The sequence below is a fragment of the Corynebacterium sp. TUM25015 genome (assembly GCF_056393505.1).
The window spans coordinates 115343-346028 of record NZ_CM150783.1 but is presented as its reverse complement, the minus strand read 5'-3'; the positions used below and the strand labels follow the sequence as shown (position 1 = coordinate 346028).

The 230686-nt window shown below is 59.2% G+C and carries 208 protein-coding genes, 1 tRNA gene and 1 pseudogene (2 of these 210 cut by a window edge); 152 read left to right on the top strand and 58 right to left on the bottom strand.

Annotated elements, in window-relative coordinates:
- The 3 genes in view from AC06DS_RS01600 to AC06DS_RS01590 are tightly spaced (each overlapping or abutting the next) and all read right to left on the bottom strand, a layout consistent with a single transcriptional unit that may run on beyond the window.
- Positions 1-892, bottom strand: the 5' portion of a protein-coding gene (locus AC06DS_RS01600) for a FecCD family ABC transporter permease (protein ID WP_011274155.1). It extends 212 nt beyond the left edge of the window; only the first 892 of its 1104 coding nucleotides appear in the window; the start codon lies at positions 890-892; its stop codon lies beyond the left edge, outside the window.
- On the bottom strand, positions 892-1917 hold the full coding sequence (locus AC06DS_RS01595) for a FecCD family ABC transporter permease (RefSeq protein WP_011274154.1): 1026 nt from the start codon (positions 1915-1917) through the stop codon (positions 892-894). Before AC06DS_RS01595 ends, AC06DS_RS01600 begins: the two co-directional genes overlap by 1 nt.
- The gene (locus tag AC06DS_RS01590) at positions 1914-2708 is read right to left on the bottom strand and encodes a GNAT family N-acetyltransferase (protein WP_448307980.1); all 795 of its coding nucleotides are present in this window, start codon (positions 2706-2708) and stop codon (positions 1914-1916) included. Before AC06DS_RS01590 ends, AC06DS_RS01595 begins: the two co-directional genes overlap by 4 nt.
- A 60-nt stretch (positions 2709-2768) precedes the next feature.
- Between AC06DS_RS01590 and AC06DS_RS01585 the strand changes: the two genes are divergently transcribed.
- From AC06DS_RS01585 to AC06DS_RS01545, 9 genes are all read left to right on the top strand, one after another.
- A complete protein-coding gene (locus AC06DS_RS01585; RefSeq protein WP_477100820.1) occupies positions 2769-4181 on the top strand; it encodes a SidA/IucD/PvdA family monooxygenase in 1413 nt (470 codons plus the stop codon).
- A complete protein-coding gene (locus AC06DS_RS01580; protein WP_477100819.1) occupies positions 4178-5845 on the top strand; it encodes an amino acid adenylation domain-containing protein in 1668 nt (555 codons plus the stop codon). Before AC06DS_RS01585 ends, AC06DS_RS01580 begins: the two co-directional genes overlap by 4 nt.
- Positions 5846-5939: 94 nt before the next feature.
- A complete protein-coding gene (locus AC06DS_RS01575) occupies positions 5940-6947 on the top strand; it encodes an ABC transporter substrate-binding protein (RefSeq protein WP_034984980.1) in 1008 nt (335 codons plus the stop codon).
- A 128-nt stretch (positions 6948-7075) separates the two neighbouring features.
- The gene (locus AC06DS_RS01570; RefSeq protein ID WP_477100818.1) at positions 7076-14449 is read left to right on the top strand and encodes a condensation domain-containing protein; all 7374 of its coding nucleotides are present in this window, start codon (positions 7076-7078) and stop codon (positions 14447-14449) included.
- A 57-nt stretch (positions 14450-14506) separates the two neighbouring features.
- On the top strand, positions 14507-16564 hold the full coding sequence (locus tag AC06DS_RS01565; RefSeq protein ID WP_477100817.1) for a siderophore-interacting protein: 2058 nt from the start codon (positions 14507-14509) through the stop codon (positions 16562-16564).
- A gap of 317 nt (positions 16565-16881) precedes the next feature.
- A complete protein-coding gene (locus tag AC06DS_RS01560; RefSeq protein ID WP_477100816.1) occupies positions 16882-17838 on the top strand; it encodes an iron-siderophore ABC transporter substrate-binding protein in 957 nt (318 codons plus the stop codon).
- A 51-nt stretch (positions 17839-17889) separates the two neighbouring features.
- Positions 17890-18906, top strand: coding sequence for a FecCD family ABC transporter permease (locus tag AC06DS_RS01555; protein WP_477100815.1), 1017 nt, complete (start codon positions 17890-17892; stop codon positions 18904-18906).
- The gene (locus AC06DS_RS01550; RefSeq protein WP_477100814.1) at positions 18903-19955 is read left to right on the top strand and encodes a FecCD family ABC transporter permease; all 1053 of its coding nucleotides are present in this window, start codon (positions 18903-18905) and stop codon (positions 19953-19955) included. The genes AC06DS_RS01555 and AC06DS_RS01550 overlap by 4 nt, the downstream gene beginning before the upstream one ends.
- Positions 19952-20746 carry an ABC transporter ATP-binding protein gene (locus AC06DS_RS01545; RefSeq protein WP_477100813.1) on the top strand — a complete coding sequence of 265 codons (795 nt, stop codon included), beginning with the start codon at positions 19952-19954 and terminating at the stop codon, positions 20744-20746. Before AC06DS_RS01550 ends, AC06DS_RS01545 begins: the two co-directional genes overlap by 4 nt.
- On the opposite strand, the gene AC06DS_RS01540 is transcribed toward AC06DS_RS01545, so the two are convergent.
- Positions 20743-21666 carry a siderophore-interacting protein gene (locus AC06DS_RS01540; RefSeq protein WP_477100812.1) on the bottom strand — a complete coding sequence of 308 codons (924 nt, stop codon included), beginning with the start codon at positions 21664-21666 and terminating at the stop codon, positions 20743-20745. The genes AC06DS_RS01545 and AC06DS_RS01540 overlap by 4 nt on opposite strands.
- Positions 21667-21862: 196 nt before the next feature.
- Entirely contained in the window at positions 21863-22210 is a 348-nt protein-coding gene (locus AC06DS_RS01535) for a hypothetical protein (RefSeq protein ID WP_477100811.1), read from the bottom strand.
- A 656-nt stretch (positions 22211-22866) separates the two neighbouring features.
- On the opposite strand from AC06DS_RS01535, the gene rplN reads away from it, so the two are divergent.
- Genes rplN through rplE form a run of 3 tightly spaced genes read left to right on the top strand, consistent with a single transcriptional unit; the run spans position 22867 to position 24107 of the window.
- Positions 22867-23238, top strand: a complete 372-nt coding sequence (rplN, locus tag AC06DS_RS01530) for a 50S ribosomal protein L14 (protein ID WP_293791601.1) — start codon at positions 22867-22869, stop codon at positions 23236-23238.
- Positions 23239-23553: a 50S ribosomal protein L24 gene (rplX, locus tag AC06DS_RS01525; protein ID WP_005291939.1), complete on the top strand. Its 315-nt coding sequence runs from the start codon at positions 23239-23241 to the stop codon at positions 23551-23553.
- Positions 23554-23555: 2 nt separating this feature from the next.
- A complete protein-coding gene (gene rplE / locus AC06DS_RS01520) occupies positions 23556-24107 on the top strand; it encodes a 50S ribosomal protein L5 (RefSeq protein ID WP_293791600.1) in 552 nt (183 codons plus the stop codon).
- A 108-nt stretch (positions 24108-24215) separates the two neighbouring features.
- On the opposite strand, the gene AC06DS_RS01515 is transcribed toward rplE, so the two are convergent.
- Complete coding sequence (locus tag AC06DS_RS01515) at positions 24216-24620, bottom strand: hypothetical protein (protein ID WP_293791599.1); 405 nt, start codon at positions 24618-24620, stop codon at positions 24216-24218.
- A gap of 583 nt (positions 24621-25203) precedes the next feature.
- Here AC06DS_RS01515 and rpsH point away from each other — a divergent pair.
- From rpsH to rplQ, 16 genes are all read left to right on the top strand, one after another.
- A complete protein-coding gene (gene rpsH, locus AC06DS_RS01510) occupies positions 25204-25602 on the top strand; it encodes a 30S ribosomal protein S8 (protein ID WP_293791597.1) in 399 nt (132 codons plus the stop codon).
- 18 nt (positions 25603-25620) lie between these two features.
- Positions 25621-26157, top strand: coding sequence for a 50S ribosomal protein L6 (gene rplF, locus AC06DS_RS01505; protein WP_293791596.1), 537 nt, complete (start codon positions 25621-25623; stop codon positions 26155-26157).
- The gene (gene rplR / locus AC06DS_RS01500) at positions 26157-26561 is read left to right on the top strand and encodes a 50S ribosomal protein L18 (RefSeq protein ID WP_293791595.1); all 405 of its coding nucleotides are present in this window, start codon (positions 26157-26159) and stop codon (positions 26559-26561) included. Before rplF ends, rplR begins: the two co-directional genes overlap by 1 nt.
- Before the next feature lie 40 nt (positions 26562-26601).
- Positions 26602-27255 carry a 30S ribosomal protein S5 gene (gene rpsE / locus AC06DS_RS01495; protein WP_293791594.1) on the top strand — a complete coding sequence of 218 codons (654 nt, stop codon included), beginning with the start codon at positions 26602-26604 and terminating at the stop codon, positions 27253-27255.
- Between the two features lie 3 nt (positions 27256-27258).
- Entirely contained in the window at positions 27259-27444 is a 186-nt protein-coding gene (gene rpmD, locus AC06DS_RS01490; protein ID WP_293791593.1) for a 50S ribosomal protein L30, read from the top strand.
- A 2-nt stretch (positions 27445-27446) separates the two neighbouring features.
- Positions 27447-27896 carry a 50S ribosomal protein L15 gene (gene rplO / locus AC06DS_RS01485; RefSeq protein ID WP_005291915.1) on the top strand — a complete coding sequence of 150 codons (450 nt, stop codon included), beginning with the start codon at positions 27447-27449 and terminating at the stop codon, positions 27894-27896.
- Positions 27897-28173: 277 nt separating this feature from the next.
- Positions 28174-29508 carry a preprotein translocase subunit SecY gene (gene secY / locus AC06DS_RS01480; protein ID WP_293791592.1) on the top strand — a complete coding sequence of 445 codons (1335 nt, stop codon included), beginning with the start codon at positions 28174-28176 and terminating at the stop codon, positions 29506-29508.
- Positions 29505-30050, top strand: coding sequence for an adenylate kinase (locus AC06DS_RS01475; protein ID WP_476727972.1), 546 nt, complete (start codon positions 29505-29507; stop codon positions 30048-30050). Before secY ends, AC06DS_RS01475 begins: the two co-directional genes overlap by 4 nt.
- A gap of 153 nt (positions 30051-30203) precedes the next feature.
- Positions 30204-30998, top strand: coding sequence for a type I methionyl aminopeptidase (gene map, locus AC06DS_RS01470; RefSeq protein ID WP_477100810.1), 795 nt, complete (start codon positions 30204-30206; stop codon positions 30996-30998).
- Between the two features lie 190 nt (positions 30999-31188).
- On the top strand, positions 31189-32382 hold the full coding sequence (locus tag AC06DS_RS01465) for a dicarboxylate/amino acid:cation symporter (RefSeq protein ID WP_293791587.1): 1194 nt from the start codon (positions 31189-31191) through the stop codon (positions 32380-32382).
- Between the two features lie 232 nt (positions 32383-32614).
- On the top strand, positions 32615-32836 hold the full coding sequence (infA, locus tag AC06DS_RS01460) for a translation initiation factor IF-1 (protein WP_005519800.1): 222 nt from the start codon (positions 32615-32617) through the stop codon (positions 32834-32836).
- 243 nt (positions 32837-33079) lie between these two features.
- Positions 33080-33448, top strand: coding sequence for a 30S ribosomal protein S13 (gene rpsM / locus AC06DS_RS01455; RefSeq protein ID WP_005291872.1), 369 nt, complete (start codon positions 33080-33082; stop codon positions 33446-33448).
- A gap of 3 nt (positions 33449-33451) precedes the next feature.
- The gene (gene rpsK / locus AC06DS_RS01450; RefSeq protein ID WP_293791578.1) at positions 33452-33856 is read left to right on the top strand and encodes a 30S ribosomal protein S11; all 405 of its coding nucleotides are present in this window, start codon (positions 33452-33454) and stop codon (positions 33854-33856) included.
- Positions 33857-33882: 26 nt separating this feature from the next.
- Positions 33883-34488: a 30S ribosomal protein S4 gene (gene rpsD, locus AC06DS_RS01445; RefSeq protein WP_005291869.1), complete on the top strand. Its 606-nt coding sequence runs from the start codon at positions 33883-33885 to the stop codon at positions 34486-34488.
- 143 nt (positions 34489-34631) lie between these two features.
- Positions 34632-35645, top strand: coding sequence for a DNA-directed RNA polymerase subunit alpha (locus AC06DS_RS01440; protein WP_477100809.1), 1014 nt, complete (start codon positions 34632-34634; stop codon positions 35643-35645).
- 55 nt (positions 35646-35700) lie between these two features.
- Positions 35701-36258, top strand: a complete 558-nt coding sequence (gene rplQ / locus AC06DS_RS01435; protein ID WP_477100808.1) for a 50S ribosomal protein L17 — start codon at positions 35701-35703, stop codon at positions 36256-36258.
- A gap of 362 nt (positions 36259-36620) precedes the next feature.
- Here the strand turns inward: rplQ and AC06DS_RS01430 are convergent, their stop codons facing one another.
- Together AC06DS_RS01430 and AC06DS_RS01425 are read right to left on the bottom strand one after the other, a co-directional pair.
- Positions 36621-36755: a hypothetical protein gene (locus AC06DS_RS01430; RefSeq protein WP_477100807.1), complete on the bottom strand. Its 135-nt coding sequence runs from the start codon at positions 36753-36755 to the stop codon at positions 36621-36623.
- Entirely contained in the window at positions 36752-37234 is a 483-nt protein-coding gene (locus AC06DS_RS01425; RefSeq protein WP_477100806.1) for a cation transporter, read from the bottom strand. The genes AC06DS_RS01430 and AC06DS_RS01425 overlap by 4 nt, the downstream gene beginning before the upstream one ends.
- Before the next feature lie 66 nt (positions 37235-37300).
- Between AC06DS_RS01425 and truA the strand changes: the two genes are divergently transcribed.
- Complete coding sequence (truA, locus tag AC06DS_RS01420) at positions 37301-38194, top strand: tRNA pseudouridine(38-40) synthase TruA (protein ID WP_477101213.1); 894 nt, start codon at positions 37301-37303, stop codon at positions 38192-38194.
- Here truA and AC06DS_RS01415 read toward each other — a convergent pair.
- On the bottom strand, positions 38098-39297 hold the full coding sequence (locus AC06DS_RS01415) for a hypothetical protein (RefSeq protein WP_477100805.1): 1200 nt from the start codon (positions 39295-39297) through the stop codon (positions 38098-38100). The genes truA and AC06DS_RS01415 overlap by 97 nt on opposite strands.
- Before the next feature lie 219 nt (positions 39298-39516).
- Between AC06DS_RS01415 and eccB the strand changes: the two genes are divergently transcribed.
- On the top strand, positions 39517-40800 hold the full coding sequence (gene eccB, locus AC06DS_RS01410; RefSeq protein WP_477100804.1) for a type VII secretion protein EccB: 1284 nt from the start codon (positions 39517-39519) through the stop codon (positions 40798-40800).
- Positions 40801-40991: 191 nt separating this feature from the next.
- On the opposite strand, the pseudogene AC06DS_RS01405 reads toward eccB, so the two are convergent.
- A pseudogene (locus tag AC06DS_RS01405) lies at positions 40992-41600 on the bottom strand (S8 family peptidase); the annotation flags it as partial.
- A gap of 212 nt (positions 41601-41812) precedes the next feature.
- On the bottom strand, positions 41813-42964 hold the full coding sequence (locus tag AC06DS_RS01400) for an EsaB/YukD family protein (protein ID WP_477100803.1): 1152 nt from the start codon (positions 42962-42964) through the stop codon (positions 41813-41815).
- 233 nt (positions 42965-43197) lie between these two features.
- Between AC06DS_RS01400 and AC06DS_RS01395 the strand changes: the two genes are divergently transcribed.
- The 11 genes from AC06DS_RS01395 to AC06DS_RS01345 all read left to right on the top strand — a co-directional run bounded on the left by AC06DS_RS01395 (position 43198) and on the right by AC06DS_RS01345 (position 54824).
- Positions 43198-46374, top strand: coding sequence for an FtsK/SpoIIIE domain-containing protein (locus tag AC06DS_RS01395; protein WP_477100802.1), 3177 nt, complete (start codon positions 43198-43200; stop codon positions 46372-46374).
- Between the two features lie 47 nt (positions 46375-46421).
- Positions 46422-47759 (top strand): type VII secretion-associated protein, encoded by a 1338-nt coding sequence (locus AC06DS_RS01390; RefSeq protein WP_477100801.1) that lies wholly within the window; start codon positions 46422-46424, stop codon positions 47757-47759.
- Between the two features lie 109 nt (positions 47760-47868).
- Complete coding sequence (locus AC06DS_RS01385) at positions 47869-48156, top strand: WXG100 family type VII secretion target (protein ID WP_477100800.1); 288 nt, start codon at positions 47869-47871, stop codon at positions 48154-48156.
- 13 nt (positions 48157-48169) lie between these two features.
- Positions 48170-48451, top strand: coding sequence for a WXG100 family type VII secretion target (locus AC06DS_RS01380; protein WP_293790687.1), 282 nt, complete (start codon positions 48170-48172; stop codon positions 48449-48451).
- A gap of 388 nt (positions 48452-48839) precedes the next feature.
- Positions 48840-49751: a PRC and DUF2382 domain-containing protein gene (locus tag AC06DS_RS01375; RefSeq protein ID WP_477100799.1), complete on the top strand. Its 912-nt coding sequence runs from the start codon at positions 48840-48842 to the stop codon at positions 49749-49751.
- 316 nt (positions 49752-50067) lie between these two features.
- The gene (gene rplM, locus AC06DS_RS01370) at positions 50068-50511 is read left to right on the top strand and encodes a 50S ribosomal protein L13 (RefSeq protein WP_293790689.1); all 444 of its coding nucleotides are present in this window, start codon (positions 50068-50070) and stop codon (positions 50509-50511) included.
- A complete protein-coding gene (gene rpsI, locus AC06DS_RS01365) occupies positions 50511-51071 on the top strand; it encodes a 30S ribosomal protein S9 (RefSeq protein WP_293790690.1) in 561 nt (186 codons plus the stop codon). The genes rplM and rpsI overlap by 1 nt, the downstream gene beginning before the upstream one ends.
- Positions 51072-51232: 161 nt before the next feature.
- Positions 51233-52576, top strand: a complete 1344-nt coding sequence (gene glmM, locus AC06DS_RS01360) for a phosphoglucosamine mutase (protein WP_477100798.1) — start codon at positions 51233-51235, stop codon at positions 52574-52576.
- 315 nt (positions 52577-52891) lie between these two features.
- Positions 52892-53095: a hypothetical protein gene (locus AC06DS_RS01355; RefSeq protein WP_477100797.1), complete on the top strand. Its 204-nt coding sequence runs from the start codon at positions 52892-52894 to the stop codon at positions 53093-53095.
- Positions 53092-54576 (top strand): hypothetical protein, encoded by a 1485-nt coding sequence (locus AC06DS_RS01350; protein ID WP_477100796.1) that lies wholly within the window; start codon positions 53092-53094, stop codon positions 54574-54576. The genes AC06DS_RS01355 and AC06DS_RS01350 overlap by 4 nt, the downstream gene beginning before the upstream one ends.
- Positions 54573-54824 (top strand): hypothetical protein, encoded by a 252-nt coding sequence (locus AC06DS_RS01345; protein WP_477100795.1) that lies wholly within the window; start codon positions 54573-54575, stop codon positions 54822-54824. Before AC06DS_RS01350 ends, AC06DS_RS01345 begins: the two co-directional genes overlap by 4 nt.
- Here the strand turns inward: AC06DS_RS01345 and AC06DS_RS01340 are convergent.
- Entirely contained in the window at positions 54821-55696 is an 876-nt protein-coding gene (locus tag AC06DS_RS01340; protein WP_477101212.1) for a dienelactone hydrolase family protein, read from the bottom strand. The genes AC06DS_RS01345 and AC06DS_RS01340 overlap by 4 nt on opposite strands.
- Positions 55697-55757: 61 nt before the next feature.
- On the opposite strand from AC06DS_RS01340, the gene glmS reads away from it, so the two are divergent.
- The 9 genes from glmS to groL all read left to right on the top strand — a co-directional run bounded on the left by glmS (position 55758) and on the right by groL (position 67967).
- Complete coding sequence (gene glmS, locus AC06DS_RS01335) at positions 55758-57620, top strand: glutamine--fructose-6-phosphate transaminase (isomerizing) (RefSeq protein ID WP_476727961.1); 1863 nt, start codon at positions 55758-55760, stop codon at positions 57618-57620.
- A gap of 79 nt (positions 57621-57699) precedes the next feature.
- Entirely contained in the window at positions 57700-59355 is a 1656-nt protein-coding gene (gene alr, locus AC06DS_RS01330) for an alanine racemase (protein WP_477100794.1), read from the top strand.
- 521 nt (positions 59356-59876) lie between these two features.
- Entirely contained in the window at positions 59877-60605 is a 729-nt protein-coding gene (locus tag AC06DS_RS01325) for a hypothetical protein (RefSeq protein WP_477100793.1), read from the top strand.
- A gap of 6 nt (positions 60606-60611) precedes the next feature.
- Positions 60612-61295 carry a hypothetical protein gene (locus AC06DS_RS01320; protein WP_477100792.1) on the top strand — a complete coding sequence of 228 codons (684 nt, stop codon included), beginning with the start codon at positions 60612-60614 and terminating at the stop codon, positions 61293-61295.
- Positions 61296-61325: 30 nt separating this feature from the next.
- Complete coding sequence (locus AC06DS_RS01315; protein WP_477100791.1) at positions 61326-62738, top strand: serine/threonine-protein kinase; 1413 nt, start codon at positions 61326-61328, stop codon at positions 62736-62738.
- 91 nt (positions 62739-62829) lie between these two features.
- The gene (gene tsaD, locus AC06DS_RS01310) at positions 62830-65310 is read left to right on the top strand and encodes a tRNA (adenosine(37)-N6)-threonylcarbamoyltransferase complex transferase subunit TsaD (protein ID WP_477100790.1); all 2481 of its coding nucleotides are present in this window, start codon (positions 62830-62832) and stop codon (positions 65308-65310) included.
- A 133-nt stretch (positions 65311-65443) separates the two neighbouring features.
- Entirely contained in the window at positions 65444-65872 is a 429-nt protein-coding gene (locus tag AC06DS_RS01305) for a hypothetical protein (RefSeq protein WP_293790701.1), read from the top strand.
- A 163-nt stretch (positions 65873-66035) separates the two neighbouring features.
- Complete coding sequence (gene groES / locus AC06DS_RS01300) at positions 66036-66335, top strand: co-chaperone GroES (protein ID WP_013889160.1); 300 nt, start codon at positions 66036-66038, stop codon at positions 66333-66335.
- Positions 66336-66347: 12 nt separating this feature from the next.
- A complete protein-coding gene (groL, locus tag AC06DS_RS01295; protein ID WP_477100789.1) occupies positions 66348-67967 on the top strand; it encodes a chaperonin GroEL in 1620 nt (539 codons plus the stop codon).
- A 183-nt stretch (positions 67968-68150) separates the two neighbouring features.
- On the opposite strand, the gene AC06DS_RS01290 is transcribed toward groL, so the two are convergent.
- Positions 68151-68456, bottom strand: a complete 306-nt coding sequence (locus AC06DS_RS01290) for a WhiB family transcriptional regulator (protein ID WP_293790703.1) — start codon at positions 68454-68456, stop codon at positions 68151-68153.
- Positions 68457-68969: 513 nt separating this feature from the next.
- On the opposite strand from AC06DS_RS01290, the gene AC06DS_RS01285 reads away from it, so the two are divergent.
- Together AC06DS_RS01285 and AC06DS_RS01280 are read left to right on the top strand one after the other, a co-directional pair.
- Positions 68970-69542, top strand: a complete 573-nt coding sequence (locus AC06DS_RS01285; RefSeq protein WP_477100788.1) for a sigma-70 family RNA polymerase sigma factor — start codon at positions 68970-68972, stop codon at positions 69540-69542.
- Between the two features lie 41 nt (positions 69543-69583).
- Entirely contained in the window at positions 69584-70447 is an 864-nt protein-coding gene (locus tag AC06DS_RS01280; protein WP_473963633.1) for a hypothetical protein, read from the top strand.
- Positions 70448-70458: 11 nt separating this feature from the next.
- Here the strand turns inward: AC06DS_RS01280 and AC06DS_RS01275 are convergent, their stop codons facing one another.
- Positions 70459-70848 (bottom strand): DUF5319 domain-containing protein, encoded by a 390-nt coding sequence (locus tag AC06DS_RS01275; RefSeq protein WP_293790812.1) that lies wholly within the window; start codon positions 70846-70848, stop codon positions 70459-70461.
- Between the two features lie 240 nt (positions 70849-71088).
- On the opposite strand from AC06DS_RS01275, the gene guaB reads away from it, so the two are divergent.
- The 5 genes from guaB (at position 71089) to AC06DS_RS01250 (ending at position 76761) form a co-directional block, all read left to right on the top strand.
- Entirely contained in the window at positions 71089-72624 is a 1536-nt protein-coding gene (gene guaB / locus AC06DS_RS01270) for an IMP dehydrogenase (RefSeq protein ID WP_293790813.1), read from the top strand.
- A gap of 48 nt (positions 72625-72672) precedes the next feature.
- Positions 72673-73839 (top strand): GuaB3 family IMP dehydrogenase-related protein, encoded by a 1167-nt coding sequence (locus AC06DS_RS01265; RefSeq protein WP_477100787.1) that lies wholly within the window; start codon positions 72673-72675, stop codon positions 73837-73839.
- Positions 73840-73866: 27 nt separating this feature from the next.
- The gene (locus AC06DS_RS01260) at positions 73867-74298 is read left to right on the top strand and encodes a hypothetical protein (protein WP_477100786.1); all 432 of its coding nucleotides are present in this window, start codon (positions 73867-73869) and stop codon (positions 74296-74298) included.
- 48 nt (positions 74299-74346) lie between these two features.
- Positions 74347-75936, top strand: coding sequence for a glutamine-hydrolyzing GMP synthase (gene guaA, locus AC06DS_RS01255; RefSeq protein WP_477100785.1), 1590 nt, complete (start codon positions 74347-74349; stop codon positions 75934-75936).
- 132 nt (positions 75937-76068) lie between these two features.
- Positions 76069-76761 (top strand): hypothetical protein, encoded by a 693-nt coding sequence (locus tag AC06DS_RS01250; protein WP_477100784.1) that lies wholly within the window; start codon positions 76069-76071, stop codon positions 76759-76761.
- Positions 76762-76825: 64 nt separating this feature from the next.
- Here AC06DS_RS01250 and AC06DS_RS01245 read toward each other — a convergent pair whose 3' ends face one another.
- Positions 76826-77251, bottom strand: coding sequence for a hypothetical protein (locus AC06DS_RS01245; RefSeq protein WP_477100783.1), 426 nt, complete (start codon positions 77249-77251; stop codon positions 76826-76828).
- Between the two features lie 216 nt (positions 77252-77467).
- Between AC06DS_RS01245 and AC06DS_RS01240 the strand changes: the two genes are divergently transcribed.
- The 3 genes from AC06DS_RS01240 to AC06DS_RS01230 are packed head-to-tail and all read left to right on the top strand — an operon-like array spanning position 77468 to position 81063.
- Entirely contained in the window at positions 77468-78268 is an 801-nt protein-coding gene (locus AC06DS_RS01240) for a hypothetical protein (protein ID WP_477100782.1), read from the top strand.
- Positions 78269-78278: 10 nt separating this feature from the next.
- Positions 78279-80036, top strand: coding sequence for a Y-family DNA polymerase (locus tag AC06DS_RS01235; RefSeq protein WP_477100781.1), 1758 nt, complete (start codon positions 78279-78281; stop codon positions 80034-80036).
- A gap of 37 nt (positions 80037-80073) precedes the next feature.
- The gene (locus AC06DS_RS01230) at positions 80074-81063 is read left to right on the top strand and encodes a sucrase ferredoxin (protein ID WP_293790713.1); all 990 of its coding nucleotides are present in this window, start codon (positions 80074-80076) and stop codon (positions 81061-81063) included.
- Between the two features lie 61 nt (positions 81064-81124).
- Here the strand turns inward: AC06DS_RS01230 and AC06DS_RS01225 are convergent, their stop codons facing one another.
- From AC06DS_RS01225 to AC06DS_RS01215, 3 genes are read right to left on the bottom strand one after another with little or no spacing between them, the layout of a single operon-like run.
- Positions 81125-81805 (bottom strand): methionine ABC transporter permease, encoded by a 681-nt coding sequence (locus tag AC06DS_RS01225; protein ID WP_293790714.1) that lies wholly within the window; start codon positions 81803-81805, stop codon positions 81125-81127.
- Entirely contained in the window at positions 81802-82923 is a 1122-nt protein-coding gene (locus tag AC06DS_RS01220) for a methionine ABC transporter ATP-binding protein (protein WP_477100780.1), read from the bottom strand. Before AC06DS_RS01220 ends, AC06DS_RS01225 begins: the two co-directional genes overlap by 4 nt.
- A 38-nt stretch (positions 82924-82961) precedes the next feature.
- Positions 82962-83822 (bottom strand): MetQ/NlpA family ABC transporter substrate-binding protein, encoded by an 861-nt coding sequence (locus tag AC06DS_RS01215; RefSeq protein ID WP_477100779.1) that lies wholly within the window; start codon positions 83820-83822, stop codon positions 82962-82964.
- Positions 83823-83997: 175 nt separating this feature from the next.
- Between AC06DS_RS01215 and AC06DS_RS01210 the strand changes: the two genes are divergently transcribed.
- Both AC06DS_RS01210 and AC06DS_RS01205 read left to right on the top strand, forming a co-directional pair.
- Positions 83998-87396 carry an error-prone DNA polymerase gene (locus tag AC06DS_RS01210; RefSeq protein WP_477100778.1) on the top strand — a complete coding sequence of 1133 codons (3399 nt, stop codon included), beginning with the start codon at positions 83998-84000 and terminating at the stop codon, positions 87394-87396.
- A 94-nt stretch (positions 87397-87490) separates the two neighbouring features.
- Complete coding sequence (locus tag AC06DS_RS01205) at positions 87491-88882, top strand: CE1 family esterase (protein WP_477100777.1); 1392 nt, start codon at positions 87491-87493, stop codon at positions 88880-88882.
- Between the two features lie 13 nt (positions 88883-88895).
- On the opposite strand, the gene AC06DS_RS01200 is transcribed toward AC06DS_RS01205, so the two are convergent.
- Positions 88896-90098 carry a DUF4272 domain-containing protein gene (locus tag AC06DS_RS01200; RefSeq protein WP_293790719.1) on the bottom strand — a complete coding sequence of 401 codons (1203 nt, stop codon included), beginning with the start codon at positions 90096-90098 and terminating at the stop codon, positions 88896-88898.
- A 110-nt stretch (positions 90099-90208) separates the two neighbouring features.
- On the opposite strand from AC06DS_RS01200, the gene AC06DS_RS01195 reads away from it, so the two are divergent.
- Positions 90209-92002 carry an alpha/beta hydrolase family protein gene (locus AC06DS_RS01195; protein ID WP_477100776.1) on the top strand — a complete coding sequence of 598 codons (1794 nt, stop codon included), beginning with the start codon at positions 90209-90211 and terminating at the stop codon, positions 92000-92002.
- Between the two features lie 159 nt (positions 92003-92161).
- Positions 92162-93439 (top strand): alpha-hydroxy acid oxidase, encoded by a 1278-nt coding sequence (locus AC06DS_RS01190; RefSeq protein WP_448308018.1) that lies wholly within the window; start codon positions 92162-92164, stop codon positions 93437-93439.
- Here the strand turns inward: AC06DS_RS01190 and AC06DS_RS01185 are convergent.
- The gene (locus AC06DS_RS01185; RefSeq protein WP_477100775.1) at positions 93436-94719 is read right to left on the bottom strand and encodes a saccharopine dehydrogenase family protein; all 1284 of its coding nucleotides are present in this window, start codon (positions 94717-94719) and stop codon (positions 93436-93438) included. The genes AC06DS_RS01190 and AC06DS_RS01185 overlap by 4 nt on opposite strands.
- A 30-nt stretch (positions 94720-94749) precedes the next feature.
- On the opposite strand from AC06DS_RS01185, the gene AC06DS_RS01180 reads away from it, so the two are divergent.
- From AC06DS_RS01180 to AC06DS_RS01145, 8 genes are all read left to right on the top strand, one after another.
- Positions 94750-95265 carry a tRNA (cytidine(34)-2'-O)-methyltransferase gene (locus tag AC06DS_RS01180; protein WP_448308020.1) on the top strand — a complete coding sequence of 172 codons (516 nt, stop codon included), beginning with the start codon at positions 94750-94752 and terminating at the stop codon, positions 95263-95265.
- An 850-nt stretch (positions 95266-96115) separates the two neighbouring features.
- On the top strand, positions 96116-98734 hold the full coding sequence (locus AC06DS_RS01175) for a prealbumin-like fold domain-containing protein (RefSeq protein WP_477100774.1): 2619 nt from the start codon (positions 96116-96118) through the stop codon (positions 98732-98734).
- A 247-nt stretch (positions 98735-98981) separates the two neighbouring features.
- Positions 98982-100475 carry a SpaH/EbpB family LPXTG-anchored major pilin gene (locus AC06DS_RS01170; protein WP_477100773.1) on the top strand — a complete coding sequence of 498 codons (1494 nt, stop codon included), beginning with the start codon at positions 98982-98984 and terminating at the stop codon, positions 100473-100475.
- Between the two features lie 33 nt (positions 100476-100508).
- Positions 100509-101426 carry a class C sortase gene (locus AC06DS_RS01165; RefSeq protein ID WP_287861861.1) on the top strand — a complete coding sequence of 306 codons (918 nt, stop codon included), beginning with the start codon at positions 100509-100511 and terminating at the stop codon, positions 101424-101426.
- A 12-nt stretch (positions 101427-101438) separates the two neighbouring features.
- Positions 101439-102356: a pilin N-terminal domain-containing protein gene (locus AC06DS_RS01160; protein WP_287862008.1), complete on the top strand. Its 918-nt coding sequence runs from the start codon at positions 101439-101441 to the stop codon at positions 102354-102356.
- Positions 102357-102531: 175 nt separating this feature from the next.
- Positions 102532-103161: a hypothetical protein gene (locus AC06DS_RS01155; RefSeq protein ID WP_473963620.1), complete on the top strand. Its 630-nt coding sequence runs from the start codon at positions 102532-102534 to the stop codon at positions 103159-103161.
- 74 nt (positions 103162-103235) lie between these two features.
- Positions 103236-104093 carry a bifunctional methylenetetrahydrofolate dehydrogenase/methenyltetrahydrofolate cyclohydrolase gene (locus tag AC06DS_RS01150; protein ID WP_477100772.1) on the top strand — a complete coding sequence of 286 codons (858 nt, stop codon included), beginning with the start codon at positions 103236-103238 and terminating at the stop codon, positions 104091-104093.
- Positions 104086-104445 (top strand): DUF3017 domain-containing protein, encoded by a 360-nt coding sequence (locus AC06DS_RS01145; RefSeq protein WP_287861864.1) that lies wholly within the window; start codon positions 104086-104088, stop codon positions 104443-104445. Before AC06DS_RS01150 ends, AC06DS_RS01145 begins: the two co-directional genes overlap by 8 nt.
- On the opposite strand, the gene metX is transcribed toward AC06DS_RS01145, so the two are convergent.
- The 3 genes from metX to AC06DS_RS01130 all read right to left on the bottom strand — a co-directional run bounded on the left by metX (position 104442) and on the right by AC06DS_RS01130 (position 109660).
- Positions 104442-105626 (bottom strand): homoserine O-acetyltransferase MetX, encoded by a 1185-nt coding sequence (metX, locus tag AC06DS_RS01140; protein WP_477100771.1) that lies wholly within the window; start codon positions 105624-105626, stop codon positions 104442-104444. The two genes, AC06DS_RS01145 and metX, sit on opposite strands and share 4 nt — an antisense overlap.
- A 28-nt stretch (positions 105627-105654) precedes the next feature.
- Entirely contained in the window at positions 105655-106986 is a 1332-nt protein-coding gene (locus tag AC06DS_RS01135) for an O-acetylhomoserine/O-acetylserine sulfhydrylase (RefSeq protein ID WP_477100770.1), read from the bottom strand.
- A 445-nt stretch (positions 106987-107431) separates the two neighbouring features.
- The gene (locus AC06DS_RS01130; protein ID WP_477100769.1) at positions 107432-109660 is read right to left on the bottom strand and encodes an NADP-dependent isocitrate dehydrogenase; all 2229 of its coding nucleotides are present in this window, start codon (positions 109658-109660) and stop codon (positions 107432-107434) included.
- A gap of 190 nt (positions 109661-109850) precedes the next feature.
- Here AC06DS_RS01130 and AC06DS_RS01125 point away from each other — a divergent pair, with 190 nt between their 5' ends.
- The 11 genes from AC06DS_RS01125 to AC06DS_RS01075 all read left to right on the top strand — a co-directional run bounded on the left by AC06DS_RS01125 (position 109851) and on the right by AC06DS_RS01075 (position 121280).
- The gene (locus AC06DS_RS01125) at positions 109851-111116 is read left to right on the top strand and encodes an MFS transporter (RefSeq protein WP_477100768.1); all 1266 of its coding nucleotides are present in this window, start codon (positions 109851-109853) and stop codon (positions 111114-111116) included.
- 69 nt (positions 111117-111185) lie between these two features.
- The gene (locus AC06DS_RS01120) at positions 111186-112166 is read left to right on the top strand and encodes an exodeoxyribonuclease III (RefSeq protein ID WP_477100767.1); all 981 of its coding nucleotides are present in this window, start codon (positions 111186-111188) and stop codon (positions 112164-112166) included.
- Positions 112160-113017 carry a trimeric intracellular cation channel family protein gene (locus AC06DS_RS01115; RefSeq protein ID WP_293790734.1) on the top strand — a complete coding sequence of 286 codons (858 nt, stop codon included), beginning with the start codon at positions 112160-112162 and terminating at the stop codon, positions 113015-113017. Before AC06DS_RS01120 ends, AC06DS_RS01115 begins: the two co-directional genes overlap by 7 nt.
- A gap of 11 nt (positions 113018-113028) precedes the next feature.
- The gene (gene trpS / locus AC06DS_RS01110; RefSeq protein ID WP_293790735.1) at positions 113029-114054 is read left to right on the top strand and encodes a tryptophan--tRNA ligase; all 1026 of its coding nucleotides are present in this window, start codon (positions 113029-113031) and stop codon (positions 114052-114054) included.
- 71 nt (positions 114055-114125) lie between these two features.
- Complete coding sequence (locus tag AC06DS_RS01105) at positions 114126-115208, top strand: YhjD/YihY/BrkB family envelope integrity protein (protein WP_293790736.1); 1083 nt, start codon at positions 114126-114128, stop codon at positions 115206-115208.
- A gap of 54 nt (positions 115209-115262) precedes the next feature.
- Complete coding sequence (locus AC06DS_RS01100; RefSeq protein ID WP_477100766.1) at positions 115263-116585, top strand: adenosine deaminase; 1323 nt, start codon at positions 115263-115265, stop codon at positions 116583-116585.
- Between the two features lie 93 nt (positions 116586-116678).
- Positions 116679-117674 (top strand): substrate-binding domain-containing protein, encoded by a 996-nt coding sequence (locus AC06DS_RS01095; RefSeq protein WP_448308054.1) that lies wholly within the window; start codon positions 116679-116681, stop codon positions 117672-117674.
- Positions 117671-118666 carry an ABC transporter permease gene (locus AC06DS_RS01090; RefSeq protein WP_293790739.1) on the top strand — a complete coding sequence of 332 codons (996 nt, stop codon included), beginning with the start codon at positions 117671-117673 and terminating at the stop codon, positions 118664-118666. The genes AC06DS_RS01095 and AC06DS_RS01090 overlap by 4 nt, the downstream gene beginning before the upstream one ends.
- Positions 118667-119446 carry an ATP-binding cassette domain-containing protein gene (locus AC06DS_RS01085; RefSeq protein WP_477100765.1) on the top strand — a complete coding sequence of 260 codons (780 nt, stop codon included), beginning with the start codon at positions 118667-118669 and terminating at the stop codon, positions 119444-119446.
- 86 nt (positions 119447-119532) lie between these two features.
- Positions 119533-120204, top strand: a complete 672-nt coding sequence (locus AC06DS_RS01080) for a hypothetical protein (protein ID WP_477100764.1) — start codon at positions 119533-119535, stop codon at positions 120202-120204.
- Positions 120205-120320: 116 nt separating this feature from the next.
- Positions 120321-121280: a hypothetical protein gene (locus AC06DS_RS01075; RefSeq protein WP_477100763.1), complete on the top strand. Its 960-nt coding sequence runs from the start codon at positions 120321-120323 to the stop codon at positions 121278-121280.
- A 75-nt stretch (positions 121281-121355) separates the two neighbouring features.
- Here AC06DS_RS01075 and AC06DS_RS01070 read toward each other — a convergent pair whose 3' ends face one another.
- The 4 genes from AC06DS_RS01070 to AC06DS_RS01055 are packed head-to-tail and all read right to left on the bottom strand — an operon-like array spanning position 121356 to position 124092.
- A complete protein-coding gene (locus tag AC06DS_RS01070) occupies positions 121356-122618 on the bottom strand; it encodes a hypothetical protein (protein ID WP_476727937.1) in 1263 nt (420 codons plus the stop codon).
- 39 nt (positions 122619-122657) lie between these two features.
- Complete coding sequence (locus AC06DS_RS01065) at positions 122658-122828, bottom strand: hypothetical protein (protein ID WP_293790744.1); 171 nt, start codon at positions 122826-122828, stop codon at positions 122658-122660.
- Positions 122829-122858: 30 nt separating this feature from the next.
- On the bottom strand, positions 122859-123758 hold the full coding sequence (locus AC06DS_RS01060) for a C40 family peptidase (protein ID WP_477100762.1): 900 nt from the start codon (positions 123756-123758) through the stop codon (positions 122859-122861).
- A gap of 22 nt (positions 123759-123780) precedes the next feature.
- Complete coding sequence (locus AC06DS_RS01055; RefSeq protein WP_448308036.1) at positions 123781-124092, bottom strand: hypothetical protein; 312 nt, start codon at positions 124090-124092, stop codon at positions 123781-123783.
- Between the two features lie 89 nt (positions 124093-124181).
- Here AC06DS_RS01055 and upp point away from each other — a divergent pair, with 89 nt between their 5' ends.
- Positions 124182-124820: a uracil phosphoribosyltransferase gene (gene upp / locus AC06DS_RS01050; RefSeq protein WP_477100761.1), complete on the top strand. Its 639-nt coding sequence runs from the start codon at positions 124182-124184 to the stop codon at positions 124818-124820.
- On the opposite strand, the gene AC06DS_RS01045 is transcribed toward upp, so the two are convergent.
- Positions 124791-126326 carry a phospho-sugar mutase gene (locus AC06DS_RS01045; protein WP_477100760.1) on the bottom strand — a complete coding sequence of 512 codons (1536 nt, stop codon included), beginning with the start codon at positions 126324-126326 and terminating at the stop codon, positions 124791-124793. The two genes, upp and AC06DS_RS01045, sit on opposite strands and share 30 nt — an antisense overlap.
- Positions 126323-127135 (bottom strand): purine-nucleoside phosphorylase, encoded by an 813-nt coding sequence (locus AC06DS_RS01040; protein ID WP_476727933.1) that lies wholly within the window; start codon positions 127133-127135, stop codon positions 126323-126325. The genes AC06DS_RS01045 and AC06DS_RS01040 overlap by 4 nt, the downstream gene beginning before the upstream one ends.
- Before the next feature lie 57 nt (positions 127136-127192).
- Here AC06DS_RS01040 and AC06DS_RS01035 point away from each other — a divergent pair, with 57 nt between their 5' ends.
- Positions 127193-128425: an amidohydrolase gene (locus AC06DS_RS01035; protein WP_477100759.1), complete on the top strand. Its 1233-nt coding sequence runs from the start codon at positions 127193-127195 to the stop codon at positions 128423-128425.
- Here the strand turns inward: AC06DS_RS01035 and AC06DS_RS01030 are convergent.
- From AC06DS_RS01030 to AC06DS_RS01010, 5 genes are read right to left on the bottom strand one after another with little or no spacing between them, the layout of a single operon-like run.
- Complete coding sequence (locus AC06DS_RS01030; RefSeq protein WP_448308039.1) at positions 128406-128987, bottom strand: DUF1707 SHOCT-like domain-containing protein; 582 nt, start codon at positions 128985-128987, stop codon at positions 128406-128408. The genes AC06DS_RS01035 and AC06DS_RS01030 overlap by 20 nt on opposite strands.
- A 23-nt stretch (positions 128988-129010) precedes the next feature.
- Positions 129011-130561 carry a glycerol kinase GlpK gene (glpK, locus tag AC06DS_RS01025; RefSeq protein WP_473963638.1) on the bottom strand — a complete coding sequence of 517 codons (1551 nt, stop codon included), beginning with the start codon at positions 130559-130561 and terminating at the stop codon, positions 129011-129013.
- A 36-nt stretch (positions 130562-130597) separates the two neighbouring features.
- Positions 130598-131206, bottom strand: coding sequence for a hypothetical protein (locus AC06DS_RS01020; protein ID WP_293790754.1), 609 nt, complete (start codon positions 131204-131206; stop codon positions 130598-130600).
- Positions 131207-131231: 25 nt separating this feature from the next.
- Positions 131232-133031: an acetyl/propionyl/methylcrotonyl-CoA carboxylase subunit alpha gene (locus AC06DS_RS01015; protein ID WP_448308041.1), complete on the bottom strand. Its 1800-nt coding sequence runs from the start codon at positions 133029-133031 to the stop codon at positions 131232-131234.
- 56 nt (positions 133032-133087) lie between these two features.
- Complete coding sequence (locus AC06DS_RS01010) at positions 133088-133948, bottom strand: sulfurtransferase (RefSeq protein WP_239317099.1); 861 nt, start codon at positions 133946-133948, stop codon at positions 133088-133090.
- Positions 133949-134098: 150 nt separating this feature from the next.
- Between AC06DS_RS01010 and AC06DS_RS01005 the strand changes: the two genes are divergently transcribed.
- From AC06DS_RS01005 to AC06DS_RS00995, 3 genes are all read left to right on the top strand, one after another.
- On the top strand, positions 134099-135163 hold the full coding sequence (locus AC06DS_RS01005; RefSeq protein ID WP_293790757.1) for a Cj0069 family protein: 1065 nt from the start codon (positions 134099-134101) through the stop codon (positions 135161-135163).
- Between the two features lie 116 nt (positions 135164-135279).
- Complete coding sequence (gene prpD / locus AC06DS_RS01000) at positions 135280-136776, top strand: 2-methylcitrate dehydratase PrpD (RefSeq protein WP_477100758.1); 1497 nt, start codon at positions 135280-135282, stop codon at positions 136774-136776.
- Positions 136777-136795: 19 nt separating this feature from the next.
- Positions 136796-138028 (top strand): bifunctional 2-methylcitrate synthase/citrate synthase, encoded by a 1233-nt coding sequence (locus AC06DS_RS00995; RefSeq protein WP_473963606.1) that lies wholly within the window; start codon positions 136796-136798, stop codon positions 138026-138028.
- On the opposite strand, the gene AC06DS_RS00990 is transcribed toward AC06DS_RS00995, so the two are convergent.
- From AC06DS_RS00990 to AC06DS_RS00980, 3 genes are read right to left on the bottom strand one after another with little or no spacing between them, the layout of a single operon-like run.
- Positions 138025-138609 (bottom strand): Maf family protein, encoded by a 585-nt coding sequence (locus AC06DS_RS00990; protein WP_477100757.1) that lies wholly within the window; start codon positions 138607-138609, stop codon positions 138025-138027. The genes AC06DS_RS00995 and AC06DS_RS00990 overlap by 4 nt on opposite strands.
- Before the next feature lie 16 nt (positions 138610-138625).
- A complete protein-coding gene (locus AC06DS_RS00985) occupies positions 138626-138820 on the bottom strand; it encodes an acyl-CoA carboxylase epsilon subunit (protein WP_293790761.1) in 195 nt (64 codons plus the stop codon).
- A 10-nt stretch (positions 138821-138830) separates the two neighbouring features.
- On the bottom strand, positions 138831-140189 hold the full coding sequence (locus tag AC06DS_RS00980; protein WP_477100756.1) for an acyl-CoA carboxylase subunit beta: 1359 nt from the start codon (positions 140187-140189) through the stop codon (positions 138831-138833).
- A gap of 86 nt (positions 140190-140275) precedes the next feature.
- Here AC06DS_RS00980 and AC06DS_RS00975 point away from each other — a divergent pair, with 86 nt between their 5' ends.
- The 4 genes from AC06DS_RS00975 to purE are packed head-to-tail and all read left to right on the top strand — an operon-like array spanning position 140276 to position 143375.
- Positions 140276-141118, top strand: a complete 843-nt coding sequence (locus AC06DS_RS00975) for a biotin--[acetyl-CoA-carboxylase] ligase (RefSeq protein ID WP_477100755.1) — start codon at positions 140276-140278, stop codon at positions 141116-141118.
- Positions 141115-141627: a hypothetical protein gene (locus AC06DS_RS00970; RefSeq protein WP_477100754.1), complete on the top strand. Its 513-nt coding sequence runs from the start codon at positions 141115-141117 to the stop codon at positions 141625-141627. Before AC06DS_RS00975 ends, AC06DS_RS00970 begins: the two co-directional genes overlap by 4 nt.
- Positions 141624-142859, top strand: coding sequence for a 5-(carboxyamino)imidazole ribonucleotide synthase (locus tag AC06DS_RS00965; protein ID WP_477100753.1), 1236 nt, complete (start codon positions 141624-141626; stop codon positions 142857-142859). The genes AC06DS_RS00970 and AC06DS_RS00965 overlap by 4 nt, the downstream gene beginning before the upstream one ends.
- 3 nt (positions 142860-142862) lie before the next feature.
- A complete protein-coding gene (gene purE, locus AC06DS_RS00960; RefSeq protein ID WP_477100752.1) occupies positions 142863-143375 on the top strand; it encodes a 5-(carboxyamino)imidazole ribonucleotide mutase in 513 nt (170 codons plus the stop codon).
- A 34-nt stretch (positions 143376-143409) separates the two neighbouring features.
- Here purE and AC06DS_RS00955 read toward each other — a convergent pair whose 3' ends face one another.
- Complete coding sequence (locus AC06DS_RS00955; protein ID WP_477100751.1) at positions 143410-143862, bottom strand: hypothetical protein; 453 nt, start codon at positions 143860-143862, stop codon at positions 143410-143412.
- 1655 nt (positions 143863-145517) lie between these two features.
- Here AC06DS_RS00955 and AC06DS_RS00950 point away from each other — a divergent pair.
- The 8 genes from AC06DS_RS00950 to AC06DS_RS00915 all read left to right on the top strand — a co-directional run bounded on the left by AC06DS_RS00950 (position 145518) and on the right by AC06DS_RS00915 (position 153749).
- Positions 145518-146300 (top strand): SDR family oxidoreductase, encoded by a 783-nt coding sequence (locus tag AC06DS_RS00950; protein ID WP_477100750.1) that lies wholly within the window; start codon positions 145518-145520, stop codon positions 146298-146300.
- Positions 146301-146315: 15 nt separating this feature from the next.
- Positions 146316-147515, top strand: a complete 1200-nt coding sequence (locus AC06DS_RS00945) for a sensor histidine kinase (RefSeq protein WP_477100749.1) — start codon at positions 146316-146318, stop codon at positions 147513-147515.
- The gene (locus AC06DS_RS00940; protein ID WP_296212992.1) at positions 147516-148193 is read left to right on the top strand and encodes a response regulator; all 678 of its coding nucleotides are present in this window, start codon (positions 147516-147518) and stop codon (positions 148191-148193) included.
- A gap of 204 nt (positions 148194-148397) precedes the next feature.
- Entirely contained in the window at positions 148398-149363 is a 966-nt protein-coding gene (locus tag AC06DS_RS00935) for an HNH endonuclease signature motif containing protein (RefSeq protein ID WP_477100748.1), read from the top strand.
- Positions 149364-149646: 283 nt separating this feature from the next.
- Positions 149647-150297: a tRNA-dependent cyclodipeptide synthase gene (locus AC06DS_RS00930; RefSeq protein ID WP_434828373.1), complete on the top strand. Its 651-nt coding sequence runs from the start codon at positions 149647-149649 to the stop codon at positions 150295-150297.
- On the top strand, positions 150290-151501 hold the full coding sequence (locus tag AC06DS_RS00925; protein ID WP_434828374.1) for a cytochrome P450, cyclodipeptide synthase-associated: 1212 nt from the start codon (positions 150290-150292) through the stop codon (positions 151499-151501). The genes AC06DS_RS00930 and AC06DS_RS00925 overlap by 8 nt, the downstream gene beginning before the upstream one ends.
- A gap of 8 nt (positions 151502-151509) precedes the next feature.
- Positions 151510-152841 carry an MFS transporter gene (locus AC06DS_RS00920; RefSeq protein WP_477100747.1) on the top strand — a complete coding sequence of 444 codons (1332 nt, stop codon included), beginning with the start codon at positions 151510-151512 and terminating at the stop codon, positions 152839-152841.
- A gap of 23 nt (positions 152842-152864) precedes the next feature.
- Positions 152865-153749: a helix-turn-helix domain-containing protein gene (locus tag AC06DS_RS00915; RefSeq protein WP_296213004.1), complete on the top strand. Its 885-nt coding sequence runs from the start codon at positions 152865-152867 to the stop codon at positions 153747-153749.
- A 45-nt stretch (positions 153750-153794) separates the two neighbouring features.
- Here AC06DS_RS00915 and AC06DS_RS00910 read toward each other — a convergent pair whose 3' ends face one another.
- Positions 153795-154703, bottom strand: coding sequence for a DUF3515 domain-containing protein (locus AC06DS_RS00910; RefSeq protein WP_296213006.1), 909 nt, complete (start codon positions 154701-154703; stop codon positions 153795-153797).
- A gap of 16 nt (positions 154704-154719) precedes the next feature.
- Here AC06DS_RS00910 and AC06DS_RS00905 point away from each other — a divergent pair, with 16 nt between their 5' ends.
- Genes AC06DS_RS00905 through AC06DS_RS00885 form a run of 5 tightly spaced genes read left to right on the top strand, consistent with a single transcriptional unit; the run spans position 154720 to position 158412 of the window.
- Positions 154720-154965 carry a hypothetical protein gene (locus AC06DS_RS00905; RefSeq protein ID WP_476727917.1) on the top strand — a complete coding sequence of 82 codons (246 nt, stop codon included), beginning with the start codon at positions 154720-154722 and terminating at the stop codon, positions 154963-154965.
- A 59-nt stretch (positions 154966-155024) separates the two neighbouring features.
- On the top strand, positions 155025-155960 hold the full coding sequence (locus AC06DS_RS00900) for an ABC transporter ATP-binding protein (RefSeq protein ID WP_296213163.1): 936 nt from the start codon (positions 155025-155027) through the stop codon (positions 155958-155960).
- Positions 155961-155985: 25 nt separating this feature from the next.
- Positions 155986-156726, top strand: coding sequence for an ABC transporter permease (locus tag AC06DS_RS00895; RefSeq protein ID WP_296213009.1), 741 nt, complete (start codon positions 155986-155988; stop codon positions 156724-156726).
- Between the two features lie 19 nt (positions 156727-156745).
- Positions 156746-157675: an ATP-binding cassette domain-containing protein gene (locus AC06DS_RS00890; RefSeq protein ID WP_293790773.1), complete on the top strand. Its 930-nt coding sequence runs from the start codon at positions 156746-156748 to the stop codon at positions 157673-157675.
- Positions 157676-157677: 2 nt separating this feature from the next.
- Positions 157678-158412: an ABC transporter permease gene (locus AC06DS_RS00885; protein WP_477100746.1), complete on the top strand. Its 735-nt coding sequence runs from the start codon at positions 157678-157680 to the stop codon at positions 158410-158412.
- Here AC06DS_RS00885 and AC06DS_RS00880 read toward each other — a convergent pair.
- Positions 158405-158986, bottom strand: coding sequence for a TIGR03089 family protein (locus AC06DS_RS00880; protein ID WP_448308297.1), 582 nt, complete (start codon positions 158984-158986; stop codon positions 158405-158407). The genes AC06DS_RS00885 and AC06DS_RS00880 overlap by 8 nt on opposite strands.
- Positions 158986-160671: an LCP family protein gene (locus tag AC06DS_RS00875; RefSeq protein WP_448308298.1), complete on the bottom strand. Its 1686-nt coding sequence runs from the start codon at positions 160669-160671 to the stop codon at positions 158986-158988. Before AC06DS_RS00875 ends, AC06DS_RS00880 begins: the two co-directional genes overlap by 1 nt.
- A 47-nt stretch (positions 160672-160718) precedes the next feature.
- On the opposite strand from AC06DS_RS00875, the gene AC06DS_RS00870 reads away from it, so the two are divergent.
- The 4 genes from AC06DS_RS00870 to AC06DS_RS00855 all read left to right on the top strand — a co-directional run bounded on the left by AC06DS_RS00870 (position 160719) and on the right by AC06DS_RS00855 (position 164277).
- Positions 160719-161543: an SDR family oxidoreductase gene (locus tag AC06DS_RS00870; RefSeq protein ID WP_477100745.1), complete on the top strand. Its 825-nt coding sequence runs from the start codon at positions 160719-160721 to the stop codon at positions 161541-161543.
- Between the two features lie 11 nt (positions 161544-161554).
- On the top strand, positions 161555-162424 hold the full coding sequence (locus tag AC06DS_RS00865) for a glycosyltransferase family 2 protein (protein ID WP_477100744.1): 870 nt from the start codon (positions 161555-161557) through the stop codon (positions 162422-162424).
- A gap of 75 nt (positions 162425-162499) precedes the next feature.
- Positions 162500-163582 carry a mannose-1-phosphate guanylyltransferase gene (manB, locus tag AC06DS_RS00860; RefSeq protein ID WP_293790779.1) on the top strand — a complete coding sequence of 361 codons (1083 nt, stop codon included), beginning with the start codon at positions 162500-162502 and terminating at the stop codon, positions 163580-163582.
- A 329-nt stretch (positions 163583-163911) separates the two neighbouring features.
- Complete coding sequence (locus AC06DS_RS00855) at positions 163912-164277, top strand: WhiB family transcriptional regulator (protein WP_293790780.1); 366 nt, start codon at positions 163912-163914, stop codon at positions 164275-164277.
- Between the two features lie 4 nt (positions 164278-164281).
- Here AC06DS_RS00855 and AC06DS_RS00850 read toward each other — a convergent pair whose 3' ends face one another.
- On the bottom strand, positions 164282-164734 hold the full coding sequence (locus tag AC06DS_RS00850) for a metallopeptidase family protein (protein WP_477100743.1): 453 nt from the start codon (positions 164732-164734) through the stop codon (positions 164282-164284).
- Between the two features lie 76 nt (positions 164735-164810).
- On the opposite strand from AC06DS_RS00850, the gene AC06DS_RS00845 reads away from it, so the two are divergent.
- From AC06DS_RS00845 to manA, 3 genes are read left to right on the top strand one after another with little or no spacing between them, the layout of a single operon-like run.
- Entirely contained in the window at positions 164811-165239 is a 429-nt protein-coding gene (locus tag AC06DS_RS00845) for a DUF3499 domain-containing protein (protein ID WP_477100742.1), read from the top strand.
- Positions 165240-165252: 13 nt separating this feature from the next.
- Complete coding sequence (locus tag AC06DS_RS00840) at positions 165253-166629, top strand: phosphomannomutase/phosphoglucomutase (protein WP_473963580.1); 1377 nt, start codon at positions 165253-165255, stop codon at positions 166627-166629.
- 11 nt (positions 166630-166640) lie between these two features.
- Positions 166641-167723, top strand: a complete 1083-nt coding sequence (gene manA, locus AC06DS_RS00835) for a mannose-6-phosphate isomerase, class I (RefSeq protein ID WP_477100741.1) — start codon at positions 166641-166643, stop codon at positions 167721-167723.
- Here manA and AC06DS_RS00830 read toward each other — a convergent pair.
- Complete coding sequence (locus AC06DS_RS00830) at positions 167701-168528, bottom strand: hypothetical protein (protein ID WP_477100740.1); 828 nt, start codon at positions 168526-168528, stop codon at positions 167701-167703. The genes manA and AC06DS_RS00830 overlap by 23 nt on opposite strands.
- 153 nt (positions 168529-168681) lie before the next feature.
- Between AC06DS_RS00830 and AC06DS_RS00825 the strand changes: the two genes are divergently transcribed.
- The 9 genes from AC06DS_RS00825 (at position 168682) to secA (ending at position 179806) form a co-directional block, all read left to right on the top strand.
- On the top strand, positions 168682-169086 hold the full coding sequence (locus tag AC06DS_RS00825; RefSeq protein ID WP_477101211.1) for a DUF4259 domain-containing protein: 405 nt from the start codon (positions 168682-168684) through the stop codon (positions 169084-169086).
- 93 nt (positions 169087-169179) lie between these two features.
- Positions 169180-170619 (top strand): adenosylhomocysteinase, encoded by a 1440-nt coding sequence (gene ahcY / locus AC06DS_RS00820; RefSeq protein WP_293790786.1) that lies wholly within the window; start codon positions 169180-169182, stop codon positions 170617-170619.
- Between the two features lie 2 nt (positions 170620-170621).
- A complete protein-coding gene (locus AC06DS_RS00815; protein ID WP_293790787.1) occupies positions 170622-171272 on the top strand; it encodes a dTMP kinase in 651 nt (216 codons plus the stop codon).
- A gap of 5 nt (positions 171273-171277) precedes the next feature.
- Positions 171278-171955: an MtrAB system response regulator MtrA gene (gene mtrA, locus AC06DS_RS00810; protein ID WP_293790788.1), complete on the top strand. Its 678-nt coding sequence runs from the start codon at positions 171278-171280 to the stop codon at positions 171953-171955.
- Between the two features lie 174 nt (positions 171956-172129).
- Positions 172130-173743, top strand: a complete 1614-nt coding sequence (gene mtrB, locus AC06DS_RS00805; RefSeq protein ID WP_477101210.1) for an MtrAB system histidine kinase MtrB — start codon at positions 172130-172132, stop codon at positions 173741-173743.
- Positions 173736-175460 (top strand): MtrAB system accessory lipoprotein LpqB, encoded by a 1725-nt coding sequence (lpqB, locus tag AC06DS_RS00800; protein WP_477100739.1) that lies wholly within the window; start codon positions 173736-173738, stop codon positions 175458-175460. Before mtrB ends, lpqB begins: the two co-directional genes overlap by 8 nt.
- Before the next feature lie 103 nt (positions 175461-175563).
- On the top strand, positions 175564-176172 hold the full coding sequence (locus AC06DS_RS00795; RefSeq protein WP_477100738.1) for a ComF family protein: 609 nt from the start codon (positions 175564-175566) through the stop codon (positions 176170-176172).
- 160 nt (positions 176173-176332) lie between these two features.
- Positions 176333-177019, top strand: a complete 687-nt coding sequence (hpf, locus tag AC06DS_RS00790; RefSeq protein WP_293790791.1) for a ribosome hibernation-promoting factor, HPF/YfiA family — start codon at positions 176333-176335, stop codon at positions 177017-177019.
- Between the two features lie 183 nt (positions 177020-177202).
- A complete protein-coding gene (secA, locus tag AC06DS_RS00785; protein WP_477100737.1) occupies positions 177203-179806 on the top strand; it encodes a preprotein translocase subunit SecA in 2604 nt (867 codons plus the stop codon).
- A 2-nt stretch (positions 179807-179808) separates the two neighbouring features.
- Here the strand turns inward: secA and AC06DS_RS00780 are convergent, their stop codons facing one another.
- Complete coding sequence (locus AC06DS_RS00780; protein WP_293790793.1) at positions 179809-180309, bottom strand: Rv3235 family protein; 501 nt, start codon at positions 180307-180309, stop codon at positions 179809-179811.
- Between the two features lie 125 nt (positions 180310-180434).
- Between AC06DS_RS00780 and AC06DS_RS00775 the strand changes: the two genes are divergently transcribed.
- Together AC06DS_RS00775 and AC06DS_RS00770 are read left to right on the top strand one after the other, a co-directional pair.
- Complete coding sequence (locus AC06DS_RS00775) at positions 180435-180845, top strand: HAD family hydrolase (protein WP_293790794.1); 411 nt, start codon at positions 180435-180437, stop codon at positions 180843-180845.
- A gap of 3 nt (positions 180846-180848) precedes the next feature.
- On the top strand, positions 180849-181355 hold the full coding sequence (locus AC06DS_RS00770; RefSeq protein WP_477100736.1) for a DUF6912 family protein: 507 nt from the start codon (positions 180849-180851) through the stop codon (positions 181353-181355).
- Positions 181356-181362: 7 nt separating this feature from the next.
- Here the strand turns inward: AC06DS_RS00770 and rsgA are convergent, their stop codons facing one another.
- Positions 181363-182370, bottom strand: a complete 1008-nt coding sequence (gene rsgA / locus AC06DS_RS00765) for a ribosome small subunit-dependent GTPase A (protein ID WP_476727905.1) — start codon at positions 182368-182370, stop codon at positions 181363-181365.
- On the bottom strand, positions 182371-183660 hold the full coding sequence (aroA, locus tag AC06DS_RS00760) for a 3-phosphoshikimate 1-carboxyvinyltransferase (protein ID WP_477101209.1): 1290 nt from the start codon (positions 183658-183660) through the stop codon (positions 182371-182373).
- Between the two features lie 72 nt (positions 183661-183732).
- On the opposite strand from aroA, the gene AC06DS_RS00755 reads away from it, so the two are divergent.
- The 4 genes from AC06DS_RS00755 to AC06DS_RS00740 all read left to right on the top strand — a co-directional run bounded on the left by AC06DS_RS00755 (position 183733) and on the right by AC06DS_RS00740 (position 185726).
- A complete protein-coding gene (locus AC06DS_RS00755) occupies positions 183733-184365 on the top strand; it encodes an SOS response-associated peptidase (protein ID WP_477100735.1) in 633 nt (210 codons plus the stop codon).
- 33 nt (positions 184366-184398) lie between these two features.
- Positions 184399-185013 carry a sigma-70 family RNA polymerase sigma factor gene (locus AC06DS_RS00750; protein WP_293790799.1) on the top strand — a complete coding sequence of 205 codons (615 nt, stop codon included), beginning with the start codon at positions 184399-184401 and terminating at the stop codon, positions 185011-185013.
- Positions 185014-185018: 5 nt separating this feature from the next.
- Positions 185019-185282: a mycothiol system anti-sigma-R factor gene (gene rsrA, locus AC06DS_RS00745; RefSeq protein WP_293790800.1), complete on the top strand. Its 264-nt coding sequence runs from the start codon at positions 185019-185021 to the stop codon at positions 185280-185282.
- Positions 185283-185354: 72 nt separating this feature from the next.
- A complete protein-coding gene (locus AC06DS_RS00740) occupies positions 185355-185726 on the top strand; it encodes a PH domain-containing protein (RefSeq protein ID WP_293790801.1) in 372 nt (123 codons plus the stop codon).
- 97 nt (positions 185727-185823) lie between these two features.
- Here the strand turns inward: AC06DS_RS00740 and AC06DS_RS00735 are convergent, their stop codons facing one another.
- The 4 genes from AC06DS_RS00735 to AC06DS_RS00720 form a co-directional block, all read right to left on the bottom strand.
- Positions 185824-185898, bottom strand: a complete 75-nt coding sequence (locus AC06DS_RS00735; RefSeq protein ID WP_011274008.1) for a 50S ribosomal protein bL37 — start codon at positions 185896-185898, stop codon at positions 185824-185826.
- An 83-nt stretch (positions 185899-185981) separates the two neighbouring features.
- The gene (locus AC06DS_RS00730; RefSeq protein ID WP_005293852.1) at positions 185982-186248 is read right to left on the bottom strand and encodes a WhiB family transcriptional regulator; all 267 of its coding nucleotides are present in this window, start codon (positions 186246-186248) and stop codon (positions 185982-185984) included.
- A 365-nt stretch (positions 186249-186613) separates the two neighbouring features.
- Positions 186614-187921 (bottom strand): Rv3212 family protein, encoded by a 1308-nt coding sequence (locus tag AC06DS_RS00725; protein ID WP_293790802.1) that lies wholly within the window; start codon positions 187919-187921, stop codon positions 186614-186616.
- A complete protein-coding gene (locus AC06DS_RS00720; protein ID WP_434815592.1) occupies positions 187918-189246 on the bottom strand; it encodes a DEAD/DEAH box helicase in 1329 nt (442 codons plus the stop codon). Before AC06DS_RS00720 ends, AC06DS_RS00725 begins: the two co-directional genes overlap by 4 nt.
- 128 nt (positions 189247-189374) lie before the next feature.
- Here AC06DS_RS00720 and AC06DS_RS00715 point away from each other — a divergent pair, with 128 nt between their 5' ends.
- The 7 genes from AC06DS_RS00715 to AC06DS_RS00685 all read left to right on the top strand — a co-directional run bounded on the left by AC06DS_RS00715 (position 189375) and on the right by AC06DS_RS00685 (position 201699).
- Entirely contained in the window at positions 189375-189620 is a 246-nt protein-coding gene (locus tag AC06DS_RS00715; RefSeq protein WP_434815591.1) for a DUF3107 domain-containing protein, read from the top strand.
- 123 nt (positions 189621-189743) lie between these two features.
- Positions 189744-190601 (top strand): DUF3152 domain-containing protein, encoded by an 858-nt coding sequence (locus tag AC06DS_RS00710; protein WP_477100734.1) that lies wholly within the window; start codon positions 189744-189746, stop codon positions 190599-190601.
- 8 nt (positions 190602-190609) lie between these two features.
- Positions 190610-191530, top strand: coding sequence for a TIGR02569 family protein (locus AC06DS_RS00705; protein ID WP_293790806.1), 921 nt, complete (start codon positions 190610-190612; stop codon positions 191528-191530).
- Positions 191531-191589: 59 nt separating this feature from the next.
- Positions 191590-194907 (top strand): PD-(D/E)XK nuclease family protein, encoded by a 3318-nt coding sequence (locus tag AC06DS_RS00700; RefSeq protein ID WP_477100733.1) that lies wholly within the window; start codon positions 191590-191592, stop codon positions 194905-194907.
- A complete protein-coding gene (locus AC06DS_RS00695) occupies positions 194908-198507 on the top strand; it encodes a UvrD-helicase domain-containing protein (protein WP_477100732.1) in 3600 nt (1199 codons plus the stop codon).
- 13 nt (positions 198508-198520) lie between these two features.
- On the top strand, positions 198521-199603 hold the full coding sequence (locus tag AC06DS_RS00690; RefSeq protein ID WP_477100731.1) for a potassium channel family protein: 1083 nt from the start codon (positions 198521-198523) through the stop codon (positions 199601-199603).
- Positions 199604-199611: 8 nt separating this feature from the next.
- A complete protein-coding gene (locus tag AC06DS_RS00685; protein ID WP_477100730.1) occupies positions 199612-201699 on the top strand; it encodes an ATP-dependent DNA helicase UvrD2 in 2088 nt (695 codons plus the stop codon).
- Between the two features lie 19 nt (positions 201700-201718).
- Here AC06DS_RS00685 and AC06DS_RS00680 read toward each other — a convergent pair whose 3' ends face one another.
- Complete coding sequence (locus AC06DS_RS00680; RefSeq protein ID WP_034977652.1) at positions 201719-202600, bottom strand: hypothetical protein; 882 nt, start codon at positions 202598-202600, stop codon at positions 201719-201721.
- Positions 202601-202731: 131 nt separating this feature from the next.
- Between AC06DS_RS00680 and AC06DS_RS00675 the strand changes: the two genes are divergently transcribed.
- Positions 202732-203331, top strand: a complete 600-nt coding sequence (locus AC06DS_RS00675) for a M48 metallopeptidase family protein (protein ID WP_034977651.1) — start codon at positions 202732-202734, stop codon at positions 203329-203331.
- Here the strand turns inward: AC06DS_RS00675 and AC06DS_RS00670 are convergent, their stop codons facing one another.
- Positions 203332-204834 carry a zinc-dependent metalloprotease gene (locus AC06DS_RS00670; protein ID WP_477100729.1) on the bottom strand — a complete coding sequence of 501 codons (1503 nt, stop codon included), beginning with the start codon at positions 204832-204834 and terminating at the stop codon, positions 203332-203334. It abuts the gene before it with no gap.
- A 150-nt stretch (positions 204835-204984) separates the two neighbouring features.
- On the opposite strand from AC06DS_RS00670, the gene AC06DS_RS00665 reads away from it, so the two are divergent.
- Positions 204985-206064, top strand: coding sequence for a YlbL family protein (locus AC06DS_RS00665; protein ID WP_434815585.1), 1080 nt, complete (start codon positions 204985-204987; stop codon positions 206062-206064).
- 20 nt (positions 206065-206084) lie between these two features.
- Here the strand turns inward: AC06DS_RS00665 and AC06DS_RS00660 are convergent, their stop codons facing one another.
- Positions 206085-206645 (bottom strand): PPA1309 family protein, encoded by a 561-nt coding sequence (locus AC06DS_RS00660; RefSeq protein ID WP_034977643.1) that lies wholly within the window; start codon positions 206643-206645, stop codon positions 206085-206087.
- 156 nt (positions 206646-206801) lie between these two features.
- Here AC06DS_RS00660 and AC06DS_RS00655 point away from each other — a divergent pair, with 156 nt between their 5' ends.
- The 3 genes from AC06DS_RS00655 (at position 206802) to AC06DS_RS00645 (ending at position 211095) form a co-directional block, all read left to right on the top strand.
- Positions 206802-209867 (top strand): UPF0182 family protein, encoded by a 3066-nt coding sequence (locus AC06DS_RS00655; protein WP_477100728.1) that lies wholly within the window; start codon positions 206802-206804, stop codon positions 209865-209867.
- A gap of 97 nt (positions 209868-209964) precedes the next feature.
- Positions 209965-210041: transfer RNA gene (locus AC06DS_RS00650), tRNA-Met, on the top strand.
- A 97-nt stretch (positions 210042-210138) separates the two neighbouring features.
- A complete protein-coding gene (locus tag AC06DS_RS00645; protein WP_477100727.1) occupies positions 210139-211095 on the top strand; it encodes a DUF1963 domain-containing protein in 957 nt (318 codons plus the stop codon).
- 47 nt (positions 211096-211142) lie between these two features.
- On the opposite strand, the gene AC06DS_RS00640 is transcribed toward AC06DS_RS00645, so the two are convergent.
- The 3 genes from AC06DS_RS00640 to AC06DS_RS00630 all read right to left on the bottom strand — a co-directional run bounded on the left by AC06DS_RS00640 (position 211143) and on the right by AC06DS_RS00630 (position 213388).
- A complete protein-coding gene (locus AC06DS_RS00640) occupies positions 211143-211604 on the bottom strand; it encodes a DUF1990 family protein (RefSeq protein ID WP_448308418.1) in 462 nt (153 codons plus the stop codon).
- A 13-nt stretch (positions 211605-211617) separates the two neighbouring features.
- Positions 211618-212739, bottom strand: coding sequence for a M48 family metalloprotease (locus AC06DS_RS00635; RefSeq protein WP_293790936.1), 1122 nt, complete (start codon positions 212737-212739; stop codon positions 211618-211620).
- Between the two features lie 88 nt (positions 212740-212827).
- The gene (locus tag AC06DS_RS00630) at positions 212828-213388 is read right to left on the bottom strand and encodes a LemA family protein (protein ID WP_293790937.1); all 561 of its coding nucleotides are present in this window, start codon (positions 213386-213388) and stop codon (positions 212828-212830) included.
- A 214-nt stretch (positions 213389-213602) separates the two neighbouring features.
- On the opposite strand from AC06DS_RS00630, the gene AC06DS_RS00625 reads away from it, so the two are divergent.
- The 3 genes from AC06DS_RS00625 to AC06DS_RS00615 all read left to right on the top strand — a co-directional run bounded on the left by AC06DS_RS00625 (position 213603) and on the right by AC06DS_RS00615 (position 216748).
- A complete protein-coding gene (locus AC06DS_RS00625; RefSeq protein ID WP_477100726.1) occupies positions 213603-214358 on the top strand; it encodes an NADPH-dependent oxidoreductase in 756 nt (251 codons plus the stop codon).
- A gap of 168 nt (positions 214359-214526) precedes the next feature.
- Positions 214527-215789: an acid phosphatase gene (locus tag AC06DS_RS00620; RefSeq protein WP_477100725.1), complete on the top strand. Its 1263-nt coding sequence runs from the start codon at positions 214527-214529 to the stop codon at positions 215787-215789.
- Between the two features lie 116 nt (positions 215790-215905).
- Entirely contained in the window at positions 215906-216748 is an 843-nt protein-coding gene (locus AC06DS_RS00615) for a chymotrypsin family serine protease (RefSeq protein ID WP_293790940.1), read from the top strand.
- Positions 216749-216767: 19 nt separating this feature from the next.
- On the opposite strand, the gene AC06DS_RS00610 is transcribed toward AC06DS_RS00615, so the two are convergent.
- Positions 216768-217085, bottom strand: a complete 318-nt coding sequence (locus tag AC06DS_RS00610) for a chorismate mutase (protein WP_293790941.1) — start codon at positions 217083-217085, stop codon at positions 216768-216770.
- A 69-nt stretch (positions 217086-217154) separates the two neighbouring features.
- Here AC06DS_RS00610 and AC06DS_RS00605 point away from each other — a divergent pair, with 69 nt between their 5' ends.
- The 3 genes from AC06DS_RS00605 (at position 217155) to AC06DS_RS00595 (ending at position 222582) form a co-directional block, all read left to right on the top strand.
- Positions 217155-219812 (top strand): ATP-dependent helicase, encoded by a 2658-nt coding sequence (locus AC06DS_RS00605; RefSeq protein WP_293790942.1) that lies wholly within the window; start codon positions 217155-217157, stop codon positions 219810-219812.
- A gap of 208 nt (positions 219813-220020) precedes the next feature.
- On the top strand, positions 220021-221721 hold the full coding sequence (locus AC06DS_RS00600) for an AMP-binding protein (RefSeq protein ID WP_477100724.1): 1701 nt from the start codon (positions 220021-220023) through the stop codon (positions 221719-221721).
- Positions 221722-221778: 57 nt separating this feature from the next.
- A complete protein-coding gene (locus tag AC06DS_RS00595; protein ID WP_293790944.1) occupies positions 221779-222582 on the top strand; it encodes an SGNH/GDSL hydrolase family protein in 804 nt (267 codons plus the stop codon).
- A 162-nt stretch (positions 222583-222744) separates the two neighbouring features.
- Here the strand turns inward: AC06DS_RS00595 and AC06DS_RS00590 are convergent, their stop codons facing one another.
- Positions 222745-223512 carry a M23 family metallopeptidase gene (locus tag AC06DS_RS00590; protein WP_477100723.1) on the bottom strand — a complete coding sequence of 256 codons (768 nt, stop codon included), beginning with the start codon at positions 223510-223512 and terminating at the stop codon, positions 222745-222747.
- A gap of 444 nt (positions 223513-223956) precedes the next feature.
- Here AC06DS_RS00590 and AC06DS_RS00585 point away from each other — a divergent pair, with 444 nt between their 5' ends.
- From AC06DS_RS00585 to AC06DS_RS00555, 7 genes are all read left to right on the top strand, one after another.
- Positions 223957-225690 carry a cell division protein PerM gene (locus AC06DS_RS00585; RefSeq protein ID WP_477100722.1) on the top strand — a complete coding sequence of 578 codons (1734 nt, stop codon included), beginning with the start codon at positions 223957-223959 and terminating at the stop codon, positions 225688-225690.
- Positions 225632-226219 (top strand): phosphoribosylglycinamide formyltransferase, encoded by a 588-nt coding sequence (gene purN, locus AC06DS_RS00580; RefSeq protein WP_476728351.1) that lies wholly within the window; start codon positions 225632-225634, stop codon positions 226217-226219. Before AC06DS_RS00585 ends, purN begins: the two co-directional genes overlap by 59 nt.
- Positions 226212-227804, top strand: a complete 1593-nt coding sequence (purH, locus tag AC06DS_RS00575) for a bifunctional phosphoribosylaminoimidazolecarboxamide formyltransferase/IMP cyclohydrolase (protein ID WP_293790947.1) — start codon at positions 226212-226214, stop codon at positions 227802-227804. Before purN ends, purH begins: the two co-directional genes overlap by 8 nt.
- Before the next feature lie 34 nt (positions 227805-227838).
- Positions 227839-228582: a hypothetical protein gene (locus tag AC06DS_RS00570; protein ID WP_434828422.1), complete on the top strand. Its 744-nt coding sequence runs from the start codon at positions 227839-227841 to the stop codon at positions 228580-228582.
- A 7-nt stretch (positions 228583-228589) separates the two neighbouring features.
- Complete coding sequence (locus tag AC06DS_RS00565; RefSeq protein WP_434828423.1) at positions 228590-229489, top strand: hypothetical protein; 900 nt, start codon at positions 228590-228592, stop codon at positions 229487-229489.
- A 58-nt stretch (positions 229490-229547) separates the two neighbouring features.
- The gene (locus AC06DS_RS00560; protein WP_434828424.1) at positions 229548-230162 is read left to right on the top strand and encodes a TetR/AcrR family transcriptional regulator; all 615 of its coding nucleotides are present in this window, start codon (positions 229548-229550) and stop codon (positions 230160-230162) included.
- Positions 230163-230380: 218 nt separating this feature from the next.
- Positions 230381-230686, top strand: the 5' end (the start) of a protein-coding gene (locus AC06DS_RS00555; protein WP_434828445.1) for an acyl-CoA carboxylase subunit beta. Its footprint extends 1266 nt past the window's final position; only the first 306 of its 1572 coding nucleotides appear in the window; it begins with the start codon at positions 230381-230383; its stop codon lies beyond the right edge, outside the window.

Genomic DNA, 230686 nt, shown 5'->3' with positions numbered 1-230686 from the left:
CGAAGGCGACGAAGCCGATGGGGCCGGCGGCGGAGACTGCTACCGCAGCTAGGGCCACGGCTAGCGCCAGCATCGCGACCTGTACACCGTTGACCCGCTGGCCGAGTGCCCGAGCCAGATCGGGTCCCAAAGTGGTGGCCAGCGCCTGGTAGCCGATCCAGGCCAGTAGGGGACAGCACGCGATCACCAGAATCACCATCGGGATGGTGGTATTCCAGCCCGCTGTGGCCAAGGAGCCTGTGAGCCAGAACTGCGCTTGGGTAGCATTCCGTAGCTCCGAGCGGATCATAAGGAAATTGATGTAGGAACTGAGCAGCGCGGTGATGATGATGCCAAAGAGCACTAGTCGGTAGGAATCCGCCTGGCGCCGCCACGCCAGTGCCCAGATCGCTGTAGCGCTGAGTATCGCCCCTAGTAGTGCGGCCAGAGGGATTCCGATTCCGGACAGCCAGCTGAGAAATCCGCTGCCACCGCCGAGGACGATGACCGTCACGGCCATGGCTGAGGCGCCCGTGGTGATACCAAGGATATCCGGGCTGGCCAGTGCGTTGCGGGTGACTGTCTGAGTTAGCGCGCCAGAAAGCCCCAAAGCACTGCCGACCGCGATGGCGGTTGCCACACGGGGCATGCGCCAGTCCAGGACCACTAGCCTTTCCACGCGGTTTCCATCCCCGCGGAAGACAACCTCCAGCACTCGGGAAACGGAGATGGGGAAATCACCTAGTCCAATGGAAAATGCTCCCAAGAAAACGATAAGGGCCGCGGCAATGAGGCATACAAGCAGCACTCGTGGGCGCCAAACGAAGGAGATTGGCCCGACCCTGAATGCCGGACGGCCTGGAACCCGCTCGGTAGCGGTGAGCCTATTGCGCGAAGTCTTGTTGAGCCCCATCAGAGCGTCGCCACCTTCTTTCGGTAAATCAAGACGATGAAGAACGGTGCACCCACGAACGCCAGCACAATGCCCACCTGGAGCTCGCCGGGCCGGGCGATGAGGCGCCCCACCACGTCCGCGTAAAGAAGTAGTGCTGCACCGGCTAGTGCGGAGTACGGCAGAATCCACTTGTAATCCGGGCCGGTGAGGGCTCGGACGATATGGGGTACCACCAGGCCGATGAAGCCCAGCGGTCCTGCAGCGGCAGTGGCTGCACCTGCCAGCAGTGCGATGATGCCCATGCCACCTAGTCGCGCGGCCGCAGTGTTGATACCTAAGCCAGCAGCCACGTCGTCGCCCAGATTTAGGATGTTCAGCTGCGGGCCCGTGGCAAAGGCCAGGATCAACCCCAGAACCACAAACGGCAAGACGCTGAGCGCGATGTTCATATCCCGGCCCGCTAGGGAACCGACGGTCCAGAAGCGCATCCTATCCAGGTTGTTTTCACTTGTGAGAACGAAGGCGCTCGTGATGGCACTTAGCACTGCCGACAGCGCGGCTCCGCCCAGCACGAGGGTCAGGGGATTTACCGTGGCTCTGCCCGCGGAAGCTAGGCCGAAGACCAGCGCCGTCGCTGCGATTGCACCAAGGAAGGCAACCACCGCAGTCGCCCAAGGCGCGCTGATGCCCAACAGGGCGTAGCTGGCCACCACGCTCAGTGCCGCGCCGGAACTGATTCCCAGTATCCCCGGATCCGCCAGGGGATTGCGGGTATGTCCCTGGATTAGGGCGCCGGCTACGCCTAGTGCCGCGCCCACGATAATGGCCAATATGGTGCGTGGCAGGCGCAGCTCGGCGACCACGCGTTGGTTGACTGGAACCTCCTCCGGGGAGCTACTGGTAGCCGGGAGATCCCGAAGTGCAGCCCACACGTCCTCTGCGGGGATGGAACGGGCGCCGTACAGGAAACTGCAGATCGTGCCACTGACGACCAGTAGGAGTAGTACCCCCAGACCCAGTAGGCGGCTGGTGCGCACACTCATGGCGTGGCCTCCAATCGCTGTTGCGGCTCACGCCCTGCGCTAGGCCGTGTTAAGCCGAACAACCGTACGCGCCGGTCTGCCCGCTGCTGTCGCTCGCCGAAATCTTGGAAACTGGCCTTGGCCAGCGCCCGGTGCGTGCGGGTGTTGCGATAGTCCGGCTCGCCAAGCACCAGCTGGCACTGCGGGTCTTGCTCTAGCAGTGCTGCGGCCAGCTTGCTCAGAAAAGAAGAGAAGATCCCATGGCCAGTCAGTTCTGGCTTGCCGATTGCGATATGGGCTCCCAGGTCGTGGGGTTGAGAGAGATAGCTGCTGCCAATCTCGTCCCGGTGCGGGCGATAGATTTCCACGTACCCCACCGGGGTTGTGGCGTCATTCTCGTCAGACGGTGTAGGAGCTGCGGAGGCATCGCCCCTCGTGGCTTCCTTTGCAGCCCGGATGTGGGGGGAGCGGGGTATCGAATAGGACAGTATTGCGGCGCGAGCGTAGGTGGTGTGAGTTTTTGCGACCCAGTCCTGGCGCCAGCGTTCGGCTGGCCAGGGTTGTTCCCACGTCTCGCGCAAGTGAGGGCGGGACATCCACTCGGCCACCAGATCGGCATCGGAAGATTCGGGATCTGGGTCCGCAGGGCGTAGGGAAAAGGGAGGGTTCATCTGCGGTAACGGTGGCGGGGAAGGGAGGAAATCCGCTGTCGGGATGTCGTGGCGCAACCGGGGCAGTATTTCCTCCGGGCGGGGTTGGGGGCTTCCTGTGAGCAGTGACTCAGGCTGTTGCTGGGGGTCATTGTCAATCATGGGTAAGCATACTACCGTCTATGTGTAAGGTAAGCCTTCACTTGGTAAGGGAATGGTAAGTTGAAATCATTGGCGATCATCGGAGCGGGGCCAAAAGCGCTAGCCGTTCAGGCGAAACTCCACGCTCTGCGCAGCCTGGGCGTTCCAACCCCGGAAGTAACCGTGCTGGATCCGCACGGCATTGGCGGTAATTGGAAGCCTTGCGGTGGGTGGACGGACGGGCGGCAGTTGCTGGGAACCTCGCCCGATAAAGATCTGGGATTTCCCTACCGCACGCGCATCGCGGGCGAGCTCAACGAGGCCGTGGACCGGAGCATGCTGGGGCTTAGCTGGGTGCGCTTCCTTACGGAGTCGGATCGTTATGCCTCTTGGATCGACCGTGGCCACCCCAACCCACCGCACTACCTGTGGGCTAGCTACCTGGAGTGGGCGGCGCAAAAGATGGGAATGCGGGTGGTTCCAGCAACGGTGCGGCTACTCGACGTGACCACTGAAAGTAGTGCCACTAGCCCTACGGGCACGGCCACCGGCACTGCCTCCCAGCCCTGCCGGTGGCGCCTCACTGCCGAGGACACACGTGGCGCCGAGTTCACTCTGGAGGCCGATAGTGTGCTCGTTACCGGCCCTGGCCGTAGCGACGGCAAAATTTCGGATGTTCCGGGTGTGCTCTCTGTGGCAGAATTTTGGGATCTCAAGGCGCGTGGAAGCCTCCCCGAGGTCCCTCGTGTTGTGGTGATCGGTACTGGGGAATCTGCAGCTTCCGTGTTGGACCAGCTAATTCACCTCAATATTGAGGAAGCTCTGGCCGTATCGCCCCTGGCCACGATGTTCAGTCGTGGGGAGAGTCAATTCGAAAACGAGTTGTATACAGATCCGCGCAAATGGGTGACACTCAGCGAAGCAGCGCGTAGAGACTTCATCCGCAGAACCGACCGTGGGGTGCTTTCTGTGCGGGTGCAGCAGGTGTTAGATTCCGATGATCGCGTGGCACATCGCCGTGGCGTTGTCCGCCGTGTGGAGCTGGCGAGCTCGCCGGACGCTGATTTTCGACTGCGGGTGCATATTGATGATGAAGTGTGTGGCTCCTACACCGAGCTGTGCGATCTCGTCATTGACGCTCGCGGTGGTAGGCCCTTGTGGTTCTGTGATGTGATGACGCCACAGGTGCGCCTCCTCCTGGAGCGCGCACTAGGCAACCAGTCCGATGCAGCACTGAGCTCCGTTCCGGCCTGGGAGGCCAGTATTGGGGCAGATCTGGCAGTGGAGGGATTGGTTCCGCACCTGTTTGTTCCGGCACTGGCAGGTATGCGCCAGGGGCCGGGGTTTGCGAACCTGAGCTGCCTGGGCGAGCTTTCCGATCGGGTAGTAGCTGGGCTCGGTGTAGGGGACGGCCTGGGCGATAATGCCGCCGATGTGCAGGCTGGCATGCGGGCTGGGGTGCAGGCTGGGGTTCGGGCGGAGGTGCGTTCATGAGTGCATTTCCAGCACCGCGGCCTCATGGCCGCCGAGTGAAGCAGCGCTATGCCACGGTGGATGCGATGATTTGTGCGGCAGTCCAGGAGTGTGGGGTAGATAGCCCACGGCTAGCGGTTACGGGGCCTGCTGGGGCCATTACTTGGCCAGAACTGGCTAGAGGTGCCAGGCGAGTGGCCGGCAGTATTAGCAGCCGCGGGCTGGGTAGAGGGGACCGGATCGCGGTACTGGCGCGCCGGGATACTCGGCTACCGGTAATGGTGGCAGGGATTCTTCACTCGGGCGCAGTCTATTGTCCATTGGAGGTGGATTCTCCAACAGAGCGTTTGCGTTGGCAGCTGGAAGATCTTCAGCCGGAGCTGGTGATGTTGCTCGGTGTGGAGCAGTCTGCGGAACAGGAGCTGCGCCGAGTCGTCGCCGAAGCTTGCGCCGCTGAAGTGTGGATTGGTGGCGCAGAGTGTGACCGCGAAAATATAGATGGATCGGGTGGCTCGCTGCAGGTGAGCGGTGCGCTGTTGGAGGTGAACACGGACATTTGCCCGGAGGATCCCTGTTACATCACGTTCACCTCAGGTTCGACCGGGCGGCCGAAGGCGGTGGTGAATACTCACCGTGGCGTAGCCTGCCATTTGGAATGGAGCGCCCGGATCGTGGGGCCTGGCGAGGAACTTCGTGTGCTGCAGAAGGCGCCGGCGGTGTTTGATGTGGGTATCGCGGAGATCCTGAACCCCCTGGCTAATGGTGGAACGGTGGTGATGCCCGATTCACAGTGGTGGATGGGGGATATCGATGGCTTTTTGGATTTGCTGGTGGATTACCAGGTCAGTGTGCTGTCGATGGTGCCGAGTATGCTCGGCACGCTGTTGGATGTCATGGACGACATGGGCGAGCCTCTGGAAAGGTTGGCTGGGCTCAAGCATCTGCTGCTAGGTGGCGAGGCTGTGCCCAGTGCGCTGGCAGAACGGTGCCTGCGACAGATCGGTTGCCGGGTGCATGGACTTTATGGGCCCACGGAGGCCGCGATGGATGTGCTGTGGGTTGAATATACCGAGGAATTGCTGGCTGAGCTGGCGGGATCCAGCGCGGGGGATGGTCGGCAACCGTCGCTGTTGGGTCTGCCTCAAGACAATGTGAGCTGTTATCTGCGCGCTGAGGATGGGAAAGAGGTTACCGATCCTGGCCAGGTGGGTGAGCTCTGCATTGCCGGGGTGCAGGTGGCTACTGGCTATTGGCGCCGCCCGGAGCTAACGGCACAATCTTTTGTGCCCAGTTGGTACCCACAGGTTGATGGCGGCCGAATGTACTGCACCGGAGATCTAGCACGATGGAACCAGGTGGGGTTGCTGGAATTCGTAGGTCGGGTGGGTGACCAGGTGAAGATCCGGGGCAACCGAGTGGAGTTGGGAGAGGTAGATGCGGCGCTGCGACGGGTTCCTGGTGTGCGGCAGGCGGCCAGTCGTGTCGTTGGCGAGGATTCATCAGTGCTGGTGGGCTATGTGGTGTGGGATCAGGAAGCAGTGGTACTACCGCCTACGGAGGTGGCTGCTGTGCTGCGCGAATCAGTACCGGAGTACATGGTTCCCAGCCGTGTAGTGGCTCTGCAGGCATTGCCGCTGAGCAGTAATGGGAAGCTGGATCGTCGTGCCCTCCCCGATCCAAATTAAGTTAAAAAGTCTCAGATTACCCTTGTTAGCCTACCCTTGGTGATGGTAGCCTTACCTAATCTTGTTTGTTTAGTGAAATGGAAACCCATTCAGAATGAAGAACTCAAACGTTGTCCGTGCGCTCAGCATCGCCGTGCTCTCCACTACCCTGGTGTTGGGAGCCTGCAGCTCCGATGCAGATGACAAGGCGGAAAATACTTCCTCAGGCGCAAACTCCGCAGCGAATTCCGGCGATAATGCCTCCGAAGTCAACATCAAGCACGCCTGGGGGGAAGACACATACCCCGTAAACCCCGAGCGCGTCGTTGCCATTGGTCCAGCCATCGACAACCTGCTGGCTATGGGCATCAAGCCCTCCGCCGTGGTGGTGTCTGCTAAGGACATGAATGCCCCGTGGCGCGACGGCAAGTTGGATGGCGTGGAGATTATCAAGCAGACCGATTTCAAGACTCTGCCGAAGGAAGAGATCGCCGCCGCTGCTCCGGATTTCATCGTCGGGGACTACTGGACGATCTCCGAGGATAACTACACACAGCTCTCCGAGATCGCGCCCACTCTGGGTGGTATTGGCACCGAGGGTGAGGGGATCAGCTGGAAGTCGCAGTTGAAGGAGCTCGGCAAGATCTTCAACAAGGAAGATAAAGCTCAAGAAGTCATCGACCAGGATGAGAAAGTCTTCTCCGATGCGAAGTCCGAGCTGCCGAATATCGAGGGTAAGACCGGTGTGGTCTCCCAGTTCGCTCAGGGATCCTTTGGAGCTGTGGCCGACCCGAAGGATCCAGGAGCCTCCTTTATCTACGACCTGGGTATGAAGTTCCCGGAATCTCTGACCGACGGCTCAATCGAGGTACAGCAGGGGCGCGTGACTCTGTCGCCAGAAAACGTCTCCGCCCTGGCTGCGGACTTCATGGTGATCTATAACCGCACCGGTGACATCGCGGAGGTGGAGAAGATCCCGGGCTACTCAGACCTGCCGCAGGTCAAGTCCGGCGCCACCCTGGCGGGTAACGAGGCTGTGGTTGCTGGCCTGAACACGCCGACCGCCCTGTCCCGTGCATGGGTATTGGAGCAGGTCAAGCCTACCTTGAAAGAGATCTCTTAGTCTTTTTTTCTCCAGCACCCCTCGCGAATGTGTCGCCCGGTGTGGCAGCGTGGGGTGTTTTCTTATGCCCTTTCTTGTTCTCTCACTCGCCTCCCCGCTGCCGCCCGCCGACTCACAAGGAACTTGACTTGTCTTCTACGCTGCCGTTAACGAGCGCTCAATACGGTGTCTGGAACGCCCAAAAACTCAACCCCGAATCGCCCTACTACGTGGTTGGTGAGGTACTGCACCTGGGGCCAGGGCACATCGAGCTGGAAACTCTGCAGCACTCCATCGCACAGCTGCAACAGGAAGCTGAGACATTGCGCGTGCGCGTCACGACGGATGGCCTTACCCCGCAACAATCCGTGGTACAGGAAGCCCCCGGGGTCGACCGCGTGATCGACGTGCGGCACGCCGCGGATCCCCAGCGCAGCGCGGAAGCCTGGGTAGATGCGCTACGCGCCGAATGTGCCGAGACGATGCGCACCATGGTGGATCAACCGTTGTGTCGTTATGTCATTATTCTTCTCGACGTCACCGAGACCTGGGTTGTCCAGCTTTATCATCACCTTATTGTCGATGGCTTCTCGGCTTCCCTGCTCACGCGTCGCCTTAGTCAGATTTATACCGCTCGCGTGGCAGGAAAGCAGGCTCGTCCATTCCGGGCAGCTTCGCTGTCCGAACTGGTGGCGCTGGATCAGGAGTACCGCGAATCCGCGGAGCATACCCGGGATAAACAGTATTGGACGTCCGTACTCGCACAGCTTCCGGAAGTTGCTGAGCGCGCCACGATGAATACGGCCACAAAGGCAGAAGGCACAGGGCAAACCACAATCACCACCACCATGCGCCTGGGGCCGGAGATCATGGAGAAGGCCACGAAAGCCGCTACTGATGAGCAGATTACGTGGGTAGAGCTCATGATCGCACTGTACGGGGCGTTTGTTCACCGTCTGTTGGCTCCACGCTCGACCAGCGAACAATTCCTGGCTGTGCCCGTGATGGCACGCTCGCATACGCGAGAGCTCCGCACGCCTGCAATGGCCGTCAATGTGCTGCCACTGCGAGTCAACGTCGACAATCAACAAACGGTGCAGGAGTATCTACACCATGCGGTGGAGTCGCTGCATGGTCTACTGGCCCACCAGCGACTGCGTGGAGAGAGCCTACCGCAGATCACGGGGGACTCCCGGGTGGCTGACGTGCTACACGGAGTGGGAGTGAATGCTAAGGCCTTCACCACCCGGGCGGATTTCGCGGGGGTTCCGGGGCGGTTGCGCAATGTGGCGGGTGGGCCGCCGGAGGATTTGGGATTGGTGCTCACCCCGGCCGAGGATGGCGGACTGGACATGGCTTTTGAGACGGATCCGGCCCGCGTGAGTGCCGAGCATGCGCGGGCTCGGTTGGAGGCACTGCGGGAGTTCACGTGTCAGGCGCTTGAAGACACATCCCGAAAGATCGGGGAGCTGCCACTGCATAGCCAGAGACGGCGCGTGGAAATGTTAAAGCAGCGGCGCGCCCAAGGTGTCGAAGTGGCCGAAAATAGCCGATCGCAGGACGCTCTGAGCACCGCTTTGTCCACGCTGCGAAACCACACACAGGCACATCTGGTGGTTCACACTGCCGATGGCTGGGATACCGAGCCCGGAACTGAGATGTTGGATCGCGAGATACTGGGCGCTGCAGTGCTGAACAGCAAGGATCTCCACGCTGCAGTACATCGCCTGGCTAGTTACTTTCGCTGTGAGGTTCTGGGAAGCGACAGGTGGCGCCAGGCGGAACAAGTCACCGAGCAAGATAGGGCGCGACCAGTGCTCGCTCTCGAGATGGAGCGGGGGCGCGAATTGGCCCTTGCTGTGCTAGCCGCTTTCGCCGCGGGTGTGCCCTTCGTCTATATCGATCCCACCAGTCCTGCCCAGCGCCGTGAGCAAATCCATGCGAACGCTGAACCGGTAGCTAGTGTGGATGCGGCGGCCATCCGCTACGCCCTAGCCTTGGGCAGTACCACCTCGGAGGAGAACGCCGTAGAACGGTCCGCGGAATCGGCAGCCTATCCAGACCCGGAGCAATTGGCCTACCTGATCTATACTTCTGGATCCACCGGCAAGCCCAAGGGCGTGGAGGTTCCCCGCCGTGCCATTAGCTCTCTGTTTGCCCAACACCGCAGCGGATTGTACGACAGGCCGCACGCGGTGGTGGCGCATACGGCGTCTTTCAGTTTCGATGCAGCATTCGACCAGTTGCTGTGGCTGCTGGCGGGCCACGACGTGCACCTCTACCCAGAACAGGCCACTGGGGATGCAGACAAGCTGGTGGAACACTTCGCTACACAGCAGATCAATGTGGTGGATACGACTCCCTCCATGATGAAGGCGTTGTTGGCCGCGCAGTTATTGGAGAAAGTACCGAGCCTGCAGTTAGTGGTTTTGGGTGGCGAAGAGCTGCCCGCTGAGCTGTGGGATCACCTGGCGGCCACCGGCCTGGAGGTCGTCAATGCCTATGGCCCCACCGAAAGCACTGTAGATGCCCTTTTGGCCCGAGTGGAGCCGGGCGTGGCACACCTGGGGCGGCCCGTTGCCGGTATGCGTGCCTACCTGGTGGATAACGCCCTGCAGCTGGTAGGAGACCAAGAAGTAGGCGAACTGGTTCTAGCCGGTCCACAGCTGGCACTCGGCTACCGTGGCCTTCCGGAGGCCACCGATGCGGCGTTCAAGGAGGACGTTCGCATCGACCCGCGTCGGGCTCCGGAGCGCATTTACCGCACCGGGGATCGGGCACGATGGATTCCTGGGCGGGGCTACCAGTTTCTGGGGCGTGCCGATGAGCAAGTCGAGATCAATGGGCAGCGCGTGGAGCTGGCCGAAGTGGAAGCTGTACTAGCCAGCGTGAACGGCGTGCGGCACTGCGCCGTGGCACCACTGAATCGCAGTGGGCAGGCCACTGTGTTGGTTGCTGCGGTGGTAGGGGATTGGCCCATGGACGCTTCAGATCTGACCGCTATCCGGCACCAGTTGCAAGCTGCTTTACCCGCCGCGGCGATCCCCCGGCGCATCCATCCAGTGCGAGCGCTGCCCACCACCACCTCCGGCAAGATCGACCGGGAGGCCATCGCCGGATACGGACTGCAGCCGCCGACCGCTGGTGCGAAGGAGGATACCGCAGCTCCCGAGGCGACCGAACCCGTGGAGGTCTCTAGCGCAGGTAACGCAACTACAAGCGGTAAAAACGACCCGCTTGCGCCGCTCGACCCTGCCCACCTCCTGCTGCATCGCACGGTGTGTGATGTTCTCCATCTACCGCCGCAGCAGACTGATCCTGATCAGGACTTCATCAGTTTGGGAGGGGAGAGTATTGCTGCTCTTCATGTGGCCTCTCGCGCACGTCAGCAGGGGCTGCTGTTGCAGCCGAAGGACCTAATGGGCGGCATTGCGTTAGCGCAGATCCCATTAGACTTCCGTCCTCCGCAGAATCCGCAGGCTCCCCAGGTTTCGCAGGCTGCGCGCCCGACCTTCCTTAGTTCTGGTGAAGACCTGGGCAAGGGGGGTAATTCGAGATCCAATAATGGGGACAATCAATGGCTGGATTGGGGTGTATTGCCGTGGAGTCCGGTGGCACGCACGCAGATTGCAGCTGCGCCCACCGTGCATGCGATGCGTCGCCACGTGATGTACCGGTGGCTAGATATGCCACCCGGGTGCGGCCAAGCCGATGTGCTACGCGCGGTGGAGGTGCTTCAGCGCCGGCATGCGAGCCTGCGGATGTTGCTGGACTGGGACAACGTAGTGCAGCTGATCCCGCGTGTGCCACTGGCTAACGCCGAGGAGATTGTGGTGGAGCTTGCGCCGGACGGCCCAGATCCGGTGGAGCAGCTGGCCGCCGGCATAGCCCCCGATGGTGGAGTGATGTGGCAGGTCGGACTGTGCAGGGAAGGCGCGCTGGTGATGGTGCACCACCTGGCGATCGATGCGCTGTCCTGGCCGAACCTGCAGCGCGAGTGGAATGCTGTATTAATTGACGCCAACGTGAAGCTTCCCGCGCTCACCGGCCTCCTGCGCGCCCACGGGATGCAGCGTGCCGTGGAGCACCAGGCCGTGCAGAACGTGCCACCGGGATCGGCGGAGCTGTCGGTCTTGCCGGAGTTGCCGGAGAAACTGCTATGCCCACGGGGGCAGGCCACGATGATGTGGCGAAATATTGCGATGCCGGACGCTGCGGCGATGAGTTCCGAGCTGGCGCAGCGTTTTCGAACAGACCGACAGGTCGTGGTGGTGTCATTGTTAGCGCAAGCGCTACAGGCCGTAGGTTTGACCGAGCTTCAGCTGGTGGTGGAAGGGCACGGCCGCGATGGCGGCACCGGTGCCACTCGTTCTGGTGACTATGGCAGCACCGGTAGCGCGGTGGATTGCATGGAGCTGATCGGTTGGTTCACTACGGAGGAGCGTTGGGCTTTCTCTGCGAGGGCTGACGGTGCCTCCGTTCATTCATCCGCCAATTCTCCGAGGTTTATGGCAGCGTGGGTTCGCGCTGGGCGCGAGGCCGAGTCGCAGGCTCAGCCGTGGGATCCAGCTTCGTGCCCTCCAAACCGTCGTGTGGTGATTAATGTTCTGGATGCACAGCCGGAGGAGAGCTTCGGCGTGTTGGAATCCGACGACCGGCGGATGACGGAGGCTCTGACGATAAATGTCTTCCTCACCTCGGACGGCGCAGACGTGGAATACGTGGCGGACCTGGCAGCACTCAGGGATGCATCCCCGACCGTGCTGGAGAAACTGCACGAACAGCTACAGCGTGCGGCGCGGGACCTGCTGGTCGCGGATCGGTTGGTACTGCGCCAAGCACTGCCTAGCGACTACCGGGCATTCGATACACAGCCGACGAACCCTCGGCTAGGCCACAGCTCAACCAACCAGCCCACACCGACCCTCAGCGTTGCTCATCTGCGCTCCCTGGAAGCCGCCCACGGTCCCCTGGAAGACATTGTCCCGGCTACTGCCTCCCAGCAGGGGCTGCTGTTCCACGGATTGGCCGGAACCGACCGCTACGTCATTGCCGCCGCCGTGGACCTTACTGGTGTGGCCTCCCCAGAGCTTATCCACCAGTCGATGCGGGCAATTCTGCGCCGCCACGCAGCACTGCGCGCCGTGTTCGATTGCAGCGACCTCCCGCTGATGCTGATTCCGGAGCGGCTCGATCTGCCCTGGACAATCCACGACTGCAGAGACTTCTCACCGGCTGCAGCTCATGCGTTCGTGGAACAGCTGCGGGAGTTGCGCGGCCACCGCGCCGTGGACCTGGAATCCGGCCCGCTAGTCACCGCAGACCTGGTGCTGTTGCCAGAGAGTAACCGACTAGAAACCAACCGCCCTGCCACACTTGTGCTGGGCAGCCATCACATCCTCACCGATGGCTGGTCCACCGCCGTGATGCTGCAGGATTTGCAGCGACTGCTAAGCGGCGAGGATCTGGACCCCGCGCCCTCCTTCGCGGAATTTGCTCGAAGCCTGTGCCAACGCAGCGTCGAACAACTGGAGCGGGAACACCGCGCCTGGCAACAGATTTTCACCGGCACCGATCAGCCCCATGAGGCCAGCCGCACAGGCGAGCACGGAGGTGTGATTGCGGGCTTGCGGCCGGTGGCGTCAAGTAAAAAGAGCACAACAGAAGCCCCAGAGGTGCCGCACGTACTGCACCGCGACACAGATGGGCGGGTGGCAACCGCCGCGGCGAGCCTAGGAACCACACCCAGTGTACTGGTACAAACCGCATGGTTGCTCACGCTGGCTGCGCTGCATGGTGGGCGCCGAGTGACTACGGGGGTGACTCTTTCCGGCCGGTCCGCGGAGCAGCCGCGAATGGCTAGTGCGGTGGGCATGTTCATCACCACACTCCCGTTGCACGTACAACTCGAACCGGGGCACACGCTGCGCCATACCGTGCGACAGGTGGCAGATACCATGGCGCTGATCAGCGAGAACCAGACTACGCCGCTACAGGAGATCGAGACCCTGGTGGGAAGTGCACCGTTGTTCGACACCGCGGTGGTGTACGACCATCACGCACACTTCGGTGCACCGAGCGGTCCACACACAGTGGAGACCTCCGAGTCGTGCCTGCGCATCCAGGGGCTGCGCACCAGCGGTCGCACGCATTACCCGCTGACTGTCGTGTGCCCGCCCGGGGACGTTTTGGAAATTACGCTGGTGCACCGTCCGGATGTGGTGGAACGCATTCTTCCTGACGCCGCCGCGAGGTGGTTCGGCACATTCCTCAATGCACTGTGCGACGCCGCCACCGGTAGGGATCTCCGGTTGGTGGAGTTGCTTCCGGAGCGCGGCGAGTTTGAGGAGCCAGCGGACGGGCAAATAGAAGTAGATGGGCACAGCGAAGTAGAGGAAGCGGATACGTGCAATACCGGTAACCGGGAGCTTTCTGAGGACAACCCCGTATGCGCCCAGGTGCAGGCCGCCATGGAGAGCTTGCTAGGCAACCCGATCGGCCCCGAAGAGAACTTCTTCACCTCCGGTGGTGACTCCCTGCTGGCCATGCGTTTGATGGGTGTGCTGCGCAAGCAGGGCATGCAGTTGAAGATCCAGGACATTGTGGATGCTGGTACTCCGGCAGCCATCGCGGAACGGCTGGGGCAGGGCACTGGTGGAGCTATGAAGGCTAAGCAGCCGCCGAAGCCGCAGCAATCCCAGCGCTTACAGACTGCCGAGCATTCGCAACGCCGCCCGGTGTGGTGCCTCCATCCGATCGGCGGACATGGCTTGGCCTTCGCCCCGCTGGCCAGCCTTCTGGCGGACACTGAGTTCGACACCCGCCTGATCGAACTACCGTCCCCGCTACCCCAGGTGGAAACACTGGCCGAGCTAGCGGAGCTCTACACCGAACAGATCCTGGCCGAGCAACAAGAAGGACCCTTCACGTTGGTGGGCTACTCCTTCGGTGGCGTGGTGGCTGAAAACATCGCTGCCGCGTTGCAGCGCCGGGGCTATGAGGTGCGGTTCTTAGGAATTCTTGACGCCTACCCCAGCGGCAGCAGCCCCAGCTCCGGTACGCATTCCTGGCCGCCGGGCACGCCCGATGGCAGGACAGCCTTTGGTGACTACGACGTTCGGGCAATTGCGCGTGCCGATGGGATGTCACACGAATTGGGCACTGTGGGCGTCGATATAGAAAGCAACATCCGTTTCTGCATGCAGATGCTGCACACAGCAGCACCCACCAGCTACGAAGGCAGGGTCGAGCTAGTGGTGGCAACGCAAAACAACAGTGATGTGGCACACGGGCAGTGGGATCCGGCTGCTGCGTGGAGGCGCCGTCCGGGGGCGTATCCGGTGCGGGTGAGCGAGCTTGAACTTACGCACGCGCAGCTGGTGAAAGCCGATGGCTGGAAGAACGTTTTCCAGCAATGGGCACCGCGGCTGCTGAACAAGAGTTCGGCTGACCGGCCAGCACCCGAGGCGACAGGCATCGACCCTGCGCATGCCGCCCCACCGCATGCCGACCCTGCGCACTGACCCGCTACACACCGACTCACCGCACACCGCCAACCTAGAAACGAGAAAGGAATGACCATGGCGAGGAATAGCCGAGACAGGGAAATCTACCCCATTACGATCCGCGAACTGCAGGTCGATGACATCGAGGACATCACACCAGGGATGCGTCGCATTACTCTGACGGGCGAACAACTACGCGCCCATAGTGCGTTCGGCGTAGACGCACCACCGCTAGTCAGCGATGGTTTCGACGACGATATCCGCATCATCTTCCCAGACCCGGCCACCGGGGAGCGCCCTCACCCCATCACACGGGAGGACGCGACGGTGCTATGGCAAGAGGAGGTCAAAGATCTGTTTCGGACATATACCGTCCGTTCATTCGACGCCTCCCAGGGCCGCCTCGTCGTAGACTTCGCGCGGCATGGCCAAGGCCTGGCCGAGGACTGGTCCGTACGAGCTCGACCGGGAGATCCCCTGTATATCGCAGGGCCGAAGTCTTGCGCAGCGCTGCCCACCCACACTCCGTGGCTACTGATGGTGGGCGACGAGACGGCGCTGCCGGCGATTGCTCGCTGTATAGAGTCTTTGCCCGCCGGGTATAGGGCAGTGGCGATTATTGAGGTAGCCACGCGGGCACATGTCCAGCGACTGGAGTTCGAAGCACAGGTGGACATTCACTGGCAGGTGCGAGACGAGGGCGGGGACTTCGTGGCGAAAGCTACCGAGTTGTACGGAGAACACCCAGAGTGGGCGGCCGAGCCCGCCGCGATGCCCTATGTATGGGCTGCGGGAGAGGCCGGGCGATTGAAGGCGATCCGACGCTGGGTTCGAGCTCTGGGGATTCCGCGGGAAAACGTGGAGATTACGGGGTACTGGCGCGCAATGGCACCGGCACAATCGGAAGCAGGGGCGACGGCTATGCAGGGCGACAGTGAGGGGGCGGAGACAGGGGCTGTGACGAGCCACCGTAATGCGGTGATTGAGCTGCATGAACTCACCGAGATGGGGTCGGCGATTCTGGTGCGCCAAGCCGTAGGGTTGGGGATTTTTGGCCTGATTGATGAGGGCGCGGATCGAGTGGATCAACTGGCCGCAGCAACTGGCCTGCAGCAGGAGCTGGCTCTCCGGATTGCGCGTTACTTGGAGGCAGTGGGGTTAGTGACTTTGTCGGCGGACGCAGCACTGGATAGCTCAGCGGAGGATGTGGCGGACCAACGGGCGGTTCGAATCGGCCTCACTGCGCTGGGCAGCGAGTTAGCAAACCCGGATTCTCCAGTAAGGGATTGGATTGCCGGGCCGGCAGCCGCCAAGACCGCAGCACTTGGCCAGCTAGGGCAGGCACTGCAGAATCCGGCTGATACGGGCGAGCACCGCTGGGACTACATTGTGCAAACCCAGCCACAACTGGCCGTGGAGGAACACGAACAGGCGGCCTCCAGCGCTCAGTGGTCGGCCCCGGCCGCAGCGGAGATTCTGAGCAGCAAGCTACTAGCGCGACAGGATGCTGGCTCGCTTCGGTGCGCGGTGGGAGGTCCGGCCGCGGCGGTGTATGCGGATGAGATTCTACGTAAGATACCGCAGGCCAACGCCGTGGTGTTGGGGTCGTTTTCGGAGGCAGAAGATGACGCAAGGATTTCAGTAGGCGCAACAACTGCAGCGATGACGGAGCCTGGGGCTAGCGCAGAGGAGGTTATGCTGCGCGATATTGCTCCACGCCGCCGGGATCGTGCTCGCTATAGTGCACTGCACGCTCCAACGGTTGGGCGTAGCGGTGAGGATGTGCGCCGGGCGGATTGGGCTGGCACAGTGGCTACTTTGTGTGAGCAGGTAGATGCTGTGGTGCTGGTTGATCCGTGGCGGCGTTGGCCAGCTATAGAGCTGCAACAGCTGGTAGCTGCCGTACTACGTTTTGGGGCGCAGCTGTTCCTGGTGACCCCAGTGTTGCAGGAAAGCGGGGCCGAGGATCATGACTACGAGGAAGATTTATCACGCCTCGTTCTGTATGGATCGCAGCTGCCCACGGCCCGTGTGATTGCGAAGCACCTGGCTGCCGTGGGTGCGGTAGCGCGTTCGCAGCAGGCGGTGGGGTGGAGTGCCCAGCTGTTCGAGGTGGGGAGGGGAGGTAGGTAACTGCCGGTGGTCGGGCGAACCTCAGGACATTTGTCTCGGGCGAAGCGTGTGGAGGAGCGGCGGACGTTTGGTGGTTTGCTAAACCGTTTCTAAAGTGCCCCCTGTCGGCTGGCCCCTAGCGGCTGAGCTGCCTCCATATCGGCGGCCACACATCCCCCAAAATAATTAACTTAGGGCAGCCTTTTGTGTGGTTAGCCTAACCTGTGTAAGATGGGCGCGATTGCTGAATCCACCGTAGCTGAAAGAGGCCATCAGCCCTTTGGGGCTACGGGTACTTTACAGCGCCTCAAAGAGTTCCTTACACGTTAGGCTTCCACATGTTTCGAAACAATTCGCTGACCCGTCGAGCGGCACTGAAGACCGCCGCTGTCTTGGCAGCATCCACTCTTGTTCTGTCTGGTTGCTCCCGAGGCGATGACGCGGCGGCGTCAAAAAATGAGGGCACCGGGGACGAGCGCATCGCCGCAGTTGGCCTGGGAGACAGCGATACCTTGCTTGCCCTTGGCATCCAACCAGTCCTCGTAGCGCCCTGGGGTGCTGAGGGAGATGTTGATGCGTCTGGCGTCGGCCCATGGGCTACCGAAAAGCTCGGCGACAACAAGCCTGAAGTGGTTTACGGTACTGCCAATGGATTCACTGCTGAAATCCTGGAGAAGATCTCCGCCGCTGATCCGGACAAGATCATTGCGGTGAACTCTGCCGTAGACGCGCAGGCGAAGAAGGCGCTTAATGACATCGCCCCAACCACCGTTAAGCCAGACGGTGCCACGGACTGGCAGATCCCATGGCGGGATCAGGTCAACCAGATCGCCGGCGCTGTAGACAAGCAAGAAGAAGGCGACAAGCTTGTTGAAGAAACGCAGAAGGCCTTCGATGATTTCCAACAGCAGCACCCTGAGCTCAAAGGCAAGCGTGCGGCTATCGTCATGCCTTATCAGGGAAAGATCGGCCTGTACACCTCCGGTGACGGTCGTGGGCAGTTTATCGAGAGTCTGGGCTTCGAGATCCCGAAGGAGCTCGAAGGTAACGGGGGCGAGTTCTACCGCGACATCGCACCTGAGAACTACAGCGACCTCAACAACGTCGATTACCTCTTCGTCCTTGATTACCAGGGTGCCGCCGATACCTTGAAGAAGGATCCAACATTCAGCAAGCTGGACGTTGTTCGCGAAGGCAAGGTCCGCTGGATGGACGAAAATGTGGGCAATGCAATGAGCATGCCGAACCCATTGACCATCCCTTGGGCGGTCGAGAAATTCTCTGACGCAATTTAATTGAAAGTGTCCGTCTCAAGAACTCGACATTCTTTGGTGTTTTCCCGGCGTTTGCTTACTTCGGCCGCACTCGTTGGTTTGGCATTGCTGCTGGTTGCCTCCCTGTACTTGGGTTCCAAAGATCTTTCCATTGGCGAGGTGACCAGCATCCTCATGCATGGTCCGCACCCGTCCGCGCAGTCCGGCATTAATGCTGAACAGTCCGGCATCATTTGGGACTTGCGCGTTCCGCGTACCCTCTTGGCTGTGATCACAGGCGCAGCCCTGGCTATGGCGGGTGCCATTGCTCAGAGCTGGACCCGCAACCCCTTGGCAGATCCCGGCATTATCGGCGTGAACGCCGGAGCAAGTTTTGCAGTCGCCGCGGCACTGACCTTGGGCTGGGCAACGACGGTCGGAGAGCGGACACTTGTGGGGCTCGTGGGAGCTGCCGTCGCCGCTCTAATCGTGCTGTTGATTTCCCGCGTATCCCGTAACCCGCTAACTCTGGTACTGGTGGGCGTGGGAGTTACCTTTGCCCTACAAGCGGCCACGAATATGCTGAGCCTCTATTCTTCCGACACCTTGGAAGGGCTCCGCCGCTGGACTGTCGGCTCTACGGCTGGGCGGGGTATGGAAGACGTGGCCTTAGCTGCTTTAGGTCTAGCACTAGGTGCTTTATGTGGTGCGCTTGTAGCACGCCCGCTGGATCTACTTGCGATGGGAGAGGACTCCGCCCGTTCCCTTGGCAGCTCGCCCACGAGAACCCGCTTGTTGGCTGCCGCGGCGGTGATCATCCTCGCCGGCTCGGCGACTGCCACCGTGGGGCTTGTGACATTCGTGGGCTTCGCCGTGCCACACCTACTACGCCCGTTAACCGGCCCGGCACTTACCCGCCTCTTGCTACCAACTGCCATCGTCGGCGGTGCGGCTGTGCTGCTAGCCGATATTGTGGGCCGCTTCGTCCTGCAGCCCAACGAGCTGGAAATGTCTATTGTCCTAGCTATTGTCGGCGCCCCAGTGATGATTCTGGCGGTGCGACGTAAGAAGAGTTCACCGACCTCGAATGACTCGGAGCTGGCGATATGAGCGATATGACGTCTATCCGTAGTATCAAGCGTTCACGAAGCAGACGCGTCCTGGCAGCCACATCGGGGTTCGCCCTCATAGCGGCCCTTTGTTATTGCTTAATCCTGGGGCAAGGTGCGGTGAAGCTCAGTCCGGTGGAAGTCATCGAGGTTCTCACCGGTGGGGGCACACAGCAAGCAATCAACGTGGTGTGGGATCTCCGCCTGCCTGTAGCAATCGCTACCGTTCTGGTCGGCGCCGCGCTGGGGCTGGCCGGCGCGTGGACCCAAACCATGGCTCGCAATCCACTGGCCAGCCCGGACATTCTCGGTGTCTCCGGCGGCGCGGCGGTTTTGGTTGTGGCGGGTACCGTAGTCACCCGCCCTGCATGGAGTGAGGGGGTGCCGACGTTTTGGTGGCGTGCTGCACTCGCTTTGCTTGGCGCACTAGTGATCGTTGGTTTGCTCGTTCTACTCGGTGGTTTCGGGACGTCGCAGCGCGTAGTGGTCATCGGCCTGGCACTGTCGTTCCTCACGCAGTCTTTAGTGCAGTATCTTCTGCTCAGGGCTGACTTAACTCGTGCCACGGATGCCCAAACTTGGCTCGCTGGGTCCACCGGCTTTGTGCGTACGGAAGCTTTGTTGCCTATGGTGTTGGGTCTATTGCCCTTCGTGGTTTTAGGCCTCTGCGTTACGCGCGATGTCCCTCTTCTTTCTCATGATGACGCCACCGCGTCCACACTTGGTGTAGATGTCACGAGGGTGCGCGCTATTTTGCTCATCGCCGCAACGGGCATTGTCGCGGTGGTGGTTTCCTTTGTCGGCCCAATTGGATTCGTGGCACTGTTGGCTCCTCAGCTGGCCAAGCTGGTGGCCGGAACGCCCACGCCCCATCCGCTGTGCTCTACTTTTGCAGGCTCCGCTCTATTGGCCGCGTGCGCCGTCGTGGCGGGCGCACTGCCATTTACGTCCCCTGTGGGTTTGGTTACCGCCATCATTGGTGGACCCGCGCTGGTGTTGCTTGTGTGGTTGGCGGCCCGTCGCGGAACTCTGAAAGGAATGGTTCAATGAACGTTCAAGTTGATCACGTCACCGTGGGCTACAACGACGGCCCAAGCATTGTTAAGGACGTGTCTTTCACTGCAGAGCCCGGGAAGGTCACCACGCTCTTAGGTCCCAATGGTTGTGGTAAGTCAACGCTGCTCAAGACGCTTTCTCGGCTGCTTGCTCCCACCGAAGGACGTGTTCTTGCAGAGGATAAGGACGTGCATAGTTTGGGGGCACGCGAAGCCGCCCAACTAATTGCACTTTTGCCACAACACCCTCTGTGTCCGGCGGGGTTGACTGTTGGAGAACTCGTGGAACGCGGACGGCACCCTTATCGTCGATCGCTCTGGGGTGGGGGAGCGACGGCGTCAGAAGATAAAGAAAAAGTGCGCGAGGCGCTGAAGAAGACGAAGGTTGACCATCTTGTTGCCCGCGACGTGGCGGAGCTTTCTGGCGGCCAGCGGCAGCGGGTCTGGATGGCGATGGTGCTGGCGCAGGATACGCCAATTGTGCTGTTGGATGAACCGACTACGTACCTAGATCCGGCACATGCGATAGAGATTCTAAGTATCGTACGGGAGCTCGCTCAAGAGGGCAAGACGGTGATTACCGTACTTCATGATCTTGGCCTGGCGGGAGCTTTTAGTGACGAGATGATCGTCATGAAGGAGGGGGAAAAGATCGCCGAGGGTTCTCCGAACGAGGCTCTGACGGTGGATGTGTTGCGCGAGGCATATGGTCTGAATGCCGAGGTGTGGGAAGATCCCCGCGGTATGGCTCCGATCATTGTGCCGCGAGGAATTGTGGCTAGCTAGGGGCGCGCCCTGCCGAGGAACCAATAGGGGCACCACTGCACGGATTCGCTATCGAGACCCCACGTATGAATTGCATGATGCCGAACTTCCTTGCAAAGCTGGCCCTCGCCCGCGACCCAGACGTACTTTGACTGCGTTGCAGGGTGCTGAGAATGGTCAAGCCCTCTCAAATGCGCAATGGTGGTTTCGCTAAATTTCTCAGAAGGGGCGAACAGGATGTCGAGGCTGCCCAATTCATCTTCCCAGTTGGGGTTGAGCAATGGTTCTAGGTCATTGGGGCTCTCGGCAATCATGCGGACATGCATGTCTTTCAATTGATCTGGTGCGAATGCGTGGGTGTACTCCAGGATTGCGCGCACTGAGGGTGCTGCGGACGGATCGGCGATCAAGGTTTGGGAGCGTCGCCCGCGATGCCATAGCCCCTGGCAGGTCCAGATTGCCACCTGATCGCCAGTTTGGGCACTCAAAACCCAACGGAGACCAGGGCCAATGTTTTCATAGCTGGGGGTAGTGACGCCATGCGTCACCACGTCAAAAGTCAGTTGTCCAGCCACAGGATTCAGCGAGCGGACGGTGTACCACCGCAGGTGAGGACGTAGCTCATCTGGCATGGCAGCTACGCTGGCGCGAATATTTGCGCCGCCGGCATGAACTGGTAAATGTAGCTTGCCGCTGGCCACTTGCGGCATAAAGAGACCGAAGAATTCATCTGGGCCGGAGAGCTTGAAACCAACCAGTTCCGGGGATTCGATGACAATGCGGCGGAGGTGTTGAGCGGGAGCGCTGACGTTGCACACTGTGGCGCGGATGATGTGGTGCTTAGGTTCGCTGGGTGCCACTACAAGTTCATGGTCGACGAACGCTGAGCGATAAGCGTCGCTTGCGGTTGAGGGATCCAATACGAGCTGCTGCAGTGACATAGTAAAAGTGAGCCTACCCTAACCTCATATAGGGTGGCAAAGGGGAAGGGTGGCGGAGGGGGGCAGGATCGTAGAGATCTTAGGGATAGCAAAAGCACCCCGCGGCGATCGTGTATCGCCGTGGGGTGCTTGAGGTTAACGGCCAACCAAACTAATGGGTGACTGGAACCTGTCCTTTAGCAGAACGAAAATGTTCTTACTTGAACAGGTTCGGAATCTTCTGGAAGTTGTTAGCCAGGGTGACGAGGCCTGCAACCAGAGCGCCGATGGTGGTGATCAGGGTAACGACGGTCGTGAGCTTCTTCAGGCCAGAGGTGTTTTCGTCCCAGCCGAAGAACTTGTCAGCGGAACCAGCTAGCTCGGACTGATCCTTGTCCTCGTCCTTCTCGCCGCCGTTCTCGTCCTTCTTCTCGCCCTTGTCGGTGTTCGCGACAGCGGAGCCGGAGTTGGCAGGGTTGGTGTCCTCAGCTACAGCGGTAGCGGTGCCAGCAACAGCAACGGTAGCGGCGGTGGTCAGAGCTAGCAGAGACTTCTTGAGCTTCATGTGTATAAACCTCACTGAAAAAAGTTGGTGTGTCGGCCTTAAACCGGCCTTGGGTACGCAAAGTAACGTAGCACGACTGTTGCCTGTGTGCACGGTGTCAATCTGCTACCTAGCAGCTGTGGTTGCTGCGGAATTATTGCAGTCTCCGCTGGAGAAGACCTCTTAGATACCCAAGGAGATATTGAAGCCTTGCGATCCCTGTCATCCTCTAGGCACGTTTCAAAAATGGTGAGATAGCTCAGTTTTCACTAATATCCCCATGAGGATGCGATGATTATCCACAGTCCCAAGTGCAGGGGTTGCAAGCTAGTGCAACATGAGCAAAAGCCCTGTTGAGGCACGCATCACACTCACATCGCACTGAGGATGAGGTGGCGTCAAAAGGTGCAGAGCGCTCCCGTCGGGGGGTAGGGTGAGCTACCCCCGGCGGAATAAATGGCGGCCCACGGAGCAAATCTCTGATACGGCGATTTTGTTAGCTGAGCGCGGGTGTGGAACAATATTTCAGTTGCCGAAAGGCGCAGTGTGCTCCAGTGTGTGCTCGCAATGTGCATTCATAAAGAGCCTGGCGCTTTAACCGGCGCAGACCGCGTGCGCGAGGGTCGGTAATCCCACGCACGATACGCAAAAATTCTAGGTCAAATTAGGAGACTCAAGTGATTCAGCAAGAATCGCGTCTGCGAGTTGCCGACAACACCGGTGCCCGGGAAATCCTGGTCATCCGTCCGCTCGGTGGTTCCGTTCGACGCTCCGCTGGTATCGGTGATGTCGTCGTAGCAACCGTTAAGGAAGCTACCCCGGGCGGCACCGTGAAGGCTGGCGACATTGTTAAGGCTGTCATCGTCCGCGCTAAGAAGGAGACCCGTCGTCCGGACGGCTCCTACATCGCATTCGATGAGAACGCTGCTGTCATCATCAAGGCAAACGACAACGATCCCCGCGGCACCCGTATCTTCGGCCCGGTCGCACGTGAGCTTCGCGACAAGAAGTTCATGAAGATCGTTTCCCTGGCTCCGGAGGTGCTCTAAATGAAGATCCGTAAGGGCGACACCGTACTGGTTATCTCCGGCCCGGACAAGGGCGCCAAGGGCAAGGTTATTGAGGCCTACCCGCAGCGCGACAAGGTCCTGGTCGAGGGCGTCAACCGAATCAAGAAGCACGTTGCAAACTCCGCTCCAGAGCGCGGCGCTGAGTCCGGCGGCATCGTTACCCAGGAAGCTCCGATCCACGTTTCTAACGTGATGGTCGTTGACTCCGACGGCAACCCGACCCGTATCGGCTACCGCTTCGACGAAGACGGTAAGAAGATCCGCGTGTCCAAGCGCAACGGGAAGGACATCTAACGATGAGCGAAAACTACACCCCACGTTTGAAGACTCGCTACCGTGAGGAAATCCGCGAGAAGCTGAACGGCGAGTTCAGCTACGAGAACGTTATGCAGATCCCGGGCGTCACCAAGGTTGTCGTCAACATGGGCGTCGGCGATGCAGCTCGCGATTCCAAGCTGATCAACGGTGCAATCGAGGATCTGACCAAGATCACCGGCCAGAAGCCGCAGATCCGTACCGCGAAGAAGGCTATCGCTAACTTCAAGCTGCGTGAAGGCATGCCCATCGGCGCTCGCGTAACCCTGCGCGGCGACCGCATGTGGGAGTTCCTGGATCGTCTGCTGACCGTCGCACTGCCGCGTATTCGTGACTTCCGCGGTCTGAACGACAAGCAGTTTGACGGCCACGGTAACTACACCTTCGGCCTGACCGAGCAGTCCATGTTCTATGAGATCGACGTCGACAAGATCGATCGTCCGCGTGGTATGAACATCACCGTTGTTACCACTGCAACCAACGACGATGAAGGCCGTGCACTGCTGCGCGAGCTGGGCTTCCCGTTCAAGTAAGAGCGAGCTGCTGAGTACAGCAGCATAGCAAGCCAAAACCCCGCTTCCCCCGAGAAATCTCGGGATAGGGAAGCGGGGTTCGTTGTTTATGTCGTGGGTCCAGGTTATTTACTTGGAGCCCGGGAACCCGGTGAAGGTCTTGACGATCTTGCCGATGAAGCCCAGAACGTCCTCGATCTTCTTCAGGGTGGAGGTGGAGTCATCCCAACCCAGCAGCTTGTCAACGGAGCCCTTCAGCTTCTGACCCTGCTCGCTGTCAGCGGAACCCTCAGCAGGCTTGGTCTCGTTGTTGTTCTCGTCGGCTGGCTTGGTCTCGTCCTCGGCAGCGCCTTCTTCAGCAGCGTTCTCGTCTGCGTTCTCCTCAGCAGCCGGCTTGGTGTCGGTCTCGTTGGAGTTTTCGGTAGCTGCGGTGACCGGAGCCTCCGGTGCTTCTTCAGCGACGGCAGCCGGGATACCAGCCATTGCTACGGAGGATGCTGCGGCCAGGGTGATGAGGGACTTCTTGAACTTCAAAGAATTTTCCTTCCATGAGGGGTGTATAGAACTGCGATTGTGCCGAGTCAACTGCGATTGATTGCGGCGCAAATAGTCTCGTACTTTGAGTACGTACAACATGTGTAGTGAATCACCAATCAACTTTTCAAGGCGTTACTCGCATTTGTGATACATCTCACGTAACGCCTTGTTTTCGCAGTTTAAAGCTAAGAGAAGATATGACACATCGCTTATTGGGTGTTCAGGAGTAGCATATTGGCTACTTATTTTGCGCTCCGTGGCGTCAAGGGCTGTGAGACCTTAGGTTCTGAATCTAGGGGCGTCATTTTCTCAACAGCGATTTGGGTAAACATGCAGGTGGTTGCTAGAGTTATCTGGTCTTGCGTTGCCCCATGCCTGAAAGGCTGGCTCGGCAACGTAAGCAGTGTAAACATCAAACCACTTTGTTGTAGGCCCCTCGCCCAATAGAGCGGCCGCGCGGACACGGCGGCGAGCACCCCACGTTATTTAGCATGGGGCGCGCTAGTAGCCAGCAAGCGCGCGGTACACGCAGTCTGGGTGGGCTGGGAACCGCAATGAGAAAGGCTATGGGTCAAAACTTATGACCATGACTGATCCCATCGCGGACATGCTGTCCCGCGTGCGGAACGCATCCAACGCGTTCCATGATTCCGTCTCCATGCCTTCTTCCAAGATCAAGGCGAACATCGCTGAGATCCTCAAGGAGGAGGGCTACATTGCTGACTTCACCGTCACCGACGCCAAGGTTGGCAAGACACTGGACATTGAGCTGAAGTACGGCCCGTCCCGCGAGCGTTCTATCTCCGGGCTGCGTCGTGTTTCTAAGCCGGGTCTTCGTGTGTACGCAAAGTCCAACGAGCTGCCACAGGTCCTCGGCGGCCTGGGTGTGGCCATCATTTCCACGTCCCACGGTCTGCTGACCGACCGTGAGGCACAGAACAAGGGTGTGGGCGGAGAAGTTCTCGCCTACGTCTGGTAACTAGAGGAGGTCTAAACCATGTCTCGTGTTGGCAAGGCACCGGTGGCTGTCCCCTCTGGCGTCACCATCAACATCAACGGCCAGTCTGTCGAGGTTAAGGGTCCGAAGGGCACCCTGAGCCAGGACATTCCGGCTCCGATCACCGTGGTGCAGGAAGGCGAGGAGATCCTCGTTTCCCGCCCGGATGATCACCGCAAGAATCGTTCCCTGCACGGCCTGTCCCGTTCCCTGGTCTTCAACATGATCGAGGGCGTGACGAAGGGCTACACCATCAAGATGGAAATCTTCGGTGTTGGTTACCGTGTGCAGCTCAAGGGCAAGAACCTGGAGTTCGCGCTGGGCTACTCCCACCCTGTGCTGATTGAGGCACCGGAGGGCATCACCTTCGCCGTGGATGGCAACACCAAGTTCTCCATCACTGGTATCGACAAGCAGCAGGTCGGACAGATCGCCGCGAACATCCGTCGTCTGCGTAAGGACGATCCTTACAAGGGCAAGGGCATTCGCTACGAGGGCGAGCAGGTCCGTCGCAAGGTCGGAAAGACGGGTAAGTAATGAGCAACACTGCACAAAACGAAAAGCGTCTGCCGGTGGGCAAGGACATCTCCACCCGCCGCCGCACTGCACGCGCACGTCGTCACTTCCGTATCCGCAAGAACCTCTCCGGTACCCCGGAGACCCCGCGTCTGGTTATTCACCGCACCTCTCGCCACATGCACGCACAGGTCATCGACGATGTTGCAGGCCACACCCTGGTCGCAGCTTCTACGATGGAAGCAGATGTACGTGCCATGGAGGGCGACAAGAAGGCACGCGGTGCGAAGGTTGGCCAGCTGATCGCCGAGCGCGCCAAGGCCGCTGGCATCGAGGCTGTTGTCTTTGACCGCGCAGGCTACAAGTACCACGGCCGCGTTGCCGCTTTGGCTGACGCTGCCCGCGAAGGTGGTCTGAAGTTCTAATGACCAACTCCACGAACAACACCAACGGAAGGAACGCGTGATGTCGGGACGTGAACGTAACGGCGGACGCTCCGCCGAGAACAACGACAAGAACGAGCGCAACGAGCGTAACAACCGCAACGATCGCAACAACGACCGTGGCGGACGTAACGATCGTCGCAACCAGCAGGATGAGCGCAGCCAGTTCATCGAGCGCGTGGTTACCATTAACCGCGTCTCGAAGGTTGTAAAGGGCGGTCGCCGCTTCAGCTTCACCGCGCTGGTTATCGTCGGCGACGGCCAGGGCATGGTCGGCGTCGGCTACGGCAAGGCTAAAGAAGTTCCTGCCGCTATCCAGAAGGGCGCTGAAGAGGCTCGTAAGAACTTCTTCCGCGTTCCGATGATCAACGGCACCATCACTCACCCGGTCCAGGGTGAGGATGCTGCAGGCATCGTCATGATGAAGCCTGCTGCCCCTGGTACCGGTGTGATCGCCGGTGGCGCTGTCCGCCCGGTGCTAGAGTGCGCCGGCGTGCAGGACATCCTGTCGAAGTCCCTGGGCTCCGACAACGCCATCAACATTGTCCACGCAACCGTCGCTGGGCTGAAGCAGCTGGTGCGTCCGGAAGAGGTTGCCGCACGTCGTGGCAAGTCCCTGGACGAGGTTGCTCCGGCCGCTATGCTGCGCGCACGTGCAGCAGGACAGGGGGCATAAGAAATGGCTTTGAAGATTACCCAGACCAAGGGCTTGGTCGGAACCAAGCCGAAGCAGCGCAATTCCATGCGCTCTCTCGGCCTGAAGCGCATTGGCCAGTCGGTTGTCCGTGAGGATAGCCCGATCGTTCGTGGCCAGATCAACGTTGTGCGCCACATGGTCGAGGTCGAAGAAGTGGCAGGAGAGTAAACATGAGCGATCCAATTAAGCTCCACGACCTCCGCCCCGCTCCGGGCGCCAAGAAGTCCAAGACCCGCGTTGGTCGTGGTGAGGCATCCAAGGGTAAGACCGCAGGTCGTGGTACCAAGGGCACCAAGGCTCGTAAGCAGGTATCGGCAGCATTCGAGGGTGGCCAGATGCCACTGCACATGCGTCTGCCTAAGCTGAAGGGCTTCCGCAACCCCGCCAAGATCACCTACCAGGTGGTTAACGTGGCTGACCTGGAGAAGGCTTTCTCCAAGGGCGGCGACGTCACCGTTGCAGACATCGTCGCTGCTGGCCTGGCTCGTAAGAACCAGCCGGTGAAGATCCTGGGCAACGGCGAAATCAGCGTGAAGCTGAACGTCACCGCTAACAAGTTCTCGGGCTCTGCAAAGCAGAAGATCGAGGCTGCCGGTGGCACCGTCACCGAGGCTAAGTAAGACTAGACAAGTTCTAATCAGACTTAGTTACTAACAATCGCCCTGTCGGCACGTAATGTGCTGGCAGGGCGATTTTTTGGGGGCGAAGCGCAGTGGTGGGGAAGTGCCATTTGAAATAGCGCTTGTGGTAGGTGGTAGAGTGTCCTAAGCATTTGTCCTGTCTGCTAACCTGTACAGGTTGCAATTAGTGTCGCCTCACCGCGGGCGTATCTTGAAGTGCAGGTGCGCTAGCCAGTAGATCCCGCACTATGGAAAGAAACTACACAGGAGGCAAAGTTTGTCCGCCATCTCCTCGGCGTTCAAGAACGCAGATCTTCGTAAGAAGATCTTGTTCTCCCTTGCGATGATCATCCTCTATCGCATTGGCGCCCAGATCCCCACCCCAGGCGTGGATTACGGCTCGATTCAAGCGCAGATCAAGGGTCTGACCGATAACTCGGCCATGTACTCCCTGATCAACCTGTTTTCGGGCGGTGCGCTGCTGAAGCTTTCTGTCTTCGCCGTCGGCATTATGCCGTACATCACCGCGTCCATTATCGTTCAGCTGCTCACAGTGGTGATCCCGAAGTTTGAACAGCTGAAGAAGGAAGGCCAGTCCGGCCAGGCGAAGATGACGGAGTACACCCGTTATCTCACTGTGGCTCTCGCACTGCTGCAGTCTGCCGGCATCGTGGCGCTGGCGGATCGCCGCCAGCTACTGGGGCAAGGTGTGCAGGTGCTTAAGGAAGATACCGGCATCTTCGGCCTCGTCACCATGGTGATGATTATGACCTCCGGTGCGGTGCTGCTGATGTGGATCGGCGAGCTCATCACCGACCGTGGTATCGGCAACGGCATGTCCCTGCTGATCTTCGCGGGTATCGCAACGTCGCTTCCGGCACAGGGCGCATCAATCTTCTCGGGCTCCGGCGGCTTCGTCTTTGCCGGTGTCATCGTTGGCGTTCTGATCCTGGTTGTCGGCGTGGTCTTTATCGAGCAGGGTCAGCGCCGCATCCCCGTTCAGTACGCAAAGCGCATGATTGGCCGCCGCCAGTACGGTGAGACTTCCACCTACCTGCCGCTGAAGGTTAACCAGGCTGGCGTTATCCCCGTGATTTTCGCTTCCTCACTGCTGACCGTTCCGATCCTCATTACCCAGATCATCCAGTCCGGCAACCCACAGGCTGCCGGGCAGGACAACTGGTGGAACCGTAACGTCATGGCGGTGCTGTCGAACCCGGCCGCCTGGCAGTACATCCTGGTTTACGTCGGCCTAATCATCTTCTTCTCCTTCTTCTACGTCTCTGTGCAGTATGACCCGTACGATCAGGCAGACAACATGAAGAAGTACGGTGGCTTCATTCCGGGCATCCGCCCGGGCCGTCCGACTGCGGAGTACCTTGGATATGTGATGAACCGTCTGCTGATCGTCGGTTCCATCTACCTGGCCGCTATCGCCGCCCTGCCGAACATCTTGATCAACATGGGTGTGCAGACGGCGCAGGCCGGCGGACAGGGACAGATGCCATTTGGTGGTACCGCTATCCTGATTCTGGTGTCTGTGGCTCTGACCACGATCAAGCAACTCGAATCGCAAGTCATGCAGTCTAACTACGAAGGATTCCTGAAATGAGACTAGTTCTGCTCGGCCCTCCCGGCGCTGGTAAGGGCACCCAAGCATCCCTGCTGTCCGACTCTCTGAAGATCCCGCACATCTCCACCGGCGATCTGTTCCGCGCCAACATCTCCCAGGGCACCGAACTGGGCAAGCAGGCACAGGAGTACATGGATGCAGGCAAGCTGGTTCCCACCTCTGTCACCGCTGACATGGTTCGCGACCGCCTGAACCAGGAAGATGCTGCCAAGGGCTTCCTGCTGGATGGCTTCCCCCGCACCATCGAGCAGGCAGAGCTGCTGGAGGAGATGCTGCAGGACGACGGCCACTCCCTGGATGCCGTAATCAACTACGTTGTCTCCGAGGACGTTGTCGTCGACCGCATGCTGGCCCGCGGCCGCAACGACGATAACGAGGAAACGATCCGCACCCGCCTGGAGGTCTACCGCAACGAGACCGCTCCGCTGATCGACCACTACAAGGACATCCTGTTGAACATCGACGCAGAGGGCACCGTGGAGGATATCTCCACCACCACGCTGAACGCGCTGGACAAGTAAACTCCACGCAATCGCGCATCCCGCCAGCCGGTCCCACACGGTCCGACCTGGCGGGATTTGTGGTTATTCACCCCGTGAGGGTGGCGTCACCAAAGAAACAGTCAAAAACACAACAAAGAAGCACACAACAAAGAAGCAAGGACAGGCGAAACAATGGGTTTTCGGCGAAAGAACAAGAAGATCGCAGCGAAGACTCCCGAGCAGCTAGACGCTATGCAGGCGGCCGGGGAGATCGTCGGGCTGGCACTGCAGGAAGTGAAGAAGGCCGCTGCGCCGGGCAAAACCACTCTCGACCTTGACCGTGTAGCTGAGCAGGTTATCCGCGACCATGGTGCCGTGCCCACGTTCAAGGGATATGGTGGCTTCCCTGGATCGATCTGTGCGAGCCCGAACGACATGATCGTCCACGGAATTCCTTCGGAGGATGTTGTGCTGAAGGAAGGTGACCTCATCTCCGTCGACTGCGGGGCTACCCTCAATGGCTGGGTGGGGGACTCAGCGTGGACTTTTGGCATCGGAGAGATTGCCGATGAACACGATCGCCTCAACCGCGCTACCGAATGGGTGCTGTACGAGGGGCTGAAGGCTATGGTGCCGGGCAACCGCCTGACCGATGTGTCCTGGGCGCTGGAGCAGGCCACCGAAGCCGCGGAGAAGCAGTTTGACGTAGAGCTGTGGATCGTCGACGGCTACGGCGGCCACGGTATCGGGCGCACCATGCACGAAGATCCGTACTTGGCCAACGAAGGCCGCGGTGGGCGCGGGCCAGAGATTCAGGAGGGTTCCGTCCTGGCGATCGAGCCGATGCTGGCGCTGGGCACTGCGGATTCCCATGTTCTCGACGACGAATGGTCAGTGCTCACCGATGATGGCAGCTTCGCGTCCCACTGGGAGCACACCGTCGCGGCGACCGCTGATGGACCGCGCATCCTGACACCGCGCAAATAGGGGTTTTCCTCCGCACTCTTTGTGACGCCCCCTGCCTGTGCGACCTCGCTGGCGTGAATTCGAGGGGCTTAAGGCGGGGAGAAGGGGTTAATGGGGCAAGGGCGATTATTGGGGCATGAAGTAGTCAGGGTACGCTAATCATTAATCGTTTCTTGAGGACCTACAAGCATGTGCAAAGGGAAGCGCCAGCATGAATCTATCCCGTCTTTTTAAATCACTGCTGTTCAAGATTATCGTTGCGATTATTTTGGGCATCGTATGCAGCCTGTTTTTCCCGGAATGGGCGGGGCGCCTGTTCGCAACGTTTAACGGACTGTTTAGTAACTTCCTGGGATTCTTCGTCCCGGTCTTGATTTTCGCGCTGATCGCGCCGGCAATCGCCAGCCTGGGGCGCGGGGCAGGCAAGTGGCTGGGTGTAACTGCTGGCATTGCCTATGTTTCGACCATCGTTTCGGGCTTGATTGCCTACGGCGTGGCCGAAGGAACGTACCCGTCTCTGCTCGGCAGCGACTCGATTATTGAGGCTGAAGACATCGACGCGGGCGCTTTGCAGCCGTTCTTCTCTGTAGAGATGGATCCGCCCATGGGCGTGATGTCCGCCTTGCTGCTGGCCTTTACTGTGGGCATCGCCATGGCCTCCATGCGTACCGAGGTGCTGTACAAGGGTGCTGAGGAGCTGCGCGAGGTAACGATGAAGGTGATTGAGAACTTCATCATCCCGCTGTTGCCGATCTACATCTTCGGTGTGTTCCTGACGATGGGCATGAACGGCAATCTGAAGCTGACGCTAACCCAGTTCTCGAAGGTGCTCATCCTCGCGGTCGTGATGACCTGGCTAATCTTGCTGCTTCAGTACGTGTTGGCGGGAGTCTTTGCCGGGCGCAACCCGTTCAAGGCGCTGAAGAATATGATGCCGGCATATTTCACCGCACTGGGTACCTCCTCCTCCGCAGCGACCATTCCTGTGACCCTGGAGTGCACCCGTAAGAATGGCGTTACGCAGTCCGTGGCTGATTTCGTGGTGCCTCTGTGTGCGACAGTGCACCTGTCCGGCTCCATGCAGAAGATCGCCCTGTTTGCTTTCTCCATCGTCTACATGACGGGCATTGATATGAGCGCCGGTATGGCGTTGGGCTTCATTTTCTTGCTGGGCGTCATGATGATTGCCGCGCCGGGCGTGCCGGGTGGCGCCATCATGGCCGCAGTGGGGCTGCTGCAGTCTCAGCTGGGCTTCGACGATGGCCAGGTGGCGCTGATGATTGCGGCATACATCGCCATCGATTCCTTCGGTACTGCATGTAACGTCACTGGTGACGGTGCAATTGCGCTGACGGTGAACCGTTTGGCGAAGGGGCAGCTGCGCCGCGAGGAGCAGCACGCCTAAGCCTGCTACCACCGAGATATCGACGCTCACGCTGAATTTGAATGGTTCAGAGTGAGCGTTTTTGCATATGCGCAGGTCGCGTGTATTGTTAGCAGGTGGTGCATGAGGCTTTCGTCTCTGCTGGTGATCGGTAGAACGTCGAAAAGGCCAGCAGTGGAAAAGTCCATATGTGTGCCACATGTAGCAAAACATCACCCATCCAGCTATCTGAGCTGGGGAAACGTTGGAGGATATGGCAAAGAAGGAAGGCGCCATTGAGGTTGAGGGTCGCATCGTCGAGCCCCTGCCGAACGCGATGTTCCGTGTCGAACTGGACAATGGCCACAAGGTATTGGCTCACATTTCCGGCAAGATGCGCCAGCACTACATCCGTATCCTGCCCGAGGATCGCGTCGTCGTGGAGCTGTCTCCCTACGACCTGACCCGTGGGCGCATCGTTTATCGCTACAAGTAAATCGTTAAGCCTCCACACATCCAACCTGGGAATCGCTGTTAGCGCAGCGCTTCCTGGTCACTACCTCTGGCCGCGGCGGCCGGAGCCCTCCTTCCAACACTCCAATAGTTGGAGTGTTGGTTTCGCACATTCAAGGCACCTGGTGCATGAACAGTCCCTTCCGTGACTGTGGGCGAAATACTCGAAGGATTAACAGGGACGAGTGTGGAGAAAACCGTCGCTAAACCGGAAGGAAAATGCCCTATGGCACGCCTTGCTGGTGTTGACCTGCCACGCGAAAAGCGCATGGAGGTCGCACTGACCTACATCTTCGGAATCGGCCCAGCCCGTTCCAAGGAGCTGCTGGAAAAGACCGGCATCTCCCCTGATCTTCGCTCCAAGGATCTGACCGACGAGCAGCTGTCCGCTCTGCGTGACGTTATCGAGAACACCTGGAAGGTGGAGGGTGACCTCCGCCGCGAGATCCAGGCCGATATTCGCCGCAAGATCGAGATTGGTTCCTACCAGGGCCTGCGCCACCGCCGTGGTCTGCCGGTTCGTGGTCAGCGCACCAAGACCAACGCTCGTACCCGTAAGGGCCCCAAGAAGACGATCGCAGGAAAGAAGAAGTAACCTATGCCTCCGAAGACTCGTTCCGGCGCGCGCCGTACTGGCCGTCGCGTCGTCAAGAAGAATGTGGCAAACGGCCACGCATACATCAAGTCCACCTTCAACAACACCATCGTGTCCATCACGGACCCGAAGGGCGCTGTGATTTCCTGGGCTTCCTCGGGCCACGTCGGCTTCAAGGGCTCCCGTAAGTCCACCCCCTTCGCTGCACAGATGGCTGCTGAGTCCGCTGCTCGCAAGGCAATGGATCACGGCATGAAGAAGGTTGACGTTTTCGTAAAGGGTCCGGGCTCCGGCCGCGAGACCGCCATCCGTTCCCTGTCCACCGCGGGCCTCGAGGTCGGAAGCATTTCCGATGTCACCCCGCAGCCGCACAACGGTTGCCGCCCGCCGAAGCGTCGTCGCGTTTAAAGAGAAGAAAGGATTAGGGATAAAAAATGGCTCGTTATACCGGCCCCGTAACCCGTAAGTCCCGTCGCCTCCGCGTCGACCTCGTCGGCGGCGACAACTCCTTCGAGCGTCGCCCCTACCCTCCGGGGCAGGCTGGCCGTGCTCGCATCAAGGAGTCCGAGTACCTCCTGCAGCTGCAGGAGAAGCAGAAGGCGAAGTACACCTACGGCGTCCTGGAGAAGCAGTTCCGCCGTTACTACGCAGAGGCCAACCGTCGCCCGGGTAAGACCGGTGACAACCTGGTCATCCTGCTGGAGTCTCGCCTGGACAACGTTGTATACCGCGCAGGTCTGGCACGCACCCGCCGTCAGGCTCGCCAGCTGGTTTCCCACGGTCACTTCACCGTGAACGGCAAGAAGGTCAACGTTCCTTCCTTCAAGGTCTCCCAGTACGACATCATCGACGTGCGTGAGAAGTCCCGCTCGATGCTGTGGTTCGAAGAGGCTCAGGAAGCCCTGGTCGATACGATCGTTCCTGCTTGGCTGCAGGTCGTACCGTCCACTCTGCGCATCCTCGTGCACCAGCTGCCCGAGCGCGCTCAGATCGACATTCCGCTGCAGGAACAGCTGATCGTCGAGCTCTACTCGAAGTAAAACTGACGAACCTATTCGTTAGACTTACTTCGGATAGAACACCAACAGCGGTTTCTACCGTTCGCACCGTCCATCAAACCTGGTGGCGGTTGTCCCCGTAACGGCGTCATATAGCGGTCGCCGAAAAAGGAGAAGCTTAAACAATGCTGATTTCACAGCGCCCCGCGCTCACTGAAGAGTTCATCGACGAGTCTCGCTCTCGGTTCGTTATCGAGCCGCTGGAGCCGGGCTTCGGCTACACGCTGGGCAACTCCCTGCGCCGGACCCTGCTGTCGTCCATCCCGGGCGCAGCAGTAACCTCCCTGCGCATCGAGGGTGTTCTCCACGAGTTCACCACGATTCCAGGCGTGAAGGAAGATGTTTCCGACATCATCCTGAACATCAAGACCCTGGTTCTGTCCAGCGATTCCGATGAGCCTGTCTCCATGTTCATCCGCAAGGAAGGACCTGGCGAGGTTACCGGCGCTGACGTTGAGGTGCCGGCTGGTGTAGAGGTCCACAACAAGGATCTGCACATCGCCACCTTGAACGAGCAGGGCAAGCTGGAGATCGAGATGACTGTCGAGCGTGGCCGTGGCTACGTTCCGGCTGCTACAGCTTCTTCTGAGATCGGACGTATCCCGGTCGACCAGATCTACTCCCCGGTTCTAAAGGTCAGCTACAAGGTTGAGGCAACTCGTGTGGAACAGCGCACGGACTTCGACAAGCTGATCCTGGACGTGGAGACGAAGAACTCCATCACCGCCCGCGATGTCATGGCATCCGCAGGCAAGACCCTGGTGGAGCTGTTCGGTCTGGCTCAGGAGCTGAACCACGAAGCAGAGGGCATCGAAATCGGCCCATCGCCGCAGGAAAGCGAGCACATCGCTGCCTACAGCATGCCGATTGAGGACCTGAACTTCTCCGTTCGTTCCTACAACTGCCTGAAGCGTGAAGAGATTCACACCGTCGGCGAGCTGGCTGCACGCACGGAGTCCGATCTGCTGGACATCCGTAACTTCGGTCAGAAGTCCATCAACGAGGTCAAGGTCAAGCTGGCTGGCTTGGGCCTGGGCCTGAAGGACGCTCCGGAGGGCTTCGATATCACCGATATCGAGGGCTACGACGCAGAGACCGGCGAGTTCATCGACACCGAGGGCGAGGACATCGCGGAATAACCCGGTGGTTAACCGCACGCGCTCACTGATTTAAAAATCCACACGAGGAGAACTAATGCCAACCCCGAAGAAGGGCGCCCGCCTGGGCGGTTCTGCTTCCCACCAGAAGAAGATCCTGTCCAACCTCGCTGCTCAGCTGTTTGAGCACGGCGCCATCAAGACCACGGACGCAAAGGCTAAGCTGCTGCGCCCCTACGTCGAGAAGATCATCACCAAGGCAAAGCGCGGCACCCTGGCGGACCGCCGCAACGTGCTGAAGCTCATCCCGAACAAGGAAGTTGTTGCTTACCTGTTCAACGAGCTGGCTCCGAAGTTCGAAGGCCGTCCGGGTGGCTACACCCGCATCATCAAGCTGGAGAACCGCAAGGGCGACAACGCTCCGATCTCCCAGATTTCCCTGGTGACGGAGCAGCTGGCCTCCACCGAGGCAGAGCGCGCTAACCGCGTTGCTGCTTCCAAGGCTAAGAAGGCTGGAGCCGAGGCTGAAGAGGCTAAGGCTGAGGAGACTCCGGCTGAGGAGGCTCCGGAGGTCGAGGCTGACACCGCGACCGACAAGGCCGCTGAGGCTGAGGCTGAAGAGGCTAAGGCTGATGAGGCCGCTGAGGACAAGTAAGTCCGGCGCTTTCGCCTAGCTTTGAGGCGGGCCACGGTTACCCTTTTGGGTAGATCGTGGCCCGCCTTTGTCTTCTCTACTTTTTATTGTTGACGCCAACCGGCCCCATCTGCGCCCGATATCGCGTATGGCTTGGCAATTTGCCTGTGTACCGACTGAACAGGGGAGGGTTCTGGGTGGGAATGTCGCTAGAACGGGAATGTGTTATTGGGAATCGATTGCAAGTTTCTAAAAGCGCAGGTCAGAGAGTTTTGAATTCAGCTGTCCCCAGATTTTGCATTGCAGATTCCTGATTCAGCGACATTTTCCCTGGGCGCTGCTGCCACATTCCCGTTTTAGCGACATGAGCCACCCGCGGATGGCTAGTCCATATCCAACTCCGGTTTCTCCGCCCGTGCCTGTTCGAACACTTCCTTTGCCGCTGACAGGTTAATCAGACCGATAATCACACCCACCACAATGTCTGGCCATGCGCTGGCCCAGAAGAGCATAATCACTCCCGCTGCGAGGATAAGCAGGTTTGCCGCGGCATCATTGCGCGCAGCCAGCCATGCCCCTGCACCAGGGCACTATCCGCCCCGCGCAGACGCAGCAACAACACAGCGCACACCAAGTTGATAATGAGCGCCCCGATGGCAGTCGCACTCAGAGTCGCAGGTTCCGGTGGCGTCCCCGTCACCACTTTCCAGACTGCCGTGCCGAATGCAGCGAAGGCTGGAATGAGAATCAGCCCTGCCAGTGCGTAGCTGGCCTTTCGCCGGCTGGCCACCGACCACCCCAGGGCGGTGAGTACCAACACGTTAATGAGAGTGTCTTCGAGGAAATCTGCGGCGTCGGCAAACAAAGCGGCCGAGCCGATGACCAGCGCAATCACAACCTCAACAAGAAAACCCAGGCCATTGAGAGCCGCAACCCACGCCACCAACCGACGGGCACGAGCATCGAGGGAGGAGGCTGAGAATTCGCTGTCGTGCATGCAGACTAGACTAAGTCGCGCGCGATGGAAGCACCAACTGCACCCACCAGAGAAAGGCCACTGACCATGCCCGAGAATCCGCAGGATATTTCAGAGCTGATTCGGGTGCGTCTGGATGTTGCCTACGACGGCACGGATTTCCATGGCTGGGCAACCCAATCCGGTGGGCTGCGCACGGTGGCGGGGGTCTTGCAGGAGAAACTCTCGCTGGTCACGCGTCACCCTATTGAACTTGTTGTCGCAGGGCGTACCGACGCAGGCGTGCATGCCAGCGGCCAAGTGTGCCACGCCGACATTCCTGTTGATGCGTTTGCGCAGCGCTCGCTCACCCGCCCGGAGGATCTAGTGCGGCGCCTTTCCCGCATGTTGCCCTCCGACGTGCGCGTGCACGGCGCTCGTATGGCACCGAAGGGTTTCGACGCCCGCTTCTCCGCGCTGCGCCGGCACTACATCTATCGCGTAACGACTCACCCGGCCGGCCCCGTGCCGGTGCGTGCCCGGGATACGGCCGCGTGGCGCCACCCGATTGATCTGGAGAAAACTCAGGCAGCTTCCGACGCGCTGCTTGGGTTGAACAACTTCGCAGCGTTTTGCAAAGCTCGTGAAGGCGCTACCACTATCCGTGAGCTGCAGGAATTCCGCTGGGTTGACGTCTCGACGGAGGCTGAGCCGCAGACGTACGAGGCACACGTGACCGCCGATGCTTTCTGTTGGTCGATGGTGCGCTCGTTGGTGGGGGCAGCTTTGACAGTGGGGTCGGGCAAACGATCTGAGGACTTTACTCCCGGGCTGTTGAAAGAGACAAAGCGTAGTTCCGCAGTGCCAGTCGCGCCCGCGGAGGGGCTGAACTTAGTGCGCGTGGACTACCCAGCTGATGAAGACCTGGCGGAGCGGGCGCTGACAACCCGTGCTAAGCGTTCGCCGGTGGGCATGGGCAACGAATCTCCCGCCGAGCCGTGATACAAACGCGGTTTGGGGGAGCGCGCCGTTGGAGGTAGCGCTGAAGCGCGCGCTGATCGCGCTGGTGAATGCGCCGCGCTTGTTGCAGGCTGTGCTGGCTGTGCCACCGGGGCAGGGGTGCGAGCAGGTGCGGTGACGGCGAAGAAGTTGAAGTATTCCCGATGATCCCCGTGGGCCAGGATTGCTCCCGTGCCAACTGCTGGCACTGCAATGCATACATCCACTGCCGCAGCACCGACAGCCTGCAGCCGGGCACGTCCCTGGTTCAAGATGTCCTCCGCGGAATCGAACCCGATACCACCGTGAACTCCCGTGTGAGCCCCCTGATGAGCCCTCTTCTGCGCATCGACCATTCTGTGTTTACCAGTATTACCGGCGACAGCGGGGGAGACCTCCACGAGCACAACATGCGTCTTAACGCCTGCAGCTCGCGTGGCATCCGCTGAATCGTCCACGGATCCAGCGCTCCCGAAACGCTGCAAATCGAAAATCTCCTCCGGCCAGTTCATTGACCCCTCAAGCGCACGCAGCTGTGCAGGGGTGCCGAACAGTGCGAACGTTGCGCCGGGAATGGGGTGGATCAGCATGGGTTCGCCTGCATCGGAAAGACCTACAAACCAACCGGGTACCGCCGGTACAGTAAGCTGCTCTGGTAACCGAGTCACCTGAGCCCCCACCGGTGGAGTCTCCACAGGTAGAGCCCACACTCCGCACCCGCTGGCAGCAAAAGGCATCCTAGCCGCCGCGGACTCGGGCACGCCCACCAGAGTGGCATGGGAATCGCCCAGCCAGCTGCGGCCGAAGGGTTGGGTGGGGATGACGGCGGTGGAAATGTGGGCGTCCACAAGAGAAAGACCCACACCACCCGCTAACTGGTCGCCGGCGATCCGCCGTGGCGACGGCTCACCCCACAATTTGTCGTGCACGCAGAGAAGGCGAAACCATCGCGTGCTCTGATCCGCGGTGGCGCGACCGCGGGTGAATACAAACCACCCCGCCACCATGCATGTGATGGCCACGGCGCCGCAAAGAACCCACGCCCACCAGGCAGCGTGTTCGGCGTTGGACGCATCGGCTGGCATATCGGTAGCTAGAAATGCCACGAAGCCCATTATTCCCATCCCCCAAAGTATGAAATTACCCCGAATGCGAAGTTCCCCTCGCGCCAGCAATTCAACCATGGAATACTTAAGCGCGCTAGCGGGGGCTAGAAGAACACAAAACAACTCAAAACAACGCAAGATATCAAGCGCATTAAAACAAGGGGGAGCGCAGTAATCATGCGCACAACGGGGATACAGGTTTCTGGATTTAATTTTCTATTGCGCAGACTGGAGCTTGCGCTGGTCATCGGTGATCCGCGCATGGCTCACGACCCATTGCGGAGTCAGCGGCGGGCACTTATTGTCGGTGTACTGCTGAGCCTGCTGATCGCTGGAGGTGCGGTGATGCTGGGGCTGCTGCGCCCGCAACCCAGCCTGGATGGCGCCGATCTCGTGGCCGATGAGACGGGCGCACTGCATATCCGCTTGGCCGATACCTATCATCCGATCACGAATGTCGCCTCAGCACGGCTGATTCTGCAGCAACCAGTCGAGGCGCAGAAGACTACCTCCGAGCAGCTTGCACAGGTGCCGTTGGGGGAGCCAATTGGCATTGGGCAGGTTCCGGGGTTGGTCGCTGCGCCAGAACGCGAGTGGCTCTACTGCGATCAGATCCGCGGCGGGCTAACAGGTGGCACAGGTGGTGCTGCTGCCGCTGGTGGTACGGGCACGGTCGTGGCTGCGGAGCACATCAATCCCCATCGCTTTGCCCTGCTGGACGCCCCTTCGGGCTATTGGCTTATTGACGCCACCACTCGCGCCCGCATAACTCCAGACGCGGCAAGAGCATTTGGCACCGAGGCAGTGCCCGCCAGCGATGCTTTAGTCCAACAGTTCCGGCGGAGTCGCGATATCGCCATGCCCGTGGGGAAAACCAAGATGCCCGCGCCCTTCGACGTCGCGGGGAGGATCATCACGGCTGGCGACCGGACATTTCTGGTGGACAGCAATGGGGTTGGTGAAGTAAAAGGCGCGCGCCGCGACTTCGCTCTGGCCAGCAGTGCTATGCCGACCGTGGAAACTCCACTGGCGGAGGTGATGCGCCAGCCGAGCATTGATGTATTAGCGGGAATCCCAGAACTCGATGGGGACCAACCAGTCACCTGGGCACAACCGAAGATGGTGTGTGCCGGGCCGGAGGGACTGGCAGAACCCGTTGAACCAGGACGGACGAAAGGCACGACAGACGCGGTCAGTAGTTCCGCTCAGATTCGGGAAGTCCTCTCATCGGAAAAGCCGAGCGCATTCTACGGGCCGCGCGGAACCTCTGCATTACAGACGGAGCGCGGTTATGTGCTGATTAGTGACAACGGGGTCCGCTACTCCGTGGGTAGCGAAGCTGAGTTACATGCCCTTGGGTTCAATACACAGCGCAGTGTTCAGTTCTCGCGCGTAGCCTCGTTGCCCGACGGTGGCTTGCTCTCTGCGGACAAGGCTCGGCAGACGACCGTGGCGATGATGCCCAGCGCCAGTACAAGTGAGAGCACGATGGGGACGGAATAGTCTGTGGCCGTTGGCTCGTGCGGTGGGGTGCTGACGGTATACAGACCATAAGAAGCGTCCACTGCTGCGGAGCCATCCTGCAGATCAAGAGCCCTATCCAATGCTGCGGCGGGATTGACGACTCGCATTTGTTCGCCCATCCCTGGACCACTCGCGCCGGGCAACGCTGTGGTTAGAATCAGCTCTCGCACCTGCCGTGCGCTGAGCTGCGGAGCGACCTGCCACACTAAGGCCGCGGTACCCGTCACAATTGGAGCAGCAAAGCTGGTGCCTTCAAACGGTTCGGGATTACCGACGATGGTGTGCACCTGCTTGCCGACTTCCACCTGTCCTTCTACGGGCCCACCCGGCGCGAAAAGATCCACCCACTGAGTTGGCGCACTATACGGTGCGGGCACTCGCCCCTGATCTGCTGAAGTATCCTTGTCACCACTTCTTCCCGCAGCAGTACGGACCCCTTCTGCCGTTCCTGTCCGCGGGGATACTGCTCCCACTGCCAGCACTGGATCCAAGCTAGAGGGGAAGGTCGGAACTCCTGCCGGGCACTGACCTACGTTCCCGGTAGAAGCCACCAGTAGTACTCCGGCTTTGTCGGCACGCCCGATGGCCGCGCGTAGTTCCGCCGTATCTTCGCAGGCCACCATCGAAATATTAATGATCTTTACCCGGGTCTTCAGCGCTCGGTCGATTGCCCGAACAAGATCCTCTACCGTGCCCTCAGCCCGGTCGGGCGAGGCATTATGCCGAAAGGAAAATACTGTTACCTCTGGCGCCACTGCCCGCAGCACGCTAGTGACCATGGTTCCGTGCAGCACGCAAAAATCCCGGTCGCCCTTTACCCCTGGTGCGGCCGACCCCGTATCGATAACGGCCACGCTCACGTCGCGTCCCCGCGCTAAAGCATGCAAAGCGGGGTACGAGGGGGCGTCGATATCCGGTAAAGGCACAGTACCCGGTGCGGCGACGGTGCCTTCCTGGCAGGTGCCGCGCGGCGAAGAATCTTGAATGATCATCAGCCGATTCCCCGAATCGCCGCGAACAGCCCTGTAGTTTGCAGCGCCAGTGGGATGGCCACACAAAATGCGAAGGCTTCCACCATGTCGATGATCCGCCCCAGCATCGGTGAATTCACGCGGACAGCAGGTAGGGCGACCAGCACCAGGCATACCGCACCCCAATGCGTGTGGAGGGCTAACCACAGAAGCGTTGCAGCAGAGAGAACCGCTAGCGCGACCGAGTGCACAGGCCGAGTGCTCCGTGCGCTCACACCGAGCACCGCCACCATAAGCAATAGCGCCATTTGCCAAATATTCAGTGGCTGCCCCCATGGAGTCAGCTGGTAAACACAGGCGCCCAACACCACCACGATGCCGACGACCAGGGCGGAGTGAACTTCCACCACCTGGCCCGCGTGCGTGGTCGTGGGCTTGGTGAACACACCGGTCGCGGGAACCTTCGGCAGCTTGATGCCAGCTAGTCCGATGGCGATCTGCCCAGAATAAGCCAGTGCAAACATTGCCAATAGCAGCGTGAGCCCTGGCCAGAGATTCACCGCTGCAAACACCACCCAGGTTATCGACACGATCCGTGCCGGGCCGCCGCGCCACACCAGGAGCGCCGCGACAAAACAGGCACATAGAACATTGACGTGCAGCCCCAACCCAAAGCCGAGGATCGCGGCGAGATAACTGAAATTTCGATGGTGCAGAGAAGTCGCCGCTGCAGCGAGAGCGGCCACTGCTGTAGCCACGAACGTTGCGATGTCTGCGGTCGTACCCAGATTAGTGACGCCCCCAGGACCAATAAGTTGATTATCCAACGGGTGCCACGCAGGTGCCGTCTGTAGGCCAAAAAGCGCAATGATGGCTGCCGCGACCCAGGCTGCGGGGCTCGTGGGAATGGGGCCGGAGAGCTCTTCGACTGCCTCAGCCGGTGGAGCGGGGATGGTGGCGGTTTGCAAGGTCAATGACTCGCCGGGACGCACACCGGCCTCCGCTAGAGTGTGCTGTGGTTGAACCTGGCCGACGGCGCGGTGGAGGGTCCAATGTTCCCCTGGTTTCGCGTCGACGAGGTGCGGGATGAGCTCCGCTACCGGTACATGATCGGCAATGGCGGCGTTGATGGTGGTGCCTTTGGCAGGCACGGAAATGCTGAGAGCCAGCACGTTATTCCCCCTGTTGAAAAGTATGAACGCATGCAGGTGCGCATGTGGTGGGCACAAGATCCCCCCTGGATCTTGCGCCGATGTGGCTTACACGGCACAAATAGTAGCCGAGGGGAAAGGATTGCGCTTGCTCTGCGGAGCGAGCGAGGAAGGTTTAGAATCTAAAACCACATCCATGGGGGTTGGATGGGGATTAACGGGGACAAACATAGAAATCGGGGGGATTTCTTAACATGCAAACACAGGCGCCACCGACGCTGCCTAAAGACAAACAACCTTTCCTCAGGCTGCTAATGCCTGCCGTCATGTTGGTGGCGGTGGTCGGTATGGTCGCCGCGATGGTGCTCTCTGGATCGGGGCGAAATCCCATCAGCTTTATCTTTCCGCTGATGATGCTGGGCAGCATGGCGATGATGTTCCAGCCGGGGGCGAACGTGGATGAGACTCGGCGTTCCTTTCATCGGCACATCGACGCCCTGAAAGATAGCGTGGAGCGGAGCCGCGAAGAGCAACTGCAGACCATGTTGGCAGCGCATCCACACCCGCAGTCACTGTGGACGCACGTGCATACCGGAACCGATGTCACCGCAGAACCGGGCGTGGTGCGCATCGGCACAGCAGTGCAAACTCCAGATGATCCTCTGGAAGTACCGGTCAGCTCCCCGCCGGAAGACTTAGAGCCGGTCAGTGCAATGAGCTTGCGCGAGGTTGTGCTGCGGTACGCCACCATCGAAGCGCCAGTGGCGGTGGAATTGGCTAGTTTCCACTGCATTGTGTTGCTCGGCGACGGTGCACCCGGATTGGCGCGGGCCATGCAAGCGCAATTGGCCATGCAGGATCCGGATGTCATTGGAATAACCGGCCCCTTTGAGCAGTGGCTTCCGCATGATGGGCCTCGCAAGGTGCATTTTTGCACGGGTGATAGCCCAGTGACCGCCGGCGCTATCGTCACGGACCCCAGCGAGGAATGGGTGGAAAACGCCAAAGGGAATGGCCTGCTGCTACAGGTGGATGGCACTGGTGATGGTTGCCTGCTCAGCGCCTGGACGCTCGACGGTTGGGTGCCCTTTGGAGTGGCAGACCAACTCAGCGAGGTGGAACTTGCTCACCTTTGCCGAGCACGAGCAACGGTGAAATCCAGCACGTCATTGTTAGAACTTCCGGGCGGAGACTTGCGAGCGCCCATTGGGTTTTCCGGTGCGCCGGTGTACCTGGATATCAAGGAATCCGCGTTGGGAGGTATCGGTCCGCACGGTCTCTGCGTAGGCGCGACGGGTAGCGGCAAGTCAGAACTACTAAAAAGCGTAGTGATCAGCTTCGCCCACCAGCACAGCCCGGAGGAGCTGAACTTTGTGCTGGTGGACTTCAAAGGTGGCGCCAGCTTTCTGGGAATGGACCGGCTGCCACACACCTCTGCGCTGATCACCAATCTGGCTGAAGAGGCGGGATTAGTTGACCGAATGCAGGATAGCTTGCTGGGGGAGATGCATCGGCGTCAAGAAAAGCTCCGCGCCGCGGGTCTGACCACAGCGGCCGAGTACAACCGCGTCTATCCGGGGCAGATGCCTGCACTGTTTATCGTGGTGGATGAGTTCTCCGAGTTGTTGCACGCCCGGCCAGAGTTCGCGGAGGTCTTCGCCGCGATCGGGCGATTGGGGCGAAGCCTGCGGATGCATTTGCTGTTGGCCACGCAGCGTTTGGAGGAGGGGCGACTGCGAGGCCTGGAATCGCATTTGAGCTATCGCATTGCTTTGCGCACGTTTTCGGCTTCCGAATCCCGCGCGCTGATCGGAACGACGGAAGCTTATGAACTGCCTGCGACGCCGGGTGCGGCGATCCTTTCGGCAGGCGACAAGGTGCGTTTTCATTCGGCCTACGTTTCAGGCCCCGAGCTGCCCCGGGATCAGCGGCTCGTGAGACTACTCGGGACAACAGTGCATGCAGAGACAACGACCATGCAGATGGTGATCGACCGGCTGGCAGGCCCCAATAGGAACCCGGTGTGGTTACCACCGCTGCCGGAAGACCTGCCTGCCAGCGAGATCATTGAGCCCGGTGCGCCAGGCGTTGCTCGCATCGGCCTGGAGGATCTTCCTTTCGAGGGGCAGCAGGTGCCGTTGGATATCGACCTGCGCCGCAAGCATTGGGCAATAGTCGGCCAGCCCCGGACTGGCAAGACAACGGTGGTGCGCAGCTTGGTGTTGGCCTGGGCGCTGAGTTCACCTGGCTGGCCGGTATACATCTTTGATCCGGGTGGTGGGTTAAGAGACCTTGCTCGATTGCCTCAGGTAGCTGCGGTTGTGGGGCCGGCTGGACTGCCACGGCTTTTCGACGAAATGGAGCAAACGGAGGGGCAGCGCCTGCTGATTATTGACGGACTAGATCAGGTGGGGGCCGCGGGAAGTGGAAATGGCGAGGAAGAACAACGTTTGATCCGCCTGGCGACCACGGGGCTGGAACGCGGCTTGCATGTGGTGGCTACGGCTCTACGCTGGAATTTCCGTCCGTCGCTGCGGGACGTGCTGACCGGGCAAATCGAACTGCGGATGACACCGCTGGATGCCCACTTCCGGGATGCACAGAAATCCTTGCCCGACGTGCCTGGACGAGGAGTGTCACCCCGTGGAAAGCACGTGCAGTTCGCCAACTCCAACGCGCAAGACATTGAGCATGTCCGGATGGAAAGCGTGCAGCGTGGTGAGCCGGATCTAGCTATGCGCGTGTTGCCCGAGCGAATCGACTGGGAGGATTTGGGCGACTCTCAGGCCTTCGCAATAGGTGGCCCAAAGCTGGATCCAGTGCAGTGGGATCACGGTACTTTCCCTCACTTGGTCGCAATCGGCCAGGCGGGAAGTGGGGTGACGACCGCATTGCGTGCAGTGATGCAGTCCGTGGCACAGAGCCAAAGCCATACTGGAGAGCCGCCGGAGTTCCTGGTCACGGACACACGCCGCGGCTTGCTGGGGGTAGCGGGTTATCGCGTGCCGGAGGACTTCCGCAAAGACCTGGCCGAGTGGACCACTACGCTGCGGGCGCGAATTCCAGGTAGCGACGTGACACCCCAACAGCTCCGAGAACGCACCTGGTGGTCCGGCCCGGAGTTGTTCATCATCGTCGACGACGCGGACGCCGATCCCGGCCTTGATCAGCTTATTCCGCTGCTTCCCTATGCCGCCGATATCGGCCTTCACTTGGTGCTTGGCCGTCGTTCGGGGCAGTTCGCCAGGGCAGCCTATCAGCCCTTGATGCAGTCGATTCGCGACCAGAGCGCTTGGTTGCTGTTTTCTGCGCCCCGTGAGGATGGGCCGATTGCCGGGGTTCGTCTACTGCGACGCCCCCAGGGGCGCGCGGCTTATGTCCACAGTGAAACCTGGGAGGTACAGGTGGCGGAGATTGCCGATGAGAACTAAAAGGGCGCGCAATTGTTGACCAAGGAAACGACGGATCGGAGGAGACAATGAGAGTAGATCAGAGGATCGGAGATTCCAGGAGCCTGCTGGCTGAAGCTGTGGCATTGCAGGAATCGGGGATCCTGATTAGCGGTATGACGGTGACGGATCTTGCTACTGGCTTTGCCGTGACCGGTGATGCGCAGATGCAGCAGCCGGGGTATTTGCAGTATCGGGCTTGGTCCGATCCGACGGAGCAATCTCGCGGGAGACCGCTGGGAGAAACTGAATCGGAATGGGTAAAGGACGGAGAGGATAAAGACGTTGAATTCCAACGTTCCGGGCTGAGCCTAGGCAGGCTTTCGGAGCTTTATGAGATGCTCTGCGAAGTGCTCGAACAGCGTGCGGAGCATCCCGACGCAGCGGCAGTGAACCCGCCAGAGCCACGTGAACGTTTCCCTTGGGGCATTGGTTTGCGGGAAGTAGACGTGCTGGTCACCGGAACTTTTGCCGTGAAGGTGGTGCATTATCTTCGGATTAGGGGAGTGCGAGCCCGATTGGTGGATAACGATACGGTGCTGCGGGTGGCTAGCGAATTGGCATTGGCGCAGCAAGAGTTGGAGCACCTGGAGCTTGAGTATCTTGACCCGGACAAACCTGTGCGGATTCAACGCGAGGGAATTGAATCAGCGGAAGAGCTCGAGGAAGCGGACATACGGGAAAGGCCTGACGAGGGGGCGTCAATAGATATAGAAAAAGCGGAAGAAAAGAGCGACCGGCGACTTCCGGCTGCGTTGGCAGCGCTGACGCTCTTCATCATCGGTGGGCTGGTGGCGACCTTCACTGTGTTTGATTCGCAGGCGGCTGATTCGCAAACGGCTGATTCGCAGGTAGTGGACGCTCAATCAACCGATTCGCAAGCCGCAGACGTACAGGATTCTGGCTCGTATGCCACCACTGAGGCGAATGAGCCATTTCCAGAACCACGCCGGAAAGGTTCAAAGGTCGCAGACTCAAGCGCGCGCCGGGCGGACATTCCAATCAGTGTGAATGTTGATGGGTGGCGGCTTGGCAGTGCAACGCGAGCACGTGAGGAATATGTCGGTGATGACGCGGGAATGCGTGTATTAGTAGCGGCGAAGCAAACACCCCTTAGAACACAGGATGAGCTGGATGCGGCAATGCTAGGTGCGCTGAAGGACGTGGAGGGGGTTGCAGGCGGAGTGACGGTTGTATCAACTCAGCCGGTGAGCTACGAGGAAAATTACGAGAACTCCACAACTAGGTGGCATGTACGGCTGGTGGATGGACACCAGATTTCAGTGGGGTGCCAGTACCGACAGTGGAATGAACAGCGGGAAAAGGTTTGCCAAGAGTTTGTGGATACAGCACGACCAAGGCGGTGAACCATTTTGGGAAGCCGTGAGTATAACTCTTGTGATGGTGCCTCTATAACGGGGGAGACCCGGCGCCAGGAAGAGTGAAAACAGTATTTGAAATGGGGGAAGTTAGGGCATGAGCTTCAAAACAGATGTCACTACGATGAACCAAGCGGCAAGCAATGTCGACCGTGTGAAAGACGAGGTTCAGGGCGAACTTTCGCGTCTGCGTGGTGTGGTGGAAGATGTATCCGGTAGCTGGAAGGGACAGGCGCAGGCTTCCTTTCATTCGTTGATGGAGCGTTGGGACGAGAATGCCCGCGACCTCAACGAGGCACTGCAGAGCATTGCGGACAACATCCGCTCCAACGCGGGTGACTTTGACAATACGGATGTCGATAACGCGGCGGCCTTTAACGCCTAGAGGGGGGACAGTGATGATTCAGTACAACTTTGCTCAAATTGCCAATGCTGCGGATGACATCAATCGCGGAAACAACACCATTAATGGGTTGCTGGGGGATCTGAAACGTGACCTGCAGCCGATGGTGAACGAGTGGGAAGGCTCGGCAGCGGACAGCTATGCAGCTGCGCAGAAGAAGTGGGATGAATCCGCACGGGAGATTAACGATGTGCTGGGGCAAATTTCTCGCACGGTGCGTCAGGCGAATGATCGGATGAGCGAGATCAATACGAACGCTGCAAATAGCTGGGCATAGAGGATAATTTAAAACTTTTTAAATAAGCTCTCAGCTTACCTTTTGGTCTTAGTCTTGACCTAAGGGTGAGGCTGAGGGCTTTTGTTTTTCGACGTCCAGTTTGGGGAATTGTGGACTTTTGGAACGATGGGAGAAAATGTGACCCAATCGTGATGTGTGCTGCGAGCTGGACTTATGTATGTAGATAATTGTTTAGTGGCTTGGCGAAGACCATCTTGGTTGAAACGTTAATCATTTCATGCGTAGCGTCAATGACGTACGGGAAACGAAAATAATCAGCGACACCACTGCTGGTTCTACACCACTAAGTAATTCCCCACTGTTGGTACTCACCAAGCAAGACTTACCCCGTATTGCGTACCGACAAGGCGAAAGGATTTATCAACAAATGAGCAATGATATCAAGGATCTTTTCAAGGCAACCGCTTACGACAACGCCGGCGATAAGCTGGGCAGCGTCAAGGAAATCTTCGTTGACGACAAGTCCGGTCAGCCTACTTTCGTTGAGGTTAACCACGGTCTGTTCGGTATGAACTCCAGCCTGGTACCGATGCGTGGCCACAAGTTCGACGGCGAGAACCTGAACCTGGCCTTTTCCAAGGATCGTGTGAAGGATGCGCCAGACTTCGACGCTGATCAGGCTCTGACCCCGGAGCAGCAGAACGAGATCTACCGTCACTACGGCCTGGACAATGTTGAGGACACCACCCGTTACGGTGACACTGCTGGCGATCGCTCCGCTTCTGATGATCGCTCCACCCTGGATCGTCACGAGGCTGCTGGTGACCGCAGCGCGGCGGGGGCTGGTGTGGCTGGCGCTGGCGTTGCGGGTGCCGGTGTTGCAGGTGCGAACACTGAGCGCGACAACGCTCGCGACAACGCTGCTGAGCGCGAGGTTTCTGCGAACACCGCAGCTGCGGGTAACGAGGGTGAGATCATTCGCTCCGAGGAACAGCTGAACGTTCAGAAGGAGAAGGTGCAGACTGGCGAGGCTCGCCTGCGTAAGTACGTTGTTACCGACACTGAGACCGTTGAGGTGCCAGTAACTCGCGAAGAGGTTCGCGTTGAGCGCACCCCGATCTCCGCAGAAGAGGCTGCTAACTTCAAGGGCAACATTGACGAGTCCGGACAGGAAGCGTCTGTGACCCTGAGCGAAGAGCGCGTCAATGTAAACAAGGAAACCGTGCCGGTAGAGAAGGTCTCCCTGAACAAGGAGCAGATCACCGAGACCGAGCGTCACACCGAAGAGCTCCGCAAGGAGCAGATCGACACCGACGTTGACGGTGACGTTCGCAAGTAAAACCAAGGGCAATAGTCGCCAACACGATCGCGCGTTCCGCGAAGGTCGGTTAGTCGCCGACTAGCACTCAATCCCCTGTGCCTAGCTTCCCCGTAAAGAGGGAAGAGGTGCTGGGGATTTTTGCTGTCCAGAGGATTTTTGGTGTTCGGGACACTATGTAGTAAATTCCCAAGGGTTGTGTGCAATACGCGAACTTAGCTCTCGAGTCATTGCATTTCTGCGGGTCACAACCGGCCGCCGCAGAAGCACTGCACTAGATCGTTGCACGTGTTCATCTGGCTGGCAGTTCCAAGATCAAGACTTTAAGGAGTCCAGCGTGACTACTTTCCACCCAAAGAGCGGTGACATCACTCGTAAGTGGTACGTCATCGACGCCACCGACGTGGTGCTGGGTCGTCTTGCTGTTACCGCAGCTGACCTGCTGCGCGGCAAGAAGAAGCCCTACTTCGCACCGAACGTTGACTGCGGCGACAACGTCATCATCATCAATGCGGATAAGGTCCACATTTCCTCCAACAAGCGTGAGCGTGAGATGCGCTACCGTCACTCCGGCTACCCGGGTGGCCTGAAGACCATGACCCTGGGTCGTTCCTTGGAGCTGCACCCAGAGCGCGTTGTTGAGGAAGCTGTTAAGGGCATGATGCCGCACAACAAGCTGTCCCGCGCGTCCATCAAGAAGCTTCGCGTCTTCGCCGGCCCGGAGCACACTTTCGAGGCCCAGAAGCCTGAGACCTACGAGATCAAGCAGGTGGCACAGTAATGACTGAGTACAACGAGAATGTAACCGACGAGCAGAACGCTGCCGTCGAGGAGAACTTCGAGGGCGAGTACACCGCTACCGACGCAGTGAACGAAGAGTTCGTTGCCACCATCGGTGACTCCATCGCTTCCGAGGACGAGTCCGAGCAGATCGAAGCTGAGCCGGTTGTCTTCGAGGGCACCATCCAGACCGTTGGTCGCCGCAAGGAAGCTGTTGTCCGCGTCCGCATGGTTCCGGGCTCCGGCGAGTTCAGCTGCAACGGCCGCACCCTGGAGGACTACTTCCCGAACAAGCTGCACCAGCAGCTGATCAAGGCTCCGCTGGTTCTGCTGGACCGCGAGAACCAGTTCGACATTCAGGCAAACCTGAACGGTGGTGGCCCCTCCGGTCAGGCCGGTGCTTTCCGCCTGGCTATCGCCCGTGCTCTGAACAAGTACAACCCAGCAGAGCGCACCGAGCTGAAGCGTGCTGGCTTCCTGACTCGCGACGCTCGTGCCGTGGAGCGCAAGAAGGCTGGTCTGCACAAGGCACGTCGCGCACCGCAGTACTCCAAGCGTTAAATCGCTTCGCCCTTTTTGGTGGCGACGCCCCCACGCTCCAGCCGAGCAGTTTTTCGGCCGGGACGTGGGGGTTTCCCTTTATAGAAGCATTTATGACAATTTGCTGATATCGGGAGTGGCACCCGCCAGACCGGCGGGGTCGCCGGGTAGAATTGCGCCCCATGGGTAAATTGTTCGGAACTGACGGCGTCCGTGGTCTAGCGAACAGGAAGCTGACTGCAACGCTGGCAATGAAGCTGGGTGCTGCCGCCGCGCGCGTACTGGTATCCAAGGAAGAAGTGGGCGGCCGTCGCCCTACCGCTGTGGTGGGGCGCGACCCGCGTGTATCGGGGGAGATGCTGACAGCGGCGTTGTCAGCAGGTATGGCATCGCAGGGTGTGGACGTGCTGGACGTCGGCGTGATCCCCACCCCGGCTGTCGCTTTCCTTACAGATGACTTCGGCGCCGACATGGGCGTCATGATCTCCGCTTCCCACAATCCGATGCCGGACAACGGCATTAAATTCTTCGCTGCGGGTGGCCGCAAGTTGCAAGACGACGTGGAGGATGAGATCGAGGCCGCGATGCTGGATCTGCCGGAGACCGGCCCTAAGGGGGCAGCAATTGGACGAATTCTTGATGAATCCGCAGATGCACTAGAGCGTTACCTGGCTCATGTGGGCACGGCCATTAATCATCCGCTGGATGGAATTCGCGTGGTGGTGGACTGCGCCAACGGAGCAGCCTCGACTGCCGCGCCGGAGGCGTACCGCCAGGCAGGTGCGGATGTCGTGGCTATCCACAGCCGACCCAATAGCTTCAACATCAACGATGGAGTGGGATCCACTCACATTGAGGTTCTGCAGAAGGCTGTTCTGGAACACCAGGCGGATCTAGGGCTGGCCCATGATGGCGACGCAGATCGCTGTTTGGCTGTGGACTCCGAAGGAAACGTGGTGGATGGCGACCAGATTATGGCGATCCTGGCCGTGGCCATGAAGGAAAACGGTGAGCTGAAGCAGAACACCCTGGTGGCCACCGTCATGTCCAATCTGGGGATGAAGCTTGCCATGCGCGCCAACGGCATCAAGGTGCTGGAGACGCAGGTAGGTGACCGTTACGTGCTGGCTGAATTGTTGGCCTCTGATCTGTCGCTGGGTGGCGAACAGTCTGGGCACGTGATTATCTCCGAACATGCAACTACCGGTGACGGCACCCTGACGGGGCTTACCTTGATGGCGCGCATGGCGCAGACTGGCAAGCCGCTCTCCGAGCTGGCGAAGGTGATGACCGTTCTGCCGCAGACACTGATTAACGTGCCGGTTGCGGATAAGACCGTGATCGCCGACGATGAGCGCGTTGTAGAAGCCATCGCCAAGGCAGAGGAGGACCTGGGAGATGCCGGACGCGTACTACTGCGCCCCTCCGGTACGGAGGAATTATTCCGAGTGATGGTGGAAGCTGCAGACCCAGGGACGGCACGCCGCATTGCTGGGAAGTTGGCCGCCGTAGTTGCCGAGGTTTAGCGCCGTAGCTCTTTCCCACGGCTTTCTGCGGTTTCCCGCGAACCTTTTTTACATCCGCGCAGTCTAACTGTGTGGATGTTTTTGTTGTGCAGCGCCAATGTTGCGTGAATCGGGGCGAGTCTTCGAGCGGAACGAAGAACCCTTCGCCTGCAGGTTGCGTGTTTAGGGGATTGGCGGTGCCGGGGAGTTTCAAAAGGGGGAGTAAGAACAGTGGGAGAGCTACACATAGATCCACTATCGGCTGTTGATCAGGCGGGGAAGCTGCGGGAAGTACAACAGTGCTGGGCCGATCATTTGGGAGGGGTTCGTCCTTCCGTGCCAGCCTCAATCTTTGGAGCTGGCCTGCAGGATAAGGCCAAGCAGTTCCTATCACTGGTGGATCAGGGGCACACAGTCCGACTTAATCACGCGAAGCGTCTGGCAACTGCAGGGAATGACTTGGTGGGACTTGTCGGTCGAGTGGGGGATGCAGATATGGAGAGTTCCGCCAGCCTAAACGCAGGGGAGGGGTGGACATGACAGGCTCTTTGGATGTGCGTTTGCATGCTGCCCTCGGTGTTTTGGCCAGCTTTGGGGGCCAGGTGGAAGGCGCGAAAACTGCGGCGTCATTTACCAACGGCATGAACCCCGAAGCGATTAGTGCCTCGCTTGGACCAGCGAGTAATGGCAAAGACAAAGCGCCTTTACTCGCAGGGCAGACTGACGATAAAGAGAGCTTCGATGGTGTGGCTGAAGGAAAGCCGGGAGAGGCCACGCGTAAGGCCGGCAAAGAGCAACTCAACCACGAGCGCTGTGTGCAGAACCGCTGCGTTGCTGTGCGGGACACTGCTGAAGTAATGGGGACTACATCGGAGTCCTCAGTAAGCACGATCGAAGGAATTGCGGAGAAACTCGAGTTCTTTGCAATTGCGTCGGGTGTCGTGGGATTCGTTGGAAAACCCTTGCTGGATCTGCTGGCAAAGGTGGCAGCGGAGGTTGCGGAGAACATTCTGCACAGTCGAAACAATTCCCTCGACCGGACGATTGACATGCTGATCGCAGATGCGAAACCCGCAGCAGAGCCGGGTAATTCGCAGAGCCCGGTGTGCCATGATCCGACACCTCCAAAAGTGAAGTGTCCCGAGGAGGTAAAGGAGCCACCAAAGTGTGAGCCTCCTGTGCAGCCTGCGCAGTGTACTCCGTTGACTCCACCTCCTCAGGCAGCAACGCCGGTGGTGACAGATTCGGCGCCTGCACCAGGAGTAGCCCCGGCTCAGATAGCCCTGCCGGAGGCTAACCAAACGCTGTTGCCACCGCCTCCGCCACCGGCGCCGGCACCGTTAGCTCCAGCAGCTCCATCGATGCCGTTGGCGCCTCCACTTGCGGGTAGTTTGCAGATCAATGTGCAGGGAGTAGCGAAGCTCTGGGCGGAGATTGTGCAATGTGCGACGGAAGCATTTGCGCCTCCTGCGGAAAGCTGTCCGCCGACTATCTCTGTTCCGGAACCGGAACTGGAATCAGAACCAGAGCCGATGCCGCCAGCGGAGCATTCATCGCAGCACGAAGAATGCGAAGTGGAAAAGCACAAATGTACGGCCTCAACGGAGACGGAAACTGCGCAGAAGCCGGAGTCCGCGCCCAAGCCAGAACCAGCACCGGAAGCGGAACCGGACCCCAAGCCAGCACCGGAACCGGAACCGGACCCCAAGCCAGAGCCAGCGCCGAAACCAGAACCCAAGCCAGCGCCGGAACCAGACCCCAAGCCGGAACCGCACCGTTGCGAACCGCCCGTCTCAGAGCACAAGGGATCCGAACACAAGGTGCCGTCTCCACCATCCGACCGGGGTGACCATAGCGAAACCAAGAATAAGCCGATCACACCTTCTAGTCAGTGGACCCCCGACGTCTGGGTATCAGCAGCAGGTACTGCGTCCATTGAGGTCACAGAGGCCTCCGTGGAGCTTGCGGGCGCCGGAACTGTGGCGGCGGGCGTCAACCTCGAAAGGAGCGGTGAGTGGTGACCCACAGAGAACAACTAGCAGCGCGCTACCAGCGCATCGTTGACGACTACATGGCCGAGGTCGAGGAATCCGTACGGGAGTTTGAGGAAACGCTCAAAGAATGCACGCGGCAGCTTGAAGAAGCGAAGAAAGCGCAGCGCGATGGCAAAGAAAATAAGACTGCTGCGCTTAGGGAACCCAGGAACGGATCAAGCGGAAGCGTCCGGATCCACGGAGCCCGCGGGATAAAGGGGAGAATCTTCGACTAGAAGATTTCCGCCAGACGCTCGTCCAGGTTTACGTTTTCCGGCAGGTTCTTGTACAGCTCATGCTGGGTGGATGTGCGAGTCTTTTTCAGCTCGGCGTGGCCATCGCGGAAAGACTTGTACTTGCCCTCGTGCTCGGCCAGTACGAAACCGGCCATCAGGCCACGTGCCAATTCCTGCTGGCTAAACTGCGGAAGGCCTGCGCCAAGTGCAAAATTGCGACCGTACTTCTCGTGGAAGCTGCTAGCGGAAGCACCCAACAGTTCGCGATAGACAACGTCGCCACCCCAATGCGCGGCCATGCGCTTTGCATTGCCCTTAGGAGTCTCGCCCAAACGGCCGGCCTCCAGCACCAGGCCGGGAGCCTTCACATACTTTGCAGCCTCGGAAGCATCCGGGGAGCTATCAGCCGGGTAAACGGCCATCACGCCGGCGATGGTGGGTTGGGTGTCGTAGCCTTCGAGCTCGCTGCGGTGGCGACGACCCGTTGCGGCCAGCACTGCGGCGGAGGCACCCATGCCGTGGCCGGCGAGGTACAAGTCATTCGGCTGTACCGTCACGTTGCCGTTGCCCAGACGCACTCCGGCCAAGATCTGCAGGGCGGTCTCCAGATCCGCAGCGAAACCCCGGTGATTAGGAGTAAAGCCCTTTTCCGTGTCCGGTGCCGCCACCGCGAAGCCCCAGCTGGCCAAGTGTCGAAGCGTTGCATGGTAGGAATCCACATCAACACGCCAATCGTGACCGAATGCGATGCCGGGGATGCCGTTACCTTCTGCCGGGGTGTACACACGCCCGGGGATTCCAGCGAAGTTCAGGTCGCCGACCATCACGCGGTGCGGGCCGCGCTTGCCCAAGCGAGTAATCAGGTTCTTCATCTTATCTGCCACAGCCCCACAGCTTACCGAAATCGATCGCCCATTGTGTATCGTCAGAGGCATGTGTGCAATCGTTGGCTACGTAGGTAACTCCGAAGCGCTCCAAATCGGGTTGGATGCGCTGGAGCGAATGGAATACCGCGGATACGACTCCGCTGGTATCGCAGTTGTCGAGCAGGGGTCCCTGCATCTGGAAAAGAAGGAAGGAAAACTGCAAAACCTCATCGACCGCATCGATGAGGTCGGCCGTGATTCCTTCCACGGTTCTTCCTGCATTGGCCACACCCGCTGGGCCACCCACGGTCGCCCGAATGACGTCAACGCACACCCGCACCGCTCCTACGATGGCAAGGTCGCCATCGTGCACAACGGCATCATTGAGAACTTCTCCACCCTGCGCGCCGAGATTGAAGCTGCAGGAATCGAGCTGCAGTCCGAGACAGACTCAGAGGTCGCAGCACACCTGTTGGCATTGGCATACAACGAGGGGGAGACGGCAGGAGACTTCCAGGCGTCCGCACTGAAGGTTCTTTCCCGCCTCGATGGTGCATTTACCGTACTGTTCGTTCACGATGATCACCCCGGAACCATCGTCGCCGGCCGCCGTTCCACTCCGCTGATCGTCGGAGTGGGCGAAGGGGAAATGTTCCTCGGCTCCGACGTGGCGGCTTTCATCGACCGCACCAAGAACGCTGTGGAGCTAGGCCAGGACAATGCGGTGGTTATCACCGCAGATTCCTACGACATTTATGACTTTGCCGGTAACCCCGTGGAGGGCAAGCCTTTCACCATTGACTGGGATCTGGATGCCGCCCAGAAGGATGGCTTCGATTCCTTCATGATGAAGGAAATTCACGAGCAGCCCGCAGCCGTCCGTGACACCCTGGCCGGTCACTTCGATGGTCGTCGAATTGTCCTAGACGAGCAGCGCCTTTCCGACGAAGATCTGCGCGGTGTGGAAAAGGTGTTCGTCGTCGCCTGTGGCTCGGCCTACCACTCAGGTCTGCTAGCCAAGTACGCCATCGAGCACTGGGTGCGTTTGCCCGTGGAAATTGAGGTGGCCAGCGAGTTCCGCTACCGCGACCCAGTGCTGGATCAACGCACTCTCGTCGTCGCTGTTTCCCAGTCTGGTGAGACCGCAGACACTCTCGAAGCTGTGCGCCACGCAAAGATGCAGGGCGCTCGTGTCCTCGCAGTCTGTAACACCAACGGCTCCCAGATCCCGCGCGAGTCGGATGCTGTGTTGTACACCCACGCCGGTCCCGAAATTGGCGTGGCCTCCACAAAGGCTTTCCTGGCGCAGGTTGCCGCCAACTACCTAGTTGGCTTGGCCCTGGCTCAGGCCCGTGGCACGAAGTATGCCGATGAGATCGCGGAGATCTACTATGCGCTGGAGGCAATCCCGGAAAAGATCGAGAAGACTCTGCATCTGCGCGAGCAGATCCTGGAACTCTCCAAGGAACTCGGCCCGGTGAAAACCATGCTGTTCCTGGGGCGCCACGTGGGCTTCCCGGTTGCGCTTGAGGGCGCGTTGAAGCTTAAGGAACTGGCCTACATTCACGCCGAGGGATTTGCCGCTGGTGAGCTCAAGCACGGTCCCATCGCATTGATCGAGGATGATCTACCCGTCGTCGTGGTCGTGCCCAGCCCGAATGGCCGTCCAGTGCTGCACTCCAAGATCGTGTCCAATATCCAGGAAATCCGCGCGCGCGGTGCCAAGACCATTGTGATCGCGGAGGAAGGCGACGAGGCTGTGCGCCCGTACGCCAACTGGCTGCTGGAGATTCCGGGTACTACGTCACTGATGCAGCCACTGTTGTCCACGGTTCCGCTGCAGTTCCTGGCCGCAGATATCGCTCGCGAGTGCGGCAACCAGGACATCGATAAGCCGCGAAACCTAGCCAAGTCCGTCACCGTCGAGTAACTCGAAGCTCATTCTTTGTGACGCCCCCTGCCGTGCCCCCTTTCCCGGGATCCCAGGAGGGGTGGCTAAAGTTATGGACATGTCGGATCGTCACCTTGCGGAATTAGTCGTTGACCTGGATGCCATTGCGCACAATGTGCGGGTGTTCCGGGAAGCAGCGTCTCCCGCTGGTGTGATGGCGGTGGTGAAAGCCGATGCGTATAACCACGGGGTGGACAAAGTAGCGCCGGCAATGCTGGATGCCGGAGTCGAACAGTTGGGAGTGGCAACACTCGGGGAGGCCTTGCAACTGCGGGAGCTGCTGCGGGCAAAAGGGGAGCGCTATCGTCACGTCCCCATCACCGCGTGGATGTGGATGCCCACCGATGACCTAAGGGACGTTTTCGCCGCGGAGATCACCATAGGTATTCCCTCGTTGGCACATGCACGCACCCTGGTAGAGCAGGCCGTCCGCGCGGACGTGCCGGTGCGCGCATCCCTCATGGTGGATACAGGTCTGTCCCGTTCCGGGGTGAGTCCCGCCGAATGGGAAGCGACGGTGCAGCTGCTGGCCGCGCATACTGAACATGTGAAAGTCACCGGTGTGATGAGCCATATGGCTAGCGCTGACGAGCCACAGTCACCAGCTAACGACCTACAGGCTACCCGCTTTGCGGAGGCTATCGAGTTCTGCCGCGCCCGTGGCTTGCAGGTGCCCCGCAATCACATTGCCAACACACCGGCTACGCTCAACCGTCCGGAGGTGCGCCACCAACTGGTCCGACCGGGCGTCGGGCTATATGGCATCGACCCGGCAGGGGCGGGCGTAGAGCTCAGAGAAGCGATGACGCTGCGCGCCCGAGTTATCACGACCCGTGTGGTGCCGAAAGGCGAGGGCGTGAGCTATAACCACACGTGGCAGGCTCAGCGAGATACCCGCACCGCAGTGGTGGCGCTGGGCTACGCCGATGGGCTGCCTCGCAGCGTGTCGGGGACGATGCAGGTGACAATCAACGGGCGTGCATATCCGCAGATCGGGCGGGTATGCATGGATCAGATCGTGGTGGAACTCGGCTCGGCAGAAGAACCCACCGACGTGCAGCCGGGAGACTGGGCGGTGATTTTCGGCCCGGGTGGCACAAGTGTTGACGACTTTGCGGAGTTGGCGGGAACGATTAGTTATGAAGTGCTGACGATGCCACGCGGGCCTCGGATTGCGCGTGTCTTTAACGGTGGGGAGCCAGACTTTTCCGCCGACGGATCGCGCGACGTGGCCACTGCGGAGGACATGCGCCAATTGGGAAAACAACTTGGCGAGGTGCTGCAGGCAGGAACAGTCGTCGTGCTGTCCGGTCCGCTGGGAGCAGGGAAGACGACGCTGACTCAGGGACTGGCTTCCGGGCTCGGGGTGAAAGGGCGCGTGCAATCGCCGACTTTCACCATCGTACGAACCCACCGCGCTGGACAACGCGGTGTGGGACTGCTGCACATGGATGCTTATCGCCTGCTGGGGGCAGACGTGGACCAGGGAATCGAGCCTGGACGCCATATTGACCGCAACGAGGTGCTCGATGCACTTGAGAGTTTGGACATCGACGCAGACATCGATGATGTGGTTGTGGTTGCGGAGTGGGGGCGCGGAGTGGTTGAACCGCTGAGCGAAACTGTGCTGGATGTGCAGATCGAACGAGGTAATGTGGTTGGCGATGAAGGCGACGCTGCCGACACCCGTACCGTGACATGGCGCTGGAAGTAGCCTGCGGGTGGCGGAAACCTGGCAATTCCTTAGGAAAAACTGGGGAATCTCTCGGGTAGGTTTGCTCAGGTGGGGGTTGGTGTGTAAGAATGGTTGACGAATCACCGTGAGGGGTGTTTCACAAGACGCTGGCACTGAAGGGCCTGATCAACCCGCCAGGCGTACACCGTCCCTGAGAGGTTTACTGCGAGAGCCTCTCAGGGACTTCTTGTTTTTAGCGGTGCCGCCTTGAACGTGAGCTATTTATTATCAATGTCTGGGGAGCGCTCCCGACAGATCAACAAATGCGCTTAAAAATGAGTAATCATGAGGCCGTGAGTTACCACATGGTTCTCAACAAACCAACCAAACAACAGCTGGATTCGTGGGCGCTGCAAACCCAAAAGCCTGGGGAAGCTGCATACAGAGAAGGCTTTGGCTCAGGTTCGCTGCTTGAATCCGGTTGGGTTCCAGCAGTCTGCTCCGCGGTATGATTCCCAAGGGAGAATGTCTGCGATAAACACGTTTCGAGGAGAATGCACATGACTACTTCAAAGAAGTTGCTGGCTCTGGGGGCTGCGGCAATTACCACGCTTTCAATCGCGGCATGTTCAGAGGATGAAGCTCCGCAGGCGGAGCAATCGTTTGAGGTGCAATCTTCGACCGCAGAATCTTCTTCCCCGGAGTCCACGGGGTCTGAGTCAGAGACTCCTTCCGCTTCCGCCAAAAATGAGAAGGAAGCCGAGCCAACTTTGGTTGATCCTGCAAATTCGCTTGAGCTGAGCAATGGAAAATTTCGCTTAACCAAGGACGAAGCCGGCCCCGGTTCTCCGGAGGACATCGTCACCTCATATCCTGAAATGCCCGATCATGGTTTTTCGGAGCTGCAGGTAACCGTGCCACGAGCTGAGAGGAACGGGATCATGCAGTATAAGAAGGGTTCAAAACTAGAGCTTAAGATTGCTGCGGCTGATCTCTCAAAGGTCCCTTTTGAAGAAAGAGAATGGGCGGCTCTGGACTTCAAGCTGCTGGACGAAAGCGGTGCTGACGTCTTAAAGGGACAGAATGTTCGTCCCGAATGGTTGCCGGGCTATCAAAACGTAAATTACGATGAGATCAAGTTTGAGAATAAGGATATTAAGCTATCGGATTACGCTGAGGCGAATGTTGCTTATAACCTTGAAAAGGAGGGGAAATTCACCCTGGAAATCGAGGTTGCAATCCCGGGCTACAAGCCATTTAACATCAGTCAGCCTTTAGTTGTTGCCTAAGTCGAAATGTTAGCTGCCACTGATGGTTCACACCTCATCGTCGATGATTTGATCGGAAACCGCAAGGTTTTATCTCAAGCAGTTAGTGTGACTCTTGGCCGGGCATCTGAATTCCCCATTGGAGCAGACGACCCTGCTATGCATCGCGCTTTTCTGCATTTCTGGTGTGACCATGGAATGTGGATGGTGCGCAATGTAGGCAGTTTCATCTCGGCCACTATTCAGCCGTCCTATGAAACCAACACGTATTCACCGGTTCGTCTCACTCCGGGAACGCAGTGGCCCCTCCCTACAGGTACTAATTTCATTCTGTTCGCGACTAGAAACCTGCGGTATGAGATTGAAGTAACGGTTGCCCGACCAGTCGATTCCGTTCCGCAAATGAATACTCCCTTGGCCCCATTCACAATGGGGACATTTGATCCAAATATCGAGCAGCAGCAGGTGTTAGCTGCGCTAGCAGCGCCGCTTCACCGTGACCCTAGTGCAGATCCGCGCATTGTGGTTCCTTCTGTGAAAGACCTTGCATGCCAGCTAGGCTGGGGAGAAAAGAAAACTTCACAGAAGATTCAGTACATGGCGGAGACGTTGAAAAGGTTGGGTGTTCCACAGTTTCAAGATGGAGTGAACATCCCGTGGCGCATCGTACTTGCGAAGTTCGCGGCGGAAAATCCGCATTTGTACTCTTAATTCTACTTGCTCGTATTCACCATGTTCACCATGAATTTTTCAAAATCCTCTGTCCCTGAAGACTTTTTAAATGATTTAAGTGCCTTGGGGTACTCGAACGTCCAACAGCTTGGACAAGGTGGTATGGGCACCGTATTTCGTGCTTACAAGCGAAATCTAGATCGGACAGTGGCAATCAAGGTTGTTTCCCAGGATCGTGTTTCTAACTCTGAATATGTCCAGAGGTTCTACGCGGAGATGCGCACCATGGCGGCGCTTGATCATCCTGCGATCGTTCCTGTATACGACGGGGGAGTGACCACACATGGTTTTCCGTACTTCACAATGAAGTACATCGATGGTGAGAATCTTCATGACTTCTTACACCGACGTCGAGCATCGCGCCAGCTTCTTACTGTTCAGGAAGTTGTGCAGATTCTGGCTCCAATAGCCAGTGCGCTTGACTATCTCGCGGCGCTACCGAATCCTGTGGTTCATCGAGATATCAAACCGGCTAATATTTTGTTGCCCTCTTCAGGGATGAACGGTATTCCGGCTTTGCTAACGGATTTCGGTATTGCAATTGATCGAGAATCCACTCGTATGACTCGGGTAGGGATGCGTATCGGTACAGATGGATACATTGCACCCGAATTGTTGGTTACGAAAGACGTGTCGGAACCTCCGCAACCGGATGCGTTGAGTGAACAGTATTCCCTGGGCCTGGTTGCTTTTGAGCTGTTAACAGGCATTTACGTTCGTGGCTCCGTGACGTATGCACAGTGGGCTGTGAATCGACCAGTACCAGAGCTTAAAGGGCATTTGATAAACCCCGCGGATGCTTTACACGTTAAGAAGCTCAATGAGGTCTTCGCGAGAGTTTTGGATGGTAACCCGAAGAAGCGTTTTGCAACCGCCTCGGCCTTTATTTCTGCTTTGCGCTCCGCAGGAATGGAGCAGCAGTCAGCGCATGTGAAGCAAGGAGCGAAGCGCAAAGGAGTTCCGAAGAAACTACTAGTGCTTGCCACGGCGGGAATGGTGGTGGTCGCGATAGCTGCAGCAATCATTTCTTATCTGACCGCGTCCCAATGGGAAGGGGAAGATGCAGTTTTAGCTGACACTTTCCCACACATCGTGAGCCAGAATTCCGGAGGAGAAGGATGGCAATCTACGTCGTGCGAACATCGAGAACCGAGTAGTGGAGAGCTTGCCCGTATTGCCTGTAACTCGGGTCAATTTAGCGTGGTTGTTGCTCACTTCGAATCGGTGGAGGCGAGGAATGCCGTGATCCCAGTCGAAGGTGCTCAAACAATGAGATCAAGTCGATGCAGTGCGTTAACTATGCCGATGGGTTCGGATGATTCTGCCTATGGGGTGTTTCCACAAGGTGATCTGGCCGCCTACGGGTTTATTGTTTCTGGGGACAACGCAGAGGATCTGCGGTTGAAACTTCCGATCTGTTAGCCTCCTGCTACGTGTCGCCATTTTTGTTGCACTAAGTCGTATTAGTGCATTAATTCGAGCTGACTACACAAGAAGCCTAAACTTGGTCACCATGATTAACGTGCTGGCCGTCGATACCTCCACCAATTACGTCACTTGTGGTGTTGTCCGCATTTCCGCCAACGGCCAAGTCCGTGTGCTGGCGGAGCGTCTGGTGGATAACGTTCGCGGCCACATGGAACTACTCGCCCCCAATATTCAGGCTTGCCTGGACGAAGCCTCGCTTTCCCCGCGTGACCTGCACACCGTTGTAGTCGGTACCGGTCCAGGTCCGTTTACGGGGCTACGGGTTGGCATGGCTACAGCTGCTGCTTTTGGCGACGCCCTCTCAATTCCCGTGCACGGAGTTCCCAGCGCAGCTGGCACCGTGTGGGAACACGTAGTCTCCCAGGTGGGTGCGAAGGCCTTCGGCGATTACCTTGTTGTTTCCGATGCACGTCGCCGGGAGTTTTACCACTCCCGGATCAGTTTTGTTCAGGGCGTAGCAGGGCAGTTGTGCTCGGAGGTGCAGGTTCCGGCTTCTGTCCACGCTCCCGATGTGGTGCTGGACATACAGCGACGACTGGATCGCTGGCCTCTACGAGTCCTGAGTGCCTCGGCGGTGGCTGATCAGGTTCAGGAGCTATGCGCCTGCCAGGAAGGTTGCCAGGTGGAGAGCCTGGACGCTCACCCCACGCCGCGTGGCCTCGTGCTTGCTGCGTTGGAATCTCGTGGTTCAGTCCCTGGGCTGCTCACAGATGCTCCAGCGTTGCGGGCACTGTACCTGCGCCGTCCGGATGCGAAGGAGCCCACGGCGAAGGCGATTTCGAAGGCACTGGATTTCTCCCGAGTTGGAGATCCGTATTCGGAGGTAAGCGAGCCTGAAAGCATTGCGGGGGTTGCCACGGTGACTAATGCAGAGCCCGCTGTGGATGCTTCCCCTCATGGCGCCCGGGTACGCCAGCTCAAGGTCACTGACGCGCCGGCATGTGCAACCATAGAGCAGCGACTTTTTACTGAAGATTCCCCCTGGTCAGCCGATGCGTTCGTTAGTGAGATTGCCGCGCCGCATACGCACTGTCTTGGCCTGGAGGTCGCCGGTGAACTTGTCGGATACGCCATCCTCGCAGTTGGTGGCCCGGCGCACGATCCGGAAGGGGAGATCCACACCATCGGTATCCTTCCCGAGTGGCAGGGCAAGGGATTGTCCAAACTACTCATGGATCCGCTCGTCACTATTGCCGACCGCCTGGGAGCCCCGATTTTCCTGGAGGTTCGCACCGACAATCAGCCCGCCGTTGGCCTCTACGAACGCTACGGCTTCGCCATCGAAGGCACGCGCAAAGACTATTATCAGCCTTCTGGGGCCGACGCCTTCACCATGGTGCGCCCTGGTTTTATTTCTGACGCCACCCCGGCTCCAGAGACCGAAAATCCAGATCGACCTCGCTATATCCTGGGTGTCGAAAGCTCCTGCGACGAAACTGGCGTGGGGATTATCGCCAGCACCTCAGCTGCCGACGGCGCCGAACAGCTGGAGATCATCGCGGACAAAGTGGCTTCCTCGATGGAACAGCACGCCCGTTTCGGTGGGGTGGTTCCGGAGATTGCCTCCCGTGCTCACCTGGAGGCCATGCAACCGACGATGCGCGCCGCACTGGCGGAGGCGCGCGCGAACGTCCCAGACTTCCACACTCCGGACGTGGTGGCTGCGACCGTAGGCCCTGGCCTTGCTGGTGCCTTGCTGGTCGGCGCCGCCGCGGCGAAGGCCTACGCGCTGGCGTGGGAGGTTCCTTTCTATGGAGTCAACCACTTGGGTGGACACGTGGCTGTGGGGACGCTCAGTGAAGGAGGGGCGACGGACACTACGGATACTACTGCCCCAGGTGAGGATCTCAACAATGCGATCGCTTTGCTGGTCAGCGGTGGGCACACACAGATTCTCCACGTCACCGGCGTGGGTGCCCCGATGGAGGAGCTTGGCAGCACGCTCGATGACGCGGCAGGTGAGGCCTATGACAAGGTCGCTCGTTTGTTGGGGTTGGGCTATCCCGGAGGCCCTGTTATCGACCGTCTAGCGGCTGAGGGGAACCCGCAAGCTATAGCCTTCCCGCGAGGTATGATGCGCCAGCAGGACTCGCGTTATGATTTTTCTTTTTCGGGCCTCAAGACCGCCGTTGCCCGTTATGTCGAAAAGGCTGATAGGGAGGGTGCAAGCGTTCCGATCGAAGATGTGTGCGCTTCCTTCCAGGAGGCTGTGGTGGACGTCCTCGTCACCAAAGCTCTTCGTGCCTGCGAGGATAAGGACGCTCGTGTGATGTTGCTCGGCGGAGGTGTTTCCGCAAACAAGCGTCTAAGGGAAGCTGCTGCCACACGCTGCGGAGAAGTGGGCGTCACCCTAAAGATCCCGCAGGCAAAGCTCTGCACCGATAATGGTGTGATGATCGCCGCACTGGCCGCGCGTCTGGTTGCTGCAGGGGAGGAGCCGAGTGGTTTGTCGACGCCTACAGATCCCGCACTTGACGTGGAAGAGCCTATCCTGCGGAATCCCTAGTTTGCTGGCAAAATGTGTCTTGACTGTGTAAATATTCACAGATTCTTCTTCCTTTGGTTTCTTGGGAGACTTCATCCGGTGCCGTGTAGACAGGTTCAGCGGCATCAATAAACTCACGAGTTAGGAGCTCACAATGGCACGCAGCATGCTGGTCACGCCCGATCTTCAGGCGCGGGAACTCGACATTGATCTTTCAGAAGCCGCCGATGTCTTGGGCGGTAGCGAGCACGATCGCCTGCACGTGGTGTTCGTGGAGAGCGGTCTGACGGTCGCTGCTATTTACTCCTCTGATGCGCGCAAGGTTGAGAACCCGGAGCCGAACCCACTGGCCTCCATGGGGCGTAAGGAGCAGGAGACTGGTGATTCCAGCTTCATTTCTGATCCAGCTCGCGCGATCATCGGCCCGGTACTCTTCGTCGGTGACGAAGGCGAAGACCTGACGGACGAAGATATCGAGTCTATCCACAACGGCATCCGCGCGGTTGAGAACTACAAGACGGATAATGCCAAGGATTACGAGCTGTGGCACAACGCGGTCATTAACCTGACCAAGGGTGTTTAGCACCGGGGTTTGTTGAGCGTTAGCACTTGCGAGGGTAGAGTGCCAGATAGGTTGTTTGACTCACAGTTGTTCACCCGCGACGACGGCTGTATCTGGAAAACCAACCGGCATAACAGTTCACAAGAGTGAAACCTACAGCTCGAATACACGGAGGTATTCAATCGTGGCTAACGTCAACATCAAGCCCCTTGAGGACCGCGTCCTCGTTCAGATCGTTGAAGCTGAGACGACCACCGCATCCGGCCTGGTCATCCCTGACTCCGCAAAGGAGAAGCCGCAGGAGGCAACCGTCATCGCAGTTGGCCCCGGCCGCTGGGCAGATGACGACGATCGCATCCCGATGGATGTAAAGGAAGGCGACACGGTCGTCTTCTCCAAGTACGGCGGCACCGAGCTGAAGTACAACGGCGAGGAGTACCTGCTGCTGAGCCAGCGCGACATCCTCGCAGTCATCGAAAAGTAAGCGGGTAGCTGCATGTCTAAACTCATCGCATTTGATCAAGAGGCCCGTGAAGGCCTACAGAAGGGCGTGGACGCCCTGGCGGACGCGGTGAAGGTGACCCTAGGCCCGCGCGGTCGAAATGTCGTGCTGGATAAGGCCTTCGGTGGCCCGACCGTAACCAACGATGGCGTGACCATTGCGCGCGACATTGACCTGGAGGACCCCTTCGAGAACCTGGGTGCCCAGCTGGTGAAGTCCGTCGCCATCAAAACCAATGACATCGCCGGAGACGGCACTACCACCGCCACCTTGTTGGCTCAGGCCCTCATTAACGAGGGGCTGCGTACCGTGGCGGCAGGTGCTAACCCGATCGCTGTGAACCGCGGCATCGTGAAGGGGACCGAGCGTGTATTGGACCTCCTACGCGAGCTGGCGCAGCCGGTTGCAGACAATGCCGCAATTGCCAACGTCGCCACCGTTTCTTCTCGCGACGAGAAGATCGGTGCCATGGTTGCCGATGCCTTTGACAAGGTGGGCAAGGACGGCGTTGTGACGGTTGAGGAGTCGCAGTCCATCGAAGACGAGTCCATCGTTACCGAGGGTGTCTCCTTCGACAAGGGCTACCTTTCCCCGTACTTCGTCACGGATCAGGAGACCGGCCACGCAGAGCTGGAGAACCCACTGATCCTGCTGGTGCGCGAGGAGATCTCCTCCCTTCCGGACTTCCTGCCGGTGCTGGAGAAGGTTGCTAATTCCGGTAAGCCGCTGTTGATCGTGGCGGAGGATATCGAAGGCGAGCCGCTGCAGATGCTCGTGCTGAATGCCATCCGCAAGTCGCTGAAGGTCGCCGCCGTGAAGTCTCCGTACTTCGGCGATCGTCGTGCGGCATTCATGGACGATCTGGCAATCGTCACCGGCGCTACCGTTATCGATAGCGAGCTGGGACACAAGCTCTCCGAGACCACCTTGGAGCAGCTGGGCACCGCGCGTCGCGTGAACATCACCAAGGAAGAGACCGTACTGGTCGATGGTGCTGGTTCTGCAGAGGCTGTCGAAGAGCGTCGCAACCAGATCCGTGGTGACATTGAGCGCACCGACTCCTCCTGGGATAAGGAGAAGTTCGAGGAGCGCCTGGCAAAGCTCTCGGGTGGCGTTGCTGTCATCCGTGCCGGTGGCGCAACTGAAACCGAGGTTAACGAGCGCAAGCTGCGCATCGAGGATGCGATCAACGCAGCCCGTGCTGCGAGCCAGGAAGGCGTAATTGCTGGCGGTGGCTCCGTGCTGGTGCAGATCGCTACCGAGATCGAAGAGATGTCTCGCCAGGCTGAAGGCGACGAAAGTATCGGCCTGCGCTCCTTGGCTCGCGCCCTGCGCCGTCCAGCGTTCTGGATCGCGGACAATGCCGGTCTCGACGGTGCTGTAGTAGTTGCCCGTACCGCCGAGCAGCCGAATGGCTCTGGCTTTAACGCCGCTACCCTGGAGTACGGCAACCTGCTGGAACAGGGAATTATTGATCCGGTTAAGGTCACCCACTCTGCGGTGGTGAACGCAACGTCCGTTGCCCGCATGGTGCTGACCACCGAAACTGCTGTGGTGGATAAGCCTGCAGAGCCTGCTGCTAATGCAGGCGCACACGCAGGCCACGTGCACTAACCACTGCGAACCTGCCTAAAGTTAGCAAGGCAGATAAACAAAAAGAGGATGCTTCCCAGGGTGTTGGGAAGCATCCTCTTTTTGCGTTGTGCACAGCGTGGATGATTGTGCAGTTTGTGAAAGAGCAGCGTGCGCAGCGCAGTGTATCCAGTTGTGAAGCTTAAAAGATGTGGCGTAGTGGCCTTAGGAGGCTACGCGGCGGCCACGGTTGCGGGAAGTGGGGCGCAAGATTGCGTCGCGCTCAGATTCACTGAGGCCACCCCAAATGCCATAGGGCTCGCCCACGCTGAGGGCGTGGTTACGGCACTGCTCAATGACAGGGCACTCGCGGCAGATGGCCTTGGCACGGTGTTCACGCATGGCGCGAGCACGGCCACGCTCGCCGTCCGGGTGGAAGAAGACAGAAGAATCGGCTCCACGGCATGCGCCGTGAAGCTGCCATTCCCAAGTCGACGATGCTGGTCCCGGAAGCTGGCTGGGCTGTGGCATTAGGTGGAAACTCCTCGTGAAAAAGTCAGATGCTCACTTGTAGTGACGTCAGAGAGGTTCCAATCCTTAAGTAAATTTTAGGTAAAGGGATGGTGCCCTGCGGGTGTCGGAAAGCTGTTTTGCTATACATTCTCCGAAAGTCTGTAGCTACTAACCTGCGGAAATGCGATTAGTTGAACAATTGATTAACTTGTTTCGTCGCCACGCCCAGATTCCCCCAAAGGGGGCTAAGAAAAATCCCGTACTGCTGTTTCCTCCTGCGGGTGCGCAGCTCCGGTGTGGCTGAGCTAGAAGAGAGAGGAAAGGAAGAGGAGGGGAGGAGATGGGGAGACAGTGGGAGGTAAAGATCGGGAAACTCAGGAAATGTGGGAACATGGGTCGGGTTTAATTGATTGCACGCGTGTGAGGAGTATTCGAACAGTCCCTCCCTAACCGATCCGGGACTGTCGGCGCGGTGTGATAGTTTCAACCCACATTGGTATTGACATTCGAAAGCTTGACGGAGAAGAGGCGATGGCGGCAGCTTGGAATGCTGATAAGGAGATTCAAGATCTCCTGCCGGCGGCCATTGCACGGGACCGCCGGGCGGCTAATGACCTTATTAAGCTCATTTACCCCAGGGTGGTCGTATTCTGCCGTAGTAAGCTGAGCTCTCATGGCTATCCGACGCCGGAGGATGTCGCTCAGGACGTGTGCATCGCGGTAGCTAAGGCGCTGCCACGTTATCAAGACACCGGCGCGCCGTTTATGGCTTTTGTCTACCAAGTGGCGCGGAACAAGATTACGGACGCCTATCGCTCGCGTCAGCGGGACATGTCCGATCCGGCGGAGGAGCTTCCGGAGGAAGAATCTTTCCAGGATTCCCCCGAAGAGGTGTATTTGAGTCAGGATTCGTGTAACGACTTGGTTAAAAAGCTCGATATTCTGAGTGAGAAATCAAAAGAAATTCTTCTCCTCCGCGTGGTGCACGGCTACACAGCGGAAGAGACCGCGGAGATTGTAGGATCGAAGCCCACCGCCGTCCGGGTAGCGCAGCATAGGGCAGTGGCGAAGCTGAAGAAACACGGGATCATCCAAAGTAGGTAGTTACCTTCAAGTGATTTCAATAAAGAAAAGGGTTTAACGCCATGGCACAGAATGACGACTTCTGGGGAGACGAGGAGAGTTTCTCCTCGATCCTGGACTTGGATCGCATTCTCGATGCGATCGGTCGGGGGGAGTCGATCCCGGAAACTGAAAGCTTCGACTCCAACGATCCATTGTTTGCCGAGCTGGTTGCGACCCGCGAAGCGCTCCATCGGGATATTCCACCCGCACCGGACGTAAGCTTCCTCTTCCCGGACGAAGAACCCGAGTTGGCTGACGGTACGACCGGCCAGAATTCTCGTTTGCTGCGCACAGGTGCGAAAGCCGCAGCAGCGGGAGGCGTGTCCTTGACCAGCATGTTGGTAGCCGGTGGTGTGGCTGCCGCTTTGGCGGTTGGCGGCCTAGGGTATGCGGCGTATTCCAATTCCCAAGGAGCACATGTAAAGCACGAGGAATCGGCCGAGAGGGGGGCAGCCGAGGCGCTGAACTCCAGTGGTGTCGGTGAAGATGTCTCCGGCGGACAAGAGGGCGTCCTAAAGGAAGAGAACATCGCAGATAAGACCGACCGCGACGATAAAGACCGCGAAAAGGATAAGAAAGACAAAAAGGAAAAGGACGAGGCGGACAAGTCTACTGTCACCGAGTCCCGAGCTCCGCTCACCACGGTGGAGGAAATCCCGACTACCACTATTATTCTGGGCGGAACTGAATCCTCCATGCAGCCGGAGCCAGGTCTGCCAGTCGGCCCGATCGCGCCTACGAAGCCCAGTGAGCCAGTGGCTACGCCTCACCCGGAGAAGCCGACGCCGACCGCCAAACCCACGGTGTCGCACCCAGAGCCACGACCTACATTGGATGGCTATAGCGCGCCCGTAGATGCCCCAGCTCCGATTGAGGGCAGCTAACTTACTTACCCCTACAGAAACGGCGGGCGCAGGCCGTGGAACGCGAAATCGATAGCGTCCGCGTAGCCCAGGCAATAATCCCAGGTCACGTAATTATTTGGATTTGGCTGTGCCGATGGTTCGTGCACAGGGACAAGCTCATTGTTGAGCATCGTCGTGATATTCGACTCGATGATGTCCCAATCGTAGAAGTGCGTATCCTCGCAGTCCTCACACAACATCGCCACGCCACGAATCCCACGGGGCTCCAGCAGCTTGCGGAAATCACGGACGTTTTTCAGATCTTCCCGCAGAGCCTGAACCTCGTCGGGAGACAGCGGCGGCACAGCTCCGTCGAACTCGTCAGGATCCAGGAAAGACGCTGGGTCATTGGGATCATCAGCGAAAGGATCCGGCGGCATTTGATCGTGGTTAAAGCTCACATCAACACCGTACCCTGTGGTCGGTGGTGGAAAGCAAAAACACGATTGGATTCGAGCCAGGGTCAGTACCCAACCCCGGGAAACAAAAATGCGCCTCAAGGGGTTATTCTGTAGTACATCGGCGAGAAGACGGCGAGAACTCCCTGGTGAGCAATCCCGGTGAGTTTGAGTAGCAGAAAATTCTAAAGGAAGGTCGGGCAACCCGTGACAAACCCTGAGATGAACGCGAACACCTACCCAGTTTCCACCGGTGGCGACGACCCCAACAAGGTTGCTCTGGTCGGACTGACCTTCGACGATGTCTTGTTGCTGCCCGCAGCGTCTGAAGTGATCCCCTCCGGAGTGGATACCGCCACCCAGTTCACCCGCAACATCAACTTGAACATTCCCGTGGCCTCCGCGGCAATGGATACGGTGACGGAAGCTCGCATGGCAGTAGCCATGGCTCGCCACGGTGGCATCGGCGTGCTGCACCGCAACCTCTCCATCGAGGACCAGGCACAGCAGGTAGAAATCGTGAAGCGCTCTGAGGCCGGCATGGTTACCGACCCAATCACCGCTTCCCCGGACATGACCATCCAACAGGTGGACGAGCTATGCGCTCGCTACCGCATCTCCGGCCTGCCTGTGGTGGACGATGAAGGCGTGCTGGTGGGAATCCTCACGAACCGCGATATGCGCTTCGAGACTGATTTCAGCCGCAAGGTCTCCGAAGCCATGACCCCCATGCCGCTGGTTGTCGCCCAGGAAGGCGTATCTGCCGAAGCTGCCCTCAGCCTGCTGTCTGAGCATAAGGTGGAAAAGCTGCCCATCGTCGATGGTGCAGGTAAGCTGACTGGCCTGATCACGGTGAAGGACTTCGCAAAGCGCGAGCAGTACCCGCTGGCTGCCAAGGATTCCTCTGGTCGCCTGCTGGCCGCTGCAGGCATTGGTACTGGCGAAGATGCATGGACCCGTGCTGGCAGCCTCGTAGATGCTGGCGTGGACGTGCTGATTGTCGACACCGCCCACGCACACAACCGTGGCGTGCTGGACATGGTTTCCCGCGTGAAGAAGGAGTTCGGCGACCGCGTCGACGTCGTCGGCGGCAACTTGGCTACTCGCGAGGCCGCGCAGGCCATGATCGAGGCAGGCGCTGACGCTATCAAGGTCGGTATTGGCCCCGGCTCCATCTGCACCACCCGCGTTGTTGCCGGTGTTGGTGCTCCGCAGATCACGGCCATCATGGAGGCCTCCGTGCCGGCCAAGAAGGCAGGCGTGCCGATCATCGCCGACGGTGGCATGCAGTTCTCCGGGGACATCGCCAAGGCACTGGCCGCCGGCGCATCCACCGTCATGCTGGGCTCCATGCTCGCCGGCTCCGCTGAGACCCCCGGTGAGATCGTGACCATCAACGGCAAGCAGTACAAGCGCTACCGCGGCATGGGCTCCATGGGTGCGATGCAAGGGCGCGGCCTTACCGGCGAGAAGCGCTCCTACTCCAAGGATCGTTACTTCCAGGCAGATGTGAAGTCCGAGGAGAAGCTGGTGCCGGAAGGTATCGAGGGGCGCGTCCCCTTCCGCGGTTCCATCAGCTCCATCCTGCACCAGCAGGTCGGTGGCCTGCGCGCAGCGATGGGCTACACGGGCGCGGCGACGATCTCAGAGCTGCAGAACGCACGATTTGTACGCATTACCGGTGCAGGCCTGCGTGAGTCCCACCCGCACGATGTGCAGGGCATCATGGAAGCTCCGAACTACAACCCGAATCGCTAAAACCCAGCCTTAGCTAGTCAGAGCACACTTTTTAGGAGTGACACCCTCATGCAGGAATATGTGGACATCGGACGCTCGCGCACCGCGCGCCGGGTGTATGGCCTGAACCAGATCGACATCGTTCCCTCGCGGCGTACCCGCAGCTCGCACGATGTAGACACGTCGTGGAAGATCGATGCATATTCGTTCGATATTCCACTGATGTCCCACCCGACCGACTCGATCGTTACTCCTGAATTCGCTATCGAGTTCGGCCAGCTGGGCGGTCTGCCAGTAATCAACGCCGAAGGCCTGTGGGGTCGCGTGGAAGATCTGGACGCTGCCCTGCGCGGGGTCGTTGAAGCTGCCCGAAAAGCCGATGCTGCCCTGTTCGACGAGGAAGGTGTGGACGCCACCTCGGGCTCCGGTATCTTCGGCGCCAACGCGGAGCTACAGCGCCTGCATTCCCTGGAGCTCAATGTGGATCTGCTGCAGGAGCGCCTGAACCAGGTGCGAGAATCCGGCGTGCGTTTTGCCATCCGTGTTTCCCCACAGAACGCCCGCGAACTAGCTCCGGTGCTGATTAAGGCCGGTATGGACTTGCTGGTGGTGCAGGGAACCTTGGTCTCCGCCGAGCACGTGCACCGCGACGGTGAGCCACTGAATCTGAAGGAGTTCATCGGCAGCCTGGACATTCCAGTTATCGCCGGCGGCGTGGTGGATTACACCACCGCAATGCACTTGATGCGCACCGGCGCCGCTGGTGTGATCATTGGCTCCGGCCACACCACCAACAACGAGTCCCTGGGTATCGATGTGCCGATGGCTACTGCCATCGCCGATGCGGCTGCTGCGCGTCGTGACTACCTGGATGAGACGGGTGGCCGTTATGTGCACATCATCGCCGACTCTTCGCTGACCCGTTCCGGCGACGTGGCAAAGGCTATCGCCTGCGGCGCTGATGCTGTGTCCCTGGGCCTGCCCTTGGCTACCGCAGCTTCTGCAGGCGCCCCGAACTGGTACTGGCCATCCACTGCAGGTCACCCGCAGTTGCCGCGCGGTGTGGTGGAAGAAGTTGGCCTGGGTGAGCCACAGCCATTGAAGACCTTGCTTTTTGGTCCGACCTCCAACCCAGTTGGCGATGAAAATATTATCGGTGCTCTGCGTCGCTCGATGGCAAAGTGTGGCTACACGGATATCAAGAGCTTCCAAAAGGTCGACCTGGTCGTTCGCTAAGAAAAAGAAAGAACATAACTGATCCGCATGAAGATTTCCCAGTGGTGGCAGCGCACAACTGACCGGTTGCCGATGCAACTGGCGGTGCTGTCGTGGGCGTCAATAGTAATCGGCGTGGTAGGCATCATCGCGACGCTCGTCCTGTACGTCGGCTATAAGCCACAGCAGGGCGACGAAACCGTGCAGATGAATGTTGGCGCCACTGGTGTGATGGTGGGGCTGTATTTCTTCGCCTTCGTGTTGTTCGGGGCGATGATTATTCAGGGGCGCACATGGGGTGTGTCGGGGCTGGTGCTCACGCACGTCACTTTGGTGCTGATTACGATTACGGTGATCCAGTCGGGAGTGTTCTGGCTGGCGGCAATCTTCGGGGTGGTGGCAGCGGTATCGTTGGCGCTGATTTTCTCTCCGCCGTCGATGGATTGGTACAAGCAGCGTTTCGCGGATAACCGGGGGTAGCGCCACCGGTGTGCTGCGCGGGGTGAACGTGCGTTAAGGTTAGGAACTGTGACTCAACAAGACCCAGCTGCCGCCGCTCCACGGCCCGTGCTTGTCGTGGATTTCGGTGCGCAATACGCACAGCTCATTGCCCGCCGTGTGCGCGAGGTTAACCTGTATTCCGAGGTCATCCCGCACACCATGTCTGCCGAAGAGGTTGCCGCGAAGAACCCTGCGGCTCTGATTCTTTCCGGTGGTCCTTCTTCTGTTTACGCGGATGACGCCCCCTCGCTTCAACCCGGACTGTTGGAACTGGGCGTGCCGGTATTCGGTATCTGTTATGGATTCCAGGCGATGACTCAGGCCATGGGTGGCACCGTTGCAAAGACCGGCCAGCGTGAATACGGACGTACGGAGCTGCAGATTCAATCGGAAGCTGGCGTACTCCACGCAGACATGGGCAGTAACCAGCAGGTGTGGATGAGCCACGGCGATTCCGTATCTGTGGCCCCGGAGGGCTTTGCCGTGACCGCCCGCACCGAGGGTGCGCCGGTGGCTGCCTTCGAATGTCCGGAAAAGCGCATGGCGGGTGTGCAGTACCACCCAGAGGTGCTGCACTCTCCGAAGGGGCAGGAGGTGCTGCGCCGCTTCCTGCTGGAGACCGCAGGCCTGGAGCCGACGTGGACCGCGGGCAACATTGCCGAGCAGCTTATCGAGCAGGTACGCGAGCAGATCGGCGACGAAGGACGCGCGATTTGTGCCCTGTCGGGAGGCGTGGATTCCGCGGTGGCCGCTGCGCTTGTGCAGCGCGCAATCGGTGATCGCCTGACATGCGTATTCGTAGACCATGGCCTGCTGCGCGCCGGTGAGCGCGAGCAGGTGGAGAAGGACTTTGTGGCTGCCACCGGCGCGAAGCTGGTGACGGTGGATGAGCGCGAGGCATTCCTGAACAAGTTGGCCGGCGTGAGCGAACCAGAGGCAAAGCGTAAGGCTATTGGCGCGGAGTTTATCCGCTCCTTCGAGCGCGCCGTTGCCGGTGTGCTGGCCGATGCCCCGGAGGGGTCCAGTGTGGACTTCCTGGTACAGGGCACTCTGTACCCGGATGTTGTGGAATCCGGTGGAGGCGCTGGTACCGCAAACATTAAGAGCCACCACAACGTCGGTGGCCTGCCGGACGATGTGGAGTTTGAGCTGGTAGAGCCACTGCGCCTGCTGTTCAAGGACGAAGTACGTGCAGTGGGTCGCGAGTTGGGTCTGCCGGAGGAAATCGTAGCGCGCCAGCCATTCCCGGGGCCAGGCTTGGGTATCCGCATCATCGGTGAGGTAACCGAGGAGCGTTTGGAGACTTTGCGCGCTGCCGACGCGATTGCCCGCGCGGAGCTGACTGCCGCTGGCTTGGATGACGTGATCTGGCAGTGCCCGGTGGTGCTGTTGGCAGATGTGCGTTCCGTGGGCGTGCAGGGCGACGGGCGCACCTATGGTCACCCGATCGTACTGCGTCCGGTGTCCAGTGAAGATGCAATGACTGCGGACTGGACGCGAATTCCTTTCGATGTGCTGGAGAAAATCTCGACGCGTATCACTAATGAGGTGGAGGAAGTAAACCGCGTTGTGCTGGATGTAACCAGCAAGCCGCCGGGAACTATTGAGTGGGAGTAAGAAAAACTTCCGGAATTCTTATTTTGCGCCTCAAACTAGGTTAAGCTGTACCGCATAGCCATTTTGCATGGCTATGCAAAAGTTGGGTTTTCATTTCTATTTCGCATTTCCCATAGAAAAAGGTACATATCTATGACTTCCAAGTTTGTTCGTAGCGCAACTGCCATCGCTGCAGTATCTGCATTGGCTTTCGGCGGGGTAAGTGTTGCATCTGCAGCTCCGGCTGGTTCCCTAGGTGGACTGGTTGGCTCCCTTGGTGGCAAGAAGGATCTGGATGTTCCGCAGGGTGCCAAGGATAAGCTGGGTAACCTTGGCGGCCCGGCCTTTAATGTTGATCTGTACAAGCAGGTTCACGGTGCGACTACCGTTGCTCCGGGGGCTACTGTAAAGACTCGCGTTGAGGTTCAGGGCGTCAAGGGTAAGACCACCGTTAACGAGATTATTGAGTGGATGCCTAAGGGGTTCCAGCTGCTCAAGGTTGAGCGTATTAAGGGAAGTCTGATCGGCGGTGACTCTGTCCACGAGCTGGGGCAGAGCGAGTATGCAGTGACTCAGAACAAGGACAAGACCGAGGTTCATGTTTCCTGGGAGGAAGGGCTGCTGATCAAGCACAAGCCCACTGTTGATACGGCTACTCCGCTGCTGCTGGACTTCACGTGGAAGGTTCCAGAGAAGGAAGGCACCTACAAGAACGGTGCTGGACTAAAGGTTGGTGCTGTGGTTAATAACTACAAGGTCTTCGACAATGGCACTCCGATTGTCGTGAAGAAGGGCACTGCTCCGTCTGGCTCGGGTGCTTCCGGCTCCTCGATCTCCGGCTCTTAACTTAAAGCCGAGAACTTTTCGGCCCGTCTCCGCCGCATGGTGGGGGCGGGCTGTTTCTTGTGTACTAGCGCTTCTTCTTGGCCGTACCGATTGGCTTGATGTGCGCCGTGCCGTCGATCTGTGGGTAAACGAACCAGGTGTATGCTCCGGCGATAACCCACGCGATAGCCATCAACGCCCACGAGCGAGTATTGAGTAGCGGTATCGCCATGAGGGCGATCCACAGTGGGAATAGCGGCGCAACCTGCGATGCGCTGGTGCGATAGCGCTCGCCGCGCTTTTCTACTTCTTCGCGCACCTGCCTGCGATATGGGTGGCTAAACGTTAGCAACAGCGCTGCACCGACGGTGGCTACCAAGACAATGACCTGAAAGCCAGGCGCTAGCGGAGCTGCCATGATGCCTACCGCTAGGCCGAAAAGTGCCGACCCAATGGCGCGCACGACGGTAGGTGGGGCAATGACGGGCTCGTTGTGGTTTTTGGAGCTCATGACTGCCCATTCTAGGTGACGCCACCTTCTCCGCCCCTTCCAGTCTGCGTCTTTAGTCGCGTGTTTGACGTCTCTTTAGGGGAGGGATATATTCGCAACCATCAGGATAGAACATGTGTTCTAATATGTGTTGTTGGTTGTGCGGATATGTCCACGGGCACTGGTAGAAGATGCCTAGAACATGTTGCGGTGGAACAGGGAAGGGAGGTGACGGGTATGGCTCAGGCCGAAACACAGGCGAGAAAGCAGACTACACGGCAGGTGGAGGCAACGACGATCGCCAGTTTGCGGCACAAGATGCGGCAGATCGAATCTGGAGGTGCTCTGACATCCGGTATTTCCAGCGCTTCGGTACTGGAGGTAGTGCCGACGGGGAACGAGGCGTCACAAAGAAAAGACAATGTGTGTGTTGCGCCGGTGCCGCAGTGGCTGGCCGAGCACCTACCGGGCGGTGGGGTGGCGCGCGGGCAGGCAACGCAGGTGTCGGACTGTCCCGCAGTATTGGTGGATATGCTCGCACATCTCACAGCGCAGGGGATGTGCGTGGCGGTGGTGGACTATCCGCGACTGGCGATTGCGGCAGTGGCTGCCGCTGGTGGGGATGTGGAAAGGCTAGTGCTCGTACCAGACTCCACACCACATACCGCAGCGGTGTTAGGGACGCTGGTAGAGGGGATGGATGCGGTGCTGTTCGCAGCCGGCGGGCAGAGCGGTGCTGTGAGTGCGACTTTTATGCGACCGGTGGAGGCACGGTTGCGGAAAAGCGAATGCGCCCTGCTGGTGTGTGGGCAGGCGTGGCCACAAGCGAGGATGCATGTGGATCTGCACGTATGTGGTGTGCAAGGGTTGCGCCGCGGTGGTGGGCGGATCCGCGCCGTGGCGATCGAGGGACGCGTGTGGGGGAAGGCCCAACCGCCACGTACAGTGCAGGCGACGATTGGTGCTGAGAATGTTGTGGATACAGGCGCAGCAGATGCAGCAGGTATAGAAGGCGTGACTTATGCCCACTCTGGGTAGAGCAGTGGGTATGGCCGGTAGCACAGCGGGGAGCGCAACACAGGCGCCCCACAATGTACGAGTGGCTGTGCTGTGGTTTCCGGATTGGCCGGTGTATGTCCAGGCTCAATCACATGGGTGGGATGTGTTGGCGCCTGCCGCGGTGATTACGGACTACCGAGTTCTGGCTTGCAACGCGGCTGCGCGGAGCCATGGCGTCAAGATCGGTATGAAGCAGCGTCACGCGTTGGCGGCCTATCCACAGTTGAACGTGGCTGCGGATGATCCGAACCGGCAAGCGGCGGTACACGAGGATGTACTGAACGCACTGCAGGACGTTAGTGCGGTGGTGGAGACCCTGCGACCAGGTTTACTGGCCTTCCCCGTGGATGCACTATCCAGGTATTACGGCGACGAGGACACTGCGGTAGAAAAGTTGCTGGACGCTGCCGCACGGATTCACGCTGACTGTATGGCAGGGGTGGCCGACGACCTGGTGTCGGCGGTATGGGCAGCACGGCTGGGCAGGACTATCCCTCCGGGAGAGAGCGCAGAGTTTATCGCCGAACTGCCGATCGACGTGTTGGGAATTGAGCCGGAGCTGCGCGCCCCCGTACAGCTAAGCGCTACGTTGCAGCAGTTGGGACTGCGTACGATGCGAGACTTTGCCGACCTTCCACGGGCAGACGTAGCAGCGCGTTTCGGGCAGGAGGCCGTGACCTGGCACCGCATTGCCAGTGGCCATGTGGATAGGGATGTCGCGCCCCGACGACGCCGCGAAGAATTGGAACTGCGCTACGAAGCAGAGGAGCCTATCGCCCGCACTGAAACTGCCGCTTTCATTGCCCGGCATGTGGCCACTGCGCTGCATAATAAGCTCTTCGCAGCGGGGGAGGCCTGCCTGCGCCTGGCTGTGCGGGCCTACTTGGAACCCCCAGCTGGCTATGCTGGGCCGACCGTTATTGAGCGGCTCTGGCGGTGCCGTGAGCCCCTCTCGGAACAAGACACAGCCCAGCGAGTGCGCTGGCAACTCGACGGTTGGCTCACCCGCCTGCGAGCAGGTGCGGGAGCTAACGCGGGAGCTAACGCGGGTGCTGATGTTGGGGCTGATGCTGGGTTCGACTGGGCGGATAGCACCGCTGGTGTCACATGCATTGAGCTTGTGCCCGTGGAAACCGTCCCAGCAGGGAGCCTCGCCGCGCCACTATGGGGTGGACCAGACGAAGGCATCCGGGCCGCGCGGGCTGCCGCCGGGCGGGCGCAAGCGTTGATTGGTATGAACCGTGTGTTGCGTCCCATCCACCGCGGCGGTCGTGCAGTGGCGCGGCGCATCGTTACCGTTCCCTATGGAGAAGATGATCCAGAGGCCATCACCGCCCTGACTACTCGCCAGTGGGAAGGCCAACTCCTGCACCCCCTGCCCGGCTTGATCGGGGCACCCGGATCACGTGACGCCCGCAACCCCAGCGCCGCACACCCCGCAGCACGACTGACGCTACTGGACCGCCACGAGAATCCAGTGCACGTTACAGGCCGGGGTTTGATGAGCGCACCACCGGAAACTCTGCGTTGGGGTGGCCGACGATTGCACATCACCGGCTGGGCTGGCCCCTGGCCCGTTGATGAACACTGGTGGGCAGAGGGGAAGCGCTATGCCCGACTGCAGATCTCTGCCCGGATGTCACCCCGTGAGGAGGAAACGCGCAATACCCGTCATGACGCGCCGGGCGAACAGGCATTTCTACTGGTGTGCAAAGGGAAACAATGGCGGATCGAAGCCACCTATTAGCAAAGCTATGCCCCCGTAACTTGCTACTCTAGATAACATGCCAACAACTAGGAACGCCCAGGCCGGACAGCTCAAAACCAGCGCTGACACCTTAGGCGGAATCTACGCGGACATGTGCTCCCAACGGACCGATGAGACTCTTCCTGGCACCGCTAAGCCGGGTCGCTTGGTCCTTGCCCTGGAGCACCTCACCGCCTGGGGGCACGATATCCTCGACGGCGATGCCTTGGGGAAAGAGCTCAGCACAAAAATTGAGAAATTCCTCGCAGAAAACAATGCTCAGCTGCAGTTCATCCGGCGTCCCGGCCGGGAAGGCCAGCAACGTGCCGCCAACCCCACCCGCCAGCTCTACATCAGCTGGGCCGAGGGCTATGGCGATGATCCCACGCCCATTCTCGAAAGTCTGCAGATATCCGGTCCGGAGGCACTGCTCGATCTTGACCTCAGCGCTCCCGGCGCAGCCGGCGGCCAGCGCATCGACGGTCCGCTGTTACTGGTGTGTACTCACGGCAAACGCGACAAATGCTGCGCAGTATTCGGCCGTCCTGTCGCCGACGAGCTCACCGCCGAATACGGAGAAATAGTCTGGGAATCCTCCCACACCAAGGGGCATCGCTTTGCCCCCTCCATGATTCTGCTGCCGACCAACTACTCCTATGGCCGACTCGGCACTGCCGGAGCTCGCAGCATGCTGGAACGCGCCAAGCAGGGCGAACTGTGGCTGGAAGGCTGCCGTGGCCGCGGGCTGTGGGATCCGGTTGGGCAGGTCGCGGAGCTTGCCGTCGCGGAGAAGATGTCTAAAGAAGGCCGCCCCGTCAAACTGGCAACGATGCACGTTCGTAAGCCGGAAGCAGCCGAGGCTGAAGCCACGGACGCTGGCACCGAGGTGCGCATTGTGCGCGTTACCGACGAAGCTGGTGCACATAAAGAAATCACGGTGCGCCTGACTTCGCGCTCGGGTGGTACATCCGTTCCCTCTTGCGGCAAGAAGCCCAAACAGACCGTGACGTGGGACGCGGAGTTCTAAACCCATAGAAAAACCCCGGGGCAGTTCAGATTTGAACTAGCACCCGGGGTTTCGTCGCTAACTAGCGGCGCATGATCTTCTTCGATAGCCAGTTTCCGCCCAGCTGCGCGATCTGCACGATGACGATGATTACTGCAACGGTCGTCCACGTTACGGCGTCATTAAACGAGCGATAACCGTAGACAATCGCGAAGTCACCCAAGCCACCGGCGCCGATGTATCCCGCCATGGCGGACATATCGACAATGGCGATAAACATAAAGGTCAGGCCTAGGATCAGCGGCCCCAGCGCCTCAGGGATGATTACCGAGAAGATGATCTTCAGCGGCGAGGCACCCATCGCCTTGGCCGCCTCGATCACGCCCGGGTCGATGGCCACGAGGTTCTGCTCGAAGATGCGGGCAGCGCCGAAAGTCGCGGCGACGACCATACCGACGATCGCGGCCTCGGTGCCGATACGGCTCTGCACCACTAGGTCAGTCAGCGGACCGATCGCTGTCAGCAAGATGATGAACGGGATCGGGCGGATGAAGTTCACCAGGAAGTTCGTTACCCAGTAGACCGCACGGTTCTGCAGAATGCCGCCCTTGCGGGTGGTAAACAGTAGCAGGCCGATCATCAGGCCTAGAACCGAGGAGATCACAAGCGTGATCGAGACCATGTAGAGCGTGTCGAAAATGGCCTTTTGGAACGTGTTGCCGTAGCGATCCCAATCCATTTGCGCGAGGGTCATCGTGTTCATCGGATCTCCTCAATCTCGGTGGAGGACTGCATATGGCTGTGGAACTCCTCAATTGCCTGCTCGCCGGCGGCATCGTGCGCCGTCAAGCGCAAGGTAAGGCGACCGAAGCTGTGGTTTTGAAGGGTAGTGACGCCACCGTGGACGATGTTGACCGTCACTCCTGCAGCAGACAGCTTGGATACGGCGTCGAAGAAACCAATTCCCTCGGCCATAGTCACAGTGAAGAGGCGACCGTGCTCGGACTGTAGCGCCTCGGCCTCAACCATATCCGGAGTGTTGCGCAGGGAAGTGGCCACAAAGTTGGCCGCAGTCTGCGTCTGCGGGTTGGAGAAGACTTCGTAAACGCTGCCCTGTTCCACGATGCGGCCGTTCTCCATCACGATGACGGAGTCCGCGATGGCGCGCACAACTTCCATCTCGTGAGTGATCACGACGATGGTGATGCCGAGCTCACGGTTGACCTTGCGGAGGAGCTCCAACACGTCGCGCGTGGTGGAGGGGTCCAGTGCACTGGTGGCTTCATCGGCCAGCAGCAAACTGGGGTTGGTAGCCAGCGCGCGGGCGATGCCGACGCGCTGCTTCTGACCGCCAGAGAGTTGCTCCGGGTAGGCCTTGCCCTTATCGGAAAGGCCGACGAACTCCAGCAGCTCCTTCACTCGTTCCTCGCGCTGCTGCTTAGGCATGCCCTGCAGGCGTAGTGGGTAGGCCACGTTGCCTGCCACGTTGCGGGAGGAGAAAAGGTTGAACTGCTGGAAGATCATGCCGATATCGCTGCGCAGCTTGCGCATTTGCGATTCCGGTAGGGGAACGATGTCCTGGCCATCCAGCAGGATCTGCCCGCTGGTGGGGCGATCCAGGCCGTTGATCTGACGGACGAGGGTGGACTTGCCTGCACCGGAGTAGCCGATAATGCCGACGATGGATCCCGCCGGGATATGAGTGGTGATGTCCTGCAGGGCTCGAACTTCTTTCTTGCCCTGCTTGAAAACCTTCGTCACATCGCGGAAGACGATGTCTGTGCCAGTGTTGCTCGTGCCAGTGTTGCTCGTGCCAGTGTTGCTCGTGCCGGTGGTGCCGGCACTGGGCTGGTCGACGCTAGGTTTCGCGTCTGAAGCCATAGGGAACCTCTTTTGAGAGTGGGGGTTAGGGAAGGGAGCTACTTCTTGATCTGCTTTTCGGTGTCCTTCAGGATCTTAGACAGCTCGTCTGGACCCATCTTGACCTCGACGGAGGTGCCCTTGGACTGCTCGTTCAGCGCATCCTGAACGTCCTTGGAGTGCCAGATGTCGACGAGCTTCTTCAGATCCTCATCGTCCTTGTGCTCCTCGGTGGTGACGAAGGCGTTGATGAATGGCTTTGCAGCCTCTGCCTTTGGGTCATCCTGGACAATGGAGGACTTCGGGTCGATGTTGCCGCGCTCCAGGAAGGAGTTGTTGATGACGGCTGGGGTACCGTCCTTGTAGGCGGTTACGGTCTGGGCTGCATCAACCGGGGTGACCTTGACCTTGGACTTGCTTTCATCAACATCGGCCGGAGTCGGGGAGAGAACCTTATCGTCCTTCAGCTTCACCAGACCGGCGGATGCCAGCACGTGGAGGGCACGCCCCTGGTTGGTCGGATCGTTCGGGATGGCGACCTCGCCGGCTTCCTCGATGTCCTTAACTTCGCTGTGATCCTGGTAGTACACGCCCAGCGGGATGATCTCGGTTGCACCGATCGGTACCAGGTTGGAATCGTTGTTGACGTTGAAGTCAGCCAGGAACATCAGGTGCTGGAAGTTGTTGACGACGATTTCGCCGTCCTGCAGAGCACGGTTCGGCAGGCTGTAGTCGCCGAATGGAACCAGCTCGACATTCAGACCTTCTTCCTTAGCCTTCTGTTCGAAGACCTGCCACTGCTTTTGGCCCTGGTCGGTGGTGCCGATCTTGATCGTGTCATCGTCACCGCCGCAGGCGGAAAGGCTGAAAGCCATAGCTACCGCAGCTACTCCGGCTGCAACCTTCTGGCGAAGGGACATGGGAATCCTCCTGGATTGTCATGGGCCCGGATCTTTTTGGAACGCCCGGGCTGAACTGTGCGATTAAGGTAGCAGTCTAAACCAAAATGAACAACTTAGTCTAGTTTCAGTTTGAGCTTTTTCGGAAGTAGCTACACATTAGCCATTAATAGAATATGTGTTCTATAGTTGGCCTGTGTCTAATGAGTCGCGCAAGCCACAGTCCAGAAGTTTCTCCCTAGGCTCACCACTGAGTTGGAAACAGCTCGAAAGCGTGCTGTCTGGGCAAGGCCCTGGACTGCGGAACCTGCGGGCAATAGGAATAGGGGAGGAGACGGGAGTAACTGGGGGTGAAGGGGCGTCAACAAGAAAAACCGGAATCGCCTTTGCCGAGCTTCATGCCTGCAACACCTACAACTTCCTGCGCGGCGCGAGCCAACCCGAGGAAATGGTTGCAGCGGCGCGCGAACTGGGGCTAAGCGCTCTTGCATGTGTAGATCGCGATGGCTTTTATGGGGCAGCGCGCTTCGCAACGGCGGTGGCTGAGAGCACAGGGAGCTCCGATGCTGGCGAAACGAACCTCGCGACGGTGTTCGGCGCTGAGCTGAGCCTCGACGTGCCTCTCACAGTGCTGTGCAAAGGACGCGAAGGCTATGTGCGGCTAAGTCGCCTTATAACTGACGCCCGTATGGCCGACCCCGACAAAGATTCCGTACGGTACCCCGACCTCTCCCAGCTAGCAGAGGCAGCGGGCGGCCACTGGCTCGTGCTTCTCGACTGGCGGTGGGCAGAAAGCACGACAAGCGCATACACGGCAGCGCGGTTAATAAAGCTTTTTGGCACGGCCAATGTTGTGGTCGAGTTGCAGCACACAATGAACCCGGCGGATGCCGATCGCAACGAACGCCTCCACGCCCTGGCGATGCACTACGGACTGCGTGAGATCGTTAGCAGTGCCCCTACATGCGCCACACCGAAACACTCCCGGTTGGCCGGGGCGAAGGCGGCGCTGCGCGAACGCACAGACGTCGCTGCCGCAGAGCCGACCGTCCACCCGGTGGGCGGCTCGTGGCTGCGCTCGGGGGAGGAGATGCTGCAGCTCGCCGGCGATTGTGAGTGGCTAGCCCGTGCCGTCGAGACTTCCGTGCAGGTCGCCCGCGAATGCGCCTTCACCCTGGATCTCGTTGCGCCGAACCTGCCGCATTTCCCCGTACCGGAGGGATACACGGAAATGTCCTGGTTGCGCGCTATTACCGCCCGCGGCGGAGCTGAGCGCTATGGACGGCGCGGTTCTTCTGCAGCCGCCAACCAGGCGTGGGCCACCATTGACCGCGAGCTGGAAACGATCGAACACTTAGGCTTCCCCGGTTACTTCCTCATCGTCCACGACATTGTCTCCTTCTGTCACGAGAGCAACATCTTTTGCCAGGGACGTGGGTCTGCGGCGAACTCTGCAGTGTGCTTTGCTCTGGGGATCACGACGGTGGACGCGGTGGCGTCGGGGCTGCTATTTGAGCGCTTCCTCTCCCCGGAACGCGACGGGCCGCCCGACATTGACCTCGACATCGAGTCGGGAAGGCGCGAGGAGGTGATCCAATACGTGTACTCCCGCTATGGGCGTGAGAATGCCGCGCAAGTGGCAAACGTGATTACCTATCGCCGCCGTGGCGCGATCCGCGATGCTGGCCGGGCACTCGGCTACGCGCCGGGCCAGATCGACGCATGGAATCGTCACCCAGAACAAACCCCTGAGATTGTTTATGACCTCGCCGAACAGATGCGGGATCATCCCCGACACCTAGGAATCCACTCCGGTGGAATGGTGATCTGTGATCGTCCTATCGCACAGGTCGTACCTACAGAATGGGCGCGGATGGAGGGGCGCTCCGTGGTGCAGTGGGATAAGGACGACTGCGCCGCCGTGGGGTTGGTGAAGTTCGACCTGCTGGGGCTGGGCATGCTGGAAGCGCTTCACCATGCGGTGGATCAGGTGCGTGCGCACCGCGGACGGAACGTCGAGCTTTGGCGACTGGACCCTACCGAATCGGAGGTCTATGCAATGCTTGCCCGTGCCGATGCAGTGGGAGTGTTTCAAGTGGAATCCCGCGCACAGATGTCCACTCTGCCGCGTCTGAAGCCACGTACGTTCTATGACCTCGTAGTGGAAGTAGCGCTGATCCGCCCCGGCCCCATTCAAGGCGGCTCCGTGCACCCATATATTCGCCGCCGCAATGGCCTGGAGCCCGTCACTTTTGACCATCCATGCCTGGAGCCCGCGCTGACAAAAACTCTGGGCATTCCGCTATTTCAAGAGCAGCTGATGCAGATGGCCGTGGATGCGGCGGGGTTCACCGGCGCCGAGGCTGATTCCTTGCGTCGGGCGATGGGATCAAAACGTTCTCCGCAGAAGATGGAGCGATTGAAAAAGCGCTTCTACCAGGGGTTAAAGAATAAAAACGGCATTATGGGCGCTATAGCCGACCGGCTCTGGGACAAGATCGTGGCCTTTGCCAGCTATGGCTTTCCCGAGTCGCACTCGCAGTCCTTCGCCTCCCTTGTTTACTACTCCGCGTGGTTCAAATATCACTACCCGGCGGAGTTCTGTGTGGCGCTGCTGCGGGCACAGCCGATGGGTTTCTATTCGCCACAATCCCTGTTGGCGGATGCTCGCCGCCATGGAGTGCAGGTTCTTCCCGTAGACGTGAACGCTTCTGCCGTGCAGGCCGATGCCGTCGTTCCCTTAGCGACGCCCCCACGTTCCAACCGACCAACGGGAGTTCATGGGCTAGGGCGCGGCACCGCTGAGCCGGTGGGGCAGATACGCCTGGGACTTAGTGGTGCCGGAGGAGTAAAGGGTATCTCCGCCGAAGTAGCGGGGCGCATTGTGGAAGCACGTGAAAGGCTCGGACGTTTCACCAGTGTGGAGGACCTATCGCGAGAGGCTGGCCTGACCACGGCTCAAGTGGAGAAGTTGGCTCGCGCTGGAGCGCTGGGGAGTCTCGGACTGACCCGCCGCCAGGCGGTATGGGCTGCCGGGGTGGCTGCGACCGAACGCCCCGGAATGCTTCCGGGCACGTCCGGGGTACATGCGCCAGCTTTGCCGGGGATGAGTGCTTTTGAGATGGCGGCGTCAGAACTAGAAGCAACGGGCGTAACAACTGATGAGCATCCGGTGCAGTTACTCCGCTCGTATCTGAACCAGTGGCACCGACGCCCAAACGGTGCAAGTGGTGCAAGCAATGCAGGTGGTGCAGCAGTGGTGACCGCCGACAGTCTGTTGCACGTTCCCAATGGCACCCGCGTGCGCGTCGCTGGCGTGGTGACACATCGGCAGCGTCCCATGACCGCAGGTGGAGTGGTGTTCTTTGGGTTAGAAGACGAGACAGGGCTGGCGAATATTGTGGTCTCGCCAGGACTGTGGACGCGGCAGCGGGCAGTGGCATTGAATGCGAAGATCCTGGTCGTGCGAGGGATCGTACACAACGCAGAAGGAGCTGCTGCGGTGACGGCAGATCTATTGGAACAGGTGGAAACTCAGTTACGCCCGGCAGGCGAGATCGCAGGTGCGCATGCGGGGGCGCGAGACTTCCGCTAAGCGGTAGCAGCCTTAGCGCACTGAACGGCTTAGTGATCTTGAACACGGGGTGTGGTGATTGACACAAGCGCAAGGGCAAAGAACAATCGTCCACGTGAACCGCCAACCTTTCGACTCCAGTAACCGCGACGCGCACCGTCGCGAGCGCGGAAACTCTGCTCGAAAGAAGCATCACCATCTGGCCGAGTTTTCGCAGGCGGGAAGCTACGGCGCGCACGCTGCGGAAAATTCTTGGCGGGGGAACAGACGGCGTCATAACCAGAACAATGAGGAAGCACCTGCTGGAAGGCACCGCAGGGAAGACGCCGCAGCGCATAGGCGGCCAACAGAACAGCAATTCCGCCGCCGCCGAATCGCGGCGACAACGTTTGCAGCATTCCTCCTGGTTTGTGCCGCTGGCGTGGGCGTGACAGTGCAGAAACTGACTCACGCTACCCATAAGGATCCACAGGCCCATAACACTGTGAAAGAACCCGCGGACTATGCCCCTACAGAGGCTGTGGCGATCCCGCCTACCAGCCAGAATGTGCAGGTCACGCCTGCGGTTGCGCGTATCCCGAAGAAGTTCCGCCCTATCCACGATGTCATGAAGCCAGGGCAGAATAAGACTCTGCTGGTCAATTCCAGCAACCGTGACCGCCGGTACATCATCAACGTACCTAAGGGTGCAAAGCCGTACTCCAAGAAGGAAAAGTCCGCCAAACCCGGCAAGCCCATCCCTTTGATCTTTGCGTTTCATGGCTACCGTGAGCAGGCAGACCAGATGGCGCGCTACACGGGCCTGGCGGGCAAAGATGCGATCGTGGCATACCCACAGGGAGTGGGTAGTGCATGGGAGGGCGCCCCGTACGCGCGCGTGAAAAAGGGAGAGGATGTGCGCTTTGTTCGTGACATCCTGGACGAAATCTCGTCTACCTACGAGATCGACGCCAACCGTATCTATGCCACTGGCATGTCCAACGGCGGCGGTTTCGTGGGCAAATTGGCCTGCGAAATGCCAGATGAATTCGCAGCATTCGCGGCAGTGTCCGCCGCGTACTACTCGGGAACGTGGAAAGCCTGCGCAGAGAAGGGCTCAGATCCGAAGCACCCAGAAACAGTGCGTTTCAAGCGGGGAGCGACAAGCCCTTTTCTGGATATCCATGGACGCAAGGATCAGACGATCCACTACAGCGGTGGCCCGCGCTATGGCGACGAGTACTTGGGCGCATTTGAGTTTGCACAGCAGTACGCAAGTCGCTCTCGCTGCGTGGGTGCGCCGATCTCCACCCGCGTGACAGATGCTGTGCAACGCGTGCAGTGGCCGCATTGCGGACCAAACATGGAAGTCACTCACCTAGCCATCGGCGATGCTGGCCACACGTGGATGGGTGAGCGCACGGGCGAGGCAGGCGCGGCGGCCAGTGACCCTGAGAGTGAGAGAAAGTCGAATGCCGTGACGGCGACTGGGGAAGTCGCCGCGTTCTTTAAGGCGCACAGCCGATAAGGCCGCGCGCGTTTTAGGTAGAAAGATCCACGTCGTCGTATGCGATTGCGGGGTCGGTGAGCCAGGCGATCGCGCGGTGGCGTTCTACCAGCGTGGAGTGATCCTGGGGCTGCAGAACGCTAGGGCCGGTTGACATAGAGCCGGTAGGCGCCTGGGTCTGTTGCTCCACGGATACCCAGCGCAGGGAATAAACATACTCTGAGGCATCGCAGAGCTCGGAGAGGCTGCGCAGGTTGAGCTCGCTCGCGTCGCGTCCCTCACGATCGACGGCACGGAGGGCGCCCCGGAGGGCGGGAAGATCAACGGGGTTGAAACCGAAAACATCAATGTCAAGGAGGCCTACTGACCAGGCAAGGAACTCTGCGGCGGTGTACGCCCAGGCCAGCTGGTAGGCATCTTCCTGCAGATCCTGACTGTATGCAAGGTTTCCGTCCGCACCAGCCTGCGCAGTCTCTGCGCGGTCAAGGAAGGCTTGCTCCACGGGGGTGAGATGTTCGAAGGAACGGCGGGAGCCAGCGCGGAGGGAGGCGAAGTCCACGGGCTCTCCATTGAGCACGTTTGCTGCGACCGTCGCCACTACGGCCAGGGTGACGGCTCGGTTGAAAACCTCCTCGGCCGGGCGGATCAGCAGCTCGCCTTCGGATCGCACTGGCGGCAACGTCGGCGCCACCTGGAAACCCTGCTGCCAAAGGCCACTGCGTACGCGCCGCATACGCTCCGCAGAGTCCGGGTGACGGGGCACAGAGTTTTCCTGCGCCCCAGTAGAAGAAGAGCTGCCGACCAGGGCTGGATCCAGCAAATCTGCCCCGCCGGCGTTGCGCACAGTGCCATCAGAAAGGAAGAAGACTGCATTCGCCTCACGAGCCCAGTCGGCGAAGTCTCCCAGATGGGAAAAATCAAAGTCGTCTTTACGCTCGAAGACGTAGTGGCGGCGCACATTATGGATGTGCTGCATCACAGCGTGAATATAGGAATTAAAGCTGCCAAAGCGCTGCTGACCTTGCTCGGCCGCGTATCCCTCGAAGCCCTCTAGATGTTCCAGCAGCTCACGGGTCTGCTGGTCATCATCCTCACTAGCGCCGTTGGCGGTGGTCTTCAAAAATGGTCGCTCGGTTTCCTCGAAGCACAGAGCGCGGGAGGCGATAGCGGGCTCGCCCGGCCCGTTGAAAGGCACGTCCGCTCGGACGGTGGAATAGGCGTTCACGTAGATGCTCATGTCTCCACAGCATAGAGTCTCTGCGACAGATGTGCCGTGAACTTTCACCAGCCCACCAGCTGGGACCCACGTCACAGTGGCGGGGAAGCCTGCGCTAAAATACTAGAGTCATGCGCCATACGACTTCCCCCTCGCTTGCGCCCAACGGCACCGCCATTGCCTATATTGTCCGCGATGGTGGTTATCCTTACGCGGTTCAGGCGGCCCTCACCGAGGATGGAGTGGGGAAGGAACGACCCGTCCAACTGCCTACAGAGGGCCCCGTGACGCGCGTACTGCATTCCCCGGACGCACAGTGGATCGCCTGCGAAGTATCCCCTAAAGGTTCGGAAAAGCTCGAGACCTTTACGGTTTCTACAGACCCTGGGGTGCAGGGGGCGTCACCACTCAGGAACACCTTTGACGCTCGCACGCGCCTGGTGGAGTGGGACCGCGACAACCTGGCTATGGACGCGGTGGCCGCCGACGGTATGACTGAGGCGCGTCTGGTGAACCCCAACACATCCCGCTACCTGGTGATGGATCGACGCATTGATGCGCTGCTGGTCGCCGCCGAAGCCGGATATTGCCTGATGCGCGTTGGCCCGCGCGGCAACCGAGAACTTCTGCTGGTCACCCCGCAGGGCAGGTGGATGCCGCTGCTGCCGCCGGAACCAGGCGCGACGACGGAAGACGGGCGGATTCTGCCGATTGCGGACAATCGCCTGGTGATTCTGGTTGTCACCGACCACGGGGCGGAGCGGCGGCGTCTGCTGCGGCTGGTCGTTGATATTGAGAGCGAGCGTCCGGTGTGCGTCGAATCGGAAGAGTTGATTAGCAATCCCGAGGCCGACGTAGACGAATTCGTCATCAGTGAGGATCTATCGACCGCCGCGGTCCTGTGGAACCAAGCGGGGATTTCCAATCTTGAGCTTTTAAGCCTGGGCGACGAACAGCGCGTCCAGGTACGCCGCACTGTGGAGCTGCCGGGCATGGTGGCCGCCGGGCTTTCCATCACCGACGATGGCCGATTGCTGGCTCTCACAGTCGAGGGGCCGAATCTGCCGCCGACGGTGGAGATCCTGCGACTGGAGTCCGGGCGCGTGGAACCATTGGACCCGAACCGAAGTGACCGCCTAGATGAGCGTGCTCGCCAAGGAGATGTGCCCGAGCTGGTTTATTACACCGCTCGCGACGGGCTGGAGCTTTCCGGATGGCTGTATCTGCCCGAGGAACCTGCGCCGGAGCGCCCCGTGTATGTGCACCTGCATGGCGGGCCGGAAGGGCAGTCGCGCCCCACGAACCACGATGTGCTCGCAGACATCGTTGCCGCTGGTTACACGGTATTTACTCCCAATATTCGAGGTAGCAAGGGCAATGGACGGGCATTCATCCACGCCGATGATCGCTATGGTCGCTTCGCCGCCATCGACGATGTGGCGGATACGGTTTCTTTCCTTTGTGACGCCAACTTGTGCACTCCTGGGCGGGTATTCCTCGGCGGTCGCAGTTATGGCGGGTTCTTGGCTGTGTTGGCGGCGGCTCGCTACCCCGACATGTTCCTGGGCGTGGTGGATGCCTGCGGTATGACGAGTTTCGAAACGTATTACGAATCGACAGAGCCGTGGCTGGCAAGCGCGGCGTCCCCCAAGTACGGGTATCCCATGCATGACGCGGAACTGCTGTGGGAGATCTCCCCACTGCACAAGGCCGAGCAGATCACCACCCCAGTACTGCTGATCCACGGGGCGAACGACTCGAATGTCCCACTGCAGGAATCCCAGCAGCTATATGACGCGCTGGTGTCGCACGGCCGCACGCCCCAGTTCTTGGAGGTACCGGGGGAGGGCCACCAATTTGTAAAGCCGAAGTCGCGGCAGCTGATCGGCGAGCGGATTTTGCAGTTCTTTGGAGAACTGAGTTAGCGCCTACCGAGCTAGATTCTTTAGCTATGGCGCACGAGGGTGTGCAGGAGCCCCACGGCAAAAGTCAATAAAGCGTCCTATCGTGGAAAGCGTTGGATCCCTAGTTCCTCTAGAACGGGGACACAGCCCAAAAACACTTTGTTAGGAGAGCGAGCCTCGATGGCACACCAAAAGCGTCAGATTCCAAACCCCGTTGAGATTTTTGACCTTCTGAAGTTCAAGAAGCCGACCCTGGATTTTAAAGCCCGCCGCCTCAGCAATGCGCAGACGATTTGGGATCTGCGCGACATTGCGAAGCGTCGCACCCCGGCTGCAGCCTTCGACTACACCGATGGCGCTGCCGACAATGAGATTTCCATGAACCGCGCACGTAAGGCTTTCCGTGACGTGGAGTTCCACCCGTCAATTCTGAACGACGTTTCCCACGTGGACACGACTGCGGAGGTCTTCGGCGGTACGTCCTCTCTGCCTTTTGGTATTGCACCGACGGGCTTTACCCGCCTTATGCAGACCGAGGGCGAGTTGGCCGGTGCCGGTGCCGCCGGCCGTGCGGGCATTCCGTTCTGCCTGTCCACCCTGGGCACCACCAGCATCGAGGACGTGCAGAAGGCCAACCCGAATGGCCGCAATTGGTTCCAGCTATATGTCATGAAGGAACGTGAGATCTCTTACGGGCTGGTCGAGCGCGCTGCTCAGGCGGGCTTCGATACTCTGCTGTTCACCGTGGATACACCAGTGGCAGGCAACCGCCTACGCGATGCCCGCAACGGCTTTTCCATTCCACCGGAGATTTCTCTGGGAACGGTCTTGAACGCGATCCCGCGCCCCTGGTGGTGGTGGGACTTCCTGACCACGCCGCCACTGGAGTTCGCCTCCCTGACCAGCACCGGCGGCACCGTCGGTGAGCTGCTGGATTCCGCGATGGATCCCTCCATCAAGTTCGAGGATCTGAAGACCATCCGCGAGATGTGGCCGGGCAAGCTGGTCGTCAAGGGCGTGCAGAACCTGCCGGATTCTAAGAAGCTGGCCGACCTGGGTGTTGACGGCATCATCCTGTCGAACCACGGTGGCCGCCAGCTGGATCGCGCTCCGGTTCCTTTCCAGCTGCTGCCGGAGGTCGTCCGCGAGGTCGGCAAGGACGTGGACGTCGCAATGGATACCGGCATCATGAATGGTGCGGATATCGTTGCCGCCATCGCCAAGGGCGCGAAGTTCACCCTGATCGGTCGCGCCTACCTCTACGGCCTGATGGCCGGTGGCGAGGCCGGCGTGGATCGCGCCATCGAAATCCTGGCCAGTGAGGTGCGTCGCACCATGCGTCTGCTGCAGGTTTCCTCCCTCGACGAGCTGACCCCGGAGCACGTGACCCAGCTGAACTCCCTGGACATCAACCGGGTCAACGGAGTGGCAGCCGACGAACAGAGCCTGTTCAGCTAGTCGCTGAACTTCATGCCCGCATCGCGCAAGCGCTGCACATAGGGCATCCCCAGGCCGGTGGCCGGAGTCAGCACTCCACCACCGGTTGTGCCTTGGTAGGGGGAACCTGTAGGCAACTCGGCGTCACAAAGGGCAAGAGTGAGCGCAGCCTCGCTAAGCATCAGGGACGTGCCCTTGTACCCCGGGTCGGCGTCCAGGCTGATGGTGTTTGTGTACGTGCTGCCGCCGGCGCCGACGCCGTAGTGCTTAGCATGGAAGAAACCGGCATCGCGTTCGGCCTCAGACGGCCCCTCGCCGGGCTCAGGTACCCAGCGAGAGAGGAACGTGCGCAGCTTGTCCTGGTTCAGCGCCGTCACTGCCGTGCCGAGCAACGCGCCCATGGTGAAGGCACGCATGCGCCCCTTCAGCCCCTTGCCGGTGTACTGGTATTCGCTGTAGCGCAGCTTGTCGCCGTACTCGTAGCCGAGCAGTGCGTTCGAGCGGCGCACCACGCGCGTGTTGGAGCTCGCCATGATGAACGGACCGGCCCAGACGTCCTCGCCACTGTCGCTAGCGCTAGCACGCCCGATGTCGCTTTCCCGCACCACACCGAAGTCCGGCTGCTTGCCCAGCTCTGGCTCTTTGGCGCGGTCAGGGGAGAGGGTGTACGGGTCGGCCAGCAGCCGCTTCTTCTCCTGGCTGCCCTTGGCGGCTGCGAATTGTTCGCGCATCGAGTCGATCGTGCCGCCGGAGAGCCCGCCCTTCATCTTCACGATCATGGTGGCGGACTTGAGGGTGTCTTTATTTTCGGACGCCCTCTGTCCCAGCAGTAGCATTCCCAGGTCACTCGGAACGGAATCGAAGCCGCAGGCGTGGACGATGCGCGCTCCGCTGGCGGTGGCGCGGTCGTGGTAGGAATCAGCGGATTCGCGCATGAAGAGCGCCTCTCCGGCGAGGTCGACATAGTGCGTACCGTGGGTGGCGCATTCGCGGACCAGCGGGAAGCCGTGGCGGTAGTAGGGGCCGACGGTGGAGATGACCACGCGGGTATCGCAGACCAGCTTCTCTAGGGAGCGATTATCGCTGGAATCGGCGATAACCAGGGGAAACTCGGCTGCTCGGGGGTTGGTGGCAGCCAGTTGGTCGCGCAAGACCTCCAGTTTGGACTGGTTGCGGCCGGCAAGTGCGATGCGCACTTCCTCAGGGGCATGTGCTGCTAGGTATCCGGCGGTTAGGGTTCCGACAAATCCGGTGGCACCCATCAGGGTGATGTCGAAGCTGCGGGAGGGGGAGTTGCTCATGGCTACATTTGTACCGGTTAGATTGGGTGAATGACGTCTGAAAACCAGTTTGCGGGTGTGAACCCACCACTGCACGTAGTGTTCGACCGCCCGGAGATCCCCCCGAACACGGGCAACGCCATCCGCATGTGCGCGGGCACGGGGGCTTCGCTCCACCTGGCTGGGCCGCTCGCCTTCAAGTTCGACGACAAGCACGTGCGCCGGGCGGGGCTGGATTACCACGAACTGGCAGACGTGCACGTCCACGAGGGCATCGATGAGGCGCTGGCTCACGTGACTGACCCGGTACGTGGCTCGGGGCGGGTATTCGCCTTCACCGCGCAGACGGGCACGTGGTTCACGGAGGTGGACTACCGGCCGGGTGACGCGCTGCTCTTCGGCCCGGAGCCGACTGGCCTGGCCGACGATGTGTTGGCCGACCCGCGGGTGGCGGCGAAGGTACGCATCCCGATGCTGCCGGGGCGGCGCTCCATGAACCTATCGAACGCCGCGGCGGTGGCGGCCTACGAGGCGTGGCGCCAGTTGGGCTTCGCCGGCGGTGTGTAGCGGGGTGCCGGAAGGGGTGCCACTGCTGTCCGGTGAACTCAAGGTGTAGATTCTATTAAGAGTAGCCTAAATCACCTTTCGGAAAATTGAGCGGAACCTGTGAAGCTTATATTCTTGTTCGTGTAGGGTGCAAGCTTGAAGGCTTAACCTTCATCTCGCCAAGAAGGAGTGGGTATCCGTTTTTTAGGTAAACCTTAACAGGTGGGTCGAAGAACGGATCTAAGGCTGGAAAAGGATAATGGCTCGCGTATTAACCGGTGAAAACCTTAAGTTGGCCGAAGATCGCCAAGGGGCGGCGCTTAGTCGGGCATGTATTTGTCTTCTAACCGTTGCTGCCCTTCTGGGTGCACTCGTGACCATCGTGGGAGCCATTGGAGGAATTAATGTTCCTTCGGCGCAGGCGCAGACTCCAACGGGAAACTGTAAAGAAGAGAAACTGCTGGATACGCAGCTCTACACACCTCTTTCGGATGCGAGGAATGACGAAGATTTAAAGCAAGTTGCAAGTTCTACAAAGAGCAACGCCAAGAAGTTCCGCATTAACATCAAGAGTGGTACGCGGGGGGTGGATCTGCCGCTGACCCGGGTAGAAATTAGCACTACAAGGTCCTTTAATGTGGATCTAGGCGGGTTTTTTGTCACTAAGAAAGAGACCAGCAACGGGGTTGAATACAACTCGTTTACCACGCCACCGCCCGGAGGCGGTCGGATCGGCACGAACGGTAAGGCTGTGCAAACCACCGGTATTACGGTGCAAAGTCGTAATAGCGCAGGGAAGGTAAATTCCGTCTCTTTTGACCTTGAAGGTACAGGGACGGGATTCAATACTTGGCCAGGAAATACCCTACAGGTGTTGACGAATGCGCCGTCGACACAAGGTAACGATTACTCGGTCAAGGTTTATGGCATGGTCTCGGTGCCGTGTAAGTGTGAGGAGGCGACAACCCGTAAAGGTCCCCGAGAGCTCACCCAAGACGAACTCAATAAGGGCACGGCTGTTTACGTGTCGGCCACGCCGAATGGTGGACAGGCGGGAAACACGAGCACACAGCTCAACCTGCAGATCGAGGGTAGCAGTACTTTTACCCCCATCGGCAAGCCCTCCAACTGGGTGTACAACGCGCTGTCCTACAACACGAAGGATCACTGGATCTACGCCATAAGCCAGGCGAACCACAATTCGAGCCTCCAGGAATGCCACCCCGCGGGCCATCTTCTGCAGATCGATCCGGTCACGGGTGAGGTGTACGACCTCGGGCTGGTCAAGAATGCTCAGGGGGCGACCCTTTTCCACAAGGCGACCAGCGGAAGGCCAAACGACCTGGATCTAATCAACACCGGCACCTTTGACCTACGTGGATCGAACGAAGTGATGTGGGTGGGCAACACCGCAACATCCGGTACCCGACAGCTGTATAAGATTCCCCTGCCAGCGGTAGGTGCGAAGGATCCACGTGGCGAGATTGCCCGTAATCAAAACAACGCGCCTTTCCAAGCTGGAGCTGAGGATCATGTTGTCCTCCCCAGTGCCCCACAGTACCTCTGGGGTCTGGTGAGTCCCGCCCGCATGCAGCAAGACGGGGCGAACCCAAGGACACACGTCATGTTTGAGCGCATCAACATGGATACAGGAGAACGGAAGACGTGGACTATCCCCGCGGATCAGCTTCAAGACCCGTCTGGTAATACAGCGATCCCGGAGAAGGTCTGGGGTAAGGCCTGGTTGTACGGCAACGGCAACCTCGGCTTTGGTACCGGCGGAAGTACTGCCGATCAGGTGGGCATGCAGATTAGGGTTTTCGACCCAACCGGAGAGCATCCGAGCTTTCAGCTGGTCTCTCGGCTGTCGGACCTTCCTGCTTCCTACAACACCGATGCAACGAGTAACCCCGGGGTGCAGATCCCCTCGGATCTTAAGGCAAAGAAAACTACTTTGGAGCCAGGAGACCCCCGACTGGAACAGGTCTATGCTGCCGGCTTGCCCAGGAACAAGAAGTATTGGGCGCTGGAGGTTGAGAACATCGGAAAAGGTGCTTCGTCAGGTTTCACCTTGTACGACATTCTGCCGGCAACCTACGAAGGCCTCGTGGAGTACAACCAGGTTGTTTACGAGGGGTACGACGGTGGGAATGTCCACACTCAACCTGCCACCGAGAACCCCCAAACCGGTGAGATAACAAAAACCTACTTCTTCGGACCCATGCCTGCCGGCGGTAAGGCGACCGTCATCATTGGCGCGACATTGAAGTCCGGTGCGGAATGTCGCCCTAACACGGCGTCTGTGATTAACCATGACAAAGACGAAGACCCGACGAACGATACTGCTTACGATTCCTGTCCAGGTGCATTGAGCAAGACTGCCATCGACACCAACGGTGACGGAAAGGTCGGCTTCGACGACATCACTTCCGATACGGATGGCCAAGGCAATGTTACGTACACTGCCGCCTATGACGTGACGGTTAAGAGCTTTGATGACCTTAACGAATACGTTTACCCGGCGCCCACCGATACCCCGAAGCTGCCCAAGGGGGCGAAGCTCACCGGTGCGGAGGTGTACTTCACTGACGAATACACGTCCAAGGACAAACAACCGGGAGACACACCTTCGTGCGTGGTAGAATCTGACGTGCTGCAAACGGGAAGCTTCCGGCTAGACAACTGTGACCGAGAAGGTTCCGAGGACTCCCCAGAAATGCGGGAAAAGCGCACCATCGATGCAGTTGGACGGCAGGATCCCAAGCATGGCGACGGCACTCATCGGTACCGAGTCAAACTGAAGTTCACCCTTGATAAGGAAGAATACGATAAAGCTCGAACTGAATCGGCCGGAGGCGGGGAAGGTGGCGTCACACCCGGTGACGGTGACGACGTACCAGAATGCAGTGCAGAGCGCGGCGGCTTCGCCAATAGCGTGAAGATGGGCGACCTCGAAGACGAGGGTTGCTATCCCGGACCCGATAAGACCCGTTTCTATCTATGGAAGGTCGATTCGGACTCCGCAGGAAACATCACGACTATCCCCGCGCGCGACGGCGACAAATACGGGGCGCAGTTCGCGATCTACGACCAAGACCCCACGGGACCGGCGGCGAACAAAATTGCGGACCTCAAGGTCACAGAGGATGGAAAGTACCTCTGGACCGAACTGGACTACGGAACCTACTTCTTGTTGGAGACGAAGTCGCCGGACGGCTATCAACTCTTGCCTACCCCGGTGAAAATCAGCATCAAACGAAATGCCAATGGCAAGACGATCGTGGAGTCGGACCAGCAGAACGCACTGTTTGCTGACTCTAAGCCGAGTGACCTGCCCCAGGACTATCCAGACGGTGCATGGCTGCAGGTGGCCAATGTGCACCAGGGCGTGATGCCAAAGACCGGTGGCGACGGTGTGATACTCCCCATTCTCGCGGGGCTTCTCATTGCAGCCACAGGAGCCATGGGCATACGCCGACGACTGAGCTAACCCTGACGTGCACAACTTCTAAAGAGGAGAACAATGTTTCAACCCAGTACCCCAGGCCGGTGCCGAGATGGACCCGGGTGGGCACGATGACCTGAAGCCAAGAAACCACATTGCTCACACAAGGATCCGTTACGAAGGCGCGCAGTGTTCACCGCAAGTAGCTCGCCACGAGTATTGCCAACCATGTGCCCTCGACCACTCGGATCAACTTCCACTACTCATTCACTTGTAAGAAAGAAGGACGTTCATGTCTAACGCAACTGTCGGCAAGCGCGTAGGTGCGCTGTCCGCTGCATTCGCTATCGCACTGGCTGCCGGCACCGTCGGCGCCGAAGTAGTCTACGAGGCCCCGACCGCACAGGCGCAGGCCGTCAGCACCATCGACAACAACCAGACGCTTTCCCTTACCCTGCACAAGCTCATCGGCGCTGAGGGCGAGCAGGGCAACGGAACCGAGATTACGAACCCTTCTGGTGAGCCAGCCGAGGGCGTCAAGTACAAGATTGAGCTGGTTCAGCCACTGAACAACAGCGGCGACTGGGCAAAGGCACGCGAGATTACCAATCCTTCCGAGGCTAAGGCATGGGAAGGCGACGGTGCGTACTCCAAGGAAGGCACCACCGGCGAAGATGGCACCCTGACGTTCAATAACAACTTGCCAAAGGGTCTCTACAAGGTCACCGAAACCGAAGTCCCGACTGATTCGGGTCTGGTGCCCGGTGCTCCGTTCCTGGTATATGTGCCGATGACCAACTCGGACAACAAGAGCTGGATCTATGATGTTCACGCGTACCCGAAGAACTCCAAGGTGACAATCACCAAGGAAGTTGAGGACCAGAACGCACAGGCAGGGCAGGACTACAAGTACACGATCACCACGGGCGTTCCGGCTGTTGCTAAGAATTCCACGCTGAAGAAGTACATCGTCAAGGATGTACTTGATCCGAAACTGGACGCTGAAAACGCCACTGTCGAGGTGAAGTACGGAGAGTCCGCTGACAATGCTCAAGCATTGGTGGCAGGCACCGACTACCAGTTGGTAAAGGATGGCCAGGAGATCAGGGTCGAATTCACCGAAACTGGCCGCGACAAGCTGAAGTCCACCGACCTCGTGTTCACCACCATCACGACCAAGACCAACGGCTTCATCCAGCACGTTCCCAACGACGCAACGCTGATCACCAATAACGGCTCTTCCGACCACGACACAGAGAAGACGTCGGATAAGGTTCACACCTACTGGGGCAAGGTCACCATCAACAAGACCGACGGCAACGATGAGAACAAGAAGCTGAAGGGTGCAGAGTTTGAGTTGGTGCAGTGTGTCGATGACGGCAACGGGGCCTGGAAGAAGAAGGAAGGCACCGATCCGCTGAACGTCCAGGGCCAGGACAAGTGGACCACCAACGACCAGGGCACTGTCACCATCGAGGGCGTCCACGTTACCGACTTCGCCAACAACCAGGCCGACGAAGAGACCAACTACTGCTTGCACGAGACCAAGGCACCTGAAGGCTACGTGGCCAACGATGCGCTTGAGCACTTCGAGCTGAAGAAGGGCGATGTGGATGATAACGGTACGCCGACCGCCGACATCAAGTACACCGCCAACATCAAGAACTACACCGACGAAAACCACCTGCCGAACACCGGTGGCGCAGGCTTCTGGGCCATTGTTCTGGCTGGTTTGGCGATTATCGGTGGCGGTTTCTACGCAGCTCGCCGAAGCACCCAGCAGTAGGGGCTAGGCAGTTCGAACGGGAAAGCAACGGACATGACAAGCACAATTGGTAAGCATCGAAAGAGCGCACCGCGATCGCTCTTTCGTCGCACCTTCCTCCCCATCCTTTTAGTGGTGGTGGGGCTGCTTGTCATGCTTTATCCCGTTTACGCCACGCAGTGGAACAACCACCAGCAACAAAAGATCGCGGAAAAATACGAACAAGACTTGAAGGAAACGGATCCTCAAGTCCTTAGCCGAGCGGTAGAGGAAGCCCGCAGGTATAACACGACGCACAAGGACGGACCGATCCTGGATCCGTGGCTGGCTCGCGTCAGCGAGGATAACCCCGCATACGAAGAGTATCTTTCCCAGCTCTCTGGGCAGAGCGCCATGAGCCAGGTGGTTATCCCGTCCATCGAATCGCGCCTACCCGTTTACCACGGGACCTCCGACGAGGTTCTGCAAAAAGGTCTTGGGCACCTCTATGGATCCTCCTTACCTGTAGGTGGGAAGGGAACTCACGCGGTTATTACAGGCCATACAGGCCTGTCCAACGCCACACTGTGGGATGACCTCGTGGACGTGCGGAAGGGCGATGCGGTCTACGTGTCGACCTTCGGCGAGAAGATGAAGTACGAGGTGTACGACACAGAGGTTGTCTTGCCGGACGAGGTCGACAGCCTCAAAACCCGACCAGACGAGGACCTACTGACCCTCATCACTTGCACCCCCTACGGTGTGAATACCCACCGGCTCCTGGTGCACGCCCACCGCGTTCCAATGGATGAGGACGAAGGCAACGTGTTCGATGATCGCGGCAAGCTGATGCAGTGGTGGATGTGGCTACTGCTCGCCGCCGCAGTGTTGATCATCGCACTGATTACTTGGTGGTTCCTTCGCGAGCGGAAGAAGCAGAAAGCCAGACAATCCGAACAGGTAGTAGGCGAAGAAGAAATGGAAGAGGAATAAGCCGTGAACCTCATGAATACCGCGTCACAGGTGCAGCGGGCGCCGGTGCACCGTGCCGGGCTGCGCCGCTCCGTGTTCGGTTTGGGCGCAGTCGTGGCTCTGGTCGGCACTCCGCTCGTTGCCCCCGCTCCTGTCGTGCCGCAGGCTATCGCGAAGCAGCACACCATCACAGGCCAGGTCGAAGGCCTGGATGTGAAATTTATTGATGCCACCCGTCTCGGTACTCTCACTGTGGTGAAAAGCGAACCAAATTGGTGGGACGACCGAGGGGGCAAGAAACCCTTTGGGCCTATCGACAACATTCGCTTCACAGCGCAGCGTGTCCAGGGGATTGACCTCACTACCGAGAAGGGGATGAAACAGGCGAAGCGGCTCTCGGTAGCTGATGCTCGTCGGCGGGGATTCGATAGAACCTTTGAGGCGTACACAGATAGTTCCGGTAAGGCAGTGTTCACCGGTCTCCCGGTCGGCTTGTACTTGGTCACAGAATACGAGGGCGCGGATCCCACTAAGGAATACCGCCAGTCCAGTCCTTTCCTCATCACGATCCCTATCGGAGAAACCGGCAGCTGGAACTACAACGTGACGGTGAATACGAAGCCGAAGCCGGAGGACGATCCCGGAACGCCTCCAGATAAGCCAGGAACGCCGCCGGACGATCCCGGAACGCCTCCGGATAAGCCCGGGACGCCGCCCGATAAACCAAGCACTCCAGGTACCCCGCCGCCGGAGCACCCGGATACTCCAGCACCGCCAAATAGCCCAGGCGGTGGCCATGAAGGCGGCGAGTCTTCAAGCATCATCGATCGACTGGCACAAACCGGAGCGCATCTGTGGTGGGTGGCGCTCATCGGAGCCATGCTCGTTGTTTTGGGTGCATTTACCTTGCTTCGCCGCCGACGTGATCTGGCTGAATCGCAGGCGAATTAAAGTAGCTGTGGGAACATTCCCACAGTGCAGAAACTTCTATAAGTATGGAAGAAAAACCTCATCCTACCCCGCGGCATATTCTCAACGTGCCGCGGTTTTTCATGCTCTTGGCCGTGTTCACCTTAATGCCCAGAATGCGCAGCCAAAGCGCCCGCCGTCTGACAGGATCGGTGGCATGACGTACCCTCACTACGGCTCGCCTGCCCCTATGCCCGCCTACGGGTATGCCCCGCCGCCTCAGACCGGCCAGGACTCTCGCTTCATGCCCCTGCTCATCGGTTGGCTCGCTGCTTTCCTCATGCCGATTGTGTATTGCATCCTGCGCTTCGTGTTTTATGGCAAGGACTGGGTGGGGATACTTCTAATCGCCGGCGCGGTCGGCCCGCTCTTCTTCGGCATTCAGTGCCTCCTCAATTTCTTGGCGCTCGCGATCCCGAAGTGGTGCAATGATTCCCTCGCCATTTTTTGGAGCGGCATGCTCGTCTGGTGGGGTGGCGGGGCGGCTTTCGCGGTGGTGCCAGGGTGGGATTTTCGCGAGGAAATCCGGGAGTACGGAGAGAAAGCTTGGCCCACCGGGGGACCTAATGGCCGGGATGTAATGACTGCGGAAGATGGGCAGCGCTACATCGAAATCCTCGATACCTGGCTGGATACCGAAACGACTTTGCAGCATACTCTCACAATCCCCACCTTGGTCGCGCTGGCTGGAATCGCCATCGTCGTCATTGGCGTGGTCGTGGCCGCCATGAAACCTGCTCGTCCAACTGTCGCCTATGCGCCGCACTGGCCGGGTAGGCCCTACTAGCTTCTTGTGCTAGTTGCTCTTTTAGCCATGACGCCACCTCGATCCCAGCGAGCCCGCGTGGAATAATGGGGCTCATGGCAGCTACTAAATTGGATGGAAAACTCTACCGCGACGAGATCTTCGCCGACCTGGAACAGCGCGTCGCCGCGCTGAAGGAAAAGGGCGTGACTCCCGGCCTGGCCACCGTGCTGGTGGGCGACGACCCGGCCAGCCACTCCTATGTGCGCATGAAGCACAAGGACTGCGAGCAGATCGGCGTGAACTCCATCCGCAAGGACCTCCCGGCGGACGTTTCCCAGGAAGAGCTCAACGCAGTCATTGACGAGCTGAACGCTGACGATGCCTGCACCGGCTACATCGTGCAGCTGCCGCTGCCGAAGCACCTGGATGAAAACGCTGTGCTGGAGCGCATCGATCCGGACAAGGATGCCGATGGCCTGCACCCGATGAACCTGGGCAAGCTGGTGCTCAACGAGCCCGCTCCATTGCCTTGTACTCCCAATGGCGCGATCCACCTGCTCAGCCGCTTCGGTGTGGAGTTGAACGGCGCGAAAGTTGTAGTCATCGGCCGCGGAGTGACGGTCGGCCGCCCGATCGGCCTGATGCTCACTCGCCGCAGCGAGAACTCCACTGTCACCCTGTGCCACACCGGCACGAAAGACCTGGCGGCGGAGACGAAGGCTGCGGACGTTATCGTGGCCGCCGCTGGTGTGCCGCACATGCTGACCGCAGATATGGTCAAGCCCGGTGCTGCCATCCTGGACGTGGGAGTGTCCCGCGGCGAGGACGGCAAGCTGAAGGGCGATGTGCACCCGGACGTGTGGGAAATCGCCGGCGCCGTTTCGCCCAACCCTGGGGGAGTGGGGCCACTGACCCGTGCCTTCCTCGTGCGCAATGTCGTCGAGCGTGCGGAGAATCTGCTGCGTGACTAATCGCTCCCGCCCCGCCCGCATTGGGGATGCGCGCCTGCGTTTACTCGATAACCCCCACGACCGGAATAACCCGCCATCCAGGCTCTCCCGTACTGTGCAAATGGCGCTGCTGGGGCTGTTCGTGTTGATGCTGCTGGCTGTCATCGCCCTTTTGCTGGTGGACAGGTGGCGTCGCGCCAGCGTGATGCTGGGCAGCGCTATGCTCTACCTGGCCGTCCTGCGCCTACTTCTGGATTCCCACATGCTGGGAATCCTGGCGGTGCGTTCACGCCGCTTCGATACGGCCTTCACCGCGGCAATCGGATTCGGCATTCTGTGGATTGCCGTGAGCGTCGACCCGCTGGTGAGTTAATTCAGCGTAGCTGCGGGGACAGAACTTCCCTCGGCAATGATCTCCGCCTTAGCCAGGAATTTCGTTAACACCTGACCCATCTGCCGCGACTCGATCAGAAACCCGTCGTGACCAGTGGGGGAGGTGATTTTCGACATGCCAATGAAGTCGCCCAGGTTGCGTGAAAGGTGTTCCTGCTGGTGCAGCGGGTACAGAATATCGGTATCCACGCCCACCACCATCGTCGGTACTTCGCACGACCCTAGAGCTGCATTCATACCACCCCGACCCCGACCTACATCATGCCTGTTCAGGGCATCCGTCAGTACCACATAGCTGCCTGCATCGAAGCGTGCGACCAATTTCTCTGCTTGGCGGTCTAGATAGCTCTCTACCGCGAAGCGCTGCTGTGGGTCGCGGTAGGGGCCGTAGGGGTTCTCATTCCGCTGCGGATCCACCCCGAAGCGTTCGTCTACTTCCAGCTCTCCGCGATAAGTCAGGTGCGCAATCCGACGTGCCTGCCCCAGGCCGTGTGATGGCACCTCGCCCGTAGAGTAGTAATCGCCGCCATGCCAGGCCGGGTCCGCTTCAATAAAGCGAATCTGGCTGGACTGCAAGCCGATCTGCCAGGCCGACGCGCGTGCGCTTACCGCGATGGGTAATGCTGCGTTGATCATGTGCGGGTACATGAGCGACCACTCAAGCACCCGCGCCCCGCCCATCGAAGCGCCGATAAGGGCATGGATCCTTGTGACGCCGATACGCTCCAGCAACTGCCGTTCTGCCACAACCATGTCGCGGATCGATAGACCGGGGAATCGCGAACCCCATGCCTTGCCATCGGGATGTGGTGAGCTAGGCCCAGTGGACCCCTGGCATCCGCCCAGCACATTGGCGCACAGCACCAAATAGCGGGTGGTATCGATCGGCTTATTCGGGCCGACCATGTCCGCCCACCAGTCAGCGGCATTGCCGTCGCCAGTCAGGGCATGTTCGATCAGTACAACAGGTCGTTCCTCCGGGGATAGTCCCGGCTCGGGACCTGCGGAGAACTCGGCATAGTCCGCGTCGCCCTCCGAAGAGTCGTAGAACGCGAAGAAACGGAGTTCGGCGTCAACAATAGTCACACCCGCCTCCGTGACAACGTCGCCGATAGGCACCGTGCGCGACGTACCAGAAGCGGGGAGGAACTCGGGGTTCATTAGGTATCAGCCCAGTAAATTGTGTGTTCTAGATAGCCTCGAAGCCGCGCTTGAGATCATCGATGATATCGGGGATGTCCTCGATGCCCACGGACAGGCGGACGGTCGCATGGGAGACACCAGCACGAGCCAGGCCGGTCGCGTCGGACTGGGAATGCGTGGTGGTGGCCGGGTGCACCACCAGGGAACGTACATCGCCGACATTCGCTAGGTCGGAGTGCAGCTGTAGGGCGTCAATAAAAGCCCAGGCCTTCTCCTTCGCCTCTTCCGAGGTCGGGTCGTCGACTTTCAGGTCGAAGCTCAAGACGGAGCCCGTGTACTCCAGCCCCAACTCTTCCTTGACCTTGAACCACGGGGAAGTCGGCAGGCCCGCATAGTTCACGGTAGCCACCTGCGGTTGCTCGGCCAGGAACTCTGCTACGGCCTTTGCGTTCTCGTTGTGCTTGGCGATACGCAAGGTCAGCGTGTCCAGACCTTGAGCCACGACCCAGGCGTTAAAGGCGGAGAGGGTGGCGCCCGTATCGCGGATGATGCCCGCGCGGAGCTTCATGCCGAAGGCAGCCGGGGCCAGGTCCACGTACTTCAGGCCGTGGTAAGCGGGATCCGGGTTGACGAAGCCGGGGAAGACTGGCTGGCCGTCGCGCTCGACGGACCAGTCGAAGGAGCCGCCGTCGACGATGATGCCACCCAGACCGGAGCCGTTACCCGTGTAGAACTTCGTCAGGGATGCGACTACGACGTCGGCGCCGAGCTCCAACGGACGGACCAGCGCAGCGGTAGCCAGGGTGTTATCCACGATTAGCGGAACGCTGTTGTTGTGCGCAACCTCCGCCACAGCCGGGATGTTCAACACATCGGCCTGCGGGTTTGCGAAGGTCTCGGCGAAGAAGGCCTTGGTGTTCGGGCGGACGGCGGCCTGCCAGGATTTCGGGTCGTCCGGGTTGTCCACAAAAGTCGTTTCGATTCCCAGCTTTGGCAAGGTGTGCTGCAGCAGCGTCTCGGTGCCGCCGTACAGACGCGGGGAGGCGACGATGTGGTCGCCGGTGCCAGCGAGGTTGAGGATCGCGGCGGTCTCGGCAGCCATGCCCGAGGCGAATGCCACTGCGTGCACGCCGCCTTCTAGGGAGTTCAAGCGGTTCTCCAGCGCTTCTACCGTGGGGTTGGTCAGGCGCGAGTAAATCGGTCCGAGGTCTTCTAAGTGGAAGCGCTGCTTGGCGTGCTCGGCATCGTTGAAGACGTAGCTGGAGGTGAAGTGGATCGGCAGGTTACGGGCGCCGGTATCGCCGACAGGTTGGCCAGCGTGGATCTGGCGGGTGGCGAAACCCCACTTCTCTGCGTTTTCGTTGTTGTACTTGGGCATTGGGTGCGATCCTTTGGGGTCTGTCGTTTTGCTTGTTATTTGGGCTTGTTGCTTTACGACGATAGACCGGCATGCCATAAAAGTAAACCGCTCTGTCTACTTTTTTCTTCTCGAAGCCATAAAATGCCAGGTAGTGGCGTGTTTAGCGCCTAGAAGTTATCCGTACCGCTTAGTCTATATTTGTATGGTTTGGTTGCAGGGGATAGCTCCGGGGGTTGCGGGGGAATGTCGCTAAAACGGGAATCTGTTATTAGAAGCCGTTGTCAAAACTCTAAAAGGCCTGGTCAGGAAGCTGCAACAAATTGTGTTTTGTGTAGACGCGTTACAGATTCCCGATCTAGCGACATTCGCAGCGTGAACGGGGAGGAGAGGGAGGAAACTGTGCATGAAGAAACCCCGGCGCCGGCATCCTAATGCCAGCTCCGGGGTAAAACTCGCAGCAATACTACTTGTTGGAGTTTAGGCCGTCGATGATCTCGTTGAAGGTCGCGGACGGACGCATCACTGCGAACGTCTTCTCGTCATCTGGCCAGTAGTAGCCGCCCAGATCCACCTCGTGCCCCTGAACATCCAGCAGCTCCTGGGAAATCTTCTCCTCGTTGGCCTCGAGGGCGTCAGCAACAGGCTTGAAGATCTCTGCCAGCTCCGCGTCGCGAGTCTGGTCAGCTAGCTCACGTGCCCAGAATTTCGCCAGGTAGAAGTGAGAGCCGCGGTTGTCGATCTCGCCAACCTTGCGGGACGGGGACTTCGACCCGTTCAACAGTGCCTCGGTAGCGGCATCCAGAGCATCGCCCAGAATAGGGGTGCGTGGATTGTTATCCGTCTCCTGCAGTTTGCGCAAGGATTCCGCCAGAGCCAGGAACTCGCCCAGAGAATCCCAGCGCAGGTGGTTCTCCTCGGTCAGCTGAGCCACGTGCTTCGGAGCGGAACCGCCGGCACCCGTCTCAAACAGGCCACCACCGGCGATCAGCGGAACCACGGACAGCATCTTTGCGGACGTGCCCAGCTCCATGATCGGGAACAGGTCAGTCAGGTAATCGCGCAGCACGTTACCCGTGACCGAAATAGTATCCTCACCAGCACGGATGCGGTCGATGGACAGCTGCATTGCCTCCTCCGGAGACAGGATGCGGATGTCCAGATCCGCGGTGTCGTGATCCTTCAGGTAGGTCTCTACCTGCTTCTTCACGTTCATGTCGTGCTCACGCTTTGGATCCAGCCAGAACACTGCCGGGGCGCCGGTAGCGCTAGCGCGCGTCACAGCCAGCTTCACCCAATCCTGCAGCGGAATGTCCTTGGTCTGGCATGCGCGCCAAATATCGCCCTCGGAGACCTCGTGCTCCATCAGTACGTCGCCGGCCTCGTTCAGAACCTGCACGCGCCCCTCGGCCGGAATGCGGAAAGTCTTGTCGTGCGAACCGTACTCCTCGGCCTTCTGCGCCATCAGGCCGACATTCGGGACGGTGCCCATCGTCGTCGGGTCGAAGGCGCCGTTCTTGCGGCAGTCATCGATAACTACCTGGTAGATGCCTGCGTAGGAGGAATCAGGCAGAACCGCTAGCGTATCCTGCGTCTCATTGTTCTTGTTCCACATCTGGCCAGAGGTGCGGATCATAGCTGGCATGGAAGCATCCACGATCACGTCGGAAGGAACGTGCAGGTTAGTGATGCCCTTGTCGGAGTTCACCATCGCCAGATCCGGGCCATCAGCCAGAGCCTTGTCAAAGGCCTCGCGGATTTCCGCTGCCTTGTCCACCTCTCCGGCGTCCAGCGAATCCAGGATTGCGCCCAGGCCGTTCTCGCCATTCAGGCCAGCCGGCAGCAGCTGGTCGCTGTACTGCTCGAAGACATCGCTGAAGTAAGCACGCACGGCGTGGCCGAACATGATCGGGTCGGAGACCTTCATCATCGTGGCCTTCAGGTGCACGGAGAACAGCACGCCCTCCGCCTTCGCGCGCGCCACCTGAGCCCTGAAGAAAGTGCTGAGAGCATCGGCACGCATCACGGTGGCGTCAATAATTTCCTTGTCCAGAACCGGCAAGGATTCCTTGAGCACCTGCGTCTCACCGTTCGGCTTGACCAGCTGGATGCGCAGGGTGTCATCACCATCGATGATGACGGACTTCTCGTTGTGGCGGAAGTCATCTGCCTCCATCGTTGCGACGTTCGTCTTCGACTCTGGCGACCACTTGCCCATGGAGTGCGGGTGCTTGCGGGCAAAGTTCTTCACGGCCTTCGGCGCGCGACGGTCGGAGTTACCCTCACGCAGCACCGGGTTCACAGCGGAGCCCTTCACCGAATCGTAGCGAGCCTGTGCATCGCGTTCCTCGTCCGTCTTTGGCTCAGCCGGGTAGTCCGGCAAGTCGTATCCGGCCTTCTGCAGCTCCGCGATGGCGGCCTTCAGCTGCGGGATCGACGCGGAGATGTTCGGCAGCTTGATGATGTTCGCATCCGGGGTCTTGGCTAGTTCGCCGAGCTCAGCCAGAGCGTCGTCAACCTTCTGCTCCTCGGGCAGCACATCGGAGAACGCGGCAAGGATACGGGCGGCCAGTGAGATATCGCGGGTCTCCACCTCCACTCCAGAGGTCGAAGCAAAAGCCTCCACAATTGGCTTCAAGGAATAAGTCGCCAAGAGCGGGGCTTCGTCGGTGCGGGTGTAGATGATCTTTGCCATGTGGCGTTCGTCTCCCAGCCTCTAGTTAGTCAGTTGATCTTTTAGTGGTTTACGATCCAAGAATACGGCAAATAGCAAACCCGTGAATGATACGGGGTTACCGCCCACCGCGCGGCCAGTTTGTGGTTAAAGAGCAAAAATATTTTTTGTTACACCCACCCGCCGCCCAACCTACCCATGAAAGCAAGCGATGCCTGTGAATCGAATCCGTCAAAATAGCTCTAAATCTCGCCTAACCAAGCTGCCATCGCGCCGCCCTATACCGCGCCAAACGGAGATTTCCACCCGCCACCGTTATATAGCCATGATTGCGATGGCTCTGGGTGGTTTCGGTATCGGTACGACTGAGTTCGTGGCAATGGGGCTGCTGAACCTCATCGCGGATGACTTTTCCATCACCGAGGGGGAAGCTGGCCACGTAATCTCTGCCTATGCGCTGGGAGTGGTCATTGGCGCTCCGCTGATTACGACGCTTACGGGTTCAATTCCGCGCCGACGCCTGGCATTGATCCTTATGGGGGCTTTCGTTATCGGCAACGGCCTCAGCGTCTTTGCACATTCCTATTGGGTGCTGATGATTTCGCGCTTCATCGCAGGTTTCCCGCATGGTGCCTACTTCTCCGTTACCGCGCTGATCGCGGCGTCGATGGCCCCGAATGGCAAGCGTGGTAAGGCAGTGGCGTTGACGGGCATGGGACTTTCAATCGCCACGGTTATTGGCGTGCCAGTTGCGCAGGGCTTGGGTTCTGCCCTTGGGTGGAACGCGGCTTTCGCGATGGTTGCGGTCATCGGCATCATTACCTTCATTGCGCTGTGGTTCACGGTTCCGCACATGACGTTGATGCCCCGCACGAAGCCGATCACTGAGCTCGGCGCACTGGTTAATTCGCAGGTTCTTATGACGTTGGCTATCGGCACTGTTGGCTTCGGCGGTATGTTCGCGGTCTACACCTATATCTCGTGGACGCTGACGGAGAACGCGGGCTTCAACGCTGACCTGATCTGGATTCCGCTGATGGTCTATGGCATTGGCATGGTCATCGGTACGTACATCGGTGGCGTGCTGGCTGACCGGAACCTGGAGTATGCGATCCTTGGCACTCTGCTGACCTTGATCGTGGTGCTGTCCGCTTTCTACTTCCTGTCGCACAACGCAGTGCTGGGAATCATAAACTTCGGAGTAATCGGACTTTTGGGTTCCACCCTGGTGCCGAACCTGCAAACCCGCCTGATGGATGTGGCGGGCGATGCTCAAACCCTCGCTGCGGCGCTAAACCACTCCGCACTGAACATGGCCAATGCGGCCGGTGCAGCGGTGGGCGGCGCCGTCATCTCCGCTGGTTATGGATATTCCACCCCGGCTCTGGCCGGTGCTGTGATGGCTGCCTGCGGCGCACTGCTGTGGGTTCCTGCCTACTTCTTACGACGCCGTCAGCTTGCGGCTGCTCGCGGGTAGATTCTTCGCGCTGCGTTACTGGCCCACTCGTCGGGGTGGTTGTCTGACCTACTTAGTAGGGTAGGGCGCATGAAGTCTTTGACTATTGCGACGGTGAACGTCAACGGTATTCGTGCCGCGGCGAAGGTGCGTCACGAGGATAATCAGGGGATCCTGCCGTGGCTGGAAAATACTCCGGCCGACGTAGTGTTGATGCAAGAGGTGCGCGCGGATGAAAAGCAGACGCGCGCTGCGCTGGAACCCGTCTTGGACGAGTGGCATCTGGAGCAGGCGCCGGCTGCCGCAAAGGGACGTGCCGGGGTGGCCATCCTGTCCCGCATACCACTGCGAGAAGTGCAGGTTGGTTTTGGGGACGAGGAGTTCGCTGACTCTGGCCGCTATATAGAGGCCACGGTGGATGCCGGCGACCTGCCGGTGCGCGTGGCTTCCCTGTACTTGCCCAGCGGTGCGGCGGGGACGGCAAAGCAGGATGAAAAGTACCGTTTCTTGGATTCTTTCGGCGAGTACCTCAACAACCGCGCTGGGCAGGGGGAGCTGGTTATCGGCGGCGATTGGAATATTTGCCACCGCCGCGAAGACCTAAAGAATTGGAAGACCAACCGTAAGAAGTCGGGCTATCTGCCGGACGAGCGAGCCTTTATGGATTCCGTCCTGGGCACCTTCCCAGATGAAGCAACTCAGGTTGCGGACGCAGAGGACGCGGGCCGCAATGGCAACCCCGCTGGCGTGGCCGGGGACTTCTTCGGTGCGGTTGATTACGCGCCGGGCGAGATCGCTGCAGCTCGCCTGGCAGCCGGCGCTGCAAAGGATCCGCAGTATTTCGATGTCATGCGTCGGGTATTACCGGAGCAGGCCGGCCCGTACTCCTGGTGGACTTACCGCGGTCAGGCTTTCGACACCGACGCGGGCTGGCGCATCGATCTGCAGGTGGCCACCCGCGGCATGCTGGAGCGCGCACTCAGCGCGAACAATGTGTGGGTTGACAAAGCCGCAGCTTACGACCAGCGCTGGTCCGACCACTCACCGGTGTTGGTGGAGTACACATGCTAACCGTCCTCTACGTCCTGGGGCTTACCGCGGAGTCAATGACGGCTGCGTTGGCTGCAGGTCGACAGCGGATGGACATGTTCGGCGTCATGCTCATCGCCTCAGTGACTGCCTTCGGTGGTGGAACGGTGCGCGACCTGCTGCTTGGCCACTACCCGCTGCGTTGGGTGAATGAGCCGATCTTCTTAGCCATCGTATTGGTCGCAGCATTGGTGACGGTGTTGGCGAGCTTCCTGATGGATTATTTCCGCACTATCTTCTTGGTGCTGGACGCGGTTGGCCTTTCCACCTTCGCGATTCTGGGCGCACAGGTGGCTTTGGAGATGGGGCATAGCCCACTGATTGTCGTGGTTTCCTCCGTGGTTACGGGCGTATTCGGCGGTGTGCTGCGCGATGTTCTGTGTGACCGGGTACCGCTGGTGTTCAACGAGGAGCTCTATGCCTCCATCGCCATCTTGGTCTCGGTGTTGTACATGAGCATGCTGCACTTTGACCTGGATCAGACGATCGGCAGCCAATTCGTCATCGTCATCTGCCTGTTCTTTGCCTTTGGCCTACGTCTGTTGGCGATTTTCTACCGCATTTCCTTGCCCGTGTTTGAGTACCAAGAACGGGAATATGTACGCGACCCCGCTGGCCGATTGACTATGTGGGCGCTCAACAAGGCTGGCGTGCGCCGCCGGGAAATGCGCAGGCGCAGCGTAGGAGCGCCGCGAGGACCGAAAGACAAGAAGAGCAAGAGGAAGCGTAGAAGACTAAACCGGTTCGAACTGGTTGACCGGGGAGAATTCGAATACGAGGACGACGGGGCGTCCGAAAGCCCGACCACCGACCCCGAAACCCGCGACGAGTAAGGTTACCTACTATGAACCAACCTGCGAAGAAACAGCGCGTCGTCTCCGGCCTGCAGCCGACCAGCGATTCCTACCACCTGGGTAACTACCTGGGAGCGGTCAAACAGTTTATCCAGCTCCAGGACGATTACGAGACTTTTTACTTTATCCCCGATCAGCACGCAATCACCGTGCCCGGTTATAACCCCAAGGATCTGCGCAAACGTACCCTCGCGGGGGTAGCACAGCTATTGGCCCTGGGTATCGACCCGGAGCGGTCCACTTTGTACGTACAGTCCCACGTGCCGGAACACGCTCAGCTGGCATGGGTATTGATGTGCATCACCGGCGACGGCGAAGCGCGCCGAATGACACAGTTCAAAGACAAGTCCGCCAAGCAGGGCGGGGATAACACGACCTCTGGTCTGTACGCGTACCCCATGCTGATGGCTGCGGATATTCTGCTGTACCGCCCGCACCTGGTTCCAGTTGGCGAAGATCAGCGCCAGCACCTCGAGCTCACGCGCAACCTGGCAGAGCGTTTTAACTCCCGGTATAAGAAGACCTTCGTAGTGCCAGAGGGGTTCATTCCCGAGGGGGCAGCGAAGATCTACGATCTGCAGAACCCGACGGCCAAGATGTCGAAGTCCACGGATAACCCCAAGGGCCTAATCAACCTGCTGGATGACCCGAAGGTATCGGCAAAACGCATTCGCTCGGCGGTTACCGACAACGACGGCGAGATTCGTTATGACAAGGAAAACAAACCGGGCGTATCGAACCTGCTTGTTATCCAGTCGGCGCTGGGGGATAAGAGCATCGACGAACTCGTAGAGGGCTACCAGCAGGCCGGCTCCGGTTACGGCGACCTCAAAAAGGACACGGCGGAGGTGCTGGAGGCGTTCTGTTCTCCACTGCGTCAGCGCTTTGACGAGTACATGGCCGACCCCGCGGAGCTGCACCGCATCCTCGCGGCAGGTGCGGAACGCGCCCGCGAAATTGCAGCCAAGACAATCGAGCAAGTTTACGAGCGTGTAGGTTTCCTGGCTGAACAGTAAAGCGCGGCGGCTCTCGCCGTGCTTTACTAATGTGAGAATCTTCGAGACGACCGGAAGGAAGGGCCGTCCCCTTGGCGACCACCGACCCCGATAAGAAAAACCTGGACTCCTACGGTGTGGAGCGATCCCGCAAAGACGAGCCGGGGCCGCTGGACAAGTACCGCGAAAAGTGGCCATGGCTGGATCATGTGCTGCGAATGCAAGATCGCTATTCCGAGCAAGGCGGTAACCAGTACGCAGCTGGCATTACCTACTTCTCCGTGATGACGATCTTCCCGCTTATGATGCTGACCCTGGCAGTGCTGGCCATGATCCTGGCAGGTAATGAGAAGCTGCTGAATGAAGTCATGGACAAGGTCGCCAATATGGGCGACGGCAACATGGGCGAAGTTCTAAAGACAATCATTGAGCAGTCCATTGAACAGCGAAACTCGGTGTTCTCCATTGGTCTGCTGTTAGCGCTGTGGACCGGACTGGGGTGGATTGCGCACCTGCGTATGGGCGTATCCGAGATGTGGAAGGTACCAGGCCAGGCGGACAGCTTCCTCTCCGGCAAGATTAAGGACCTGATCGGTCTGATTGGTCTGCTGGTTTCCCTGATTCTTGCCTTCGCGGTAACCACTATCGGTAATTCCGGCCTGACCTCTCAGCTGCTAGACACCGTGGGACTGGCAGACGTCCCTGGCATTCGCTACATCACCTTTGCTGTGGCCCTGGTAGTGGCGTTGATCGCCAACTTCTTAGTTTTCTTCTGGATGATCCTTTACTTGCCACGCACGAAGGTGCCGCGCAAGTCCGCGGTGAAGGCAGCAATCATCGGCGCGGTACTGTTTGAGATCTTCAAACAATTCGCCACCATGTTCTTCTCCAAAGCACTTTCCAACCCGGCGGGCGCGGCCTTCGGCCCGATCATCGGTCTGATGGTGCTTATGTATTTCGTTTGGCGAATCCTGCTGTACTGCTCCGCATGGGCTGCCACCACGCCCGAGTCCCTGGCGAACCTGCGCCCCGAAGCACCCCCGGCAGCCGTTATTCGCGTGCGCCAGGAGGTGCGTACAGGAAGCACGGATGCGAACCGCGCTGGCCTTCTCGGCGTCGGCGCTGCCGCAGGTGTAGTAGCGGGTGGACTGGTTTCTAAGCTCTTCCGTCGCTAGTTAGCTCCAACCAGCAACTCTCCCGGGACGCGGATGCCGCTAGGATCGTTAGACATGATCGACTCTGACATCATCGCGTCCCTTCCCAAGGTAGAACTCCACGACCACCTCGACGGCGGGGTGCGTCCCGCCACCCTGGTCGAGCTCGCCGAGAAAATCGGCTACGAACTGCCCACCACCGACCCCGCAGAGCTGGAGCAGTGGTTCTACGAGGCAGCGAACTCCGGCGACCTGCCCACGTACCTTACGACCTTCGACCACACCACCGCCGTGATGCAGACCGCCGAGGGGCTGGTGCGCATCACTCGCGAGGCAGTTGAGGATCTGGCTGCCGATAACGTGTGCTACGCCGAACTGCGCTACGCCCCCGAACAGCACCAGGCCGATGGCCTTACCTTGCAACAGGTCGTTGAAGCCACCGTGCAAGGCGTTAAGGAAGGCGAGCGGATCGTAGCTGAAAAGGGCGGCCGCATTCACGTGCGTCTCATCCTGTGCGCTATGCGCCACGCAGATCGCTCCGAGGAAATCGCGCAGCTCACGGTCGATAACTACGGTGAGCACACTCCGGGTGAAGGCTATGTCGTCGGTTTCGACATTGCCGGCGCCGAGGATGGTTTCCCGCCGTCGAAGCATGCTGCCGCTTTTGAGTTGCTGCGCCAAAATCTTATTCCTTTCACCATTCACGCTGGTGAGGCCGCAGGTGTGGATTCTCTTCGTGACGCCCTAGCGCAGGGTGCCCGACGTATCGGTCACGGCGTACGCGTGTACGAAGACTTTAATGCCACCATGAGCGGTATTGAGCTGGGGCAGGTAGCCCGCTTTATGCGCGACCAGCGCATCGCCTTGGAGATCTGCCCGACCTCCAACACACAGACGGGCATCTGCGACGATGTGGCGGAACATCCTTTCGGCCTGCTGTACGAGATGGGCTTCCTGTGCACCGTGAACACGGACAACCGCCTGGTCTCTGGAACCACGATGTCCCGCGAATTCGAGTTATTGGCCGAGCACTGTGACCTGGAGCTGTGGCAGCTGTTGGAGCTGACCAGCAATGCGCTGCAGGTGGCCTACTGCGATGAAACTCTGCGCGAAGACCTGGAACGTAACGTGATTTACCCCGCCTACGCCGAGGTCGGCAATAGCCTGCCCGACGATGCTTTGGATGCCGAGGATGGCGAGTTGTCCAGCGGTATGCAGCGGCTGCACGGTCACGGACAGCCACACGCTGCGGGTGCAGGGGCTGGGCAGCAGGACATTGAATTGTCGATGGAGAACCTCAAGGCCGAGCTGGAAGAGCTGGGGCTTAGCTTGGACGATGACGAGGGTGAAGGTACCGACGATCCTGACGGTTCCGATGGCTCAGAAACCCGCAGCTAGAAGCCTCTGAATGCTTTAAGTTATCTCGCTAGCAGTTGGGCTTTGCCCTTGTGACCTGGCAAGATGCTCTGCATGGCGAATTCTCGGGGAAAGTTGTTCAACCTCCGCCGCACTGCGGCATTGCTGCTCACGATCTGCACTGGCCTGGCTTTGACCGCATGCTCGGAAACCGGTGGCCGTCCGCGGGGAGGATCCTCCGGCGATGGTGGCGGGGGAGTGGATACTCCACGCTACACCGTGGCGATGGTAAGCCACGGCGCACCGGGCGATACCTTCTGGGATCTTGTCCGTGCCGGCGCCGAGGATGCCGCCAAGAAGAACAACCTTGAGCTGCGTTATAGCTCTTCCCCGCAGGCGCCGGATCAGGCAAACCTGGTACAGAACGCCATCGATTCCCATGTCGATGGTCTGGCTTTGACCATGCCCACCCCGGAAGCATTGGGGCCGGTGGCTAAGCGCGCATCGCAAGCCGACATCCCCGTTGTCGGTCTGAACTCCGGCATGGAGCATTACAAGAAATACAACCTCAGCGCCTTTTTTGGTCAGGACGAGTCCGTCGCCGGTGAACGCGCCGGTCAGCGCTTGGCTAAGGACGGGGCCAAGAAGGTGCTGTGCGTGATCCACGAACAGGGTAACCCCAGCCAGGAATCCCGTTGCGCAGGCATCAAGAAGGGGCTGAACGGTGGCTCCGTTGAGAACCTCTATGTCAATGGCATGGATCTCACCAGTGTGCAGTCCACGGTGCAGGCCAAGCTGGCACAGCAGAAGGACATCGACTGGGTCATGGGGCTTGTCGCGCCCGTCGCATTGACTGCGGTGCAGGCCAAAGAACAGGCCGGCTCGGATGCGAAGATCTCCACCTTTGATACGAATGCGGAGCTCGTCGCCGCTATCAAGAAGGGCACCGTTCAGTGGGCTGTTGATCAGCAGCCCTATCTACAGGGCTACATGGCCATCGACGCGCTCTGGTTGGCTAAGCGCAATGGTTCGACCGTGGGCGGCGGGCAGCCAGTACTCACCGGGCCGTCGTTCGTGGATAAGTCGAACGTAGATACGATCGCAGATGCCGCCAAGGAAGGCCTACGATGAAGGCTGTGAAACTGCTCAAGCGCCCCGAGTTCACCTCCGTGCTAGGCGCGGTGTTGATCTTCGCGCTGTTCATGTTCGTAGCCCCGTCTTTTCGCTCTTTAGACGCTCTTTCGACGGTGCTCTACTCCAGCTCCACCATGGGTATTATCGCCCTGGCTGTCGGACTGCTGATGATCGGCGACGAGTTCGACCTCTCCTCTGGTGTGGCCGTGACCACTGCCGCCCTGGCCGCCACAATGCTGAACTACAATTTCTGGCTAAACTCCTGGGTCGGCGTGTTCCTGTCGCTCCTGATCGCCTTGGCTATCGGCGCGTTTAACGGGTTTATGGTGATGCGCACTGGCATTCCCTCATTCCTTATTACTCTCGCCGCATTCTTGATGCTGCAGGGCATCAACCTTGCGGTGACGAAAATGGTCACTGGCCAGGTCGCCACACCGTCGATCGCCGATATGGAGGGCTTCGACTCCGCCAAAGCAGTTTTTGCCTCCTCGGTGGATATCCATGGCGTGGAAATTAAAACCATTGTTTTCTGGTGGCTGTTCTTTGTTGCACTGGCCAGCGTGCTGTTGTTCAAGACGCGCTTCGGTAACTGGATCTTCGCCGTCGGCGGTGATGCCGAGGCTGCCCGTGCCACCGGAGTTCCCGTCCGTCGCGTGAAGGTCATCCTTTTCATGTTCGTTGCCTTCGCCGCTTGGTTCGTGGGTATGCACAACCTGTTTGCTTTCGACTCCATTCAGGCCGGACAGGGTGTGGGCAACGAGTTCCTCTACATCATCGCCGCGGTTATCGGCGGCTGTGCGCTCACAGGCGGGCGCGGCACTGCCATCGGTACTGCTATTGGTGCATTGATCTTCGGTATGACGAACCAAGGCATTGTTTATGCAGGCTGGACACCAGATTGGTTCAAATTCTTCCTCGGCGCGATGCTCCTGTTCGCAGTGCTCACCAATAACTCTGTCGCCAAGTTCACTTCTGGGGGTCGTAGCTAAATGTCTTCTTCTATTGACGCCACCCCAGTCATCAGCCTCCGCGATATCACCAAGGACTATGGTGATGTCCACGTGCTGAAGGGCATCAACCTGGATATTTACCCTGGCAAAGTGACCTGCATCCTGGGTGACAACGGCGCAGGCAAGTCCACACTGATCAAGATTCTGGCTGGCCGTCACAAGCACACCAGTGGCGAGTTGCTGGTCGATGGGGAGGAGGTTCAGTTCTCCGGCCCGAAGGACGCACTGGAAAGGGGCATTGCCACCGTTTACCAGGATCTAGCGGTCGTGGGGCAGATGTCCGTGTGGCGGAACTTCTTCTTGGGCCAGGAGCTCACCGGTCGCTTCGGTATGCTCCGCGCTGATGAAATGCGTCGCATCACTGCCGAAGAGTTGGAGAAAATGGGCGTGCACCTGGATGATGTCGAGGTGCCCATCGCCAACCTCTCCGGTGGTCAGCGCCAGGTCGTGGCGATTGCACGGGCTGTGTATTTCGGCGCGCGAGTGATCATTCTCGACGAACCCACCGCAGCGCTGGGCGTCAAACAATCCGGCATGGTACTGCGCTTCGTTAAGGCCGCGGCGGAACGTGGGGTGGGAGTGGTGCTGATCACGCACAATCCTCACCATGCATATCTCGTCGGTAGCCACTTTGTGCTGCTGAATATGGGCGAGCAGTCCCTGGACGCGGATTACTCTGAGGTCACGTTGGAACAGTTGACGTTGGAGATGGCCGGTGGTGGCGAGCTGGATTCCCTAAATCACGAGCTCCGGCGCTAAGTGGGTTGGGGTGTTAATCTACGGCGTAGGTAACGATCGTTTGGCCTCTTAGAGGCAAGACGTCTGAGTAAGCATATGGTTTTCTGATGAACAACGAGAACTGGAACAATTGGAATAATTACCATCCGCCGGCACCAGAACCACAGCGTGCGAAGGAAACCTCGCCATGGGTTTATGCCAGTGTCGCAATTGCCGTGATTGCGCTTTTAGTCGGCGGTAGTGTGGCCGCCTTTGCCATCTTGGGCGACAGAAACGACGATGGTGACAGTGAAGCGCCCGCCGTGGCCAGTGAGTCCTCTGCCTCTGCTCCGAGTGGGGCTTCAGAAACAAATGGAGAATCCACCGCTCCCCCGAAGAAGCCGACGCCCGATGCTCCCGAGGATGAAACGGAGAGCCAGGAAAGTAACCGCAGTACTGGCAGCGCCCAGTACTCCTTGAGTCGACATGGATGGGAAGGGAGCTCCGCCCACTGCAACTCAGATGACGAATGGCTCTACGCAGCATACGGAGACGGTGACTATGTGGTTGTCTGCAAGGTCGGACAGAAAGGCGATTACTACTACCGCGGTGATGTCGGTGGGTATGAGCTGGAGAAGGATGTCGATATGGCTTACGCCGATCCAGGTCGGGGAAGCTACCGCGTCCCAGTTGGTGGGGGAACGAGAATCGAGATCAACCAAAAGAGCTTGAAAGTTTTCGAGCATGGCGAGGTGGCCAGCAACATTCAGTTTGACGAGTACTTCGTAGAGAACCCCTAAACGTCCCATTCTGTAGGGAGGATTCCCCAATTGGAGTCGCCGGAAGGGTAGCTGAATGTAATAATTAGTCGGCTAGTAAACCACGATTTTTCGCAGAAAGATTGAGAGCATCCTTTATGAGTAACCCGAACCCTTACGGTCAGCCGGGGCAGAATTTTGGTGGCCCAAGCCAACCGAATCAACCTAACCAGGCATTCCCAGCGCAGCAGCCGAACCAAATGCAGCAGCCACAACAGCCGCAGCAGTTCGGCCCGCAGAGCCAGTTCAATCCGCAGGGGCCGAAGGGGCAGTCTCTGCAGTGGAACCAGATGGGTGCGATTGCCGCCGGAGTCTCTGCGCTATTGGTGCTGATCGTCAGCTTCCTTCCCTGGTTTGGCGTGGAAGCTAGGTATGAAGATACTAAGAATTCCGCGTCGATGAACGGCTGGGGTCGAGTTTCTGCCTCCTACGCAGATGCATCCGACGCTGAAAGGTACAGCGAGAGCCTAGGCATCCTGTTCATGATCTTGGTTCTGGGGTTGCTGATCGGCGCGGCGGTAATGCTATGGCTGAAAGCGCAGCCTCGCATTGCTGTCTTCATGACGATTGGTTCCGGAGCACTACTGTTGATCTGGAATATTGTCGCATATGTCCAGTTCAATGGCGACTTCAAGGAGGCGAAGGAGGAAGTTGATAAGTTGACGCAGTCAGTTCCATCAGGCTACTCGGAATATATGCCAACTCCTAAGGTTGACGTCTCCTTCGATGGTGGCCCTAAGTTCTGGTTGTTTGTCGCAATTCTCCTTGCTTTGGCGATCATCACCCTCGGCGTGATTGCGATCGTCAAGTATGGCCACCTTCTGCAGGGGCCGGGTAACAACAATCCGAACCAGTTCGGCCAGCCGCAGAATCAGCCGGGTAACCAGTTTGGTCAGCCGCAGGGTCAGCCACAGAATCAGCCGGGTAACCAGTTTGGTCAGCCGCAGGGTCAGCCACAGAATCAGCCGGGTAACCAGTTTGGCCAACCGCAGGGTCAGCCACAGAATCAGCCGGGCCAGCCGGGGAACCAGAACCCCTTTAACCAGCCAGGGCAGTAGCTAACCCTGGGCATTAAAAAAGAGCTCACCAGTACATACTGGTAGAGCTCTTTTTGTTGTTTGGCGATATTCCGGCTAGAAGCGCGTAAAGCGCTTGGTCAGGTCTTCTTCCAGTGCTTTCCAGCCCTTGGCCTCCTCGTCAAAGGGGGCAGAGGGCTGCGAATCGGACGGGGAGCCGAGCATGTAAGCCAAGTAGTTCTGCAGCTTGGGGTAGCTCAGCAGAACCTTGTTCACGCTGTCATCACCCGCCCAGTCAGCAGCGTCTGCCAGCAGCTCGTAGGCGCGACCCAACTGGTCGGTATCCACCGCGTCGATGGATTCCGCGATGTCATCGTGCAGGCCGGCGAAGGAGTACTGGTTCGAGTCGTGCACCGTGACTTCCAGTTCACCAGCATTGGCGGCGCTGACAATATCGCCCCACGTCTCCAGCTCTTCGAGGTCGTGATCGTGGGCGTCGATAAGCCACCGCACCAAAGCGCGAGAGTTCGGGAAGGTATTGATCTCTCCGTGACGACCTAGGAAGCGCGGCTTGTCGCCGACGTAACAACGCAAAGTGTAGACGTACTGGCCACCCAGGCTGATCCGGATCGGATCAATGCCGGCGTCCGCCCAAATGGTCTTGTCGTAAGGGTCGGCATCGGCGCTGTCTTCCTTCTTGGCTGCGGCAGCTGCCTCCGCTTCCTTTTCCTGCAGACGCTTCTCGCGGGCCTCCTGTGCCTCGTCAATCCGCTTCTGCGCGTCTTCGACCTTGGCCTCGTCGACCTCGGGCTCGGTCAGGTGCTCCTCAACGTCGTTGAGCATGCCCTTCCAGCGATCTAGCACGGTACGTCCGACGCCCGACCACTCTTCCAGGCCGTTCTGCGACTGGTAGTGGTCCGGGCCACGGCGCACATTGTCCAGGATGGAATAAGAGTGGAACCAATTGTTCACGCTCTTTAGCCCCAGGACGTTACCCATGGAGCGTAGAAGGTCGAAGCCGCGGGATACAGCGGAGGTGGATTCATAACCCGGACGGAGGGACAGTTTCCGAGGAATCTCGATTAGGCTGATCTTGCCCGTGCGCGTGGGCACCACATTCGTCACCAAGTCGGTTTTAAACTTCGCCCACTTGGGGTGTTCGGCCAGCTCATTACGGCCACCGTTTTCCAGGAAAGCCAGCAGCTTGGCGGGGGAATCAAAGACGAAAAGATCGTCATCGTCACCTAGGAACCCCTGCCAGCGTTCGCCCTTGACCAGCCAATTGGGTGCCCACAGGGTGTACCAAGTACCGCTAGTGATCTCTAACTCGACGGCGACGATGCCGTTACCGAATGTCCTCAAGCCATTTTCTGCTGCCATGGAAAGGCATTCTACTAGGTTGGCATGCCGGAGTTGGTGTTAGTCCTGTGACTGATCTGGGCGCCGTGTGCGTAGCTCCGCAGTGAGCACCGCTGGTACCGTCTCGGGCATTTCGCCTAAGAATTGAGCTGCCAGATACTCCCGTGGAGGGGGAGTGCTGACGATGCGTGCCAGACCACTGCTGTGTGAACGTCCGTTGATAAGTGCCATGTCCTACTCCTTTTGATTCCAGCCTGTAGCCTAGGCCGCCGTCGGTCGGTAGAAGCCCTTGAAGGGCATTCCGCTGTTCTCTTGCCGGATCGGGCTGATTTGCACCGGATTGCCTGCTTCGATCATGTGGTTATTGTCGACGACCATTGCCACGTGGCCATTCCACACCGCGAGGTCTCCTGCTTGCACCGCCGACCTGGCGATCTGTGGTCCGATTGCCTGTTCGCTCGACGTTCTTGGCAGTTCCACCCCAGCCTGTCTGTAGGCCCACTGAACCAGCCCACTGCAATCCAAACCTTTGCCGGGCACCGTGCCTCCCCATTGGTAGGGGGTGCCCAGGGCAGTCTTCGCTGCGGCAACCGCCTGTGATGCTTGCGAGGAAGGCGCCCCTTGCGTTCCGGGTGCCTCGTATGCAGCTGGTTCCAGCGCCGGGGACGCGTCCGGGTTGCGCGCGGGAAGCCGCTCCGGCAGCTGTTCCTTGTGCACCTTGTGCACGTCGTTCGTAAGCCCGTGAAGTTCAGTCTCCAGCGTGTGTACGCGATCCTTCGCCCGTTCCACGTGCCGCAGCACCACCGGCATCGCCGCACCGAGGCCATTTATCCACCCCAATGGTCCGACCATTCCACTTCCTGCCACGGCCTGGCCGACCTCCCGCACGCAGTCGCGCAGGATCACACCCAAATCCCCGATTGTGCGTTCTACCGCCAGGGCAGCCTGGTTAGCCAACCCGTCCAGGGCTCCACCAGCCTTCACCACGGAAGCTACCGCTCGCGCCACCGTGTCTAAAGATCCGTGGACACTTTTCCCCGCATTACCCTGTAGTGCCGCAGTCGCCATATCTCCCAATCCCTCCAGCCCGCGCACCGCTGGCACACTCGCACTCAGGCCCGGGCTAAAAGGCGAGGGGATAGCTGCAATCAACGGGGTCACAAGACCCGCTATATCGAGCACTTCACACCTCCGTCAGCCCATTGAAGGCCCTGGAAAACTCGCCTTCGTGTCCCTCAAGGTCGCGGTTAATGCTGGCCAGGGCAAACGTGGCGTCATTAAAGTAACCATCCGCATCCCGCAGCAACCCGTCGTGCGCGTCCCGTGCAGCCGACAACGCCCGCAGGAAATCACTCAACGCAAGCGGCGCTACGGCCCCCGTTTCCCCATGAATCGGCGAAGCTCGCCCCTGCAATGCTGCGCCCACGTCCGTGGTACGGCTCTTAAGCTGCGCAACTAGCTCCGGATCAGCGTGAATCTTATCCCCATAGAGCAAAAGAAACCCTCCCCAAACAAATGCTCAGAACCGTTAGACCGCGTTGTGAGGCAAAAGGTTCCGCGCGCCATCAACTACAGTGGGGAACCATGGATATTCAGGTGGTAAAACATCCGCTCGTCGCAGCGCGCCTCAGCATTATGCGCGACAAAAACAGCGATAACGCACAGTTCCGTGCTGCCCTGGCCGACCTGGGCGCGATGCTGATCTACGAAGCCTCGGCAGATCTGGTAGCCGAAAAATTTGAACTAGAAACCCCGGTAGCCACCACCACGGGCACGCGATTGGAAAAACCCCCGACTATCGTTCCCGTCATTCGCGCAGGTCTGGGCATGATCGATCCGGCATTATCCATGATCCCCGACGCGCAGGTCGGGTTCATCGGCATGGCTCGCGACGAAACCACCCACGAGCCCGTGCCTTATCTCGAGGCTCTGCCAAATGACCTCCGTGATCAGCCGGTGTTCCTCGTCGACCCGATGCTGGCTACCGGTGGCTCGCTGCTGCACGCGATTCGCCTACTGGAGGGCCGCGGCGCCAACGACATCACCTGCGTGTGCATGGTCTCTGCCCAGCCCGGCGTTGATGCGCTCGTTGAGGCACAGGTGAGCGTTCGCAAGTTGGTCACCGCCACAATTGATCCGAGCCTGAACGAAGATGCGTATATCGTCCCCGGCCTAGGCGATGCCGGCGATCGCCTATACGGCCCCCGAAACATCGATCTTTAGGCGCTCCAGCAGTGCCTCCACGGCCTGTGCGTCTGCTCCCGGCTCGGCGCTGACCTCCAGGTAGAACTTTGCCTTCGGCTCCGTGCCGGAGGCTCGGGCGACCACGCGCAGCGCCAGATCATCCACATGACCCACGAGGCGCACTCCGTCGGTGCGGTTGCCCTCTGAGTCCTCGATCGGCCCGGCCTGCACCGCCGCGCCCGCAAGTGTTGCTGGCGGGTTTTTCGTCCAACGTTCGATCAGTTCGTGTGCCTGAGCCACGTCCTCGAATCGGCTGCTTACCTGCGCAGTTCTAAAGACGCCATAGGTGGCCTCGATGTTGTCCAACTCGGTGGCCAGGTCCGTCTCGGCTGCCCATGCCGCAGCGATCAGCGCCGTGGCAATACCGTCCTTGTCCGCCACGATGTGCGGAGCAGGAGCAGTGCCGATCGCCTCCTCATAAGCGAAAGCCAACTCCCCAGGGCGTCCGTCCGCAGCACGCGCGAGATTCTTAAAGCCCGTCAGCGTCTCTACATAATCCCAGCCTTCGGCGCGTGCCATGCGTCCGAGCAGCTGTGAACTGACAACCGTGGTTGCTACGACAGGTTTGTTTCCTGGTGACGCCCCCACACCTGCCAATACCCTGCGTGCCAGCAAGGGTCCGGTCTCGTCCCCGCGCAGCATGTGGTACTCCCCGTCGGCCCGCTTCAACCCCAGCATGCAACGGTCGGCGTCCGGGTCCAGAGCGATCAACAGATCCGCGTCGATCTCTCGCGCTTCGGCCAATAGGGCGTCCGTCGCACCGGGTTCCTCCGGGTTCGGAAATGCCACTGTGGGGAAGTTGGGATCCGGCCAGCGTTGCGAAGCAACGGTGTGGACATTGCCAAAGCCGTTTTCGCGTAGAGCCCACTCCAGGGCGTTACCGCCCACGCCGTGCATTGGTGTGTACAGGATCTTCAGTTTGCGCCGTGGTGCCAGTTCGGATTGGCGTCCTGTGGCTACAAGGGTGCCCAAGTCAGTGACGTAGCCGGAGACCGCAGACAAATCGACCGACTTCGCCTCGGAGCGGGGGATGTCAGCCGCATCGGCGGGCTGAGCAGCAATGTGTTCTTCGATTTGGCGATCAGCGGGGGAGACCAGCTGTGAACCGCCATCGAGGTAAAGCTTGTAGCCATTATCCTGCGCCGGGTTATGCGAGGCGGTGATCTGCACGCCCACGTCCATCCGGCGGGACTTAACCAGCCACGCCAGCACCGGCGTAGGAGCTGGCTCCGCAATGAGGGTGACATCAAACCCCGCACCGGCGAAGGTCTCCGCCGTTGCGCGGGCTAGGGCGTGGGAGCCGTAGCGGGCGTCATATCCAACAGCCGCACGAAAAACCCCGTCGGCGCGCAAGGGTCGCTTGCGTTCCTGCAGCCAGGCGGCCACGCCGGCGGTGGCTCGGGTGGCGGTGCCCACATTCATCTCATCCGGGCCGGGTCCTACTTTGGCGCGCAGACCGGCGGTGCCGAACTTCAGTTCGCTCATAGGTTGTTCACCAGCTCGCGGAGCAGCCCACCCATGTCGTTGGCTGCATCCTTACCCGCTTGCAAGACTTCTTCGTGGTTCAGTGGTTCGCCGGTAATACCCGCGGCCAGGTTGGTGACCAGGGAGATTCCCAGCACATCTACGCCTGCCTCGCGGGCGGCGATGGTTTCATAGACCGTGGACATACCCACCAGGCCCGCGCCCAGGGTGCGCAGCATGTGGATCTCTGCGGGGGTTTCGTACTGCGGCCCGGGCATCATGGCGTAGACGGCCTCGCGCATGCCAGGGCGCATCTCCTGCACCTTGGCGCGCAGGGTAGGGCTATAGGCATCCACCAGGTTGACGAAGTTTGCGCCGGACAGGGGAGTCTTCGCCGTGAAGTTGATGTGATCGGCAATCAGCACTGGCTCGCCTACGCTCATGCCCTCGGTGAGACCGCCAGCAGCATTCGTCAGCACGACCGTCTGTACCCCCGCGGCTGCGGCGGTTCGTACTGCATGGGTGGTGCGCCACAGCTCGTGGCCTTCGTAGGCATGGGTGCGGCCCAGCAGCACCAGCACATTGCGGCCACCAATTCTTCCGCTACGCACCGTTCCGCCGTGCCCTTGGGCGGTGGGGGCGAGGAATCCCGGAAGCTCCGACATCGGGAACTCCACCAGGTCTTCCGCGCCTTCACACAGCACGTCCGCTGCAGGGCGCCAACCGGAGCCGAGTACGACAGCACATTCGTAAGAGTCGAGACCCGTGCGATCTTTCAAAGCCGCCGCAGCGTCGTCGGCCAGCTGATAGGGATTTGGGGAAGCAGTCATGTCAACCAAGGGTACCGCAGGCGTTAGACTAGATAGGTCAATCGAAGTGAGAGGAATGTGAGTAGTCAAGTGCAAGACGGCACACAGCAGCGCACACAGGAGGACAGCGCACACTCCATTGCCGAGTTCGTGCGGGACTGGGTGCGGGATAATTCCCAGCGGATCGTCGACTGGCGCCGTCACCTGCACCGCAATCCCGAGCTTTCGCACATGGAGACGGAGACGACTCGCTTCCTCACCCAGGAACTCGAGCGCGCCGGGCTGCGTCCGGTGGCTTTGCCCTCTACGGGACTCATTGCGGATATTGGCCCGATCGGTACACCTCGTATCGCCTTCCGCGGTGACATCGACGCTTTGCCATTGCAGGAGGTCACAGGCCTGGACTTTGCCTCTGAAATTCCCGGCATCATGCATGCATGCGGCCACGATATTCACACCACCGTTGTGCTCGGTCTAGCTGTCGCCCTCGCCGAGTTTGTGGACTCCCACGGGGAGGATGCGCTGGGAATTCAGGTTCGCTTTATCTTCCAGCCGGCTGAGGAAGTCATGGATGGAGGCGCAGTCGACGTGATTGAGGCCGGGGCTCTCAATGGCGTGTCCCGTATTTTCGCATTGCACTGCGAGCCAAAGCTCAGGACGGGGGAGATCGGCGTGCGCACTGGCGCCATCACCTCGGCTAGTGATGTTGTGGAGATCATCTTGCGCGGTAGCGGTGGCCACACCTCCCGGCCACACCTGGCGGCGGATCTGGTGTACACAGCAGGGCTTATTGCGTCGCAACTGCCCGGCCTACTGTCCCGCACGGTGGATCCGCGAACCGGCACGGTACTGACTTTCGGCGCGATTAATGGCGGGTCGACGTTCAACGCAATGCCCCAGGAGGTTCGCCTGCTCGGTACGTTCCGCACAGCGGAGGTTGGAGTGTGGCGTCGTGGCGAAGAAACCCTGCGCGAACTGCTGGAGCACCTGGTCGCACCGACCGGAGCTCAGCTTGAATTGCGCTACACCAAGGGCGTGCCGCCGGTGATGAACGACGACGTCTCCACCGCCGCCTTGGCGCAGGCCGTGAACGACGTCGATCCGAATGCCTTGAAGGAAGCCCCGCAATCCACCGGTGGTGAAGACTTCAGCTGGTATCTGGAGCATGTGCCTGGCTCGATGGCGCGCCTGGGCGCATGGACAGGCAAGGGGGAGCGCCCCGACCTGCACCAGCCCGATATTGTCTTCGATGAACGGGCGCTGGGGATCGGTATTCGCCTCTTCGCCGGGGTTATCGACCAGTTCCGTTAAAGCGCTTCTGGGCGAAATTCATCGCACTGCTGGTGAGCTCGTGAGTGCGTTGTTTGCGCTCGAACTTCCACTGCGCCTGTTGTACGCGCTGCTGCAGTTTGAGCTCCTGGAAGCGCTGTCGATCTAGCTGGCGAGGGCTGGGCTCGTACCACTGCTTCGGGCCGGCCTTCATAACGTAGAGCATGACGAAAACCATTGGGATGAGCAGCAATAGCACTGGAGAAGAGGCCCATACGCTATTGAGAACAATGGCCAGGCCTGTGCTGCCAATGACGGTACTGAGCAACAACCCGAGGCGGATATTCCGGCCACTTCGGTAATGGCGATCAACCTCGTTGGCAGAGTAATAGGGAACCACTTCGCGGGTAGGGGACAGCGGTGGAAGGTCTGCGAAGAGTTGCTCTAGTTCTCTTTCAGAGACAGCTTCGGTGGCCAGCTGCACGCGCTCCTCGTATTCGGACATGGCGAGCCGACCATCGGCGAAATGGGCACCGAGGACGCTGATTGCGTCGCTGCGGTCGATGTCAGAAACTCGAATCTCTCTGTGGGAGGGGTCGCTCATACTTCTAAGCGTAGCATTGCGTCTTAGTCGGACTTCCAATCAAAAGTGCGCTCCACCGCGCGCTTCCACTTCGCAAAAGTGACCTCGCGCTCTTGGGGATCACCCTGGGGGAAATAGGTCTTTTCCTCCTGCCACAGCGACACGAGCTCGTCAAGATCCTGGAAAAAGCCCACTGCCAGACCGGCGGCGTAGGCTGCGCCAAGGGCGGTGGTTTCCGACACCTCCGGAACGGTTACTGGAACCTCAAGTTGATCCGCCTGGAACTGCATCAGCAGTGAGTTCACCACCATGCCGCCGTCGACGCGTAGGTTTTTTAAGTCCACCTTGGAGTCCGCGTTCATGGCTTCGACGACCTCGCGGGTTTGGAAGGCGGTGGCCTCCAGCGCAGCGCGAGCGATGTGTGCTTTTGTTACGTAGCGAGTAAGGCCGGCGATGATGCCGCGCGCCTCGGGGCGCCAGTGAGGAGCCAGCAATCCACTAAAAGCCGGCACGATGTAGCAGCCACCATTGTCGTCCACGCTCCGAGCCAGTGGCTCAATATCATCGGCGGTGTCAAAGAAGCCCAGGTTGTCACGGAGCCACTGCACTAGGGAACCCGTGACGGCGATGGAGCCTTCCAGGGCATACACCGCGGGCTGATTGCCCAGCCGGTAGGCGACGGTGGTGATTAGCCCATGTTCCGACCACTGCGGTTCGGTACCGGTGTTTAATAGCAGGAAGTTCCCCGTGCCGTAGGTGTTCTTCGCTTCGCCTTGGTTGAAGCATACCTGCCCGAAAGCAGCGGCTTGTTGGTCGCCCAAAATACCGGCGATGGGTACACCGTTGACCGGGCCGCTGCGTCGCACCTTGCCGACGATCTCTGAGGAGCTCACGATCTCCGGCAGCATAGATTCAGGGATGTCAAAGAGCTTGCACAGTTCCGGATCCCATGTTTGCGTGCGCAAATCCATGAGCATCGTGCGGGAAGCATTGGTGACATCCGTGACATGCCGAGCGCTACCTGCCCGTCCCGCCTTGGACTTCTTGCGTGAGCGGCGCGTGAGCTCCCAAATTAGCCACGAATCAATGGTTCCAAAGGCCAGCTCCCCGCGCTCTGCTTTCTCGCGGGCGCCGTCAACGTTATCCAGAATCCATCGAATCTTCGGTCCGGCGAAGTAGGTAGAGGCATTGAGCCCTGTGCGCTCGAAGATCATGGACTTCTGCTCTTCGCTTAAGCTCTTGATGATCTCGTCAGTGCGGGTATCTTGCCAGACGATCGCGTTGTAAATCGGTTTGCCGGTCTCGCGATCCCATACGACGGTGGTTTCACGCTGGTTGGTAATGCCTACTGCGGCGAACTCTTCCACGGGAATATCGTGGGAGGCTGCGGCGTCGGCCATGACGCGTCGGCTATTGCGCCGAATTTCCTCCGGGTCGTGTTCCACCCAGCCGGGCTGGGGGAAGATCTGCCGGTGTTCCATCTGGCTGGAGCTCACCATCTTCCCACGGGCATCGAAAATGATGCAGCGGGTGGAGGTAGTCCCCTGGTCGAGCGCCAGTACGTAGCCCCGCTTGGAGCTCTTCCACTTTGCCAAAGTTCCGGTCAGCTGATTTGAGAGGGTTTCTGCCACTTAGTTTTCTTCGAGGTCGGCGTCGGATTCAGAAACAGTTTCGCTATCCTTCTTCCGCTGCTTCGCAAACGCGGCCAGGATCAGGATCGCCACGCCGGCTGCGCCACACAGCATCGTCACCCAGCGCAGTGCTTGCAGGGTGCCGGAAGAGAAGGTGGAGATGTAGATGGTTCCCTTGTCGCAGTTGTACTTAGCCTTTGCAACGTCCTCTTTGAACGTGATGGACGTGTACACGCCCTTGTTCTTGGTCAGCGGCAGAGAGACATCGGAGATCTCCAGATCGTCCTGGCTGAATTTCAGGTCAGCTTCGCGGATGCGATCGGCGAGATCCTTGTCATGCTCGTCGGTAAGGGTGCACTGGCGCGCGCTGAGCGCGTCCTCGTCGGCCAGCAGGTAGTACTCCTTGCCACCCGAAACGTCGTAACCCTTGCCAAAGTCCTTTACACCGACCAGCGAAACGATGGCAGTGATCACGGCAACGACCAGCAGGCCGAGCCCCAGAAAGATCATGCTCTTCGGCGTCTTGTCCTGCGTGGTGCCCTGGGGCGTTCCCTCAGTCGTGCTCTGGTTTTCCTGCTCGGAAAAGTCTTCAGCTTTGTGGTGGGTCATGGGATGCGTTTCCTGTCTCGTCAATTTATTCTGCGACATTATCAGCCGCAGGGTCATCCTTCAGTTCGAGCAGTGCTTGGTTCTTTGTGACGCCATCACCGCTTCCGACGCTCAGCGACTGCACCACACCGGACTTGTGCGCCTTGACGGCATTTTCCATCTTCATGGCTTCAAGAACCAGCAGTACGTCGCCCTCGGCCACTTCGTCGCCTTCGGAGACCTCTACCTTGATGACGGTTCCCTGCATCGGGGAGGCCACGGTGTCTCCAGTGATTGCGATGTCCGCGGCGTCGGCGCGGCGCTTCTTCGCCCGGCTCACCGAACCGCGACCCGCTAGGATCTCGCCCGGCACGAGCACCTCCACGCGGCGCCCGTCGACTTCCACGACCAGCTTCTCCTTCGGTAGTTCATCTTCCGCAGAAGCTGCGAGTGGCTCTTCGTAGGCGGGTAGCTGGTTATCCCATTCCTCCTCGATCCAGCGTGTGTACACGCGGTAATTGCCGTCCTCAGCGACGAAAGCTGGATCAGCCAATGCAGCCTGGTGGAAGGGGATAACCGTCGGGATGCCCTCGACCTCGTACTCCTCCAGCGCGCGGAGCGAGCGCTGGATCGCCTCGGTGCGGTCAGCGCCGGTGACGATTAGCTTTGCCAGCATGGAGTCGAACTGGCCGCCGATAACCGCTCCGGTCTCGATACCCGAATCCATACGCACACCGGGGCCTGCTGGCTCCCGGTAGGTCTGGATGCGTCCAGGTGCGGGCATGAAGTTATTGGCTGGGTCTTCGCCGTTGATTCGAAACTCGATCGCGTGGCCATGGATTTCCGGATCTTCAGTGCGGGAGAGCGTCTCGCCACGGGCGATGCGGAATTGTTCGCGCACCAAATCCCAGCCGGTGACCTCTTCCGTTACGGGGTGCTCCACCTGGAGGCGAGTGTTCACTTCCAGGAAGCTGATGAGTCCATCGGAGCCAACTAGATATTCCACCGTTCCCGCGCCGTAATAGCCAGCCTCGCGGCAAATGGCCTTGGCGGAAGAGTAAATGCGCTCATTCTGCTCGTCGCTCAAGAAAGGGGCCGGAGCTTCCTCAATCAGCTTCTGAAAGCGGCGTTGGGCAGAGCAGTCGCGAGTGGACGCTACAACCACATTGCCGTGCTTATCGGCAACAACTTGCGCTTCCACGTGGCGGGCGCGATCCAAGTAGCGTTCCACGAAACATTCGCCGCGGCCAAAGGCGGTGATGGCCTCGCGGGTAGCGGAGTCGAAGAGATCAGGGATCTCATCCATCGTGTAGGCAACCTTCATGCCGCGCCCACCACCGCCAAAGGCGGCCTTGATGGCGATCGGTAGACCATGACGTTCTGCAAAGGCAGTCACCTCTGCTGCATCCGCGACAGGCTCCTTAGTGCCCGGAGTCATAGGGGCGTCAACAGTAAGGGCGATATTGCGGGCCGTCACCTTATCGCCGAGCTTGCGAATCGCCTCAGGCGACGGGCCAATCCAGTTCAGGCCAGCATCAATGACCGCCTGTGCGAAGTCCGCGTTCTCCGACAGAAAGCCGTACCCGGGGTGGACTGCATCAGCGCCCGATTTACGAGCGGCGGCAAGGATCTTGTCGATATCCAGGTACGTCTCTGCAGAGGTCTGGCCGCTCAAAGCCAGGGCTTCATCAGCCATGCGTACAAATGGCGCATCGGCGTCCGGATCCGCATAGACGGCAACGGTGGCGATGCCTTCGTCGCGCGCAGCCCGGATGACGCGCACTGCAATTTCGCCACGGTTGGCGATCAGTACCTTCGTCAAGGGAGCGGCGGTGCTGGAAGTCACGGGCAATCCTTTCGGGTAAATAATTAAAGGCTAGTTAATGAGGCTACACTGCGCGCTTAGCTGCGTTCGATGGGCACGCGCATCATATTTCCCCATTCGATCCACGAGCCATCGTAAACACGCACATCGTCCCATCCCAAGAGGAAACGCAAAACGAACCATTCGAGAGCTGCCCGGGCGCCGTTATTGCAATAGACAACGGTGGGGCGGCTGCGGTCGAGTTCAGCGTGATTGGCTTCGATGTCCTTAACCGAGCAGAAACGTGAGTTCGCCAGTAGCGAGGAATCCGCACGCAGGTTTACTGCTCCCGGTACGTGGCCATTGCGGCGAATGGGGTAGCCCGGCAGCGTCACTTCGCCGGTGTACTCTTCTGCGTTTCGCAGGTCGATTACTTGGGAGCCTTCGAATTTCGTGCGTAGCTCGTCGACGAAGATGCGGTTTGTGTGATCGTTGCGACGGGAAGCCACGGCGTAGCCGGGCGGGTGGGGAACCTCATCCACGGCGTAGGAAATTTCCCGTTCCTCCTGCATCCAAGCGTCGCGTCCGCCGTCCAGGATGCGCACGTCGGGGTGGCCGAAGAGCTCGAAGACCCATAGCGCATAGATAGCCCACAGGTTGGCGTGGTCGCCGTAGAAGACCACGGTGTCGTCCCGGCTGATGCCCAGACGGTCCATGAGCTTTTCGAATTCCCGGGATCCAATAAGGTCACGCCACACCGGGTCGGAAAGATCTTCGTACCACTTCAAGCGCACTGCGGTGGGAATGTGACCAATATCGTAGAGCAGTGAATCCGCGTCTACTTCTACGACCTTCAGGCCGGGGGTGCCTAGCTTCGCTCCTAGCCACGCGTTCGTGACCAGCTTGTTTGGGTGGGCATATTGCTTCAGCTGAGGGCTGGGGTCGAACTCGATTCCCATGAATTACCTGCCTTTCGATCGAATGAAAGTCTAGCGCTTTAGATCACACTTATCTTCCACTGCCGTGCGGGCCAAGTGATCGTAGAATTATGTTGTTGGCTAAACACGGCCATACGCACTGCATTTTTACTTCTAGAGCTAGGGGAAACCGTGCACAAGAACATTGTTGTCTTTGAGGTTCAGGGCGGAAACGACAAGGGTGAGGACGGTCACCGCCGCGACACCATGCCGATCGTTGAGGCTATCCGCGAGAAGGGTTGGGGGGCCGAAGTTGTCTACTTCGACCCGGAGAAAGCCGACGAGATTTACGACGAGGTTGCTGCGACCTACGATGCCTACATTTCCCGCGTTAACCCGGGCCACATTCCCGGCGGCGAAAAGGGCTACTTCGACATGCTGACCAAACTGACGGAGCAATCTGGCCTGGTTGGTATGTCCACCCCGGCTGAGATGATGGCATATGGCGCAAAGGATGCGCTGGTGAAGTTGAACGACACCGACCTGGTGCCGGACGATACCGCCGCTTACTACGATGTCGATTCCTTCCACAAGACCTTCCCCACCTCTTTGTCTTATGGCGAGCGCGTGCTGAAGCAGAACCGTGGCTCCACTGGCTCTGGTATCTGGCGCGTGCAGCTGGAGGATAAGCAGCTGGCCGAGTCCATCGAGCCGGGTACCGCCCTGCCTATGGACACCAAGCTGAAGTGCACCGAGGCTGTAGACAACCACACCGAGGTTCGCGAGCTCGGCGACTTCATGGACTTCTGTGACCAGTACATCGTTGGCGACAACGGCATGCTGGTGGACATGCGCTTCATGCCGCGCATCGTCGAGGGTGAGATCCGCATTCTGCTGGTTGGTCCGCACCCTGTGTTTGTGGTTCATAAGAAGCCGGCCGAGGGGGGCGACGCGTTCTCTGCAACTCTGTTCTCTGGCGCCAAGTACACCTACCAGAAGCCGGAGGAGTGGCAGGAGCTGGTGGACATGTTCGCCGAGGCTCGCCCGGTTATCGCTGAGAAGCTGGGGGGCGACAACATCCCGCTGATCTGGACTGCCGACTTCATGCTTGCCGATGACGATGAGACGGGTGAGGACACCTACGTTCTGGGCGAGATCAACTGCTCCTGCGTGGGCTTCACCTCTGAGCTGGACATGGGTATCCAGCAGCTGGTTGCCGAAGAGGCCATCAAGCGCGTCGAGGAAAAGCACGCCTAAACACCAACTGACGTTTTGGCGTCAAAAAATGTTTGTTTAGCAACATAGATCGTCGCGAGGCGTTAGGGTGAGGTGCATCACAGCACCTCCATCCCTGAAAGGACCTAACCCCCGCGATGATTAACCACGACGTTCGCGTCCACCCCTCGGCGGACGACTTTCCGCAGGAAGAACACCTCGCCTGGAAGGTTGCGCAGGTCGCCGCCGACCCGGTCGAGGTGCCGCAAGACACCGCGGACATGGTGGTCAACCGCATCATCGATAATGCGGCCGTCGCTGCCGCATCCATTCTGCGTCGTCCCGTCTCGTCGGCGCGCAGTCAGGCGCTGTGCCACTCTGGGCCCTGCGCCGTTTTTGGTACTGACGCCACAGTTTCCCCCGAATGGGCTGCCTGGGCCAACGGCGTGGCGGTGCGTGAGCTAGATTTTCACGATACTTTCCTAGCCGCCGAGTATTCCCACCCTGGCGATAACATTCCGCCGATCCTGGCTGTTGCACAAGCGCGTGGCCTGGGAGGGCGCGATCTGATCCGCGGCATCGCAACGGGCTATGAGATCCAGGTGGATCTGGTCAAGGGAATTTCCCTCCATAAGCACAAGATCGATCACGTGGCTCACCTGGGGCCGTCTGCGGCTGCGGGTATCAGCACCTCGTTGCGGCTGGATCCACAAGTGATTTACCAAGCCGTCGGGCAGGCGCTGCACACCACCACGGCTACTCGTCAGTCACGCAAGGGACTAATCAGTTCGTGGAAGGCTCATGCGCCGGCCTTCGCCGGGAAGATGGCCGTGGAGGCTGTCGACCGCGCCATGCGTGGCGAGGGTGCGCCAGCGCCGATTTGGGAAGGCGAAGACGGTGTGATCGCTTGGCTGCTGGACGGCCCGGATGCGCACTACGTTGTGCCCCTGCCGGAACCGGGAGAGCCGAAGCGGGCGATCCTTGATACCTACACCAAGGAGCACTCCGCGGAGTATCAGTCCCAGGCGCCGATCGACCTGGCCCGCCGGATGCGCGACAGGATCGGCGACCTCCGCCAGGTGGAGAGCATTGTCCTGCACACCAGCCATCACACCCACTACGTGATCGGTACCGGCTCGGGCGACCCGCAGAAGTTCGACCCCACTGCGTCGCGCGAGACGTTGGATCACTCCGTGATGTACATCTTCGCCGTCGCCTTGGAGGACGGCGAGTGGCATCACGAACGCTCCTATGCGCCAGAACGCGCTCAGCGCCCGGAGACCGTCGAACTATGGCGCAAGATTTCCACCATGGAAGATTCGGAGTGGACCCGCCGCTATCACTCCACCGACCCGGCGGAGAAGGCCTTCGGCTGCAAAGCAGTGGTCACCTTGCGCGATGGCACCGAGATCGTTGACGAGCTGGCGGTGGCGGATGCGCATCCGCTGGGAGCCCGCCCCTTCGGTCGCGCCGACTACATAGCCAAGTTCCGCACCTTGGCTGAGGGAGTGGTGGACGAGGTGGAGCAGGATCGCTTCCTGGCCGTCGCTGAAGCCACTGCCGACCTGGCACCTGGCGAGCTCGGCCAGCTGAACCTAGTGGTCAGCGACGACGTGCTCGCACGCGCCCCGCAGATTCCCGGCGGCATTTTCTAACTCGAAAGGACACCTCACCATGACAAAGCCCATCAAGGTTTCTAACGCACCCTTCGACCGCGGACGCACCAACTTCACCACGCCCCGCGCCCAATCCAACAAGACGTCCAACGCCACAGGCACTGAAAAGAACATCAACAAGGGCCTTAACGGTGTGGTCGTGGACACCTCCGGTATCTCAAAGGTAAACCCGGAGACCAATTCACTGACTTACCGTGGCTATCCCGTGGAAGAATTGGCAGAGCACTGCACCTTTGAGGACGTTGCTTATCTGTTGTGGAACGGTGAACTTCCGGACTTCCGCGAGTTAGAACAGTTCCGCCAGCGCGAGCGCGCCCTGCGTCCGATCGACCGCAGCATGCTGGACCTCATCAATTCCCTGCCCAAGACTGCGCACCCCATGGATGTGCTGCGCACAGCGGTGAGTGTGTTCGGCACCGAGGATCTCAACGCGGACGACCGCGCCCCGGACACGGTACGCCGCACAGGGCTGACTCTGTTGGCGAAGCTGCCAACGATTGTCGCCTACGACCTGCGTCGCCGGAAGAACCTGGAGTACATTCCGCCATCCCGCGACCGCGATATTGCCGAGAACTTCCTCTACATGTGCTTCGGAGACGAAGAGGGGAGCCCGGCCAATAACCGCGATGACGTGGAAGCATTTGATCAGTCACTTACTCTGTACGCGGAGCATGGCTTTAATGCTTCCACGTTCACCGGGCGCGTCATCAGCTCCACTATGAGCGATGTGTACTCCGCAGTCACTGGAGCCATCGGTGCCCTCAAGGGGCCGCTGCATGGCGGTGCGAACGAGGCTGTGATGCACAACTTCCTTGCTGTCGACGACCCAGCCACCGCTGAACAGTGGGTACTCGATCAGTGCGATGCGAAGAATAAGATCATGGGCTTCGGCCACCGCGTGTATAAGAAGGGCGATTCGCGCGTGCCGACCATGGAGGCCGCTATGCGTCGCACCGCCGCCAACCACGATGGCCAACGCTGGGTCGACATGTACGACAACATGCAAAAGGCAATGGATCAGCGCACCGGTATTCAGCCCAACTTGGACTTCCCAGCTGGGCCGACTTACTACATGCTGGGCATCGATATTCCGTTCTTCACCCCGATCTTCGTGCTGGCCCGCGTCGTTGGCTGGACCGCCCACATCGTGGAGCAGAATGCGGATAATGCCCTCATCCGCCCTCTATCCAGCTATGTCGGCCCAGAGCAGCGCTCCGTCAAGGCCGACTAGTCCCACAGGTCGGAGAAGTCATAGCCGAAGCTTGCCAACCCGCGGCGTAGCGCGGGCAGTGAAAGCCCAATCACGGCGGACGGGTGGCCGTCGATACTCTCGATAAACCACCCGCCGAGCGCTTCCAGGGTGAAAGCGCCCGCGCACTCCAATGGCTCTCCCGTGGCAGCATAAGCCTCGATGGCACGATCGGATACGTCAGCGAATTGGATCGTAGTGGCAACTACTTCCTCATAAAGCTGACCCGTAGCGGCGTCAATTAGCGCATGCCCTGTAATAAGCTCCGCGCGCTTCCCGCGCTGCTGGCGCCACCGCCGCACCGTCTCTTCGTGCGTGTGCGGTTTTCCCTGCAGCTCCCCGTCGATGAGCAGCATGCTATCGCCACCCAAGACCAGCTTTCCCTCGACCGCTCGCGCCTTGGCAGTGGCCAGATGCTGTACGTACTCAGCAGGGGAGGGGTTCACCAGTTTTGCTACCGCAGCCTCCTCGTCCACGCCCGGTGCGACCTTGCGCGGGTAGACCCCGGCGGCGTTCAGTACCTTCTCGCGGGCGGGCGAGGTGCTGGCCAGAGTGAGTTTCATACTTCTCGCCCTGCCACTAGCCCCGCGGCATCCGCGGATTGCGGAAAGCCCCCGGATTACCGTGTGGCATCTCGCGGCCATAGTGCCCACGGGTGTCAGGCTTTGCGTCGCGCAGTGCTGCGGCTTCGGCCGCTAGGTCGTCCACGATAAGTTGCAGCGCCCGGGTCTCTACCTCGTTCGGATTGCCCTTGATCACCTGAAAGTCTGTCACGCGCTTACTCCTAGAACGGCAGGTTGTCGTGCTTGCGCGGATAGCCATCTTCGGCCTTGCGCTCCACCAGGCGCAGCCCGTCGATAATGCGGACGCGGGTCTCCGACGGGGGAATCACGGCGTCGACCAAGCCTCGCTCGGCGGCGGAGTAGGGCTCCGCTTGGTAGCTATCGTCCTGCGCAATTTGTGCCGTGGGCCATGCGTAGACCAGGTCGGTACCCAGGCGCTTGGCCCCTAGCGAGAGGTATGCATCCCCGAAAGCCTTGCGGGTAATCACCGCGATCTTGCCGATGGATGCCGTTGCGGTCACTCCGATAAGTTTCGCGGTGCGGCGGAAGAGCGCGTCGGGTGCGTAGCCACCGGAGTCTACGAAGGTCACCAGGGGTACGTTGAATGCGTCGCAGAAGCGGATGAAGCGCGCTGCCTTCTCGGCCGCCGTGGCATCGATCGCTCCTGCTTGTTGCTCGGGCTGGTTCGCAATGACGCCCACATTCCGGCCGCCGACCCGTGCCAGCGCCGTAATCAGGTTCGGTGCGTGGAACTTCTGCAGCTCTACTACGGTGTTAGTGTCTACCACCCGGTTTAGAACCGTGTGCATGTCATAGGCCTGTGAGTCGGAGTCCGGGATGAGGTTGTCCAGCTCGCCGGCCTCTGCTTCGCCATCTTCGCCGCGCAGGGGGAGTGCACGGTTATTGCTGGGCAGGTAACCCAGGATGTCCGCGACGAGTCCCAGTGCGGAGGCATCGTCCTCGGCGTAGAGGTGGGCGGTGCCGTCTGTGGCGTCAGCAACGAGACCGCCTGCGTTCTTGACGGCAACGACGATGTCGGACAGAACTACCGAGTGCACCAGCGCGCCCCTGGTGGGGCCGGCGACGAGAGCGATCTGCGGAACCACGCCGGAGAGCTTGGCCTGCAGGCTGTGGATGCGGGAGAAGTACTCCAGCGCGGTAATGCCCTCGTGTGGGCGGGCGCCGGTGCCCTCGTAGATGCCGATCAGCGGGGTACCGGACTTCACTGCCAGTTCCATGACTTTCAGGATCTTCTCGCCGGCGGTCTCACCAATCTGGCCGTCGAAGAGGGTTGCGTCCTGTGAAAATACGCAGACGGGGCGGCCGTCGATGGTGCCGTAGCCGGCGACGATTCCATCGGTAACGGGGCGGAACTTATCGGCCTTAAATGCGGTCGCGCGGTGGCGGGCGAGTGCGTCGGTCTCCACGAAGCTACCGGCGTCCAATAGTGCGTCCACGCGGCGACGAGCGCGCGGGATCTCGTCTCCCTGCGGCTTGTGGGTCTCCGCCAGGCGATCGCGGAGGTCGGCGATCTTCCCGGCGGTGGTCGATGTGTCGGTGGTAGAGCTCATGGTGGCCATAATACGGTGTAAAAACTCCCATGCCGTTATTGGTGGGGCTAGAGTGTCTTGGGAAAGGCATGTGAAAAGAAAGGACGGCACGGTTCATGCGCACTCCGCTGGATCCCCGGCATCTGGCCGAGCGCCTGGCACCACTGGGCTATCGGCATGTCGAAATAGTGGAATCCACCGGCTCCACCAGCACTGACCTAGCCGACCGTGTGCGCAGTGGCGAGGATCTGCCCGACATGAGCCTGCTGATGGCCGAGGAGCAGACCGCCGGGCGCGGCCGCAAAGGACGTTCCTTCGAAGCCCCAGCGCGCAGCCAGTTGATTTGCTCTGTCCTGCTGCGTCTGCCGGACGTGCCGACCGACCGAATTGGGCTTCTGCCGCTGCTCACCGGATTGTCGATCGCATCCGGTATCCGCTCTTCCGCTGATATTCCGCTGCAGCTGAAATGGCCCAACGACTGCGTCCTGGATAGTCGTAAGCTCGTTGGGATCCTGGTGGAGGCCGTACATCTGAATCCGTACCCGGCCATCATCCTGGGCTTCGGCATTAACTACGACCTGCAGGTCGAAGAATTGCCCGTCGCCCACGCCAGCTCCATCGATTTGGAGTGCGCCCGATTAGGCGTTCCCTGCCCGAAGCGCGAGGATGTTGCGGTGGCAGTGTTCGCGGAATTGGCCGCGAATCTGGAGAGGTGGCGTCGATTGGGAGGAGCAGCACAGACCGTGCTGCCGCGATACCGCCAGCTATCCGCAACCATCGGTACCTCTGTGCGCGCCTTTCTACCCGGCGACGAGGTAGTGGAAGGACAGGCCGCTGACATTGATAACGATGGTGAGCTGCTCATTCGCACCGATACCGGCACGCGGGTAATCCGCGCCGGGGAGATCGTGCACCTGCGCGCCGACGGTAGCGGTGATTACGGGGGCCGATACGCATGAGCAAGATCACTTTTGACCCTGACGAACGAATTCTCGCCGAGCTCAGTCCCGCCCGTCGTTCCATGTTCTTCCCGGTACTGCGCCTACTGGTGTGGACGGGCTTGTTCTGGATGGGAATCGGTGCACTGGATCAGTACATGGCGACCCATGCTTTGGACGCCCCCACGGTGGAGTCTTTTACCTGGCTCCGTCGGGGCTTGTTGCTCCTATGGCTGATAGTTTGCTGGAGGCGCTGCGTTCGGCACCTGGTTTTCCGCGCGCGCTCCCGAATGCTGTTGACTGACAGACGACTGATTACCGCCAGTGGACATGTGCGCAGCCGAATCGGCCAGATCCCGCTGGCCAATATCGTTGATTGCCGCGCATACCGAGGGGATGTTGCGGTGTACGTGGCCGGGGCGCGTGTGCCGCTGGTGCTCCATTCGGTGCCTTATACCCGTAAGTTTGAAAGGCTGCTGAAGAGCCAGATTAAGAGTGTCGGGGCAGAGAACTATAGTTGGGGGTTGTGAGTGAAAGCAATGGGAAGAATACTGCCGACTGGTCACTAGCCCGAGAGACTGCACATGCGCCGGGTGCGCCGCTGGTGACGATCATCGGTGACGGTCAGCTGGCGCGAATGACACAGCAAGCAGCCATCGAGCTGGGCTTGAGTTGCCGGGTGCTGGCCGGCGCCTCGGACTCTTCGGCTGCGCAAGTCACCGCCGACGTGGTGCTGGGGGATTACGCGCTGGAGGAGCACGTTCGCGAGGTGTCACAGGATTCCGACGCGGTGACCTTCGACCATGAGCACGTGCCCAATCGTTTCCTGGATGATCTCATTGCCCAGGGGGTGAACGTGCAGCCACAGCCGGCGGCGCTGATCCATGCTCAGGACAAGTTGGTGATGCGTAAGAAGCTGCGCGAGATGGGGGCACCGGTGCCTGCCTTCGCCGCTATCGAGGCTGCCGATGATATCGCCGGGTTCTTTGACGCCGTAGGAGGCCAGGTCTGTCTAAAGGCGCGCCGTGGTGGCTACGACGGTAAGGGCGTGTGGTTCCCCGCCACGGTGGAGGAAGCCCGCGAGTTGGTGGAGAAGCTGCTGGATAAGGATATTCCGCTGATGGCGGAAAAGAAGGTCGCGCTGGCCCGTGAGCTGTCCGCCATGGTGGCGCGTACTCCCTCCGGTCAGGTGCAGGCGTGGCCAGCGGTGGAATCGCTACAGGAAGATGGCATCTGTGTGGAGGCCGTGGCGCCCGCCCCAAACTCCACGCCTGAGATCTTGGCCGCCGCCGAGCAGCTGTCCCGCGACGTCGCCACCGAGTTGGGCGTCACGGGTGTGCTGGCGGTGGAGCTATTCGAAACCACAGATGAGAATGGCCAGCCGGAGATCATCGTTAACGAGCTGGCGATGCGTCCGCACAATACCGGCCACTGGACGCAGGATGGCTGTGTCACCAGCCAGTTCGAACAGCATCTCCGCGCCGTGTTGGATCGTCCGCTGGGTTCCACAGAACCCACCGCGCCGGTAGTGGTCATGGCAAATGTGCTCGGAGCGCCCGAGGATCCGGCGATGCCGATGCACGAGCGTATGGATGCGGTGTGGCGTCGATTCCCGAATGCAAAGATCCACATGTACGGCAAGGATTGGCGCCCGCGCCGTAAGATCGGCCACGTCAATATGCTGGGCGAGGATCCGGAACTCACCCGTGCACAGGCGCGCTTGGCCGCAAAGTTCCTGGAAACCGCCGAATGGGAGGACTAACCGATGACTGAGAACGCACGCACCCCGCTGGTCGGCCTGGTGATGGGGTCCGACTCCGACTGGCCCACCGTCGAACCGGCCGCTGAGGTGCTGGCCGAGTTCGGCATCCCCTTCGAGGTCGGCGTGGTCTCCGCGCACCGCACCCCGGAGCGCATGCTTGACTACGCCCGCACCGCCCACACGCGCGGGGTAAAGGTGATTATTGCCTGCGCTGGCGGTGCCGCCCACTTGCCGGGCATGGTCGCCGCGGCCACTCCGCTGCCAGTGATTGGCATTCCGCGTGCCCTGGGCAACCTGGATGGCCTGGATTCCCTGCTCTCTATCGTGCAGATGCCGGGCGGAGTGCCGACTGCCACCGTCTCCATCGACGGCGCGAAGAACGCTGGTCTGCTGGCTGTGCGCACCCTCGCGGTGGCGGATGAGGCTCTGATGGACAAGATGGTCGATTACCAGGAGAAGATGCGTGACGCGGTGCTGGAGAAGGATCGCACCCTGCAGCAGAAGCTGATGGGGTGAAGCGTTCTAACTGGGTAGGGGTCGGCGGGGCTACCTACTCATCGACTTTGTGGAAAACGGGAAATACTCCTTGAGGCCTGTCGGTAGCAGAAAAACTATCTTGCAAAGTTCTTATAAAACCATCTTCGCAGAGGATTAAACTATCTGGTTTCGTGTCGTCTAGTTTCGCGGCCTGAACTCGGTATTTATCCCCTAAATGTGTCAGGGTTACATCATCTATACGGTCAATACTGCCAATTTTGTGAAGTCGAGTTCCTTTCTTGACGCTTATCTCTTGAATATTTGTGGAGTAGGATGATTTATCCTTGCTTCCTTGGTAGAGGTCGACAATTCCGGGAAGAAAATCAACTTCATAGTCCCCGTCGGGCGTGGTTATTCTTAGGAAGCTGACGGTTAGAATCTGCCCTGTGTCTGGATTGGATACAATATCTCCATCATTCGGGCGACTTAATGGGTTCCCGGATGGGTCGATGATTAAATAGGCCATAATTTACCTCATCTCGCAATTTGTGTAGCCCAAGAGACTGACTCATCCCCAGCAGGTGTAAACCAAATGGCCTGAATAGTCATAAACCGATACCTACCGTAACTGGATATGTTTCCTGAAGGTTTTATCTGCGTAGTGGTGGAGGTTTTGATGCTTACCTGGCACACCTCTTGGTTATCTTGTGAGCAGAGCACAGGTTCGGCCATCGAGTTTTCTTGAGACAAAGACTGGTCTACTGCAGTTTCAAGACGAGTTATCCAAACCTTATTTGGAGGAAATGGTGAGTCTATAATGAGTGGAACGTCTTCTTGAACGAAGGGTAACGACTCCCAATTTACCTCTTCTGGAGCCATGAGGGTATCTTCATCTCTGTTCCAGGTGCTTGTGCTAATCAACGGTGCGAGTGTACCGTTAATTGTACCGGAAGGGATCGAGGGAAACTCATCCAAGCTGTGAGTTTGGACAAAACCTTCAGCTCTCGGATCAGTAGGTTTGTGAAGTATTTTTTCTGATTCGGCACATCCTGTCGTATATGCAACAGTACAAGCTAGGATAATGGTGAAAATTATCCTCTTAGTCTTCTTGGGTTCTATGCAGATCGGGTGCATCGAATTTCTCTAGGGTTCTGATTGTAGAAAGAGCGAACCCAGGATGTTTTTCCTATGAGGGCGTAAAATCTTCCGTTGGCGCGGTATTTGTACATGCTGCCTGGTTTGCACTTACTTTCAATTGTTAACCGCGCTTTAGATTTTCCTGGAAAAGATCGCTGCTTTGAATTTAGACGCTCCCATCCGTACCACCTGCTCCTACTTAGATCACCCGAGATATTATGCTTAGAGGGGATGGCTCGACACTTTCCGTCCAGGTGCACATTTACGGTGTAAGTGACACCACGGGTTCCTGATATGTGTGGATAGTCAATACTGGCCGTGCATACGCTAGTTGCAAAAGTTTGAACTCCCGGAACTATGCGCACGGCTTCGAGTGGGAGTTCTTCGAATGGACCCATGACGTTAGGGGTATTTGCTGAGGCTGGGATTGCTGATTGTGAGAGCTCTTGCTGTGTGTTAGCTAGAGCGACTGTTTGTGGTAGTGAAATTGCTGCGATCAGTACCGATAGAGTAGACGCTATTTTAAACTGTTTTTTCATGGATGGTACCTACTCGAGTAAAAGTTAAATATGTGCTGGGCGTTGATTTTTGTGGTCCCCGGCAGGGGGGGAGCCACTACAGTTCAGAAGTCGCCTTCTTTATTGTTGATTCTGATCTAAGCACAAGGTCCGTAGAGAATCTCGGTTTCTATCGAGCGTTCGCCAAAAAACTAAAAGATACCCCCGTACGGTCTATTGGCGTGATCTTCAAGCGAACAGCCTGAAGCTAAAGTTGACGAAGCGTCGGGCACACGCGTTCTGGCTATCCAAAGATAGAAACCTGGGGAGGCGGATGGAGTTGTTGCGTTAAGAGGGGGCTTTTCTCCTGTTAAACTTCAGGTAACGGGGGGTGAACCAAAGCTGAAGGTCATCTTACGGTTCGACCTGCGAGCGGCTCCTTCATTTTCACGGTCTCGAGGTTCTCTTTGCTTGCCAGTGCCCGCCCGGCGGCTTTCTTACGGGAATTCGTAGCTTATGTACTCTGGCTACTGTAGTAGTTAGGGGTATGAAATCAATACTCGTTACCGGCGCAGCCCAGGGCTTCGGCCGCGCAATCGCTGAAGCTTTCGCCGATGCTGGCTGGACCGTTGGCGCCTACGACCTCGACGGCGACAAGGTCCGTGACTGGGCTCAGCACCCCAACATCATTCCCGGTACCCTCGACGTCACCGACCCTGACCAGTGGTCCGCTACTGTCGCCGACTTCGCCGCCCGCGCCGGGGGAATTAATGCACTCATTAACAACGCGGGCGTTCTCTACGGCGGCGACTTCATCGACCGCGGGAGCTTCCAGCAGGATTCCGCCCTTGTCGACGTCAACGTCAAGGGGGTGGTCTACGGCTGTCGCGCGGCCTTTGAATATCTCAAGGCCGCCGGCAACGGCGTGGTCGTCAACATTTGTAGCGCCTCCTCTATCTACGGCACTCCGGATATGGCCACCTACTCTTCCACTAAGTTCGCAGTTCGCGGCATCTCCGAGGCGCTGGATTTCGAGTGGGATAAGCACAACATTCGAGTCCGCACAGTCTTACCCCTGTACTCGCGGACGGCGCTGATCGCCGATGTGGAAACGGCGGGAATGCGGCGGCTGGGGGCGTCCACAACCCCACAAGATGTGGCTGCAGAGGTAGTAAGGGCCGTGACCGCCCCGCGCCGTAGTCCCACGAAGGTGCATTTCCCGGTTGGTTGGAAGACGAAGCTGCTGGAGGCTACCAGCCACTTCTCGCCGCCGTTCCTCACCCGTTTCGTTAATGGCCTGCTCGTTTACGGCGATAGGGTGCGCCTGTAACTAGACTCTTCATACATGTCTTATGAAGCAGTTCCTCGCCCAGTGTGGTGGCGGGATGCCTCCTGGTGGGTGTTCGTATCCATCGCGGGCTTCCTATACCTCTTCCTCGGTGTCGGTGCGACATTCGGTAGCGGGATGGTTAGCTCCACCTGGCAGGTCGTGCTTGCATTCGTTGGGCTGATCACCAGCTTCATCGGCCTGCTTCTGCAGAGGTTTCGGCCCGAGCCCGGCGTGGCAGTCGTGGCGCTCGGTATGTTTATTTTCGCTGCGTCTGCGATGCTGGTGTGGCCTCTCGGCTACCTGGTTGTGGCCTACGAGGCTTACTTTATTTCTGCGAAGTTGACGCTGCGTCGCAGGTTTTGGCTGGCGTTGTTGCTGTTCGGGTCCTTTTTCGCGATGGTGTGGGGGACTTTCTACAACGCGGGCACCAATGGGGTCGGCGTAGACTTTCGGACCGCCGAGTTCTGGCTATTCTGGGGGCTAATTATCCTGCTCACCGTCGTGACCGTCGCCCTGATGTGGCTGGCTGGCCGCTACTCTTTGCGTCGGGATCGGGCTGTGGAGGCGCTGGCTGCACGCGTCGAGCTCGCCACCGTCAGCGAGCGCAACCGCATCGCCCGCGAGTTGCACGACATCGTCGCGCATTCCCTCACTGTCGTCATTGCGCAGGCGGACGGTGGTCGCTATGCGGGGCGCAAGGATCCCGCCAAGGCTATCGAGGCTCTCGACACCATCGCCGCGCGCGGTCGCTCTGCCTTGACTCAGATGCGCGAACTTCTTTCTGTTCTTCATGATGACGCCCCTTCGCCGCGTTCTACTGCCGTCACCCCTGGGGTGGCCGGTATTCCCGACCTAGTAGCGGATGCAAAGCGCAGTGGCGTTCAGGTGGAGCTGCACGTCACTGGTGAACCACGTCAGTTGGATGAGGTCCGCGACTTGAGTGTTTATCGCATTGTGCAGGAATCCCTTACCAATGTTCTGAAACATGCGGGATCTGTGCCCGCGCAAGTGCGGCTGGAGTGGGAGCCCGCCCGGGTGACAATTAGCGTGGATAACGCGCCGGGCGATGACCGGATCGAAGGCTCCGGCCGCGGTCTGACCGGCGTCCGCCAGCGCGTGGCGATCCACGGTGGCGAGGCCAAATGGGGTGCTTCCGCGGTGTACCCCGGAGGGTGGAACGTGACCGCGACGGTACCTTTTGCGAAGGAGGATTAAGTGATTAGCGTTGGATTGGCCGACGACCAGCAGTTGGTGCGTGCCGGTTTTGGCCTGGTATTGGATTCGCAGGACGATATAACTGTCGCCTGGCAAGCTGCTGATGGGCGGGAAGCTTGCGAGCTGGCCGAATCGGATCCCGTGGACATCATCCTCATGGATGTGCAGATGCCTCGGATGGATGGCATTGAGGCTACCCGCCAGGTTGTCGCCGGCGGTACCGGCGCGCGCGTGATCGTGCTGACCACCTTTGATAACGACAACTATGTCCTCGGCGCAGTGGAGGCCGGGGCCAGCGGTTTCCTCCTCAAGGACACCGACCCCGAGGATCTCATCTCCGCCGTTCGCACGGTGGGTGAGTCCGCAGCGGTCATTAGTCCAAAAGCGACCGCGCGCCTGTTGCGTACTATCCGCATGGCGCAGACCCCACAGCGCCGTGAGTCTGTAGAGCTCGACTTGCCTGATCCTCTTACTCCGCGGGAACTGGAGATCCTACAGCTTATTGGCCTGGGATATAGCAACCAAGAGATTGCCGACAAGCTCTATATCTCGCTCCCCACCGTCAAGACGCATGTTGGGCGAGTGTTGATGAAGACTCACTCGAGGGATCGTGTCCACGCGGTGCTTTTTGCTTTCAAGCATCATTTGGTGCACGCAGATGATCTTCTAGAGGGTTAGAACATATTATCTAAAACCTGCACTTTAGCTTTACTGGTATTCGTACTGTTTGAGCCGTTGGCGTCGTTAAAAAAGAAAAAAGTTTTGGATCTCTATTGACTCGGTTTGTTTGTGTGTTCTAATATTGTTCTAGGAAGTCTGGCGGCGGCACCACACCGCCAGCGCTGTACTTAGGGGAGTACCATGCACACAAAAGATCCCACCTTGCCACCATCGTTTCGTATAGCTACCTCGTCGGATTCGCTGACGGTCGCGGCGCGGCAGCTTAATCAGCAGCAATTTCATCTGATCATGGCATGTGCGCCGGACGGGCAGGATCTGGTGCCCGATTTCTGCACCCGCCTTGCCGTGCGGCTGGGAATATCGGCCGGGGTGGCGGAGTCCTGGGCTGAAGCCGCCTTTGTGTTGCGTGATTACCCGCACCTCACCGAGCTCTTTAGCCGGGGGTGTTTCACTTCTCGCCATGTGCTGCGAGTAGCGCAAGATCTTCTCGCAGTGTCGCCCGACGATCGCGCGATGGTGGAACAGAAGGTTCTTGAGGTATTGACGCCCACACGTCCTAACCAGCACATCCCCTCGCCGCGGACGATCCACAACCGCATCTCCAAGATTTTGCAGGAGGTCGATCGTGATGTCATACCTAGGGATGAGGCCACTGTGATGGAGCCAGGCCTCGGCGTGGATTGTCGAGACCCGGAGTACACCACGTTTACGCTGCGAGTCACGCGAATGCAGGGAATTGAGATCGACAAGATCGTGCGCGCCACCGCCGCCAAATACGACTGTTCACAGCCGGAGGCAATCGTGCGACTAATCACGGATAAGGCCGATGTATCGGTGACGCTGAACCTTTACCACGATCCGGCGAATGACGGCGCGGTGCTAGGGGAGGACCACTGGCTGAACCGCTCCGCTTCCAAAACCTGGCTGCAGCGCGTGACGCACCTGTCCGCGCCGGGGTATGCAGAGTGTAAAGGCTATGCGCCAACGGAGAGCATCAAGGCGGCGGTTGCTGGCCGTGACCTGCACTGTCGATTCCCAGGATGCGACGTGCCGGCATACAAATGCCAGTACGATCACGTTCGCCGATTCGGCAGTGGTCCGACGTCAACTTCGAACCACATTACTGTGAGACCTCATACCACCTGGGCTGGGTCAGGTTCCTATTAGCAGTTTGAGTATGTCACTGTCCTTTCAGACGGAGGGAACGGAATTAAACATAACCCGCCCAATCGGGTGGACAGGCTATGAATCTTCGGTGCCCTGAGGTGGAACTGCTAACAACGTAATGGGGGGGGGGAGCTCGCTGCAAGATTCTCTTAAAAAGTTCCTAATAGAAACTTCTTGATCAGGCACGATTCATAACGTGCGATGGGGAGGCTGCACGGTCTGAAATTAGTTCCATCCCGGTGTTCTAATGGTCGGTATTAACATCTACTGACTAAGGAACTAAATGGGAGAATCTAAACAAGAGCACTTGATCGTTGGCGTTAGTCCGTTTAACCCACGTTTCACACCAGAGTGGCTATCTTCGGCTTTTCAATGGGGTGCAGAAAGATTTAGCACCGTAGATGTACTTCATCCTGGGGAAATTTCCATGTCGCTGCTTACGTCGACAGGTACGCCACTAGGAAGGGCAAAGAGAAAGGTGCGTCAGCAATGTAATCGTGACATGCGCAACGTTGAGCATGCCCTTGAAATATCAGGGATAAAGTTAGGACGTGGCAAGCCGGTACTGATTTCTGACTACCTTCAAACGCAAAGTTATCAATGCAGACGGCGCAGTGTGATAGCTGAATTTCAGAACAACCAGCTTTTTCAGGATGCTTGTCGTGCTATGAGTAGAGCTGCATGTCAGTCAAGACTGAGGGTAACAAACGTGAATATCGAGCCAGATATAGAAACTGCAGTCAAATACATATTTGACGAGCTACCCGCCTACACTCACTGCAGTGATCTCTTTGAATATGAAACAGCTGCATTGGGATATCCAACAGAATGGCCAATAGGGAAGTTAATAGAATCAGGTCTGACGTCACTGGGCCGGGATCCAAATAGCTCGTTTATTGTTATCGATTTCGAAAAGGAGCTAATCGATGATTAAGCACAACCAACCTTCTCTTTTTAGCTTATCAACCACAGATGATCCCTATTCGATTTATGAGAAAATGAGAAAGTACGGAGATATATATTGGGATGATAAAGCGAGCTCATGGTGCGTTTTATGTTTCGATTATGTCCATAAAATTTTGAATGATGACTCGAATTTCAGTACAGACCATTTGGCAACAAGGGCGGAACCTGTGTTAGGTGATCGTGTTTTAGCGCAGATGACGGGAAAAGAACATTACGAGAAAAAAGCGATTGCTATGAGAGGCTTGGCGCAGATTGCCCTTGATGGTTACTATCTACCTATTGTAAGAGAAAAAGTTAATCATTTGTGGGAGGGGTTAGGGGAATTTAAGGAGGTAGATATCGTTAACAAACTGGCTGCGCCTTTCGCTCATGATGTTACCTGCCAACTACTCGGTATTGATGAACAATGGAAAGCGCAGATTGTTCCTTGGAATAGAAGCATTGTTAAGTTTATTACTTTATTACAGCAGCCGGCTACGGCACGAACAAAGCAACTAGCTGACGCAAAACTTTTTCGTCACTTCATGTTAAAGATGATAGAAGCGAGAAGAAAGGCTCCCCGTCATGACTTGATCAGCTTTCTTGCTGTACGGGGGTATAGAGAAGGGGTAAGCGACACGGAGATAGTTGCTCTAGCATTAAATATATTTTTAGCAGCCTCCGAGCCTCTCGATAAAACTTTAGCCTACTCTATCTTTGAGTTGCTACGAAACCCAGATTGCTTGGCCAGGGTGCAATCCGACAAAAAGTTTTGTGAAGCGATTTTATCGGAAGTTCTAAGGTTGCATCCTCCAGTTCAGATAATTCCCCGAGTTGCCGTCAATGATGTGAAAATTTCTAACTACAGAATTAAGAAGGGAGATACAGTCTATTGTCTAATTGGAGCTGCACATCGCGATCCGGCAAAATACAATGATCCTGCCACTTTTCTCCCGAATAGAGTGGAAGGTGTGCCTAGAAGCGCCTTTACGCCGTCAGCGAAACATCTTGCATTTGGTTCCGGTGTTCATTTCTGTATTGGTTCAATGCTTGCGAAACGACAGTTGTTGGCTGCGCTAGAATCTTCAATTCCGTATTTGGATCAGTGGCAGCTTGTTCCACACTCGCTTGTGGAAGCTGGGCTCTATACACGTGGACCTATCCGGCTTTGCTTAGAAAAGGTTGGGGGGTGATTGGTGGGATGAATTACTTAAACGGTCGCATAACTGTCGCACTCTTATTGGCCACCATACTGCCGCTGCTTGATTCGAGTTTAGTCAATGTTCTTTTGCCATCAATTAGCGCCGATTTCGGCGTTAGTGAAGCTTCGGCCCAACTAGGAATCTCTACCTATATGCTCGCCGCCACGGCGGGGATAGTTTTATCAACAACGTTGTTACGTCGTTTTGGGAGTAGGCGTATTTGGATAGCTTCTGTCGTGGTCTTCGTGGTCGCCTCTACGGCTGTCGGTTGTAGTACTAGCGTGGCTATTTTCGTCATCGCCCGGATAGTCCAAGGCGCAGCCTGCGGATTCATTATGCCTGCTGTACAGAATATAGCGGTGGAGTTAGTTGGTAAAGATGGAATGCGCGCGGTTCTAGCGACGATCGGGCTGCCTGCTGTAATTACACCAGCCTTTGGCCCGCTTTTTGGTGGAGTTTTGGTTGAAACAATCGGGTGGAGACCAATGTTTATAGTGAACATTCCACTAGGTTTGACAGCTTTGTTGCTCGCCAATATTGAATTACCGAAGTCCTACGGAAGCCGTGTGCCAATAGGTATAAAACAAGCGGCTGCTGCGCTTGCTGGCATGGTCGGGCTTCTTTGGTGCATTTCCAGTATTGGGTCCATGACAGTCGGCTGGCTCTCGATGGTCTTTGTTTTATCGGTATCGTTTTTATCTCTATTTTGCTACATGGATTTAAAAGCGTCTGCTCCTTTACTTGATGTCGCGATTTTTAAAAATATCCGCTTCGCGATAGCGATGATGCTTTGTTTTTTAGTCGGCTTAGTCTTTTATGGAACTCTTTTATCGACTTCTCTTCACATTCAAACAGATCTTGGTAAGCCTGCATGGTGTGCCGGATGTGTGCTTGCTGTTCAAGGTGTAGGTGCATGGGCTGTTCGTTCACTGATCAAAGGCCCGTGGAAAGCTGTTAATCCTTTCCAGGTGATTGCCGCCGGTCTTATTCTCAGCGCTATTGGAACTGTTGGGATACAGCTGGTGACACAGTGGTCCGCTGTGCAATTGGTGGTCTTGTTCTTAAGCGCTCTAATTAGAGGACTTGGCATTGGCGGATGCACCCTAATGGCGCTCTCAGCGGCATATGAAGTCGTGACTGCTGATGACGCGGGAGTTGTGGGAGCTCATACGAGATTGATGCTGCAATTGGGTGGCGCCCTGGGAGCTGCTGCGGTGGGAGTCTGGAGTGGATCGGCTATTGGTTTGGGTGTATTGACCGCAGTTATGGCATTCGCCGGTGCGCTCGCATCACTTATCTTGGTGATCAATCAACGACAGTCGAAAGTTTGAAGCGGATGGCCTAGATTGGCTCCATGGAAGATCACAGTTCTACCGGTGCCGAATTCGGGCGCCGGTTGAGGCATGCCCGGTTGGATAGGGGGCTTTCCCAAAATGCACTCGCCGAAGGTATTTGTTCCGCTAGCGCCATTTCGCGGTGGGAAGCCGGCGTGCATTTACCTCCGGAAGATGCAATTTGGTCGCTTGCGAACCGCCTTGGTATTGACGTTTCCGTTCTCACTGGGCTTGGGTTCGATACCCGGTTTGCTGAGTCACCTGACAGATTCGCAGAAGTAATTTCTGCAGGGGTTGAAAATTGCAGCACTTTTGATGATTGCTCCACGGCTCCACGCTCACCGATCGCGAACTGGTTGCAGTTGGCGCGTAGCTTGTTGAATTGTGTTGATCCGTGGAGCGGGCAGAGCTTTGGAAACGTTTTAGTTGATCGACTCGAAGCCGATCCTCTTACAGATTCCTCCCCGGTGGCTCTGGAAACCATGGAGTTATTTAGATCGCTCGTGGTGCTACGTGAGAATCCGGCACGGGCACAGCTTGAATCTCTAGTCAATACCTTGAAAATTACTCCGGATGCGCCACAAGTTCTTCGTCAGAAGGCGGTAGAGATCGCAGTAGCTGTCTTGGTGTGTGAAAACATGCCGCTGGCAAGCATTGAAGTTATTCGATCCGTGAAGCCAAAGGAAATTACCTACACAACGTGGTTCCTTTTGGGAATTAACGCTGCGGAGCGATCCAACCTGCCAACCGTAGCTAGAGCTCGAAGTACACGGGATAGAGCATTTATTCTGTTGGAAAAATTATGTAGCACTCCAGGAATCAGCCGGCACGATACACAGGAGATCCTTAATGCCGTGTCTGGAGAAGATAGGCTAGTTGGGGAGATTTTCGACCGGATGATGTGATGTGAACAAGGAGAATCTCACCCAGACGTTGATTGAAATTTTTTTTTACTTTAAATCCTCCGTCTTCTTCATCGTCTTCACCATCGCCTTACTGACCTCCGTGATGGTCGAATTGTCCTCTTGAGCACCTGGCATGGAAATACCCACGATCTGCTCCCGGCCTAGGCCGAACCAGTTTCCACTGGTGGAGCCTTGTGCTAGGTTCGGTTCCGCGAACCATGGCACGTCGTTGACGGAAGTCAGGCGTTCCCCAGCCTTGTACCCATTGGGCATATCGAGCCCACAACGCACCACAACAGGTTCGCGGCGATCCGCGCGATATGTTGCCGAAAGGGCCGGGGCTTGGGCCGCCGCCGGATCGTCAGAACCCACGCGGGAATAATCGCCGAGCTTATCCGGAAGCGTGCTCAAGAACTCCCGGCAGACCTTCTCATTGGCCTGCTTCGCGGGTTGCTGCGTGGACATAGGGTAAGGCTTGCGTTCTGGAGCCGCGGCGGCGTCGGTATGCGAAGCAATGGCAGACGAGAAATCATCGAGGGCACCGCTGAAATCAGCCTCAGAGGTAATCGCTAACACAGGTCCGGCGCCCACAGTGTAATAGGTGCTGAGGTTCGAACCAGGAGTGGCATCCTTGATCGGCAGCCATTGGGTACCCTCGTGATCCTCGGTGATGCTGGCTTGGGTGAATTGATCGGGGGCATTAACACCGCAGCGAATCGTCAGCTCCACGGCTTGTTCATTGCGATATGCAGTCGCGCCCGCCGGGGCTGGTTCGCGCACATCGACCTTCCGGAAACCGGAGGCTTTATCCGGGAAAGCTGCGGAAATATCGCGGCACTGGGGTGAATCTGCCTGCGGGGCATCCACTGGTCCCATCGTCACGGTGGAGTATGTGTTGCGGTCGCTGATGACCTTCGCGCCACCGAGCACCCCCACAACGAAGATTACGCCCAACGCTAACGCCAGAAAGATGAAGAACCTGCACTTGCTGTGCAGCAAACACCACAACTTAAAGACCGCTGGTAGTTGGGACGTTGCACTGCACCCCGATGGGCATGAGGTGTGGACTTCCCACGGAGACGGTCACAGCGTGATCACCGAAGCGGAAGGGCCGCTGGGACGTGAGACCTTCGCCCAACGAAGCGTTCGCAAGACCCGGGCACTTGCGGAATATCACCAAGCGATAGAGGAAAGAGGTGGCGGCCCGTCGTACTGAGGTAGGACATGAAAGATCAGTCCACCGTCCGATGTAGAATCCCCGCCTCGGGCGGAACCATGGAAACCATGATCATCGTGGAAAACCTCAGCAAGAGATACGGCAAGAAAACTGTAGTCAACGACCTTTCATTCACTGTCCCGGACGGGCAGGTGACTGGCTTCCTCGGCCCCAACGGTGCGGGCAAGTCCACCACCATGCGCTGCATGCTTGGCCTTGACAAGCCGAGCGCCGGCAAGGTGACCTTCAGCGGCAAGGGGTACGCCGGCGAGTTCGCAGGGCTTAATAACAAGTCCAGCATCGCTGGTGCCGTCCTCGACGCCGGTTGGTTCACCCCGGCCCGCAGCGGCCGCAATCACCTACGCGTCATCGCTAAGGGCGCGGGTATCCCCGACAAGCGCGTCGACGAATGCCTCGACATGGTCGGCCTCACAAGTGCCGGCAAAAAGAAGGTCAGCGGCTACTCTCTGGGCATGAAACAGCGCCTTGGCCTGGCCGCAGCCCTCCTCGGCAACCCGCAGCACTTGATCCTCGACGAGCCGGTCAATGGCCTCGACCCAGAGGGAGTGTCCTGGATGCGACGCATCATTCGCCAGCTTGCCGACGACGGACGCAGCCTGCTTGTAAGCTCCCACCTCCTCAGCGAGATGCAGCAAACCGCCGACCGCCTAGTCCTTATCGGCCAGGGCAAGCTCATCGGAGAGCAAACCTTGGACGACTTCCTCGCCGGGGGCGCCCACGTAGAGGTCGAATGCAAGGAAGCAGTTCTGCTCGCAGAAAGCCTGCGTGCCCATGGCTTCCAGGTCGATCTGGAGCGGGATCGGACGCTGCGAGTGGGCGTCAACAACATGCCCGAGCACGAGGTACGCGCGGCGATCGCAGCAACGGCGCTGAAGGAAAAATTCGCGGTAACCAAGCTCGCAACCACGGCAGAAAACCTGGAACAGCGCTTCCTCGCCGCGACGGCAGGACAGCAGGAATACCGCAGCCACTAGGCCAAACAACAGAAAGAGAACCACAATGTTTAAGGCAATTTCCTCCGAGATCACGAAGCTGCTGAGCCTCCGCAGCACCTGGATCTACGTAATCTTGTTCACAGGCTCGATCTATGGCCCGACCACGCTGTATATGCTTTTCAACGATTCTCCGCAGATTGACGCAGACTGGCCTGATCTGCTGATTGGCGGAATGATCTTCCTGATGATCGCCTGCGTATTCGGTGCCTCGACCACCGGTGGCGATATTAATAACCACATGACGGCCCACTCTTTCCTAACGCAAAAGAGCCGCAGTTCTTGGCTGCTGGCGCGTGCACTGGTGGTAGCAGCATTCACGGAGCTGAACTTCCTGCTGGGCGCAGCGCTGAGCTGGCTGGTGGCTACCGTCACTCCGGCGGGGCACTTTACTGGTGAAAACTCGCTGGTTCTCTGGGGCTATGTGGTGGCCGCCCCGGCGCTGGCTGTTATGACTGTAGGAATCGCGGCACTGCTGCGCAATCGAGTGGGTGCCATCGCGCTGCCGCTGGTGTGGATGCTGGTGGTCGAGGGGCTGCTGTACGCGGGCAGCGAGAAAATCCCCTTCCTCAAGACGCTGTACCAGCTGTCCCCGGGTAACCGCGTCCAAGACATGCAGTCGTGGGTCGTTTCGACGGACCATGCCGGAATGGCTTCTCCTACCTCCGGATTCGTTGTGCTCATCGCCTGGATGGTCGTCCTGCTGGCACTGGGTCTGTACAGCAACAAGGTGCGAGATGTGAAATAAGATTTGATAGCCTGACGGCATGATCGCAGTCAAAGAATTAACTAAAAAGTATGGGTCCACGGAGGTTCTCCATGGGCTCACTTTTTCTGTCCCAGATGGCCAGGTCACAGGCTTTCTGGGGCCGAATGGTTCCGGAAAGTCCTCAACGATGCGCTGCATTCTGGGGCTCGATACGATTGGCAGGGGAGAGGTCACTTTCGACGGCCAACCTCTGCATGCCTACCGCGCCCAGCGACCTCACATCGCTGGCGCTCTTCTCGAACCCACCTGGTACATGCCGGGCCATTCCGCCCGGACGCACATCCGCTCCATTGCTCAGGCGGCGGGGATCTCGCAGTCCCGCGCCGACGAGTGCCTGGAGCAAGTCGGCCTGACAGGGGTACAGAAGCGCAAGATCAAGAAGTTCTCCCTCGGTATGAAGCAGCGCCTCGGCCTGGCAGTGGCTCTGCTGGGTAACCCGAAGCATCTCATCCTCGACGAACCGGTCAACGGACTCGACCCCGAGGGCGTGCACTGGATGCGCGAGCTCATTCGTCGCAACGCGTCCGAGGGGCGCGCCGTGCTGGTCAGCTCCCACCTCCTGCACGAAATGGAGCTCACCGCCGACCGCTTGGTCGTCATCGGCAAGGGCTCCCTCATCGGCGAATACACAATGGACGAGTTCCTCCGTTCGGGTACCCAGCCCACCATCCGGATGCGCGTCGCCGATTCCAATGCTTTTATCGACGCCGCCTCGCGCTTGGATGGCATCAACCTCACCCAGCAGCCCGACGGCTCTCTGGAGTTCGCCTCCGAAGCTCCCGACCTGGACCGACGCCTCGGCGAACTGGCACGCGATACCGGTGCTGTGGTTCTGGAAATGGCACCCCAGCGCGCCGGTTTGGAGCAAAAGTTCCTGGACGCGACCGGGCAGGCAGTGGAGTACAAGACCCAGGGGAGGAGAAGCTAAGAATGCTAGGAGTTATCCGCAGCGAATGGACGCGCTCGCGCGCGATGTGGGGCACCTGGATCATGTTGGGCTTCGTCCTGCTGTTCTACGTGGGCGCCAACGTCTTGACCCTGAGCTACTACAGATCCGAGTACGGAGCCAACGAGCCCGAGGTGAACTTGGCGGAGCTGGGCGTGGGCCTACTACCGGCCTACCTGATGATCCTGTCGCTCTCCGCGGTGAGGGTCAGCGGCACCCGAGGGCACAATCTGCACGCGCAATCCTTCCTGGTGATCCCCGCGCGTTGGCAGCAGCTCTTTGCGCAGATGTTCGTCAATGCCGCCCTGGCGGTGGTGACCATGGTTGTGGCGGTGGGCGTATCGCTGGCGATGGCGGCCACCCTCCCGCAGAAGATGAACACCGAGCAGCTGCCTCTACTCGGGTGGACGGTTCTATTCGCCGGGCTTGTCAGTTTGATGGCATCGGCGATCGGCGTGTTGATTCCCTCCCCGGCCGGCGCGGTAGCGCTGCCGCTGGTGTGGGCCACTGCGGTGGAGCTGATCTCTCAACAGCTCAGCCAATGGATTGCCGACAACATCGCGCCATACTTGCCGTTTAACAACATTTGGATGGTGCTGGGCGGCAACGTTTCCGTAGGGGCGCACGATACCCCAGTCAGTATTGCTATCGTGGCTGCCTGGACAGTGGTTCTAGTGGCCTGGGCTTTCCTCGTCCACCAGCGCAGAGACGTTAAATAATCGCGTTCTCAGCCGCTGCGATCTCGGCTGTCGGCTCGGTGGCCATCACTACCGACCCGCCGTCTCGCAGCGGCTTTAGTGTATCCAGCATCGACTGGGTATCGGTCCATGCCGGAACTAGCACTCGTGGACCCGCCGGGGCGGGGGCGGCCACCGGGCCGGGGTAAGCATCGGGCTGCACGCGCAACTCGGGGGAGAAATCATTTACGCCGAAGGGCAATTCGCCGCCGGACTCTTCTACGCCACGGCCAAAAGGATCGTCGGAGAGCAAGAAAACCTCGCCCGAGTGGGCCTCCGCTAGGCTGAGGTCGTCGGTGAAAAGCACGTCGCAAGAGTCGGCGTCAATAATAGGAACGTCGGTTCGCCAACATCCCAGAACAACCATGAGTGGCTGCCAGCCCGGGGCGCAGGCAATACCGACGGAACTTGGGGCGAGAGAATCCAGCAGGTTGGCGGCTTTTGACTGCCAATTGTGCAGGGTCTGCGCGGATAGCTCCATGCGGCCTGAAGGGGTGTAAGTGGTCAGGCGCGGGGAGGCGGGATCCTGGGCTACGAGGGGAGCAATAATATCCATTAGTTCACGCACATCGGACCGTCGCCGCTGGCGTCGATCGGATCCTTTCGGTCGGTACCCTCGCCGGAGCCCGGGGTGCCGACGGTGGAGGATTTCTTAGCGGAGGAGCCTGTACTGTCAGTGCCGGTCGAGGACGTGCTCTCGTCATCGGGAATGCCGTCGCCATCGAGGTCCTTGATGCCTTCGGTCAAGGTGCCGACTGTGGGGTCATCCGGCTTGGTCAGAGGAGCGGATTGCTCCAGTATGCCCGGGCCGGCATAGGTGCCGGATAGGGTGACGGAGAGCTCGTGCTCATCCAGCGAGGAATCCTTCACCACATGCAGCCCACCGAGCTGCTTGGCCAGCGCGCGGGCTGCAGGATCATCGGGATTCTTGGCGTTTACCTGCGACTCGGATACGCCAGTCTCCGGGTGATTTCCCACCTTGCCGGACTTGTAGCCGTACTGCTTAGTCAGATCCGCCACGCGGCCGGCCAGTCCCGTCTGCTCGGAGGCGTTGAAAACGTTGACCTTGTAATCCTTGGCCTTGTAGTCGGTGATATCAGCTGGCTTATCGGAGGTGGTCTTGTCCTCGCCAGGCTTGTCGCCCAACAGCTCTTCAAAGAAGCCGTGAACCTGCTCGGTATCGACCGTAACGACTGATTCGCCATAGTCTCCCGTGCCGTCGATACTGGTCACGGGGATGGTTTGGAAGCTAACGTCGCCGCCAGCCATGTTTTGCATCTGGGTGGCCAGACCCATGACATCCCAGCCACTATCCAGCACGACGGAACGCTGCACCGCATCGTTGAGCTTGGACATGCTGCCCGGATCCGTCAGCGTCTTAGAGGAAAGTACCTTGCTGGCCAGGCTGGCCATATAGGCCTGCTGGCGGGTGATGCGGTCCAAGTCGCCGCGTGGCAGCTCGTGGCGTTGGCGGACAAAGCTGAGCGCATTCTGTCCGTTGAGGGTCTGGCGCCCGGCCTTGAACTTCGCGCCAGAAAGTGGCTCGTCGACCTTATTTTTAAGGCAAACATCCACCCCGCCGACTGCGTCTGTCAGGAGCACGAAGCCCAACAGGCCAACCTCGGCGTAGCGATCCACAGTAATGCCGGTGAGATCCGCAACCGAACTGATCAAAGCCTGACGTCCGGCTTCGGTTGATTTCTTCTCGATTTCGGGCTTCTTGCTATCGGCATCCTTGTCGGAGCTGTCCTTGGTGAGCTCTTGTGTCTTTTCGAACTTCGCTGTGCCGTAGACACCATTGAGTTTCATGTTGCCGTAATCGCGGGTGCTCACGTACGTATCTCGCGGCAACGAGACCGCGGTGGCTGAGGAACCGTCATTCGGGATGCGAATCAGGATCATGGTGTCGGTATTCGTGACATCTTCCTCACCCGCGCGCAGCATGTCGATCTCCTTCTGGGAGAGCGGGTTACCCTTAGCGTCCGTGCGGGAGTCCACGCCGACCAGCAAAATATCGGTCGCACCGTCCGCCTGGTTGCCGAGGTTAAGGTTATCTGCCTGAGCCAGCCCATCGTTCAGGTTGCCGACGGTCATGTAACCAATGCCCATTACGGCCAGCGCGAGCGCCGAGACCGCAGCCAGCACGCCACGGGAGATTCCGGAGCCAATCTGCTTGGCTTCCGCCTCGCCGGGAGCTGCCTGGATGCGCCGGGAGTGCCGGCTTCTCTCATGCTCTGTCATTGTTCACACTTTAGCGGCTAATTAGCCACTGGTGTAGTACTGATTTTATGAGTGTTTTGGTTTTCGGAGCTTCCGGACAAGTAGGCCGCGCCCTGCTGCGCCTCCGCCCCGACTTCGTGCCGGTCGGTCGCACACAGGCGGATCTAGCGGTGGCAGGGTCTGTGGATTCTTTCCTTTTGACGCCACCATCTCCGGTGCAAGCCATCGTCAATCTCGCTGCATTCACAGCGGTTGATGCGGCTGAAAAGCCCGAAAATGCGGAACAGGTGCGCCGAATCAATGCAGTGGCTCCGGGGCGAATCGCCTCGTGGGCGCAGGTACACGGGGTGCCGATGTGGCATGTCTCCACCGATTATGTGTTTGCGGGAGACCTTCCGATGGGCTGGGAGAATCCCGTCGATGGTCAACCCGGTCCGCTGAACGCCTATGGTCGCAGCAAATTGGAAGGGGAGCGGCGTGTGCTAAACCTTGGCGGGCATGTAGTGCGCACGGGCTGGGTGTATGACGCGCAGAGCCCAAACTTCTTCACTACGATGGTTCGCCTCGCGCGCTCCGGAGTGAATCCGTCGGTTGTTGATGATCAATATGGCAGGCCCACCCATGCCGATGTGTTAGCGGCCGAGCTCATTGCGATGGTGGAAGGGCGACAAACCCCGGCCATTAGCCATGTAACTGGCTCAGGTCCAGTGACCACCTGGTGTGGTTTCGCGCGCGAGATCTTCGCCACACTTGGCCACGACTCGCGCCGGGTCAAGGCCATTCCGAGCAGCGATTACCCGACTCCGGCCAGGCGCCCGCAGAATAGTACGCTGCAGATTCCAGCGAACGGACTGCCCGCGTGGCGGGACAGTTTGCGAGCCACCCTGGGGTAACCTCAACGGCCATGACAGAGGCACCCATCGCGATCATCACCGTGACTTATTCACCGGGGGAGTACCTGACCAAATTCCTCGATTCGGTACCAGCCAACTCTCGGGTAGTCATGGTCGACAATGGATCTACAGACGGGGCGCCCGAGGCTGCAGCGGAGGCTGGGAAAGCCGAGCTGCTCTACAGCGGCGGAAATATTGGATATGGGGCGGGTATGAATCTCGGCGCTCGACACCTCCGCGCCGCCCGCGAGGCTGGAAAGATCAACCCAGACTACCTTGTGATTTCCAACCCGGATGTGGTGTTTAGCGACGGCGCCATCGATGAGCTTTTGGAGGCGGCGCGGCGTCATCCTCGAGCAGGCTCGTTGGGGCCCCGCATTGTAGAGGCAGACGGCAGTGCCTACCCATCAGCGCGTGCGGTGCCACAACTCGGTTCCGGTATCGGCCATGCACTCCTGGGCAAGATGTGGCCGACAAACCCGTGGACGAAGCGCTACCTGGACGACGAAGACATGGAAAGTGAGAGAACCGCAGGTTGGCTGAGTGGTTCGTGCCTGCTGTTGCGTTGGGATGCATTTGAGGCGCTGGGAGGGTTCGACGAGCGCTACTTCATGTATATGGAAGACGTCGACTTGGGGGATCGACTCGGACGTGCTGGCTGGTTGAATGTCTTTGTCCCCAGCGCGGAGATTCGTCATGCCAAAGGGCACGCAGCGGGCAAGCACCCAGATGTTGTACTCAAGGCGCACCATGACAGTGCCTATCGATTTCAAGCCGACCGTCTGCCGGGGTGGCGCAATCTGCCCGTGCGGTTAGTCCTTAAAGCGGGGCTGAAAATCCGCGAGAAGATTGCAATTGCGGCGGCGCACGGCGTGGGCTGACTTGCAGAGCGCAAACAGTGACTAGTGTGTGAAAACCAGTAGCAAAAAGCAGCAAGGAATAGAAAGGCCATAGAAGTGGTAGATCTCGCAGCCACCACCGACGCAGTGATCCTGGTCGGCGGCAAGGGGACCCGACTACGCCCCCTGACTAACTCCATCCCGAAGCCGATGCTGCCGGTGGCGGGCGCGCCGTTCCTGGAGCACCTGCTGGCCCGCATCAAGGAGGCCGGTATGACTCACGTCGTGCTGGGAACCTCCTTTAAAGCCGAGGTTTTTGAGGAGCACTTCGGCGACGGAAGCCACTTGGGACTCGAGATCGAATACGTAGTGGAGGAAGAACCGCTGGGAACCGGTGGCGGCATCCGCAACGTGCTGGATCACCTGCGCTACGACCGGGCAATGGTCTTTAATGGCGACGTTCTTGGAGGAACCGACCTGCAGGCCGTTTTGAAGACCCACGTGGAGCAGGAAGCTGATGTAACTCTGCATCTGTTGCGAGTGTCTGATCCCCGAGCCTTCGGATGTGTGCCCACCGACGCTGACGGCCGTGTCAGTGCTTTCCTGGAGAAGACAGAGGATCCGCCGACGGATCAGATCAACGCTGGTAGCTACGTCTTCAACCGCTCCGTGATCGAGAAGATTCCCGCTGGCCGCCCGGTGAGTGTGGAGCGTGAAGTATTCCCGGGCCTGTTGGAAGCTGGTGCCCGCGTATTTGGTCACGTTGACCAGGCCTACTGGCGCGACATGGGTACGCCCGCCGACTTCGTGCGCGGCTCCTCTGATCTCGTGCGCGGTATTGCCCCCTCGCCGCTGCTAGATGGACGCCACGGCGAAAGTCTAGTGGACGAGTCCAGCGCCATCGCTGGTGGTGCCCTGCTGCTGGGTGGAACCGTGATTGGCCGTGGCGTCGAGGTCGGAGGCGGCGCGCGTGTGGAGGAGTCCGTGATCTTCGATGGAGTACAGATCGAAGCGGGCGCGACGGTGGAGCGTTGTGTGATCGGTGCGGGCGTGCGCATTGGTGCGCGAGCTCACCTGGTGGACTGCGTGATCGGCGAAGGAGCCGTGATCGGTGCTCGTTGTGAGCTGCGTGATGGACTGCGCGTGTGGCCGGGAGTGACCCTGCCAGATGGCGGCGTGCGCTTTAGTTCTGACATCTAAAACACGATTTACGGGCGTTTTTGCGCCCAAAGAAAAAATTTAGAGAAAATTCACTACATCTAGTGCGTCCTGAACTAAAGGTTCAAGAAAATGTACACATGTTGTGGTTTTCACTGGTTGCCCGTGCATACATTGTGGTTGCGCACGGGCACCTTTTCTTAGGGGAACGGGATTATTGGGGGTGTTGTGGCTGGTGGGGTTGGTGTGACTAGTGGGATTTCCCTAAAGCTTGACGCGATGTAATTACCAGTGTGTAATCTTCAGTAGACCGACAAAGAAGACGCCGCACTCAGGCGCACAGCAAATCCCACTAGAAGAGGAGAAACTCCGTGGACAAGTCAGTAGACATCGCCCTTCGTGGCCACTTTGCTGACGGCTCCTCGGCGGTAGAGCAGGAGGCGAACGTGGACAACGAAGCGCGCCAGAAGAACCTCTTCGATCTGACGCAGGACTTCGACCTGCTTTTCGATGCGGTGGAGCAGGACTGGCAGGAGCAGGCTCTGTGTGCCCAGACTGATCCGGAAGCTTTCTTTCCGGAAAAGGGTGGATCCACCCGCGAGGCTAAGCGTATTTGCCAGGCCTGCGGTGTGCGTGACGAATGCCTTGAATACGCTCTTGAACATGATGAGCGATTCGGTATCTGGGGTGGGCTCTCCGAGCGTGAGCGCCGTCGCTTGAAGAAGCGTATCGGCTAAGACATTACATTCGGGGATCGATCTGGTCGGGGGTTACATTGAGGTAGCACGCGACCAGGCGCACAATAATCATCCGTAGGAGATTCTGCAGGTCCTGTGCGGACGACGCCCGCGACTCCACGGGACGGCGGAATACAATGATCCGTGGACGGGTAGGAGTGCCTTTGTTATCCACTCCCGCAGCGACTAGCCGCCCCAGTGGAACCTGCCCGTCTGCGACGACATCCTCCGGCCACTGGCGGTAGCCCGTATTAAGACGCATGCGCGGTACGACATCGACGGCGATATCAAGGCTGGAAAGTTCGGCGTCGAAACGCTCAAGAATTGGCTCGAACGCATCGATGACCGCATCGTCGAAGCGCTGCGAACGGGACTTGTTGCGCGGCACCTCCGGTAGCAAGATCCCCCGAATTCCCCGTCCTCGGGGATCCTGCCTCATGCGCGCATCCTGCTTCATAGGAACACATCTTAACGACGCCACAGCGACATGCCACGAGGGCACGCTCGAAAGCAGAAGAAAAGGGGTTAGACTAATGCGCGTGACTCTTATCCGACAATGCTCTCGGCCCGGTTGCGGCAAGCCCGCCGTAGCCACGCTGGAGTTCAACTATGCAGAGCAGCGAGCCATCGTAGGGCCGCTGAGCGTTTGCGGAAACCCTCACCGGTGGGATCTGTGTGAGAATCACGCCCGCCGAACAACCGTCCCGCAGGGCTGGACGCTAGAATTTGTCGATGAAGTGGTGGAAGACACCGCAGCCGAGGCTGACGAGGAAGATCTGATGGCACTCGCTGAGGCGGTGCAACAAGCTACCGAGCGCGACAAGGAAGAGGATCTGCAGCCTGCCCCTCGGCTCTATAGGCGATCCGAGATTCCAGAATCCACGCCGCATCACCCCTCTATGAAGAACCTGCCCCGGTCTACGCCGCGCCGACACCTGCGTGCGGTTCGAGACCAGCACTAGAAAGGAAACCACTATGGCTACTCATTCCCCGAAAGACGTGGCGGCAGCTATCAAGGCCTACGATGTCCGCGGTGTGGTCGGCGAAGGAGCCGGCTTCCTGAACGAGGAATTCGTACGCGACGTAGCGGGTTCCTTCGCCCGCCTTATGCGCGAAGAAGGAGCGGAAACCATCGTTGTCGGCCACGATATGCGCGACAGCTCCCCGGCTCTAGCGGCAGCATTCGCCGAAGGTGTGAACGCGCAGGGGCTGAACACTATCTCCCTTGGGCTTACCAGCACCGACGAGCTCTACTACGCCAGTGGTGTGAAGCAGTGTCCGGGAGCCATGTTCACCGCCTCCCACAACCCCGCTAAGTACAACGGCATCAAACTCTGCCGCGCTGGGGCTCGGCCGGTGGGACAGGATTCCGGCCTGGATCGCATCTCCGCAGAACTGGTCGACGGCGTGCCCACGTTTGACGGCGCGCCTGGTACTAACTCCACCGAAGACGTTCTGGCAGGATACGCCGAGTATCTCAACAAACTGGTGCCGCTGAACATCCGACCGCTGAAGGTCGCGGTGGACGCCGGCAACGGCATGGGCGGATTGACCGTCCCCGCTGTACTGCAGCAGAGCTCGCTGGAAGTCTTTGACCTGTACTTCGAACTCGACGGTAACTTCCCGAACCACGAGGCCAACCCGTTGGATCCGAAGAACCTGGTGGATCTGCAGAAGTTCACCGTGGACAAGGGTGCGGATCTGGGAATCGCCTTCGACGGGGACGCGGATCGTTGCTTCATCGTGGACGAGAAGGGCGAGGCCGTTTCCCCCTCCACGATCTGCGCCATGATTGCCGAGCGCTACCTGGATGAGCAGCCGGGCGCCACAATCATCCATAACCTCATTACTTCCAAGTCCGTCCGCGAACTGGTGGAAGCCAAGGGAGGAAAGCCAGTGCGGACCCGCGTTGGCCACTCCTTCATTAAGGCGCAGATGGCAAAGGAAGGTGCCGTCTTCGGTGGTGAGCACTCCGCGCACTACTACTTCAGCGACTTCTTCAACGCCGATTCCGGCATGCTTGCTGCGCTCCACGTGCTGGCTACCTTGGGCGAGCAGGACAAGCCCCTGTCCGAGCTAAAGCGCGCCTATGAGACCTACCGCGCCTCTGGCGAGATCAACTCCGAGGTGGCCGACCAGGCGGGACGCACCGAGGCTGTAGTGGAAGCGTTTGCCGACCGCACTGCATCCGTCGACCGCCTGGATGGCGTGACTATCGAATTGCAGGACGGTTCCTGGCTGAACGTGAGGGCGTCGAACACCGAACCGCTGCTGCGCCTCAACGTCGAGGCACGTGACGACGAGGGAGTAAAAGCCATCGTCGACGAAGCGTTGTCCGTCATCCGGGCTTAGGAGGAAAGCTGATGCAGCGTATCGAAGGTGCTGTTCAGAACTATGCCTGGGGGTCACATGAATCCCTCGCCAAGCTGCAGGGGCGTGCTACACCGACCTCAGAGCCGGAGGCCGAGCTGTGGTTCGGAGCTCACCCGGGAGCACCGGGCCCACTCTTGGACCTCATTGAGGCCGATCCGGAAGGCCAGTTGGGCGCCGGGCATAAGCACCTGCCCTTTTTGCTCAAACTTCTGGCTGCAGAGCGTGCACTGAGCATCCAGGTGCACCCCACGAAAGCTCAAGCCGAAGCCGGTTTTGCGGCGGAGGACGCCGCCGGGATTCCCCGTGATGCCTTCGAACGCAACTACAAGGATGACAATCACAAGCCTGAGCTTCTGGTAGCGCTGGGCGAGTTTGAGGCTATGGCGGGCTTCCGGCCAGTTGCACGCACCCGTGAACTGCTGGACTGGCTGGCATTGCCGGAGCTTGATTTCCTGCGTGACGACCTGCACGCTGCGGTTGAGCGCGCACTGCACCTTCCGGACGAGGAAGTATCTGCGGTTCTTGACGCCCTCACGCGGCGCTGCCGAGAGCTGGTAACTACCGCTGACGGCTGGATGGGTGACGTGGCGGATCTGGTTCTGCGATTGGAGGAGCAGTACCCCGCGGATCGTGGTGTGCTGTTCGCGCTGCTGCTGAACCGAGTGGAGTTACAGGCGGGGGAGGCCTTGTACCTCGATGCCGGACAGCTGCATGCCTATGTGTGCGGAACAGGGGTGGAGATCATGGCAAACTCCGACAACGTGCTGCGCTGCGGGCTCACGCCAAAGCATATCGATATCAATGAGTTGATGAAGGTGGTGCGCTGGGAGGAACTCTCCGACCCGCGACTGCGTGCCGACGAAACCGGCGTGTACCACACCCCGGCTAAGGAGTTTAGCTTGCGCCGGTTGGCGGGCGAGGGGGCTGTTGAAGGCCCGGCGATCGTGCTGGCGGTCGGTGGAGACGTGGACTGCGAAGGAGCACATGTCGACAGTGGCTCCGCCGTCTGGGTGCCTTTCGGCGAGTCGGCCAGCGTACGCGGCCAGGCTTTTATCGCTCGTCCTGGGGTGTAGTTGCCGGCCCCAGCGTGGTATCGGTGGGCCTGTCAGACTCACCGTTGGGCTTGGGGGCAGGAGCAGTCTGGGGTTTGTCGTCCCCGGCGGCTTCGGTGGGCTCGGTAGCCTTGGACGGAGACGGGGTGAAGTCCGGCGGCACGGTGGCGTTTGCGTCGGTACCCTTTTCCGTTTCGGCAGGCTTACTCGGCCCGTCGGAACCGCCAGGTAGCGCAGGTTTAGTCGGTAGCGTCGGGATCGTCGGAAGGACAGGGCCAGCATTCTGCTCTGGCTTGGGAGCCTGAGTCTGCGGCTGTGCCTGAGTCTGCGGCTGTGCCGGGAGCTGAGACTGTGCCGGCTGCTGACTCGGTTGCGCTTGTTGCTGGGGCTGGACAGCATCGCGTGAGTTCAGGCCTTCCGCGATGATCGTCTTTGAAGGCTGGGAGTTATACGAACGGTAGCCATCCCAGGAGTTGGGGGGCAAGTAGGGATCTTGCCCTAATGGCGCCACGTTGTTGAACTCTCCCATTTCGCTACCATTCGGGCTATTGGTGGAGTAGGCCGGGGGCGCCTGCTGCTCGGGTTCGTCGGTACCACCATTGCCAGGGACAACGTCATGCTTTTGCGAAGCCGCGCCGGTGCTGATGGCGATCGTAGATTCGTCCGCATTGTTTCGCTTCGGAGCCGTCGCTTCGGAGCCTGCTTGCCACGTCCAAACCCCGATGACACCTGCGAGTACCAAACCGATAATCGCGATCCCGCTAATTACCCGAGGCACGGAGGACTGCTCTTCGGTGGAGTGCTGTTCGGTTTCTTCTGCTGCCACCTGGCTCACCTCCCTGTTTTGATCTGTGCCCCTCGAAGGTCACAATTTGATTAAGCTCAAAACGAGCCTATCAGGAATCACGATCCTTGACCATAGTTGTCGCCCGTGTAAACACGCTACAGTCGGTAATTGAGCGATAGAAAGGCCGGCACGATGAGCAACTGGGACGAATTCATTTTCTCGCAGGAAGACAATGTGGACTTCCTGGACGAACTGGCAGAGCTGGAGGACCCCGAGGTAGTTGGAGCCCTGGTGGACGCCGTAAATTTGGCGCTGCGGGATGGACAGCCGGACTCCGTGGACTATTCCATCGGGCTGTGCGCCGCCACTGTGGCCGCCATTTGGGGCGGTGCTCCCTTCAGTACAGCCAGCGTGGCAGACGAACACCCTTATATTCGTGCCCATATCGGCGAGTGCCCGGAGAACTTGCAGGAAGTGTCCCTGCAACTGCTCGATGGGGAGATGGAGTGGCGCGCGGCCAGTGCCAACGACGGTGATGACACCGAAGATGGCGACGAAGCCGACGGCCTGGAGACCTTCGTCGAGGCACTCAGTTAGACATTTCGAGGCATCTCAAACGCCGTTCAATGCCCGTCTAATACACTGTCCATAGAAAATAGACCTGTCATCATTTGAGGAGTCACCCCACCCATGGAGTTTAAAGTCAAGGATCTCTCGCTGGCAGAGGCCGGCCGCCACCAGATTCGCCTGGCGGAATACGAGATGCCCGGGCTCATGCAGCTGCGTCGCGACTACGCCGACGAACAGCCCCTGAAGGGCGCCCGTATCGCTGGCTCCATTCACATGACCGTGCAGACAGCTGTGCTGATCGAAACTCTGGTGGCCCTCGGCGCTGAGGTTCGTTGGGCCTCCTGCAATATCTTTTCCACCCAGGACGAAGCCGCGGCCGCCATTGTCGTTGGTGAGGGAACCCCGGACGCACCCGCCGGCGTGCCGGTGTTCGCTTGGAAGGGCGAGACCCTGGACGAGTACTGGTGGTGCCTGAAGCAGATCTTCACCTGGGGAGAAGGCGTAGAAGCCAACATGATCCTGGACGACGGTGGCGATGCGACCATGGCTGTCATCAAGGGCATGGAATTTGAAAACGCAGGCCTCGTTCCGGATGCCGAGGATCATGACTCCGATGAGTACAAGGCCTTCCTCGGGATGCTGCGTGAAGCCTTGGCGGAGGACGATAAGTTCTGGAACCGGGCGTCACAAAGCATCAAGGGTGTCACCGAAGAAACAACGACGGGCGTGCACCGCCTTTACCACTTTGCCGAGCAAGGCGTGCTGCCATTCCCGGCGATGAACGTCAACGATGCCGTGACGAAGTCCAAGTTCGACAACCGCTACGGCACCCGCCACTCGCTGATCGATGGCATCAACCGCGCTACCGACATGCTGATCGGCGGCAAGTCCGTCCTGCTGTGCGGCTACGGTGACGTAGGTAAGGGCTGTGCCGAAGCGCTGGCGGGCCAGGGTGCGATCGTTAAGGTCACCGAGGTCGATCCGATCAACGCCCTGCAAGCGCTCATGGACGGCTTCGAGGTAGTGCAGGTAGAGGACTTTATTGGTGACGCCGACATTGTCATCACCGCGACGGGGAACCTCGGGATTATCACGTTTGAGCACATGCAGATGATGAAGAACCACGCGGTGCTGGGCAACATCGGCCACTTCGATAACGAGATCGACATGGCCAGCCTGCTGCACCGCGAGGACGTTAGCCGCGTGAACATTAAGCCGCAGGTTGACGAGTTCACCTTCCCCGGCGCCGACGGCGAGCCGGTATCCATCGTGGTGTTGAGTGAAGGTCGCCTGCTGAACCTGGGTAATGCTACCGGCCACCCATCGTTCGTGATGTCCAACTCCTTTGCCGATCAGACGATTGCACAGATCGAATTGTTTACGAAGTCGGATCAGTATGGCAACGACGTTTATCGCCTGCCGAAGATCTTGGACGAGATGGTCGCCCGCATTCACGTTGAGGCGCTCGGCGGTAAGCTGACGACGTTGACCAAGGAGCAGGCGGAGTACATCGGCGTGGATGTCGCCGGGCCGTTCAAGCCAGAGCACTACCGATACTAAAAATGATCGTTAGCTTTGAAGGAGTCGACGGCGCGGGGAAAAATACCCTGGTTACTGCCGTTGAAAAAGAGTTGGTAGCGCGCGAGGTGCCAGTGGCACGCATCGCATTTCCGCGCTATGAGGAATCGAATCCGGCGATGCTGGCGCGCGAGGCGCTGCATGAGAAGCTGGGCGATCTGATTGACTCGGTGCATGGCATGGCCACGCTTTTCGCACTAGATCGCAGCGAGATCGCGGCGGACCTAGCGGACTTCGATGAGGATGGTTACGTCATTCTGATCGACCGCTACACCGCGTCGAACGTGGCCTATTCAACCGCCCGGTTGGGCAGCAATGTGGCTGAGGTTGGCGACTGGGTGACGCAGCTAGAACAGGAGACCCTGGGGATTCCGGCACCGCATTTGCAGATCCTTGTTGACGTGGAGGCTGAGGTTGCCGGGCAGCGCGCCGAAGCGCGGGAAGCTGTGGACGAGACTCGGGCGCGCGATGCCTATGAGCGCGATAGCAGTTTGCAGGAGCGAACCGTCCAGGCTTATCGAGCGTTGGCGGAGCAGCAGTGGCTGAGCCCATGGGTGACGGTCGATAGCACCGGGGATGACTACGAAGGTCGCGCGGTGAAGGTCGCGGATCTATTGGAAGAAATGAGAGGATGACAACCGTGGACACGAAAATTCTGGTGGTTGATGACGACCCGGCTATTGCTGAAATGCTCACCATCGTCCTGCAGGGCGAGGGGTTCCGCACCATCGTCGTGGGTGACGGCGTGGAGGCCGTAAAGGCCGCCGAGGAGCACAACCCGGATCTCATTCTGCTCGACGTGATGCTGCCTGGCATGAATGGCATCGACGTGTGCAAGGCCATTCGAGAGAGTTCCACGGTACCGATCGTGATGCTGACCGCACGTACCGACACCGTGGACGTGGTCTTGGGGCTGGAATCCGGTGCCGACGACTACGTGCACAAGCCCTTCAAACCGAAGGAACTGGTCGCACGTGTGAGGGCTCGCCTGCGCCGCACCCCGGAAGAAACACAGGTCGATTCCATCGAAGTTGCCGACCTGACGATCGACGTGCCCGGTCACCAGGTCATCCGGGACGGCCAGGAGATCGCACTGACCCCCATTGAGTTTGATCTGCTCGTGACGCTTGCTTCCCGTCCGCGCCAGGTGTTCTCCCGCGAGGAGCTTCTGGAGCAGGTGTGGGGCTACCGCAAATCCAGCGATACCCGCCTGGTAAATGTGCATGTCCAGCGCTTGCGAGCAAAGGTGGAGAAGGATCCGGATGATCCGAAGATCATCCAGACCGTTCGCGGAATCGGATACAAGACGGGCGAATAAGTTTTCCACGTGGATCAGGAGCATCAAGAAAACGCCCCCGTCCGGCGGGGCAAAAAGCAGCAGGAAGCCACACAGGCTAACCCCCGCCCGTCGCGCTGGCGATCCCCAAATGGCAAGAAATTCCCTTTAAGGAAACGGGAAAAGACCCTTGCCGCGGGTTCGACGTTTTGGTCTGTGCTGCGGGATTTCTTCCGACGGCCGAAGGATACCTGGGTGCGGGCGATCAATTCGCTGAGTCTGCGATGGCGCCAGTCCATTCAGCTGCGCGTTATCGGCAGCGTGCTGGCCTCCAGCACCTTTGCATTCCTGCTAATGGGATTTCTGCTGACGGGTTTCCTTAGCCAGCAACTGCTGGCTACCAGATTCTCCGAAGGCGTCGACAGCATGGATCGAGCGCGTGCTGCAGTGGAGGAGCAGATAGCCTCCACGGACTCCTCTAATCCCGTCTCAGTGAGGCTGACATCTGCCAGAGCCGTGCTCTCGAATCGCTCAACGGGAATGGATCAATCGAGCGCTCCGGTCTATGACTCGGTGCTTATTGCTTCTGACGCCAGCGATTCCGAAACCCGTATTCCCGCGAACATTGACATTCCCGAGAATCTACGCGAGTTTGTGCGTCAGGGGCAGGTCTCGTACCAATACGCCCGCGTCAACGGAGAAAACGGTAGTTACAAAGCACTCATCATCGGCAGTCCCGTCTACTCCGACATTCCCGGGTTAGAGCTCTACTTGCTGGTGCCTTTGACTTCGGAGGAAGTCACGCTGAACCTGATGCGTGGCCTTTTGATGGCCGGTGGAATCGTCCTCATTATCTTGCTTATGGTGATCAGCTGGGTGTTCTCACAACAGATCATTGGGCCAGTGCGTGCCGCGTCCAAAATCGCTGAGAAGCTGGCTGCTGGGCACCTCCACGAGCGTATGGTCGTCAATGGTCAGGATGAGGTGGCCAAGCTTGCATATAGCTTTAATGACATGGCAGAGAAGCTGTCCACCCAGATTCGCAATCTGGAGGAGTTCGGTTCCCTGCAGCGCCAGTTCACCTCAGACGTCTCCCACGAACTACGTACTCCTCTGACGACGGTTCGCATGGCCGCGGACATGATCGAGGACAATGCGGATGAACTTGACCCCCTGACCGCTCGCGCAGCGCACTTGATGACCAAGGAGCTAGATCGCTTCGAGACTCTGCTAGGTGACCTGCTGGAGATCTCTCGTCACGACGCGGGCGTGGCGAACCTATCGGCTGAAAAAGTCGACGTGCGCGGTGTCGTGCGCTCCGCTTTGCAGCAGGTGCGCGCCATTGCCGAGGACATCGGCACGGAGTTTATCGTGGATCTTCCGGAGGAACCGGTGATTGTTGCCGTCGATTCGCGACGGGTGGAGAGGATCCTTCGCAACCTGCTTGCCAATGCTGTCGATCACTCCGAAGGCAATCCAGTTGAGGTGAAGATGGCGGTAGGTGCGGATGCTTTGGCTGTCACTGTCACCGACCACGGTGTGGGACTTAAGCCCGGCGAAGAAGAGATGGTGTTCAACCGTTTTTGGCGTTCCGATCCCTCCCGAGAGCGCCGTACCGGCGGCACTGGGCTGGGACTCGCCATTGCTAAGGAGGACGCAAACCTCCACGGTGGTCGCCTCGAAGCAGCCGGTGAACCTGGCGTGGGAGCCTGCTTCCGGTTGACCCTCCCGCTACAACAAGGGCGCACCGTGCACTCCTCGCCATTACCGATGGCGGTGGAGGATAAGGGCGTCACTACCGAGGAACAGGAAGGTAGCCACGATGAGTAACAAGAGCACAAAGGTACTGGCCGCAGTGGCTGGGCTGGGTCTGCTGGCCGCGTGCTCTACGCTTCCGGACAGCACCAAACCCGAAGCGATCTCTAGCTATGCGCCGGCTCCTAGTGGACAGGAGGCTCCGACGCCTTCTGATGGGCAGCCGTCTGATCTACTTCTGCGTGATTTCTTTACCGCCAGTGCCCACCCGCTGCGGGAGCATCAAGCGGCGAAGAAGTTCCTTACCAGTGGTATGCAGGGACGATGGCAATCCGATGCGCCAACGATGGTGCTCGACCGCATCGATATTGCCTCTGAGGGGCAGGGAAGTGACACGAAGATCACCTATCGTGTGCGCGGCAACGTCGTCGGAACCCTTGGCGTGGGTGGTGTGTTCGATCCGCAGTTCACGGCTTTTGAAACCACCTATGAAATGCAGAACATCGATGGGCAATGGCGTATCAGTAATCTGCCGAACGTGGTGGTGCTAGATCGCCAAGATTTTGTGAGCACCTACCGTGCGCGCAATATCTACTTCCCGGATCGCAATGGCAGGGCACTAGTGCCGGATCGCCGTTGGATCTACACCGGTCAGCAGTCCACCGCAGCCTCTCTGGTGTCTTTGCTGGTCGCAGGGCCCCAGGAACGATTAAAAAAGGCCGTGAGGAATCTTCTTCCCGATGGCGCCACCGCCCAGGTGTCTAACGACCAGGAGGGCGACCCTTCCGTTAGCTTTACCGGTCTGCAAGGTCTGTCCGCCGATGGACGACGATTGCTTGCTGCGCAGGTTGTATGGACTTTAGCGGGCTCGGAAGTGCGTGGGCCTTATGAGCTCACTGCCGATGGCACCCCAATGAGCGATGACATGCAGGGGAAATGGTTGGTTCAGGACCTGTCGCAGTACGACCCGAATGTGCGAGTTCAAGTGCCATTGCGGGCAGTTTCTGGCGGAGATATTTATCAACCGGATGGCACGCGGGCGAAGAAGCTCGATGGGTGGCTAACCCAGCGCTATATCGAATCAGCATCGCTGAGTTCCCGCGATGAGGTCTATGCCGCAGTGACCGGGCGGGGCGATGAGCCACGTCAGCTGATGATTGGAGCCAAGGAGGACCAGCCGGTGAGCTCCGTGAAAGCGGATTCTCTGACCAGGCCAAGCTGGGGACTCGATGCGACCTCGGTATACGTCGTCGCCAACGGTGAGAAGATCATTGAGGTTACACGCAATCCCGAGACCGGAAACGTGGGAGAGCAGAAGGTCGATGGATCCACGCTGAGGATGATCCACGGCGACAAAAAGCGCATTAGCGTATTCCGTGTTTCTCATGACGGCACGCGAGCTGTGATGGTGGTCAATGGGCGCGTGTATGTTGCGGTGCTGGAGACGACAGACGAGGGCACGAAGCGACTCGGAGCCCCAGTGGAGATCGGTAACGCAGTAGGCGATACGGCGGTAAGCGCCGAGTGGGCGGAAGATGGATCCGTGCTGGTCGGCACACGTGCTAACGACGCCCCAGTGTGGGATATCGAGGTGGACGGATCCTATTCGCAGCAAATTACGGGTCGGAACCTATCCGCACCGGTGGTGTCGGTGGCAACGGATGGCAACAAGATCTACGTCACCGATGCCAATGCGTTGATGCAGTTCGACGTGACTTCAGAGAAGTCGCGGTTCTGGCGTGAAGTTCCCACGATGCAGGGAAAGCGGGCAACACCTTTGTTGGCCGACTAGGCTTTTGCCTGTGGGGATATTGGGGGATTTAAACGCGCTTGCCGGATTGGTGTGGCGCGCGGATTGTGTGTGCTGTGGTCGGATGCAGGCGCACCCGGCCGGCGTGGCCGTGGGAGAACAGCTGTGCGAGGAGTGCGGGTTACAGCTGATGCACCCGTGGCAGCGCTGGCAGCCACGGGTAGCTGCCGTACCGGTTTTTGTTTCTGGCACGTATGGCGGTGCGCGACGCATGCTGATCCTGAGCGCAAAGGAACGACTGCGCCCGGCGGCGATTGGTGTAGCTGGTCGTCTGTTGGCCGCCGGGATTTTGCACGTCAGCGGCTTAGGTTTGGTGCCGGACCCGAGGTGGGGGCGGGTCAGGCTGGTGCCCGCTCCAACTCGCAGGTCGGCAGCGCGACACCGCGGAGGGGACATTGTCACGAGGTTCTGCCAAGCAGCCGCTGAACTATATCCCAGGGTGGAGGTTTGTCCGGTGGCATGGCTCGATGAATCGAGCGTGGACTCAGTGGGGTTGGACCGTCACCAGCGGCGAGAAAATGTTGCAAGGAACATTCTCTTCGATCCCGTAGCGGTGGGGAGGCTACGCGGGGCAGACGAGGTAGTGATTGTGGATGATGTGTGCACCACCGGTGCTACAACTGCCCAATTCGCATTTGCGCTGTCGGCGCACGGGGTCCGTCCCCGGTTGGCTTTGGTGCTGGCGGGTGCCTAAACACATTGGTAACGGAAACAAGTAGCAGAACTAGTATCAATCAGGGGGTTATGTGCAAATGTCGTCTTGTCGATCGGTAGAATAATAGGTGGAACGATCACCGTTGGAAGGTGGGTAATCCGGCCTGATTCTGGCGGTGAATGACCTTGGAGGTTGAGCAATGTCGACCGGCAAAAACTCGTCCAACTTTGGCAACGAGGAACTGTCTGCACCAGAGGCAGGCGTGGAAATCACCGGCCGCAATGTCGAGGTGCCAGAGCACTTCGCAGAGCGAGTCAAGGGCAAGCTGGCAAAGATTGAACGCCTGGATCCTACCCTCACCTTTTTCCACGTAGAGCTGCAGCACGAGCCTAACCCGCGCCGTGGTGACCAGCAGGATCGTCTGCAAATCACCGCAACCGGCAAGGGGCACATCGCTCGCGCGGAGGCCAAGGAAGATTCCTTCTACGCTGCTCTCGAGGTCGCAATCGGACGCATGGAACGCTCCTTGCGCAAGGTGAAGGCTCGCCGCAAGATCGCCCGCTCCGGACACCGCACCCCTATGTCTGTGGGCGAAGCTACTGCCAACCTGGTTGAGGAAGCCCAGCCGAAGGCTGAGACGAAGCCGGAAGAGGTTGGACCTTACGACGTTGATCCTTACGAGGACCAGTTCAAGCCCGGTCAGGTTGTGCGCAAGAAGGTTCACAAGGCCGCCCCGATCAGCGTTGACCAGGCGCTAAGCGAGATGGAACTCGTTGGCCACGACTTCTTCCTATTCATCAACGAAGAGAACGGCCAGCCGTCCGTGGTTTACCGTCGCCACGCTTTCGATTACGGCCTGATCACTCTGGAAGAGAAAGAAGCCTAAGTAGCTTAAAAAGCTTTCCAACTTCCTCCCCACCGACCTTCCGCCCTTAAACCGCGGAAGGTCGGTTTTCTTGGTTTTGTTGTGGGGTGTAGTTGCCCGTGACCTTGGGGGTGGGGGTAGGATTGTCCGAAGCCGACAAGTTAGCTAACAAGTTTTAAAAACCGAGAAAAGGACAGCATCAGCGTGCTAGGACTTTCGAAAATTCTCCGAATGGGCGAAGGCCGTGCGGTCAAGCGTCTCGCGAAGATCGCCGACCAAGTGATGGACCTCGAAGAGGAATACTCCGCGCTCAGCGACGAGGAACTGCAGGCCAAGACCGAAGAGTTCAAAAAGCGAGTCCAAGACGACGGCGAGAGCTTGGATGACATCCTGCTCGAAGCTTTTGCCACCGCGCGTGAGGCATCCTGGCGCGTGCTGGGGCAGAAGCATTACAAGGTGCAGGTCATGGGCGGCGCCGGACTGCACTTTGGCTATGTCTCCGAGATGAAGACCGGTGAGGGTAAGACCCTGACCTGTGTTCTTCCCGCATATCTCAACGCACTGTCCGGTAAGGGCGTCCACGTCGTTACCGTTAACGACTACCTGGCTAAGCGTGACTCGGAGTGGATGGGTCGCGTGCACCGCTTCCTGGGCCTAACTACCGACGTGATCCTCAGCGGCAAGAACCCAGCTGAACGCCGCGAGGCTTATAACGCGGACATCACTTATGGCACGAACAACGAGTTCGGTTTCGACTACCTGCGCGATAACATGGCGCACTCCCTGAACGACTTGGTGCAGCGCGGCCACAACTACGCGATTGTCGATGAGGTTGACTCCATCCTTATCGACGAGGCACGTACCCCGCTGATCATCTCCGGTCCCGTAGAGGGTTCCAGCAAGTGGTTCACCGCCTTCGCAGCTATTGCCCCGAAGCTGACCCGCGACATCCACTACGAAATTGACGAGCGGAAGAAGACCGTGGGCGTCAAGGAAGAAGGCGTGGAGTTCGTCGAGGATCAGCTGGGCATCGAGAACCTCTACGCACCTGAGCACTCGCAGCTTGTTAGCTACCTGAACAACTCCATCAAGGCCAAGGAGCTGTTCACCCGCGATAAGGATTACATCGTCCGCAACGGCGAGGTCGTCATCGTCGACGAGTTCACGGGCCGCATCCTGGATGGACGCCGTTACAACGAGGGCATCCACCAGGCGATTGAGGCGAAGGAACACGTCGAGATCAAGAACGAGAACCAGACGCTGGCCACCGTCACGCTGCAGAACTACTTCCGTCTGTACGACAAGCTGGCGGGTATGACGGGTACGGCAGAGACCGAGGCCGCCGAGCTGAAGTCCACCTACAAGCTGGATGTTGCTCCGATCCCGACGAACAAGGAAAATCAGCGCAAGGATCACGTCGACCTGATCTACAAGACTCAGGAAGCGAAGTTCGAAGCCGTGGCTGAGGACATCGCCGAGCGCGTGGAGGCCGGCCAGCCTGTGCTGGTGGGTACCACCTCCGTCGAGCGTTCCGAGTACCTGTCCAAGCTGCTGCAGCGCCGTGGCATCAAGCACAACGTGCTCAACGCGAAGTACCACGAGCAGGAGGCCGAGATCGTCGCCCAGGCAGGACGTCTGGGCGCCGTCACTGTGGCTACGAATATGGCTGGCCGTGGTACCGACATCGTGCTGGGCGGTAACCCGGATATCCTTGCCGACATTAACCTGCGCGAGCGTGGCCTGGATCCCGTCGAAAGCCCGGAGGCTTACGAGGAAGCCTGGGACGACGAGATTGAAAAGGTACGCGCCGAGTCCAAGGAAGAGGCGGAAAAGGTCCGCGAGGTTGGTGGCCTGTACGTGCTGGGCACGGAGCGTCACGAGTCTCGCCGTATCGATAACCAGCTGCGCGGTCGTTCGGCACGTCAGGGTGATCCGGGCGAGACCCGTTTCTACCTGTCCATGCGTGACGACCTGATGGTGCGCTTCGTTGGCCAGACAATGGAAACCCTGATGACTCGTCTGAATATCCCGGATGACGAGGCCATCGACTCGAAGATGGTCACCAACGCCATCAAGGGTGCACAGTCGCAGGTGGAGTCCGCCAACTTCGAGATGCGCAAGAACGTGCTCAAATATGACGAAGTCATGAACGAGCAGCGCAAGGTGATCTACAGTGAGCGCCGCCAGATCCTCGAGGGTGAGGATGTGGAATCCCAGATCCGCAGCATGCTGAAGGACACCATCGAGGCATACGTGGATGGTGCAACCGCCGAGGGCTATGTCGAAGACTGGGACCTGGATACCCTGTGGAACGCCCTGGACTCCCTCTACGGCCCGACCTTCACCCACGAGTCCCTGGTCGAGGGGGACGAGTACGGCCGCCCGGGCGAACTGAGCTCCTCCCAGCTGTTGGACGCCCTACTTGAGGATGCAAACCACGAGTACGACGAGCTGGAAGAGAAGGTCACCGAGATCGCCGGCGAAGAGCAGATGCGCGGCATGGAACGCGCAGCCTTGCTGAACGTCGTGGATCAGAAGTGGCGCGAGCACCTCTACGAGATGGATTACCTCAAGGAGGGCATTGGCCTGCGTGCGATGGCACAGCGCGATCCTCTGGTGGAATACCAGCGCGAGGGTGGCGACATGTTTAACCGCATGAAGGACGGCATTAAGGAAGAGACCGTTCGCCAGATGTTCCTGGTTCGCAACCAGCTGAAGCAGGCCAACACCGTGCATGTCGAGGATCCGGCAGCGGGTAACGAGGGCGTGGCCGTGGATCGCGCCACCCAGACCACCATGGGCGGCTAGTTTCAGATCAGGCTGAGGCTATCGATAGCCCAGACTTTCTTCCCGCGCCGCGCGGAGCTACGCAGTTGATGTAGCCCCGCGCGGCGCTTTTGCGTGTGTTGCGACATGGCACCCGCCAGCGCTCGCACCCTGTCACCCATCTGTACCGACGCACAAAAGCGCACGCAGTCGCCTGCGCTCGGTTGTATGTGCAGGCTTATTATCGACGCCCCCTGTTCCGCGCGCCCGATCGTCGGGGTCGGTCGCACGGTTCGGCGGACACGCAATTGCTCTAGCACTCGCTCGCTAAAGGGCGCGCGACGCAGGTGCTCGATGGGGCGGCGGCCTTCCAATGCCTCCAGCCACAACTTGACGATCTGCGCAATGCGTTGGGGTGGAGGCGTGTGGGCGTCAAGAAAAGAATCGGTAGCTTCGGCCGTTGTTGGCTGTACAGCAATAGCCGGGGTGGGCGGGCGTAGGAATACGAACTTTGACAGTGGACGTGTAGAAGCAGATGTGGTCACGAAGAATTCCCCCTAGAAAATGTACCGCTGACGCGTTCCCCCGAAGGCGCCATACGGCCATAACTATAGCGAAGTGTGCGCCCCTGAGGGGCGGCGGGAGCAGAAAAGATGGCAGAATGTAGGGCATGCGTGGACTAGTAGTTGATTATTGCGGAGTATTGGACGGCGCCGAGGAAGATCGTCGCCGGTGGAGGAAGCTACTCGCAGCGGCGCGGGCGGAGGGCATCGCTACGGCGATCCTGTCCAATGATCCAGGTGGGGCTGGAGCCGCGCCGATTCGAACTTGGCTAGAGGGCGGCTACGTGGATGCCGTGATCCTGTCCGGTGAAGTGGGGGCGGAGAAGCCTTCGGAGGAGATTTTCCGCATTACCGCTGAGCGTCTGGAACTGCCGAAGGAGGATCTGGTGCTGGTGGATGACAATATTCTGAACATCCGCGGTGCCGTCGGTGCCGGCCTGATCGGTATTTACTACCAGCAGTTCGACCGTGCGGTCGTGGAGATCACGGGTGTATTCGAGCTCGAGGGGGAGTTCTAAACCATGTTGGTGTACATTCCCGCGACTTTTGACATGCTGGGCACCCTCGCGGAACAGGGCGAGCACCCTGTGCGCTCTGGGGTGGGCTTTGCCCTGACCCCCGCGGTGCGGGAGTTCTACACCGGCGGTGACGAAGAGGAACTGGCATACACCGCTTTCCTCGACGCCGCCCGTGCTTCTCTGCGCCTGTTGAGCGCAGGTGGGGAGGAACGCTTCCCACACCGCCGCGTGGTGATTAGCGCAGAATTCGACGACTCGTCGGTGACGCTGGTGCCAGAAGATGGCGAGTCAGTGGTGCGGCTGGATCCAGCTGTCGTTCAGGTAAAGCAGTTGCTGGCGATCCATGTTGATGACGCCGACGCGGAAGCTGCCACAGCCAAGGCAATTGAGTGCATCGACGCGGCTGACCTCGGGGATGAGGACGCAGAGTTCGCGTTGGGGGATTGTGAAGACAACCTGATGAGCTGGTACGACGGCAAAGAGCTGCCGTTCTTGGTGGACCTGATGTAGCTTGCGGCTACATCTCCCACTCGTTATTACTGCGCAACGCCTCTAGCAGGCGCCGGATTGCGGTGACGCGCCGAGCGGATGGGCCGGTAAGAGAATCCAGTGCGCACTCTGGGTCCGCAGGTGGGCCCATATGAGTGCAGCCGCGGGGGCAGTCATCGATCACCTCGCGTAGATCCTCGAAGACTTCTACGACGGTGTCCGGATCTACATGTGCCAAACCAAGGCTGCGGATACCGGGAGTATCAATGATCCAACCGCCCTGCGGGAGCTTGAGGGCGACCGATTGGGTGGAAGTATGGCGCCCCTTGCCCACGCCACTGACCTCGCCGGTGGCGCGTTCTGCGTCGGGAATAAGGCGGTTGACCAGGGTGGATTTTCCAACGCCTGAGTGGCCGACAAGGGCGCTGACGTTGCCTGTGATGTGCTTTGTGAGCGCATCCAGAGAGTCGTCTACACCGGTGGTGAGCACCTCGACGTCAAGGTCGCGGAACTCGGCAGCGAAGGCGCTGGGATCGGCGAGGTCGGACTTGGTGAGGCACACCAACGGAGTCAGCCCGCCGACAAAGGCGGCGATAAGTGCCCGCTCCACAAAGCCAGTACGCGGAGGTGGGTCGGCGACGGCGCTGACGATAAGGAGATAGTCCGCATTGGCGACGACGATGCGCTCATAGGAATCCGTATCGTCTGCCGTTCGACGCAGGACGGACGTGCGGTCTTCAAGACGCACGATGCGCGCCAGTGTGTCCTTTTTGCCAGAAGTGTCGCCGACCACCCCAACGTGGTCGCCGACAACGACATTGGTGCGTCCCATCTCGCGGGCGCGCATGCACGTGACTAAGGTGCCGTCCTCGTCTAACACCACGCCCCAGCGGCCACGGTCTTTGGAGACGACCATGCCACGCTTCGCGTTTTTGTGGCTGGGACGATCCTTGGTGCGCGGGCGGGAGCCTTTGCCTGGGCGGACACGTACATCGGACTCATCCCAGTGGCGGGCGCTGCTGTGACTCCGCGCCATTTAGCGTTCCTGCCCCAGGAGCTGCGCCCAGCGGCGACGGAATCCGGGAAGGGTCTTGGCGGTTGTGTCTACGTCCGAGACTTCGATGCCCTCGACGCGCAGACCGAGAATAGCTCCCGCAGTGGCCATCCGGTGGTCGGCATAAGATTCCCACCGGCCTCCTTCCAAAGCCGCCGGATGGATGATGAGACCATCGGCGGTCTGCTCCACATTTCCGCCCAGGGCGTTGATATTGTCCGCCAGTGCCTGTAGCCGGTCCGTTTCGTGGCCGCGCAGGTGTGCGATGCCATAAAGGTGGCTGCGGGTTTCCGCGAGCGCGGCGAGGGCTGCGACGGTGGGGGTGAGCTCGCCGATATCGTGCATGTCCCAGGTGATGCCGTTGATGCGGCCAGTACCAGTGACTACAAGCTCGTCATTGTGGACATCCAATTCTGCTTCCGCGCCCATGTCCAACAGAATCTGGCGGAATTGGTCACCCGGTTGATTAGTGGTTGCGGGCCAGTTCTGGATGCGAACAGTGCCCCCGGTCAGCACGCCGGCGGCCATAAAAGGGGTGGCGTTTGATAGGTCGGGTTCTACCGTCCAACGGCGCCCCTGAATCGGACCCGGATGTACCGTCCAGCGGTTGAAGGACGTCTCCACGGTCACGCCCGACTCACGCAGCATCTGGACCGTCATTTCTACGTGCGGCTGGCTAGGCAGGGAATTGCCCTCGTGGATAACGGTAACGCCCTCGGTGAAACGCGCGCCGGCCAGCAGTAAGCCACTGACAAATTGGGAGGACTGCGAGGCATCGATCGTGATCTCTCCGCCCTTGACCTCACTGGTGCCCTCGACAAAGAAGGGAAGTCCCTCCGGATTGCACTCTGTGCTGGTATTCACCGTGGCGCCGAGGGCGCGCAGGGAACTGAGAGTGGTGGACATCGGGCGGCGGCGGGCTTCCACGTCTCCGTCGAAGGCGACTGTGCCAGTGGCCAGAGCGGCGATTGGGGGGACGAAACGCATGACAGTGCCAGCCAGGCCGCAGTCCACCTGTCCGCCGTGGAGCTCCTCGGCAGGTGTGACGTGCATCTGGTCGTTCTTTACCAAGATCTGGGTGCCCATGGATCGCAGTGCTGCCATCATCAGCTCCGTGTCCCGGCTGATGAGCCCACCGGTGATGGTGGATGGCTCATCCGCCAGCGCGGCGAGGATGAGCGCGCGATTTGTTATCGACTTCGACCCCGGGATGGCCACGGTGGCCTGTACCGGCTCGGTGGCGACGGGGGCGGGCCAGAGTTCTTTAAACATACCAGCAGACATATTCGTATTGTCTCACTTTTTCCCAGGAAAAGAAGTGCGGGGTAGGCATAATGGGCAGGTATGTGTGGCCGATACGTTCTTTTTAGCTCCCTCGAACAGCTTGCGGATAATCTACGCCATCGGCTGGGTACATCCCGCATCCTGCGCGCTGGGGAGGGAGACTGGCCGGCCAACTTTAACGTGGCCCCAACGACCGAGGTGCCGATCGTACGGGAGTTTAGAAACGAGACTGCAATCGGACCTGCGCGGTGGGGATATCCTCCTAAGACGGTGTTTAATGCCAGGGGAGAAACGGCATTCTCCAAGCCATTGTTTGCAGGATCGGTGCCCTGTGCGTTCCCCATGGACGGTTGGTACGAGTGGACGGTCGGAGCAGATGGCAAGAAGCAGCCCTGGTTCAGCACTGCTGCAGACAATCAGCCGATGTATGCGGCAGGGCTGTGCAAGGCGGTGGAGGGACAGCTGTACGGCACGATTATTACCGTCGCAGCTCTACCGGAACTCGAGTGGCTACACAGCCGCATGCCCCGGATCCTGGTCGGCGATGAGCTCGGTGCGTGGTTGAAAGGCGAGGAGACGGACATGGTGGCGTCACCAAATAAAGAAACAGTTGTCGACAGCCGCAAGGCCGATAGGAAGGTCGGTTCCGTGGCCAATAACTATCCGGAACTGGTGGGAATGAGTGAGGGATAGAATTGCGTTGGAAGAAAGGTGAGAGGTGAGCGAATGAAACGCAGCAACGACAGCGCTGATGAGCTGCTGCACAGGTTCGAGGCCGAAGCATTGCCTCTGCTGGATCAGCTTTATGGAGCGGCATTGCGGATGACACGTAACCCAGCTGATGCGCAGGACCTCGTGCAGGACGCGTATATGAAGGCCTATCAGGCTTTTGGCTCCTTTAAGGAAGGCACCAACCTGAAGGCGTGGATGTATCGAATCCTGACGAATACGTACATCAACAACTACCGCAAGGCACAGCGCAGACCTACGGAATCCAGCGCCGAGGATATGACCGATTGGCAGCTGGCGGAGACGGCAAAGCACGACTCCGTGGGATTGGAATCGGCCGAGGTTGAGGCGCTGAAGAACATTCCGGACAAGCGCATTCAGGATGCGTTGATGAGCTTGGGCGACGACTACCGCATGGTCGTGTATTACGCGGACGTGGAAGGCCTGGCCTATAAGGAAATCGCGGAGATCATGGATACTCCCATAGGAACCGTGATGTCCAGGTTGCACCGCGGGCGCAAGCAGCTGCGCAGCAAGCTTAAAGACGTGGCGGCAGAGCACGGGATTGTGACTGGCGAGGCTCAGAAGAAACTCACGGAAGCGAAGGGATAGGGCATATGTTCGGAGAGAATTCGCGAAAGACCGATTGCGACGACCTGCTGGATGCGCTCTATGAGGTTGCCGATGGTGACGCCGACTGGGAGAGCCGTGAGCGGTTGCGTGCTCATGCGGATGCGTGCCCGGAATGCCTGCGGCAGCTGGGTATTGAGCAACAGGTTCGTGATCTGCTGCGCAGTTGTTGTAGCCAGCCGGCACCGGTGGAGTTGCGCGCGCGGATTTGTACGCAGCTGCGGGTGATTAGCTACCGCGTGGAGGAGTAGATCCAAGTATCGTTGCTTTCTACCGGTTAGTTTTTGGAAGACAATCCAAGTTAAAAGTAGAAGGAGAGAAAGATGGAAGCTGCTCAGATCGCGGAATGGACATTTATCGAAGAAGTCGCGATCCCACAGGACGTAATGGCACTACTAGTGCCCGGCGAACAGGCGGTTGTGGCGTTCAAGACTTTTAGGGATAGCGCGGTTTTTACGACCAAGCGTTTGATCATGCGTGACGCACAGGGGCTGCGCGGTAAGAAGGTTGAGGTCTACTCTTTGCCCTATTCGTCAATTAATATGTGGTCCACCGAGAATGCTGGAACGCTGGACTTCAATGCTGAGATTGAACTATGGACGCGCGCCGGGAAGATCAAGGTGAAGATCGGGCGGGATCTGGATGTTCGCCGTTTAGACTCGTTGATTGCGCACAGCGTTCTTGGAGCACTATAGCTTTTGGTAGCGCAGTAGCGTTGGTCGAGGAGTAGGAAAAGCAAAAGGCCGGTGGGCAAACCGTGTAATACGGTACCCACCGGCCTTTGATTACGGCTTAGCTGTTTGGACGCTTACCGTGGTTAGCCTTCTTCTTGCGACGATCCTTGCGCTTGCGGCCACGCTTGCTCATTGTGCAGCTCCTTGGTGTTTACAGGGGATTGTTTCCAACCAGTTCAGCTTAGCGGGGGTGCGAAGCTGGGCAAAATGTCGGTCTTAAACGGTGATGCGCTTGCGGGTGCGGGTGCGTCCGCGGTTGGTGCGGCGCTTCAGGGCGCGACGCTCATCCTCGGCCATGCCGCCCCATACACCGGCATCCTGTCCGGACTCGATGGCCCAGTTCAGGCACTGGGAAGCGACGGGGCAGCGGTTGCAGACCAGCTTGGCCTTGGCGATCTGTGCCAGGGCAGGGCCGGAGTTTCCTACAGGGAAGAACAGTTCGGGGTCTTCTTCACGGCAAACGGCTTTGTGGCGCCAATCCATTGTTGTGTTTCCCTTCTATTTTTTCGGGCAACAAATGCCCGGGTGCGTCGTCTTGGTTGCTTGCGTTGTGGGTGGGTGCACTTAAGCCGGAGATCGAAGTTGGGCTCGACGAATTAACCTAGAGAATCTCTAGGTTAATTCAGGCAAAAGTGTTTGTGGCGAAGTGGCGTGCAGGCCCGTGTGTGAAGTGGCCGCGGCGGCTTCTCGCCAGACGATTAAGACCTTGTTGGCTTACTGTTAACCTCTTGGTCTTTTCTCGGTTACTTGGAGAATTTTGGCACGTTTTTGACAGCTTGGCTAGAGTTTAGATTCAAAATGTGAGAAACATCACAAGAAAACGATTTGCTGTAGCGGAACTGAAGCGATTATTCGGTTGCGCCATCTTCGGCGGAGCCTAGTGCCACCACAGTCTCGCCACGCTTTTCAACCAACACATCGCCCGTCTGCTTCAGCGTCACCATGCCCTCGTAGCCCTTACGGTCTACAGGGATCGTCCGCAAAACCTTGCCATTATCCCAATCGACCACGTCAATTCCCTTGTACGTCGGCACTAACAGCCGCCCACCGAGAGGAACCGCAGGACCTATGGCCCCCTCAACCGTGAACTTTGGTTCCAGTGTCGACGGTCCGAAGGTAACCACCCGTGCGCCGTCGAACCAGCTCATCAAGTGCGCCGAGTCTGCCGTCTGGGGGCTGAAGAGTTCTCCGTTGCGTTGCTGCGGATTCAGCAGGGGAGCAGGGTCTGCCGGGTACTGTTGAAAGTTACCTTCCTTGTCGAGCACCTGGAAGCGCGAACCCTCGTTGTCTTTTCCGTCTTTCGCACGCTTGCCATTACCCGGTACGTAAATCGCCGCTCGATCTATGCCAATGGCCACTAGCTCACTGCCTGCTGGAACCTCGTACTCGTGATATTTCTCCGGCGCGTCCGAGTCCTCCGGCTTTGTCTTCAACAGCCGAATCAGCTTCTTCTCATCGTCCGGGCAGGTCTGTGCGGTAGCCAAGAGTTCCTTGCGGGTCAGCGCGGAGGTAAAACTGCACTCTACGTATTTCTGCCTGCCAGGCTTTACTTCGGTCAGCTTCTCACCGACCTCCACGAGTCGCACGAGATCGGTACGTAGGAGCTCTGTGCGAGCGGGAGCCAACATCCCGATTGCATCGCGGCTCTGGAAAAGCCTCACATTATTGGCGGCCAGCATGTCGCGGGTGTGCCGGTATTTTCCGGTGCTGCTGTCTAGGGACACAACCTGCCCACAGCCCTTCGGCCCTTGCAAGAACAGACTCGTCTTCTGCCAGTTCGCCGCCACCCCACACAGGTCCTCTGGTGCGCTGTAGTGCCACACCTCCGAGCCGTCCTGCCCGCGCACCATCTTTGCATTGTTGCCGTCGGTCAGTACCACGCCGCCCTGATCCACCACGAGGTCGGTGGAATCGGTTTCTGCGGACCATAAATCCTTCAGCCGCTGAGGAGCCTTTGGAGTTTTGGCATCCTTGCCGGCGTCGAGTGTTCGATCGTCAGCGGTGATTGGATCGCTGGCAACTTGGTGATCCACCTTGCGCGCATCGGATCCCAGCCACGTGACGCCACCGAGAGCTAAAACGCTGCAGGCAAGCGCTGCGGCAATGACGTGATCGCTGCGGCGCGCGCGTTCCGGGGAAGGTAGACGACGGCTCATCGACGAGGCCTCCTACTGGACTTCTTTACCTTCAATGCCGCACCTTTCACTCCACGTGCCGGCCCAATCCGGTCGCTGATGCTCTCTGGCAGGCCAAACTCTGCCAGAAACTCTTTACTTGACGAGAACCACTGGGGTGGATCCGACAAACCCAGCCCCAGCGCTTCGTTGATCGCGTTCCACCGTGTGACTTCATCCCAGCCGATGAGGCTGACGGCAGTGCCCGTATTGCCGGCTCGACCAGTGCGGCCAATGCGGTGTACGTATGTGCGTTCGTCGTCGGGCACCTGATAATTGATGACGTGCGTGACATCCTCGATGTCGATGCCGCGTGCGGCGACGTCGGTAGCGACCATAACGTCGGTTTCGTTGCGGCGGAACTCGCTTAGTGATTCTTCCCGGTCTTTTTGTCGCATGTCACCGTGCACCGCGCCCACGCGAAAGCCCAGCTCGGCCAGCTCTTGCGCCACATTCGCGGCCTGCCGCTTCGTACGTGCGAAAACGATGCTGCGCCCCCGTCCCGGTGACTGCAGGATTCTAGCTAGTGCGGAGAGTCGATCCAGTTTGTGGGACTGAAAAACTACCTGCTTCGTCGTTTCGTGGGTGGCCTCCGTCGCCGCGCTATCAGCCTGAATGAGTATGGGGTGGTGCATTAGCGTCCTGGTCAGTGCAGCAATCGGCCCCGGCATGGTGGCAGAAAACAGCATCGTCTGCCGCTTCGGACTGGTCTGCGTGATGATGTCGCGCACATCATCCAGGAACCCCTGATCCAGCATTTCGTCGGCCTCGTCCAACACCACGATTTCAACTGTCTCCAGTTGCAAGTGCCCTTGCCGGGAAAGATCCAACAATCTGCCCGGCGTGCCCACAATGACGTCCGCTCCACTGGTCAGCGCGGCGGTTTGCTTCTCGAAGCCCACGCCGCCATACACCGCCTGTACCTGCAGAGCACGGGTCTTGCTCTTTCTTGGTGACGCCCCTTCGGCTCCCACCGGCACCCGTAGATTCTTGGCAGCTGCAGTGAGATCGTCGGTGACTTGCAGGCACAACTCTCGAGTAGGCACCACGATCAAGGCGCGTGGGGTGCCGTCGGGGGCGGTGACGGCGGCGTCATCAAAAACCCGATCGAGAACAGGAATGCCGAAACCTAACGTTTTACCCATGCCCGTGCGCGCCTGTCCGATGACGTCCGAACCTTTGAGGGCGATCGGGAGGGTGTATTCCTGGATTGCGAAGGCATGGGTGATACCGGTCTCTGCCAGGGCTTCCGTGATTTCCGCGGCTACTCCGAGGGCGTTAAAAGAGGGGCGGGAACCGGTATTCATGGAGCTCCCACCTTCCTTCCAAACCTTTTGGGAAATGCGCTTGCAGAATCTTGCGTCGCGTTTGCGATAGCTATGATGGTCACAATACTGCACGTGAGTATAGAACGAATATGAAGGAAAGGTTTCCTATGCAGATCAAGGTCGGATTCGTACACAACGCCCGCGAGCTGGCGATCACCATCGATACTTCTAACGAGCAGAGCAAGTCGCAGGATGAGTACGTGACGGAAATCCAGAATTTCCTGGCCTCCGGTGGCAGCGAGACCCTGACCATCGAGGGCGCCAAGGGAACTCGCTACGTGCTTGTGCGTGAGCAGGTTGCCTACGTTGAGGTAGGCGCAGAGGCTAAGAACTCCGTCGGCTTCGTAAGCTAGGAGCGACGACGAGTTTTGAGTAGCGGCAGCAGTTTTCAGCGCCACCCAATTCCACCGGCTCGGAAGTCAACATCGGTGGAAGGGGGGCAGCAGACACGCGGCGAAAACCTTAGCTTTCGCCGTGTGCTACTGGTCATTGCCGCATTTGTGCTGGTGTCGCTCCTGATCATGTACAGCGTACTCACTGGCTTGGGGAGTCACGATAGCGCGCAGGGGGGCGGTGGCGTGGCGTCGAAAGGCAACCCTGGACAGTCAGCTAAGTCCACGAACGACGAAAGCTCCATTGATGGGGAAGGTAGCTACGATGACCTAGAGCTGGGCGAGCTGCCCCCTGGCGGAAAATACGCGAAGAAGGGCAGCGGAGAGTTCCGCACCGTCGGCAAGCCCGGCAAGAAAGTCGGAAAGGGAAAGAAGAAGTTCACCTATGTGGTGGAGGTAGAAAGCACCGTTAAATCAGCCGACTACGGTGGCGACGATGCCTTCGCCGCGATGGTGGACGCCACCCTTTCCAACCCGAAATCGTGGGTTGGCGATCCGCAGTACTCCTTCCAACACGTAGATGAAGACAAACTGCCAAAGGGGGAAAAGCCGGATATGCGCATCCAGCTAACCTCAACCAAAACTACCGCCAAGACCTGCGGTAATAGCTATGGGATTGAGACCAGCTGCAATTATTCAGGCGAACGGCGTGTGGTGTTGAACGAAGCACGCTGGGTGCGCGGAGCTATCCCCTTTGAAGGCGACCTGGGTGCTTATCGGCAGTACATGATCAACCACGAAGTTGGCCACGCAGTAGGCCATAGCGCCCATGAGCCATGCACTGGTGATGGCAAACTAGCGCCGATCATGATGCAACAGACGATCAGCTTGAATAACGCCGAAATCTATAAGATCAACCCGGAAGAGCCCTTCGGGCACGACTCAAACACCTGCAAGGTCAACCCGTGGGTATTCCCCTTCGGGTACAAGAAGAGTAAGTAAACGAGAACATGATCAACGACGATTCTCACAGCGACTTTCAATCCCCGCCACCGGCGCATATTTTGGCCAGCTTCCAGGTGCCCTCGGCACATCCGGTGCTTTTGGAGCAGGAATGGAGCCAAGGATGGCGCTGCGATAGGGCAGTGATTTCCCGCGCGGACGAACCGGCAAGGGCAGCGTGGATCGCGAAGATCATGTCCAAGGTGCGCCCCGCGGGCGTGTCAATGTCGCGCCCTATCTTTTCTTCCGACGGGCGGTTTAGCGTATCCGGATGGCGTGCGCGGACGTTTATGTCCGGCCACCAGTCGCCACGCTTCGATGAGATGGTTGCTGCTGCTCTGCGACTCAACGAAGCCCTGCGAGGCGAGCGGAAGCCGACGTTCCTGGCACCCCCGGTGGCTGGCAAGAAGTGGTATGAATACGACCTCTACGCTGCGGCCGACCAGGCGGCCTTTGCCGAAGACCCGGCAGAGTGGATTACGCCGGTGCTGGCCCCCGAAACTGTGCCGCGCGAAGACGTCGCTGAAGCGTTGGTGAAGGCCGCGAGCTTGGCGGAACTGCGCGGGCCGATCAACGAGGAAGACCAATTGGTGCACGGGGACATTGCCGGCTGCACTATTTTCGACGGCACCGCTGACCCCATAGTGACGGATCTATACCCAGCCTGGCACCCGGCTGCCTGGACTGTCGCGCTGTTGATCGTGGACACGATGGCCTGGGGGAATGCTCCGGATGCGTTGTTGGATCGGTGGGCGCACCTGCCTGACTTTGAACAGCTGGTGCTGCGCGCAGTGATGTATCGACTTTTCCTGCACGCGATGCTGCCGAACGCTAGGCCGGATTCGTGGGCGGGGCTAGCGCGCGTCGCGGATGTAGTGGCGGCCTGGGTCGCACAACGCCGAGACGAACAACGCCGAGACGAACAATAATCGAACACAAAAAGAAGTTCAGCGGGAGGTTGTCCTGTGCGCGTGACAAACTTAAAGACATGGAGCAGGTCAACACTCGAGACATCAACCGCGACCTAGAAAAGCGGCTCGGAGCCAGCGGGAAGCCGCGCGTACGGCTGGGCCAGCCGTCGGCGACGACCGAACCTCAGGAACACTTCGAAGGCCTTGCTGGAGCGCTGGTCGAAGGATCCACACAGGTGGATTATGCGAAGCCGTATGCGATTCTCGGCGGACCGGGTACGGGCAAAACGTCACTGTTGATCGCTGCTGCGCGGGAATTCCTTCTGCGCGGGGGATCGGCGTCAGAAATAATGTTCTTCGCACCGTCGAAACAGGCGGCGACGGCCGTTCGCGCCGCACTGTATCAGCGCATGGCGGGCGAGGGGGACTATGCAGCTTCCGGTACTTTTGTGCGCTCGGTGCATTCGTGGGCCTTCGCGTTTTATCGCAGTGTGCAGACGCTGCGCGGTAAAAAGCAGCCACGACTGATAACGGGTGCGGAGCATGACATGCAGATCCGCGAAATCCTGCGTGGCACTGTGGAAGACGGCAACCGTTATTGGCCCGCCAATGTGGTACCGGCCTTGGGATATGCCGGCTTTGCCCAACAGCTGCGTGATCTGCTGCTGCGCGCCACAGAACGGGGAGTATCCGCGGAGCAGCTGCAACAATTAGGCGTGGAGCACGGGCGACCTATGTGGGAGGCCGCGGGGCAATTCCAGGCTGAATATGAGCAGGTGCAGCGCCTGGGCCAGTCCGAGAGCCTGAACGCGTCAGAGTTGTTGCACGCCACTCTTGCCGCATTCGACCAGCCCGAGGGGGAGCAGTTGGTCGAAAGGCAGCGGACGAAGACCAAACTGGTGCTGGTTGACGACGCACACAATTTGGATCCGGCGTCTGCGAGGTTGATCGGGAGCTTCCTGGTCCCCGGAACCCGCACTCTTATCGCAGGCGACCCGGATCAGTGCGTGTTCCACTTCCGTGGTGCCGACGAGGCTTTTTTGGACTCCTACTCGCAGGATCCAGACCACCGGGTTGTGCTTAGTGCTTCCTATCGTTTGACGCCCCCTGCGGTTCAGGCAGTGAACGATATCCGCAGTCACTTGAGTTTTCAGCCAAGTCGCGTGGAACTGCGTTCCGCCGCAGCGCGCGAGGGGAACGTGGACGTGACAATCGCTCCGACAGAAACCGCGGAACGCTTGAGGATTGTCGATGTAGTGCGGCGCGCGCATGTCGAGCAGGACGTGGCGTGGGATGACATGGCGGTAATCGTGCGCGGCACGGGCAGTATCGCGCGGGTGCGTAGATCGCTCATGGCCTATGGCGTGCCTGTGAAGGTGGATCCGACATCCATGGTGCTGGCGGAACAACCGCTGGTGCGCATGCTGCTCCTAGCTGCGGAGGCCAGCTACCGCGATCTCACGGTGGCTGAGATGCATGAGCTGTTGGAAGGAAGCGTGGGCGGAGCGGATCCGGTGATGGTGCGCCGCGTACACCGCGCGGTGGCGCTGGCAATTCGTTCTGCACAGGTTGCCGGCCAACAGTTGCGACAGCATGAAAATGCTAAGCCATTCCAGGCTGCGGATTATGTGACGGAGTTTCTAAACCACCCGGGTGTCCCGGCGAATCAGTGGATCATTAGCTACTTCGGGCCGCGCGAGCTAGAAGTCATCCAGCGCGTATCCAAGGTTTTGGATGCAGGGCGTAGCGCACTGGCGGAATACCAGAGTACAGAGATGGTGCTTTGGAAGATTTGGCAGGCCACACAGCTGGATATGCATCTGCGGTCGCAGGCGTTGAAGGGTGGATCCCTAGGTGCCCAGGCTGATGCGGACCTGGATGCGGTGATGAGTTTGTTCGACATGGTGGGTGACTTTGCAGAGCGAAATCCGCACGCAAAGGTGAAGAGCTTTGTCGACAGTATTCGTGCCCAGAAGGTGCCAACCGGAGGGCGTGATCAGCGCGGAGTGCGCTCCGGCGCGGTAGAGATTCTGCCAGCCCACGCTGCGGCGGGTAGGCAGTGGCAAGTCGTGGTAGTGGCCGGTGTACAGGAAGGAGAGTGGCCGACCGGCCCGACCGTCGGCGGACTCTTCGGCCAGTTGGAGCTGGTGGATCTGCTGGATCGGGGTATCGACCCGAGCGTGCCCGTGGTACGTATCAACGATGCGATTGAGGAGGAGCGCCGACTATTCCTGCTGGCTGTGAGCCGGGCGACGGAAAGCGTGCACGTGACGTGCGTAGAGAACTCGGGTGACGAAGCGATGGTGCCCTCGCGCTTTATCGCCGAAATGGGCGTGGAGCCCACCACACTGGCGACCATGGCGGAGTTAGACGGGGCTGTTGGCCATATGGTTTCAGGCTCCGGTGCGGGCACGCTGCCGCGCGTGCTCGCAATTGAATCCTTGCTGGCGGAGCTGCGCGATGCTGCGACTGACCCGCAACGCCCTGGTCACGAACGCCAGGCGGCCATGCGGAACCTGGCGAAGATGGCACGTGCCGGGGTGCATGGCGCAGCGCCCGAGGAATGGTGGGGCATGGTGGAACCGTCCACGAGCGCACGTGTGTTGGCCGGGGACAAGATCCGCCTGAGCCCATCCAAGCTAGAGAGCTGGAGCACTTGCGCCCTGCGTACTTTCTTGGAGTCGAATGGTGGAGTGAGCGAATCCACCGAGCCGATGCGTGTGGGCATCGTCATCCACGCAATCGCCGAGCAGATTGCGCACGGGATGGATCTATACGAAGCGAAGCTGGCAATTCGAGAGATTCTGCCGCATGTGCTTGACGGACCAGAGTGGAAGAATGACCAGACTCTAGAGGACTGGGAAAAGGGCGTCGAAAGGCTCTTTAATTACATCGACGGCCTGCGACAACAAGGCAATGAGCTAGAGACGGAGCGCACGCTCAGGGCCACCGTCGGACAGACACCCGATGGGGTAGAGGTGACGCTGAGTGGTCGTGCCGACTTGCTGGTGACGAACCCGGAGAGCGGCCTGACGAAGGTGATCGACTTCAAGACCGGCAAGAGTGCGGTGACTAAGAAGGTTGCGGAGGAGAGTCCGCAATTGAGCACGTATCAATTCCTGTTGCCTCTCAACGAACGCTCCGGTCAGGCGGGGAGGACGTACCGCCCCGGAGGTGCATCGCTGGTGTACCCGAGGGTGACCAACAAGACAATCGCCGAAAGGCCCCAGGCGGAGTTGACGGAAGAACAACTAGCTGGAGCGCAGGACAAGTTGATGGAGATAGCGCCAGTGACGGCAGGGCCGACATACCTGGCCACGCCAAACGATCGCTGCAGAAACTGCGGTTTCAAGGCGATCTGCCCCGCACAGGCCACAGGAAAGCAGGTGGTGTAAATGGATAACAACCGACACATCTACAGCCCTCAGGAGCTGTCAAGGCTGATGGGGCAGAGATTCGAGCCCACCGATGAACAAGCTGACGTGATCCAGGCGGGGCCGTTCGGTAACTTCCTGGTGGTCGCCGGCGCCGGCGCAGGTAAGACCGAAACGATGGCTGCACGTGCCGTTTGGATGGTGGCGAACGGTTACGCTAGGCCTGAACAGATCTTGGGTCTGACCTTCACCCGTAAAGCTGCCGCCGAGCTGGGAGAACGCATTCGCCAACGGCTGCAGACCCTCGCGGAAAGTGCTTTTATGGATGAGCTGGCGCCAGACGATCCACGCCGCGAGGTGCTGAAGAATATCGCTCCGGCAGTGGCGACCTACGATTCCTATGCCGGAGACATCGTCCGTGAATATGGCTTGCTCATCCCATCTGAACCTGCCGCACGGCTAATTACCGACGCCGAACGGTGGATGGTGGCGCGGGACGTGATTCTCAACTCGGGTGGCTCAGTGACCGCCGACAAGTCCATAGCGACCGTTATTGATGACGTGTGCACCCTTTCAGATGAAATGGATAACCACCTGGCCGAATTAGGTGAGGTTAAAAGCGAGAGCCTGAAAGCTAAGGACTTGCTGGAAGAGCTGCCCAAGAAAGCGAATGCAAAGAGTGAGTTCACCGGGGATAACCAGAAGTTTCTTGATGCCCAGCAGTATCGCATTGAGCTGCTGAGCTTCGTGCAGCAATACCGCGAAGCACTGCAGGAACGCGACCTGTTGACCTTTGGACAACAGATGAACAAAGCCGCGCAGCTCGTACGCGACCACGACATCGTGGGACAGGAACAGCGGCGACGCTTCCGCGTGGTCATGCTGGATGAATACCAGGACACCGGCCATGCTCAGCGCATCATGCTGCGATCCTTGTTCGGTGAAGGGCGTGCGAGCGGCAGTGAGTTTTCTGCGATGGCGGTGGGCGACCCAATGCAATCGATCTACCAGTTCCGCGGAGCTACGGCCTCTAATCTGGAGAAGTTCCGCACAGACTTCCCCGATGCTTCTGGCGAACCGGCGCAGAAACTGCAGTTGCTGACGTCCTGGCGTAACCCCACCAGGGTGTTGGACATGGCCAATAAGGTTTCTACCTGGTCCATGGAACGGAGCACTGAGAGCACCGGGCGCCTAGTCTCGGAACTGCGCCCGCGCTCCGGAGCCGCGGAAGGCGAGACGGCTGTGGCCTTTTTTGAGGAGCGCGAGCAGGAACTCGACTGGCTGGCCGAGAAGCTTCAGACCCAGTGGGAGGCCTACCAGCAGAAGCTGGAGGCAGCGGAAAACCCGGCGAAGGTCAAGCCCTTTTCCGCCGCAGTGCTGGTGACTGTAAACAAGGATGCGGTGCCGATCTATGAAAAATTGGTGGAACGCGGGGTACCAGCGGACATGACCGCCGGACCGGGACTTTTGGATATTCCCGAGGTCGCTGACGTGTTCTCTACGTTGCGAGTGCTAGTGGATCCCACGGATGACGTAGCACTTTTACGCCTGCTGACCGGACCACGGTGGAACATTGGAGCCGCAGACCTTGCTGTGCTTACACGCCGCGCAGAGCAGATCGTCAATCGTGGAGCCTCGCAGCCTGGTGAAATGGATGAGATCGCAGCGCAGTTACAGGCCGAGAAGATCGACGCTTTCCGAAGCGTCGGGGTGCGGGAGGAGCTTATCGACAAGGTATTGGAGGCCATCCCTGACCCCACTGAGTTTTCCGTGGGGCTGACCGACGCGCTTGCAGACATGACTGATGCGGAGGAAATGGGCATGTCGGCTAAGGGAGCTAGGCGGCTTGCACAGCTCGGGCGAGAGCTCGGATACCTGCGCCGTCATAGCCTGCAAAAGAATCTGCCGGATCTGGTGGCGGATATCGAGAAGATGCTGGGAGTGCGCACAGAAGTTCTGATGCGTTGGCACCGTCAGCCGGAGCAGGCAATCGGTACCAGCCACCTCGACAAGTTCGCGCAGATTGTGCGCGAATTCTCCCGCGTTGTTACTGCCAGCCCCCAGGCATTGGTCGAATACCTGCTGGCAGCTCATGCGAAGGAAGACGGCCTGGACCCGGGCGAGGTTCAGCGCAAGGACAACACCGTACAGATCCTCACGGTTCACAAGGCAAAGGGGCTGGAGTGGGACATCGTCGCCGTTCCACATGCCTCCCGCGAACGCTACGGCGATTATTCCCAGCCTAGGAGTGAATCTTCCTGGACGACCAATGCAAAGGTGATGCCCAGCAGCCTGCGTGGCGATGCCGGCGACCAGCCGGGAGCATACCCAGTGCTCTCGCTGGCCGAAGCGGAGAATCGGTCACAGCACACCAAAGAATACAACGCGTTCAACAAGCAAGTCAGTCGATTCCGTGCAAAGGAGAACGACCGACTGTTCTACGTGGCAATCACCCGTTCCGAGCGGGTGCTTTATGTCAGTGGATCGGCATTTAAAGGATCGACAGCGAAGGGCAACGACCCATCCATCTGCCTTTCTCAGCTACGCGAGTATATGCAGGAAAATGGCATTGATAGCCAGGTGGAATACTGGTCTGATTTGGGGAAGTACTACAAGGACCTGGATCAATTGCTGGAAGACTCAGACGGGCCACTTGAGGACAAGCTCTTTTTGCCAACCCCTGAGATCAACGCACAGCGTTTGGACTACGAAGAGGAACGCAAAAACCGTGAATCCGAGGGCACTGTTGGTGCCTCTTGGCCCCGTACCGATCTGGTCGGGAATCGCCCCGAGGTCACTGAAGCCGCAGCTCAGCTGAGGGCGGAAATCACAGCGCTAGAGGAGAAGACCAATGCAGGTACGGCAGGCGACGCCGACACTCCCGACGCTGACCACTCCGTACCCTCGACACTTGCCGAGGCTTGGGATCTGGAGACAGATCTGCTGCTTGAAGAGCTCGCCGAGATGGACAATACCGAACTATTGGTTCCCATGAACGTACGGATGACAGCCACCGAGGCTGTAAGCCTGCGCAAGGACGAGGAAGAGTTTGCCCTCCGCGCCCGCCGACCGATCCCACTGGAGCCGAAGCCCTACGCCAAGCGCGGCACCGCCTTTCACAACTGGGTGGAGCAACGCTATAAGCAGGTTTCGCTGCTGGACGAGGATCAACTCCCCGGCGCCTCCGATGCAACCTTGGAAGACCCCTATCTCGATACCCTCAAGGAGGCCTTCCTCCGTTCCGAGTGGGCACACCGACAGCCCGCCAGCGTGGAAGGCGCTTACTCCGTCACCATTGGCGGCCATGTGTTCGAAGGGCGAATCGACGCGGTGTTCCACGAAGGGGACGACCCCGCCAACGGCTGGTTCGTCGTCGACTGGAAAACCGGGCGTAAACCCACCGGTGCGGACATGGATGCCGCAGCTATGCAGCTTGCTGTCTACAGGCTGGCATGGGCGAAGCTGCTTAGCGCAAAACTGGGGGTGGAGGTGCCCGCCGACAACGTTCGCGCTGCGTTCCACTACGTCGTGGCCAATGAAACATATGAACCGCGTACACTACTTTCTGCAGACGAGCTCGAAGGGATGCTTGGGGGCGTCACCAAAGGCAACGAGCAATGACGAGAGGATGTAGATGAAGTACCGGTTGCGCGGACGCTTTAGCGCCGACGATGAGGTCGATGAGCTACCGCCGCATGCGCTACTCAATATCGTCCACATTCCAACGTCGGTGGCGCAAAGCCCCTGGTGGCTCATCATTCGGCGTATGTTCTACGCCTTCTTGCTCGTGTTCTTCGTTGCTGGACTGGCTTATGTCGACCGCGATGCCTACGAAGGTATGGAAACCTTCATAGACGCGCTGTATTACTCCTCGGTGTCTCTGTCGACAACCGGCTACGGCGATGTATCACCGCAGACCCAAAACGCTCGTCTCGTCAACACACTGATCGTTACCCCGGCTCGCCTGGTGTTCCTGGTGTTGCTGGTCGGCACCACGTTGTCAGTGCTCACCGAAGAGTCTCGTAAAACGCTTGTCATCCGCCGTTGGAGGAAGAAAATGCGCAACCACACCATCGTCATTGGCTACGGCACCAAGGGGCGCTCCGCCATTGCAGCGCTCTTGGCTGACGGCGTATCGCCATCGCAGATCGTCGTCGTGGATACGGATCGGGAGGTACTGGACCAGGCCTCGGCACAGGGGTTGGTCACCGTGCAGGGCTCGGCGACCCGCTCCGACGTGTTGAAGCTCGCAGGTGTGAACCGTGCCCGTGCCGTTGTCGTCGCGCCCAACCAGGACGATACGGCTGTGCTGATTACCTTGTCCGTGCGTGAGATTGCACCTTCGGCCACCATTGTGGCCAGTGTCCGTGAATCGGATAACTCGCACCTGTTGCGCCAATCCGGTGCGGATTCCGTGGTGGTTTCCTCCGAGACTGCTGGCCGCCTGATGGGACTGGCTACCGTTACACCGTCCGTGACGGAAATGATGGAGGATCTGCTGTCACCGGATGAAGGATTCTCCATTGCCGAGCGTCTCGTCAGCGAGGAAGAAGTCGGCGGTAATCCCCGCGTACTGGAAGACGTCGTGCTGGGTGTAGTGCGCTCCGGCGAGCTATACCGCATTGATTCCTCCGAGGCAGAGACCATCGAGCCTGGAGACCGCGTACTTTATGTGCGTTCCAACCCTGGCGCCGACGAGATCCCAGGCGCAAAGTAGGGATATTTGTGAGCTCCCTGCTGGACGGACTGGATCCGGAACAGGCTAAGGCTGCCTCCGCCCCGCGCGGACCTGTGAGCATCATCGCCGGCGCCGGAACCGGTAAAACCCGCACCATTACCCACCGCATTGCGCACCTAGTCGACGGCGGTTTTGTTAACCCCGACCATGTTCTGGCCGTTACCTTCACCGCCCGCGCCGCTGCAGAATTACGCGAGCGCCTAGCGCTGATGAACATCCCCAAAGTGCAGGCCAAGACTTTCCACGCTGCGGCACTGCGACAGCTGAAGTACTTCTGGCCCGCCTATGCGGGTGATCTGCCATGGGCATTGTTGGATAACAAGTTCCGCGTTGTCTCCCGTGCCGCCCGCGCAGTTGGCGTCGAGACCAGCACCGCCATGCTCGCGGACCTCATCGGGGAAATCGAGTGGGCAAAGTCCTCCCTGATCAGTGCGGAGGACTATCCGGATTATGTAGAGCCGCGTCGCCGCGATTGCCCGGTAGATCCGCAGACCTTCGTCAAGGTGTTTCAGGGGTACGAAAGGCTCAAGGCCACGCCCGAGGGTATGCTGCTGGACTTCGACGACCTGTTGCTACATATGGCAGCGGCCATTGAGTCGAATGTCGGCATCGCAGATGAGTTTCGCTCCCGCTACCGGACGTTTGTCGTCGATGAGTATCAGGACGTCACGCCGTTGCAACAGCGCGTTCTCGGCGCTTGGGTAGGTGACCGCGATGACCTCACAGTGGTGGGGGATGCCAACCAGACGATCTACAGCTTCAACGGCGCAACCCCGGAATATCTGCTGGACTTCACCACCAAATACCCAGAATCCACCACTGTCCGCCTGCATCGCGACTACCGCTCCACCCCGCAGGTTGTAGATCTTGCCAATAGCGTGATTGGCAAAGCGAAGGGGCGCGTGGCGGGCACTCGGCTGAAGCTGGAAGGCCAACGCCCCGCTGGACCTGTCCCGGAGTTCCACGAATACCCGGACGAGCCTGCGGAAGCAGTGGCGGTGGTCAAGGAAATTCAGACCCTCATCAAAAAGGGCGTGGAACCGGCGAACATCGCGATTCTGTACCGCATCAATTCGCAATCTGCGAACTACGAATACGAGCTTGAGCAGGCCGGAATTGGCTACCAAGTCAAGGGCGGTGAAGGCTTCTTTAAGCGTGCGGAAATCCGCGAGGGTATGAATGCGATCATCGCCGCGGCCAAGAAATACGACCCAGACCCCGAAGATGTGCCAGATGCTATCCGCGCCGCTTTGGTACCCGTCGGCCTGACGTCCACGGAGCCCGCGGGTTCCCAGGAGCGTGCTCGATGGCAATCCCTGCAAGCACTTTTTGATCTGGTCAAGGAGATCACCTCCACTGCCGCGGAACCTTTAAGCATGCAGGGAGTGGTTGCGCTGCTTAAGGAGCGCATGAGTGCTAAGAACCCGCCGAAGTTCCAGGGCGTGACCCTCGCCAGCATTCACGCCGCAAAGGGTTTGGAGTGGGATGCGGTGTTCCTCGTTGGCCTAAATGAAGGCACATTGCCGATTCGCCACGCCCTGAAAGGGGCGGGCTCGGAAGAGGCAATCGAGGAGGAGCGTCGCCTGTTCTACGTCGGTATCACTCGTGCGCGTGAGCACCTGCACCTCAGCTGGGCGCTGGCCAGGCAGGAAGGCTCTACATCGAACCGCCGCCGCACGCGCTTCCTTGACGGGTTGGTACCACAGGAGGAGGCCATGGAGGCGCAGCGCCGCGAGGGCAACCGAACCCGGGAGCGCCTCGGCGCGCCCAAGAATGCCTGTGTTATCTGCGGCACTCGTTTGGGAAGTCCGGAGCTGAAGATTCTTGGCCGTTGCGGCGAGCACGCCCCGGAAACCGACCACCTCTTGCTCACCGAACTGCGGGAATGGCGCACTACTCAGGCTAAGGACAAGGCTGTGCCGGCGTATGTCATCTTTACTGACGCCACGTTGCGTGCCATCGCCGAACAACTTCCCACGACGGCCGACCAATTGGTGGCGGTGCCGGGCATAGGTCCGGTGAAGGTCAAGGAGTTCGGCGAGGACGTGCTGGCGATCGTCAGCAACTACGCCTGAGTCAGCCTGACCCATCCGATTAGCTCCGTACCGCTCGACAAGACAGACAGCTGTCGTTGAAAGGCACTTGATAGGTGCGCACTGCGCCACTGGCGAAATCCACGAGGCGCCGCTGGCTGAGGACCTCTGGGATCTCCGGGGCCGCGGGAATTTCCTCCTGCTGCAGTCGCGCCATTCGCCGCTCGCGCACGTACGCCCGGTGCGCGCGCCACCAGGGCAATACGTGTTCGTTGAGCATCATCGCCAGCTGTGTAGAGGCCGCTTGGACCAAGTGCCGTTCCGTACTTCCGGGACGCCCTGTTGCCTGCAGACGCACCCCACGCCAACCGTCGTCGATCTGCCCGTAGTAGCTATCCATACAAGCCAGGCAGGGAGTAACTCCTGGCACCACTAATGGTCCCAGCACATTCCGACCATCCACGATCCCGGCTGGGTAGTGGGCTACGCGGTTGACCATAAGCGCATGCTGCACGTCCGGGGTGGGGAACACTGCTCCGGGGAGGACGATGAGCGACCGTCGTGCTTCGCTGGGTGCGGAGGTAATGCGAAAACTCAAACCCAGCGCTTCTAAAACAGGCTCTAATCTCTCGCTGGACACGCCGGACGCGAGCACGTGGAAGTCCACGTCCGCCTGCGATGGGCGCAGTATCTCTGCCCGCACCATCTCGGAGAGAATCAGCCGGGCATCTTCCTCGTCTACTCCGCAGTAGCCCAGTTTCTGGTGCAGCTCGTCGAAACCGATCCCGCTACGGGCTAGGGCAAAAACGTGCGCAACCTGGCTCGGATTCACGCTTTTCGGCAGCGGCAGGATCATAGATTCGTGCGGCAGCACGCCGAATTGCAGGCCGATCGTGGGCCTTGCCAGGATGGCTGTACTCGCCGGCAGGTTAAGCTTTAGCATGATTGCGTTCCCCAAAATCCCCTCTACAACCCCTCTGTAAAGACCCCTCGCACCGCGTACTCCCCACGCGCTGTGATTCGCCTCTCACCCTAGCAGGGAGGCATAGTCCTCGCAGGTGGAAAGGATAATCCGTGGTTTCCTCCTACCGCCACCGGGCGCTTGACCCGCAGCAGCTGGCTCGTGATGTGGAGGCAGAGCTCGCCCGCCAGCTCCAGGCAGGTGCCGAACCAAACCGAGTGCCGCCTGTCACCTTCCGGCTATCCGCTAGGCGCAAGAAAACCGTTGCAGTGCGGGAAGAAGGCAATGGGTTTTTGGTCATGGCTCCCGCGGCCATCGGAGAAGCCGAACTGCGCAGCATTAGCGTGGAGCTGCTCGGAAAGGCGCTGAAGAGTAGGCGTCATGCCCTAGGCAACGACGATCTTGCCGACCGCGCGCGGGAGCTAAACCGCAAGTACCTCGGTGGGCGGGCAACGATCGGCGAGATCAAGTTCGTGACGAACATGAACACGCGCTGGGGCAGCTGTTCGGTGCAGTCCAAGCGCATCCGGATTTCGCATTACCTGCAGGACGTGCCGGGGTACGTGCTGGATGCGGTGATTATCCACGAGCTGATTCATACTTTTGTGCCGAATCACGGCCCGGAGTTTCACCGCTGGGAGGCGCACACCCCGCAGCTGGAGAAAGCACAGGGGTACTTGGAGGCTTTCAAGCGCTGGGGGATGCGCGATTAGCTAGTCCTCGGCCTCGGGGGTATCGGTGGTGTCGTCACCGTTGTCGCGCTTTTCATTGAGCTCCCGCTCGAGTTTTTCAATCTCGCTAATGGGGTTAAAGTCCTCCATCTCGTCCTCGTCGAACGCGATGTTGCTGATGAAAGCTGCCGGGTTGTCAAGGTCGGACGCGACCGGAAGGAAGTCCGGGTGATCCCACACGCCGTCGCGCTTTTTGACGCCCACCGCATCATCCAGCTTGCGCCACAGCTCGACTGCCTCGTTTGCCTTCGGAGCGGTGAAGCTAATTCCGAGGGCCTTAGTCAGATTGTCCATGGCAGGGGAGCCGTTGTTGCGGAACTCCGACCACGCGGCGTTGATCATGGCTGCGGCAGGGATGCGGGAGTCCAAGGCAACACCCGTCACATAATCTACCCAGCCCTCGATCAGCGACAGGCTCGTCTCCAGGCGCTCACGGGCATGGACATTGGACGAAACGACTTGTGGGGAAAGATCCTGACCCTGCATGCGTTCCATCATTTCCTGCATCTTCGCCGGGTCGTTAAGGGATTCTGGGGTGAACTCGCCGGTGGCTTCCTCGATGGCGGAGTAGTCCAGCGATAGCCCGGCCGCGAACTCTTCGACATCCAGGATCAGACGTTCCACCAGCCACGGGACGTGCTTGAACAGGCGTAGGTGCGCGGCTTCGCGCGCGGCCAGATAGATCAGCGCTTCGCGGGGCTCGCAGCCCAGCTTCTTGGCCATGACGTCGAGGTGTTCGGTGGCGATGGCTGCCGTCTCGCCCTGCGCCAGGGGTACGCCCCACTGGGTGGAAAGCACCACGTCGGTGGCCATCTCGCCCAGGGTATTACCCAGCTGCACGCCGAAATTCATAGCGTTGATCTGCTTCATCATGCCGGCCAGCGGGCCAAGCTGGCTGCGCATTTCCTCCGGCACGCCGCCGAGTGCGGCATCGCCCAGCTTGTCGGCCAGTGGGGTCACCACACGCTTCCATGTTTCGAAGGTCTCATCCAGCCATTGCGCCGGGCCGAAGGCCACAGAGCCGGACGCGCCTGCGGGCAGGATAGTGGCTTCGTCTAGCCACAATTCAGCAAGGCGTACCGAATCTGCCACGGCTTGAGAATCGTTGTGGGTCGGACGAGTGGCCTTACGGGTGGCTGCAATACGCTGGCGGGCGGTGCGCTTGGCCATCGCATAGTTCACCGAGCCTTTGCCTTCGGAACTGTTCATGTCCGAGCCGAAACCGGAGAGCATGGAACCGAACTGGTTCAGGATGTCCCCCAGATTGCCCGCGCCAGCTCCGGGACCCATGCCGCCTGCACCCGTGCCACTGGTGCCGCCGCCCATCGGGCCGCCAAAAAAGAAGCCGAACGGGTTGTTTTCGTTCCCGTTGTTCTCGTTATTGCGGTCCTGATCACGATCCCGGTCGTGGTCCTTGTCGCGATCCTTGTCGCCATCGTCATCGGAGTTGTGCGGGCCGTGGAAGCCAAAGCCGAATTTACTCATGTACCCCACCGTACCGACTCTCGCAGTGCGGAAACGACCCCGAAAGTCCGTTATGGTGCTATTTCCCGTGTGCTGATAGCGAACAGAGCGGTCGGGGTGCTTCGGCGGTGGTGGCCAACCTCGTCGGGGGATGCATGTAAAGTTAGGCGGGTGAAATTCTGGAACAGGCGAAATCGCACTATCGTCGTGGGCGCAGTGCCCGTCGTGGCGGTGCTTTCCCTCATCGGTCTGCCCTCGATTCCCGGCACCAACATCAACATCACCGTTCCCTATGCCGCCGAGGGCAATGGGCCGACGTTTAACACGCTGGGGCAGGTCGACGGTCGCGACGTTGTGGACATTACGGGTGCAAAAACCCATCCGACGAGCGGGAACCTGAACATGACTACCGTGTCGGTGCGGACAAATATGACGCTCCCGCAGGCTCTTAAACGATGGGCCACGACCGACGACACCCTGGTTCCAATCGAGCACGTTTTCCCCTCCGGAAAGTCCTCGGAGGAAGTACAGCGCCAAAATGCCGCAGCGTTCTCCAGCTCGGAATCCAATGCCACCATTTCGGCTATGAATCATTTGCATAAGCCGTTGGAAACCATGGTGATGGAGGTGACCGAAGATTCTCCGGCGCAGGGGAAGATCGAAGTCAACGACATCGTCACCAAGGTCAACGGGGAAGAAGTCAAGCTCCCCAATGAGCTGTCGGACAAGGTCAAGGACCAAAAGCCAGGCGATGAGGTGACGATCACCGTCAAGCGTCAGGGCAATGAAAAGGACGTGAAGGTCACTCTCGGTGAGCTGCCGAAGGAAATGCGCGCCGAGCACCCGGAAGGCACCGCGTTTCTCGGAGTGGCAACTGTGGCTCAGCCGGGCGGTGACATCAAGGTGCAATACAACCTCACCGATATTGGCGGCCCTTCCGCCGGTCTGATGTTCTCTTTGGCGGTGGTAGACAAGCTATCGCCCGAGGAAATCACAGACGGTAAGTTCGTCGCTGGTACTGGCACTATCGACGCCGCAGGCAAGGTTGGCCCGATCGGTGGCATCACTCACAAGATCGCCGCCGCCAAGGAGGCCGGCGCAGAGGTGTTCCTCGTACCGGAAAAGAACTGTGCAGAGGCGGTCCACGAGCCGCCTGAGGGAATCACCCTGCTAAAGGTCGACACGTTGGACGATGCCATCAGCGATCTCAAGGATTACAACGAAGGCAAGCAGGCCGATACCTGCAAGTAGCCGGTAACGTGTGCGGGGGTTTATTCGTCGGCTTCGAAAGTCGCGCGAAGTGTGTGGATCACGCCGGGGGCGATGTCATCGCCGCCGAGTAGCTGCACCTTGTCCTGGCCGAAAGGATCGGCCTCCAGCTCTTCTTCGCTGGGGCGTAGCTGGATAAGGGAACGCTCGGGGCCGGAAAAGTCGGCGTCACAAAGAACTCCGCTAAACAGGCGAGCCTGACGCGGGGCAGGGTCGGCGCCGGGGGCGGCGTTGGAGAAAGTGATCTCCTGAGCCAGGATCGCACCGACGACCGGGGCAGGCCAGCGGATAGTGGCGAGGAATTGGCCAAGCTCTTCACTACCGGGGCGAATGTGCTCCGGAATATCCTCCTGAACGACGAGTGCGAGGGGATTGGATGGAGCCTCGTCATCGAATGCCTGCGGGGCCGCGTCGGCGATCAACGTGGCGGGGACCAGTGCAAAAAGAGTGGCAGGCCGATCCCATCCCTCTGCCTGTACAAAGTCCACGGCCTCGCGCAGAGCAGCGTTGAGCACGCGCTCATCCTGCAGGTCGACGGAGTGGGAGGGATTGGAAGAGGTCATGCGGACAGCCTTTCTCAAAGTTACGTTGTGGGTAGGGGACGGAACTGGGATTTGTTATGACGCTGTAAGAATTGTACGTATCCTTGTGGAAACATCGCGATCAGCGACAGATACAGGCGCGATTAGCAGGAGAGTAACAAAGCCTTGAGCACGCCCATGCCACCGTCTTCGGGGCGACCGAAGCAGCAGTTCCCATCCGGTCCAGTGTCGAGCAGGCGCTCGAAGATACTGGGCATTGCGGTGGCGATTATCGCCATCGCCGTGTTCATCATCCCGGTGGTGGTGAGCGTCTACACGGACTTCGCCTGGTTCCGCAGCGTGGAGTATCAGGGTGTGTTCCAGAACGTGATTGTCACGCGTGCAGCGCTGTTTGTGATCTTCGGCCTGATTGGTGCGCTGATCTCTTGGCTGGCTGCGTTCTTGGCCTATAGGGCGCGGCCGGACGAGATCGACTCGCTGGGAACGTCCTCGCCCCTGGCGGAGTACCGTCCGCTGATCCGGCGCAATATGCGGCCATTCCTGGTGGGTATTCCACTGTTCGTCGGCGTGATCACCGGCATGATCGTGCAATCGAATTGGCGCTCTGTGCTGTTGTTCTTGAATGGCTCTAACTTCGGCGTGCGCGATCCGCAGTTCAATATGGATCTCGGCTTCTACGCATTCAACCTGCCCTTCCTGCAGCTGCTGATCTCTACCTTTAGTGTGCTGCTGATCCTGGCTTTCGTTCTTAACGGCGTCGGCCACTACCTGCTGGGGTCCATCACTACAGGCAATCCGCGGGTGGGGGAGAAGGCCTCCATTTCTATCCACGCCCGTCGCCAGCTGGCCATCATCGCGGGTGCGTGGATGTTGCTGAAGGCTGTGGGGTACTGGTTTGACCGCTATAGCCTGCTGACCCGTTCACACGATACTTTCACCGGTGCGTCGTACACGGATATCAACGCGGTGCTGCCGGCACAGATCGTGCTGCTGGTGATCTCCATCTTCGTGGCTGCCATGTTCTTCATCACCATTGTGCTGCGGGATCTACGAATCCCGGCGCTGGCTGTGGCGCTGATGGTGGGTTCGTCGCTGACCGTGGGCTTCGCCTGGCCCGCGCTGCTAGAGCAGTTCTCCGTGAACCCGAACCGTGCGGAAAAGGAGCGTGAGTACATTGCCCGCAATATCGAGGCCACCCGTTTCGCCTATGGCATCGGCGACGACAAGGTGACCTACGACCGCGACTGGGGTTCGTCAGGCGATGCGGCTTCTAAGGAGCAGAAGAAGGCCGTCGCCGACGATTCCGCCACTTTGTCCAACGTGCGTCTCCTGGATCCGGAGGTACTGACTCCGACGTTTACCCAGCAACAGCAGCTGCGTAACTTCTATGGTTTCCCGGATGAGCTGGCCATTGACCGCTACAAGGTCGATGGCAAGATGCGCGATTTCGTGGTTGCTGCCCGCGAGTTGAACCCGAATACCCTGGATGGCAACCAAAACGACTGGATTAACCGCCACACGGTGTACACACACGGCAATGGCTTTGTGGCGGCGCCGGCCCGCAAGGTGGATGAGGTCGCTCGCGATGTCGGCTCGGCCCGCGGTGGCTACCCGGTGTACACGGTCGCGGATCTGCAGTCCATGGAGTCCGGTAAGCAGGGCGGCGAGCTGAAGCTGGATGTAAAGCAGCCGCGTATCTACTTCGGTCCGGTCATTGCCTCGTCGAAGCAGAGCAATGCTGACTATGCGATCGTCGGTAACACCGAGGGTGAGCCGCTGGAGTACGATACCGACGCATCAAACTACTCCTACACCGGCACCGGTGGTGTGGACGTGTCGAACTACTTCAACCGCCTGATGTTCTCGGCTCACTTCGAGTCGATGAACATGCTGCTGACTGACCGCATCGGCAAGGGGTCGAAGATCCTCTATGAGCGCGATCCGCGCGAGCGTGTGCACAAGGTGGCGCCGTGGTTGACCACCGATTCCAAGACCTACCCGGTTGTGATTGACGGCCGTGTGAAGTGGGTTGTAGACGGGTACACCACGCTGAATAATCTTCCCTACTCCGAGCGCATTGGGCTCACTGATTCTACTGCTGACGCCATTAATCCCGATGGCGTGAGCGAGTCCCAGGTGGTCGACAACGAGGTTGGCTACATTCGCAATTCTGTGAAGGCTGTGGTGGATGCCTATGACGGCAGCGTGGACCTGTACGCCTTCGATGAATCGGATCCGGTGCTGAAGGCGTGGCGGGGCGCGTTCCCGGGTGTGGTGAAGCCGCGTTCGGAGATCAGTAAGGAGCTGGAGGATCACCTGCGCTACCCGGAGGATATGTTCAAGGTGCAGCGCGAGCTGATCGCTAAGTATCACGTCTCTGATCCGGGCGTGTTCTTCCAAAACGACTCGTTCTGGTCGGTGCCGACGGATCCGACGGCACCGCAGGATCGACAGGACAATGCGCAGCCTCCGTACTACGTAGTGGCGGCGGATCCGAAGACGAATAAGCCTTCTTTCCAGCTGATTACTCCGTTCCGTGGTCTGCGTCGTGAGTTCCTGGCTGCACACATGTCGGTGAGCTCCGATCCGGATAACTACGGCAAGATCAGTGTGCGGGTGCTGCCGACGGGCACTCAGACGCTGGGCCCGAACCAGGCGCAGGACACCATGATGTCCTCCGACGAGATCGCCCGCGAACGTACCTTGCTGAAGGGTACGAATGACCTGACCAACGGCAACCTGTTGACTCTGCCGGTGGGCGATGGGCAGATTCTGTACGTCGAGCCGGTCTACTCGCAGCGCAGTGGGCAGGATTCCGCTTTCCCGAAGTTGTTGCGCGTGCTGGTGAGCTACAACGGTCAGGTGGGTTACGCGCCGACTATTGCCGAGGCGCTGAGCCAGGTGGGCATTAACACGTCCTCCACTACGGATATCCGCGAGATCGACGGTTCTGTGGTTGACCCGGGCAAGGATAAGGACAAGAAAAAGTCCAAGGACGAAGACAAGAGCAACGCTGACGGCAAGGACAGCGGCAGCAACGACGACAAGGATTCCAACGCGAAGGGTGCAGCGGGTAAGACGGACAAGACCGACGGCAAGGGCACTGATACGTCTCCGGAGCAGCGTGTGCGCGATGCTATGGACAAGGTGAACAAGACTCGCGAGTCCGGTTCCTTCGAGGAGTTCGGTAAGGCGCTGGACGAACTGGATAAGGCGGTTCAGGATCTGCAGTCGGATCGTTAAAGCGAAAGTGAAACCGTCTGTGACCAGGCGATTTCACTTTATCCACGGTCTGCGTTACAGTAGTGGAGTCGCTGACGCGGTAGCGTTAAGCACTCGTCGCGGGGTGGAGCAGCTCGGTAGCTCGCTGGGCTCATAACCCAGAGGTCGTAGGTTCGAATCCTGCCCCCGCTACCAATAGCGCCCTTCCTCTAGCTTTCACGTTAGAGGAGGGCGCTTCTTTTTGTCTCCTGGATATATGCGGGGGTTAGCAGCTTCCCTTACAGTTGTTGGAGTGGCCTACTCCGATATCAGGTATGACCTGAAGTACTCCTTCGATAGCATTCCCACCCGCCCTGCTCTTGCGCTTAAAGAAAGCTCACGCCCCGATTCGCCCACCACTTCGAAGGTATGTGGCACCCCCTACCTTCCGGAGCATGCACCCTACCCGTATTACGACGGTCGGCCCATGTTCTTCATTGCCCAGTTCAATTTCTCTGAGCTCGAGCAGTTTCCGGGGTTCCCCACGACCGGGCTCCTTCAGTTATTCGTGCCTGATACTGATTTTTGGGGTGATTTTTTGATGGCGCCGAACCAGCAGGATTCGTGCCAAGAACCCACCCCGTTCGCCAGGTATTTCGAAGACCTTTCTGCACCGCATGTAGGTGAGATGCCTGAGGAAGAGATCCTGCATTCAGGCGAGCATCCAGCTCCCGAGCCACTCGATCCCGTCACGATCGATGGAGTTCGAATCGACCAGGAGGTTGATTATAGCGCCCACGAGTACGGTCGGGCTATTTTTGATCCGAAAGGTCCCCGCACCCTGCTTAGAAGAGGCCAGGATTACGTGGATATTCACACGTTTAGGGGAAGCCTTGTTTCGCGTTGGGTAATCGGCGGGGAGACGACTTTCGAGAAGCCCAGCCGTGATGGTCAAGGATCGAGGAAAGATGCGTTTGCCGCGGCTGTCGGGCGCGCAGAACAAGAGGGCTTCACTGTCTATCCCCATGCCGATGAGTTCCTAGAACCCATTGACTATCCGTCTGCAAACGGATCCTCGCTCGGTGGATACGAAATTCTTCTGAACCGCGACCCCTTCCATCCGTCTGATCCCCGAATAGTGCTCGCGAGAATAGACCAGGACCTCCCTTGCGAATGGGGCGACACCGGAGTTGGAAACTTTTATATCCATCCCGATGACCTCGCTGCGCGCAACTTCGATCGGGTCGAATTTGCCTGGGACTGCTTATAAGACCTGCGTGTGGCATTGCAGCTCTCGCTGTCTTGCCGTTTATCGTGCTAGTCGTCCAACGCGCGCAGATAGAAGCGGCGAATCAAAGCACGCCGAGGCAGGTCGATAAGTCGACGTAAAGCGGGGAAGCGAGCGGGCTGAGATTTGGCGTCAACAAGAAAAAGAACCCGGCCATGGTGCAACCGCTCGAGGGTAAAGGTCTCTTCTCCGCGCTCGAGGTGGCCAGGGAGAGTGCCGTAGGTAAAGCCGCAACGTCCCGGTTCGGCGAACACATCAACCACCCGGCAGCGGAAGGTCCACGGCCCAAATCCCAAGGCAACTTCCGCATTGAGTTCCACGACCTCATGCGTGGGGTGCACACGGAATAGTCCGCTGCGCTGCACGCCCCACCTGAAGAGACGGTCGGCGGCGGTATCGAAGTCTGCGTTAATGACCCGCGCCATATTCAGCTCTGGGAAGCCAACGGTCGAGGTATAGGAGAGGGGAGCTCGTGGCGCTTCAGGGTTCATAGAACGCACCAGGCTACTTGATGTGCCCGGAGATCTGCTGATGCTGTGGCACATGAGGGACAAAATCCTGCACATAAGCCCCCATGGCGATCAATGCATCGACGCGCTCCCAGATTGGCGGGTGGGTGGCGGAGAAATTCCGCCGCTTATTCATTGCCCGCTCGAACATGCCGCCCTTTTTGCTCTGGTTGGAATTGTGGAAACTCTCGATGATGTCCCTCTCCGGTGCGTATAGAGCCAAGGAACCGGGGCTACCGTACATGGAGTTATCCACCGTGTGGGGGTTGGCCTGGTGAAATGCGCGGATCGTGATGAGGGCTTGTGCCAGGGCAGTGGGGTTGCGGCAGAGCGAAACGCCATGGCTATCGGCCTGCTGCTCGCGATAGCGCGACATATAGGCCCTCGCAATGTTGGACAGCGCAGGGGCTGCCAGGATGACGCAGAAGGAGACCAAGAAAATGACGAGTGCGACAACCGCATGGCCACCACCGCTGGAGTTTGAGTTAGACCGATTGCGGTTATTGGAGCTCAAACTTCCGTAGATAAACGCGGACTGCAGGATGGAGATGACAGACGCAATGGCCACCAGCTGGGTCATGACCCGGTTGTCCTCGGCGGTAAGGTGGCTCATTTCATGGGAGATCACGGCCTGCAGCTGTTCGCGATTAAGCAGATAGCCGAGTTCTTCGGTGACAATGATCGTGCCAGTCTGCGGCTTCTTTCTCTTGCCACCCAGGGCATAAGCATTGGGCACTCCGGTTCCGATGAGCACATAGACCTTCGGCGGAGAAGGCATACCGGCGGCGATCGCCATTTCTTCCACAATGTTGTAGATCATGCCCTGCTCCACCAGGCGCTTTTGCCCGCCGATCGCGGACAGTACGGTCCGGGTGGAAAAGAAGTAGGAATACAGAATGATCAGCATCGCTACCGGAATGGCAACACCGGCAGAGATCAAAATGACCATGCCTAGGGTGTTGAAGTCAATATTGCTGCCCTTGGTACCGACATAGGCGGCGCAGGCACATGCCACGATGGACAGCTGCAAGACCAGCACGTTTGCGAGCCATGCGACGGCGATGCCCCGACGCAGCTGAGACAATGATTCGTTGAAGGTCGTCGGTTGGTGGCCCATGGTTCCTCCTTTTCGGTCGTGAAATCACCTCGACTGCGGCGGCGGTAAGTGCAGTCTCTACAAAAATTGAAGGTGACGGGGGAGGAGATTAGAAGGACACGTCGGGAGCCTGGCGCTTGGACTCCTCCACCTGGAAGTATTCGAAGGGGCGGAAGCCGTGCACGGAGGCCACGATGTTGGTCGGCACGGACTGGATAGCGGTGTTGTAGTTGTTCGTCGAAGAGTTGTAGTACTGGCGCGCAAAGCCGACCTTGTTTTCGGTGGCGGCTAGCTCTTCCTGCAGCTGTTGGAAATTGCGGGACGCCTGCAGCTCTGGGTAGGCCTCTGCGGTTGCGCGCAGGGTGGCCATGGTGCGACCGAACACTGCTTCTGCCTGGGATGCATCCTGCACAGTGCCGGTGGCGCGAGCGCGATCAGTTGCGCTGCGCAGCTCAGCGATATCGTGGAACACCTTCGCCTCGTGGTTGGCGTAGCCCTTGACAGTGGATACAAGGTTGGGGATCAAGTCGCCGCGACGCTGCAGCTGGGTATCGATCTGTGCATATGCCTCGTTGACCGTGTTTCGCTTTTTGACGAGGCCGTTGTACATGGCGAACCAGATGATGACGAGTAGGACGAGGATAACGATGGCGATAATTGCAATGATCATGTCAGTAATTTCCTTGGAACCTTTGAACGTATCTATGTGTGAAATCGGTTGCGAAGTGGCCGTTTAGGAGGATACGAAACTTCGCACCAACCACCAGTCTTGAAATGTATTATCGCCAACCTTTGTTCCCGGCGCAGTGTAGTGCATTTTGTGTCTGCGCTCTCGATAAGGTGTCCCAGAGCTCGGGGGCATCACAGTCGTTAAGGTGGATTCCATGTCAACTAGTCCAAATCCCATGGTCGACCACCAGCTTTCCCATCGCACAATCAGGGAGTTCACCGATCAGCCGGTAGACGAGCAAACCCTGGAAACGATCTATGACGTCGCTATGCGTACTGCGTCCTCCCGTGGAATGCAGCAGGCGAGCATTATTCGCGTGACGGACAAACAGCTGCGGGAGCGCCTGGCGGAGATCGGAAATCAGGAGTACGTTCGCCGGGCTCCTGTGTACCTGCTGTTCCTGGCTGATACTGCGCGCAATGCCCAAATCTTGCGGGAAAACGGCGGCGATCCACGCGCTGCGGGGCGCACGAAGGCGTTTGTGGAAGCTTTCACAGATGCCTGCCTGATGGCGCAGAACGTGGTGAACGCCGCCGAATCCTTTGGCCTTGGCGCGAACTACCTAGGCAATATTCATAACGACACTGCCGGGGTTATCGAATTGCTGAACCTGCCGCAATTTACCTTCCCCGTCGTAGGGCTTACCCTCGGTTGGCCGAATCAGGATCCGCAGCTAAAGCCCCGCATGCCACGTTCTTTCCGTGTTATGGAGAACGGCTATCAGACCAGGGAGAACTTGACCGCCGACTTGGCAGATTACGACGCGGAAATGAGGACGTATTACGACTTGCGCAACGCTAACCGGCGGGTGGATAGCTTTACCAACCAGGTTTTGAAGAACTTTCCTTTCTCCCGGGATAGCAATGACGACTCACTGCAGGCGGCGCGCTGGCAAGGTTTTATTGTGTGACGCCCCTTCGCACGTCACCCGCATCTAACCTGAACTTAACCTTTAGTTCAGCTACTTGGGTTAGTATTCCGGAGAGTTTATAAAACTATGTGAATTCGCGCCGGGCGGGCTCGGAGGCCTGGCGTTCACAAAGAAGACACAGTCGACATTTCAAGGATGAGGAAAACAGTGACCAACAAGAAGGGTCTGAAGATCACGACGGCGACCGTGATGGCCGCGACGATGTCCCTTTCCGCAGTAAACGTAGGTCAAGCCGCAGCTGCTCCAGTGAGCATGCCAGCTATCGCTGGTTCGCAGGGGCTACCGAACTACCCGCACCCGGTGCCGCACAAGGGTGCACCAAACCCGCAGCCTTTCGGTCCGGAGTACCTGGGTGGCTACATTTCCGACATCAGCTCCCACGGCTATGGCGTGTACCTAGACGTTGTGGATGGTTTCAATGATGTCCGCGCCAACCACCCGGCGATCATGAAGCAGAACCTGGACAAGGTTGTGGAGATCAACAACGCTGCGCAGAGTAACCCGTCTGCCATCCAGCGCGCACAGAAGGACGCTCGCGCGGACAAGGCTGGCGTGCTGGATGCGTTCTCCGACTCGCTGGGTGACGAGCTTGGCCGCCACTTCCGTGCCGCCCTGCGCGAGAACCGCCTGCCGAAGACCCAGTTCCTGCTGGGCAACGGCTACCTGGCTCGTGCTGGCGGATTGGCTTCCTCCACCTTCGTGGAGAAGATGGTGTTCGGTTACGACCGTCCGTTCGTGGTCGCCCCGGATCGCATCAAGAAGTACGAGGATGGCCAGAACAAGTACTACGGCACCTCCAAGTCCTACCCATCTGGTCACACCAACCAGGCTGTCTGGTCCACCACTTTGCTGGCGCTGACCCTGCCGGAGCTGGCTCCGCAGATCCTGGCTCGTGGGTCTGAGGCTGGTAATAACCGCATTGTGATGGGTGTGCACTACCCGCTGGACGTCATGGGTGGCCGCATGTCCGGTACTGCAGCGGCAGCTGACCGTTGGAATGACCCGAAGATGCGCGATGCGATCCGCCAGGCTGGAAAGGAACTGCGTGCCGAACTCGAGTGGCGCGCTGGCCGCCCGCTGGCACAGGTCATCAAGGGCGACAAGGCCTACCGTTCCACCGACCAGGCTGTGCGCGAGTACACCGACCGCATGACCTACGGCTTCCCGAAGATCTACCGCAAGGATGCGCCGATGATCGTGCCGCAGGCTGCGCCGGATCTGCTGCTGCCGAAGTTCCCGAAGTTGACCTACAAGCAGCGCGCCTCCATCCTGCGCCAGACCGCCATCCCGTCCGGTTCCCCGCTGGACGATCAGGGTCCGCGCGGATCCTGGCAGCGCCTGAACATGGCCGCCGCATTTGCCGCTAAGGTCAAGGTCAACGGCGACGGCAGCGTCACTGTTCTGCGTTAGAACCGCGTAGCTGGGAGGCGGGGGTAACCTTTAGCAAACTGTTACCACTGTGGCGCATGTGAATCCTGTTTCGTGCGATAGGGTTAGTTCCATTGCCAACAAAAACGAAGGAAAGTATGCGCTCCCGGTCCTTGACAGCCTCACTCGTCCCCACTCGCACTACCCGTCGCTTCGCAGCTTTGATCGCGGGCGCGGCACTGGCCATCTCCGCCACTTTTGGTGCGACCTTCAATGCGCCGGAGGCCTCCGCGGCTCCAGCAGGATCCGCCGATGCCTTCCTCAAGGCCACCGGCCAGCCCGGACCACACCGCATTCCCGGCCACTACTTCACTTCCCCCGGCATTCCTCAAGCACAGCGAGCCGCCGCACCAAACGTGCTGGCAGGCCCGTCCATGCCGATCTACGTAGGCAACAACATCTGCACTCTGGCCGTCGTCGGCTATGACAAAGCAGGGAACAAAGTGGGCATCACCGCTGGACACTGCGGTAAGCCCGGCGCTCCGGTCACTTCCATGGATAGCGAGCGTGCGGGGCAAATCGGCACCGTCGTTCGTAACGGCTACCCGGACTACGCCGTCATCAAGTTCAACAACAAGGTGCGCCTGACCCGCAGCTACAACAACGTACACCTCAACGCACTGGGCGGACCGACCCCAGGTAGCCTGCAGCAGATGTGCAAGACCGGAGTGGCCACGGGCACCTCTTGCGGCCCAATGCTGGCGATCTCCGGCCCCTTCCTTGTCTCGCACCTGTGCGGCTCCGTTGGCGATTCGGGTGCCCCGATCTACGTCGGCAACCGCCTCATCGGCATTATCAACGGTGGCGTAGCCAACCTGCCTTCCTGCACCACCCCACTGCAAGGACCTTTCCACGCGCCGACGGCCGGTGCAGCATGGAATGTTATTGCTGCTGACCTCAACGCGGCTGGGGGAGTAGGAGCCGGTTTCCGCCTGGCATAAACCCCTAACGCCACGCTCTTTAGCCCAAGCGCCCTCTGCCTAGCTGCAGCAGGGCCTTCGCTATTTCTACGCCCTCTGTGCCGAACTCCTCGCGGAATTGATTAATGATCGCGACCTCGCGCGTATAGACGAGCTTCGTGCCACCCGAACCTAGACGTGTTTTGCCGATGGCCTTTGAGACCTCGCTACGGCGGTGGATTGCATCGATGATGGCGCGGTCGAGGCGGTTGATTTCCTCGCGGTAGGATTGAATTTCTGAATCCGATAAAGGATCGTCCGTGCCGGAAGGCATTCGGACGGTGAACTCAGCAGGCTGCGAGTCTTCGTTGTCGCTCATGCGCTGTAGTCTACCGCTAGTTGGCCGGAGAGTTTCACAAAGAGTTTCTAGGGAGCACAAAGGGAAAACATGCACAACCAGCACGATCCATTCGCCGACCTGCCGCTGCCCGAAGAACCGACACTGTTTGACGAAGAGGTACCTCCACCAGAGGAGGATCTGCCTCCGGAGGGCTATGAGAACGTACTGGCGAGCCTGCACACCACACCTCGCCCAGAACCGCAGCCGCAGCGCGCGACTGGACAGTCGGGCGCGGAAACTGGGCGTCAAAAAGAAGAACTGCTGAACGGACTTAACCCACAGCAGCGGCAGGCGGTCGAGCACATGGGTAGCCCGCTGCTGATCGTGGCGGGTGCCGGGTCGGGTAAGACGAGTGTGTTGACGCGCCGCATTGCCTACCTGCTGGCCAACGGTGTGGCGCCGTGGCAGATCCTTGCAATCACCTTTACCAACAAGGCCGCGGCGGAGATGCGCGAGCGCGTGATGGATATGGTCGGTCCACAAGCGGAGCGGATGTGGGTCTCTACCTTCCACTCCTTTTGCGTGCGTGTGCTGCGTGCCAATGCACACCTCGCGCCAGGGCTGAACACGAACTTCAGCATCTACGACTCGGATGATTCCAAGCGCTTAATGTCCATGATTATCAAGGACGCCTCGCTGGATTTGAAGGAGTTCTCGCCGCGCGGGGTGCTGCACGTGATCTCCAATTGGAAAAACGAGCTGGTTGGCCCGCAAGGTGCATTGGAGGAGGCGCAGCGCGATTCGAATCCTCACACCGCGCAGATCGCCACGCTGTACAAGACCTACCAGCAGCGTCTCCGGGCGGCGAACGCAGTGGACTTTGACGACCTGATCGGCGAGGTTGTGGGGATCCTCAATAACAATCCGGACGTGCGCGAACACTACCGCCGTCGCTTCCGTCACATCATGGTCGACGAGTACCAGGACACAAACCATGCGCAATACGAGCTGGTCGCGGCACTCGCCGGCAAGGGCAAGGCGGAATCCGAGCTGTGCGTAGTGGGCGATGCTGACCAGTCGATCTACGCCTTCCGTGGGGCGACGATCCGCAATATTGAGGAGTTCGAGCGCGACTATCCGGATGCTCACACAATCCTTTTGGAGCAGAACTACCGTTCCACGCAGCGGATTCTCACCGCTGCCAATGCTGTGATCGACCGTAACCAGGGCCGCCGGCCAAAGAAACTGTGGACGGATCTGGGCGATGGAGAGCTGATCGGCGGCTATGTTGCGGATAACGAACACGACGAGGCGAATTTCATCGTCCAGCAGATCGACGACCTCGTGGATAACGAGGGTTACTCCTACGGCGATATTTCGATCATGTACCGCACCAACAATGCCTCCCGCGCGATCGAGGATGTGTTGGTGCGCTCTGGGTTGCCGTACAAGGTTGTCGGCGGCACGCGCTTCTATGAGCGCCGCGAGATCCGTGACATCGTTGCATACCTAAAGGTGCTGGATAATGCGGATGACACGGTGGCATTGCGGCGGATCATCAACACCCCGCGCCGCGGTATTGGAGATAAGGCCATCGCGCAGGTTACGGTGCACGCCGAAGGCCAGGGGATAGGTTTTTCGGCTGCTCTTGGTGACGCCGCCGCGGGCAAGGTCGCCGGCCTTTCCGCTCGCGGCCGCAATTCCATTGGCAAGTTCCTGGAAATGATGGACGCGCTGCGGGCGGAGACAGAGACGATGGAGATGACCGCCTCCGACGGTTCTGGGCTGGGGTTGCCCGACTTGGGGCGGGTGATTTCCGCGGTGCTGGATGTGACTGGGTATAAGGAGCTGCTGGAGAAGTCCAACGATCCGCAGGATGGGGCGCGCCTGGATAACTTGAATGAGCTGGTGAGCGTGGGGCATGAGTTCTCGCAGGAGTCGGCGAATTTGAAAGCTTATGAGGAGATGCCTGGTGGTAGCGCAGGGAGCGCTGGTGAAGACAGTGCTGACGCAGATGAGGCTGCTGAGGCGATGCTGGCTGAGGGGGAGGCGCCACTGGGTAGCCTGCAGGCTTTTCTAGAGCGCGTGAGCTTGGTCGCTGATGCCGACCAGATTCCGGCAGACGAGCAGGACATGGTGACACTCATGACGCTGCACACTGCCAAGGGGCTGGAGTTCCCCGTCGTGTTTTTGACCGGGTGGGAGGATGGCCAGTTCCCGCACATGCGCGCACTGGGCGACCCCACAGAGTTGGCCGAGGAGCGCCGTCTGGCCTATGTGGGCATTACGCGCGCCAAGCAGCGGTTGTTCCTGACTCGGGCGATTACCCGCAGTGGTTGGGGTGCACCTGTAAACAACCCACCGTCGCGCTTCTTGTCTGAGGTGCCGGAGAACCTGATGGAATGGATCCGCGAGGAACCCGCGCGTTTCGGCAGCGGAGTGGATTCAGCCTGGGGTGGCGGAGGATACGCCGACGGTACGAGCTTCGGCGGCTCGGGTGGATGGAGCTCTGACTCTGGGAGCTGGGGTAGCCAGTCCTATCGCAAGCCTGCAAGGAAAACGAAGCCCGCCTTTGGAGCCGGCGCAAAGAAGAACCAAGATTTGGACTTGGCGGTCGGGGACAAGGTCAACCACGACAAGTACGGCTTGGGGACTGTGAAGAGCGTCGACGGCAGCGGATCACACACTACCTGCATGATTGACTTCGGCAGCCAGGGTACGGTGCGCCTGATGTTGTTCGGCGGTGTGCCGATGGAAAAGCTCTAGCGAAGTAACGGCCCCGGGGTTATTCCCGGGGTTTTTCTGACGCCGCCCGCTTTTGCGTCGGTAGAGGTCGTGCGGTGAGGTTGATGGACGCCACAGCAGTGTTAAAAAAAGAGACTTTTGTGACAAAAGTTTCGCGACGAATATTTTTGTTATGTAACGTAACTATGCGTCTCCTCGTTGGATTTAGCGGAAACAAAGAAGGGTATGTATGTCAGAAAACCAATCGATCACCTCAAAACTGCACAACCTTAAGCATTTCGGCGAGGCTGCATGGGCTGAGACTCATGCGATTGCCACCGGCCTGGGGACCGCGCTGCGATCGGGCGTGGTCGTTAGGGGCGGCGGAGTTAAAGGTAAAGCAAAGCTGGTGGAAAGTATCGCCCGTTATGGCTTCACCGCTGCGCGTCAGGCATGGTACGCCGCAGAAGCAGCCCCGGAGCGAACGGCCATCATCGATGACATTGGTGAGCGCACCTATGCGGAAGTTCGAACTGAGGCGCTTGCTTTCGCCCGCGCGCTGCAGCGCATGGGGTTGGGGCCGGGGAAAAACATTGCAGTGATGGCACGCAATTCCCGCGTTGTTGTCTACGCGCTAGTCGCAAAGGGCTTTATTGGGGCAGATATTTGCCTGCTTAATCCTGCTTCCAGCTCGGTCCAGCTGCAAAAGAGCATGGAAGAACTGAATGTTCACACCATCATCATCGATGAGGAATTCGCAGACCGGCTGCCTGCAGATTATTCCCGTGCAAAGGTGATCATTGGGTACGCGGAAGACCTGCAAAACCCGCAGGCGCCAAACCCGGAATGGGAGACCTTTCAGCAGGTCATCGACCGCGCGCCTTCTGAAGCCGAGGAAAAGCTTCCTATCATCCCGAAACGTGGCTTTATCACCATTATGAGCTCCGGCACTTCGGGCACACCTAAGGCCGTTGTGCACCGGGAACCGCCTATTCCGACACCCCTGGCGGACCTTGTGACGTGGATTCCGTGGCGTGCGGAAATGATGATTCAACAGACTGCTTCCATGTTCCACTCGTGGGGCTGGGCGAACCTTAACCTGATCTTCGCTCACCGTGCGACGGTGGTTTTCCGCCGAGTATTCGATCCTGTTCAGGCTATGGAGGATGTTGAGCGTTACGGTGTTAACGGCATTATCACCTCGCCTATCTTCATCAAGGAGCAGCTAAAGGTCGCGCAGAACGGTAACTACGATGCCTCATCGTTGGAGTTCATCGTGTCTTCCGGAAATGCCATGCATGAAGATCTGCTCCGTGGCCTGCACAAGCAATTCGGGCCGGTGGTGTGTAACTTCTACGGCTCCACGGAAAACAGCGTCGTTGCTATCGCTAAGAAGGAAGAACTTGCGGAAAACCCATCCTTGGCTGGGCGACCGGTGCGTGGCGTGCGCATAAAGATTCTGGATGATGAAGGCAATGTGCTGCCTCCGAACACTCCGGGACGAATCTATGCCCGTGGAACCATGACTATGCGTCGCTACGCGCACACCCGCGATCAAATGAAGATCAAGCATGGCTTGTTGGAGATTGGCGACCGCGGGTACCTCGATGAAGAGGGGCGCTTGTTTGTCCTCGGCCGAGCTGATGACATGATCATCGTCGGCGGTGAAAATGTCTACCCACGCAGTGTGGAAGAAGTACTGGCGCCGATGCCCGGCGTGAAGGATCTCTTTGCCAAGGGGGTAGACGACGAGGAGAGTTTTAAGCGCATGGCCGTCTGGATTGTGCGTGACGACAACCCGGAAGGTGAGGAGCTGACCAAGGAGTCTGTGCAGGAATGGGTCAGGGATAATCTTGCGGAGCATTCCGTTCCCCGAGAAGTGACCTTCCTGGATGAGCTTCCTCGCAACCCAACTGGTAAGGTCATGCCAGCAATGCTTCCTAACACCTAACATTTTTGAACCAATATCGATAGGCTAGACACGGCCTTTAAACACTCACTGGAGAACATGATGAAGAAAATTGCACGTATTCTGACCGCGGCAGTTGTCGCGGCTGGATCCGTCATGGGGCTTGCCCCTGCTGCGCAGGCTGCACCGGGCAACACCGTTTTGATCGGCGATTCCTACTTTGCCAACACGACCCTCAACCAGATCTTGGACGCTAAGCGAAGCGGGAAGCGCAAGTGTATCCACGGTAAGTTCCGCGTTGCCACCGAGCTGCAACGTCTGACAGGAGCTCATATTGACGACTACTCCTGCAACGGCAAGGAACTGTACTTGGGTCGTGAGCCACTGGAGGCTCGCGTGGATCAAGCTATTCGAGATGGCAAGCTGAACCGCAATACGCGCAACGTGCCGATCATGGTCGGCGCCAACGACACCTACCGCACCCTTTCCCCGATCGACAATCGCGCAGCGGCTCGTTCCTACGATCGCATCGCTAGGAAGATCAAGCGCGTTGCTCCCGGCGCCCGCATCCAGTTCGTTAGCTACCCACACCTGACGAACGACCGTGCAGGTCTCTGCCTCATCCGTCCCCACGGTTTGCCACCGATTGAAGCCCCGTTCCCGATCGTGAAGGAAGCTGAACGCCAGCTTTGGCGTCAGGCGCACGACGCGGCTAAGCGTAACGGCGGCGTATTTGTTGATCTGCACCGCTCCACGCGTGGCCACGACACCTGCCAGCCAGGTGGAAAGGCATGGGTTGCTGGTGTCTTCGACAACCAGACTCCGCGCTACAACCTGACTCTGCACATGTCCTACGACGGCGTGACCAACGCGGCGAAGCAGATCGGCGCTGCTCTGCAATAAGCTGTACCTCTCCTAGGGGACACCCCAATACCCCAAGGGGAGGACCTCGGGAAAACAACCCGGGGGATCAATTAAATAACTTAAGGGCCTGACTCCGATGTGGTATCGGAGTCAGGCCCTTTTGAAGGTTTTAACGCTAGAGCTTTAAGGACGCTCGGCAGTTTAAAGCTGAATGCCGCGCTCAGCCAGCCATGGCTTCGGGTCTACGGCGTCGCCACCGTTCGGGTGAACCTCGAAGTGTAGGTGGGAGCCAGTGGAGAAGCCCAGGGAACCCATGCCAGCAATCTTCTGACCGCTGGTTACACGGTCGCCAACCTTGACATCCAAAGTGGCCATGTGGCCGTAAACGGTAATGGTGCCGTCATCGTGCTTAATGCGAATCCAGTTACCGAAGCCGGATGCCGGGCCGGAGTCGATAACGGTGCCGTCGTGGACAGCGCGGATGGGGGTGCCGACAGCGTTAGCGATATCGATGCCCTGATGGAAGGAACCCCAGCGTGGGCCGAAGCCGGAAGTGAAAGTGCCCTCGGCTGGCTTTGCGAACTCAGGCATACGGGCAGCCAGGTCAGCCTCCGTGCGCTCCTTGGCAAAGCGCAGGGCGGAATTAAGCTGCTGGGAGAGGTTGGAGACCGGCTTGGCCTGCGGAACCTCGAGGATCTGCGGGGCTTCGGCAGCCGTTGCGTCTGCACCGTCGGCGGTGGCGGCAGAGCCCTGAGCGCCGGCCCCTTCACCCTGGGCGAGAAGAGTGGTGTTCTCAGAAGCCAGTGCGATGTCGTCGTCAGAGCTCTGGGAAGCACCAGCGGTGGCACCAGCAGCGCCAGCGGTCGTGACGGCCGTCGTCGCGACTGCTACGAGCGCAAAGCGACGCTTCGCGCTGTGATCCTGCTTGCGGTGGGCACCGGTACGGTTCGCCTCGGTAGTGTTTTGCACTGTCCTTGTAACCCTTCGACTTATTCGGTGTTTCTTAGCAACTGTCAAATGCGGCTCTGTCTGCTGGGCTATGGCGTTGTCTAGCGGATCCTCGGCGGATCCTCGATGCCTTCGCGCAAGCATTTTGTAACCACTTTGTTATCAACGGAACGTAACATTATCGGTTGAGCAACGTTGCGGCAACTAAATTCACGAAAAATAACGCTTTGGTTACATTGCGGGGGTGGTGCGATCTGAAGTGATATTGATCGATGATTCATTCCCCCTGTTCCAGACGTTTTTCTGGCGCTTCTTCACGTGTTCTTCGATGTTAGTGATCTTCCGCACGCTACCTCCAAACCCTCAAGTAGAAGATTAGGCATGGCGTGGGTGAAGAGAAGAAGCGACGGCTAACGGGTGGGTCAGTCCGCCAGATACCTATTCCTCTTAGGCACAATGGGACGGGTGAGTAAAGATTCTGCTGCCCAACGCCCCGGATCCCGACGATCATCGTCTTCGCGACGCCCAGGTGTGAGCCGTACCCGGCGAACTTCGTCCGGTAGTGACGCAGCCAGGATCAAAGGAACCCAGGGAGGTTCCAGTAACACGGGGCATGAGCGCTTCGTGGCTGCTGACCAGGCAAAGGGAACCCCGGTAGATGGCCGGCTTGCCTCTAAAAGCAAAGTTGCGAAGGCTACCTCTACTTCTTCCTCCAGCTCTGCCTCCGCGTCGCGTGGTGGCGTTAAAGCCGCTCTGGGGAGCTGGTGGTCGAAATGGAAGCCCCACGTCAAACGTTTTGGACCTCAGCTGCTGATTAATCATGCTGTGACTCTGGGTGTCATCGTCATTATTGCCGTTCTCATCGGCATCGGTACCGGCTTTGCCAAAGTTCCGGCAAGTATTGCATCGATGTGGATGGCGTTCAATCTCGCGCCGGTGGAAATGGCGGGTGCGAAGTTGGGATTTGTGCCGCTGCTTCCTGCACTGTTGTTGGTGTGGGGGCATGCGAAACGCGCGACAACGGTGCTTGGAAACTCCATTAGCGTTCGCGGGCTTCGCGTATTCACAACCTTAAGCTTGTTGATTCCCCTCGTGCTTACCTGCATCGCATGGTTAATGCTGTGGGATGCCTCGCGCGTATTCGATGTAACTCCGCCAAATCTGCTGGTTGCATTGATCTCTACTGCTCTTGTCAATGGCGCAGCCATTGTTATAGGTATGCGGGCACGCGTATGGCGAGCACTGCTGCTTCGCCGTGGCTGGTCTACTTGGCCAGTGGAATCAATGCTGCTGGCACAGAAGTTCCTCAAGTGGATGAGCGCCGCGGGGCTGGCTGTGGCGCTGATATACCTTCTGACGAACTTGAAGGCTTTCAGCGAGGCGTATGACATCACCTCATCCACGATGGGTGTTATTGGCCTTAGCTTTGTTGCCCTTTTGTATGTACCCAACGTCGTGATCGGCGCGATTGCGGTCCTACTCGGTGGAGAGTTTCATGTAGGAAACGGCGCGGTGAGCTTGTTTACCGCGAACAATGTCAACCTTCCCCCGCTGCCGATCCTCGCGGCTATCCCAAATGATCAGATTCCGTTTGGTCCAATGCTGCTGGCTGTGCCTGCTTGTGTAGCTGTGGGATGTGTCTACAACTTCTTGCGCGGGCGAAGCTATGTCGAGGCTCCGTTGCTCCAAGCAGTCGGGGCGGGTGCATTTTCCGGGTTGATTGGCTTCTGCGTTTCCTGGCTAGCCGGTGGTGAGCTCGGCGTGTATGGGCGGGCGGGAGCTGTTGAGTGGCTCTTTGCTGTGGAACTCGCAGCCTGGTTGTTGGTGCCCGCGGCTGTGATGATGTTCTTTATGGCGCGCCGAGGTGCGACCGTTATTGAGGACATTCCGGAGGCGGAGATGGTGTCTTCCGCAGAGTCTGAAGATGCTCAAGAAGTCGAAACTGCCGAGGAAGCCGAGGAAGCCGAGGACGCTGAAGCTGCTGAGGACGACGCCCCTACGGAGGAACCGGAAAACGGGAATGATGGGGGCGTCACGAAGAAAAAGCAGGAAGACCAACAAGAAGATCAAGTAAAAGAGCAAGAAGACAAAACGGACGAAGAAGCGGACGAGGATACGGATACAGAGGATGACGAAGCAGATGAAGATAGTGATTCTGGCGAGCGGGACGGGGACACTTCTGCAGAGCGTGATCGATAACGTCGATCGCGACAAGGTAGAAATCCTCGCGGTGGGCAGTGACCGGCAGTGCGAGGCTCTCGACCGTGCCGAGCGCGCAGGAATCGAGCATTTCCTGGTCGAGTACGTGCCGAAGCAGACTGATCGCGAACAATGGAACGAAGATCTGGCCGACAAGATTTTCAGCTATGAATCAGACCTCGTGGTGAGCGCGGGTTTCATGCGCATCCTTGGTCCACAGGTGGTGGAGCGCTTCACAGGGAAGATCATCAATACACATCCGGCGCTTCTGCCGGCTTTCCCCGGAGCGCACGCGGTGGAGGACGCATTAAGTTATGGTGTTCGAGTCACCGGGTCTACAGTTCATGTAGTAGATAGTGGAGTGGACACGGGTCCGATCATCGCTCAAAAGGCGGTGGAGGTCGCGCGCGACGACACAGTCGACAGCTTGCATGAAAGAATTAAAAAGGTGGAGCGCGCACTCTTAGTAGAGGTGCTGCACGAGATTTCACATGAGGGACGAAAGGCCAGGAACGAAAACAATGAGTGACGGCACTGCAGCAACCAACGGCAGCGATAAAAAGGAAATCCGTCGTGCACTGATCAGTGTGTACGACAAGACCGGTCTCGAAGAGCTGGCCAAGGGACTGCACGCCGCGGGAGTCGACATCGTCTCCACTGGCTCGACTGCGAAGAAGATCGCCGACGCTGGCGTGCCAGTGACCGAGGTAGAAACCCTCACCGGCTTCCCGGAGGTTCTGGAAGGACGGGTCAAGACCCTGCACCCGCGCGTGCACGCTGGCATCCTGGCCGATACCCGCAAGGACGATCACCTCAAGCAACTTGAAGATCTAGGTATCGAGGCTTTCCAGCTCGTAGTTGTAAACCTGTACCCGTTCACCGAGACCGTAGCCTCCGGGGCGGGCTTCGATGATTGCGTGGAGCAGATCGACATCGGCGGCCCGTCCATGGTGCGTGCCGCTGCGAAGAACCACCCGTCCGTGGCCGTGGTGGTAGATCCTTCCCGTTACGAGGATGTCGTGGCCGCTGCCAACGCCGGCGGATTTACCCGCGCGCAGCGTACCGACCTGGCCGTGGATGCGTTCCGCCACACTGCCGCTTATGACGTGGCCGTGGCGTCGTGGATGGGGGAGCAGACCGCGGATGGCGAGCAGTTCCCCGAGTGGATCGGCGCTTCCTACAAGCGTGCCAATGTGCTGCGCTATGGCGAGAACCCGCACCAGGCAGCCGCACTGTACTCCGACGGCACCGGTCTGGCTGGCGCCAAGCAGTTCCACGGCAAGGAGATGAGCTACAACAACTACACCGATGCGGATGCCGCCTGGCGTGCAGCGTGGGATCACAAGCGTCCGACCGTAGCCATCATCAAGCATGCCAATCCGTGTGGTATCGCCGTATCCGATGAATCCATCGCCGATGCGCACAAGAAGGCACACGCATGCGACCCAATGTCCGCCTTTGGCGGCGTGATCGCAGTGAACCGCGAGGTGAGCGTTGAAATGGCTCAGCAGGTGGCCGAGATCTTCACCGAGGTCATCATCGCGCCGGGCTACGAAGACGGTGCTGTGGAGATCCTCTCGCAGAAGAAGAACATCCGCATCCTGCAGGCCGAAGCACCGAACGAGGAGCCGGAGCTGCAGGGCCGCGAGATCTCCGGCGGCTTGCTGGTTCAGCAGGTTGATGCGATCGATGCAAAGGGAGACGACCCGAGCAACTGGACTCTGGCCGCTGGCGAAGCAGCCGATGAGGAAACTCTGCGCGAGCTGGAGTTCGCTTGGCGCACCGTGCGCGCGGTGAAGTCGAACGCAATCCTGCTGGCCAAGGATGACGCCACCGTGGGCGTGGGTATGGGCCAGGTGAACCGCGTCGACGCAGCCAAGCTGGCTGTCGAGCGCGCTAACTCCCTGGCTGGCGACGAGAAGCGCGCTGAGGGTGCGGTCGCAGCCTCGGATGCTTTCTTCCCCTTCGCCGACGGTTTTGAAGTGCTGGCTGAGGCGGGCGTGCGTGCAGTCGTACAGCCCGGTGGCTCGGTTCGAGACGCTGAGGTTATCGAGGCAGCGGAGAAGGCGGGCGTCACCATGTACCTCACCGGTGAGCGTCACTTCGCGCACTAGAAAACACGCTTGAGCGCAGGAGTTTTACGAACGTATGTCTAATGAGCACCCCACACATCCTGGCAGCGGCGACTATCCGTCCCGGCCGGAGCCACCGCAGTATCACCGCAATATGGGTGCGCAAGGACAGAACCAGTGGCAGCAGTGGCAGAACCCACAGCAGCAGCCCGCCTACTCGGAGTACCCCTATGAGGACTCCGACGGTGACAGTAAATTCCTGCCCATCCTGGGGATCATTCTGGCTGCAATCCTGGCCATTGCATTGATCCTAGGGGCCGCCTACTACTTCGGCTGGTTCGGCGATGACAATGGGAAGGGTAACGGAGGTTCCGGCGGAGGCACCTCCCAGTCGCAGAACGCCGACGGCGGAAGTACCAGTACCAACGGCAATAGCGAAAACACCAGCAGCGACAATTCTGACACTGCAGAGGAGGAAAGCTCCTCGCAGGATGAGACCTCGGAGTCGGAGAGCGAGGACTCCCGGCCCACCCGTCCGAAGCTGCCTTCCGGCGCAGTTCCGGCCAACCAGTCCGCCGAGCAGGACAAGCCAGGCGGGGACTTCAATAACGTCTACACCGGTAGCGACATTACGTCTAAGCCCTTCGCACGTGCGGTTCGCGATGCATTCGTTGAGCACTACCTGGATACGGATGAAACCAACGGCACAGTAAAGGCGTACTCGACGGTGACCGGCGAGACTTACACCATGAGCTGTAAGGATAACGGCCAGTATGTGACATGCACCGGGGGCAATGATGCCATCGTCTACATTGCATAGGTTCCGTATGAGGGAGCCATTCCGGAAGTCTCGCTCCTCACTGCTCGCCGTTGCACTGGCTTTTGTCGGCACGGCGGTTGCTGGTTGCACGATTGGTGATGTAGAGAGCGATGACGCCACGTCGTCCGCCGCCAGCACTTCAGACAATCAGGACGAATCGACGGCGGAGCGTTCGCCACGGCCGACGGTATCTGAAGATAAACCCAAACCTGACGAGCCTAAAAATTCGCAGAAGAACCCAGGTGGGGAGCTGAGCTATGACGGCAGTGCGGCGATAGCCGTTGCTGGGGTGAAAGGGGCGGGGCAGACCGCAGTTGCACCGTGGTCAACCATGAAAGTGCCGATTGCAATTGCGGCTCTTCGGCGCTCTCCAGGAATGGAAGCTACTGCGAAGCAGGCTATTCAGAACTCCGATAATGCGGCTGCGGAAGAACTCTGGGGTGCGCTAGGTACGCCGGAGCAGGCGGCTGCAGCAACCTCAGGCGTGATTAAGGAGGGGAGTAGCACCGCGCGGGTGGAGTCACAGGTCGTGCGCCCGGGGTTCAGCTCATTTGGACAGAGTGATTGGTCGTTGAGTGACCAGGCTGAATTCGCTTCTCATCTGCGCTGCATTCGGGGAGCAGAACCAGTGGTTGCCGCCATGGGGAATATTGTTAACGGTGGTGGATACGGCCTGGGGACGATCCCTGGGGCGATTTTCAAGGGAGGCTGGGGGCCGTCCTCATCCAGCGGCTATGGGGTGCGCCAGTTTGGCTTGATTCCAAAGTCTGACGGCAAGGGATACGTGGCCGTAGCGATTGCGGTGGAAAGCCCGGACGGGAGCTACGAGGCGGGGCAATCCGAGCTGACAGCAGCGGCGGAGTTTCTGCAATCGAGGGTGGATGATCTGCCGGCAGCGGCATGCTAGGCGGTATAGAAAAACCAATTCTTTCGGTTAATGTTTCTTAACCAGTAAGGTCGGGGTTATGAGCTCTCATTATCTTGCCGAACCTAACACCGAAGGCTTATCTGCACGCGCAGCGGCGAAGGAACGTCGCCGAGTGGAGCTTCTGCGTGCCGCTGCGAGGATCATGGCGAACAAGGGCTTTCATGGCACGAGCCTGGAAGAGGTGGGGGAAGCGGTCGGGATCTCCGGGCCGGCTGTGTACCGGCATTTTTCGGGTAAAGAGGAGATCCTGACCGAGCTAATGACAGGCATCTCGGAACACATGCTCTCGGAGGCGCAGAAAATTGTTGATGGCTTGACCGATCCGCGGGAGCGCTTGGCGGTGCTAATCGACTTTCAGGTGGACTTCGCGCTGTCGCAACCAGAGCTAATTCGCCTGCATAACCGCGAACTTTTTCGTATGGGAGAAGCGGGACGAGGGCGTGTGCGCTCAGTCCAGGGAAGCTATCTCAAGCTCTTTGCGGAGGCCTTGGCGAAGATGGACTCGCATTATCGGGGAGAGGCGGGGCGCATCACGGCGCAGTTGGTGGTGGGCATGATTAATTCTTCTGAGGTTATTCGCGGATGGGCGTCTACCGCGCTGGCGCGGCGACAGATGCTAGCTGCGGCTCGCGCGGCAGTCGGGTTGGAGTAAACCCCACCATACGGGGGTAGTTCACTGGCAGAAACTTTTTAGATTCCCTAGCCAAAGTGTTGTAGCTCACATACAGTGGCGTCAACAAGTTAGTTAATCGCTTGTAACTGAATGTGGGGAGTGTGGACAAGCGCTCTCATCACAATCCCGCCACCTTTCAAGGAGCTGCACACGTGGAAACCACTACTGCCAACTCAACCGCCCCGGCAGCCGCAGATCTGACCGAGCCACGCGGAATCCCGAGCCACCGCGAACTTGTCAACGAACTGCGTGAGCGCCTAGCTCGTGCCCAAGCCGGCGGAGGGGAGAGAGCTCGCAAGCGCCACACGGATCGTGGCAAGCTACTGCCACGCGAGCGCATTCGCTTACTTCTGGATCCCGGCAGTCCCTTCCTGGAAATCGCGCCGCTTGCCGCCGAGGAGATGTACGACGGCAAAGCCCCAGCCGCGGGCATCATCGCGGGAGTCGGGCTTGTACACGGTCGCCTGTGCCTTATCGCCGCTAATGACGCCACCGTCTCCGGC

Excerpts from the sequence above, each read along its gene's own strand:
- AC06DS_RS01595 (WP_011274154.1), bottom strand. The coding sequence starts at position 1,917 with ATGAGTGTGCGCACCAGCCGCCTACTGGGTCTGGGGGTACTACTCCTA.
- AC06DS_RS01590 (WP_448307980.1), bottom strand. The coding sequence starts at position 2,708 with ATGATTGACAATGACCCCCAGCAACAGCCTGAGTCACTGCTCACAGGA.
- AC06DS_RS01580 (WP_477100819.1), top strand. The coding sequence starts at position 4,178 with ATGAGTGCATTTCCAGCACCGCGGCCTCATGGCCGCCGAGTGAAGCAG.
- AC06DS_RS01575 (WP_034984980.1), top strand. The coding sequence starts at position 5,940 with ATGAAGAACTCAAACGTTGTCCGTGCGCTCAGCATCGCCGTGCTCTCC.
- AC06DS_RS01565 (WP_477100817.1), top strand. The coding sequence starts at position 14,507 with ATGGCGAGGAATAGCCGAGACAGGGAAATCTACCCCATTACGATCCGC.
- AC06DS_RS01560 (WP_477100816.1), top strand. The coding sequence starts at position 16,882 with ATGTTTCGAAACAATTCGCTGACCCGTCGAGCGGCACTGAAGACCGCC.
- AC06DS_RS01550 (WP_477100814.1), top strand. The coding sequence starts at position 18,903 with ATGAGCGATATGACGTCTATCCGTAGTATCAAGCGTTCACGAAGCAGA.
- AC06DS_RS01545 (WP_477100813.1), top strand. The coding sequence starts at position 19,952 with ATGAACGTTCAAGTTGATCACGTCACCGTGGGCTACAACGACGGCCCA.
- AC06DS_RS01540 (WP_477100812.1), bottom strand. The coding sequence starts at position 21,666 with ATGTCACTGCAGCAGCTCGTATTGGATCCCTCAACCGCAAGCGACGCT.
- AC06DS_RS01535 (WP_477100811.1), bottom strand. The coding sequence starts at position 22,210 with ATGAAGCTCAAGAAGTCTCTGCTAGCTCTGACCACCGCCGCTACCGTT.
- rplX (WP_005291939.1), top strand. The coding sequence starts at position 23,239 with ATGAAGATCCGTAAGGGCGACACCGTACTGGTTATCTCCGGCCCGGAC.
- rplE (WP_293791600.1), top strand. The coding sequence starts at position 23,556 with ATGAGCGAAAACTACACCCCACGTTTGAAGACTCGCTACCGTGAGGAA.
- rpsH (WP_293791597.1), top strand. The coding sequence starts at position 25,204 with ATGACCATGACTGATCCCATCGCGGACATGCTGTCCCGCGTGCGGAAC.
- rplF (WP_293791596.1), top strand. The coding sequence starts at position 25,621 with ATGTCTCGTGTTGGCAAGGCACCGGTGGCTGTCCCCTCTGGCGTCACC.
- rplR (WP_293791595.1), top strand. The coding sequence starts at position 26,157 with ATGAGCAACACTGCACAAAACGAAAAGCGTCTGCCGGTGGGCAAGGAC.
- rpsE (WP_293791594.1), top strand. The coding sequence starts at position 26,602 with ATGTCGGGACGTGAACGTAACGGCGGACGCTCCGCCGAGAACAACGAC.
- rpmD (WP_293791593.1), top strand. The coding sequence starts at position 27,259 with ATGGCTTTGAAGATTACCCAGACCAAGGGCTTGGTCGGAACCAAGCCG.
- rplO (WP_005291915.1), top strand. The coding sequence starts at position 27,447 with ATGAGCGATCCAATTAAGCTCCACGACCTCCGCCCCGCTCCGGGCGCC.
- AC06DS_RS01475 (WP_476727972.1), top strand. The coding sequence starts at position 29,505 with ATGAGACTAGTTCTGCTCGGCCCTCCCGGCGCTGGTAAGGGCACCCAA.
- map (WP_477100810.1), top strand. The coding sequence starts at position 30,204 with ATGGGTTTTCGGCGAAAGAACAAGAAGATCGCAGCGAAGACTCCCGAG.
- AC06DS_RS01465 (WP_293791587.1), top strand. The coding sequence starts at position 31,189 with ATGAATCTATCCCGTCTTTTTAAATCACTGCTGTTCAAGATTATCGTT.
- infA (WP_005519800.1), top strand. The coding sequence starts at position 32,615 with ATGGCAAAGAAGGAAGGCGCCATTGAGGTTGAGGGTCGCATCGTCGAG.
- rpsM (WP_005291872.1), top strand. The coding sequence starts at position 33,080 with ATGGCACGCCTTGCTGGTGTTGACCTGCCACGCGAAAAGCGCATGGAG.
- rpsK (WP_293791578.1), top strand. The coding sequence starts at position 33,452 with ATGCCTCCGAAGACTCGTTCCGGCGCGCGCCGTACTGGCCGTCGCGTC.
- rpsD (WP_005291869.1), top strand. The coding sequence starts at position 33,883 with ATGGCTCGTTATACCGGCCCCGTAACCCGTAAGTCCCGTCGCCTCCGC.
- AC06DS_RS01440 (WP_477100809.1), top strand. The coding sequence starts at position 34,632 with ATGCTGATTTCACAGCGCCCCGCGCTCACTGAAGAGTTCATCGACGAG.
- rplQ (WP_477100808.1), top strand. The coding sequence starts at position 35,701 with ATGCCAACCCCGAAGAAGGGCGCCCGCCTGGGCGGTTCTGCTTCCCAC.
- AC06DS_RS01425 (WP_477100806.1), bottom strand. The coding sequence starts at position 37,234 with ATGCACGACAGCGAATTCTCAGCCTCCTCCCTCGATGCTCGTGCCCGT.
- truA (WP_477101213.1), top strand. The coding sequence starts at position 37,301 with ATGCCCGAGAATCCGCAGGATATTTCAGAGCTGATTCGGGTGCGTCTG.
- AC06DS_RS01395 (WP_477100802.1), top strand. The coding sequence starts at position 43,198 with ATGCAAACACAGGCGCCACCGACGCTGCCTAAAGACAAACAACCTTTC.
- AC06DS_RS01390 (WP_477100801.1), top strand. The coding sequence starts at position 46,422 with ATGAGAGTAGATCAGAGGATCGGAGATTCCAGGAGCCTGCTGGCTGAA.
- AC06DS_RS01385 (WP_477100800.1), top strand. The coding sequence starts at position 47,869 with ATGAGCTTCAAAACAGATGTCACTACGATGAACCAAGCGGCAAGCAAT.
- AC06DS_RS01380 (WP_293790687.1), top strand. The coding sequence starts at position 48,170 with ATGATTCAGTACAACTTTGCTCAAATTGCCAATGCTGCGGATGACATC.
- AC06DS_RS01375 (WP_477100799.1), top strand. The coding sequence starts at position 48,840 with ATGAGCAATGATATCAAGGATCTTTTCAAGGCAACCGCTTACGACAAC.
- rpsI (WP_293790690.1), top strand. The coding sequence starts at position 50,511 with ATGACTGAGTACAACGAGAATGTAACCGACGAGCAGAACGCTGCCGTC.
- glmM (WP_477100798.1), top strand. The coding sequence starts at position 51,233 with ATGGGTAAATTGTTCGGAACTGACGGCGTCCGTGGTCTAGCGAACAGG.
- AC06DS_RS01350 (WP_477100796.1), top strand. The coding sequence starts at position 53,092 with ATGACAGGCTCTTTGGATGTGCGTTTGCATGCTGCCCTCGGTGTTTTG.
- AC06DS_RS01340 (WP_477101212.1), bottom strand. The coding sequence starts at position 55,696 with ATGAAGAACCTGATTACTCGCTTGGGCAAGCGCGGCCCGCACCGCGTG.
- glmS (WP_476727961.1), top strand. The coding sequence starts at position 55,758 with ATGTGTGCAATCGTTGGCTACGTAGGTAACTCCGAAGCGCTCCAAATC.
- alr (WP_477100794.1), top strand. The coding sequence starts at position 57,700 with ATGTCGGATCGTCACCTTGCGGAATTAGTCGTTGACCTGGATGCCATT.
- AC06DS_RS01325 (WP_477100793.1), top strand. The coding sequence starts at position 59,877 with ATGACTACTTCAAAGAAGTTGCTGGCTCTGGGGGCTGCGGCAATTACC.
- AC06DS_RS01320 (WP_477100792.1), top strand. The coding sequence starts at position 60,612 with ATGTTAGCTGCCACTGATGGTTCACACCTCATCGTCGATGATTTGATC.
- AC06DS_RS01315 (WP_477100791.1), top strand. The coding sequence starts at position 61,326 with ATGAATTTTTCAAAATCCTCTGTCCCTGAAGACTTTTTAAATGATTTA.
- tsaD (WP_477100790.1), top strand. The coding sequence starts at position 62,830 with ATGATTAACGTGCTGGCCGTCGATACCTCCACCAATTACGTCACTTGT.
- AC06DS_RS01305 (WP_293790701.1), top strand. The coding sequence starts at position 65,444 with ATGGCACGCAGCATGCTGGTCACGCCCGATCTTCAGGCGCGGGAACTC.
- groL (WP_477100789.1), top strand. The coding sequence starts at position 66,348 with ATGTCTAAACTCATCGCATTTGATCAAGAGGCCCGTGAAGGCCTACAG.
- AC06DS_RS01290 (WP_293790703.1), bottom strand. The coding sequence starts at position 68,456 with ATGCCACAGCCCAGCCAGCTTCCGGGACCAGCATCGTCGACTTGGGAA.
- AC06DS_RS01285 (WP_477100788.1), top strand. The coding sequence starts at position 68,970 with ATGGCGGCAGCTTGGAATGCTGATAAGGAGATTCAAGATCTCCTGCCG.
- AC06DS_RS01280 (WP_473963633.1), top strand. The coding sequence starts at position 69,584 with ATGGCACAGAATGACGACTTCTGGGGAGACGAGGAGAGTTTCTCCTCG.
- AC06DS_RS01275 (WP_293790812.1), bottom strand. The coding sequence starts at position 70,848 with ATGCCGCCGGATCCTTTCGCTGATGATCCCAATGACCCAGCGTCTTTC.
- guaB (WP_293790813.1), top strand. The coding sequence starts at position 71,089 with ATGAACGCGAACACCTACCCAGTTTCCACCGGTGGCGACGACCCCAAC.
- AC06DS_RS01265 (WP_477100787.1), top strand. The coding sequence starts at position 72,673 with ATGCAGGAATATGTGGACATCGGACGCTCGCGCACCGCGCGCCGGGTG.
- AC06DS_RS01260 (WP_477100786.1), top strand. The coding sequence starts at position 73,867 with ATGAAGATTTCCCAGTGGTGGCAGCGCACAACTGACCGGTTGCCGATG.
- AC06DS_RS01250 (WP_477100784.1), top strand. The coding sequence starts at position 76,069 with ATGACTTCCAAGTTTGTTCGTAGCGCAACTGCCATCGCTGCAGTATCT.
- AC06DS_RS01245 (WP_477100783.1), bottom strand. The coding sequence starts at position 77,251 with ATGAGCTCCAAAAACCACAACGAGCCCGTCATTGCCCCACCTACCGTC.
- AC06DS_RS01240 (WP_477100782.1), top strand. The coding sequence starts at position 77,468 with ATGGCTCAGGCCGAAACACAGGCGAGAAAGCAGACTACACGGCAGGTG.
- AC06DS_RS01235 (WP_477100781.1), top strand. The coding sequence starts at position 78,279 with ATGGCCGGTAGCACAGCGGGGAGCGCAACACAGGCGCCCCACAATGTA.
- AC06DS_RS01230 (WP_293790713.1), top strand. The coding sequence starts at position 80,074 with ATGCCAACAACTAGGAACGCCCAGGCCGGACAGCTCAAAACCAGCGCT.
- AC06DS_RS01225 (WP_293790714.1), bottom strand. The coding sequence starts at position 81,805 with ATGAACACGATGACCCTCGCGCAAATGGATTGGGATCGCTACGGCAAC.
- AC06DS_RS01220 (WP_477100780.1), bottom strand. The coding sequence starts at position 82,923 with ATGGCTTCAGACGCGAAACCTAGCGTCGACCAGCCCAGTGCCGGCACC.
- AC06DS_RS01215 (WP_477100779.1), bottom strand. The coding sequence starts at position 83,822 with ATGTCCCTTCGCCAGAAGGTTGCAGCCGGAGTAGCTGCGGTAGCTATG.
- AC06DS_RS01200 (WP_293790719.1), bottom strand. The coding sequence starts at position 90,098 with ATGAGCATCTACGTGAACGCCTATTCCACCGTCCGAGCGGACGTGCCT.
- AC06DS_RS01195 (WP_477100776.1), top strand. The coding sequence starts at position 90,209 with ATGCGCCATACGACTTCCCCCTCGCTTGCGCCCAACGGCACCGCCATT.
- AC06DS_RS01190 (WP_448308018.1), top strand. The coding sequence starts at position 92,162 with ATGGCACACCAAAAGCGTCAGATTCCAAACCCCGTTGAGATTTTTGAC.
- AC06DS_RS01185 (WP_477100775.1), bottom strand. The coding sequence starts at position 94,719 with ATGAGCAACTCCCCCTCCCGCAGCTTCGACATCACCCTGATGGGTGCC.
- AC06DS_RS01180 (WP_448308020.1), top strand. The coding sequence starts at position 94,750 with ATGACGTCTGAAAACCAGTTTGCGGGTGTGAACCCACCACTGCACGTA.
- AC06DS_RS01170 (WP_477100773.1), top strand. The coding sequence starts at position 98,982 with ATGTCTAACGCAACTGTCGGCAAGCGCGTAGGTGCGCTGTCCGCTGCA.
- AC06DS_RS01165 (WP_287861861.1), top strand. The coding sequence starts at position 100,509 with ATGACAAGCACAATTGGTAAGCATCGAAAGAGCGCACCGCGATCGCTC.
- AC06DS_RS01160 (WP_287862008.1), top strand. The coding sequence starts at position 101,439 with ATGAATACCGCGTCACAGGTGCAGCGGGCGCCGGTGCACCGTGCCGGG.
- AC06DS_RS01155 (WP_473963620.1), top strand. The coding sequence starts at position 102,532 with ATGACGTACCCTCACTACGGCTCGCCTGCCCCTATGCCCGCCTACGGG.
- AC06DS_RS01150 (WP_477100772.1), top strand. The coding sequence starts at position 103,236 with ATGGCAGCTACTAAATTGGATGGAAAACTCTACCGCGACGAGATCTTC.
- metX (WP_477100771.1), bottom strand. The coding sequence starts at position 105,626 with ATGAACCCCGAGTTCCTCCCCGCTTCTGGTACGTCGCGCACGGTGCCT.
- AC06DS_RS01135 (WP_477100770.1), bottom strand. The coding sequence starts at position 106,986 with ATGCCCAAGTACAACAACGAAAACGCAGAGAAGTGGGGTTTCGCCACC.
- AC06DS_RS01130 (WP_477100769.1), bottom strand. The coding sequence starts at position 109,660 with ATGGCAAAGATCATCTACACCCGCACCGACGAAGCCCCGCTCTTGGCG.
- AC06DS_RS01125 (WP_477100768.1), top strand. The coding sequence starts at position 109,851 with ATGCCTGTGAATCGAATCCGTCAAAATAGCTCTAAATCTCGCCTAACC.
- AC06DS_RS01120 (WP_477100767.1), top strand. The coding sequence starts at position 111,186 with ATGAAGTCTTTGACTATTGCGACGGTGAACGTCAACGGTATTCGTGCC.
- AC06DS_RS01115 (WP_293790734.1), top strand. The coding sequence starts at position 112,160 with ATGCTAACCGTCCTCTACGTCCTGGGGCTTACCGCGGAGTCAATGACG.
- trpS (WP_293790735.1), top strand. The coding sequence starts at position 113,029 with ATGAACCAACCTGCGAAGAAACAGCGCGTCGTCTCCGGCCTGCAGCCG.
- AC06DS_RS01100 (WP_477100766.1), top strand. The coding sequence starts at position 115,263 with ATGATCGACTCTGACATCATCGCGTCCCTTCCCAAGGTAGAACTCCAC.
- AC06DS_RS01090 (WP_293790739.1), top strand. The coding sequence starts at position 117,671 with ATGAAGGCTGTGAAACTGCTCAAGCGCCCCGAGTTCACCTCCGTGCTA.
- AC06DS_RS01085 (WP_477100765.1), top strand. The coding sequence starts at position 118,667 with ATGTCTTCTTCTATTGACGCCACCCCAGTCATCAGCCTCCGCGATATC.
- AC06DS_RS01080 (WP_477100764.1), top strand. The coding sequence starts at position 119,533 with ATGAACAACGAGAACTGGAACAATTGGAATAATTACCATCCGCCGGCA.
- AC06DS_RS01075 (WP_477100763.1), top strand. The coding sequence starts at position 120,321 with ATGAGTAACCCGAACCCTTACGGTCAGCCGGGGCAGAATTTTGGTGGC.
- AC06DS_RS01070 (WP_476727937.1), bottom strand. The coding sequence starts at position 122,618 with ATGGCAGCAGAAAATGGCTTGAGGACATTCGGTAACGGCATCGTCGCC.
- AC06DS_RS01065 (WP_293790744.1), bottom strand. The coding sequence starts at position 122,828 with ATGGCACTTATCAACGGACGTTCACACAGCAGTGGTCTGGCACGCATC.
- upp (WP_477100761.1), top strand. The coding sequence starts at position 124,182 with ATGGATATTCAGGTGGTAAAACATCCGCTCGTCGCAGCGCGCCTCAGC.
- AC06DS_RS01045 (WP_477100760.1), bottom strand. The coding sequence starts at position 126,326 with ATGAGCGAACTGAAGTTCGGCACCGCCGGTCTGCGCGCCAAAGTAGGA.
- AC06DS_RS01040 (WP_476727933.1), bottom strand. The coding sequence starts at position 127,135 with ATGACTGCTTCCCCAAATCCCTATCAGCTGGCCGACGACGCTGCGGCG.
- AC06DS_RS01030 (WP_448308039.1), bottom strand. The coding sequence starts at position 128,987 with ATGAGCGACCCCTCCCACAGAGAGATTCGAGTTTCTGACATCGACCGC.
- AC06DS_RS01020 (WP_293790754.1), bottom strand. The coding sequence starts at position 131,206 with ATGACCCACCACAAAGCTGAAGACTTTTCCGAGCAGGAAAACCAGAGC.
- AC06DS_RS01010 (WP_239317099.1), bottom strand. The coding sequence starts at position 133,948 with ATGGGAATCGAGTTCGACCCCAGCCCTCAGCTGAAGCAATATGCCCAC.
- prpD (WP_477100758.1), top strand. The coding sequence starts at position 135,280 with ATGATTAACCACGACGTTCGCGTCCACCCCTCGGCGGACGACTTTCCG.
- AC06DS_RS00995 (WP_473963606.1), top strand. The coding sequence starts at position 136,796 with ATGACAAAGCCCATCAAGGTTTCTAACGCACCCTTCGACCGCGGACGC.
- AC06DS_RS00990 (WP_477100757.1), bottom strand. The coding sequence starts at position 138,609 with ATGAAACTCACTCTGGCCAGCACCTCGCCCGCCCGCGAGAAGGTACTG.
- AC06DS_RS00980 (WP_477100756.1), bottom strand. The coding sequence starts at position 140,189 with ATGGCCACCATGAGCTCTACCACCGACACATCGACCACCGCCGGGAAG.
- AC06DS_RS00975 (WP_477100755.1), top strand. The coding sequence starts at position 140,276 with ATGCGCACTCCGCTGGATCCCCGGCATCTGGCCGAGCGCCTGGCACCA.
- AC06DS_RS00970 (WP_477100754.1), top strand. The coding sequence starts at position 141,115 with ATGAGCAAGATCACTTTTGACCCTGACGAACGAATTCTCGCCGAGCTC.
- purE (WP_477100752.1), top strand. The coding sequence starts at position 142,863 with ATGACTGAGAACGCACGCACCCCGCTGGTCGGCCTGGTGATGGGGTCC.
- AC06DS_RS00955 (WP_477100751.1), bottom strand. The coding sequence starts at position 143,862 with ATGGCCTATTTAATCATCGACCCATCCGGGAACCCATTAAGTCGCCCG.
- AC06DS_RS00950 (WP_477100750.1), top strand. The coding sequence starts at position 145,518 with ATGAAATCAATACTCGTTACCGGCGCAGCCCAGGGCTTCGGCCGCGCA.
- AC06DS_RS00945 (WP_477100749.1), top strand. The coding sequence starts at position 146,316 with ATGTCTTATGAAGCAGTTCCTCGCCCAGTGTGGTGGCGGGATGCCTCC.
- AC06DS_RS00930 (WP_434828373.1), top strand. The coding sequence starts at position 149,647 with ATGGGAGAATCTAAACAAGAGCACTTGATCGTTGGCGTTAGTCCGTTT.
- AC06DS_RS00925 (WP_434828374.1), top strand. The coding sequence starts at position 150,290 with ATGATTAAGCACAACCAACCTTCTCTTTTTAGCTTATCAACCACAGAT.
- AC06DS_RS00920 (WP_477100747.1), top strand. The coding sequence starts at position 151,510 with ATGAATTACTTAAACGGTCGCATAACTGTCGCACTCTTATTGGCCACC.
- AC06DS_RS00915 (WP_296213004.1), top strand. The coding sequence starts at position 152,865 with ATGGAAGATCACAGTTCTACCGGTGCCGAATTCGGGCGCCGGTTGAGG.
- AC06DS_RS00905 (WP_476727917.1), top strand. The coding sequence starts at position 154,720 with ATGAAGAACCTGCACTTGCTGTGCAGCAAACACCACAACTTAAAGACC.
- AC06DS_RS00900 (WP_296213163.1), top strand. The coding sequence starts at position 155,025 with ATGGAAACCATGATCATCGTGGAAAACCTCAGCAAGAGATACGGCAAG.
- AC06DS_RS00895 (WP_296213009.1), top strand. The coding sequence starts at position 155,986 with ATGTTTAAGGCAATTTCCTCCGAGATCACGAAGCTGCTGAGCCTCCGC.
- AC06DS_RS00890 (WP_293790773.1), top strand. The coding sequence starts at position 156,746 with ATGATCGCAGTCAAAGAATTAACTAAAAAGTATGGGTCCACGGAGGTT.
- AC06DS_RS00885 (WP_477100746.1), top strand. The coding sequence starts at position 157,678 with ATGCTAGGAGTTATCCGCAGCGAATGGACGCGCTCGCGCGCGATGTGG.
- AC06DS_RS00880 (WP_448308297.1), bottom strand. The coding sequence starts at position 158,986 with ATGGATATTATTGCTCCCCTCGTAGCCCAGGATCCCGCCTCCCCGCGC.
- AC06DS_RS00875 (WP_448308298.1), bottom strand. The coding sequence starts at position 160,671 with ATGACAGAGCATGAGAGAAGCCGGCACTCCCGGCGCATCCAGGCAGCT.
- AC06DS_RS00870 (WP_477100745.1), top strand. The coding sequence starts at position 160,719 with ATGAGTGTTTTGGTTTTCGGAGCTTCCGGACAAGTAGGCCGCGCCCTG.
- AC06DS_RS00865 (WP_477100744.1), top strand. The coding sequence starts at position 161,555 with ATGACAGAGGCACCCATCGCGATCATCACCGTGACTTATTCACCGGGG.
- AC06DS_RS00850 (WP_477100743.1), bottom strand. The coding sequence starts at position 164,734 with ATGAAGCAGGATGCGCGCATGAGGCAGGATCCCCGAGGACGGGGAATT.
- AC06DS_RS00845 (WP_477100742.1), top strand. The coding sequence starts at position 164,811 with ATGCGCGTGACTCTTATCCGACAATGCTCTCGGCCCGGTTGCGGCAAG.
- AC06DS_RS00840 (WP_473963580.1), top strand. The coding sequence starts at position 165,253 with ATGGCTACTCATTCCCCGAAAGACGTGGCGGCAGCTATCAAGGCCTAC.
- manA (WP_477100741.1), top strand. The coding sequence starts at position 166,641 with ATGCAGCGTATCGAAGGTGCTGTTCAGAACTATGCCTGGGGGTCACAT.
- AC06DS_RS00825 (WP_477101211.1), top strand. The coding sequence starts at position 168,682 with ATGAGCAACTGGGACGAATTCATTTTCTCGCAGGAAGACAATGTGGAC.
- ahcY (WP_293790786.1), top strand. The coding sequence starts at position 169,180 with ATGGAGTTTAAAGTCAAGGATCTCTCGCTGGCAGAGGCCGGCCGCCAC.
- AC06DS_RS00815 (WP_293790787.1), top strand. The coding sequence starts at position 170,622 with ATGATCGTTAGCTTTGAAGGAGTCGACGGCGCGGGGAAAAATACCCTG.
- lpqB (WP_477100739.1), top strand. The coding sequence starts at position 173,736 with ATGAGTAACAAGAGCACAAAGGTACTGGCCGCAGTGGCTGGGCTGGGT.
- hpf (WP_293790791.1), top strand. The coding sequence starts at position 176,333 with ATGTCGACCGGCAAAAACTCGTCCAACTTTGGCAACGAGGAACTGTCT.
- AC06DS_RS00775 (WP_293790794.1), top strand. The coding sequence starts at position 180,435 with ATGCGTGGACTAGTAGTTGATTATTGCGGAGTATTGGACGGCGCCGAG.
- AC06DS_RS00770 (WP_477100736.1), top strand. The coding sequence starts at position 180,849 with ATGTTGGTGTACATTCCCGCGACTTTTGACATGCTGGGCACCCTCGCG.
- rsgA (WP_476727905.1), bottom strand. The coding sequence starts at position 182,370 with ATGGCGCGGAGTCACAGCAGCGCCCGCCACTGGGATGAGTCCGATGTA.
- aroA (WP_477101209.1), bottom strand. The coding sequence starts at position 183,660 with ATGTTTAAAGAACTCTGGCCCGCCCCCGTCGCCACCGAGCCGGTACAG.
- AC06DS_RS00755 (WP_477100735.1), top strand. The coding sequence starts at position 183,733 with ATGTGTGGCCGATACGTTCTTTTTAGCTCCCTCGAACAGCTTGCGGAT.
- AC06DS_RS00750 (WP_293790799.1), top strand. The coding sequence starts at position 184,399 with ATGAAACGCAGCAACGACAGCGCTGATGAGCTGCTGCACAGGTTCGAG.
- rsrA (WP_293790800.1), top strand. The coding sequence starts at position 185,019 with ATGTTCGGAGAGAATTCGCGAAAGACCGATTGCGACGACCTGCTGGAT.
- AC06DS_RS00740 (WP_293790801.1), top strand. The coding sequence starts at position 185,355 with ATGGAAGCTGCTCAGATCGCGGAATGGACATTTATCGAAGAAGTCGCG.
- AC06DS_RS00730 (WP_005293852.1), bottom strand. The coding sequence starts at position 186,248 with ATGGATTGGCGCCACAAAGCCGTTTGCCGTGAAGAAGACCCCGAACTG.
- AC06DS_RS00725 (WP_293790802.1), bottom strand. The coding sequence starts at position 187,921 with ATGAGCCGTCGTCTACCTTCCCCGGAACGCGCGCGCCGCAGCGATCAC.
- AC06DS_RS00720 (WP_434815592.1), bottom strand. The coding sequence starts at position 189,246 with ATGAATACCGGTTCCCGCCCCTCTTTTAACGCCCTCGGAGTAGCCGCG.
- AC06DS_RS00715 (WP_434815591.1), top strand. The coding sequence starts at position 189,375 with ATGCAGATCAAGGTCGGATTCGTACACAACGCCCGCGAGCTGGCGATC.
- AC06DS_RS00705 (WP_293790806.1), top strand. The coding sequence starts at position 190,610 with ATGATCAACGACGATTCTCACAGCGACTTTCAATCCCCGCCACCGGCG.
- AC06DS_RS00700 (WP_477100733.1), top strand. The coding sequence starts at position 191,590 with ATGGAGCAGGTCAACACTCGAGACATCAACCGCGACCTAGAAAAGCGG.
- AC06DS_RS00695 (WP_477100732.1), top strand. The coding sequence starts at position 194,908 with ATGGATAACAACCGACACATCTACAGCCCTCAGGAGCTGTCAAGGCTG.
- AC06DS_RS00690 (WP_477100731.1), top strand. The coding sequence starts at position 198,521 with ATGAAGTACCGGTTGCGCGGACGCTTTAGCGCCGACGATGAGGTCGAT.
- AC06DS_RS00680 (WP_034977652.1), bottom strand. The coding sequence starts at position 202,600 with ATGCTAAAGCTTAACCTGCCGGCGAGTACAGCCATCCTGGCAAGGCCC.
- AC06DS_RS00670 (WP_477100729.1), bottom strand. The coding sequence starts at position 204,834 with ATGAGTAAATTCGGCTTTGGCTTCCACGGCCCGCACAACTCCGATGAC.
- AC06DS_RS00660 (WP_034977643.1), bottom strand. The coding sequence starts at position 206,645 with ATGACCTCTTCCAATCCCTCCCACTCCGTCGACCTGCAGGATGAGCGC.
- AC06DS_RS00655 (WP_477100728.1), top strand. The coding sequence starts at position 206,802 with ATGCCACCGTCTTCGGGGCGACCGAAGCAGCAGTTCCCATCCGGTCCA.
- AC06DS_RS00640 (WP_448308418.1), bottom strand. The coding sequence starts at position 211,604 with ATGAACCCTGAAGCGCCACGAGCTCCCCTCTCCTATACCTCGACCGTT.
- AC06DS_RS00635 (WP_293790936.1), bottom strand. The coding sequence starts at position 212,739 with ATGGGCCACCAACCGACGACCTTCAACGAATCATTGTCTCAGCTGCGT.
- AC06DS_RS00630 (WP_293790937.1), bottom strand. The coding sequence starts at position 213,388 with ATGATCATTGCAATTATCGCCATCGTTATCCTCGTCCTACTCGTCATC.
- AC06DS_RS00625 (WP_477100726.1), top strand. The coding sequence starts at position 213,603 with ATGTCAACTAGTCCAAATCCCATGGTCGACCACCAGCTTTCCCATCGC.
- AC06DS_RS00615 (WP_293790940.1), top strand. The coding sequence starts at position 215,906 with ATGCGCTCCCGGTCCTTGACAGCCTCACTCGTCCCCACTCGCACTACC.
- AC06DS_RS00610 (WP_293790941.1), bottom strand. The coding sequence starts at position 217,085 with ATGAGCGACAACGAAGACTCGCAGCCTGCTGAGTTCACCGTCCGAATG.
- AC06DS_RS00605 (WP_293790942.1), top strand. The coding sequence starts at position 217,155 with ATGCACAACCAGCACGATCCATTCGCCGACCTGCCGCTGCCCGAAGAA.
- AC06DS_RS00600 (WP_477100724.1), top strand. The coding sequence starts at position 220,021 with ATGTCAGAAAACCAATCGATCACCTCAAAACTGCACAACCTTAAGCAT.
- AC06DS_RS00595 (WP_293790944.1), top strand. The coding sequence starts at position 221,779 with ATGATGAAGAAAATTGCACGTATTCTGACCGCGGCAGTTGTCGCGGCT.
- purN (WP_476728351.1), top strand. The coding sequence starts at position 225,632 with ATGAAGATAGTGATTCTGGCGAGCGGGACGGGGACACTTCTGCAGAGC.
- purH (WP_293790947.1), top strand. The coding sequence starts at position 226,212 with ATGAGTGACGGCACTGCAGCAACCAACGGCAGCGATAAAAAGGAAATC.
- AC06DS_RS00570 (WP_434828422.1), top strand. The coding sequence starts at position 227,839 with ATGTCTAATGAGCACCCCACACATCCTGGCAGCGGCGACTATCCGTCC.
- AC06DS_RS00565 (WP_434828423.1), top strand. The coding sequence starts at position 228,590 with ATGAGGGAGCCATTCCGGAAGTCTCGCTCCTCACTGCTCGCCGTTGCA.
- AC06DS_RS00560 (WP_434828424.1), top strand. The coding sequence starts at position 229,548 with ATGAGCTCTCATTATCTTGCCGAACCTAACACCGAAGGCTTATCTGCA.